Annotated in this window: 217 protein-coding genes, 2 tRNA genes, 4 pseudogenes and 1 CRISPR repeat array (2 of these 224 only partly in view); of the genes and pseudogenes, 130 read left to right on the top strand and 93 right to left on the bottom strand. The window is 69.0% G+C overall.

Features of this window, described 5'->3' with window-relative positions; all coding sequences use genetic code 11:
- The 6 genes from ACTMO_RS0115435 to ACTMO_RS22030 form a co-directional block, all read right to left on the bottom strand.
- On the bottom strand, positions 1-2,478 hold the 5' portion of the coding sequence (locus ACTMO_RS0115435) for an FtsK/SpoIIIE domain-containing protein (protein WP_019855592.1). The gene continues 435 nt to the left of window position 1, outside the view; the window shows 2,478 of its 2,913 coding nt (coding positions 1-2,478); the start codon lies at positions 2,476-2,478; its stop codon lies off the left edge, out of view.
- A 172-nt stretch (positions 2,479-2,650) separates the two neighbouring features.
- On the bottom strand, positions 2,651-2,902 hold the full coding sequence (locus ACTMO_RS0115430) for a hypothetical protein (RefSeq protein ID WP_019855591.1): 252 nt from the start codon (positions 2,900-2,902) through the stop codon (positions 2,651-2,653).
- 3 nt (positions 2,903-2,905) lie between these two features.
- Positions 2,906-3,166 carry a hypothetical protein gene (locus ACTMO_RS0115425; protein WP_026152045.1) on the bottom strand — a complete coding sequence of 87 codons (261 nt, stop codon included), beginning with the start codon at positions 3,164-3,166 and terminating at the stop codon, positions 2,906-2,908.
- A 204-nt stretch (positions 3,167-3,370) separates the two neighbouring features.
- A complete protein-coding gene (locus ACTMO_RS0115420; RefSeq protein WP_019855589.1) occupies positions 3,371-3,877 on the bottom strand; it encodes a hypothetical protein in 507 nt (168 codons plus the stop codon).
- Positions 3,874-4,362 (bottom strand): PRC-barrel domain-containing protein, encoded by a 489-nt coding sequence (locus tag ACTMO_RS22035; RefSeq protein ID WP_019855588.1) that lies wholly within the window; start codon positions 4,360-4,362, stop codon positions 3,874-3,876. Before ACTMO_RS22035 ends, ACTMO_RS0115420 begins: the two co-directional genes overlap by 4 nt.
- 144 nt (positions 4,363-4,506) lie before the next feature.
- Positions 4,507-5,247, bottom strand: coding sequence for a DUF4232 domain-containing protein (locus ACTMO_RS22030; protein ID WP_084792164.1), 741 nt, complete (start codon positions 5,245-5,247; stop codon positions 4,507-4,509).
- A 779-nt stretch (positions 5,248-6,026) separates the two neighbouring features.
- Between ACTMO_RS22030 and ACTMO_RS0115400 the strand changes: the two genes are divergently transcribed.
- Genes ACTMO_RS0115400 through ACTMO_RS0115385 form a run of 4 tightly spaced genes read left to right on the top strand, consistent with a single transcriptional unit; the run spans position 6,027 to position 10,338 of the window.
- The gene (locus tag ACTMO_RS0115400; RefSeq protein ID WP_019855586.1) at positions 6,027-6,947 is read left to right on the top strand and encodes a DMT family protein; all 921 of its coding nucleotides are present in this window, start codon (positions 6,027-6,029) and stop codon (positions 6,945-6,947) included.
- Between the two features lie 12 nt (positions 6,948-6,959).
- Positions 6,960-8,195, top strand: coding sequence for a glycosyltransferase (locus ACTMO_RS0115395; RefSeq protein ID WP_026449283.1), 1,236 nt, complete (start codon positions 6,960-6,962; stop codon positions 8,193-8,195).
- Positions 8,196-8,206: 11 nt separating this feature from the next.
- Positions 8,207-9,172, top strand: a complete 966-nt coding sequence (locus tag ACTMO_RS21210) for an alpha/beta fold hydrolase (RefSeq protein ID WP_019855584.1) — start codon at positions 8,207-8,209, stop codon at positions 9,170-9,172.
- Positions 9,169-10,338 carry a glycosyltransferase family 4 protein gene (locus ACTMO_RS0115385; RefSeq protein ID WP_019855583.1) on the top strand — a complete coding sequence of 390 codons (1,170 nt, stop codon included), beginning with the start codon at positions 9,169-9,171 and terminating at the stop codon, positions 10,336-10,338. Before ACTMO_RS21210 ends, ACTMO_RS0115385 begins: the two co-directional genes overlap by 4 nt.
- A 146-nt stretch (positions 10,339-10,484) precedes the next feature.
- Here ACTMO_RS0115385 and ACTMO_RS0115380 read toward each other — a convergent pair whose 3' ends face one another.
- Entirely contained in the window at positions 10,485-10,850 is a 366-nt protein-coding gene (locus ACTMO_RS0115380) for a peptidase inhibitor family I36 protein (RefSeq protein ID WP_211212974.1), read from the bottom strand.
- 464 nt (positions 10,851-11,314) lie between these two features.
- On the opposite strand from ACTMO_RS0115380, the gene ACTMO_RS0115375 reads away from it, so the two are divergent.
- The 3 genes from ACTMO_RS0115375 to ACTMO_RS0115365 all read left to right on the top strand — a co-directional run bounded on the left by ACTMO_RS0115375 (position 11,315) and on the right by ACTMO_RS0115365 (position 14,756).
- Positions 11,315-11,623 (top strand): YrhK family protein, encoded by a 309-nt coding sequence (locus tag ACTMO_RS0115375; protein ID WP_019855581.1) that lies wholly within the window; start codon positions 11,315-11,317, stop codon positions 11,621-11,623.
- A gap of 112 nt (positions 11,624-11,735) precedes the next feature.
- Complete coding sequence (locus ACTMO_RS0115370) at positions 11,736-12,950, top strand: PucR family transcriptional regulator (RefSeq protein ID WP_019855580.1); 1,215 nt, start codon at positions 11,736-11,738, stop codon at positions 12,948-12,950.
- Positions 12,951-13,142: 192 nt separating this feature from the next.
- Positions 13,143-14,756, top strand: a complete 1,614-nt coding sequence (locus ACTMO_RS0115365; protein ID WP_026449281.1) for a long-chain fatty acid--CoA ligase — start codon at positions 13,143-13,145, stop codon at positions 14,754-14,756.
- A gap of 155 nt (positions 14,757-14,911) precedes the next feature.
- Here ACTMO_RS0115365 and ACTMO_RS0115360 read toward each other — a convergent pair whose 3' ends face one another.
- A complete protein-coding gene (locus tag ACTMO_RS0115360) occupies positions 14,912-15,367 on the bottom strand; it encodes a DUF4442 domain-containing protein (protein WP_019855578.1) in 456 nt (151 codons plus the stop codon).
- 270 nt (positions 15,368-15,637) lie between these two features.
- Between ACTMO_RS0115360 and ACTMO_RS0115355 the strand changes: the two genes are divergently transcribed.
- From ACTMO_RS0115355 to ACTMO_RS0115345, 3 genes are all read left to right on the top strand, one after another.
- Positions 15,638-17,134: a potassium/proton antiporter gene (locus tag ACTMO_RS0115355; protein WP_019855577.1), complete on the top strand. Its 1,497-nt coding sequence runs from the start codon at positions 15,638-15,640 to the stop codon at positions 17,132-17,134.
- 791 nt (positions 17,135-17,925) lie between these two features.
- Positions 17,926-19,431: a S8 family serine peptidase gene (locus ACTMO_RS0115350; RefSeq protein ID WP_019855576.1), complete on the top strand. Its 1,506-nt coding sequence runs from the start codon at positions 17,926-17,928 to the stop codon at positions 19,429-19,431.
- 404 nt (positions 19,432-19,835) lie between these two features.
- Positions 19,836-20,816 carry an EamA family transporter gene (locus ACTMO_RS0115345; RefSeq protein ID WP_019855575.1) on the top strand — a complete coding sequence of 327 codons (981 nt, stop codon included), beginning with the start codon at positions 19,836-19,838 and terminating at the stop codon, positions 20,814-20,816.
- 79 nt (positions 20,817-20,895) lie between these two features.
- Here ACTMO_RS0115345 and ACTMO_RS0115340 read toward each other — a convergent pair whose 3' ends face one another.
- Both ACTMO_RS0115340 and ACTMO_RS0115335 read right to left on the bottom strand, forming a co-directional pair.
- Positions 20,896-23,778, bottom strand: coding sequence for an ATP-binding protein (locus tag ACTMO_RS0115340; RefSeq protein WP_019855574.1), 2,883 nt, complete (start codon positions 23,776-23,778; stop codon positions 20,896-20,898).
- Between the two features lie 220 nt (positions 23,779-23,998).
- Positions 23,999-24,580 (bottom strand): TetR/AcrR family transcriptional regulator, encoded by a 582-nt coding sequence (locus ACTMO_RS0115335; RefSeq protein ID WP_019855573.1) that lies wholly within the window; start codon positions 24,578-24,580, stop codon positions 23,999-24,001.
- A 97-nt stretch (positions 24,581-24,677) separates the two neighbouring features.
- Here ACTMO_RS0115335 and ACTMO_RS0115330 point away from each other — a divergent pair, with 97 nt between their 5' ends.
- Positions 24,678-25,352 (top strand): haloacid dehalogenase type II, encoded by a 675-nt coding sequence (locus ACTMO_RS0115330; protein WP_019855572.1) that lies wholly within the window; start codon positions 24,678-24,680, stop codon positions 25,350-25,352.
- Between the two features lie 76 nt (positions 25,353-25,428).
- Positions 25,429-26,274, top strand: coding sequence for an arginase family protein (locus ACTMO_RS0115325; RefSeq protein ID WP_019855571.1), 846 nt, complete (start codon positions 25,429-25,431; stop codon positions 26,272-26,274).
- Between the two features lie 114 nt (positions 26,275-26,388).
- Here the strand turns inward: ACTMO_RS0115325 and ACTMO_RS0115320 are convergent, their stop codons facing one another.
- The 7 genes from ACTMO_RS0115320 to ACTMO_RS0115290 all read right to left on the bottom strand — a co-directional run bounded on the left by ACTMO_RS0115320 (position 26,389) and on the right by ACTMO_RS0115290 (position 32,990).
- Positions 26,389-27,432: a zinc-dependent alcohol dehydrogenase family protein gene (locus ACTMO_RS0115320; protein ID WP_019855570.1), complete on the bottom strand. Its 1,044-nt coding sequence runs from the start codon at positions 27,430-27,432 to the stop codon at positions 26,389-26,391.
- A 43-nt stretch (positions 27,433-27,475) separates the two neighbouring features.
- Positions 27,476-28,489, bottom strand: coding sequence for an NADP-dependent oxidoreductase (locus tag ACTMO_RS0115315; RefSeq protein WP_019855569.1), 1,014 nt, complete (start codon positions 28,487-28,489; stop codon positions 27,476-27,478).
- Positions 28,490-28,649: 160 nt separating this feature from the next.
- Complete coding sequence (locus tag ACTMO_RS0115310) at positions 28,650-29,123, bottom strand: MarR family winged helix-turn-helix transcriptional regulator (RefSeq protein ID WP_019855568.1); 474 nt, start codon at positions 29,121-29,123, stop codon at positions 28,650-28,652.
- A 143-nt stretch (positions 29,124-29,266) separates the two neighbouring features.
- Positions 29,267-30,268 (bottom strand): aldo/keto reductase, encoded by a 1,002-nt coding sequence (locus ACTMO_RS0115305; RefSeq protein ID WP_019855567.1) that lies wholly within the window; start codon positions 30,266-30,268, stop codon positions 29,267-29,269.
- A gap of 98 nt (positions 30,269-30,366) precedes the next feature.
- The gene (locus tag ACTMO_RS0115300) at positions 30,367-31,194 is read right to left on the bottom strand and encodes an MOSC domain-containing protein (RefSeq protein WP_019855566.1); all 828 of its coding nucleotides are present in this window, start codon (positions 31,192-31,194) and stop codon (positions 30,367-30,369) included.
- A gap of 268 nt (positions 31,195-31,462) precedes the next feature.
- Positions 31,463-31,853: direct repeats of the CRISPR family, unit length 25 nt; unit sequence GTGTTCCCCGCGCGAGCGGGGGTGG.
- Between the two features lie 100 nt (positions 31,854-31,953).
- Positions 31,954-32,145 (bottom strand): DUF397 domain-containing protein, encoded by a 192-nt coding sequence (locus tag ACTMO_RS0115295; RefSeq protein WP_019855565.1) that lies wholly within the window; start codon positions 32,143-32,145, stop codon positions 31,954-31,956.
- Complete coding sequence (locus ACTMO_RS0115290) at positions 32,142-32,990, bottom strand: helix-turn-helix domain-containing protein (RefSeq protein WP_026449278.1); 849 nt, start codon at positions 32,988-32,990, stop codon at positions 32,142-32,144. Before ACTMO_RS0115290 ends, ACTMO_RS0115295 begins: the two co-directional genes overlap by 4 nt.
- Before the next feature lie 170 nt (positions 32,991-33,160).
- On the opposite strand from ACTMO_RS0115290, the gene ACTMO_RS23070 reads away from it, so the two are divergent.
- The 4 genes and pseudogenes from ACTMO_RS23070 to ACTMO_RS23945 all read left to right on the top strand — a co-directional run.
- Complete coding sequence (locus tag ACTMO_RS23070; protein ID WP_019855563.1) at positions 33,161-33,325, top strand: hypothetical protein; 165 nt, start codon at positions 33,161-33,163, stop codon at positions 33,323-33,325.
- Positions 33,322-33,555: a hypothetical protein gene (locus ACTMO_RS21205; RefSeq protein ID WP_019855562.1), complete on the top strand. Its 234-nt coding sequence runs from the start codon at positions 33,322-33,324 to the stop codon at positions 33,553-33,555. The genes ACTMO_RS23070 and ACTMO_RS21205 overlap by 4 nt, the downstream gene beginning before the upstream one ends.
- On the top strand, positions 33,548-33,769 hold the full coding sequence (locus ACTMO_RS22495) for a hypothetical protein (RefSeq protein ID WP_084792160.1): 222 nt from the start codon (positions 33,548-33,550) through the stop codon (positions 33,767-33,769). The genes ACTMO_RS21205 and ACTMO_RS22495 overlap by 8 nt, the downstream gene beginning before the upstream one ends.
- A gap of 136 nt (positions 33,770-33,905) precedes the next feature.
- Positions 33,906-33,992 (top strand): annotated as a pseudogene (locus ACTMO_RS23945) (AAA family ATPase); the annotation flags it as partial.
- A gap of 643 nt (positions 33,993-34,635) precedes the next feature.
- Here ACTMO_RS23945 and ACTMO_RS23060 read toward each other — a convergent pair.
- The 3 genes from ACTMO_RS23060 to ACTMO_RS0115260 form a co-directional block, all read right to left on the bottom strand.
- Complete coding sequence (locus ACTMO_RS23060) at positions 34,636-34,803, bottom strand: hypothetical protein (protein ID WP_019855560.1); 168 nt, start codon at positions 34,801-34,803, stop codon at positions 34,636-34,638.
- A 13-nt stretch (positions 34,804-34,816) separates the two neighbouring features.
- Positions 34,817-35,590 (bottom strand): exonuclease domain-containing protein, encoded by a 774-nt coding sequence (locus ACTMO_RS0115265; RefSeq protein ID WP_019855559.1) that lies wholly within the window; start codon positions 35,588-35,590, stop codon positions 34,817-34,819.
- A gap of 118 nt (positions 35,591-35,708) precedes the next feature.
- Positions 35,709-36,374: an esterase/lipase family protein gene (locus ACTMO_RS0115260; protein ID WP_019855558.1), complete on the bottom strand. Its 666-nt coding sequence runs from the start codon at positions 36,372-36,374 to the stop codon at positions 35,709-35,711.
- Positions 36,375-36,573: 199 nt separating this feature from the next.
- On the opposite strand from ACTMO_RS0115260, the gene ACTMO_RS0115255 reads away from it, so the two are divergent.
- A complete protein-coding gene (locus tag ACTMO_RS0115255) occupies positions 36,574-39,291 on the top strand; it encodes a helix-turn-helix transcriptional regulator (RefSeq protein ID WP_019855557.1) in 2,718 nt (905 codons plus the stop codon).
- A 48-nt stretch (positions 39,292-39,339) separates the two neighbouring features.
- Here the strand turns inward: ACTMO_RS0115255 and ACTMO_RS0115250 are convergent, their stop codons facing one another.
- The 3 genes from ACTMO_RS0115250 to ACTMO_RS0115240 are packed head-to-tail and all read right to left on the bottom strand — an operon-like array spanning position 39,340 to position 41,109.
- On the bottom strand, positions 39,340-40,470 hold the full coding sequence (locus ACTMO_RS0115250) for a hypothetical protein (protein WP_019855556.1): 1,131 nt from the start codon (positions 40,468-40,470) through the stop codon (positions 39,340-39,342).
- 51 nt (positions 40,471-40,521) lie between these two features.
- Complete coding sequence (locus ACTMO_RS0115245; protein WP_019855555.1) at positions 40,522-40,857, bottom strand: DUF8129 domain-containing protein; 336 nt, start codon at positions 40,855-40,857, stop codon at positions 40,522-40,524.
- Positions 40,858-40,890: 33 nt separating this feature from the next.
- The gene (locus tag ACTMO_RS0115240) at positions 40,891-41,109 is read right to left on the bottom strand and encodes a hypothetical protein (protein ID WP_019855554.1); all 219 of its coding nucleotides are present in this window, start codon (positions 41,107-41,109) and stop codon (positions 40,891-40,893) included.
- Positions 41,110-41,266: 157 nt separating this feature from the next.
- Between ACTMO_RS0115240 and ACTMO_RS0115235 the strand changes: the two genes are divergently transcribed.
- On the top strand, positions 41,267-43,237 hold the full coding sequence (locus ACTMO_RS0115235; RefSeq protein ID WP_245556203.1) for an IucA/IucC family protein: 1,971 nt from the start codon (positions 41,267-41,269) through the stop codon (positions 43,235-43,237).
- The gene (locus ACTMO_RS0115230; RefSeq protein ID WP_019855552.1) at positions 43,234-45,201 is read left to right on the top strand and encodes an IucA/IucC family protein; all 1,968 of its coding nucleotides are present in this window, start codon (positions 43,234-43,236) and stop codon (positions 45,199-45,201) included. Before ACTMO_RS0115235 ends, ACTMO_RS0115230 begins: the two co-directional genes overlap by 4 nt.
- A 28-nt stretch (positions 45,202-45,229) precedes the next feature.
- Here the strand turns inward: ACTMO_RS0115230 and ACTMO_RS0115225 are convergent, their stop codons facing one another.
- Positions 45,230-46,774, bottom strand: coding sequence for a hypothetical protein (locus tag ACTMO_RS0115225; RefSeq protein ID WP_019855551.1), 1,545 nt, complete (start codon positions 46,772-46,774; stop codon positions 45,230-45,232).
- 257 nt (positions 46,775-47,031) lie between these two features.
- Positions 47,032-47,694 (bottom strand): TetR/AcrR family transcriptional regulator, encoded by a 663-nt coding sequence (locus tag ACTMO_RS0115220; RefSeq protein ID WP_019855550.1) that lies wholly within the window; start codon positions 47,692-47,694, stop codon positions 47,032-47,034.
- 251 nt (positions 47,695-47,945) lie between these two features.
- Between ACTMO_RS0115220 and ACTMO_RS0115215 the strand changes: the two genes are divergently transcribed.
- The 4 genes from ACTMO_RS0115215 (at position 47,946) to ACTMO_RS0115200 (ending at position 51,845) form a co-directional block, all read left to right on the top strand.
- The gene (locus ACTMO_RS0115215; RefSeq protein WP_245556202.1) at positions 47,946-49,325 is read left to right on the top strand and encodes a carboxypeptidase regulatory-like domain-containing protein; all 1,380 of its coding nucleotides are present in this window, start codon (positions 47,946-47,948) and stop codon (positions 49,323-49,325) included.
- Positions 49,326-49,387: 62 nt separating this feature from the next.
- Complete coding sequence (locus ACTMO_RS0115210; protein WP_033401553.1) at positions 49,388-50,023, top strand: TetR/AcrR family transcriptional regulator; 636 nt, start codon at positions 49,388-49,390, stop codon at positions 50,021-50,023.
- 11 nt (positions 50,024-50,034) lie between these two features.
- Positions 50,035-51,006, top strand: a complete 972-nt coding sequence (locus ACTMO_RS0115205) for a daunorubicin resistance protein DrrA family ABC transporter ATP-binding protein (protein ID WP_019855547.1) — start codon at positions 50,035-50,037, stop codon at positions 51,004-51,006.
- Entirely contained in the window at positions 51,003-51,845 is an 843-nt protein-coding gene (locus tag ACTMO_RS0115200) for an ABC transporter permease (protein ID WP_019855546.1), read from the top strand. The genes ACTMO_RS0115205 and ACTMO_RS0115200 overlap by 4 nt, the downstream gene beginning before the upstream one ends.
- 126 nt (positions 51,846-51,971) lie before the next feature.
- Here the strand turns inward: ACTMO_RS0115200 and ACTMO_RS0115195 are convergent, their stop codons facing one another.
- The 6 genes from ACTMO_RS0115195 to ACTMO_RS0115170 form a co-directional block, all read right to left on the bottom strand.
- Positions 51,972-52,301, bottom strand: coding sequence for a putative quinol monooxygenase (locus tag ACTMO_RS0115195; protein ID WP_019855545.1), 330 nt, complete (start codon positions 52,299-52,301; stop codon positions 51,972-51,974).
- A 191-nt stretch (positions 52,302-52,492) separates the two neighbouring features.
- Positions 52,493-53,365 carry a cytochrome c biogenesis CcdA family protein gene (locus ACTMO_RS0115190; RefSeq protein WP_019855544.1) on the bottom strand — a complete coding sequence of 291 codons (873 nt, stop codon included), beginning with the start codon at positions 53,363-53,365 and terminating at the stop codon, positions 52,493-52,495.
- Positions 53,362-54,084, bottom strand: a complete 723-nt coding sequence (locus tag ACTMO_RS0115185) for a DsbA family protein (protein WP_019855543.1) — start codon at positions 54,082-54,084, stop codon at positions 53,362-53,364. The genes ACTMO_RS0115190 and ACTMO_RS0115185 overlap by 4 nt, the downstream gene beginning before the upstream one ends.
- Positions 54,085-54,166: 82 nt before the next feature.
- On the bottom strand, positions 54,167-55,114 hold the full coding sequence (locus tag ACTMO_RS0115180; RefSeq protein WP_019855542.1) for a M56 family metallopeptidase: 948 nt from the start codon (positions 55,112-55,114) through the stop codon (positions 54,167-54,169).
- The gene (locus tag ACTMO_RS0115175) at positions 55,114-55,485 is read right to left on the bottom strand and encodes a BlaI/MecI/CopY family transcriptional regulator (RefSeq protein ID WP_019855541.1); all 372 of its coding nucleotides are present in this window, start codon (positions 55,483-55,485) and stop codon (positions 55,114-55,116) included. Before ACTMO_RS0115175 ends, ACTMO_RS0115180 begins: the two co-directional genes overlap by 1 nt.
- Before the next feature lie 141 nt (positions 55,486-55,626).
- Positions 55,627-56,226 carry a rhodanese-like domain-containing protein gene (locus ACTMO_RS0115170; protein ID WP_019855540.1) on the bottom strand — a complete coding sequence of 200 codons (600 nt, stop codon included), beginning with the start codon at positions 56,224-56,226 and terminating at the stop codon, positions 55,627-55,629.
- 443 nt (positions 56,227-56,669) lie between these two features.
- Here ACTMO_RS0115170 and ACTMO_RS0115160 point away from each other — a divergent pair, with 443 nt between their 5' ends.
- Positions 56,670-57,281: a ScbR family autoregulator-binding transcription factor gene (locus tag ACTMO_RS0115160; protein ID WP_245556201.1), complete on the top strand. Its 612-nt coding sequence runs from the start codon at positions 56,670-56,672 to the stop codon at positions 57,279-57,281.
- A gap of 31 nt (positions 57,282-57,312) precedes the next feature.
- On the opposite strand, the gene ACTMO_RS0115155 is transcribed toward ACTMO_RS0115160, so the two are convergent.
- A complete protein-coding gene (locus ACTMO_RS0115155) occupies positions 57,313-57,774 on the bottom strand; it encodes a hypothetical protein (RefSeq protein WP_019855537.1) in 462 nt (153 codons plus the stop codon).
- 54 nt (positions 57,775-57,828) lie between these two features.
- Here ACTMO_RS0115155 and ACTMO_RS0115150 point away from each other — a divergent pair, with 54 nt between their 5' ends.
- From ACTMO_RS0115150 to ACTMO_RS0115115, 9 genes are all read left to right on the top strand, one after another.
- Positions 57,829-58,527, top strand: a complete 699-nt coding sequence (locus ACTMO_RS0115150) for a response regulator transcription factor (RefSeq protein WP_019855536.1) — start codon at positions 57,829-57,831, stop codon at positions 58,525-58,527.
- Positions 58,527-59,819 carry a sensor histidine kinase gene (locus ACTMO_RS0115145; protein ID WP_026449276.1) on the top strand — a complete coding sequence of 431 codons (1,293 nt, stop codon included), beginning with the start codon at positions 58,527-58,529 and terminating at the stop codon, positions 59,817-59,819. Before ACTMO_RS0115150 ends, ACTMO_RS0115145 begins: the two co-directional genes overlap by 1 nt.
- A gap of 148 nt (positions 59,820-59,967) precedes the next feature.
- Positions 59,968-60,411 (top strand): PepSY domain-containing protein, encoded by a 444-nt coding sequence (locus ACTMO_RS0115140; RefSeq protein WP_157062908.1) that lies wholly within the window; start codon positions 59,968-59,970, stop codon positions 60,409-60,411.
- 239 nt (positions 60,412-60,650) lie between these two features.
- Positions 60,651-60,968: a type VII secretion target gene (locus ACTMO_RS0115135; RefSeq protein ID WP_019855533.1), complete on the top strand. Its 318-nt coding sequence runs from the start codon at positions 60,651-60,653 to the stop codon at positions 60,966-60,968.
- Between the two features lie 6 nt (positions 60,969-60,974).
- On the top strand, positions 60,975-63,347 hold the full coding sequence (locus ACTMO_RS0115130) for a DUF6571 family protein (protein WP_019855532.1): 2,373 nt from the start codon (positions 60,975-60,977) through the stop codon (positions 63,345-63,347).
- An 11-nt stretch (positions 63,348-63,358) separates the two neighbouring features.
- A complete protein-coding gene (locus tag ACTMO_RS0115125) occupies positions 63,359-64,411 on the top strand; it encodes a hypothetical protein (protein WP_157062907.1) in 1,053 nt (350 codons plus the stop codon).
- Positions 64,412-64,600: 189 nt separating this feature from the next.
- A complete protein-coding gene (locus ACTMO_RS0115120) occupies positions 64,601-64,927 on the top strand; it encodes a hypothetical protein (protein ID WP_019855530.1) in 327 nt (108 codons plus the stop codon).
- 14 nt (positions 64,928-64,941) lie between these two features.
- Positions 64,942-65,538, top strand: a complete 597-nt coding sequence (locus ACTMO_RS22485; protein WP_157062906.1) for a DUF3558 domain-containing protein — start codon at positions 64,942-64,944, stop codon at positions 65,536-65,538.
- 18 nt (positions 65,539-65,556) lie between these two features.
- Entirely contained in the window at positions 65,557-66,867 is a 1,311-nt protein-coding gene (locus tag ACTMO_RS0115115; RefSeq protein ID WP_019855529.1) for a hypothetical protein, read from the top strand.
- Positions 66,868-66,917: 50 nt separating this feature from the next.
- On the opposite strand, the gene ACTMO_RS0115110 is transcribed toward ACTMO_RS0115115, so the two are convergent.
- Both ACTMO_RS0115110 and ACTMO_RS0115105 read right to left on the bottom strand, forming a co-directional pair.
- Positions 66,918-67,112, bottom strand: coding sequence for a DUF397 domain-containing protein (locus tag ACTMO_RS0115110; protein ID WP_026449275.1), 195 nt, complete (start codon positions 67,110-67,112; stop codon positions 66,918-66,920).
- Positions 67,109-67,963, bottom strand: a complete 855-nt coding sequence (locus tag ACTMO_RS0115105) for a helix-turn-helix domain-containing protein (protein ID WP_026449274.1) — start codon at positions 67,961-67,963, stop codon at positions 67,109-67,111. Before ACTMO_RS0115105 ends, ACTMO_RS0115110 begins: the two co-directional genes overlap by 4 nt.
- A 127-nt stretch (positions 67,964-68,090) precedes the next feature.
- Between ACTMO_RS0115105 and ACTMO_RS0115100 the strand changes: the two genes are divergently transcribed.
- From ACTMO_RS0115100 to ACTMO_RS0115090, 3 genes are read left to right on the top strand one after another with little or no spacing between them, the layout of a single operon-like run.
- On the top strand, positions 68,091-68,342 hold the full coding sequence (locus ACTMO_RS0115100) for an HC3 family zinc finger protein (RefSeq protein WP_019855526.1): 252 nt from the start codon (positions 68,091-68,093) through the stop codon (positions 68,340-68,342).
- The gene (locus tag ACTMO_RS0115095) at positions 68,339-68,581 is read left to right on the top strand and encodes a hypothetical protein (RefSeq protein WP_157062905.1); all 243 of its coding nucleotides are present in this window, start codon (positions 68,339-68,341) and stop codon (positions 68,579-68,581) included. Before ACTMO_RS0115100 ends, ACTMO_RS0115095 begins: the two co-directional genes overlap by 4 nt.
- On the top strand, positions 68,574-68,918 hold the full coding sequence (locus tag ACTMO_RS0115090) for a hypothetical protein (RefSeq protein ID WP_019855524.1): 345 nt from the start codon (positions 68,574-68,576) through the stop codon (positions 68,916-68,918). The genes ACTMO_RS0115095 and ACTMO_RS0115090 overlap by 8 nt, the downstream gene beginning before the upstream one ends.
- Before the next feature lie 24 nt (positions 68,919-68,942).
- Here ACTMO_RS0115090 and ACTMO_RS0115085 read toward each other — a convergent pair whose 3' ends face one another.
- On the bottom strand, positions 68,943-69,494 hold the full coding sequence (locus ACTMO_RS0115085; RefSeq protein ID WP_019855523.1) for a hypothetical protein: 552 nt from the start codon (positions 69,492-69,494) through the stop codon (positions 68,943-68,945).
- A 112-nt stretch (positions 69,495-69,606) separates the two neighbouring features.
- Positions 69,607-69,759 (bottom strand): hypothetical protein, encoded by a 153-nt coding sequence (locus tag ACTMO_RS23055; RefSeq protein ID WP_019855522.1) that lies wholly within the window; start codon positions 69,757-69,759, stop codon positions 69,607-69,609.
- Between the two features lie 656 nt (positions 69,760-70,415).
- On the opposite strand from ACTMO_RS23055, the gene ACTMO_RS0115070 reads away from it, so the two are divergent.
- The gene (locus tag ACTMO_RS0115070) at positions 70,416-70,850 is read left to right on the top strand and encodes a cytidine deaminase (protein ID WP_019855521.1); all 435 of its coding nucleotides are present in this window, start codon (positions 70,416-70,418) and stop codon (positions 70,848-70,850) included.
- Between the two features lie 42 nt (positions 70,851-70,892).
- Here ACTMO_RS0115070 and ACTMO_RS0115065 read toward each other — a convergent pair whose 3' ends face one another.
- Positions 70,893-72,098, bottom strand: a complete 1,206-nt coding sequence (locus tag ACTMO_RS0115065; RefSeq protein WP_019855520.1) for a cytochrome P450 — start codon at positions 72,096-72,098, stop codon at positions 70,893-70,895.
- Positions 72,099-72,765: 667 nt separating this feature from the next.
- On the opposite strand from ACTMO_RS0115065, the gene putP reads away from it, so the two are divergent.
- A complete protein-coding gene (putP, locus tag ACTMO_RS0115060) occupies positions 72,766-74,283 on the top strand; it encodes a sodium/proline symporter PutP (RefSeq protein WP_033401552.1) in 1,518 nt (505 codons plus the stop codon).
- Positions 74,284-74,429: 146 nt separating this feature from the next.
- A complete protein-coding gene (locus ACTMO_RS0115055) occupies positions 74,430-75,098 on the top strand; it encodes an MmpS family transport accessory protein (protein WP_019855518.1) in 669 nt (222 codons plus the stop codon).
- Positions 75,099-75,290: 192 nt separating this feature from the next.
- Here ACTMO_RS0115055 and ACTMO_RS0115050 read toward each other — a convergent pair whose 3' ends face one another.
- Positions 75,291-75,833 carry an SWIM zinc finger family protein gene (locus ACTMO_RS0115050; protein ID WP_019855517.1) on the bottom strand — a complete coding sequence of 181 codons (543 nt, stop codon included), beginning with the start codon at positions 75,831-75,833 and terminating at the stop codon, positions 75,291-75,293.
- Entirely contained in the window at positions 75,830-77,719 is a 1,890-nt protein-coding gene (locus ACTMO_RS0115045) for a DEAD/DEAH box helicase (protein ID WP_019855516.1), read from the bottom strand. Before ACTMO_RS0115045 ends, ACTMO_RS0115050 begins: the two co-directional genes overlap by 4 nt.
- Positions 77,720-78,148: 429 nt before the next feature.
- Between ACTMO_RS0115045 and ACTMO_RS0115040 the strand changes: the two genes are divergently transcribed.
- Positions 78,149-79,501, top strand: coding sequence for a nucleotide sugar dehydrogenase (locus ACTMO_RS0115040; RefSeq protein WP_019855515.1), 1,353 nt, complete (start codon positions 78,149-78,151; stop codon positions 79,499-79,501).
- 4 nt (positions 79,502-79,505) lie between these two features.
- Positions 79,506-80,573, top strand: a complete 1,068-nt coding sequence (locus tag ACTMO_RS21200; RefSeq protein ID WP_084792378.1) for an NAD-dependent epimerase/dehydratase family protein — start codon at positions 79,506-79,508, stop codon at positions 80,571-80,573.
- Between the two features lie 72 nt (positions 80,574-80,645).
- Here ACTMO_RS21200 and ACTMO_RS0115030 read toward each other — a convergent pair whose 3' ends face one another.
- The 10 genes and pseudogenes from ACTMO_RS0115030 to ACTMO_RS0115000 all read right to left on the bottom strand — a co-directional run bounded on the left by ACTMO_RS0115030 (position 80,646) and on the right by ACTMO_RS0115000 (position 89,669).
- Complete coding sequence (locus tag ACTMO_RS0115030) at positions 80,646-80,843, bottom strand: hypothetical protein (protein ID WP_157062904.1); 198 nt, start codon at positions 80,841-80,843, stop codon at positions 80,646-80,648.
- A 583-nt stretch (positions 80,844-81,426) separates the two neighbouring features.
- A complete protein-coding gene (vsr, locus tag ACTMO_RS23520; protein WP_245556199.1) occupies positions 81,427-81,858 on the bottom strand; it encodes a DNA mismatch endonuclease Vsr in 432 nt (143 codons plus the stop codon).
- A 407-nt stretch (positions 81,859-82,265) separates the two neighbouring features.
- The gene (locus ACTMO_RS0115020) at positions 82,266-83,432 is read right to left on the bottom strand and encodes a DNA cytosine methyltransferase (protein WP_019855511.1); all 1,167 of its coding nucleotides are present in this window, start codon (positions 83,430-83,432) and stop codon (positions 82,266-82,268) included.
- 162 nt (positions 83,433-83,594) lie between these two features.
- A complete protein-coding gene (locus tag ACTMO_RS0115015) occupies positions 83,595-84,467 on the bottom strand; it encodes a GIY-YIG nuclease family protein (RefSeq protein ID WP_026449270.1) in 873 nt (290 codons plus the stop codon).
- 204 nt (positions 84,468-84,671) lie between these two features.
- Positions 84,672-85,655, bottom strand: coding sequence for a phosphotransferase enzyme family protein (locus ACTMO_RS21195; protein WP_019855509.1), 984 nt, complete (start codon positions 85,653-85,655; stop codon positions 84,672-84,674).
- 168 nt (positions 85,656-85,823) lie between these two features.
- Positions 85,824-87,641, bottom strand: a complete 1,818-nt coding sequence (locus tag ACTMO_RS23050; RefSeq protein ID WP_169509069.1) for a hypothetical protein — start codon at positions 87,639-87,641, stop codon at positions 85,824-85,826.
- A 435-nt stretch (positions 87,642-88,076) separates the two neighbouring features.
- Positions 88,077-88,412, bottom strand: coding sequence for a GntR family transcriptional regulator (locus ACTMO_RS23515; RefSeq protein WP_211212972.1), 336 nt, complete (start codon positions 88,410-88,412; stop codon positions 88,077-88,079).
- Between the two features lie 39 nt (positions 88,413-88,451).
- A pseudogene (locus ACTMO_RS24130) lies at positions 88,452-88,820 on the bottom strand (hypothetical protein); the annotation flags it as partial.
- 374 nt (positions 88,821-89,194) lie between these two features.
- A pseudogene (locus tag ACTMO_RS24195) lies at positions 89,195-89,503 on the bottom strand (site-specific integrase); the annotation flags it as partial.
- Between the two features lie 93 nt (positions 89,504-89,596).
- A tRNA-Arg gene (locus tag ACTMO_RS0115000) sits at positions 89,597-89,669 on the bottom strand.
- 178 nt (positions 89,670-89,847) lie between these two features.
- On the opposite strand from ACTMO_RS0115000, the gene ACTMO_RS0114995 reads away from it, so the two are divergent.
- Complete coding sequence (locus ACTMO_RS0114995) at positions 89,848-91,953, top strand: NB-ARC domain-containing protein (protein WP_019855507.1); 2,106 nt, start codon at positions 89,848-89,850, stop codon at positions 91,951-91,953.
- 32 nt (positions 91,954-91,985) lie between these two features.
- On the opposite strand, the gene ACTMO_RS0114990 is transcribed toward ACTMO_RS0114995, so the two are convergent.
- The 3 genes from ACTMO_RS0114990 to bluB all read right to left on the bottom strand — a co-directional run bounded on the left by ACTMO_RS0114990 (position 91,986) and on the right by bluB (position 95,596).
- Complete coding sequence (locus ACTMO_RS0114990) at positions 91,986-93,113, bottom strand: hypothetical protein (RefSeq protein WP_019855506.1); 1,128 nt, start codon at positions 93,111-93,113, stop codon at positions 91,986-91,988.
- A gap of 210 nt (positions 93,114-93,323) precedes the next feature.
- Positions 93,324-94,817 carry a GGDEF domain-containing protein gene (locus tag ACTMO_RS0114985; protein WP_019855505.1) on the bottom strand — a complete coding sequence of 498 codons (1,494 nt, stop codon included), beginning with the start codon at positions 94,815-94,817 and terminating at the stop codon, positions 93,324-93,326.
- 98 nt (positions 94,818-94,915) lie between these two features.
- Entirely contained in the window at positions 94,916-95,596 is a 681-nt protein-coding gene (gene bluB / locus ACTMO_RS0114980; protein ID WP_026449268.1) for a 5,6-dimethylbenzimidazole synthase, read from the bottom strand.
- A gap of 178 nt (positions 95,597-95,774) precedes the next feature.
- On the opposite strand from bluB, the gene ACTMO_RS0114975 reads away from it, so the two are divergent.
- From ACTMO_RS0114975 to ACTMO_RS0114945, 7 genes are all read left to right on the top strand, one after another.
- Positions 95,775-96,467: a response regulator transcription factor gene (locus ACTMO_RS0114975; protein ID WP_019855503.1), complete on the top strand. Its 693-nt coding sequence runs from the start codon at positions 95,775-95,777 to the stop codon at positions 96,465-96,467.
- On the top strand, positions 96,464-97,912 hold the full coding sequence (locus ACTMO_RS0114970) for a sensor histidine kinase (RefSeq protein ID WP_019855502.1): 1,449 nt from the start codon (positions 96,464-96,466) through the stop codon (positions 97,910-97,912). Before ACTMO_RS0114975 ends, ACTMO_RS0114970 begins: the two co-directional genes overlap by 4 nt.
- 207 nt (positions 97,913-98,119) lie before the next feature.
- The gene (locus ACTMO_RS0114965) at positions 98,120-98,959 is read left to right on the top strand and encodes a DeoR/GlpR family DNA-binding transcription regulator (protein ID WP_019855501.1); all 840 of its coding nucleotides are present in this window, start codon (positions 98,120-98,122) and stop codon (positions 98,957-98,959) included.
- Positions 98,956-100,044, top strand: coding sequence for a galactose-1-phosphate uridylyltransferase (gene galT / locus ACTMO_RS0114960; RefSeq protein ID WP_019855500.1), 1,089 nt, complete (start codon positions 98,956-98,958; stop codon positions 100,042-100,044). Before ACTMO_RS0114965 ends, galT begins: the two co-directional genes overlap by 4 nt.
- A gap of 94 nt (positions 100,045-100,138) precedes the next feature.
- On the top strand, positions 100,139-101,773 hold the full coding sequence (locus ACTMO_RS0114955) for a trypsin-like peptidase domain-containing protein (protein WP_084792151.1): 1,635 nt from the start codon (positions 100,139-100,141) through the stop codon (positions 101,771-101,773).
- Between the two features lie 474 nt (positions 101,774-102,247).
- On the top strand, positions 102,248-102,751 hold the full coding sequence (locus ACTMO_RS0114950; protein WP_106113049.1) for a MogA/MoaB family molybdenum cofactor biosynthesis protein: 504 nt from the start codon (positions 102,248-102,250) through the stop codon (positions 102,749-102,751).
- An 89-nt stretch (positions 102,752-102,840) separates the two neighbouring features.
- Complete coding sequence (locus ACTMO_RS0114945; protein WP_026449266.1) at positions 102,841-103,020, top strand: hypothetical protein; 180 nt, start codon at positions 102,841-102,843, stop codon at positions 103,018-103,020.
- 35 nt (positions 103,021-103,055) lie between these two features.
- Here the strand turns inward: ACTMO_RS0114945 and ACTMO_RS0114940 are convergent, their stop codons facing one another.
- The 3 genes from ACTMO_RS0114940 to ACTMO_RS0114930 form a co-directional block, all read right to left on the bottom strand.
- Positions 103,056-103,625 carry an SAF domain-containing protein gene (locus ACTMO_RS0114940; protein ID WP_169509068.1) on the bottom strand — a complete coding sequence of 190 codons (570 nt, stop codon included), beginning with the start codon at positions 103,623-103,625 and terminating at the stop codon, positions 103,056-103,058.
- Positions 103,626-103,880: 255 nt separating this feature from the next.
- Positions 103,881-104,198 carry an FmdB family zinc ribbon protein gene (locus ACTMO_RS0114935; RefSeq protein ID WP_019855494.1) on the bottom strand — a complete coding sequence of 106 codons (318 nt, stop codon included), beginning with the start codon at positions 104,196-104,198 and terminating at the stop codon, positions 103,881-103,883.
- Positions 104,199-104,466: 268 nt separating this feature from the next.
- A complete protein-coding gene (locus ACTMO_RS0114930) occupies positions 104,467-105,063 on the bottom strand; it encodes a 5-formyltetrahydrofolate cyclo-ligase (RefSeq protein WP_019855493.1) in 597 nt (198 codons plus the stop codon).
- Between the two features lie 38 nt (positions 105,064-105,101).
- Between ACTMO_RS0114930 and ACTMO_RS0114925 the strand changes: the two genes are divergently transcribed.
- The 5 genes from ACTMO_RS0114925 to ACTMO_RS0114905 all read left to right on the top strand — a co-directional run bounded on the left by ACTMO_RS0114925 (position 105,102) and on the right by ACTMO_RS0114905 (position 109,294).
- Positions 105,102-106,013: a UTP--glucose-1-phosphate uridylyltransferase gene (locus ACTMO_RS0114925; RefSeq protein WP_019855492.1), complete on the top strand. Its 912-nt coding sequence runs from the start codon at positions 105,102-105,104 to the stop codon at positions 106,011-106,013.
- Positions 106,014-106,080: 67 nt separating this feature from the next.
- Positions 106,081-107,304 (top strand): molybdotransferase-like divisome protein Glp, encoded by a 1,224-nt coding sequence (gene glp, locus ACTMO_RS0114920; protein WP_051099086.1) that lies wholly within the window; start codon positions 106,081-106,083, stop codon positions 107,302-107,304.
- A gap of 71 nt (positions 107,305-107,375) precedes the next feature.
- Positions 107,376-108,041 (top strand): GNAT family N-acetyltransferase, encoded by a 666-nt coding sequence (locus tag ACTMO_RS0114915; protein ID WP_019855490.1) that lies wholly within the window; start codon positions 107,376-107,378, stop codon positions 108,039-108,041.
- Between the two features lie 255 nt (positions 108,042-108,296).
- Positions 108,297-109,124 carry a divisome protein SepX/GlpR gene (sepX, locus tag ACTMO_RS0114910; RefSeq protein ID WP_019855489.1) on the top strand — a complete coding sequence of 276 codons (828 nt, stop codon included), beginning with the start codon at positions 108,297-108,299 and terminating at the stop codon, positions 109,122-109,124.
- A 97-nt stretch (positions 109,125-109,221) separates the two neighbouring features.
- A tRNA-Ala gene (locus ACTMO_RS0114905) sits at positions 109,222-109,294 on the top strand.
- 136 nt (positions 109,295-109,430) lie between these two features.
- Here ACTMO_RS0114905 and ACTMO_RS24190 read toward each other — a convergent pair.
- Together ACTMO_RS24190 and ACTMO_RS24185 are read right to left on the bottom strand one after the other, a co-directional pair.
- Positions 109,431-109,913, bottom strand: a complete 483-nt coding sequence (locus ACTMO_RS24190; protein WP_425394324.1) for a DUF6194 family protein — start codon at positions 109,911-109,913, stop codon at positions 109,431-109,433.
- Between the two features lie 97 nt (positions 109,914-110,010).
- The gene (locus ACTMO_RS24185) at positions 110,011-110,340 is read right to left on the bottom strand and encodes a DUF6875 domain-containing protein (protein ID WP_425394323.1); all 330 of its coding nucleotides are present in this window, start codon (positions 110,338-110,340) and stop codon (positions 110,011-110,013) included.
- Here ACTMO_RS24185 and ACTMO_RS23045 point away from each other — a divergent pair.
- The 3 genes from ACTMO_RS23045 (at position 110,300) to ACTMO_RS0114890 (ending at position 113,437) form a co-directional block, all read left to right on the top strand.
- Positions 110,300-110,509 (top strand): Scr1 family TA system antitoxin-like transcriptional regulator, encoded by a 210-nt coding sequence (locus tag ACTMO_RS23045; protein ID WP_342670141.1) that lies wholly within the window; start codon positions 110,300-110,302, stop codon positions 110,507-110,509. The genes ACTMO_RS24185 and ACTMO_RS23045 overlap by 41 nt on opposite strands.
- Entirely contained in the window at positions 110,506-110,748 is a 243-nt protein-coding gene (locus ACTMO_RS0114895) for a DUF397 domain-containing protein (RefSeq protein ID WP_019855487.1), read from the top strand. Before ACTMO_RS23045 ends, ACTMO_RS0114895 begins: the two co-directional genes overlap by 4 nt.
- 244 nt (positions 110,749-110,992) lie before the next feature.
- Positions 110,993-113,437, top strand: a complete 2,445-nt coding sequence (locus ACTMO_RS0114890; RefSeq protein ID WP_157062902.1) for a glycoside hydrolase family 3 C-terminal domain-containing protein — start codon at positions 110,993-110,995, stop codon at positions 113,435-113,437.
- 22 nt (positions 113,438-113,459) lie between these two features.
- On the opposite strand, the gene ACTMO_RS0114885 is transcribed toward ACTMO_RS0114890, so the two are convergent.
- From ACTMO_RS0114885 to ACTMO_RS0114870, 4 genes are read right to left on the bottom strand one after another with little or no spacing between them, the layout of a single operon-like run.
- Positions 113,460-114,083 carry a bifunctional 4-hydroxy-2-oxoglutarate aldolase/2-dehydro-3-deoxy-phosphogluconate aldolase gene (locus ACTMO_RS0114885; RefSeq protein WP_019855485.1) on the bottom strand — a complete coding sequence of 208 codons (624 nt, stop codon included), beginning with the start codon at positions 114,081-114,083 and terminating at the stop codon, positions 113,460-113,462.
- A 29-nt stretch (positions 114,084-114,112) separates the two neighbouring features.
- Positions 114,113-115,063 carry a sugar kinase gene (locus ACTMO_RS21185; RefSeq protein WP_019855484.1) on the bottom strand — a complete coding sequence of 317 codons (951 nt, stop codon included), beginning with the start codon at positions 115,061-115,063 and terminating at the stop codon, positions 114,113-114,115.
- Entirely contained in the window at positions 115,048-115,953 is a 906-nt protein-coding gene (locus tag ACTMO_RS0114875; RefSeq protein WP_019855483.1) for an SMP-30/gluconolactonase/LRE family protein, read from the bottom strand. Before ACTMO_RS0114875 ends, ACTMO_RS21185 begins: the two co-directional genes overlap by 16 nt.
- Positions 115,950-116,738, bottom strand: coding sequence for a FadR/GntR family transcriptional regulator (locus tag ACTMO_RS0114870; RefSeq protein WP_245556197.1), 789 nt, complete (start codon positions 116,736-116,738; stop codon positions 115,950-115,952). The genes ACTMO_RS0114875 and ACTMO_RS0114870 overlap by 4 nt, the downstream gene beginning before the upstream one ends.
- Positions 116,739-116,937: 199 nt before the next feature.
- Here ACTMO_RS0114870 and dgoD point away from each other — a divergent pair, with 199 nt between their 5' ends.
- Entirely contained in the window at positions 116,938-118,083 is a 1,146-nt protein-coding gene (gene dgoD, locus ACTMO_RS0114865; protein ID WP_019855481.1) for a galactonate dehydratase, read from the top strand.
- Between the two features lie 7 nt (positions 118,084-118,090).
- Here the strand turns inward: dgoD and ACTMO_RS0114860 are convergent, their stop codons facing one another.
- Both ACTMO_RS0114860 and ACTMO_RS0114855 read right to left on the bottom strand, forming a co-directional pair.
- Entirely contained in the window at positions 118,091-119,806 is a 1,716-nt protein-coding gene (locus ACTMO_RS0114860) for an SDR family oxidoreductase (protein WP_019855480.1), read from the bottom strand.
- A gap of 119 nt (positions 119,807-119,925) precedes the next feature.
- Positions 119,926-121,986, bottom strand: coding sequence for a neutral/alkaline ceramidase (locus ACTMO_RS0114855; protein WP_019855479.1), 2,061 nt, complete (start codon positions 121,984-121,986; stop codon positions 119,926-119,928).
- Positions 121,987-122,195: 209 nt separating this feature from the next.
- Here ACTMO_RS0114855 and lat point away from each other — a divergent pair, with 209 nt between their 5' ends.
- A complete protein-coding gene (lat, locus tag ACTMO_RS0114850; protein ID WP_026449261.1) occupies positions 122,196-123,548 on the top strand; it encodes an L-lysine 6-transaminase in 1,353 nt (450 codons plus the stop codon).
- Positions 123,549-123,638: 90 nt separating this feature from the next.
- Here the strand turns inward: lat and ACTMO_RS0114845 are convergent, their stop codons facing one another.
- Positions 123,639-125,216: a dolichyl-phosphate-mannose--protein mannosyltransferase gene (locus ACTMO_RS0114845; protein ID WP_019855477.1), complete on the bottom strand. Its 1,578-nt coding sequence runs from the start codon at positions 125,214-125,216 to the stop codon at positions 123,639-123,641.
- Between the two features lie 11 nt (positions 125,217-125,227).
- On the opposite strand from ACTMO_RS0114845, the gene rsmI reads away from it, so the two are divergent.
- The 7 genes from rsmI (at position 125,228) to ACTMO_RS0114805 (ending at position 134,261) form a co-directional block, all read left to right on the top strand.
- On the top strand, positions 125,228-126,088 hold the full coding sequence (gene rsmI / locus ACTMO_RS0114840) for a 16S rRNA (cytidine(1402)-2'-O)-methyltransferase (RefSeq protein WP_019855476.1): 861 nt from the start codon (positions 125,228-125,230) through the stop codon (positions 126,086-126,088).
- A gap of 24 nt (positions 126,089-126,112) precedes the next feature.
- Complete coding sequence (upp, locus tag ACTMO_RS0114835) at positions 126,113-126,736, top strand: uracil phosphoribosyltransferase (RefSeq protein WP_019855475.1); 624 nt, start codon at positions 126,113-126,115, stop codon at positions 126,734-126,736.
- Positions 126,737-127,114: 378 nt separating this feature from the next.
- A complete protein-coding gene (locus ACTMO_RS0114830) occupies positions 127,115-128,503 on the top strand; it encodes a glycoside hydrolase family 18 protein (protein ID WP_019855474.1) in 1,389 nt (462 codons plus the stop codon).
- A 191-nt stretch (positions 128,504-128,694) separates the two neighbouring features.
- The gene (locus ACTMO_RS0114825) at positions 128,695-129,870 is read left to right on the top strand and encodes a glycosyltransferase family 2 protein (RefSeq protein ID WP_245556196.1); all 1,176 of its coding nucleotides are present in this window, start codon (positions 128,695-128,697) and stop codon (positions 129,868-129,870) included.
- Positions 129,871-130,528: 658 nt separating this feature from the next.
- Positions 130,529-132,364, top strand: coding sequence for a RiPP maturation radical SAM C-methyltransferase (locus tag ACTMO_RS0114815; RefSeq protein WP_019855472.1), 1,836 nt, complete (start codon positions 130,529-130,531; stop codon positions 132,362-132,364).
- A 25-nt stretch (positions 132,365-132,389) separates the two neighbouring features.
- Complete coding sequence (locus tag ACTMO_RS21180; protein WP_019855471.1) at positions 132,390-132,992, top strand: DUF5825 family protein; 603 nt, start codon at positions 132,390-132,392, stop codon at positions 132,990-132,992.
- Positions 132,993-133,031: 39 nt separating this feature from the next.
- Positions 133,032-134,261 carry an MFS transporter gene (locus ACTMO_RS0114805; RefSeq protein ID WP_084792149.1) on the top strand — a complete coding sequence of 410 codons (1,230 nt, stop codon included), beginning with the start codon at positions 133,032-133,034 and terminating at the stop codon, positions 134,259-134,261.
- Between the two features lie 36 nt (positions 134,262-134,297).
- Here the strand turns inward: ACTMO_RS0114805 and ACTMO_RS0114800 are convergent, their stop codons facing one another.
- From ACTMO_RS0114800 to ACTMO_RS0114785, 4 genes are all read right to left on the bottom strand, one after another.
- A complete protein-coding gene (locus tag ACTMO_RS0114800; RefSeq protein WP_019855469.1) occupies positions 134,298-134,753 on the bottom strand; it encodes a flavodoxin family protein in 456 nt (151 codons plus the stop codon).
- 73 nt (positions 134,754-134,826) lie between these two features.
- A complete protein-coding gene (locus ACTMO_RS0114795) occupies positions 134,827-136,500 on the bottom strand; it encodes a phospho-sugar mutase (protein ID WP_019855468.1) in 1,674 nt (557 codons plus the stop codon).
- Positions 136,501-136,540: 40 nt separating this feature from the next.
- Complete coding sequence (locus ACTMO_RS0114790; protein ID WP_019855467.1) at positions 136,541-137,317, bottom strand: purine-nucleoside phosphorylase; 777 nt, start codon at positions 137,315-137,317, stop codon at positions 136,541-136,543.
- A 100-nt stretch (positions 137,318-137,417) separates the two neighbouring features.
- Positions 137,418-139,205 carry a serine/threonine-protein kinase gene (locus ACTMO_RS0114785; protein WP_245556194.1) on the bottom strand — a complete coding sequence of 596 codons (1,788 nt, stop codon included), beginning with the start codon at positions 139,203-139,205 and terminating at the stop codon, positions 137,418-137,420.
- 449 nt (positions 139,206-139,654) lie between these two features.
- Between ACTMO_RS0114785 and mbhE the strand changes: the two genes are divergently transcribed.
- The 12 genes from mbhE (at position 139,655) to ACTMO_RS21175 (ending at position 152,098) form a co-directional block, all read left to right on the top strand.
- On the top strand, positions 139,655-142,030 hold the full coding sequence (mbhE, locus tag ACTMO_RS0114780) for a hydrogen gas-evolving membrane-bound hydrogenase subunit E (RefSeq protein WP_019855465.1): 2,376 nt from the start codon (positions 139,655-139,657) through the stop codon (positions 142,028-142,030).
- A complete protein-coding gene (locus tag ACTMO_RS0114775) occupies positions 142,027-142,590 on the top strand; it encodes an MnhB domain-containing protein (RefSeq protein WP_019855464.1) in 564 nt (187 codons plus the stop codon). The genes mbhE and ACTMO_RS0114775 overlap by 4 nt, the downstream gene beginning before the upstream one ends.
- Positions 142,587-143,012, top strand: a complete 426-nt coding sequence (locus ACTMO_RS0114770; RefSeq protein ID WP_019855463.1) for a Na(+)/H(+) antiporter subunit C — start codon at positions 142,587-142,589, stop codon at positions 143,010-143,012. The genes ACTMO_RS0114775 and ACTMO_RS0114770 overlap by 4 nt, the downstream gene beginning before the upstream one ends.
- The gene (locus ACTMO_RS0114765) at positions 143,009-144,544 is read left to right on the top strand and encodes a Na+/H+ antiporter subunit D (RefSeq protein ID WP_019855462.1); all 1,536 of its coding nucleotides are present in this window, start codon (positions 143,009-143,011) and stop codon (positions 144,542-144,544) included. Before ACTMO_RS0114770 ends, ACTMO_RS0114765 begins: the two co-directional genes overlap by 4 nt.
- Positions 144,537-145,151 carry a Na+/H+ antiporter subunit E gene (locus ACTMO_RS0114760; RefSeq protein WP_019855461.1) on the top strand — a complete coding sequence of 205 codons (615 nt, stop codon included), beginning with the start codon at positions 144,537-144,539 and terminating at the stop codon, positions 145,149-145,151. Before ACTMO_RS0114765 ends, ACTMO_RS0114760 begins: the two co-directional genes overlap by 8 nt.
- Complete coding sequence (locus ACTMO_RS0114755; RefSeq protein WP_019855460.1) at positions 145,151-145,417, top strand: MrpF/PhaF family protein; 267 nt, start codon at positions 145,151-145,153, stop codon at positions 145,415-145,417. The genes ACTMO_RS0114760 and ACTMO_RS0114755 overlap by 1 nt, the downstream gene beginning before the upstream one ends.
- Positions 145,414-145,764 carry a monovalent cation/H(+) antiporter subunit G gene (gene mnhG / locus ACTMO_RS0114750; RefSeq protein WP_019855459.1) on the top strand — a complete coding sequence of 117 codons (351 nt, stop codon included), beginning with the start codon at positions 145,414-145,416 and terminating at the stop codon, positions 145,762-145,764. The genes ACTMO_RS0114755 and mnhG overlap by 4 nt, the downstream gene beginning before the upstream one ends.
- A gap of 209 nt (positions 145,765-145,973) precedes the next feature.
- A complete protein-coding gene (locus ACTMO_RS0114745) occupies positions 145,974-147,635 on the top strand; it encodes a BCCT family transporter (RefSeq protein ID WP_019855458.1) in 1,662 nt (553 codons plus the stop codon).
- Positions 147,636-147,886: 251 nt separating this feature from the next.
- Positions 147,887-148,312 carry a hypothetical protein gene (locus ACTMO_RS0114740; RefSeq protein WP_019855457.1) on the top strand — a complete coding sequence of 142 codons (426 nt, stop codon included), beginning with the start codon at positions 147,887-147,889 and terminating at the stop codon, positions 148,310-148,312.
- Positions 148,313-148,721: 409 nt separating this feature from the next.
- On the top strand, positions 148,722-150,014 hold the full coding sequence (locus ACTMO_RS0114735; protein ID WP_019855456.1) for a M20 family metallopeptidase: 1,293 nt from the start codon (positions 148,722-148,724) through the stop codon (positions 150,012-150,014).
- A complete protein-coding gene (locus ACTMO_RS0114730; protein ID WP_019855455.1) occupies positions 150,011-151,378 on the top strand; it encodes an amidohydrolase in 1,368 nt (455 codons plus the stop codon). Before ACTMO_RS0114735 ends, ACTMO_RS0114730 begins: the two co-directional genes overlap by 4 nt.
- A 120-nt stretch (positions 151,379-151,498) precedes the next feature.
- Positions 151,499-152,098: a hypothetical protein gene (locus ACTMO_RS21175; protein WP_211212968.1), complete on the top strand. Its 600-nt coding sequence runs from the start codon at positions 151,499-151,501 to the stop codon at positions 152,096-152,098.
- Between the two features lie 25 nt (positions 152,099-152,123).
- Here ACTMO_RS21175 and ACTMO_RS0114720 read toward each other — a convergent pair whose 3' ends face one another.
- On the bottom strand, positions 152,124-152,576 hold the full coding sequence (locus ACTMO_RS0114720) for a gamma-glutamylcyclotransferase family protein (protein ID WP_026449257.1): 453 nt from the start codon (positions 152,574-152,576) through the stop codon (positions 152,124-152,126).
- A 483-nt stretch (positions 152,577-153,059) separates the two neighbouring features.
- Between ACTMO_RS0114720 and ACTMO_RS0114715 the strand changes: the two genes are divergently transcribed.
- The 5 genes from ACTMO_RS0114715 to ACTMO_RS0114695 all read left to right on the top strand — a co-directional run bounded on the left by ACTMO_RS0114715 (position 153,060) and on the right by ACTMO_RS0114695 (position 157,663).
- A complete protein-coding gene (locus tag ACTMO_RS0114715) occupies positions 153,060-154,463 on the top strand; it encodes an NAD(P)H-quinone dehydrogenase (protein WP_026449256.1) in 1,404 nt (467 codons plus the stop codon).
- Between the two features lie 36 nt (positions 154,464-154,499).
- Positions 154,500-154,904 carry a thiol-disulfide oxidoreductase DCC family protein gene (locus ACTMO_RS0114710; protein ID WP_019855451.1) on the top strand — a complete coding sequence of 135 codons (405 nt, stop codon included), beginning with the start codon at positions 154,500-154,502 and terminating at the stop codon, positions 154,902-154,904.
- Between the two features lie 129 nt (positions 154,905-155,033).
- Positions 155,034-155,948, top strand: coding sequence for a neutral zinc metallopeptidase (locus ACTMO_RS0114705; RefSeq protein ID WP_019855450.1), 915 nt, complete (start codon positions 155,034-155,036; stop codon positions 155,946-155,948).
- A gap of 105 nt (positions 155,949-156,053) precedes the next feature.
- A complete protein-coding gene (locus tag ACTMO_RS0114700) occupies positions 156,054-156,599 on the top strand; it encodes a GNAT family N-acetyltransferase (protein WP_019855449.1) in 546 nt (181 codons plus the stop codon).
- Positions 156,600-156,775: 176 nt separating this feature from the next.
- On the top strand, positions 156,776-157,663 hold the full coding sequence (locus ACTMO_RS0114695; RefSeq protein ID WP_019855448.1) for an MIP/aquaporin family protein: 888 nt from the start codon (positions 156,776-156,778) through the stop codon (positions 157,661-157,663).
- A 73-nt stretch (positions 157,664-157,736) separates the two neighbouring features.
- Here the strand turns inward: ACTMO_RS0114695 and ACTMO_RS0114690 are convergent, their stop codons facing one another.
- On the bottom strand, positions 157,737-159,041 hold the full coding sequence (locus ACTMO_RS0114690) for an aminodeoxychorismate synthase component I (RefSeq protein ID WP_019855447.1): 1,305 nt from the start codon (positions 159,039-159,041) through the stop codon (positions 157,737-157,739).
- 82 nt (positions 159,042-159,123) lie between these two features.
- Here ACTMO_RS0114690 and ACTMO_RS0114685 point away from each other — a divergent pair, with 82 nt between their 5' ends.
- The 9 genes from ACTMO_RS0114685 (at position 159,124) to ACTMO_RS0114650 (ending at position 166,844) form a co-directional block, all read left to right on the top strand.
- Complete coding sequence (locus ACTMO_RS0114685) at positions 159,124-159,807, top strand: Maf family protein (RefSeq protein WP_019855446.1); 684 nt, start codon at positions 159,124-159,126, stop codon at positions 159,805-159,807.
- Between the two features lie 64 nt (positions 159,808-159,871).
- Positions 159,872-159,967 carry a putative leader peptide gene (locus ACTMO_RS24180; protein ID WP_425394322.1) on the top strand — a complete coding sequence of 32 codons (96 nt, stop codon included), beginning with the start codon at positions 159,872-159,874 and terminating at the stop codon, positions 159,965-159,967.
- Positions 159,968-160,130: 163 nt separating this feature from the next.
- The gene (locus tag ACTMO_RS0114680; RefSeq protein WP_019855445.1) at positions 160,131-161,522 is read left to right on the top strand and encodes a dicarboxylate/amino acid:cation symporter; all 1,392 of its coding nucleotides are present in this window, start codon (positions 160,131-160,133) and stop codon (positions 161,520-161,522) included.
- A 222-nt stretch (positions 161,523-161,744) separates the two neighbouring features.
- A complete protein-coding gene (locus tag ACTMO_RS0114675) occupies positions 161,745-163,538 on the top strand; it encodes an acetyl/propionyl/methylcrotonyl-CoA carboxylase subunit alpha (RefSeq protein WP_019855444.1) in 1,794 nt (597 codons plus the stop codon).
- 4 nt (positions 163,539-163,542) lie between these two features.
- Entirely contained in the window at positions 163,543-163,926 is a 384-nt protein-coding gene (locus tag ACTMO_RS0114670) for a DUF1707 SHOCT-like domain-containing protein (RefSeq protein ID WP_019855443.1), read from the top strand.
- Positions 163,927-163,968: 42 nt separating this feature from the next.
- Complete coding sequence (locus ACTMO_RS21170; protein ID WP_084792147.1) at positions 163,969-164,598, top strand: DUF3558 domain-containing protein; 630 nt, start codon at positions 163,969-163,971, stop codon at positions 164,596-164,598.
- A gap of 204 nt (positions 164,599-164,802) precedes the next feature.
- Complete coding sequence (locus ACTMO_RS0114660) at positions 164,803-165,111, top strand: hypothetical protein (protein ID WP_245556192.1); 309 nt, start codon at positions 164,803-164,805, stop codon at positions 165,109-165,111.
- Between the two features lie 21 nt (positions 165,112-165,132).
- Positions 165,133-166,023 carry a PPE domain-containing protein gene (locus ACTMO_RS0114655; protein ID WP_019855440.1) on the top strand — a complete coding sequence of 297 codons (891 nt, stop codon included), beginning with the start codon at positions 165,133-165,135 and terminating at the stop codon, positions 166,021-166,023.
- A gap of 2 nt (positions 166,024-166,025) precedes the next feature.
- Positions 166,026-166,844: an ESX secretion-associated protein EspG gene (locus ACTMO_RS0114650; RefSeq protein ID WP_033401551.1), complete on the top strand. Its 819-nt coding sequence runs from the start codon at positions 166,026-166,028 to the stop codon at positions 166,842-166,844.
- A gap of 69 nt (positions 166,845-166,913) precedes the next feature.
- Here the strand turns inward: ACTMO_RS0114650 and glpD are convergent, their stop codons facing one another.
- Both glpD and ACTMO_RS0114640 read right to left on the bottom strand, forming a co-directional pair.
- Positions 166,914-168,653, bottom strand: coding sequence for a glycerol-3-phosphate dehydrogenase (gene glpD, locus ACTMO_RS0114645; protein WP_019855438.1), 1,740 nt, complete (start codon positions 168,651-168,653; stop codon positions 166,914-166,916).
- Positions 168,654-168,789: 136 nt separating this feature from the next.
- Positions 168,790-169,584, bottom strand: coding sequence for a DeoR/GlpR family DNA-binding transcription regulator (locus ACTMO_RS0114640; RefSeq protein ID WP_019855437.1), 795 nt, complete (start codon positions 169,582-169,584; stop codon positions 168,790-168,792).
- Between the two features lie 334 nt (positions 169,585-169,918).
- Between ACTMO_RS0114640 and ACTMO_RS0114635 the strand changes: the two genes are divergently transcribed.
- The 3 genes from ACTMO_RS0114635 (at position 169,919) to ACTMO_RS22475 (ending at position 172,707) form a co-directional block, all read left to right on the top strand.
- A complete protein-coding gene (locus tag ACTMO_RS0114635) occupies positions 169,919-170,662 on the top strand; it encodes an MIP/aquaporin family protein (RefSeq protein ID WP_019855436.1) in 744 nt (247 codons plus the stop codon).
- 171 nt (positions 170,663-170,833) lie between these two features.
- Positions 170,834-172,342, top strand: a complete 1,509-nt coding sequence (glpK, locus tag ACTMO_RS0114630; RefSeq protein ID WP_019855435.1) for a glycerol kinase GlpK — start codon at positions 170,834-170,836, stop codon at positions 172,340-172,342.
- Between the two features lie 158 nt (positions 172,343-172,500).
- The gene (locus ACTMO_RS22475) at positions 172,501-172,707 is read left to right on the top strand and encodes a hypothetical protein (RefSeq protein ID WP_084792145.1); all 207 of its coding nucleotides are present in this window, start codon (positions 172,501-172,503) and stop codon (positions 172,705-172,707) included.
- A 31-nt stretch (positions 172,708-172,738) separates the two neighbouring features.
- On the opposite strand, the gene ACTMO_RS0114625 is transcribed toward ACTMO_RS22475, so the two are convergent.
- Both ACTMO_RS0114625 and ACTMO_RS0114620 read right to left on the bottom strand, forming a co-directional pair.
- The gene (locus ACTMO_RS0114625) at positions 172,739-173,032 is read right to left on the bottom strand and encodes an acyl-CoA carboxylase subunit epsilon (protein ID WP_051099314.1); all 294 of its coding nucleotides are present in this window, start codon (positions 173,030-173,032) and stop codon (positions 172,739-172,741) included.
- A 110-nt stretch (positions 173,033-173,142) separates the two neighbouring features.
- Entirely contained in the window at positions 173,143-174,780 is a 1,638-nt protein-coding gene (locus tag ACTMO_RS0114620; RefSeq protein WP_019855433.1) for an acyl-CoA carboxylase subunit beta, read from the bottom strand.
- A 124-nt stretch (positions 174,781-174,904) separates the two neighbouring features.
- On the opposite strand from ACTMO_RS0114620, the gene ACTMO_RS0114615 reads away from it, so the two are divergent.
- From ACTMO_RS0114615 to ACTMO_RS23040, 9 genes and pseudogenes are all read left to right on the top strand, one after another.
- Positions 174,905-175,735, top strand: coding sequence for a biotin--[acetyl-CoA-carboxylase] ligase (locus ACTMO_RS0114615; protein ID WP_019855432.1), 831 nt, complete (start codon positions 174,905-174,907; stop codon positions 175,733-175,735).
- A gap of 91 nt (positions 175,736-175,826) precedes the next feature.
- Complete coding sequence (locus ACTMO_RS0114610; protein ID WP_019855431.1) at positions 175,827-176,333, top strand: PH domain-containing protein; 507 nt, start codon at positions 175,827-175,829, stop codon at positions 176,331-176,333.
- Positions 176,334-176,459: 126 nt separating this feature from the next.
- Positions 176,460-177,407, top strand: coding sequence for a hydroxymethylglutaryl-CoA lyase (locus tag ACTMO_RS0114605; protein WP_019855430.1), 948 nt, complete (start codon positions 176,460-176,462; stop codon positions 177,405-177,407).
- Positions 177,404-178,069, top strand: coding sequence for an adenosylcobinamide amidohydrolase (locus ACTMO_RS0114600; RefSeq protein ID WP_019855429.1), 666 nt, complete (start codon positions 177,404-177,406; stop codon positions 178,067-178,069). Before ACTMO_RS0114605 ends, ACTMO_RS0114600 begins: the two co-directional genes overlap by 4 nt.
- A 132-nt stretch (positions 178,070-178,201) precedes the next feature.
- The gene (locus ACTMO_RS0114595) at positions 178,202-178,645 is read left to right on the top strand and encodes a YbaB/EbfC family nucleoid-associated protein (RefSeq protein WP_033401966.1); all 444 of its coding nucleotides are present in this window, start codon (positions 178,202-178,204) and stop codon (positions 178,643-178,645) included.
- Between the two features lie 22 nt (positions 178,646-178,667).
- Positions 178,668-179,000: a hypothetical protein gene (locus tag ACTMO_RS0114590; protein WP_019855427.1), complete on the top strand. Its 333-nt coding sequence runs from the start codon at positions 178,668-178,670 to the stop codon at positions 178,998-179,000.
- Positions 178,997-181,147: a glycohydrolase toxin TNT-related protein gene (locus ACTMO_RS22015; protein WP_211212967.1), complete on the top strand. Its 2,151-nt coding sequence runs from the start codon at positions 178,997-178,999 to the stop codon at positions 181,145-181,147. Before ACTMO_RS0114590 ends, ACTMO_RS22015 begins: the two co-directional genes overlap by 4 nt.
- A pseudogene (locus ACTMO_RS24125) lies at positions 181,144-181,413 on the top strand (hypothetical protein); the annotation flags it as partial. The gene ACTMO_RS22015 and the pseudogene ACTMO_RS24125, both read left to right, overlap by 4 nt.
- A 677-nt stretch (positions 181,414-182,090) precedes the next feature.
- Complete coding sequence (locus ACTMO_RS23040) at positions 182,091-183,527, top strand: hypothetical protein (protein WP_157062899.1); 1,437 nt, start codon at positions 182,091-182,093, stop codon at positions 183,525-183,527.
- Positions 183,528-183,780: 253 nt separating this feature from the next.
- On the opposite strand, the gene hisN is transcribed toward ACTMO_RS23040, so the two are convergent.
- Entirely contained in the window at positions 183,781-184,554 is a 774-nt protein-coding gene (gene hisN / locus ACTMO_RS0114575; RefSeq protein WP_019855425.1) for a histidinol-phosphatase, read from the bottom strand.
- 185 nt (positions 184,555-184,739) lie between these two features.
- Here hisN and ACTMO_RS0114570 point away from each other — a divergent pair, with 185 nt between their 5' ends.
- From ACTMO_RS0114570 to ACTMO_RS0114535, 7 genes are all read left to right on the top strand, one after another.
- Positions 184,740-185,414, top strand: coding sequence for a response regulator transcription factor (locus ACTMO_RS0114570; protein ID WP_026449254.1), 675 nt, complete (start codon positions 184,740-184,742; stop codon positions 185,412-185,414).
- 21 nt (positions 185,415-185,435) lie between these two features.
- Positions 185,436-186,710: an ATP-binding protein gene (locus ACTMO_RS0114565; protein ID WP_019855423.1), complete on the top strand. Its 1,275-nt coding sequence runs from the start codon at positions 185,436-185,438 to the stop codon at positions 186,708-186,710.
- A 1,072-nt stretch (positions 186,711-187,782) separates the two neighbouring features.
- Positions 187,783-188,178, top strand: a complete 396-nt coding sequence (locus ACTMO_RS23035; protein WP_019855421.1) for a hypothetical protein — start codon at positions 187,783-187,785, stop codon at positions 188,176-188,178.
- Entirely contained in the window at positions 188,168-189,253 is a 1,086-nt protein-coding gene (locus ACTMO_RS0114550) for a hypothetical protein (protein ID WP_019855420.1), read from the top strand. Before ACTMO_RS23035 ends, ACTMO_RS0114550 begins: the two co-directional genes overlap by 11 nt.
- Before the next feature lie 7 nt (positions 189,254-189,260).
- The gene (locus tag ACTMO_RS0114545) at positions 189,261-189,977 is read left to right on the top strand and encodes an ABC transporter ATP-binding protein (RefSeq protein WP_019855419.1); all 717 of its coding nucleotides are present in this window, start codon (positions 189,261-189,263) and stop codon (positions 189,975-189,977) included.
- Between the two features lie 200 nt (positions 189,978-190,177).
- Positions 190,178-192,721, top strand: coding sequence for an alpha-L-arabinofuranosidase C-terminal domain-containing protein (locus ACTMO_RS0114540; RefSeq protein ID WP_033401549.1), 2,544 nt, complete (start codon positions 190,178-190,180; stop codon positions 192,719-192,721).
- A gap of 255 nt (positions 192,722-192,976) precedes the next feature.
- Positions 192,977-194,482 (top strand): family 43 glycosylhydrolase, encoded by a 1,506-nt coding sequence (locus ACTMO_RS0114535; RefSeq protein WP_026449253.1) that lies wholly within the window; start codon positions 192,977-192,979, stop codon positions 194,480-194,482.
- A 136-nt stretch (positions 194,483-194,618) separates the two neighbouring features.
- Here the strand turns inward: ACTMO_RS0114535 and ACTMO_RS21155 are convergent, their stop codons facing one another.
- Together ACTMO_RS21155 and ACTMO_RS0114525 are read right to left on the bottom strand one after the other, a co-directional pair.
- Entirely contained in the window at positions 194,619-195,239 is a 621-nt protein-coding gene (locus tag ACTMO_RS21155) for a GtrA family protein (RefSeq protein WP_084792141.1), read from the bottom strand.
- Positions 195,240-195,357: 118 nt separating this feature from the next.
- On the bottom strand, positions 195,358-197,757 hold the full coding sequence (locus ACTMO_RS0114525; RefSeq protein WP_019855415.1) for a sigma-70 family RNA polymerase sigma factor: 2,400 nt from the start codon (positions 197,755-197,757) through the stop codon (positions 195,358-195,360).
- 178 nt (positions 197,758-197,935) lie between these two features.
- On the opposite strand from ACTMO_RS0114525, the gene ACTMO_RS0114520 reads away from it, so the two are divergent.
- The 4 genes from ACTMO_RS0114520 to purE all read left to right on the top strand — a co-directional run bounded on the left by ACTMO_RS0114520 (position 197,936) and on the right by purE (position 201,276).
- Entirely contained in the window at positions 197,936-198,826 is an 891-nt protein-coding gene (locus ACTMO_RS0114520; protein WP_019855414.1) for a hypothetical protein, read from the top strand.
- A gap of 60 nt (positions 198,827-198,886) precedes the next feature.
- A complete protein-coding gene (locus tag ACTMO_RS0114515; RefSeq protein WP_026449252.1) occupies positions 198,887-200,071 on the top strand; it encodes a 5-(carboxyamino)imidazole ribonucleotide synthase in 1,185 nt (394 codons plus the stop codon).
- A gap of 195 nt (positions 200,072-200,266) precedes the next feature.
- Positions 200,267-200,446 carry a DUF397 domain-containing protein gene (locus ACTMO_RS23030; RefSeq protein WP_019855412.1) on the top strand — a complete coding sequence of 60 codons (180 nt, stop codon included), beginning with the start codon at positions 200,267-200,269 and terminating at the stop codon, positions 200,444-200,446.
- Between the two features lie 341 nt (positions 200,447-200,787).
- Positions 200,788-201,276, top strand: a complete 489-nt coding sequence (purE, locus tag ACTMO_RS0114505; RefSeq protein WP_033401962.1) for a 5-(carboxyamino)imidazole ribonucleotide mutase — start codon at positions 200,788-200,790, stop codon at positions 201,274-201,276.
- 27 nt (positions 201,277-201,303) lie between these two features.
- Here purE and ACTMO_RS0114500 read toward each other — a convergent pair whose 3' ends face one another.
- The 4 genes from ACTMO_RS0114500 to ACTMO_RS0114485 all read right to left on the bottom strand — a co-directional run bounded on the left by ACTMO_RS0114500 (position 201,304) and on the right by ACTMO_RS0114485 (position 206,126).
- Positions 201,304-202,089: a thioesterase family protein gene (locus tag ACTMO_RS0114500; RefSeq protein ID WP_019855410.1), complete on the bottom strand. Its 786-nt coding sequence runs from the start codon at positions 202,087-202,089 to the stop codon at positions 201,304-201,306.
- A gap of 136 nt (positions 202,090-202,225) precedes the next feature.
- On the bottom strand, positions 202,226-202,951 hold the full coding sequence (locus tag ACTMO_RS0114495; RefSeq protein ID WP_019855409.1) for a TIGR03089 family protein: 726 nt from the start codon (positions 202,949-202,951) through the stop codon (positions 202,226-202,228).
- A 76-nt stretch (positions 202,952-203,027) separates the two neighbouring features.
- A complete protein-coding gene (locus ACTMO_RS0114490; RefSeq protein ID WP_019855408.1) occupies positions 203,028-204,446 on the bottom strand; it encodes an LCP family protein in 1,419 nt (472 codons plus the stop codon).
- 207 nt (positions 204,447-204,653) lie between these two features.
- Positions 204,654-206,126 (bottom strand): LCP family protein, encoded by a 1,473-nt coding sequence (locus tag ACTMO_RS0114485; RefSeq protein ID WP_019855407.1) that lies wholly within the window; start codon positions 206,124-206,126, stop codon positions 204,654-204,656.
- Positions 206,127-206,743: 617 nt separating this feature from the next.
- Between ACTMO_RS0114485 and rfbB the strand changes: the two genes are divergently transcribed.
- Both rfbB and rfbD read left to right on the top strand, forming a co-directional pair.
- Positions 206,744-207,733 carry a dTDP-glucose 4,6-dehydratase gene (gene rfbB, locus ACTMO_RS0114480; RefSeq protein ID WP_019855406.1) on the top strand — a complete coding sequence of 330 codons (990 nt, stop codon included), beginning with the start codon at positions 206,744-206,746 and terminating at the stop codon, positions 207,731-207,733.
- Positions 207,730-208,644 (top strand): dTDP-4-dehydrorhamnose reductase, encoded by a 915-nt coding sequence (gene rfbD / locus ACTMO_RS0114475; protein WP_019855405.1) that lies wholly within the window; start codon positions 207,730-207,732, stop codon positions 208,642-208,644. The genes rfbB and rfbD overlap by 4 nt, the downstream gene beginning before the upstream one ends.
- 15 nt (positions 208,645-208,659) lie before the next feature.
- Here rfbD and ACTMO_RS0114470 read toward each other — a convergent pair whose 3' ends face one another.
- The 3 genes from ACTMO_RS0114470 to ACTMO_RS0114460 all read right to left on the bottom strand — a co-directional run bounded on the left by ACTMO_RS0114470 (position 208,660) and on the right by ACTMO_RS0114460 (position 212,933).
- A complete protein-coding gene (locus ACTMO_RS0114470) occupies positions 208,660-209,121 on the bottom strand; it encodes a VTT domain-containing protein (RefSeq protein ID WP_245556190.1) in 462 nt (153 codons plus the stop codon).
- 166 nt (positions 209,122-209,287) lie between these two features.
- On the bottom strand, positions 209,288-210,379 hold the full coding sequence (locus ACTMO_RS0114465; RefSeq protein ID WP_019855403.1) for a glycosyltransferase family 4 protein: 1,092 nt from the start codon (positions 210,377-210,379) through the stop codon (positions 209,288-209,290).
- A gap of 34 nt (positions 210,380-210,413) precedes the next feature.
- The gene (locus tag ACTMO_RS0114460) at positions 210,414-212,933 is read right to left on the bottom strand and encodes a glycosyltransferase (RefSeq protein WP_019855402.1); all 2,520 of its coding nucleotides are present in this window, start codon (positions 212,931-212,933) and stop codon (positions 210,414-210,416) included.
- A gap of 265 nt (positions 212,934-213,198) precedes the next feature.
- Here ACTMO_RS0114460 and ACTMO_RS0114455 point away from each other — a divergent pair, with 265 nt between their 5' ends.
- The 4 genes from ACTMO_RS0114455 to ACTMO_RS23510 all read left to right on the top strand — a co-directional run bounded on the left by ACTMO_RS0114455 (position 213,199) and on the right by ACTMO_RS23510 (position 215,590).
- The gene (locus tag ACTMO_RS0114455; RefSeq protein ID WP_019855401.1) at positions 213,199-213,657 is read left to right on the top strand and encodes a YbaB/EbfC family nucleoid-associated protein; all 459 of its coding nucleotides are present in this window, start codon (positions 213,199-213,201) and stop codon (positions 213,655-213,657) included.
- Between the two features lie 3 nt (positions 213,658-213,660).
- Positions 213,661-213,993, top strand: a complete 333-nt coding sequence (locus tag ACTMO_RS0114450) for a type VII secretion target (protein WP_019855400.1) — start codon at positions 213,661-213,663, stop codon at positions 213,991-213,993.
- A 1-nt stretch (position 213,994) separates the two neighbouring features.
- Positions 213,995-214,933, top strand: a complete 939-nt coding sequence (locus ACTMO_RS0114445; protein ID WP_026449249.1) for a WXG100 family type VII secretion target — start codon at positions 213,995-213,997, stop codon at positions 214,931-214,933.
- 135 nt (positions 214,934-215,068) lie between these two features.
- A complete protein-coding gene (locus ACTMO_RS23510; RefSeq protein WP_019855399.1) occupies positions 215,069-215,590 on the top strand; it encodes a DUF6346 domain-containing protein in 522 nt (173 codons plus the stop codon).
- 39 nt (positions 215,591-215,629) lie between these two features.
- On the opposite strand, the gene ACTMO_RS21145 is transcribed toward ACTMO_RS23510, so the two are convergent.
- Positions 215,630-216,595, bottom strand: coding sequence for a glycosyltransferase family 2 protein (locus ACTMO_RS21145; RefSeq protein WP_019855398.1), 966 nt, complete (start codon positions 216,593-216,595; stop codon positions 215,630-215,632).
- 182 nt (positions 216,596-216,777) lie between these two features.
- On the opposite strand from ACTMO_RS21145, the gene ACTMO_RS0114430 reads away from it, so the two are divergent.
- The 3 genes from ACTMO_RS0114430 to ACTMO_RS0114420 all read left to right on the top strand — a co-directional run bounded on the left by ACTMO_RS0114430 (position 216,778) and on the right by ACTMO_RS0114420 (position 220,085).
- The gene (locus ACTMO_RS0114430) at positions 216,778-217,872 is read left to right on the top strand and encodes a glycosyltransferase family 4 protein (protein WP_019855397.1); all 1,095 of its coding nucleotides are present in this window, start codon (positions 216,778-216,780) and stop codon (positions 217,870-217,872) included.
- Between the two features lie 129 nt (positions 217,873-218,001).
- Positions 218,002-219,156 carry a glycosyltransferase family 4 protein gene (locus ACTMO_RS0114425; protein ID WP_019855396.1) on the top strand — a complete coding sequence of 385 codons (1,155 nt, stop codon included), beginning with the start codon at positions 218,002-218,004 and terminating at the stop codon, positions 219,154-219,156.
- A 53-nt stretch (positions 219,157-219,209) separates the two neighbouring features.
- The gene (locus ACTMO_RS0114420) at positions 219,210-220,085 is read left to right on the top strand and encodes a glycosyltransferase family 2 protein (protein WP_026449248.1); all 876 of its coding nucleotides are present in this window, start codon (positions 219,210-219,212) and stop codon (positions 220,083-220,085) included.
- A gap of 18 nt (positions 220,086-220,103) precedes the next feature.
- Here ACTMO_RS0114420 and ACTMO_RS21140 read toward each other — a convergent pair whose 3' ends face one another.
- Complete coding sequence (locus ACTMO_RS21140) at positions 220,104-220,436, bottom strand: hypothetical protein (RefSeq protein WP_019855394.1); 333 nt, start codon at positions 220,434-220,436, stop codon at positions 220,104-220,106.
- A gap of 259 nt (positions 220,437-220,695) precedes the next feature.
- Here ACTMO_RS21140 and manB point away from each other — a divergent pair, with 259 nt between their 5' ends.
- Entirely contained in the window at positions 220,696-221,793 is a 1,098-nt protein-coding gene (manB, locus tag ACTMO_RS0114410; protein ID WP_019855393.1) for a mannose-1-phosphate guanylyltransferase, read from the top strand.
- Positions 221,794-221,902: 109 nt separating this feature from the next.
- On the opposite strand, the gene ACTMO_RS21135 is transcribed toward manB, so the two are convergent.
- From ACTMO_RS21135 to ACTMO_RS0114385, 5 genes are all read right to left on the bottom strand, one after another.
- Positions 221,903-222,532 carry a hypothetical protein gene (locus ACTMO_RS21135; protein ID WP_033401548.1) on the bottom strand — a complete coding sequence of 210 codons (630 nt, stop codon included), beginning with the start codon at positions 222,530-222,532 and terminating at the stop codon, positions 221,903-221,905.
- 11 nt (positions 222,533-222,543) lie between these two features.
- On the bottom strand, positions 222,544-223,791 hold the full coding sequence (locus ACTMO_RS0114400; RefSeq protein ID WP_019855391.1) for a WXG100 family type VII secretion target: 1,248 nt from the start codon (positions 223,789-223,791) through the stop codon (positions 222,544-222,546).
- 18 nt (positions 223,792-223,809) lie between these two features.
- On the bottom strand, positions 223,810-224,088 hold the full coding sequence (locus ACTMO_RS0114395; protein WP_019855390.1) for a WXG100 family type VII secretion target: 279 nt from the start codon (positions 224,086-224,088) through the stop codon (positions 223,810-223,812).
- Positions 224,085-224,453, bottom strand: a complete 369-nt coding sequence (locus tag ACTMO_RS0114390) for an SAV_915 family protein (RefSeq protein ID WP_019855389.1) — start codon at positions 224,451-224,453, stop codon at positions 224,085-224,087. The genes ACTMO_RS0114395 and ACTMO_RS0114390 overlap by 4 nt, the downstream gene beginning before the upstream one ends.
- Positions 224,454-224,738: 285 nt before the next feature.
- Entirely contained in the window at positions 224,739-224,930 is a 192-nt protein-coding gene (locus tag ACTMO_RS0114385) for a DUF397 domain-containing protein (RefSeq protein ID WP_019855388.1), read from the bottom strand.
- 163 nt (positions 224,931-225,093) lie between these two features.
- Here ACTMO_RS0114385 and ACTMO_RS23020 point away from each other — a divergent pair, with 163 nt between their 5' ends.
- Together ACTMO_RS23020 and ACTMO_RS0114375 are read left to right on the top strand one after the other, a co-directional pair.
- On the top strand, positions 225,094-225,360 hold the full coding sequence (locus tag ACTMO_RS23020) for a FitA-like ribbon-helix-helix domain-containing protein (protein WP_157062898.1): 267 nt from the start codon (positions 225,094-225,096) through the stop codon (positions 225,358-225,360).
- Positions 225,361-225,410: 50 nt separating this feature from the next.
- Positions 225,411-225,746, top strand: a complete 336-nt coding sequence (locus ACTMO_RS0114375; RefSeq protein WP_245556188.1) for a type II toxin-antitoxin system VapC family toxin — start codon at positions 225,411-225,413, stop codon at positions 225,744-225,746.
- Positions 225,747-225,918: 172 nt separating this feature from the next.
- On the opposite strand, the gene ACTMO_RS0114370 is transcribed toward ACTMO_RS0114375, so the two are convergent.
- Complete coding sequence (locus ACTMO_RS0114370; protein WP_019855387.1) at positions 225,919-226,110, bottom strand: DUF397 domain-containing protein; 192 nt, start codon at positions 226,108-226,110, stop codon at positions 225,919-225,921.
- 163 nt (positions 226,111-226,273) lie between these two features.
- Between ACTMO_RS0114370 and ACTMO_RS23015 the strand changes: the two genes are divergently transcribed.
- A complete protein-coding gene (locus ACTMO_RS23015) occupies positions 226,274-226,540 on the top strand; it encodes a FitA-like ribbon-helix-helix domain-containing protein (RefSeq protein WP_157062898.1) in 267 nt (88 codons plus the stop codon).
- A gap of 50 nt (positions 226,541-226,590) precedes the next feature.
- Positions 226,591-226,926, top strand: coding sequence for a type II toxin-antitoxin system VapC family toxin (locus ACTMO_RS0114360; RefSeq protein WP_245556188.1), 336 nt, complete (start codon positions 226,591-226,593; stop codon positions 226,924-226,926).
- A gap of 172 nt (positions 226,927-227,098) precedes the next feature.
- Here the strand turns inward: ACTMO_RS0114360 and ACTMO_RS0114355 are convergent, their stop codons facing one another.
- Positions 227,099-227,290, bottom strand: coding sequence for a DUF397 domain-containing protein (locus ACTMO_RS0114355; protein ID WP_019855387.1), 192 nt, complete (start codon positions 227,288-227,290; stop codon positions 227,099-227,101).
- A gap of 163 nt (positions 227,291-227,453) precedes the next feature.
- Between ACTMO_RS0114355 and ACTMO_RS23010 the strand changes: the two genes are divergently transcribed.
- Positions 227,454-227,598 carry the 5' portion of a FitA-like ribbon-helix-helix domain-containing protein gene (locus ACTMO_RS23010; protein ID WP_157062898.1) on the top strand. It continues 122 nt past the right edge of the window, so only the first 145 of its 267 coding nucleotides appear in the window; it begins with the start codon at positions 227,454-227,456; the stop codon falls past the right edge of the window.

Genomic DNA, 227,598 nt, shown 5'->3' with positions numbered 1-227,598 from the left:
AGCCGCGTCGACCCCGTAGAGCAGCAGACAGTGCCGGACCGTGGTGGAGTTGCCCTCGGGGGAGTCGACCCGCTCGGCGAGCAGGGTGGTCAACCGCCGCAGGGCGGCCTCCAGCTCCCCCGCGCCGAGCAGGGACACCGTGTGCCCGCCCGCGCGCAACCGTCCCGCCACCGCCCGGGCGTGCGCGGCGCTGTCGTCCACCAGCGCCGCCACGGTGAACTCCACCTCCCCGGCGGCGAACTGCCTGGCCAGCGAGAGCGCGCCGGAACCGAGCACGGCCACCGCGTCCTGCTGGGCCGAGCCCAGCACCGCCAGGTTCCGTCCCGGCGAACGTCCGAAGGGAAGCGTCGCCGCCGTGCCCCGCACGTCGATGACCTGGCCCAACAGCGCCGCGGGCGGGGTGCGCTCGCCCGGGCGCAGCCGCTCGTAGTCCTCCAGCTCGGAGAGCCGGGGCAGGTGCGATCCGTCGAACAGGCGCGGGGGACGCGCGTTGCGTCTGCCGGTCTCCCAGAGGTGCCGCTCCCACAGCTTGTGCTGCAACGAGTCGAAGGTCTCCGAGGCGGTGGCGTCCGGGATCCGGGCCACCTCGTTACCGTGTCTGACCCCCGACTCGTGGTTGACCACGGCGTGCCAGCGCGGCAGCTCCAGAGCGGTGGTGTTGTTGTCCACCAGCACCCGGCGGGCCTTCGGCAACGCCACCCGCAGGATGAACTGCTCGAAGATGGCCGGTTTGCCCCAGAACGCCTCGATCCCCGAGATGTCCTGGCTGGCCAGCACCAGGTGGATGCCCTGGGAACGCCCCCTCCGGGCGACGTCCTCCAGCAGGGTCGCCGCCTGGGTGGACACCGAGTCCCGCTCGGCGAACAGGTACTGGAACTCGTCGATCACCGCGACGATCCGGGGCCACCGCCCGTCCGGGTCGCGCTGACGCAGCTCCTCCAGTTTGGTGACCTCGTGCGCCTTGGCCGCGTCGGCCCTGCGGCGCATCTCCGTGGCCAGGAAACGCAGCAGGGCCAGCCCGAACTCCCGGTCGGTGTTGACGTTGACCCCCACCAGCCGCGCGTGCGGCAGCCAGCTCGGATCCCTGGTTCCCGGGGTGAACTGGGCGAAGGAGACACCCTCCTTGAAGTCCAGCAGGTACATCTCCAGCTCGTCCGGGCTGTAACGGGCGGCCAGCGATCCCAGCATCCCGTACAGGAAGTTCGTCTTGCCCGAACCGCTCGGACCACCGACCAGCGTGTGCGGACTCGTGTCCCCCAGGCAGACGCGGACCGGCTCCCCGTCGAAGAACCCCACGGGTGCGGTCAGCCCGGAGGTGGAGTCGTTCGTCCAGAAACGTTCCGGAAGCAGGTCGTCGAAGGTGCGTACCCGGGAGCGCCGGGCCTGGAAAGTCTCCGAGATGGCCGAACAGGCCCGGCTCACGCGTTCCCGGGAAGGGCTCTCGTCCGGGCTGATCACCAGGTGCGCCCCGGTCATGCTGCTGCGCGCGCTGTCCGGGGCGGTGAACGTCACCGACTCCAGGGCGTTGTTCACCGTCATCGGCAGGTCCACCACGATCAGCTGAATCCCGCAGGCGAGCCCGTTGCGGGCGACACGTTGCAGTTGCTGTTGCTGCTCCTCCTTGAGCGGCTCCCCGTCGCCGAACAGCACCGCGATCCGCCACGGCTCACTGCGGTGACCCGTCTCGGCGGCCAGGGACTTCAACGAGGTGTGCCCCCCGAGCAGGGCCGTGGTGTGGATCCGTCTGATGTGTTCGGCCAGCTCCTCCAGCAGGTCGTCCAGCCGGGTGGGGTCGTGCGCGGTGAGCAGCCCCGAACGGGTCAACGGGAACAGCCCCGGCAGCGTTCCGGTCAGGCGCGCCGTGTCCCACACGTGGACCCGGACCAGACCGGGCTCGTAGTAGGAGAGCACCCGCAGCAGCAGGTTCTGGACGAGGGACTCGGCCGCCTCCCGGGTGGCGGTTTCGGGGACGGAACCGTGGCAGGTGATGCGCAGATTGGACTCGTCGAGCAACGGCACGGCGGCGGGGAAACCGGCCGCCTCGGGCGCGTCCGGGCAGCGGCCGGTTCCGATCCGCCACAACTGGGGGACGGGGCTCCGCGCCGTGGCCGTGCCGAGACTGCCCAGCCACTCGTGCCACGGCGCCGACGCCGGACCGGGGGAAACCTCGGCCACCAGCTCCGTCAGCCGGTCGGGTCCGTGCTCGGTCCACTCGGAGAAGATCTCCCCGCGCTCGGCCAGGGCCCGGTCCAGCGCCTTCCGGAACTCGGGCTGGTCGGAGCCCTCGAACGAGTCGGGATCGGCGGCCACAACGGACACCCCGTGCTGTGCGATGCGCAGCGCGTGCTCCTGCTCGGCCCGCTCCGCCCTGGCCCGCTCCACCGCGTTCTCGGCCGCCCCGAGGGCCGTGGCGGCGGTGGTTCTCAACCGGTCGAAGGCGGCCTGGATCGCACCCCGCCGCTCGTTGCGTTTACGCACGCCTCACCTCGGTACTCGCATCACTGACCGTAAGCAAAGTACCACTGATCACGGCGAGCGTACGCCGGTGTGACCGGTTCCTCGTGGCGCGTGGCCCACAGTGTCCGGTGGAACCGGCCGCCGCGCCCGGGGACGGGCCACGACGACCGCTTCGGAGCCTTGTCGGTGGGCCTCACAGTCCGGCGGCGAACTGCCGGACCGTCTCGGCGACCCGCTCCACCGTGGACTGGGTGTGCTCGATCTGGTCGTCCGCGCGGTGGAGTCCCGCAGGCACCACCGTCTCGGGGTTGTCCGGGTCCACACCGCGCAGCGCGGACTCCGCCTGGTGCAGGGCGGTGCGGGAGACCGCGAGATGCCGCTGGGTCTGTTCGAGCTGGTCGCTGACCGTCAGCAGGGCCTGCTGGAGTTCCTGGATCGCCGACACCGGTTACAGCCGTCCCGCGTAGTTCTCGGCGGAGGTGATGCTGGCGTTGATCGTGCCCTGGACACCGTTGAGACTCTGGGCGGCCTCGGCCAGCATTCCGTAGGCGTGCTGGATCTCCTCCTGCCCGCTGCCCTGGGTGGCGTTGGCCAGCGCCTGCTGAGCCTCCTCCAGACTCAGCGTGGCCTGTTGTAAGGCGGCCACGCTCTCCGAAGCCTTCTGGTTGGCCAGTGCTATGCCCGCACGGACCTCTTCGACACCTGCCATGGACTCGTCCCCCTCCAGGGTGGTCGTCTTCGTATGCCCGTCCGACGCGACTCGTGTCCACACGGGCATCGATGTCGATCACCAAGTTAGCGCTTCGATCAGGCGGTACCGATCTCAGGTTGCCACTCGGCGTGCCTCTCCGAAACACCCGGAAGGATGCCGTGTGCGGCGAGTTCCCCTTTTTCCCTCCCGGCCCACGTGGGGTCACGGGCGGCGCCGATCTCCTCCCCCGCCGGGAGGGGTTGTTCCCTCGGGGCCGGGTGGGGACACGGTCAACGGGCCCGCGGCGCTGGGCGAGGCCCCGGACTCCCCACGGTCGGTGCCCGTCCGGGTCAGCCACGCCTCCACGAGGGCACGCTCGCCTCCCACCACCAGGGAACCCACCACCTCCGGATCGTCGACCACGGCCCAGGCGCTCGGGGGTTCGCAGCACACCCTGGCTCCGGTGAACCCCGGACCGAGCGCGCGCAGCAGGGTGCGGACCGTGCGGGACAGCACGGCGGAGTGGTTGCCCTCCCCGGGTACGGAGACGCTTCCGGCCAGGGTCACCGAACGGCATCCCGGCTCCTCGTCGGAGCAGTCCGCCGACTGCACGATCCGGCTTCCCGTCAGGTGAGGCAACCGGGCGCAGGACGACAGCGCGGTTTCCTCGTCGGCGGCGTTGACGACGAGAGTGGTCAACAGCTCCACGGTGAATTCGTCGGCCGTCACGATCCCATTGTCCAGTACGGCCGGAGGTGTCCCGAGGAGCGGCGCGTGTCGGTGGCGTGTTCCGCCGTTCGCGGGGCACGGTCGCCCCCGAAGGGACGCGGGAGGAACCGGCACCGCTTCCCGCCGGCGGTCACCGTGGACTCCGCGGCACGCGGCGGAACGAACTCCCCGGCTCGCAGGCCGTAGTGCGCGCACAGCCGTGCCCCCTCCGTGTTCGAGAGGTGACCGTGTTCGGTGCCCACTCGCGGGGCCGTGCGTACCGCGCTCCCGGAGCAGCACAGGACCAGTCGGCCCCGGCAGAACACGGCGGCGTGCAGCGGCGCGAAGTTCTTCCGTGTCCCCAACGCTCCCGTGCGCACCCGGATCCACTCGGGCCGGTGGGTGGCGTCCGCGACGTAGACCTCGGCCACGCGACCGAGATACTCCCCGTCGCGCCCGTGGACGTCACTGCCGGTCAGGTCCGCGGCGTGCGGCGGTTCGTCCATGGCGTCCTCCTCGCCCGCCGAACAAGGGGAGGCACCTAGGCCCGGGCGTGTTCCGGGGACTCACGCTGCCGGGCTCGCGGGGTGAACGCAACCTCCGTCAATCGGGTACTCGGCGGGCACGGAGCCGTCGTGGTGTTCCGGGAGTCACCGGAAAGCGGTGAGGTCGATGTGCCCCGAGCCGCACACCCGCCCGTAGTTCCAGGGCAGACGGAACGACTTTCCGGTCTCGGGGGGTGTGACCCGGACACCGGTGGGCACGGGTTCACAGTCCTCCGGGCCGGAGCCGGTCGGAACCACACCCCAGTGCAGCCGGGCCGAAGCCGTCCGCTGGGGAGCCAGCCGGACCGTCGTGGGAGGCGGGTCCTGGTTCCGGCTCACCTCGGTGGGAAGCGCCTCACCCGAGGAGTCGAGCAGTTCCAGGTCGGGGTAACCCCGCAGCGTGCACGTGGTGTCACCGGTGTTGCGCAGTGTCAGCGTCGCGTACCGCTGTCCGGCTCCCGGCCGTCCCTGTTCCATCGAGCCCCGCAGGACCGAGCCGTCGCAGCGGGCACCGGCGGGTCGCTGTTGTGCGGTGTTCGCGGAGGAGGTGCTTTCTCCCTCGCTCGGTGCGGTGTCGTGACCGCCTCCCGTGTCCGCGGAGTCCGCGGGGCCCTGTGTGCCTCTCCCGGTTCGTTCCGGGGGGTCGGTTCTTCTGCTCGTCGTGGTCGACGAGCTCGTGTGGTCCGCGCTCGTGGACGAGGTGTCCGCGAGTTCCCCCGCGGCCTCGACCGGGTCGACCGGATCGGGCTGCTGTTGACCGCATCCGGCGAGCAGTGCGCCGGCGAGCAGCGTCGTGGCCGCGGCGAACACGCGCTGGCCCGGGGTCGTCCTTCGACGGGAGGCCATCGTGAGCCACCTCCTGTTTCTCGTGTCCTGTACGGACGGGGTCGGTTCGTGTGCTGTCGGTTGTTCTTTCTCTCTAGGACGTGTCGGATGCCCGGGGGTTGTCTCCGAAGTGCCGGATCGGGCGAGATCGTCGTCCGGGGTGTTCGGTCAGCGCGGGCTCCGGACTCGGAAAACGGGGTGATTCGGGTGATACGTCGGGTTCGTGGTGCACGTGATCGCGGGAGGGCTCGGCTCCGGTGCTGTGCAGGGTGGAATGTGGGGTTACTCACCGTGTCCACACGTTGTAGTCCTTTCGGGTGTCCTCCGGGGGTGATGCGTGTCTGATTCCGGCCGGGGCGGAGGAAGTTCTCCGGTACTGTTCACGGACGGAGAACCGCACACCGGGACGGGGTTCGTGTTCTACAGTCGTGCGCACGAACACCCGAACCCGAGGGCGTCGTAACGGTGGCACACCGCCGTCCGGGACCGACAGGAGGTTGTCCACCGGTGAACGCCCACACCCGGCGGAAGGATCTCTCCGGGGAGGAGGGGATCCGAGGGGCGGCGGAGTACGGCGGGCGGTTCGGGTGAGCCCGCGGTGCGAGCGGCCCGGCCCGAGAAGCGGGGGAGTCGAGGCAGCGGGGCAGGAGCGTGGCTCGTGGCGAGAGCGTTCCAGGCTCTCGCGGAAGGGTGGGTTGTGCGTAGCCGGAGAAGGAAAAGCCGTCCGACGGTGGCGGTACGAGGGAACGGCGGTGGCGCGTGGTGCCGGATGACGCGGCGATGAGCGGGCGAGATCCGATATGACGGTGTTCGCTGTGCTACTCGCGGCCCTGGCCGCCTTCGGATACGCGTTCGGGGCCCGACTTCAGCACGGTGCCGTGCACGACACGATGTCCGGCCGGGGACTGGGGCTACGCAGCCAACTGCTCCTGGTGCGCAACACGCGTTGGTTGTTCGGCCTGATCTGCCTGGGCAGTGGTACCGCCCTGCACGCGCTCGCACTGGGGTTCGCCCCGCTCAGCGTGGTGCAGCCTCTCGGTGTCCTGGCACTGCCGATCACGGTGCTGTTGAACTCGAACGACCGCCCCGGCGGGATGAGCACGCTGCCGCGTTCCTCGATCCTGGCGGTGGTGATGAGCGGCGGCGGGGTGGCCGCGTTCGTCTTCCTCGCCGTGCGAAGCGCCACCCCGACCTCGGTGAGTTCGGAGGCGGCCGGGACCGCCGTCGAACTCGTCGGGCTGATCGTGCTGCTGCTCGCGGCGGTGGCACTGGTCAGTCGCGGCCCAGTGCGCTGCGTCTCCTACGCCACCGGCTGTGCGGTCGCCTACGGCCTGGTGTCGCTGTTGCTGCGCGCGGTGTCCCAGCAGGTGACCGCCGGACGACTCGCCGAGGTGCAGCTGTGGCTGTTGCTCGTCATGGGGGTGGCCGTGCTGGTCGGAGGATGGCTGGTGCAGCACGCCTACGCCAGCGGTCCTCCCGACCTCGTCGTCGCCTGTCTGACCGTGATCGACCCGTTGGTGGCCGTCGGGTTCGGAATCGGTCTGCTGGGGGAGGCCGATGCGGTGGGCGCGTGGACCGCCACCGGGGAGGCGGTCTGTGCCGCGGTCGCCTGTGCGGGAGTTTTCGCGCTTGCGCGTTACCACCCGGACAATCACAACGAGGTGCCCCCTACCGTGACCGAGGGCAGCAATCGCCGGGTCACGTCGATTGACAGTTCGTAACGGGAGTATCAGGTGACTTCGCAACCAAGCGGTCGGCCGCTGCGGATCGTGATCGGAGCAGTCATGTATCCGCCCGACGTCAACGGTGCCGCCACGTTCGGCCACCGGCTTGCGACGGGACTGGCCGCACGCGGCCACGAAGTGCACGTGATCTGTCACGCCACTGACCGACAGTCGCACACCACGGTCGAGGACGGAGTCACCGTGCACCGTGTCGCTTCCTACGGCACGCCGGTGCATCCCACCACCCGGGTGTGCCCCCCGTGGCGCGCCTCCGGTGCCGCGAAGAGGCTGCTGCGTGAGATCCGTCCGGACGTGGTGCACGTCCAGTCCCACTTCTTCATCGGCCGCGGAGTGATCAACGCCGCGCGGGCCCTGGGCATTCCACTGGTGGCGACCAACCACTTCATGCCCGAGAACATCTTCGGGTACCTGCGTGTCCCCCGTGGGTTGCAGTCCCTGGTCTCCAGGGTGCTCTGGAGAAACCTGATCAAGCACTACAGCAAGGCGGCGATGGTGACTGCTCCCACGCCCCGTGCCGTGCGACTGCTCCGCGAGAACGGGTTCGAGAAGCGGGCGCTTCCGGTCTCCTGCGGCATCGACGTGAACAGGTACCGCAGCGCGGCGGCCGAGTACCGCGAGCAGCACCCCTGCCCCGAACGTCGCAGCGTGCTGTTCGTGGGCAGGCTCGACGAGGAGAAGCACGTCGAGGACCTGTTGCGCGCGGTGTCCCTGCTGCACACCGAGGAACCGGTGTGCCTGGAGATCATCGGGGACGGCAGCAGACGGGAGACGCTGGAGGAACTCGCCGGTGAGCTGGGGATCACGGACCGGGTGCGTTTCGCCGGGTTCGTGGACGAGCAGGAACTGCTCGCGGCCTACGCGCGGGCCGACGTGTTCTGCATGCCGAGTATCGCCGAGCTACAGAGCCTGGCCACGATGGAGGCGATGTCGGCACGGACCGCCGTGGTGCTGGCGAACGCGATGGCGCTGCCCCACCTGGTCCGGCCCGGGCGGAACGGCTGGCTCTATCCGCCGGGTGACGTACACGCGCTGGCCAAGGCCATCGACGAGATCGTGGCCGATCGTTCGGTCATCGACAGCATGGGGGCCTTCAGCGAGCACATCATCTCCGAGGCGCACGACATCGACGCGGTGTTGGCCCGATTCGAATCGGTCTACCGACATCTGATCGACCCCGGCCGGGAGGAGGATCCGGTGCGGATCCACACCGAGATGGCGAGTTGAGGCACTCCGGCATGGGACATGGGGAGGGGACGGCACGACGGGACGACACCGTGGACGCCCCGGATTTCCGGGTCACCGTCCGGGGAAGCTCCGTCGGAGTCTGGCGCTATCCGGCCGAGACACCGGGGCCGGACCTCCGGCGGCAGGAGTCCGGTCCCGGGGGAAGCGCGCCGTCGCCGGACGAGGCGACCCGTTCGCCCAGCCTGCTCATGCTGCACGGACTGCGGGGCACCCACCACGGCCTGGAGTTGCTCGCCGGGGCCCTGCCGGAACGGGACGTGCTCGTTCCGGATCTTCCCGGCTTCGGGGACTCGGGCCCGATGACCTCGGACCAGCACGACTCCGCCGGTTACGCCCGCGCCGTGGTGGAGTTGCTCGGAGAGCTGCGCTCGTCCGTGGGAGAGGTGGACCTGCTGGGGCATTCCTTCGGATCCGTGGTGGCGGCGGCCGTGGCCGCCGAAGCTCCGGAGCTGGTGCGCAGGTTGGTGCTGGTCAATCCGATAGCGAGTTCGGAGTTCCACGGCTCGGCGCGGTTGTTGGTTCCGGTCACCTCCCTCTACTACCGACTGGCCGCGGCGATGCCCGAACGGTGGGGCAGGCGGCTGCTGGCCAACAGGGGGATCGTGCTCGCCATGAGCCGTGCCCTGCTCCGCAGCCGTGACCCCCGGGTGCGCCGCTTCGTGCACGACAGTCACCTACGGCACTTCAGCAGCTTCCACAGTCCGGCACTGGTCGCCGAGGCCCATCGCTCCTCGATCACGGACTCCGTGGGTGAGCACGTCACGCGGTTGAGCACACCGACGCTGGTGGTGGCCGGCGAGACGGACGAGATCGCCCCGGTTCGCCGACAGCGCGAGCTGGTGCGCCGTCTTCCCGCCGGACGACTGCGGGTCCTGGACGAGGTCGGACACCTGGTGCACTACGAGGCCGCAGGCGAGGCCGCCCGCGAGATCCGAACGTTTCTGGACGAATCGTGAGCACACCACCGCACGAGCCCGTCCCGGTCTCCGGGGGGAACCGCCGGGAACGGGACGGGAATCCCGGACGGGTTTTCGTCGACGCCCGTTGGACCCGCACCGACTTTCCGGACGGGATAAGTCGATACACCGCCGGACTGGTCGACCGGTTGCACCGGATCCACCCGGTCACCGTACTGATCCACGACCCCGCCCAGCTTCGTCTGTTGCCCTCCGGCGTTCCGTACGAGGTGATCAACAGTCCGTTCTCGGTCCGGGAGCTGTGGCTCTCGCGCAGGCTGCACCGCCTCGGTGCCGACGTGGTGTTCAGTCCGATGCAGGTGATAGGGGGATTCCGACGGCGCTACGCCCTGCTGCTCACCCTGCACGACCTCATCTACTACCGACATCCGGAGCCGCCGGGGTTCCTGCCGCTGCCGGTACGGATCGTGTGGTGGTTGTTCCACCAGGCCTGGTGGCCACAACGGGTGCTGCTCAACAGGGCGGATCTGGTGGTCACGGTGAGCGAGACCACCAGGCGGTTGATCGCGCGACACCGGCTGACCCGGCGTCCGGTCGTCGTGGTGCCCAACGCTCCCACGGAGACAGCCCCGGCCCCGGCGAGCACCGCGTCCGCGCGCACGGACCCTCGTTCCGAGGACGTGCGGGAACCCGCCGCTCTGGTGTACATGGGCTCGTTCATGCCGTACAAGAACGTCGGCACCCTCGTCTCGGCCATGGGCAAGCTTCCCGGATACCGTCTCCACCTGTTGAGCAGGATCGACCCCTCCCGGGAGCGTGCGCTGCGGGCGATGGTGCCCCCGGGAGGCGACGTGGTCTTCTGGAACGGGATCGCCGAGCAGGACTACCGGGACCTGCTGCGGCGGGCCGCGGCTCTGGTGACGGCCTCCAGGGACGAGGGTTTCGGTCTTCCGCTGATCGAGGCCATGAACGTGCGGACTCCGGTGGTGTGCAGTGACATCCCCATCTTCCGGGAGGTGACGGGCGGGCACGCGCAGTTCTTCGACCCGGAATCCAGCTCCGGTTTCGTTTCGGCGGTCCGTCGTCTCGAACAGCCGGAGCTGCGCGCGGAGACGGTGGAATCCGCGCACGCCCATGCCGCCCGATACACCTGGGAGACCTCGGCACGTGCACTCTACGAGTCGATGCGGCGGCTGGTTTCCTGAGGAACCGTTCCTGGCCGCTGGGATGTTCGGATGCCGGTGCGTGCGGCGGGACCTGGCGGGATCGCGAGAGACATCGGACGGTCACTGTCCGTCGTGCGTTCCGTGGCCGGGCGGGATCCGCGCCGCACCCACCGGAGCGAGTGTCCTCAGTGGCTCCACACCTTGATCGCCCGGACGAGGAACGGAGCCCGAGGGACGAAACTGCCCTCCGGGTAGGTGCTGAAATCACCGGTGGTGGAACACCGGGCGTCCTGGTAGACGGTGACCGGACGGTTCATGCGGTTGACGAAGGAACGCGCTCGCAGCTCGCCGTCCAGCGGAACGCATTCCTCCATGTTGGTCGTGCGCAGGTCGGCGGAGTGGGTTTTCCCCGCGTACTCGTACTCGGACCAGGCACAGAACACCCCTGCCTCACAGGGTGCGTGTTCGGGAGTGTCCGGGGCCGCCGTGGCCGGATGCCCGGCCCCGGCGGCGAGCAGGGCCAGCACGAGCGAGGGAAACGTCCTACGCATCCTCGGTCGTGGCCGGGATCCACGTCGGAGGAGCGTGGGGGACACGGCGGCGAGGACTCGTGCGTGCAGTGACATCGGAGGGTTCCTTTCTCCCGTTTCCGGGATCGGTGTCTGACGAAGAATCCGTCACCAAGCTGGCGAATTCGTGATCCCGGATGCCAGCGAAACGGCTGGATTCACCCCGTAAGAGTGTTTTTTCGTGCCCGCGGAAAGCTCGACGCGAACAGCGTTTTACCCGAACGGGTGTTTCGACGATGTGGTGTCCACAGAGTGAGGAATGTTCCCCACTCTTTCCGGTGAAAGTGCGCGGATCACGGTCCGCGGGCGGAACGGGCAGCAGCCACCGGGAGCACCTCGAAGACCCGGCCGGACAAGCCTGACCGTCGAGAGCCGCGGGGCGGGATTCGTCCGAGTGGGGCACGGGTAGCCGCGAGGTCGGCGGAGGACCTCCGTGCGGTGCCAGGATGACGGGGATGAACCAGTATCCCGACCCCTCCTCGTCCACCCCGCTGGTGCTGCGGATCGGGCACGAGGAACTGCTGGTCCGCAGGCGCTACGAGGCGCTGAGCATCGCCAACGACATCCTCGTCGCGCTGTGGTTCGCGGCGGGCAGCGTGCTGTTCTTCTGGGAGTCCACGAGCACCACGGGAACCTGGCTGTTCCTCGTCGGAAGCATCGAACTCGCCGTCCGGCCCGTGATCCGGCTGAGCCGACAGCTGCACCTGCGGAGAATGCACACCGGTTCGCCCGGTGAGTCGGCGCAGGACTTCTGATCCCCCGGGCGTCCGAGCGCCGGAGCCCCCTGATGGGACCTGGCCGGTTCCGTGGGCGGGACCGTGCGGTCCGCCTTGTCCTCGACGGTCGGGAGTCCTAGGCTTCCGGCGCATGAACGCCGGTGACCCCCGCGCCGGTCCGGGTGACTCGGAGGCGGCCGCCCGGCTGGCCCGTGCCACCCTCGCCGACCTGGAATCCGTCACGGACCGGCTGGTCGACGACATCATCGTGGAGAATCCGGAGTACTACGAGGCACAACGGGTCAGCGAGTCCGATCTGCGTGACTCCTGTCGGGCCAATCTCCGTCGGGTGTTGCAGTTGCTCGGTCGGCGCGTGCCGGAAGGGGAGGACCCCTACGACGCCGCCCGGAGTACCGGACAGCGGCGTGCCCGTCAGCGGGTGGCGTTGGACCTGGTGCTGCGCTCCTTCCGCCTCGGCGGACGGGTGGTCTGGTCCAGCGCGTTGGAGACAGCGGGCAAGGAGCCGGGATTCGCTCCGGAAACCCTCCTGGAGGTCGGGACGTCGGTGTGGAACGTGGTGGACGCCGTCTCGTTGGCGGTGTCCAACGCCTACCGCGACGCCGAGCTGGAGATGCTCCGGGTGGACGAGCAGCGGCGGCAGGTGCTCGTCGACGGGCTGCTGCGTGGCAGCGGCACGGACCCCGAGTCCGTGGAGTCCGCGCTGCGCACGCTGGGTCTCTCCGTTTCCGGTCCCTATCTGGTGGTCGCCGCCGAGATCCCGGCGGACGTGAGCGAGGTGCCCGCTCCGGAGCAGGTGTTGCGGCGGTGCGGTATGTCCTCGGTGTGGCAGGCCCAGGCCGGGATGCTGGTGGGGCTCGTCTCGACGGAGGACCACCGTGTCGAGGAGGTCCCCGGTGTGCTGCGGCCGGTACTGCCCGGTGGGATGGGCCTGGCGCCCACGGTCTGTCGAGGTGGTGCCATCCCCTGGGCCCGGGAGCTGGCCGTGCTGGCGCTGCGCACTCTCCCGGCCGGGGACACGGGTACGGCCTGGTTGGACGACAGACTTCCCCGGGCCATGCTGGTTCGGTCTCCCGAACTGGCCGAGCGGCTGGTGGAGCGTGCTCTCGGGCCGGTGCTGCGGCTGCCCGCGGCGGAACGTGAACCGCTGCTCGACACGCTGGAGAGCTGGTTGGACTCCGACTGCTCGGCCAAGCGGACGGCCGCCCGGCTCTACTGTCACCGCAACACCGTGCTGAACAGGTTGCACCGGCTGGAGGGGCTGCTGGGCAGGCCGGTCAGCGGAGTGGAGGAGACCGTGTGGCTCCGGCTGGCGCTGTACGCCCTGCGGATGCGGACTCGTTGGTGAGGACGGAGGAGTCCGGACTGTTCCTTGTGTTGCATGCACAACGATTCCCCCGTACGAGTGGACCTGCGGCCTAGTGCCACTACCCCCGATCGGCTGATACAAGTTGTGTGTCCGTCGTCACAGATTCCGGGTTCGGTCTGTGTCGGTTCGATTCCAGGCGGCTGGCACCGCGGAAGAACGAGAGAGCGCGATATGCAGGCATTGATGCAGGACCGTCCGCTGACCATCCCCCACATCTTTCACCGGGCGGAGCGGAACTTCCACGACAAGAGGATCGTGACGACCACCCTGCGGGGTGAGGTGAGCAACACCTTCGGCGAATGGAGTACGCGGGTACGGCGGCTCGCGACGGTGCTGGACGAGCTCGGAATCCCGCGGGAGGCCAAGGTCGCCACCTTCGCGTGGAACACGCAGAGCCACTTGGAGCTGTACTTCGGCGTCCCCTGCACGGGGCGGGTGTTGCACACGCTCAACATCAGGCTGTTCGCCGACCAGGTGGCCTACATCGTCGAACACGCCGAGGACGACGTCATCTTCGTGGATCGCTCCCTGCTGCCGATGCTCTGGCCGCTGGCGGACAGGCTCAGCACGGTCCGTTACTTCGTGGTGATCGACGACGGTGCCGACGCCGAGATCCCGGACGACCCCAGGATCAGGGACTACGAGGAGTTGCTGGCCGCGGCCGAGCCGTTCCGGGGCCGTTTCGAGGTCCACGACGAGAACGCGGCGGCGGCCATGTGCTACACCTCCGGCACCACCGGCAACCCGAAGGGCGTGGTCTACTCGCACCGTTCCACCGTGCTGCACTCCCTGGTGAGTCTGACCGTGGACGCTGTCGGCCTGAGCGAACGGGACACGATCCTGCCGGTGGTGCCCATGTTCCACGTCAACGCCTGGGGCCTGCCCTACGCCGCCGTGTTCGCCGGATCCTCGATCGTCTTCCCCGGTCCGGCGATGAAACCGGACGCGTTGTTGGGGATGCTGGAGCGGCACCGGGTGACCTCCACGGCGGGAGTCCCCACGATCTGGATGGGAATGCTGCCGATGCTCGGCGACCACGACCTGTCCAGTCTGCGCGTGGTGGTGGGCGGCGGCTCCGCGATCCCTCCCGCACTCTCGGAGGGCTGGCGCGAGGCCATCGGTATTCCCATCACCCAGGCCTGGGGAATGACCGAGACCAGCCCGCTGGCCTCGGCGGCCACCCCCCGCAGCCACCACGAGGGGCTGGACGCGGAGTCGTTGGTGCGGGTGCGGGCCACCCAGGGACAGGCGGTCCCGTTGGTGGAGCTGCGCATCGTGGACCTGGACACCGGGCGGGAGCAGCCCTGGGACGGGGCCACCCCGGGCGAGCTGCAGGCCGCTGGGCCCTGGATCGCCTCGGCCTACTACGGCGAGGAGGGCGCGGACGCGTTCACCGAGGACGGATGGCTGCGCACGGGTGACGTGGCCACGATGGACGAGCACGGCTTCGTCAGCCTGGTGGACCGGACGAAGGACCTGGTCAAGTCCGGAGGCGAGTGGATCTCCTCGGTCGAGCTGGAGAACGCCATCATGGCGGACTCCCGCGTGGCCGAGGCGGCGGTGATCGCCAAGCCCGACCCCACCTGGACGGAACGCCCCGTGGCGTGTGTGGTCGTGGAGCAGGGAGCCCAGCTTACCGAGCAGGAGGTCTACGACCACCTCCGGGAACGGGTCGCCAAGTGGTGGCTGCCGGACGAGGTGTGGTTCGTGGACGAACTGCCCAAGACGAGCACGGGGAAGTTCTCCAAGAAGACCCTGCGGGAACAGCTGCTCGGCGGGGCCTGAACCCACACCGGAGGCAGGGGCGCCCCCGGTCCGGCTCCACCCGGTCCCGGGGGCGTACCCGCCCCTCTTCGTGAGCTCCGCCGAGTGACGATCGTTCCGGAGCTCCCGCTGCTGACGAAGTCCTCACGACTGTTGGAACGCCCGGCTCACACTGCTCACGCGTGATGGGGGCGCAGGGTCCAGTTCACGGTCACTTCCCCGGTGACCTCCTCGGCCGAGTCACGAATCGTGCAGTGCACCGGGAACTCCGGGCGGCTTCCGGACTCCAGTTCGGCGGTGACGGCCGCGGTGTCCCTGCCCAGGATCGCTTCCGCCGTCAGCCTTCCCCGGGCGAGTTTCCTGTAACGGATCTCGGAACTGGCCACCAGCGGGACGGCTCGTTCCAGCAGGGGAGTGAAGGCGGCCATGGTGACGGCTCCCGAGGCGGTCTCGGCGAGTCCGAACATCACGGCGGCGTGCGGCCCGCCCACGTGGTTGCGTTGCTCCGGCACGTCGGGCAGGGCACACAGCATTCTCTCCGGCCCGGTCTCCAGGAACTCGATACCCGCCTTGGAGATCCACGGCACGGTCCGGGCCATCGCGTCCGCCACCCAGGCGTAGTCAGCGGTCATGCCGCATTATGTTACTAATCAGTAGCAGTGTTTGCCAGGGGGAGTCGGGGCAGTGCCCGGTGTCCCCGCCCGCTCATGATTTCCTCCCACGGGACTCGGTGCGAGACCCACCCAGCGGGTCCGGCGGGAAGTGAGTCGCCGACGTCCGAACGGCCCCCTCCGTCCCCTGGTCCGCGTGCGGCCGACGCTCTTGGTGTACTTGGCCCACCGGTCCCGGAGCGACGGCACGCTGTGCCCCTGTGACAGGGGACGCGCAAGAGCGGGGGTGAGATGAGCCTGGACGAGCTCTACCTGGCGCTGTTCGCGGGCGGCCTCGTTCTGTTGGCGAGCATCGTCGCGACCAGGTTCGCGGCCCGACTGGGGCTACCCAGTCTGTTGATCTTCCTCGCCGTGGGGGTGATCCTCGGCGAGGACGTGCTGGGGGTGGAACTCGACGACCCGCAGATCGCGCAGAACCTGGGAACCGCCGCGCTGGCCGTCATCCTGGTGGAAGGTGGACTGACCACCAAGTGGTCCGACGTGCGGCGGTTGCTCGCGCCCGCCGGGGTGCTGGCCACGCTCGGGGTCGGTGTCAGCGTCGGGGTGACCGCGCTGGGAGCGCACGTGCTCCTGGGACTCGACTGGCAGCTGGCACTGCTGCTGGGGGCCATCCTGTCCTCCACCGACGCCGCCGCCGTTTTCTCGGTGCTGCGTGTGCTGCCGATCCCGCGACGGATCCGGGGGCTGTTGGAGGCCGAGTCCGGGTTCAACGACGCCCCCACGGTCATTCTGGTGGTGCTGTTCAGCTCCACTCCCATGGAGGCGCAGCCCTGGTATCTGATCGGTTCCCTGCTCTACCAGCTCGCGGCGGGGGCGGCGATCGGCCTGCTGTTGGGGGCGATCGGTTCGCTCACGCTGCCCCGGATGGCCCTGCCCGCCTCGGGGCTGTATCCACTCGCCATCTTCGGTCTGGGGGTGTTGTCCTTCGCGGCGGCCGGGGCCGCCGGGGCCAGCGGGTTCATCGCCGCTTATCTGGCCGGGATGGTGCTGGCCAACACCGGTCTGCCCCACCGCTCGGCGACGCGCTCCTTCGCGGAGGGACTGGGGTGGTTGGCCCAGATAGGGCTGTTCGTGTTGCTCGGTCTGTTGGTCACCCCGAGCGAGCTGCACCGTGAGGTGTTGTCCGCGCTCGTGATCGGCGTGGTGCTGCTGCTGGTGGCCCGTCCGCTGGCGGTGCTCGCCTCGTTGACCGGATTCCGTTCTCCCTGGCGGGAACAGCTCTTTCTGTCGTGGGCGGGGCTGCGTGGGGCGGTGCCGATCGTGTTGGCGACCTTTCCGGTGGTGGCCGGGGTGCGGGGCAGTGACCGTCTCGTGGACATCGTCTTCGTGCTCGTTCTGTTCCTCACCCTGGTTCAGGGGCCGAGTCTGCGGATGCTGGCCAGGAAACTCGGGCTCACTCGTCCGGAGGCGACCAGGGAGGTCCAGGTGGAGTCGGCTCCGTTGGACGTGCTCGACGCCGAGTTGCTGACGGTTTCCGTTCCGGCCGGATCGCGACTGCACTACGTCACCGTGCTGGAGTTGCAGTTGCCCGAACCCAGTGTGCTCGCACTGGTGATCCGCGGGGGGAAGGTGTTCGTTCCCCGTCCCGAGAGCAGAGTGGAGGAAGGGGACCAGTTGCTGGTCGTGACCACCTCGGCCCAGCGGGAGGCGACCGAGCGGAGGCTGCGTGCCGTGGGCAGGAGAGGGAAACTGGCCTACTGGTTCGGTGAGTACGGGGATCTGCTCTGAGACACGTATCAGGATGGTGGTGCGTTTTCGGAGTGCTTTCACTCTTTCAGGAAATTAGTTGACACCATCGGATGAACTCTGTGGAGAAAAGTTGATCGTGGTGCTAGTTTGAAACCGTTCGTTTCTTGTGTCCGGTGATTCGTGCTGTTCGGTGAACCCGTTCATGGAGGTATTGATGGAATATTACACGAAAGAAGATTCGAAATGTTTTCGCGTGGCAGGTGATGTCGCTTTACTCGTGGTGACCGGGGCGACTGACTGATCCCCGACGGAGTCTCTCCGTGGTGAACCGGTCATGCCCCGGAACGTGGATTCCTCCCCAGCTTGGACGCCGCGTTCCACGCGGAGGCCGTGCGGTGGGCGAGGTGCCCACCGCACGGTATTCCGTCGGAGAACGTCGTTCGTGTGCCGTATTTCCCAGTTGCTCCGTGGAGCGGGAAAACTGACAACGGAGCCGGACGAAGTTCTCATGGTTTCCTTCCGACGTTCGTGAGGAAGGTTTTCGCAGCTCACTGTCCTCGGTGTCGGTGCGGCGTCCTCCCGTTCGGAACGGTGTTCGAGGCTGTCGGCGTGACCCCGGGCGCCTTGTCCGGGAATTCTGTGAACGGACGGCCCATTTCGTACGTGTGCCCCCTTATCCGTGTACGGATTGTTCTCCGTATCCCGCGGTCGGATCGTTTGGGTCACTGTTCATTCGCGTTTTCCGAGGTCACAGAACCCGTGGTGACCGACGCGGGTGGACCGAACCGTTCCCGTCACCAGCCCCGGTGACGCAACCGTCAGGAGGAACGATGCAACACCCGAACAGGGGGCACAGCAGACTCGCCAGTCTGTGTCTCGGTGCCGCCGTGGCGACCTCTTTCGGTGTGGCCACCGCGCTACCCGCGCAGGCAGCGGAGGGTGAGATCCGGAAGGCCGACGCCCAGGCGGCCATCGCCGACAACTACATCGTCGTGTTCGAGGACGCCGCGGCCAACGGTCCCGGTGGAGTGAGCGCGGCGGCGACCGACCTGGCCCAGCGCTACGGGGGCAGCGTCGAGCGGACCTACGAGACCGCGCTGCGTGGTTTCTCCGTGTCCATGGACGAGAACGCCGCCGAGCGACTGGCGGCCGACTCGCGGGTGAAGTACGTCGAGCAGAACCAGCGGGTTCATGCCTTCGGCACCCAGCAGGATCCGCCGTCGTACGGTCTGGACCGTATCGACCAGCGGGATCTGCCGTTGGACGGTTCCTACACCTATCCGAACGAAGGCAGCGGTGTGACCGCCTATGTGATCGACACCGGTGTCCGGGTCAGTCACAACACCTTCGAGGGCAGGGCGAGCCACGGTTACGACTTCGTCGACAACGACTCCGTGGCCAACGACTGCAACGGCCACGGCACGCACGTGGCGGGCACCGTCGGCGGAGCCGAGTACGGCGTGGCCAAGGACGTCGACCTCGTCGGCGTCCGGGTGTTGGACTGCCAGGGAAGCGGTTCCTACGCCGGAGTGATCGACGGTATCGACTGGGTGACCCAGAACGCCGACGGTCCTTCGGTCGCGAACATGAGTCTCGGTGGTTCGGCCAGCAGCGCGGTGGACGACGCGGTGCGGAACTCGATCTCCTCCGGGGTGACCTACGGGATCGCCGCCGGGAATTCGAGCGCCGACGCCTGCAACTACTCCCCCGCCAGGGTCGAGGAAGCGGTGACCGTGGGCGCCACCAACCGTCGGGACGGCGAGGCGAGCTACTCCAACTACGGCAGCTGTCTGGACATCTACGCCCCCGGCAGCAACATCACCTCGGCCTGGATCGGCAGTGACAGCGACACCAACACGATCAGCGGAACCTCCATGGCCGCCCCGCACGTGACCGGAGCGGCCGCGCTGGTGCTGGCCGACACCCCCTCGGCCTCCCCGGCACAGGTGCGTGACACGTTGGTGAACAACGCCAGTTCCGGCAAGATCTCGGGCATCGGTGCCGGCTCGCCGAACAAGCTGCTCTACGTCGGTGAGGGTGGCGGTGACGATCCGGAGAACCCCGGCAACAACGCTCCGCAGGCCTCCTTCACCGTGAACTGCGGCTACGGTTGTGAGTTCGACGCCAGCGGGTCGAGCGACTCCGACGGCTCCATCGCGAGCTACGCCTGGGACTTCGGTGACGGTGCCACCGCCACCGGAAGCACGGTCACCCACGACTACGCCGGTGGTCAGTACACCGCCACTCTGACGGTGACCGACGACGAGGGAGCCACCGACTCCACCACCCACCAGATCCAGTGCTACGACTTCGGCAGCGTGTACTGCTTCGCCTGAAGCCTGACGGGCACTGAGTGACCGGACGAACGGAGGGCCCTCCCCGGGCCCTCCGTTCACACGTGTGTGCGGCCGGTGTTCGGCGTGGTCGTGTCGGTGCCCGAAGCGTCGTGTGGGATGTAGCCAGGTGACGCTGATCCAGCACATAAGAAACTGTTCGGTTTTTTGTTTCGACACTCTCACCGGAGTCTGTGTGCGCATAGGATCTCCGGGGCCGCTTGTCCCTTCCTGATGTGAGGTCTCCCGAGAGCGGGACGGTCGGGGGTGGACTCGGGGAGGACGAAGTCGGGGGACGTCATCAAGCCCTTGAAAAACCACTTGGTTGGTTTTTTAATGAGTATACTGTTCCCACGGTGAGGGGCAGCCGAGACGGGGAGTGTGGGGACCGGGAAGGAAGATCGGGCGTGCGGGCTGACTCACGCGAACACGCGGCGGGCGGTGGCGTCCCGGCGAGGACCTACAGTCCCAGGACCGTCGGGGTGATCATGGCGGTGGCCTCGGCCTTCTGCTTCGGTGGCTCGGGGCCGGTCGCCAAGGCACTGATCAACGCGGGTCTGGGGCCGTTGCAGGTCACCTGGCTGCGTTTGGCGGGAGGAGCACTGTTGATGCTGCCTTTCGCGATCCGACACGTCGACATCCCGCGCCGGGCTCCGAAGCTTCTGCTCGGGTACGGTCTGATCGCCATCGCGGGGGTGCAGGGGTTCTACTTCGTCGCGGTCGCCAAGATTCCGGTCGGAGTCGCCCTGCTCATCGAGTTCCTGGCGCCGGTGCTGGTTCTGGGATGGACCAGGTTCGTGCGACGCAGGCCCGTCGCCAGAAGCTCGGCTGTCGGGGTGGTGATCGCCGTGGTCGGTTTGGCCGCGGTGGTCGAGGTCTGGGCTGGTTTGACCCTGGACCCCGTCGGGATACTGCTCGCGTTCGGGGCCGCCTGTTGCCAGGCCGCGTTCTTCCTGCTGGCCGACACCGGCGGAGAGGTGGATCCGCGCGCGTTGGCCTCCTACGGTCTCCTGATCGCGACAGGGGTGATCACTGCCGTCGTCGCTCCGTGGACGATCGACTGGTCGGTTCTCGGGGGACGGATCGAACTGGCCGGTCAGACGGTGCCCGCCCTGTTCGGCGTGGGATGGATCGTGCTGTTCAGCTGTGTGTTCGCCTACCTGACCGGGATCCTGGCCGTCCGTAAGCTGTCCGCCCCCGTCGCCGGAGCGATCGCCTACCTGGAACCCGTGGTGGCCACCGTGCTGGCATGGTGGTTGCTGAGTGAACACCTCGGTGCCGTGCAGATCGTGGGTGGAGTACTCGTCCTACTGGGAGCCTACGCCGCACAACGCCGGACGTCGGAGAACAACGAGCGCGTCAGCGAGCCGTTGGCCGAACCGATGTGAGGGCCCCGCTCGCGGAGGGGCGGAGGGAGGGTCCGGATCACCCCGTCCGGCTCCGTGACGGACTCGTCCCCGACGTCGCCTACGTCTCGGTGTTGTCCTCGCGCAGCAGCTCGGTACGGTTCCGCAGCCCGAGCTTGCGGATCGCCCTGGCCACGTGCTGTTCCACGGTGCGGGGGGACAGGAACAGGTTCGCGGCTATCTCCCGGTTGGTGTGGCCCCGGGCCGCGAGTTCGACGATCTCCCGCTCCCTCGGGGAGAGTCGGTCTCCGTAGCCCCTCCGCCCCCGTCGTGTCGGGGTGCCGTTACCGCGAGCCCGCCACAGGTGCCTGCACCGGGCGGCGTCTCCGGTGGCTCCGAGCCGTTCGAAGACCCGAACCGTCTCCACCACGCCCGTGGTGGGGGTTCCCAGCCCCTCCGGGGAGTGCCGCACGAGCCTTTCCGCGACGAGCGCGGCGCTGTACGGCCGGGGCAGCGAGCCGTAACGACGATGGGCGGTTCTCCAGCGTTCGACCGCCGAGTCGATCTCGTCGCGTGCCTCGTGGATCACCGCCTCGGCAGCGGCAGCGGCGGCGGAGAAGAGCGGGGAGGACCGGGTGGAGGTCGCGGCGCGGAAGCGTTCGACCACTGCTCGGGCCCGCTGGAGGTCGCCGACCCTGGTGTGGGTCTCAACTGCCACGGGAAGGAGGTCGCAGGCCCAGACCCATGCCTCCTTGTCCTCCACCAGGGCCAGTGCCTGGTCGGTCTCCCGTGTCGCCTCCGGAAGGTCCTGCCGGGACAGCCACGTTCGCGCCCGGGCGGCGCAGGCGGTGAGCATGACGGGGGTGACGGCCCCGTCCGAGGGTTGCACCCGAGCGGGTCCGAGGAAGTGTTCGGCCCGTTTCCAGTCCGCGCGGGCGGTGGCCAGCAGCCCGAGAACCAGCGAGGCCTGGGCGGCCGGGGGTTGTCCCCGTGGGCTGTCCCGCAACAGTTCGTTCGCCTGTTCCGCCAGCCCCTCCCACCGTCCGGTGAACCAGCGCAGTCCGATCTCGACCGCGTCCAGCACACTGTCCAGAAAGGTCCTTCTCGGGTGGTTCCGGGTGTGCGCGCGCGACTTCCACAGCTGTTCCGCGCAGCGGTGGTACTGCCCGAGGAAGAGCAGCACCTCCGCGTTCCGTGCGTGTGCCAGCGCCGCCGCGTGGTGTTCGGCGGTGCTGCGTGTGGTCCTGTCGAGCAGGTCGATCCACTCGTCCGCCGGCTCGCCGTGGTACAGCAGGGCAGCCGGCATCTCGGTCGGTACACCGGCGACCCCGGGAGTTTCGTGGAGCTCGGCGAGGCTCCGTCCGGCCAGCTCCAACCAACGACGTCCCTCCCCGGAGCATGTGGTGGCCGGGTGGACGTGGGAGAGGGCGAACATGCCCTCGACGGCGTGCTCGGGGTGTTCGTGCAGCTCACGCACTGCCAGTTCGAGTTCGCAGCGTGCCGCGTGCAGGGAGCCGGTGCGCAGCAGGATCTTCCCGTGCCCGAGGCGTACCCGCCCCCGGGCGGATCGGGACAGTACGGGGGAGGCGAGCAGTTTCTCCAGTACCACCGTCGTGCCGGGGCGGTGTGGTTCCTCGGGGGCGAGGTGGCCGTACTTGACCGCGAGACGTTCCAGCGTGCGCGGGGAGGGGGTGACGGCGGACAGCATCTCGGTGAGCAGTTCCACGGCGGTTCCCGTGTCCCCTTCGGAACAGGCCCGGTCGGCGGCGGCCTCGCCGTAGCGCAGCCAGTCCCGGACCCGTCCGCTGGCCCTGCTGTGCAGGGCCAGCCGGGCCAGTGGTTGCGGATCGCGGTCGGCCAGCTGACGCAGGGCCCTCTCGTGCAGCTCGGTCCGTTCCGGGCCGGTGAGGCCGCCGTAGACGGTGCGGTGGGCCAGATGGTGGCGGAACGTGTAGGTCCCCTCGGGGGTCTCGTAGAGTACGTTGGCCCGCAACGCGTGGACGAGTTCGCGTTCGGCCGTGAGGACTTCGGCCATCCGTCCGAGCGTGCGCGCGTCGGCCGGTTCGTCCAGCACGGCGGCGGCTTTGACGAGACGCAGGGCCTCTTCGGGAAGCAGGGCCATGCGCTCCAGCAGGGAGTCGTGCAGCAGTGCCGGGACCTCGACGTGCCCCTCGGAGGGGTGGTGGTCTCGGGGGAGAGCGCCGGGAGGTGCCGTCCCCTCGACCTCCCGCAGGGTTTCCTCCAGCACGAAGGGAATGCCCGCTGTCTGGGTGTGCAGCTTCCGGGCGAGTTCGGGGGAGACGCTGTCGGTTCCCAGCACGTGGGCGGCCAGTGCGCCGACCTGGTCGGTGGTGAGTGGTCGCAGGCTCAGCACGGTGCCGCGTGTGTTCCACGGAGGGCGGTAGGCGACCCCGAGCGGGGGACCGTGCAGTTCTTCGCGGCGGTAGGTCAGCACGAGGACGAGGTTCGTCGGCGGGGTGTGGGCGAGGAAGCGCAGCAGTTCAGCGGTGTGCTCGTCGGACCAGTGCAGGTCCTCGACCACCAGCACGACCGGGCCGAGCGCCTGGAGCAGGGCGTGTATTCCCCGGAACACGCGGTGCCGTTCCGCGGCCGGGTCGCCGAGTCGTTCGGGAGTGGCGGGCAGCCAGGCGTCGAGTTCGGGAAGCAGCGGGCGCAGGGCGCCGGTCACCGGGTTCAACGGGGTCGGAGGGTTCAGGGGGCCCAGGCTGCGGAGGGCGTCCAGGACCGGGCCGTAGGGGAAGGGTTCGCGGGGCGGTCGGCACGCGCCGACGGTCCTGTTGTGGTGGTGGATCTCCGGGGCCCGCAGCGTTTCGTGCACGAGGCGGGTCTTGCCGACTCCCGCTTCTCCCTCCAGCAGCACCACCGCTGGTGGGGAGGTGACGAACTCGACGAGGGTGTGGAGTTCCTCGGCGCGTCCGACCAGTGGGGGTGGTGGGGTCGAGGGAGTGGGGCAGTGGGACGAACGGGTGTCACGGACCGACATGCGAGCCCCTTCCGTGTCCGCGCGACGTCGGGTCTGGCCCCGCGAAGTGCTGGGAAGCGTATGACTCGGAGGAGTGAGCTGCGTCGAACTTAAGAGTGAATTCTTTTCCCGTTCTTCCCGTTTCCCTCGCCCCGGAGCTCCGGTTCTCGGGCAGTACCGGCCCGGACACGACTGTCTTGAGCCACGTCCGTGGCGACGGCGAGCGGCGAAAGACCTCCGCTCAGCCGGTTTCCCCGGTGGGCAGCAGTCTCCGGGCCGCCTCGTGGGCCTGTCGCAGTGGCAGCACGTCGTGGCGCAGGGTGCAACGCACCACCGCCCCCTCCAGCAGCAGGAACCACTCCTCGGCCACCTCGTCGGTGTTCGCGCATCCGGCGGCCTCGGCGATCTCCCGCAGTTCCGTGCGGATGCCCTCCTTGTGCTCCTCGATGACCTCCCTGCCCGGGTGTAGTGGTTCGGTCAGCTCCACGGCGGCGTTGACGAAACCGCATCCGCGGAACCGGTCGACCACGGTCCACTGCTCGTAGGCCTCGAACATCCCGGCCAGCCGTTGTTCGGGGGTGGTTCGGTGTCTCAGGTACCGGGCCAGGGTGGCGCACCAGGCGCGGTCGCGGGCCCGCAGGTGCTCGGTGACCAGCGCGTCCTTGGAGCCGAAGTGCGCGTACAGGGTCACCTTGGTGACCCCGGCCTGTTTCGCGACGGCGTTCACCCCGGTCGCGCGGATCCCGTGTTCGTAGAACAGCCGGGAGGCGGCGTGCAGGATCCGGTCCGCGGTGGGACCGCGTTCGCCCGTGGTTTCGTTCATGGCAGGAGGTCCGCTACCCTTCGCATAAGCTATACAAACCGGTAAGTATTACCAGTGTAGCGCCGTACCGACTCCGACACGAGAGGGAGACACCCCGATGAGTACCCGACCGCGCGCCGTGGCCTTCGACGTCCTGGAGACACTGCTCACCATCGAACCGCTACGCGCCCGGCTCTCCGAGATCGGCCAACCCCCGGAGCTGTTGCAGGCGTGGTTCATGCGTTTCCAGCGCGACTCGATGGCGCTGGCACTCAGTGGGGACTTCGGCGCGTTCCGCGACGTGGCGCGCCAGGCACTGCGTACCGACACCGGACACACCGCCGGCGAGCAGGAGATCGAGTACGTGCTCGACGGCTTCGCCGAGATGCCCGCCCACCCCGACGCCGAACCGGCCCTGCGCAGGCTCTCCGAGGAGGGCGTCGGTGTCGGCTGCCTCACCGTGGGGAATCCGGAGGCCACCGCGAACTTCCTGGAGAGGGCGGGGTTGGCGCGGCATGTCGACCAGGTGGTCACGGCCGAGCAGGCCGGGCTCTGGAAACCCGCTCCGGCGATCTACCGGGCGACGGCGTACCGGCTGGGAGTGGCGCCGCGGGACATGGCGCTGGTCGCGGTGCACGCCTGGGACTGCCACGGGGCCAAGCGGGCCGGATGTTCCGCCGGCTGGTGCAGTAGGTTGGAAGGCGAGTACGGCGACGTGTTCACCCCGGCCGACGCCACCGCCGACGATCTCGTGACCCTGACCGAGCGGCTGCTCGGGTTGCCCGCGCGGTGACCGGGTGACGTGAGGCGGAGGAAGCGACAGGCCGCGCGTTGTCGGGGAGTCGAACGTTTTTTCGTCGGGAGGACCGATGGCGCGCGGGGCGACGTCCGCACTGACCGTGTTCCGGGGACGAGCGGGGGACCGCAACGAGCGCGGAATGCTCGGAGCCCGGGTGCTCGGCTCCGAACTCGCCCGGCACACCGGGCAGAACTCGGTCCTTATCGGACAGTCCAGACCGGTGCTGAACACCTCCTGGGAGACCGAGCTGGCCGCGGCCTCCCCCGAGCTGCGGCGGCTGGCCTGCCGCTACGAGGAACTGCTGGACGCGGGGCTGTCACCGGTCACGGCGATGAACAGGTGCGCCGCCGCCCTGGCCACCCTGCCCGTACTCGTCCGCCACCGCCCCGACGTGCGGGTGGTGTGGTTGGACGCCCACCCCGACCTCAACACCCCGGCCACGTCCGCGACCGGCTATCTCGGAGGCATGGCGCTGGCCGGGGCCACGGGGATGTGGGACTCGGGGTTGGGGGCGGGACTGCCCGCCGACAACGTGGTGCTGGGCGGGGTCCGTGATCCAGACCCGCCGGAACAACGGCTGCTCGACGACGGGGTGGTGGCCACGGTGCCGGTGGGGCCGGACATGTCGAGTCGGCTGGAGGAGCTGCTCGCGGACCACCCGGTCTACCTCCACCTGGACTGCGACGTGTTGGAGCCGGGCATCCTGTCCACCGAGCAGCGGGTTCCGGGCGGGATGACCCTCGACCAGCTGGAGGCGGTCGCGGAACTGCTCGCCGACCGCGAACCGGTGGGGCTGGAGGTGGCCGAGTTCCAGGTCGCCGAACCGGGCCCCTCGTCCACTGTGGAGGCGAGTTCGGGGGCGGCCGAACTGGTGGAGGCGCTGTCCCCACTGCTGCGCGAACTCGGCGCCCGGTGACCCCCGAGGCCCTCCCGCCCGCCCCGAACGGACGGGAGGGCCTGGTCGGTGAAACACGGTTTTCCGCACCGGGCAGACCCGGCGGGGTCGCCGTGCGGGAGGTTCAGGAGCCGGTCATGGGCGGACCAACACCTTGAGTGCCTCGCGGTCGTGCATCGCGCGGTAGCCCTCGGCGATCTCGTCCAGGCCGAGGGTGTGGTCGAACACCTGTCCCGGGCGGATCCGGCCCTCCAGCACGTCCGGCAGCAGCTTCGGGATGTAGTGGCGGGCCGGGGCGACACCACCGCTGATGGTCACGTTCTTGAGGAAGGTCCGGCCCGGCTGGGGGATGTTCTCGTAGACCGGGGCTCCGACCCGTCCGATCGCTCCGCCCGCGCGGACCGCGTCCACGGCGGTGGCCAGTGACTCCGCCGTGCCGACGCACTCCAGCACGCTGGAGGCGCCCTGGCCGCCGGTCAGCTCACGCACCCGTTCGACCCCCTCGGGACCGCGTTCGGCGACCACATCGGTGGCTCCGAAACGCCGGGCCAGTTCGGTGCGGCGGGGGTGTCGACCCATGATGATCACCTGTTCCGCGCCGAGCCGGTCGGCGGCGAGCACGCCGGAGAGACCGACCGCCCCGTCACCGATCACCAGCACCGTGGATCCCAGCCCCACCGAGGCGGACACCGCGGCGTGGTGACCGGTGCTGAACACGTCCGAGAGGGTCAGCAGCGAGGCGTTCAGCTCGTCGTCGCCGTCGGCGGGCAGCGTGACCAGGGTGCCCTCGGCCCACGGCACCCGGACGGCCTCGCCCTGGGCGCCGTCGACCCCGTCGGCCCCCCAGCCTCCCCCGTTCACGCAGGAGGTGGGCAGACCCTCCCGGCAGAAGGCGCAGTCCCCGTCCGAGAAGGTGAACGGGGCCACCACCACGTCACCGGGACGCGGGGAGTTCACCTCCGAACCGGTTTCCTCGACCACGCCGAGGAACTCGTGTCCGATGCGTTTCGGTCCCTCCTCCGTCGAGGAGAGGTCGATCCCGCGGTAGGGCCACAGGTCACTGCCGCAGATGCAGCTGTGGGTCACGCGGACGATCGCGTCGGTGCTCGTATGCAGTTCGGGGTCGGGAACCCGTTCCACGCGGATGTCGCCCGGCCCGTGTATCAGGGTCGCCTTCACTCGTTCCTCCGTCCTTCGTGGCCGTGGCGGGCAGTGCGTGTGCTCAGCGGAGGTCGACCAGCATCTTGCCGGTGTTCTCGCCGCGCATCATGCCGAGGAACGCCTCGGGGGCCTGGTCGATCCCGTGGACCACGGTCTCCTCGTAGCGGATCCGTCCGTCCCGCACCCACGGACCGACCTGTTCGAGGAACCGCGGGTACAGGTCGAAGTGGTCCAGGACGATGAACCCCCGCGCGGTCAGCCGCTTGGAGACCATCTGGAACATGCCGCGCGGTCCCGGCTGGGCGTCGACCTCGTTGTACTGGGAGATCGCCCCGCACATGGCGATGCGGCCGAAGTCGTTCATGACGTGGATGGCGGCTTCGAGGTGGTCGCCGCCGACGTTGTCGAAGTACACGTCGATGCCCTCGGGGGCGGCCTCGGCGAGCTGTTGGCCCACGGGGGCCTTCTTGTAGTTGAACGCCGCGTCGAATCCGAGGTCCTCGGTGATGTGACGGACCTTCTCGTCGGATCCGGCGCTGCCGATCACCTTGCGGGCGCCGTGGAGTTTGGCCAGCTGTCCGGCGAGGGAGCCGACGGCTCCGGCGGCTCCGGAGACGAACACCACGTCATTCTCGCGCAGGTCGGCGATCTCGAACAGGCCGGCGTAGGCGGTCAGTCCGGGGGCGCCGAGCACGCCGAGGAAGGCGTTCGGGTCGGCCATCTCGGGGTCGGCCCGGCGGGTGGCGGTGGCGTCCAGCAGCGCGTACTCGCGCCAGCCCAGCATGTGCACGACCAGGTCACCCGGGGAGAAGTCCTCCGCGTTGGAGGAGACGACCTCGCCGACGGCCGCGCCGGTGAGGGGCTGGCCGACCTGGAAGGGGGCCACGTAGGTGTGCTTGTCGTTCATCTGGCCGCGCATGGCCGGGTCGACGCTCATCACCAGGTTGCGCACCAGCAGTTGGTTCGGCCCCGGTTGTTCGGGGGTGACCGTGGCGATCTCGAAGTTGTCCCGGGTGGGCCAACCCTCGGGGCGGGCGGCGAGTCGTACTTCCCGTGCCGTGGTGGGCAGTGACATCCGTTCTCCTGCGTCGCGTGTCCGGCGGTGTTTCCGGCCCGTCCGGAAGGACGAACCCAATTACATTGTACGCAACTAAAATGACTGCTTTTGTGTTGCGTAAAATACATATCGGCGGGTCAGTCCCCGGTTCTTCCCGCCCGCCGGGCGGTCGTCGGACTCACTGCCCCTGTTCGAGGCGCGCGGCAGCCGTGTCCAGGGCCTCGGTCACCCTGATCAGGTCGGCGTGCAGCTGACTCAGCTGCCGCTCGTCCAGGCCGGTGGCCGAGAGCACCCGGCGCGGGATGTCCCGCGCCTGCTCACGCAGCCGGGTTCCCTGCTCGGTCGCCTGGACCACCACGGAACGCTCGTCCTCCCGGCTGCGTTCCCGACGCACGAACCCGGCCTTCTCCAGGCGCTTCAACAGCGGGGACAGTGTCCCGGAGTCCAGCCGCAACACCCGCCCGAGCTCCTTGACCGTGAGCTCACCGCGCTCCCACACCGTCAGCATGACCAGGTACTGGGGGTAGGTGAGCCCGAGCTCGCCGAGCACCGGTCGGTAGAGCGCGTCGAAGGCACGGGAGGTGGCGTGCAGCACGAAGCAGAGCTGCCGCTCCAGACGCAACAGCTCCTCGGAGTCCACGCGCTCGGTCACGTCCCCTCGGGACTGCCGGCCGGTTTCCTGCGTATCCCGCACACTCGCAGGGTAGCAGTGAATTGTGTGCAACCGGTTGTCGCGACGAGGGGAACCCGTCGGAACCCCGCCTCGGGAAGCCGTTTCCGGAGTCGGCTCCCCGCTCACCCGTGCCCGGTGCCGCGCTCGCTGTCCAGCAGCGCCATCCCCTCGGGGTCGTAGCGCTGCCCGGCCACGGACTCGGCGGGAACCGCACGTTCGAGGGCGGCGAGGTCCGCCTCGTCGAGTTCCAGATCCAGCGCGCCGAGTGCCTCGGTGAGCCGTTCCCTGCGCCGCGCTCCGACCAGCGGGACGATGTCGCTGCCCTTGGCCAGGGCCCAGGCGATCGCGAGCTGGGCGACGGTGACTCCCCTGTCCGTGGCCACCTCGCGGAGCCGGTCGACGAGCCCGAGGTTGTGTTCCAGGTTCTCGCCCTGGAACCGGGGGAAGTGGCTACGCGGGTCGTCCCGCCGGTTCCGGTCCCAGTGCCCGGACAGCAGTCCCCGGGAGAGCACGCCGTAGGCGGTGATCCCGATGCCGAGTTCACGGCAGGTGGGCAGGATCTCGGCCTCGATGGTGCGCGACAGCAGCGAGTACTCGATCTGCAGGTCCACGATCGGGTGCACCGCCGCCGCGCGGCGGATGGTGTCCGCGCCCATCTCCGAGAGGCCGATGTGACGGACGTGTCCGGCCTCGACCATCTCGGCGATGGCGCCGACGGTGTCCTCGACGGGCACCCGCGGGTCCAGACGCGCGGGGCGGTAGACGTCGACGTGGTCGGTGCCGAGACGTTGCAGGGTCTGGGCCAGGGAGTTCTTCACCCCGGCCGGGCTGGCGTCGAAACCGACGAACCCTCCGCGCGGGTCGCGCATGGCGCCGAACTTGACGCTGAGGCACAGCCGGTCCCGGTCGTGTCGACGCAGCGCCTCCCGCAGCAGCAGCTCGTTGTGCCCGCTGCCGTAGAAGTCCCCGGTGTCCAGCAGGTCCATGCCCGCCTCGATCGCGGCGTCGAGGGTGGCGTGACTTTCGGCGGTCTCGGCGGGGCCGTAGAAGTCGGACATCCCCATCAGGCCGAGACCGAGCGGGAAGACCCGGGGGCCGGTGGTTCCGAGCGCACGTCGTTGCATGTTCTCCAGCCTCGAAGGACAGCGGACAGTCGTCAATGTCGGTCACCGCCGGGGTCGGACCTCGTTTCCGGCGGTCGCGGGGCGGGCAGCCGGTGTTCTCAGAGTTCGGACTCGCCCCACTCGGTGACCCGGAACGGGTCTCCCACCGAGATCCGGCCCGGTCGGGTCACCGCGAACTTGCTGCCGAAGGCGACCCCGTTGTGGCCCGTGCGGCGGTACTCGGCGAGGGTGCGCAGCGGTTCGGGGCCGTTCTTGTGCCCACTGGACTGCTCGACCGTGGTGACCGCGCAGCGTTTGGCGATCTTGGCGTAGCCCAGGGCGGCCTCGCCGGCGGTGACGCTGCGTGCCAGGTCCTCGGTGTGGGGGTGTTCCCAGCCGTCCACCACGACGTTCGGCCGGAACCGGTCCATCGGCAGCGGCGGATGCCCTCGGGCGGTGAGGCGTTCGTTCAGCTCGTCCAGGGAGGCTCGGGAGGTCACCAGCACCGGGCAGCTGTCCGCGTAGGCCGAGGTTCCCGGGGTGAGCCCGTCGGTCACCCGGTCGTGTTCGGTGGGGACCCGTACGAGGCGGCACGGGCCGCCGAGCACCTCGGACAGCCATTCGGCGGCCCGGTCTCCCTGATCCACACCCAGGTAGTTCGCCCTGTGCAGTTCCACCGTCTCGCGCCGCCCGCTGTCGGTGGTGGTGACCACCAGCGGTTCGGTTCCGGGGGCGTGCAGCGTGAGGCGGGTACCCTCCTCGTCGATCTCCGGAGTGAGCACGGCCATCCGGGGGGTGTTGCGTTGGCTGCGGAACCCGCCGTGCGCGTCGGTGATCATGAGGCTGCGGTCGTGACGCAGTCCGGCGTGGGTGAGAAAACCGCCGCGTAAGGTGATTCCGGCGCATCCCTTGACCGGATAGCAGACGAGTTGGGTGATCTCGGCCATGCGCCGAGCCTAGTAGGAGACCGGGTTCCGGCGGGGCCTCGTGTGAGGTGTTCGTCCCGGCGTCGCGGAGCGAGATCGCGGGATTCCGTCCACAGGGGACTTCCACGGAAGAGTTGCCACGCACGGGAGCCTCCACTGTGTCCAACGAGGAGTGGGCTCGGGTTCCCGGCCGGTGTTGTGGTTCTTCGGCGGGTGCGCCTAGGATGCGGGCGTCATCACGAGAGATCACAACTGGATAACGGGGCTGCGAAACCGCAGGTCAATACGTGTGTTCCCCGCGCGAGCGGGGGTGGACCTAAACGACCTAGCGGATGAGACACCGTTTGAGTGTGTTCCCCGCGCGAGCGGGGGTGGACCCCCAGACAGGCTAGGGACTACGGACACCCATGCGTGTTCCCCGCGCGAGCGGGGGTGGACCGGCCACCGGCTCGTACATTGAGGTGGTTTCTTCGTGTTCCCCGCGCGAGCGGGGGTGGGCCTACGAACCGATCTGTTCCACGGCGGTGCACCCGGTGTTCCCCGCGCGAGCGGGGGTGGACCCGTCTACTCGTAGAGACTCCCATCGTTGGATGCGTGTTCCCCGCGCGAGCGGGGGTGGACCCCGGGACGAGATGCCGATCTCGGAAGCGTGGGAGTGTTCCCCGCGCGAGCGGGGGTGGGCCAGTTTTAGGCAAAATTGGACAACGTACTCCCCGTACACGCGGGGTATGACACGAGAAAGCGCCCCCGGCGTGCCGGGGGCGCTGCTGTGTCAGCGGCTCACTCGAAGCGGTTGTTCTTGACCGCCTCGAGGAACGTGGTCCACTGCTGGCGGGTGGTGGTGAAGTACCCGAGGTCGCGGTTCTTGGTGTCGCGCACCGCCGCACCGTCGCCGACGCGGCCAACCTCGACGCAGCTGGTCTGTTGTTGGGAGCGCGTCGACTTGCGCCAGCCTTCGGGGTGTACTGTCATGCTCGTCCTTCCAGGTCGTCCCGTATTGTGGCGATGAGTTCGGTCGATTCCTCTGGGCTCATCGCCAACTGTCGCAGGGTAGTCGCCGCCTTTTCGTAGGCGATCACGTCCTTGCGTTTGTGCAGGAAAGCATTGGACTGGAAGTGTTCGATGTGCACGATCGGTGCTGACTTCGGGAAGTTGAACAGGATGAACGACCCAGCGTGAGCGGGGTGCCAACGGGTGCTTCCCGCTGGAAGGACCTGAACGGTGATGTTGGGGCGTTCGGCCATCGCCATGATGTGGTGGAGTTGGTCGGCCATCGTCCTGTACCCACCGAGTGGTTCGCGAAGTGCGACTTCCCAGATCAGAGCCACGAACTCGGGGGCGTTACGGCGCATCAGTGCATCGCGGCGTCCAACGCGCATGGCTACGCGAGCATCCACGTCGCTGCTGGTTTCGCCGAGGATGGCTCGTGCGTAGTCCGAGGTTTGCAGTAGACCCGGAATCACGATGGTGGCTACGTCCGTGATGCGTTGTGCGGTGCGCTCGAACTCGATCAGCGTGGTGAGTTCGCGACGGATACCGGTATGGCTGGTATCCAACCAGTTCGGCTGGTCAGCGTCGCGGGCCATATCGACCAGCTCTTCGTACTTTGTGCCGGTGACGCCGAGCGTGGCGAGGATCTGTGCGACATCTTCAGGTTTTGGGGTGCGCGCTCCGGTTTCGTAGCGAGAGATCGACACGTAGCTCACGTCGAGCTGATTTGCTAGTTCGCGCTGTTTTACTCCTGCTGAAATTCGGCATTCACGCAGTTCAGCGCCGAGCGCTCGCGCTTTCGGGGGATGCTCGTTGTTACCAGCCATGAAATGAGCGTAAACAACGCTAGCTTACCAGCAAACACACGAAAGAAGTATTGCGACGGATTTACCGGTAAGTGATGGTAATTAGGTAAGTACAGGCGGTTGGCAATCAACTACCGGGAGCGTACTCGATGTCGACGAGACACAGATCACTGGAAGGTTCGGGCGTCCGGGTGTCGTGCGAGTCCGAGGGCGGGGCGGTGTCGCTCCGGGTCTCGGTCTGCGAGGGAGCAATCCGTATCAAGACGCCGACGATATTCAACAGGACACGGTGGACGGTCGAGCAGGCCCGGCGGCTGCGGGACGTGCTGGATGCGGCGATCCGGGAGCAGGCGTGAGCGGGCCGAGTGCGGCGGCCGGGTTGGCCGGGTTGTTGACGCAGGGCCAGTGGTTGCTGGAACAGACCGCCTACGAGGTGGGCGGGCGCCGCGCCACCGCCGGGCAGTGCCGGGAGGTCGCCGAGGCGTTGGACGAGCTGGCCGCCGCGTTGCGCGAGCACGCCGAGACACGGGAAACGGCTCCCGCCACTGGGGAGAACTCGGCCAGCCACGGCGGCACCGATGTCTAGGCCGTCCTCACGGCCGGCCGGGCTGGGTCTGGCCGGGCTGTGCTGGCCCCGCCGGGTGTCCTGGTCGGGGACTCTGCCGCTGGCGGCGGTGGCCAGGCGCCGACCCGGCGGCTCCACCCTGCCGGGTCGGCGGCCCGAGCCTAGCCCGGAGCTGTCGCTGTCTCCGGATCGGGAGCTGTTGGCCCGCGTGCTGGCCGGGCTGCGCCGCCTGTAACCCCCTGGTCCACGGCCCGGTGCCTGCCTCCACCCGGCACCGGGGCCGTTCGCCCCGCCCGGCCGGGATTCCTCCCCACTCTCGCCCCGGCCGGGTGGGGTCTCCACCCGTTCTCGACGAAACCGGACGCATGTTCCGGTGGCGCGACCTGGAGCTGGTCGACCACTGGCGACGTTACCTCGACAACCCCGAGGCCTACCTGCGCCACATACTGGACACATGAGCCCGTCCGACTTCGAGGTAGCCGAGGCCGACCGGCGGTTCGCCGCCTGGATGCGGGAGAACCTCGACCACGCCGCCGAGCACTTCGGCCTTGTGCTCACCGGCGAGCCGGTGTACGGCTGGCGACTGTTGTCCGTCGGCGCCCCGGCACAGAGCACGGAAGGACGGCGCTGGTTGCGGGTGGTCACCGAACAGCCCCAGTGGGCCCGAGGTGAGTGGTGGGTCGGCAACGCCGAGGCCAACGTCATCACCGGGCTCCGCAAACCCCACGTGCTCGACACCCACGAGTGGGAGATCCCCGGTGTCCGCCACCAGCGCGCCGAACTCATGACCCACCTGTCCGGCAGGCCCTGCGCGAACGAGGACGCACTCCACGAGGAACTCGACCTGCCGAACTCGTGGTGGCACCGGCTCCGCGACAGCATCGACACGCTGGCGGACTTCCCCACAGAGCGCAGGCACAGGACCGAGCCGGAGATCACCGAACGGCTCAATCGGGTCGGTGCCTCCGGCTCGGTTCCCCGTTGGGAAACCGTCCACGGTGACCTGCACTGGGCCAACCTGCTGTACCCCGAGTTCGGGCTGCTGGACTGGAGCCTGTGGGGACGCGGCCCCGCCGGTACCGACGCGGCCACGTTGTACTGCTACAGCCTGCTGGCCCCACGAACCGCCGCGACCGTGTGGCACACCTTCGCCGACGTGCTCGAGTCCCCCAGCGGCACCACCGCGCTGCTGCACGTGGCCGCGCGCCTGCTGCGCCGCGTCGAGACCGGCGACCACCCCGAGCCCGGCCCCTGCGCGAACTCGTCCACGCTCGGACCGGGATCAGACCCCGCTGACGAGCTCCTGCTGGCGCAGCGGCCACCCCTCGGCGTCGCTGCGCACGCGGGCGGCGCGCTGACGCAGCCGTTGGGCCTCGGCCTCGTCGTCGGCCTTGTCGGCCTGCTTCTCCAGGTAGACCGCGAACCCACGGGTCTGGGAGCGGTACCACTCGACCTGCTGCTCGTGCAGCGTCCGCAGCGGCACGGTGCCGACCCGCTCGGGATAGGTCTTGGCCAGTCGCCAGGCCAGGCGAGCGGCGGCGATGGCGTCCCCACTCGACGTGTGGGCGTCCTCGGCCTTCACCCGGTGGTGCTCGCACAGCGCGGCCAGGGTGCGTTTGCCCTTGCGGTAGCGGTCCATGTGCCGGTCGATGCACAACGGATCCACCACCGGCCCGCCCAGGGACAGCGGAACCCCCAGGTGCCTGCGGGCTTCGGAGTCCAACAGGGACAGGTCGAAACTGGCGTTGAACGCGATCAGCGGCGTCGTCTCCGACCATCTCGCCGCCAGGAACTCGACGACGCCGGCCACCACGGTGGCGGCGGGGCTGCCGTGCGCGCGGGCGTACTCGGTGCTGATCCCGTGGACCTCGGCGGACTCCGCCGGGATCTCCACACCCGGATCCGCCAGCCAGTCGGTGGACTCGGCCGGGCTGCCCGGAACCACGGACACCACCGTGGCGGTGACGATGCGGTCCGTGTCCGTGTCGGTGCCGGTCGTTTCCAGGTCGAGAGCCAGCAACGGCCCGTCGGCCCACGACTGAGCGGAATCGTTCATGCCACGAAGGTATCCGACGACCACGACACGGGGACACGCCCGGCGAGCTCGGGGCCACGGCACGGAAACGTGCCGCGTGCGGGGCGGACCACACACGCGGCACACGCGCGTTCCCTGCTCAGCTCTCCAGGAAATCGATCACGTCGCCGAGTACGCTGGTGTCACTGAGGAAACCGAGGTGCGTGGTGCAGGTGGTGCGGTTGTTGTCCGCGCCCAGCACCCGCGTGTTGGTGTAGGGGATGATGACCCCGTCACAGGCCGAGTACCAGGTGGCGTACTCGGAGGCGCCCGGTGTCCAGTCGCCGGAGTTGAGCCGCTCCTCGAAGTCCGAACCGGGTGTCATCTCCCGGCAGGAGGCGTACTGCAGGCAGGAACTGGCCGCGGTGGTTCCCTGGTTGGCCCCGGCCAACGAGGCCCAGTGCCCCACCTGCTCGTGTCCGCCCAGCTCCTTCATGTACCAGCGACTGACCAGACCGCCCATGGAGTGGTTGACGATGTCCACCTTGTCCGCTCCGGTCTCGGCGCGGACATGGTCCACGAACCCGGCCAGTTCGGCCGCGCTCTGCTTGTTCGACTGGCTCCAGTCGTACTCGAAGGCGTACAGCTGGGAGTCCGCGTAGCCGTTCAACCGGAACTGCGTCATGGCAGACGACCAGTTGGAGGCGCTGCCCATGTAACCGTGCACGAACACCACCGGGTTCGGCCCGGCCGCCTGGGCGACCGCCGGAGTACCGAACACCGCCAGCGCGATGCCGGCGAGCAACGACACGAATATCCTGCGCATGAAGTCCTCCTCGACGTTTCGACAGGACGCGCCGAGTCTGCGGGCACGGCTCGTGCCGACACATCGGTGAAATCACCGGTGTTCGTCCGAGAGGGAGTTCCACGTCGTGGACACCTCTCGGTCGGGTCCTGAGCCGCAGGCGGGACCACTACTCCGGCTGTGGCTTTGCTGAGTGTGTTCTCGCACGCACACTGTTGACATGACGCAGGCGCGGACCTTCTCCCGGAACGAACCCCGGCTGTACGGCCGGGAGGACACAGTGGAGGCACTGCGTGAGGCGGCCCGGCTCGCCCGAGAGGGTGCGGGCACGGCCGTGGTCGTGACCGGAGACCGGGGCGGCGGGAAGACCGCGTTGCTCGACAGGCTCGAGGCCGGGACGGGGCTGCGCACCGTGGAGCTCACCGGGGTGCGTGCCGAACGCGACCTGCCGCTGGCCGGATTGGCACGGTTGGCCGCCTCCGCGGGCTTCGCCGCCGTGGGCGAGGCCGCCGACGAGGCTTCCGCGTGCCACGCCCTGCACCGCCAGACTGCGCGACACTGCGCGGAGGAGCCGCTGCTGTTCCGGGTGGACGACGCCGACCTGCTGGACCGCGCCTCGGCGCGTGCGCTGGTCTCCCTCGGACACCGCAGTGGCGCCCTGCCGCTGCTGCTGGTGCTGACCGTGTCCACCGACGCCCTGGGCCGGGAACTCACCCCGGTGATCCCCCGGGAGTTCACCCGGTACCCGCTCGCCCCGCTGGACGAGCTCGACAGCAGGCGGCTGCTGCGCGACCGGGCACGGGTGCCTCCGGCACCGGAGGTGGTCGAGGACCTCCTCGTCCGCTGCGGCGGCAACCCGCTCGCCCTCGGCGAACTCGCCGAGGCACTCACCGTCGAACGGGCGGCCGGGCTCGAACCGCCCGCGCTTCCGCCGGACGGCAGGCTGTTGGGGCAGGCCAGGCAGCTGCTGTACGAGCTCTCGGAGCGGGCGCGGCGGCTGGCGACACTGGTGATCGCCGGAGGACGGCTGGACACACGCGTGCTGCACCGGGCGGCGGGCACGGACGCCACGGGCACGGCCTGGAGCGAGCTCCTCGCGACCGGATTGGTGGCTGTTTCCGGGAAAAGCACGTGGTTCTCCGGGGAACTTCCGCGTTCCGCGCTGGAGGGGGAGTGGGACCCGGCCGAGATGTGCGCGGCACACGACCGACTGGCCGCCGCTTTCGAGGAGGAGGGACAGGAGGCCAGGGCGCTGGAACACCGCTGCGCCGCCGGAGGACCGCTTCCCGTCCCGGTGGGGGCCGGACTGGCCCGAGCCGCGGCGAAGGCGGCGCGCGACGGCGAGCACGGGCTCTCCTCCCGACTCCACGAGTGGGCCGCCCTGCTCGAACCGGACCGCGAAGCCAGCGCCTCGGGACTGCTGGCGGCCGGAGTCCACGCGTGGACGAGTGGGAACCCGCAACGAGCGCTCTCCCTGGCCCGACGTGCCCGCCCGCTGACCCGCACCACCGGCTCCCTGGTGGCGAACGAGCTGTTGCGCGGCGGGGTCGAACTCTGCGCGGGCAGCCCGGACGCGGCCCGGCGCAGCTTCACCACGGCGGGCAGGGCGCTGGTGACCACCGACCGGAACGCCGCCGTACGGGCCCTGATGTTCGCGGGAGAGGCGAGCTGCCTGGGCGGGGACTACCGTTCCTACCACGAGCTGGCCGACCGGGTGGCCCTGCTGCGGAGCCCGGACGAGCCACCGGAGACCGCGCTGATGTTCGAGCACTTCGCGGGCATATCGGCGACCTTCCGAGGGGAGCACGTGCGGGCCGTGCCCGCCCTGCGGAAGGTTGTTCACCTGGCCGAGTCCACCACCGACTCCGACTCGGCCCTGTGGGGCAGCCAGGCGGCGTTCACGCTCGGGCTGCCTCACCAGGCCCGGGACCTCGCGCTGCGGGCCAGGCACGAGGAGCGCCGCCGCGGCGAGGGATCCCAGGAGCCCTGGGCGTGTGTCTACGTCTCGCTCGCCGCGCTGCTGCTGGACCGCCACGCCGAGGCGGAGACCTCCTCACTGGAGGGGCTGCGTTCGGCCCGGGCCCACGGGCAGTGGAACAGGGCGGTCGACCATCTTGTGCTGTTGGCGCTGGTGGCGGCTCTGCGTGGGGACCTCGAAACGGTGGGGATCCGGCTGGACCAGGCCTTCGCCCGGGATCTCTCCGGGGAGGGGCTGGGCAGGCCGGACGCGTTCGGGAACTGGGGAGCGGCCTGCGCCGAGCTGGCCCACGACAAACCCGCCGAGGCGGCGCGCAGGCTACGACTGATCGGTTCGGACAGCGGTGGATGCAACCCGGTGGTGCGGGTGATGGCGGCCCCCTACTTCGTGGAGGCCGCCGTCTCCTGCGGGGAGCACGACAGCGCCCGGCGGCTGTTGCGGGCCTTCGACCGGTGGGTGGCTCCCACCGGCAGCCCGGCGCGGCTGGCGCTGTCCCACCGGTGTCACGCGCTGCTGGCCGAACGCCCCTCCGAGGCGGAGGAGCGGTTCCGGGCGGCCATCGAACTGCACCGCGACAGCGGGAGCACCCTGGAACTGGCCCGCACGGAGCTGTTGTACGCGAGCCGGCTGCGCCGGGCACGTCGTCCCCGCGAGGCGGGCAGGCTGCTCGACGAGGCGCTGGGCGTGTTCCGGTACCACCGGGCGGGCGGGTGGACGGAGAAGGCCCGGGCCGAACTCCGGGCCACGGGCAGGTCCGTGCCCTCGGACGGTGCTCGGGAACACCCCGGCTTGACCGGTCAGCAGGCCCGCGTTTCCGAGCTGGTCGTCGAGGGGGCCACCAACCGGGAGATAGCCCAGCGGCTGTGCCTCAGCGAACGCACGGTCGAACACCACCTGCGCAACGTCTTCGTCCGGCTCGGGGTGCGTTCGCGGGTGGAGCTGGCCCGGATGCTGGGCTAGGGCGTGGTTCCGGGCTGGGGACGGCTCGGGCGGGCCGCTCCCGCCGGGTCAGCCGTGTTCGCCGTAGCGTTCCCGCTGTTCGACCCGCTGCTGGTGCTCCCGGCGGCGTGCCTCACGGTAGCCGTAGGCCGCCCTGCGTACCGTGGCGTCGTCCTCCAGCCCGGAGCCGAGGGCTCCGGCCGCCACGCCCATGGAGGTGGCCCCCCACGCCAGGGCCAGGTAACTGGCGAGCGTGATCGGCTGGCCCATACTGCTGACCAGCAGTCGCGGGTCGATCAGCAGCCTCGCCAGGGCCAGGTTCACCAGGAACAGCACCCCGTACAGCAGGCCGACGCCGATGGTGACGGTCGCGGCGGTGGAGAGGTTGTAGAACATGCGCTGCTCCCGGTCGTGCGAGTGCCGTGGTCGTTCCCACAGGTGGTGGGTGCCGATCAGCCAGGTGACCATCAACGCGATCACGCCGACGAGCACCACCGTGCGCCGCACCGGCCCCACCATGGCGGTGATCTGCCAGACGGTGCTGGAGATCAGGCCGAAGACCGAGGTGGCCAGCGAGGCCGCCAACGCCCCGGACATGCCCAGCACCAGTCGCCACGGGGTGTTGCTGCGCACCATCCCCGACAGCAGCCGGACGCGCCCACGCCACTTCGTGGCCCGGTACCGCACCGCGACGGCACCGCCCGGTTCCTCCCGCCGGATCGGGGCGAACAGCTCGGTCAGCCCGCTGTGCAGCCCCCGTCGTCGCCCGCTCTCCTCGAGTTCGGCCGCGCTGTCCCCCCGGCCGGAGGTGGCCTCGACCAGCTCCTCCACGGTTTGCAGCACCATCTGGCGTGCCCGGCGTCGGGGCTGGAGACCGCCGAGGGCGGGCAGGGACACCAACCCGACGCGTTCGTGCTCCCCGCCGGTGTCGGCCAGCACCGGCCTGCCCTCGGAACGCAGCGGAAGATCGGTCACCCCGACCGCGTAGTCCCACTCGTGGGCGGCACGCTGGTGTTCGACGGCGTCGAGGATGTCCTTGCCGCTGCTGCGTCCGGCCGCCACCGGATCACACACCACCTCGACGTCCCACCCGGAACCGTCGTCGACGTGTCGTTCGAGCCGGTCGGGCAGCTGGTGCACCAACGACCTGGCCACGTGGTCGGGAAAGTCCGGATCGCTGATCAGCCCCAGACGCGGCATCGCCCTCGCTCTCTTCCGGGAAGCCTCGACCTCGCTCGGCGACCGGGGTCGTCACCGGTGTTCGATGCCGTATCCGGACCTGCTCGACGTGCCGTGCATGGTGGGCCGTCCCTTGCCGCGCGGCGGTTCCGGGGTGACCTCGGATCCGGAGCGGCTGTGCGAAGGCGTGTCCACCGGCTCCTCCTCACCACCCGAGGTGGGGCTCGCCCCCTGCCGGAGTTCCTCCAGCCTGCCGGTGAGCTGTTCGAGCACCGGTGTGCGGTTCGCGTGTGCGCGCTCGTGCTCGATCACCGTGTTCAGTTCGTCCTCGTCCAACGAGCGGATCCGGTGCTGCAGCGCGGACAGCGGAAGCTCGTCGTAGTCGGGAATGGGAAGTTGTTCGGTCACCGTGGCTCCTTACGGTCCGGGGTTTTCCGGGTGTCACGTGGACACCACCGGGGCCACCCAGCCGTCGTCGGTGGTCGTCCAGTCGGCGCTGCGGTTCCATCCCGCCGCGCGCAGCTCCTCGTCCGCCTCCACCGGTTCGCCGATCGTGGCGGGCAGCTCCAGCTCGACCACCTCGGCTCCGCGGTCGTCCCGCACGATCACCGAGGGGTTGGCCGCCGTGTCACCCAGCCTGAAATGAGCGGTGTTGACCATCGCGAAACCTCCAGCCGACCCTCGTGCCGCCCCGGGCCCGTGCCGCGGCGATCCCGGGTGTCCGGGGCGTACCCGGATTCCGCCGCGGTCAATCATCGGTTCCGGCCCACTACGCAAAGCGGGTGACTGCCGGGACGGGGCGTTGTCGGCGGAGCCCGTGAGAGATCAACATGAGGTGGTGGGCAACGGGGACGTGGAGAGTTCCGCACGGGTTCCGTCCGTGCCGCGGCCGCCGCTCGGACCCGTCCGGGCCGCTCGGGGGCGTGGAACGGATCCCCGCCCGTGGGCCCGGTGGGTGGTGCTGTCGACGCTGCTCGCCGCGCTGGTGCGGGAGGGCATGCTCGATCCCTCCGAGGCCCGCCGGCGGGGGGTGCGGTTCGGCACCCGCCCGGTCACGGCCACGGGCCGGGAGGAGCTCACCGCTCCGGTGCTGCTCGCCCCTTCCCGGGGCGGGACCGAGGAGTACGTCCGGGACCCGGTGCGGATGCTCGACGTGCTGTGGTCGACCGGCCTGGTGCCGCTCGATCCCACCAGGTGGCGGGAACTGCGCTGCGACCTCGCGGACAGTGCTTCCGGGCTGGCCCGGTCCGTGCGGGCGGGACTGCGCCGTGCGGACCGGGTGTCCCGTGCGGCCCGGCCGGAGCGCTTCCCGCCCTTCTCCGCGCTGCTCGACGCGTTGCGGCGGACCGAGTGCGCGGAGTTCCCGCTGTCGACGGTGCTCGAACAGTGGGCGCTCGACGGCCATCCCTGGCAACCGGTGGCCAGGACCAGGACCGGCATGTCCCCGGAACAGGCGCGGCACTACGCCCCCGAGTTCGGAGTGGGGATCGGGCTGCGCCTGGTCGCGGTGGCCGCCCACACCGTCTCCGGCGTGGACTCCGTGGGTGGGGAGAGCCCCCGGGCGGCGGGGTGGCGGGAGTTGCGGCGTGTCTTCCCCCGGGCGGTGCGGGAGGCCGCCGAGGAACTGGAGGGGGCCGGAGCCGTTCCCGCCGACTACGCGCTGATCCCCGTGCACCCGTACCAGCTCCGTCACGTCCTGCCCCGGCTGCACGGGGACGCGATCCGGGACGGCACCCTGCGGGTGCTCGGAACCACCGTCGCTGCCCGACCGCTGATGTCGCTGCGCACCCTCGACGCGCGTGAACCGGGCGGGAGTGCGGGGATGCACGTCAAAACCGCCGTGGAGGTGCGGCTGACCGGGGCGGTGCGCGGGGTCTCCGAGGAGGCGGTGCACAACGGGCCGAGACTGTCGGCGCTGCTGGGGGAGCTGGTTTCCGAGGACCCCGAGCTCGCCGTCCCGGACGAGCGGGGCAGGCCGGGTTTCGAGGTGTGCCGCGAGCTCCTCGGCATCCGCCACGTCCCCCGGAGCGAGCCAGGATCCGGACAGTCCGCCGGATCCGGGCGGGCACGACAACGGTCCCTCGGCGCGATCCTGCGTGCGGAACCGGAGCAGGAAGCCGACGAGGTGGCGCTTCCGGTGGCCACGTTGCTCTCCCGCTCCCCGCTGACCGGCAACCGGCTGGTCCACGACGTGCTGACCGAGGTCCGCGCCGGACGGACACGGCAGCGGGCGGCGTGCCGGTGGCTGGACCGGTACCTGCGGGTGGGTATGGTTCCGCCGCTGGTGCTGCTGGTGCGCTACGGGATCGCCGTGGAACCGCACCCGCAGAACACCGTGCTGGTGCTGCGCGACGGGATGCCGCACCGGTGCCTGGTGCGCGATCTGGGCGGGGCGCGGGTGCTGCACGAGCGGCTGGCCCGGGCCGGACGGGAACCGCGGCTGCTGGAGGGGTCGGCGCTGCACTGCCCAGACCCGGTGACACTGCGTCGGAAGCTGTTCTTCCCGTTGTTCGTCAACCAACTCGGGGAGCTGGTGGCCGCGCTGGCCCGGGCGGCCGACTGCCCCCAGCGGGTGTTGTGGCGGGTGGTCTCCGAACGAGCAGCGAGGGGATTCGCCCGCCTGGCCGCCACCGCCCGCTGCCCGGACGAGGCCGCCGAGGTGGCCGTCGAGAGGAACGCCCTGTTCCACGAGCCCTGGCCGCTGAAGACCATGCTGGCCATGCGGCTGTCCGGGCTGGTGACCGAGCAGCGCTACGTGCCCGGCCCCAACCCGTTGGTCGACCCGTGACCGGGGCCTCCGGGGACGGCGACCACGCCGCGCCGAACGAGCACGAGGCCGCCGTGGGGCGACGGCTGGAGGAGCACGATCCGGAGCTGGCCCGCCGGTGGTGGTCGGCCCTGCCCCACGCGCGGGCGGACACCTGCCGCGCGTTCCTGGAGGCGCTGCTCGGGGAGCGGACTCCCGTGGTTCGCGGGCGCCGCCGCTGTCTCCGGTGGCCTCCCCACCGGTTCGACGCGGAGGCACCCGAGGAGCTGGCGGCGTACTTCGGGGACCACGTGGGGACGGTGGAGCTCGTGCGCCTGAGCGGCGGTTCCCTCGGCGCACTGTGGCAGGGGGGAACCGGCACGGGGCGGATGTCCGGGCCGGTGCTGGTCACCGAGGACGGGGTTCTTCCGGTGCGGCGGCCCGAAGAGCTGGTCCGACTGCTGCGGGACAGCGACACCACCGCCCGGTGGGACGCGGTGAGCGTGGAACTGGTCGACTCGGCCTGCAACCTCGCGCTGTCCAGAGTGCTCGTCGAACGGGGGCGGCAACGGTTTCCGCCGCGGGCCTGGGACGGGCTCGATCCGTTGTCCGTGTTCGGGCCGACGGAGAACACGGCGGTGGAACTCGACGCGCTCACCGCCGAGGGGCACGGTCTGCACCCGTGCGGCAAGGTACGGCTGGGTTTCGAGCCGGGGGACTGCCTGAACTACGCCCCGGAGGGCGGCCGACGGGTCGACCTCGGATTCGTGGCCGTGCGCAGGGAGCTGCTGGCCTCCACCGCCGATCACCGGGGGCGTTCGGTGGGGGAACTGGTGGGAGAGCACTTCCCCCGGGTGCACGGGCGGGCCGTGCGGGAACTGCGGGAACGGGACGGGGACCCGCGTGCCTACGCGCTCGTGCCGGTGCACCCGTGGCAGCTGCGGGTGGCGGTGTCCCGGCAGTACCGCGAGGAGGTGGAAAGCGGCGGACTCGTCCCGCTGGAGCGCCCCCGGCTGTCCTGTCGGCCCACGCTGTCCCTGCGCACCCTGGTGACGGTCTTCCCGGGACGACACGGGCGGCGGTTGACGGTCAAGACCTCGCTGGACGTGCTGCTCACCTCCACCCGCCGCACCATGTCGGCGGGCACCACACGCGACGGACCCGCCACGAGCGTGCTGCTGCGGAAGCTGTTGGCCCGGGAGCCGGTGGCGGCGGGTCGGGTGGACACGGTGGCCGACCTGGCCGGGGTGGCCTTCGCCGCGAGCGGTGCGGAGGAGGGTTCGCCCCGAGGGCGAGGGCTCTCCGCGCTGGTGCGGGAGGACCCGGCCGACCGGCTCGGGGAGGGGGAGCGGCTCGTTCCGGTCTCCGCGCTGCGGGCGTGCTCACCGGTCTCCGACCGGGTGCTGGCGGCGGATCTCGTGGACCACCTGGCCAGGTGTGACCGTGTGAGCGGCGCGGAAGCCGCGCGACGTTTCCTGCGCGACTACGGCGAGCTGCTGTTCGCGGCCACCCTGCCCCTGCTCTCCCGACACGGGGTGGCGTTGGAGGCGCACATGCAGAACACGCTGCTGGTGCTGCGCGACGCTCGTCCCGCCCGGCTGTTGCTGCGGGACTTCGCCGGGATGCGGGTGTACCGGGGACGGATGTCCCTGGCGATGCGGGAAGGGTTCGCCCGGCGTGCGCGGGTGACGGTGGCCGAGGGCGTGCGCCAGCTGCACGAGAAGCTCTTTCACTCCGTGGTGTGGGCCAACCTGGCCGAGGTGGTCCGGCTGCTGGGGGAGTCCCACGCCCTGGCTGGCGGGCGGGCGTGGCGGATCGTGCGCGCCGCCGCCGTGGACACGGTCGAGCGTTTCTCCGCCGGCTGCGAGGAGTCCGCCCGCTCCGATCTCGCGGCGTTGCTCGGGCCGAGCCTGCCACAGAAGGCCCTGGTCACCATGCGGCTGTACGCCACCGGTGGGGACGTCTACCGTCCACGTCCCAATCCGCTGCACCACCTCGGCGCGTGAGTGGACTCGGGACGCCCCGCCGCTTCGGTCATCGCGCGCGTTCCAGCACCAGGTGGGAGGGCTCGCTCCAGGGGGAGTCGATGGTCCACACCGGGTCCGGTGCGGGGCCCGGCACCCGGCGCAGCACGTAGTCCACCTCCCTGGGCTCGGTGGGGGTGAAGTGCCGGTAGTTGAACCGCAGCAGCGCGGCGGTCACCGGTCCGGCCTCCTCGATGCGCTCCCGCTTCCGCGGGGCGAGATAGCCGCGGTCGGACAGCCCGTCCACGACGGCGCACTCGCAGAAGTAGGCCAGGGTTCCGATCTCGCCGGGGCTGCGTACCGTGCCCTCACCGACGGTCTCACCGACCAGCTGGCCGATCCGCGCGTAGTCGGAGGGCGTCGCCCAGTTCGTGGTGATCGTGGCATGGCGCCACGGCACCCCGGTCTCCAGCACCACCCGGACCTGGTTGACGACGACCCCCGCTCCGAGGGCCACGGCGGCCGTGGTGGCCAGCAGCGGCACGGTCCCGCCCTGTCCCCGCCACATCGAACTCACTGCCGCCAGCGCGGCGGCGGCGAACACGGACAGTCCGATCATGGCCGGTACGTAGTACCAGTGGTAAGGGGGCACGCCGAGCGTGGTGTACACGCCGAAGTACGCGGCTCCCGCCAGTCCGAACAACGCCCAGCAGTGGAGCAACCGTGCGGTGCGGCGGCGCAGCAGGCGGGAGACCAGCCACACCGGCAGGGCGAGGAGGGCGATGACGGCGGCGGTGAGCGCGGCGGCCGTGGCGGCGGGGTAGGCGTCGTGGTAGAGCCGCAACCCGTTGCCGAAGGTCCACTGTCCCCAGTGCTCCTGCTGCTGTTTGATCACCAGCGTGTCGGCAACGGCCGAGCCGAAGGACCACCAGCTGAGGGTGAACCACGGCAGCGCGACCGCGCAGGCGGGCACCAGCCAGCGCCACCACGCCCGCCACAGTGTCGGTCTGCCCAGCAGCAGCACGAGCACGAACACCCCCAGGTCGAGCCTGGTGAGGGCGAGCAGCCCGGCGGCCACGCCGAAGAGCACCCGGTGCGGGCGCACGGCCCCCAGCAGGAGCAGTCCCAGCAGGGCCGAGGCCAGCGACATCTCCAGACCGGCCGAGGAGAGCAGGAACGGGTTGAGCAGGACGAACAGGCTCGCCGCCGCTCCCGTGGGCGCGGGTAGCCCACTGTGTTCGGCGCTGCGGTGCAGGGAGTGGGCCAGGACGGCGTTGGCGAGCACGAACACCACGCCGAGGGCCACTACCGGCTGGCGTAGCACGGCCGTGACGGCGGCCAGCACCAGCACGTTCAGCGGGGAGGTGGCGGTGTTGGCGAACTCCTGCTCGATCACTCCCCAGTGCCCGTGGAAGGCCACGTTGCGCGCGTAGTCGAGGGTGATGTAGGCGTCGTCGGTCAACCCGCCACGGATCAGGACGAACAGCACCGCCGCCAACAGCCCGACACCGCCGGCGGTGAACAGCGCCGCTCGGCCTCGGGGCGGGTGCGCGGCTGGTGACGGTCTGTCCGTGGGCGGTTCGGTCTCGTCCTGGGTCGCTTCGGCGATCGCCACCGCTGCTCCTCTCTCCCGGGGAAACGGAGTCAGCCGCTCGGGTCCGAGGACGGTGGGGGAGGTGTTCCGGCGTCGTGGGTGCTGGACAGTGTCGCCCTGATGTGTCAAGGACCATAGCCGGTGTGGCGTGATTTCGCTCGATCGTCGGAATCTTCGGGGGAAGGCCCGGTGGCTCCGGAGTGGAGGGTGCTGTTCGTCCGCGTGGGGAACGTGTCCGTTCGGGGAGGGGCGTCGCGGGGTGGAGGAGACAGCGGTGCTCAGCGCCGGTGGGGCGGGCGCAGCCCGTGGCGCAGTCGTTCGAAGGCCTCGTCCAGGCAGTCGCGCAGGCGTTCGTCCGGTTCGGATTCCTGCCAGGTCCGCACCGCCACGCGGAGCGCGGTGATCGCGCTCGCCCCGACCAGTCGCACGTAGGGGTCCTCGGTGGAGGTGTCCGTTTTCCGGGCCAGTCCCTCCACCAGGGAGGACTCCAGTGCCCGGAACGAGGTGACCACGCGTTCGAACAGTTCCGGGTGGTCCCGCAGCACCAGGGCCTGGTCACGCCACACCTCCCCGCTCATGGCGGTGTCCAGGGCCTCGCCGAGCACGGCCTGGGCACTGCTGAGGGGGTCCTCCTCGGTCGGGCGGGACACCACCCGCCCCGAGGTGTTCGTGATCGTCTCCGGTGCCCAGGGGACGAGGACCTCCTCCTTGGAGGTGAAGTAGTTGAAGAAGGTCCTGGGGGAGACCTCGGCGTGGGCGCAGATGTCCTCGACGGTGACCGCGTTCGGCCCGTGTTCCCGGAACAGGGTGACGGCGGAGCGTTGCAGCGCCTGCCGGGTGGCGCGTTTCTTGCGTTCGCGGAGCCCGCCGGAGCTCACTCCCACGCCGGTGTCCGCGGGGCGTTCGGTCGCCGTCGACGCTGGGTGCGCGGATCCGGCCATCGGGGCTTCTCCTGGAGGCCTGCTGGGCACTGGGTTGATCCGGGACTCATCGTAGTCGTGGCCGTTCACGCAGGGCAAAGCGGGCACCAGCCGCACTGACACCACTGTCTTTTTGCAGTGACTGCACAAAACTGTTAGCCTTGCAAAGTATTGTGCGGCGCGCCGTGGCGCCGCCGGCCGCCCTCGGGGAGGCGACCGGTTGTCCGTTTCCGATCGTGATCCCGTGTCCGGATTCGTGGTGAGGAGTGTCGGTGCTCCAGCAACAGCAGAAGCAGCTGGCACGCACGCTGGTGTCGTCGCTGTGGTTTCCCGTGTTCTTCGTCGTCGGGTTCATGGTGTGCTACCTGCTGCCGTTCCACGCCCCGCAGCCGCGTGACATGTCGCTGGCCGTGGTGGGGCAGCAGGCGGCCGAACGCCTGGACACCTCGCTGGAGAGGTCCCTTCCGGGAGGCTTCGAGGTGACCGCCGTGCCGGACGAGGAGGCGGCCGAGCGGGCGATCGCCGACCGGCAGGCCACCGCCGCCTACGACCCCGCCCACGGGGAGCTGTTCTACGCCTCGGCCAACGGCAAGGCCTCGCTGCAGATGCTGCGGCAGGTCTTCGCCCCGATCGCCCAGCAGGCCGGGCAACGGTTGAGCACCACGGACCTGGGGCCCACGGCCCCGGGCGACGTCATGGGCACGGGGCTGTTCTACTGCCTGATGGCGCTCAACATCCCGCCGTACATCTCGGTGATGATGCTGCTGCGTGCCGAACTGACCACGCGTCAGAAGCTCGGGGCGCTGGTCGGCGTGGGGGCACTGGGAACGGTGATCGTCTACGGGACGGCCCTGTCCCTGGACGTGATCTACAACGATCCCACCCTGCTGCTGGTCGGTTTCCTGCTCACCCAGGCGATCGCCTGGACCAGCTTCGGACTGGTTCCCTTCGTCAAGCAGTTCATCCCCGGTGTGGCGATGGGGCTGTTCGTGCTGCTGAGCCTGCCCTCCAGCGGTGGTGCCATCCCGAAGGAGCTGGTGCCGGGCTTCTTCCAGGCCCTGCACCCGATCATGCCGCTGGGCCAGGCGGTGCACGCGATGCGCGGCATCCTCTACTTCGACGGTACGGGGGCGCCCAGCATGGTGCTCGGTCTGTGCGCGTGGGTGGCCGTGGGGGTCGCGCTCGTGCTGCTCAACCAGTTCCTGGTGCGCAGGAGGGCACGGGCCGCCTCCTCCGGGGAACCGGTCGCCGTCACCGACCACGGCGGCGGCTACGAACACGAGGACGACGGCGACGTCACCGTGGACCCCGCCTTCGAGGCTCCGGAGCCGGTCCACCACCGAACCCTGGCCGGTTCCGTCACGGACGGATCCGGCGCCGCCGTGCCGGGGGCGAGCGTGACCGTGACGGACACCAGAGGGGTGCAGGTGGCGCGGATACTGACCTCTCCCGACGGTGGCTACAAGGTGCGGGAGTTGCCGGAGGAGCCGGTCACCGTGGTGGCTTCGGCCTCCGGGATGCAACCGGCCGTGGACAGGCTGGCGGCCCGCTCCGGACGGGTGGAGCGCTGCGACTTCCTGCTCGACACGGAGGAGGGCAGCCGTAGCGTGCGCCCGAGCCGGGCGGGTGGGGTGCTCGCCGTCGGGGAGTGACCTCCCGGCTTCGTGGTGTCCCTCACGTTGATGAGTGAGTACTCACTCAGTACGGTGAGGACGTGAACGCGGAACATCCTCGGCGCAGGGCGCCGGCGATGAGCGTGGAACAGCGGCGCGACGAGATCGTGCGGGCCGCTCTTCCGCTGCTGGTCGAACACGGGGCCAACCTCACCACCCGGGCCGTGGCACAGGCCTCCGGAGTGGCCGAGGGCACCGTCTTCCGCGTCTTCACCGACAAGGAGGAACTGCTGCGCGCCTGCGTGTCCGAGGCGTTTCGCACCGACGAGGCGTGTGCTCGCATCAGAGGGATCCCGGCCGAGTACGACGTGGAGGAACGGCTCGAACGGGCCGCATCCGTCCTCCTGGACTACTTCCGTCGCCTGGGCAGACTCGTGCACAGCCTTTCCGCCTCGGGCTACGACGTGCACCGGCACGACGGGGTCGGCCACGACCACGCCGACTGCGAACCGGAATTCGTTCGCCAGCTGCTGGCGGCCTGTGTGACGTTGACGGAACCGGACCGACAGCGCTTCCGGGTTCCCCCGGAGACGCTGGTCCGGATGCTGTTCGGGCTGCTGATGAGCATGCGGTTCGACCCGACGGCCCAGGAGGACGAGCACACGGCGCTCGCGCTGCGCGTCGACGTGCTGCTCCGTGGGGCACTGGCCGAACGAGGTCCAGAACGACACCGCTGAAGAAGGACGCCATGACAAGACCACCGATCGAGGTCGACCACGTCAGCAAGGAGTTCGGCAGGTTCAGGGCACTGGACGACGTGAGTCTCGCGGTGCCACGGGGATCGGTGCTGGGGTTGCTGGGGCACAACGGCGCGGGCAAGACCACACTGGTCAACATTCTGAGCACCCTGTCACCGCCCACCAGCGGGACCGCGCGGGTGGCCGGCTACGACGTGGTGCGCGAGAGCAGGAGCGTCTGCTCCCGCATAGGACTGACCGGCCAGTTCGCCGCCGTGGACGAACAGCTGAGCGGGCTGGACAACCTGGTGCTCATAGCCAGGCTGCTCGGAGCGGGCAAACGCGCGGCCACCCGGCGCGCCGAGGAGCTGTTGCAGCTGTTCGAACTCACCGAGGCGGCGAAACGGCCCGCGCGGTCCTACTCGGGAGGGATGCGGCGCCGACTGGACCTGGCCGCGAGCCTCGTCGGCCGCCCCGACGTGATCTTCCTCGACGAGCCCACCACCGGCCTGGACCCCTCCAGCCGCATGGGGTTGTGGCAGATCGTGGAGACCCTGGTCGACGACGGCACCACCGTGTTGCTGACCACCCAGTACCTCGACGAGGCCGACCGGCTGGCCGACTCCATCACCGTGCTGTCCAGCGGAAAAGTCATCGCCTCCGGCACGGCCGAGGAACTCAAGGCCGAGGTGGGCCAGCGCACGGCCAGCGCCACCCTCGCCGACCCCGCCGACGCGGAACGGGCCCTGAGCGCCCTGACCGCCCACGGGCTCAACCCCGTGCACGACCAGGAGCGGCACGTGGTCAGCGCCCCCGTGGACTCCTCGCGCGAGCTCGCCGTGGTCGTGCGGGCCCTGGACGAGGCCGGTGTCGAGGTCGACGGGCTCGGTCTCGGCGAACCCACCCTGGACGACGTCTACCTCACCCTGACCGGACACTCGACCGGATCCGCGGTCCGAAGCGAGGAGCGGAAGAACACATGACCACCACAGTGCACGCGCCGCCGACCACCCCGGAGAGCACGGAACCGGAGCGCGGCAACTGGCACGGTGCCAACTTCCCCACCCAGATAGTCGTGCTCACCGGCAGATCCCTGCGGGCCATGCTCAAGGACCCGCAGATCGTCGTGTTCAGCCTGTTACATCCGCTGATCATGCTGACGCTGTTCAGCCAGGTCTTCGGCAAGGCCCTGATGGGCAGTATCGCCGCCCAGACGGACAGCTACATCAACTACCTGATGCCCGCGATCCTGGTGACCACGGGAATCGGGGCGGCGCTGCAGTCCGGGGTGGGGCTGGTCACGGACATGAAGAACGGAGTGATCGGACGCTTCCGCGCGTTGCCGATCCGGATGGGCTCGGTGCTGATCGCGCGCAGCCTGGCCGATCTGTTCCGCACCGCCCTGCAGCTCGTGATCCTGCTGCTGGCGGCGACGGCGCTGTTCGGGTTCTCCCCCGAGGGCGGCCTGGCGGGGACGGTGAGCGCGTGGCTGCTTGCGTTGCTGGTCAGCTGGTCGTTGGCCTGGGTGTTTCTGGCGATCGCCTCCTGGGTGCGCAAGGAGGAGGTCATGCAGAGCATCGGCTTCGTGGCGATGTTCCCGCTGATGTTCGCCTCCAGCGCGTTCGTCCCCCTGGACGCGCTGCCCGGCTGGTTGCGGGTGGTGGCCCGCGTCAACCCGCTCACCTACGCCGTGGACGCCTCCCGGGATCTCTGCCTGGCTCTTCCCGTGGGGGCCGGAGTCTGGTCCGCCGTGGGCACCAGCGTGATGCTGCTCGCGATCGGCGCCGCCTTCGCGGTGCGGGGCTTCCGGCGTCCCCTGTGAGCCGTGCCCGGAACCCGCGCGGTCTCCGGGGCGTGACCTCGCCCGCCACGAGGGGCGCGGAGACGAGCGAGCGCCGGGTCCGACCGGACCCGGCGCCGTGCTCCGCGTGGGAACACCCCGTGCGGATCAGCCCCGCTCCACGGCCATCTCGCCGAGCAGCGACCAGTCGTCCTGCGGGACCTGGGTGTTGATGACCCGGGGGGTCTCGGCCAGGTACGGAGGCAGGGTGCGCTGGGCCTGCTTGAAGTGCTCGGACTGCACGTGCGCGGCCCCGGCGTCCTCGTCGCGGAAGGCCTCGACCAGCACGTACTCCTCGGGGTTCTCGACACTGCGCGACCAGTCGAACCACAGGCAGCCCTCTTCCGCGCGGGTCGCCTCGGTGAACTCGCGCGCGATCTCGGGCCACCGGTCCGCGTGCTCGGAGAGCACGCGGAACTTGGCGGTGATGAAAATCATCGCTGCTCCCCTGTAGCGTTTCGAGTGGGATTCCCGGTGCGAGCCCGCCGTGTCGTGGCCAGCGGTCGTCGACGGGCCGTCGAACGGGAAGAACGGATTCCGGACGCGCAGCTTAACAGGGGTTTCCCGCTCGACACGGTCGCGGCCACCGGAGGAGTCACTTCGTCCGGAAGGTCCTTTTCGGCGGGTCGTCACCGGTGGTTCCGCTGGCGGCCGCCGTGGGAACAGGAGCGTCCCTTGCGGAGTTCCTCCTCCCGCAGCAGCCGGCGACGTCGCCACAGCATCGCGAGCAGCGCGCCCACCGCCACCGCGATCAGCACGTGGGAGTTCGGCAGCCGCGTCGACAACTCACGTATCCCGGAGCCGAGCTCGTACTGGGTCTCGGTGTCCACGAGCCCGCCGAGGCCGGCCGTGGCCTCCGTGGTCAGGAAGAGCACTCCCATGCCCACGAACAGCAGGCCGGAGACGAGGTTGGTGGTGTGCACCCGGAAACCGGCCACGCTCACCTCCCTACCGCGCAGCCATCGTCGTCGCCCGAGTCGCTCCCACAGCGCTGCCAGCACGAACAGCGGGCAGGCCATTCCCAGGGCGAACACGGCCAGCAACACGGCTCCGTAGCCGGGGCTGGCGCCGGTGGCGGCCACGGTCAGCACGCCCCCGAGCAGCGGACCCGCGCAGAACCCGGCGAGACCGTAGACGCTGCCCAGCGCGAGCACCGAGGCCGCCGAGGAGATCCGGACTCCTCCGGCGATACGTTGGGCCGCCCCGATCCCGGTGCCCCCGCCGGTGAGCTGGACGAGGCCGAGACCGATCAGCAGCAGTCCCCCGGCCAGGGTCAGTTCCCGGCGGTAGCCGGTGAACAGGGCTCCGAGCAGCCCGGAGGTGACCCCCAGCGGGACCAGGGTGGTGCACAGTCCCACGTAGAAGACGGCGGTGTGGGCGAGCAGCCTCGTCGGGGAACCGAAGGCGTAGGCGAAGAAGGAGGGCAGCAGCAACGCCGAACAGGGACTGACCAGAGTGAGCAGTCCCCCCAGGAACGCGCCGAGCAGACCGACCTGGCTCACCGTGGCCCCGCCTGTTCGGCGGCCTGCTCGACGGCCGAGGCGAACACCTCGAACGGCTGGGCCCCCATGATCGGCCTGCCGTTGACCAGGAAGGTCGGGGTGCTCGACACCCCCACCCGGACTCCCTCGGAACGGTCCGCCCGCAGGGCCGTGGCCACCTCGGGGGAGCGCATGTCCGCGCGGAACCGCTCGATGTCGGCCACGCCGGCCTGTTCGGCGTAGCGGACCAGCTTCTCCGGCGGCAGGTCGGGGTGCCCGTGCTCCGGGGCGTGGGAGTAGACGGTTCGCTCGAACTCCCAGAAACGGTGCTGCCGCGCCGCGGCACGACCGGCCTTGGCCGCGCGGATCGACTGTTCACCGAATATGGGGTAGTCCCGCCACTCGACCCGCAGCACTCCCGGTTCCACGTAGCGGTCCACCAGTTTCGGCAGGGCGTCGGTGGCGAACTCCGCGCAGAACGGGCAGCGGAAGTCCTCGTAGGCCACCAGGACCACGGGGGCCTCCGGTGAGCCGAGGGCCAGCGGGTCACCGGGGTTCCTGCGGGCCGGTGAGTCCACCGAGCCGGATCGTTGCCGTGCCGCGCTGTCCGGGGCGCCGGTGGATCCGGAACCGTGGTGTCTGGCGAGCACGGAAACCACCAGCACGGCCACGACCACCACGAGTATCGCGATCGCGGCGTTCGTGCGTCGGATACGGGTGCGTGTGTCCACAGTGCCCATGCGTGACTTCCGTTCCCGTCGCCACCTTCCTACTAGGAAGGATAGTAGTTCTTGGCGGGCACGGTGGACCGACCCGGTGCGTTCAGCCGAACGTCCGCAGGGCCAGGCAGCCGACCAGCGCACACCCGGAGAAGAGCACCACACCCGTGAGACCGGGCAGCAGCGAGGCGAACGAGGCCACCAGGTACTCGGCACGCCGTCGCAGGGTGTTTCCGGGCGGCTGACGGGCCGGATCCAGCCAGCGCAGCCGTAGTTCCACGGCCTCCCTGGACATCGCCAGCGACTCCCGCGGCGTGGTGTGGGACTCCACCGCGCACAGCGCCCTGCGCAGCCCTTCCTTTCCGCAGACGCGTACCGCGGCCGTGTCGGCGGCCAACTCGACCGAGACCCGGACGGCGGTGGGAGCGGCCCGGAACAGCGGCACGAACGGCAACGCCCACGCCAACACCTCGGCCAGCGCCACGAGTTCGTGGTGGCGTCCGCGCAGGTGGGCACGCTCGTGGGCCAGGATGGCCTCCCGCGCCGGCGGGTCAAGCCCGGTGACGCCGGTCGTGGCCACCACGGTTCCGCGCCGTCCCCCCATGCTGTAGGCGACCGGGGTGTTTTCCGGCAGCCAGAACACGCGGGGGTCGGTTGCCTCCCTGATCCCGAGGAAACGCAGCAGCGACAGGTGTTCGTCCCGGCGTGCCGTGTGCTGTCGGCTCCGGCGCACCGCCACCACCAGCACGCGCAGGCCCGCACAGGCCACCACGCCGATCCCCGTCACGCGGACGATGGTCTGCTCCAGGTAGCGGCCGGTGTTGATGCAGGTGTTGGCCATCCCCACCAGGCCGTCCACCGACTCGTTGTGCGGAATCCCGAGCAGCACCGCCCCGCCGCAGGCGGCCGCGACGACGAACAGTGTGGACACCGTCCACGCCGTGAGCGCCAGTCCCGGCGGGATGCGCGGGGACAGGGTCTTGTCCAGGTAGTGCGGCCCCGTGACCGCCACGAGCAGCGCGGCGGCCAGCAAACCCAGTGCCAGGGTCATCACGAACCGTTCTCGGGAGGTTCCCACCGGTCCAGGGCGCGGCGCAGCAGCCGCGACTCGTGTCCGGAGGCGGAGCGGGCGAAGTGCAGCAGCACCGAGTCCGCGTCGCCGGAGGACTCCAGCACCTCGCGGATCAGTCCGGCACCGGCCTCCTCCCTGGTGCGGGCCGGGGTGTACCGGTAGGCTCGACCGTCCTTGGCCCGGTTCGCCCAGCCCTTGGTGTGCAGGTGGTCGAGCACGGTCATCACCGTGGTGTAGGCCAGTTTGCGCTGGCCGGGGAGACGTTCCAGCACGTCGCGCACCCGCAACGGTTTCTCGGCCGCCCAGAGTACGTTCATGACCTTCAGTTCCAGCTCACCCAAACCGAGCACGCCGGTGATTCTACGGAGCGTCGCCTCGGCTGTTCGCGCGGTGTCCCCCGTTCGTCGGAGAACCCCTTCGGCGGAGCGGTGGGAGGGTCCGAGCCGTGACCGGAGTCGGTGGGTTCCGATGGCGTCTGCTGGGAGGGGAACTCACCCGCGGAGCTCGGCCGGGGGACGTGGTGCGGTCAGCGCGTCGAGTCCGACCCCCGGACTCCGCTCGCCGGTGCGGTTGTGCGGCAGCAGCGCGAGCAGACGCGCCATCGGACAGGTGTCGCTGAGGGCCGCGAAGGTCAGTCCGGCCCCGACGAAACCGGCCACCCACTTCATCGGACGGTGGACGAGGCTGCCGAGCACCCCCACCAGCACCAGTGACCCGGCCACCAACCGGACCTGCCGCTCCATCTCCCAACCGCCGGAGCTCCGCCGCAGCGGCGCCCCGTGTTCTCTCCAGGAGTTCACCCCGCCCCGCAGCACGGCCAGCCGTTCGAGACCGGTGCCCTCCAGGAGCCCGCGCGCCTGTTCGGCCCGTTCTCCCGAGGAGCACACGAGCAGCACCGGGTCGCGGTGTTCGACACGCAGGTCCTCGGCGTGTTCACGCAGCAGCCGCAGCGGCACGTTGTACGACCCGGGAACGCGCACGGCTGTGAACTCGCCCGGTGTGCGCACGTCCACGACCCGCACGGTGGGATTGTCGTCGAGCAGTGCGCGCGCCTCGGGTGTGTCCAGTACGGATCCGTCCTCGAAGGACATCGTGGTCTCCCTGGTCGGGGTTCGCGGTCTCGGTCTCCGGCTCGGCTTCCAACGACTGCCGGACTCCACGGTGGACCGCACCCGCGGTCGGTAGTGGAACAGGTGGTCCGTCGGCGTCGTCGCTCGACGCCGCAATGTTCCGGAGCGGCCACCGACACAGTGTACTCGGGCCGGGTGCGGTGAGAGCTCTCACACTCCCGTGGTCGTTCCCGGTCGGCGGCGGAAGGAGTCGGCTTCCGCGTTGAATGATTTTCGGGTGTTTGTCCGGTTTTTCGGATGGAGATCGCCCCGCAGATCTGTCGGATTCCCGTCAGGGGAGGTGGTTCGTTTCCCGGCTGGTCGCTTAGCAGGGCTGGTCACCGTTCTCCGTTCGTGGGGCGACTGGCACTTTGGGAAAGACGTGGAAATAGATAAAACCGCTCGGTTGGTTTAATCTGAGTGGGATGTTGAACAAGTCGGGGGACGAAGTGATGTCGACACGGCAGAAACGGGCCGAACGCACGCGGGAGCTCATCCTGCGCGCCGCGGCCGAGGTCTTCGAACGGGACGGGATCAGCACGGCCAGCCTGGCCTGGATCACCGAGGTGGCCGAGGTCTCCAAGGGAGCGCTGTACTTCCACTTCCGGTCGAAGGAGGAACTGGCCGGAGCGGTGTGTCTGGAGGGCATGGACCGCATGAACTCCCTCGTGCGGGAGTGCTACCGCGGACGGAGCCCCGCCCTCGAACGGCTGGCGACCCTCTGCCGGCAGCTGGTGCGCCTCGTTCGGGACGACGTGGTGGCCCGTGCGGCCGTTCGGTTGGCCAACGACGGAAGCGTCGGCGGGATGCTGCCGAGCGACCCGAACCGGGAGTGGTCGCGGGTGGTGCACCGGCTGTTGTCGCTGGCCCACTGGCAGGGAGGACTCAACAGGAGCGTCGACGTCGAGGCCCTGGCCCGCCTGCTCGTCTCCGCCACCGTCGGCGTGGAGGTGTTGTCCAGGAGGGACTCCTCGTGGCTGGACGAGGCCGTGGTCACACGCCTCTGGGACACCCTTCTCACCGCCTCGTCGGACTGAGTGCTTCCCGAGCCCGCGCGGGTCCTGTCACTCACCGGTCGATCTCGGTGGAGACCAGCGGGGTGTCCCCGTCACACACCACGGTGATCTCCACTTCCGTGTCCGCGGACTCGAAGGTGAGCTCGGCCTCCTCGGCGGGGCCGTCCTCCACGTCCTGGGCCTGGAAGCCCTGCGACGGGCTCCAGGAACGCAGCGAGGCCCGCTGTTCGGCGGAACAGCCCACGGTCACCGTGCCACCGGGAGTGCGTTCGACCTCGCTGGAGCCTTCCCCGGTGGGATCGGTCCGTTCGGGGCCGTCGCCGGGGACGGTGGGACCCGCCCGCGCCAGTTCGCGACGCACCTGTTCGGGCGAACTCATCGGTGCTCCCCCGTCGAGGATGCCCCGGCCGAGGACGGACACGGCCGTCAACCCCACCGCCACGGCGACAGCCGCGGCACAGCACCACCCCAACACCGCCAGTGCCGTACGGGTCTTTCCGGTGGGAACCCTCATGGGCACCACTATGCCAAGCCGGAACGAACGAGCGGTTCCGGTTACCGTGCAACGGTGGCACAGGTGCTGCTTGTCGAGGACGACTCGGCTCTTCGCACGTCGTTGAGCAGAGGACTGAGCGAGCGCGGGCACGCGGTCACCTCGGCCGTCACCGCGATGGACGGACTGAACCGGATCGTGGCGCACAAGCCCGACATCGTGGTGCTGGACATCGGCCTGCCGGACCTGGACGGGCGGGAGATGCTGCGGATGCTGCGCGCGGCCAGCCGGGTCCCGGTGATCGTGGGCACCGCGCGCGGCGGCGAGGACGAGATCGTCTCCGTGCTGGACTCGGGGGCCGACGACTACGTGGTCAAACCGTTCAGCGCGGGACACCTGGACGCCCGGATCCGCGCCGTGCTGCGCCGAGGGGGAGAGCAGCAGACCGCCCCCGAGGCGATCGTGGTGGGCGGACTCCGGGTGGATCCGGCGACGCGGTCGGCGAGTCTGGACGGCGAGCCACTGGAGCTCAACCCGAGGGAGTTCGACATGCTGCACTACCTCGCCGCGCGGGCCGGGCAGGTGGTGAGCAAACGCGAACTGCTCACCGAGGTGTGGCAGCTGCCCTACGGCGGTGCCGACAAGACCGTGGACGTGCACGTCTCCTGGCTGCGCCGCAAGCTCGGGGAGACGGCGCGGCAGGCGCGTTACCTGCACACGGTGCGCGGGGTGGGAATCCGCCTGGCCGCGCCGGAGGAGTCCGGGGACCGGTGATGCGGCGGCGTATCGCGGTGCTGGTGGTGGCCACCACCACCCTGGTGTTGGTGGCCTTCCTCATCCCGTTGGCCGTGCTGGTGCGCACGGTGGCCTTCGACCGTGCGGTGAACACCGCCACCACCGAGGCCCAGGCGTTGACCTCGGTGGTGGGGACGGTCGACCGGTCGACGCTGGAACTGAGCGTGCAGCGTGCCAACGCCCAGGGCCGGTTTCCCCTGACCGTCTTCCTCCGGGACGGCACGGTGTTGGGGGCGGAGGCCGAACGCACCCCGGCGGTGCGGCTGGCGGCCCGGGGGCGCAGTCTGACCGTGGACACCGACAGCGGGGTGGCCGTGCTGGTGTCGGTGGGGGACGCCTCGGGTGGTCAGGCGGTGATCCGCAGTGAGGTCGGTGAGCGGGAGCTCATGCGCGGGGTGCACCGGGCCTGGCTGCTGCTCGCGGGGCTCGGGGTGGTGCTGCTGGGGCTCAGTGTGCTGGTCGCCGACCGTCTGGCCCGTTCCCTGGTCCGTCCCACCCGGGAACTGTCCGAGGTCTCCCACCGGCTGGCCAACGGCGAGTTGGACGCCAGGGCACGGGTCGACTCGCCCCGGGAGATGCGGGACGTGGCCACCGCCCTGAACCACCTGGCCGGGCGGATCCGCGAGCTGCTGGCCGCCGAGCGCGAGTACGTCGCCGATCTCTCCCACCGGCTGCGCACCCCGTTGATGTCGCTGCGGCTGGACGCGGAGGCGCTGCGGGACCGGCAGGAGTCCGAACGCATCACCGAGCACGTGGACACGCTGCACCGTGAGGTCACCCGCATCATCGAACAGGCGGGCAGACGCAGCTCCGCGAAGTCGGCCCCGAGCGGCTGCGACGCGGTGGCGGTGGTCTCCGAGCGGGTGGAGTTCTGGGCGGTGCTGGCCGAGGACACCGAACGCGAGATGCGGGTGGACCTCGCGCCCGGCCCGCTGCGGGTGACGCTGGAGGCCTCGGAGCTGTCCGACTGCGTCGACGCGCTGCTGGGCAACGTCTTCGCCCACACCGAGGACGGGGTCGGCTTCGACGTGCGGCTGTTCCCCCACGAGGGGTTCGTGCGGCTGGTGGTGGCCGACGACGGGACCGGTTTCGGGGAGTCGGTCACCTCCGGGGAGCCGTTGAGTCGCGGTGCCAGCGGCAGCGGATCCACCGGGATCGGGCTGGACATCGTGCGACGGGCCGCCGACGAGTCCGGTGGGGCGGTGACCCTGGGAACCGGCGAACGTGGGGGAGCCCGGGTGACCGTGGACTTCGGGGTGCCCGAGCGGTAGCCCTGCCGGGACCCGCGCCCGTCGCTCGACCCGGTGGGGATCCTTAACCTCGTTTTAGTGTTCGGGTAGGGACCGTTTAGTGCCCGCGCTGTGACCGTGGTTGTCGGCAGTGACGGAGAACAGGGTTCTACCGGGAAAGGAGATCGACGTGCCGGCTACGAGGAAGTTGGTCGCGGCGCTGGCGGTCACGGGTGGGGTGCTCGCCCTGGGCGGCACCGCCGTGGCCTTCGGCGGTGGGGACGGACAGCAGCAGGCTCCGGCGGGGGACGGTTCCCCCGTGGTGCGCGAGGCTTCGGGACAGCCCTACACCGGCCCGGATCGGGACGAGATCCATACCGGCCCGGAGGAGTTCTATCACGGTCCCCGACCGGGGGACTGCACGAAGGATGCCCCGGAGGTCAGTGCCGAGCAGGCGCGGAAGACCGCGTTGGAGCGGGTGCCCGGCACGGCGCGGGTGACCGAGGTGGAGCTGGACCGCTGCTACGAGTTCGAGTGGGACGTGGAACTGCGCGAGGCCGACACCGAGTACGAGGTCACTGTGGACGCCCGCAGCGGTGACGTCCTCGGCTACGAGACCGACCGGGACGACTGACCGGGGCGAGTGCCCGATCCGGAGGGCGGGGTGTCCGCGTGCGCGGATGCCCCGTCCGAGTCGTGTCGCGGGGTGCTCCACTCCGGCTCGTCCGTGGCCCGTCGCTTTTCTGGGGAGGGCGTTCGGGTGGCTGTGACCTGCTTCTTCTGAATACTTCAAGTATCTAGAAGGTTACTCGAAGAGGTGATAATCTTCGCCCTTCGGAAGATCGTGTCACCAGCCTAGGGGGAGGGACGAACGTGTCTTCCGAAGGAGGGGGCGGCTATACCGTCCGTACTGGGGAACTGACCAGGATCGGCGCACGGTCGGGAGAGCTGGGCAGCGAGCTGCTGGGGCTGGTGCGGGCCGTCACGGAGGAGTCCACGGCGGCGGCACGGGCGCACCGGGGATGGGAACTCGCGGATCCCCTGGAGAGCGTGCGGCACAGCTGCGAACACAACATCGAGGGCTTCGGCCGGTGGCTCGACGACCTGGAGGACCGGTTGACGGCGGTCGCCCGCAACTACGAGGAGACCGACGAGTGGGCCCTGGACAAACTGCGGGGAAGCGGAGTCTGACCGGCCGTGGACTACCGGACGTTGAAGGAGGCCTCCCCCGCGAGCCTCTCCGAGGCGGGCAAGGCGTGGACCTCGTTGGTGGAGGAGTTCGACAGGATCATCGCCGAGTTCCGTTCCGAGGTGTGCGATCCCCTGGAGGAGGGGGAGTTCTGGCGCGGTGAGGCCAAGGAGCTCGCCGCCGCGCACGGGCTGCGGATCCACCGGAGTATGCGCGAGTACCGCGACCGCATCGTACCGGTGGGCAAGGCGTTGAACACCGCGGCGGAGGAACTGCTGGACTGCCAGAAGCAGATCGAGGACGTGGCCGGCGAGATCAACGACAGGAGGGACGAGGGGTGGCGTTTCGACTCGGACGGCACCATCACCTATCCCGACAACCAGCGGAGCGCCTACGAGGCCTACGTCGCCGAGGTCGAGGGAATCCTGTCGCGGGCCGCCGAGGCGGACCGGCAGGCCGCCCGGGCGCTGGCCGAGGCCGATGACACGCTCGAATACCTGGACAGGGTACTGGCCGAGGAGCGCCGGGAGGAGGAGCGGAAGGCCAAGGAGGCCGCCAAGCTGGCTTCCCAATCCCCGGACGAGCTCGGTTTCGAGGAGGCCGGAAAACTCCTGCGGTTGTTGCGGGAGAACGGCGGGGACCCCGCCTTCGCCGGGGAGTTCCTGGAACGGGTACGTCCGAAGCAGCTGCTCGAACTGACCGACGACCTGCAGTCCACGATCAAGGGGGACTGGGCGCGGCAGAGTCAGGGGTCCGGGACGAACAGCTCCGAACTGGTCAGTGGTCTGCAGCGGTGGTTGGGGGAGACGTTGGCCACCGGCACCGGCCCGGAGGGACGCGAGTACCTGGGTGAGGACCTGCACGGGCCGGAGGAGGAAGAGAGCACGGAGCAGCGGGCGCAGAACTACGGCCGACGACTGCTGAAGGCGGCGGAGAACTGGGGAGGCGGTTTCCTCGGGCTCGGTGACGAGGACGCGGGATACCGCTCACTCGGGATGCTGCTGCACAGCGGCGAGTACTCCAGCGAGTTCCTGAACACCGTGGGAGACGGGCTCGTCGAGGCCGACAGGAAGGACCCGTTCGAGCCGTTGCGGGGGACCAACCTCAATCACGTCGACGACCGAGGGCGCGGCGGGGACCCGCTGGTGGGGTTGATGACGGCTCTGGAGCACAGCCCGGAGGCGGCGAGTTCCTTCTTCGATCCCGCCCGCAACGACGAGAACCTGGCCCATCTCGTCGAGCGGGACTGGCCGGTGGACACCTACGACCACGCCGAGGGACCGAGGCACGACTCCTCCCCGACCGAGCGGGAGAAGACGCTCGGGCTCGATCTGCTCGGTAACGCCCTGGAGTCGGCCACCCTCGGCGAGCAGCACGGCAGCGCGGAGGGCGCCCGGAGCCTGGCGGGGCTGGTGCACACGCTGGCCAACAGGGAGGCCGGTATGGAGGACCCGGGACAGGGGACGGTGCCCGAGCCGCTGCGCGACAACCTCGGCAACATGCTGTCCAACTACATGAACGCGGTGCACGACTCCGGTGCACCGGTCGTGCACAGCAGCGAATCGCTCGGTCTGGACGGTGACGACCCGGACTGGGCGACGGGCGAGGCGGGACGCATGAGCCCGTTGTTCAGTCAGTACGAGGTGTACAAGGTGATGGGGTCGGCCGCCTACGACCCCGAGGTCTACGCCCAGTTGCGTGACGCCAACATGGCCTACACCGGTCTGACTCTGGACGACATCGCCCAGGACGACAGCAAGTCGCCGGAGGATCGCAGGCTCTCCATGAAGAAGGAGGCGAACCAGGCCGCGGCCGTGTTCGGTGCGCTGGATGAGGCCCGTGCCTACGCCGTGGACGAGCTCTACGACGGCAAGGACGCCGCCTACAACTCCAAGATCGAATTCGGAGGGAGTCTGGCCTCGTGGTCCCTGATCGGGGCCGGTGCGGCCTCGGGGGTCGTGGAGACCGTGGGGGCTCCCCTGGCGGCGGGAGGCAGCGTGGCGCTGGCCGACGGGGCCACGGCGCTGGCCGACCAGCTCAAACAGGACAGTTCGAACATCGTGACCCGGGACACCGCCGACCTCAGGGAAGAAGGGCACAAGGACGCCCACAAGCTGCTGCAGCAGTCGTTGTGGGAGAACCGGATGTGGCGGGAGGGGATGGGACCGCCCGCGGATCTGATGCCCGACGAGGGTGGGGATGGTCCGTCGCGACTTGTCGATTCGAACGGAGACCTGCCAAGAGACTACGACAGGTGGCTCGGCGAATCCAATCCGTATGGATTCGAGGGGCAGACGGTGCAGAACACCTATGACACCGGGGCGAGTATTTACGCGAACGCCACGGGGCGCCGCCCGGTGCGGGTGAGCGAGACGGAGTGAGGTCGGAAGCGATGCCGCGGATACGGTTGCTGGCCGCTTTCGTGGTCGGTGTGCTGGTGCTGGCGGGGTGTTCGGGGAACGACGCGGACGAGGGGCCGCCGGAGTGGGTGCGTTCGCCGCCGGAGTATCTGTCGTGTGCGGGGATGGTGGACCCGCGGTTGGTGGTCGAGCTGATCCGGGCGGGTGATCTGATCGATCCCGATCCCGAGGACGCTACGGCCGAGGTGGATCCCGAGGAACCTTCGACCGAGTGCCATCCACTCCTGCAGAACCAGCTCGTTCTTGGCACTGATCCTGCTGATCCTCAGTACATGGCTCGTACCCTCAGTCCACCACCCGACCCGTTGTTGGTTCCGATTCCGGAGTTGCCCGGTTTTGTGATGCACGATCATGCGGTTCTGTATGTTTCGTGTACCCGTGGCTCCGAGACGCTTACTCTCGACAGCTCGATCAGCATTGACACGGATGAGTTGTTGAATCCGCGGACGCGGTTGGCGATGGCGCGGGTGCTGGTGGACACGACCAATCGGGCGCGGGACCGGTTCGGGTGTTCCGAGCGGGCGTTGTCCCTGCCGGGCGAGTTGCCGGAGATCCCGGGGTTGGACCAGGCGCGGCGTGTGGAGCCGCGGGACGGTTTCGATCGTCGGGTGTGCAGCGTCGACCTGGTGAAGGCCCTGCCCGGTTACGAGCCGCGGTCTTCGGGGGCGGTGGGTGAGGAGCTGCCGTGGGTGATGGAGACGCCACAGCCCAGCAGCCTGCTCAGCACGTGTGAGATCCGGGTCGGCCGCGGCGGTACGCGGGGGACCGTGCCCGGGAATCCGAAGGTGGCGTTTGTGACCTACAAGGGGGTGTTGGCACGGGCGCGGCAGGAGTCGGCGGAGTACTCGTGGCCGGAGTACGACCTCGTGTGTCAGGGCCAGCCGGTGTCGTACCGGATGTATCTGTCCGAGCCCGGAAGCCGACATGCCTGGTTGCGGGAGTTGCCGGACGATCCGGTCTACGAGAATGTGTTGTCCCGCTTCGTCCACGAGGACACCCGACGAGCCGGTTGTCCGAGTTCCTGAGTGCGGGGTCCCGGCGAGTGGGTGTGTCGAATCTGACCCCGTGTGTGTCCGAACGAGCACTGTGCGCTCGTGCCACACGATAGGGTGTCATCCGTTGTGGTGGCTGTGGCCGGAGTGTGCCGACGGGTGGGCGTCTCGGCCCGGTGCCACCGCCGCGTGGAACGTGGTTGATACAGGGGGAGGTGTCCGTTGGGGCGGGACGGTTTCGTCGTTGATGGGGATCTGGTCCAGCAGGGGCTGGAGGAGCTGAGACAGGCCCGGGACGAGGCCTGGGATCTCTGGGTAGAGACAGTGGCCATTGAACCGGGTGAGTTGACCGCTGAGGATCGGAATACGCAGGGGGCTCGGGAGGTGTTCCAGCAGCGGATGACCACTGGTGAGGGCTCGGTGCGTAGTGCGGCAGGCGAGATTCGTCTGCTGTTGGACGAGCGGATTCAGGCCTATGAGGAGGCGTTGGGCGAGTACGGCCGGGCCGAGGACACCGCGGAGGCCGAGCAGTCCCGGAGGGAGAGCTGAGTACGGTGCACGCTATGGACATCACACTGCGTCGTCTTGCCCGTTTGGGGGCCGGTGTGTTGGTGGTGGTGTTGGCGGGGTGTTCGGCCGGGGCCGGGCAGCAGGATCCGCCGGAGGGGCAGCCGAGCAGTTCCAGCCCGGAGACGGGGTCCGGGATGGAGATCGCGCACCCGAAGGACGCTGCCGCTGTGGACGTGTGCGACCTGCTTCCCGAGGAAGCAGCGACGTCACTCGGAGTGCAACAGCAGGGTGAGAAGAGCACGAACAACCTTGCCGGGAGTGGAACTCCCGCCTGCACATGGGAGAGCCGAGAGGGAAAGACCAAGGTGTCTTTGTCTCCTGCTCCGGGGCGTTCGATTCGGACTTATCGACAACACAAATCGGAGTACGTGGACTACAAAGAATTCGAAATCAGCGGATACTCTGTTGTTCAGGCTAACAGAGTTAAACCGTCGGAGGCCGGATCATGCGGTATGTTTCTTGTCGCGCAGGAAAAACAGCTCGTGCAATCTTTTGTTACTCTTCCTGTCGAGCAGGTCGGAAAGACTGATCCCTGTTCTCTGGCGAGGAAGGCGTTGAGGTTGTCGGTGTCGTCGTGGCCGGACGCGTAGTGGTGTGAGGAGTTCGTGATGACCGTACTGGGGATGTGCTACGCCAGCACCGCCAAGGAGTTGCGCAAGGCCATGGCGGGTTCGGAGGAGGCGACGAGTCTGCCCGCTCCGAGCTCGAAGGGGGCCGAGGCGTTGGGCAACGCGGCCAAGAAGTTCGACTCGATTCTGGAGAAGATCGACTCGGGGCTGGGCAAACTGGAGCGAGGCCATTCCGGTCGGGCGGCCGAGGCCGCCCGGGCGTCGATCGCCGAGGTGCGGCCGGTGGTGGAGCAGGCCGCCGAGCATTCCCGGAAGCTGGGGGAGGCACTGGACGAGCAGACGCGGGCACAGCACGAGACCTTCCGCGCGCTTCCCGTGGAGGGCGGGCGTCTTCCGGACGGCCGTCCGACACAGCTGCAGCCGCCGGACAAGAACTTCGCCGACCACACGCGTCTGTCCAGTGTTCCGGGTTTCGACTGGACGAGTGACTACGAGGAGAAGCAGGCCCGGTTCCAGGCCACCAACGACGAGGCCAACCGGGTGATGACCGAGTACAGCACCCGGACCGCCGAGTCCACCCGCAACACCGAGAAGTTCGACCCCGACAAGGCCGGAGAGGTCGATCCGGGACGGCGGGCCAGCTACGGCCCGGACGCGGGAAGTTTCGTTTCCGGCGCTTCCTTCGGCGCGGCAGGGGCCGGTGGTTCCGCCCCCGCCGGATCCTCCTCGGCATGGGCGGGTGGTTCTCCCGGTGTGGCCGGAACACCCGGTGCGGCCGGAACAGCCGGGGCGCCCACTGGAGGGGGCGGTGCCGTTCCCTCCGGATCCGGGACGTCCGCTCCGCCCGCCGGTTCGGGTTCGGCCTGGACGACCCCACCGGGAACGGTGCGCGGACCGGACGGGACGGTGTACCGGCAGGGCCCGGACGGCACCTGGCAGCGCCAGAACCCGTACAACGGGCGCTGGGCCCCGGCCCCGCACGGACCACCCGGCGCGGCGGGTGGTGCACGCGGTGTGGGTGGTGCGCCGCCACGCGGCGGTGGTGTGAGTCGGGTGCCGGGTGGCGCCGGGCGTGGCGAACTGGCTCCGGGGGGACGTTCCGGGGTCGGTGGTTTCGGGCCGAAAGGAAGCGGCGGCGCGGCTCCGGGAGGTGCCGCTGTCGGCCAGCCCGCCGGGCGTGGCGGTATGCGCGGGATGCCTATGGCCGGTGCCGGTAAACAGGGCGAAGGTCAGGACGAGGAGCACGAGCGTCCCGGCTGGCTGGTGGAGACCGAGGACGTGTTCACCAACGACATGCAGCGAGTGGCCCCACCGGTCATCGGTGAGACCCCACACGAAGGTGGACGGTGAGCGCCGTGGCGGGCACCCCGGCCGTCCGGGGTGCCCGGTGTCGCGGGCGCTCAGGCGAAACGGTCGGTCTTGACGGCCTCCACGAACGCCCGCCACTGCTCGCGGGTGGTGGTGACATAGCCGGCCGCGCGGTTCTTGGTGTCCCGGACGGCCGCGCCGTCACCTAACCGCCCCACCTCGACACAGGCGGTTTGGTGCTGTGAGTGGCTGGACTTATGCCATACAGCGCGCCTTCGTGCTGTCATCGCGAGTTCTCCATCTCCTTGGCGACACGGGTGATGAGGTCTGTCGATTCCGCAGTGCTCATCGCCAGTTGCCGGAGCTTACCGGCCGCTTCTTGATAGGCACGACCATCTTCGGGTTCGTGCAGGAACACGGCCGAGCTGTATTGCTCGATGTGCACGATGGGCCTCGAACTCGCGAATTCGAACAGGATGAAAGCCCCAGCATGGGCGGGGTGCCAGATTTCGAGGTCCATCGGAATGACCTGGACCGTCACGTTCGGCCACCCGGCCATGTCGGTGATCTGTCTGAGCTGTTCGGCGAGTACGGCGCGACCACCGATGGGGTTCCGCAGGGCTGTTTCGAGTATCAGCGCGGTGAAGTGAGGACCGTCTTCGCGTGTCAACACTTCGCGTCTTCCCTGACGTAACGCCACTCGCGCTTCGACATCGCTGTTCGAGGCGCCTGTCATCACCGCTCGCGTGTAGGCCGAAGTCTGAAACAACCCTGGCAGGACCATCGTCGAGACCTCCAGGACCTGTGCGGCATCCCGTTCGAACTCGATCAGTGTGGTCAACTCGTGTTGCGCACCAGGAACACCGGTTGACACCCAGTTCGGTTCATTGGCTCCACGAGCCATGCTCGTGAGCCGTTCCCGCTCACTTTCGGGAACTCCCAGCGCAGTAAGAACACTGGCTACGTATTCCGAGGTGGGAGCCGTCGATTGTCCGCTCTCGTAACGAGAGATCTTTGAGTGATCAGTTCCGAGACGGCGCGCCAGCTCTCGTACTCCTACCCCGCGTTCCTCACGCGCTTGCCGCAGCTCAGCTCCCAGAGCACGCGCACGAGGAGTTCCTTTGTTGGTGCGAGCCATACACCAATCCTAGAGGTGGAAGAGTTGGCGCTTCCTTCCTTCGATCGTGTTATTGCGGCCATTGGTGCAAGAGGTCATGCTGGTGCACACCAGAAACACCAGTGAACCACTAGAGAGGAAGGACGTCATGCCTCATCCGTTCACCTGGGTGCCCGCCGCGTGGCAGCGGCATGTGAGCAGGGATCCGGTCCCACCTCCGGGTATGGAGTTTCCGGAGGGTGTCGTGGTTTCGACGTTGTGCGGACAGGAGGTGACCTCGGCGACCGGGGAGCTGGCCTGGTTGTGGACCACCTGCCCGAGTTGTGACGACGCGGCCCGGGAGATCGTGGGAGCACCTCCGCGTCCGGAGATCTCCCCGGAGCGGGGTGAGTGCTCGTGAGTACCCGGCACGGGGAGTTGGCCACACTGCTGGCGCACGAGCAGTGGCGGCTGGAACAGTTGTCCTACGACGTGGCGAGGCGGCGGTGTACGGCGCGGCAGTGCTGCGAGGCGGCGACGGTGCTGGAGCGATTGTCCGCCGTGTTGCGGGAGTACGCGGCCCGGCTGCCCTTCGAGCGGAGCTGTGGAAACGGAACGGGCCCGTTCCTCATCACGCCGGAGGACGATTGCGATGTCTGAGCTGGCGGCCGTGGTGGCCACGGCATCGACGCTGTTCGCCGTGGCGGTGGTCCTGGCGGTGTCCGGTCAACGCGCCGGTCGGTCCCCGAGGCACGCACGGCAGGAGGGCGGTTCCGGCCCGGCGGCACGGCGGTTGGCGCTGGCCCACCTCGGGCAGCTCGCCATGGAGGGAGCGCCCACCGGGGAGCTGATCAGCTGGCCCACGGTGGACCCGGACCGGCACGGGCCTTCCCACTCCACCGGGATCCGGGAGCAGGACACCGTCCTTCCGGCGGCCGGGGAGGATCCCACGCTGGCGCTGCTGTGTCGTGTCCGCGACGGGCTTCGGCGGCTGTGAGCCGGTGAAGGGGGCGGCCGAGCCTCATTCGGGCGGGTGGGATCTCGCGGAGAGCGCGGCCGAGACGACACGTTCGTAGGCGTCCTTGTAGGCGCCCACGGCGGCTTTGCGGGTTCTCTCCGCCCGGATCGGCAACGGCAGTGCCGCGAGGCAGAGCAGCCCCGTCCCCAGGGACACGAAGGCGAGGACGTTGCCCGCCCGCACGTCGCCCTCTCTCCACAGCACGAGGCAGAACAACAACCCCGTCAGGGAGAACACTCCGGACAGCACACTCAACCAGGTCAACCGCAGGACCCTGCGACGCAGGACGAGGTGGCGTCGCCGGTTCTCGTCGAGAACCTCCTCGGAGAGCACGTCCACACCGGTTTCGTGCAGAACCCGCGCCGCCTCCTCCCGCGCGGTCGCGTTGCCACGCAGTTCGGCGAGCCCCGGACCGTCGAGGAAGTCGAACCCCATGTCGTGGTGCACGGGGGAGGAGCCGTGACGTCGCAGCAGCAGGCAGACCGCGTCGCCGGAGCGCTCGATTCGGTCCACCTTCCAGCCGCGGTTGGTGGCGAGTTCGCGGTATTCCGGCATCGTGAGCCTGCTCGGGGGGCGTCCAGGTTCACTCGGACGATTCCCGAGGCGTCCGGGCGGGCGTGGTCGAGTCGTTCCAGGAACTCGTGTCTGGTCGCGTCGTTCGAGGGGGTCATGGGGTGCTCTCGGGGGTGTGGCGGCGGAAGAGCAGGTTCCACGCGTTGTCCGTGATGTTCTCGTCGTGGTAGGTCCAGCCGTGTTCCTCGGCGGTGCGCAGGATCTCGGCCTTCGGCAGCTCCCCCAACTCGTCCCGACGCAACGTCATGGTGTCCGCAGCGGTGTTCTCCTCGAGGAGTGAGGCAAGTTTCCGTCGGTGTCGCCTTCCACTAATGCCGTCCCTGGGATGTATGGGTCTGTTTTCCGTGCCGGACAACAAATTATTCTCGTCGTCCTGAGTGATTCTCTTTCGGAAGCTGATCGTGCGAGAGATCATGCTGACGAAATCGAAACCCTCCTTTTCGGCCATATCTCGAAGCATCTCGTCAGATATCTTCGAGTAAGCGCCGGAGTACAGTTTTGAACTTCCTGTAGTGGATTCGTTTTTACGTAGGTCCTGGCGGACCTTGTCCAGATGCTGTTGCAAAGATTGGCGCCGTTGTTCGACCAAAAAATATGATCCCGATCAGGAGCATGAGGGAAAATATTCCGAACACGGCCAAGAATACGTAGTAGAAGATCATTGTTTGTCTTTCGTTGTTTCGGTTTCGTTCACGTGTTTCCTTCCAGTCTGGAGAGGATGGAACTTCGCTGTTCCTGGTTCCAGGTGATGCTTCCGCAGATCTCTCCCATCATGGCGACATAGTCCTTCCAGTCCCACAGGCACTCGGTGGTCAGCGCGAAGACGGCGAGTTGCTCGCGTGTGACCGGCGGATCCTGTCAATCCCCTTCCTCCGACGCCGCCTGTGGGGCAGGCTGGATCACATGCGACCGGACCAGCGGCTCGTGGACGCTGCCGTGGAACAGATGCGGCGTCGTGCCCGCACCGAGGCTGCTGCGGTGTACCTGCACGACGGCAGCATCCTGACCAGTGTGGCACTCGACAATCTCAACGCCGCAGCCAACCTGTGCGCGGAAACCGGCGCGATCTGCCGAGCTCACACGCTCGGCGCCACGATCACCGCCTCCGTGTTCGTCAGCGCGTGGGAGGACGACTCCGGGATCTCGGTGCTCGCCCCCTGCGGCATCTGTCAGGAACGTCTCGCTCCATGGGGGCCGGACGTCCTGGTGGGGGTGGCCGCCCCGGAGACGGACTCAGGTTGGGCAGTGCGCAGCCTCCGGGAACTCAACCCGTTCTACTGGGGACGGTACTTCGCCGACGGCGACGCCTGGCCCGCACCCGGGATTCACTCCCCCTGAACCCGGGTGTCGGACCGGGCGAAGACGGGTCGAAAACGCCGATCACCAGGTGACCGGCAGCCGTCGGGGCGCGCGGATGAAACTGCCCGTCTTCCAGGTCACCTCGTCCTCGGCCACGGCCAGTTCCAGACCGGGCAGCGCACCGACGAGCCCGCGCAGCCCCACGTCGAGTTCCAGTTTGGCCAGCTGCGCTCCCAGGCACCGGTGGATCCCACTGCCGAAGGCGAGGTGCCGGTTGTCCCGCCGTTCCACGTCGAGCTCGTTCGGGCGGTCGAACTCCCGCTCGTCACGGTTGGCCGCCGACAACGCGACGAGCACCACCTCTCCCTCCTCGATAGTCACCCCGCCCACCTCGACCCGCTCGACGGCGACGCGGGGCAGAGTGACGTCGAAGTTGAACAGCGAGATGTAGCGCAGCAGCTCGTCCACGGCCGCGGGCACACGCTCCGGGTCGTGGGTGAGCGCCCGCCACTGCTCGGGATGCCTGCCGAGCAGCACCAGCACCGAGTTGGCGAGCTGGTTCTTGGTGGTCTCGTGCCCGGCCGCCAGCAGCATGAGACCGAACAGCACCAGCTCGTTCTCGTCCAGCCGGTCGTCGACGTCGCGGGCTTCGACCAGGGCGCTGAGCAGGTCCTCCGCCGGTTGGCGACGTTTCTCGGCGACCAGCCCCGCGATGTAGTCCCGCAGACTCTCCCAACCGTGTTGCACCTGTTCCGAGGGTGCTCCCTCGACACTGGTGATCAGTTCGGTCCACCGCTCGAAGTCCTTCTGGTCGGAAAGAGGGACGCCGAGGATCTCGCAGATCATCCTGATCGGCAGCGGCGCGGTGAACCGTTCGATCAGGTCCACCGGCGGGGTCGTGGTGACGAGGTCCGCGAGCAACTCGTCGACCACCTCCCGCACCCGTGGGCGCAGGGCCTCGATGCGTCTGGGAGTGAACGCCTTCGTGGCCAGTTTCCGGACCCGGGTGTGCTCGGGCGGGTCCAGCGCCAGAATCGCGCCCGGTGGCACGGAGAGCGTGCCGAGACGGGGAATGTGCGGCTTGGACGCTTCGGCGAGGCTGAACCGCTGGTCGGCGAGCACGCTGCGGGCCTGCTCGTGGCCGAGGACCAGCCACGCCTCGTGCCCGTGGAAGTCGACGCGTGTGACCGGCTGTTCGGCGCGCAACCGCGCGTACAACGGGTCCGGGTGGTGCACGGTCGAGTTGTCGAACGGGAAAACGGGTGGTGCCTGCGACGATGCGCTCATGACGACTCCCGTCGGGAACGATGTCGATCGGATCCTTCCGATTCGGGGTTCCGACGTGTCGAACCGAAACGTGTCCGTGCCCGTCGGAAACATCGGAACACGCGATGATATGTCGGACACGGAAGCGATATCGCCCGCTGAACGAGTGAGAAGGCGTGTGCCCACCGACGACGGTGAATATTCCACGACGCGGGGGCGGTGAGCGGCGGAACGGCCCGTCCCGGCCAGGGGGTCGGGGAGAACGTTTCCCGTCGGGAGCGTTCGCGCGGAGATTCTTTTTCGTCGTTTCCGGATTCCGGGGGTTTTCCGTCTTGCCGGGCGAGGGGACTCCGGTGATTCCCCGGCGCGTCTCACCAGGGGAAGGAAACGGATTCACGGTCTCCGGAGACCGGCACGTTTCGTGTGGGAACGATGACACAGCGCGAGAAATCCCGGGAATCACGTGCGAACCCCGCGCCGACCCCCTCGGCGCCGACCCGCCCGTTGTTCGTCCGGACAAGAAAACACGGGAACTCATGTCGGACCACATGAATACGCCGTGGGCGAGGTCACCTACTATCCACCGCACACTTACCGCGAACACACATGCCGGCCTCAAGTCGCGAACACCGCCCCAGCAGTCCGCCTCGTCGGGAAAGCATGTGTCCCCTCGGCCGAAGGAGTAGCAGTGTTTGACATCAGCCCATCGGTGCTGACGACCTTCGCCGCGTATCTGGTCGTCATGATCGTGATCGGGGTGTGGGTGTACCGGCGGACCAACACCCTCGCGGACTTCGCGCTCGGCGGTCGCCGCCTGAACGCGCCGACGGCGGCGCTGTCGGCGCAGGCCAGTGACATGTCCGGCTGGCTGTTGCTCGGTCTTCCCGGGGCGGTCTACGCCCAGGGAGTGGGAGCCACCTGGATCGCGATAGGGCTGGCCGCGGGCACCTACCTCAACTGGCTGCTCGTCGCTCCGCGGCTGCGTACCTACACCGAACGGGCGAGTAACGCGGTGAGCCTGTCGGCCTACCTGGAGTCGCGGTTCGAGGACGGGACCCGTTCGCTCCGCCTGGTGTCGGCGCTGGTGATCGTGGTGTTCTTCACCGTCTACGTCTCCAGCGGTCTCGTCGCGGGCGGTGTGCTGTTCGAGGACGTCTTCGGCGTGGACTCGAGGCTGGCGATCACCGTGTCCGTGGCGGTGATCGTGATGTACGCCTTCCTCGGCGGGTTCCTCGCGGTGAGCTTCACCGACGTGGTGCAGGGAACGATGATGTTCCTGGCGCTGCTGGTGCTCCCGCTGATGGGCATCGCCCTGTTGGGCGGTTTCGGTGGCCTGGGTGGTGCGCTCGCCGAACGCACCCCGGCGTTGCTGGACATGGGCCGGCAGGCCAGTTTCACCGACGGCACCTGGTCGGCGGGCGGCGGACTGGGCTTCGTCTCGATCGTGTCCCTGCTCGCCTGGGGACCGGGCTACTTCGGTCAGCCGCACATCCTGGCGCGGTTCATGGGCATCCGCAGCGTGCACCACATCCCCGTGGCCCGCCGCATCAGCACCAGCTGGGTGCTGGTGACCCTGCTCGGTGCCTCCCTGGTCGGGCTGGTCGGCATCGGCCTGCTGGACCAGCCGTTGGACAACCCGGAGCGGGTGTTCATCGCCCTGGCCCGTGAACTGCTGAACCCCTGGGTCGCGGGCGTGCTGCTGGCCGCGGTGCTGGCCGCGATCATGTCCACCGCCGACAGTCAGCTGCTCGTCGCCTCCACCGCGCTGACCGAGGACTTCTACCGCGCCTTCGTCCACAGGGCCGCCTCGGAACGCGCCCTCGTGTGGGTCGGGCGTGCCACGGTGATCCTGGTGGCGATCGTCGCCTACGTGATCGCGCTCGGCGGGGGAGCGGTGCTGGACATCGTCTCCTACGCGTGGGCGGGCTTCGGCTCCGCCTTCGGACCGGTGATTCTGCTGTCGCTGTTCTGGCCCCGGATGACCTGGACCGGCGCTCTCGGCGGCATCGTCGGTGGGGCCGTCACCGTCGTGGTGTGGCAGAACGTGGAGGCGCTCAGCGGCACCGGCGTCTACGAGATGATCCCCGGCTGGATCGTCGCCCTGCTGGCCATCGTGGTGTGCAACGGGATCGGCCACCGTCCCCAGCGGGACTGGTCCGGGCCCATGACCGAACCGGACTCGGAGAGCCGGGCCGTGCGGGCCTGACGGGTTCCGCACGACCTGTTTCGAGCAGGTGGCCACGGTGGTTTTGTTTGATCGTGTCCGTTTCGTGACCACACGTTCCGAAACGGCTGTGTCTCCTCCGACGATATCCCTGAAGGATGCCGCTGGCGTTGTGACAAGGAGAGAGTGTGACGGACACGCATCAGCAGTCGGGGGGCTCGGCTGCGGCGCCCAAGAACGGCATGGGGATCACCGCCCTCGTGCTGGGAATCGTCGGGATCCTGCTCGCCTGGATCCCGGTCATCGGTTTTCTCGGGTTCATTCTGGGGATTCTGGCGATCATCTTCGGCGTCATCGCCGTGGTGCGCGCGCACAAGGGCACGGCGACCAACATGGTCATGAGCTATATCGGGCTCGCCGCCGGTGTGGTCGCCCTCGTCGTGTCCATCGTGGTGTTCACCGTGCTCGTCAACGAGGTGGACAAGCAGCTTGACAACATGAACACCGGCCCTGGAGGAGGACAGGGCGCTCCGTCCCGGGACGAGCAGGGTGGTTCGGGGACCGAGCAGGGCGACGGTGCCGGACAGGTGGTCTACGAGATCACCGGCTCGGGCAGCGTCGCTTCGGTCACCTATGGCAAGGGCACTCAGACCAGCCAGGACACCAACGCGGAACTGCCGTGGTCCCAGAAGACCGAGGCCGCCGAAGGGGTGGAGTTCTACTCGTTGACCGCCCAGAACGGTCAGGAAGGCGGTGAGATCGCCTGCAAGATCACCGTCGACGGTGAGGTGCTCGCCGAGAACACCAGCAACGGGCCCCACGCCGTGGTGAACTGCAACGGCAACACCGGATTCTGAGGCTGCCCCTCCTGATCCGGTTCGGGGTGAACGCGCACCACGCCCCGGAAACCTCCGCGTGAGGTCCGGGGCGTGGCGTGCACATGGGAGGTCGTGTGTTCCTCCCCGGGGGCGGAACAGGCCGCGACGAGGACGGCGGTTCTGGTCCGGCGTCCGCGCCGCCCCCGGGAGCGGCACCGTGACCGGAACCGTTCACCGGCCGGTCTCGCCGTAGAAGTCCGTCGGGTCGAGGAGACCGATCGGAACGCGTGCCGTGCTCGGTGGCGAGTGTGAGTCCTCCACGCCGCGCAGCGCCAGAGCCAGCCGCGGTCGGTGGTCGAGCTGGCGCGCGATCTCGAAGAAAGCGGCCAGGATGTGCACGCACGGGCGCTTGCGCCCGGTGCAGTCACAGTTCGTGGTCACCACGTCCGGTTGGGGGGCGGGTGGTTGGCCGGCCCGAACGAGGGCGCTGTGGACGGTGTCAGGGAGGTCGTCGCCGTGGCCGGTCACCAGCTCCCGGGCCCGCTCGACGTGTTCCCGGTCCCAGACCGGCATGTCCACGCGCACGCGGTGCGAACCGCTGTGGTGCACGACGGCCGTGATCTCGCCGGGACGGAGTTCCACGTCGGTGACGTGGTCGCGACGCGCCAGCGAACGCGCCTTGGGCAGGGCCGGATCAGGTCGGGTCAGTGAGGTGGGTTCGGCGAGACGTCGCCAGTCCCGTCCCCAGGCCGTGGTACCGAATTCGCTGTTCAAGGTCGGCCCTCGTGTCTCGGCAGGAGCAGTTCGTGGAGTTGCTCGTCCGACAGTCGTGTCAGATCGGTGTCGATGCCGGTGCTCTCGCCCGTGGCCGTTCCCGCGAGGGACCGTTTGCCCTCGTGCATCTCGGCGATGGCTTCTTCCAGGGTGCGTTCGGTCAGTAGCGTGTGGACGGTGACCGTGCGGTCCTGGCCGATCCGGTGAGCCCGGTCGCTGGCCTGGTCCTCCACAGCCGGATTCCACCACCGGTCGTAGTGCAGCACGTGTGTGGCGCGGGTCAGGTTGAGACCGAAACCCGCCGCGCGCAGGCTCAGGATGAGCACGGCGGGCCCCTGGGGATCGTCCTGGAAACGGGTGACGATCTCCTGTCGTGCCCCGGTGCCCAGACCGCCGTGCAGGAACGGAACCTCGTCCGTGGCCAGCTCGTCGCGGAAGTGCTCGGCGAGCAGCTCCCCGGTCCCGCGGTACTGCGTGAACACCAGGGCCCGGGCCCCGTTCGACGTGAGCTCGGCGAGCATCTCGGTAGCCCGGTCGAGTTTGCCGGACCGGCCGGCCAGCGGTTTGCCCTCCGCGCTCACGAGTTCGGGATGGTTGCAGATCTGCTTGAGACGGGTGAGCAGGGCCAGGATCCGGCCGCGGCGACTCGTTCCGGACCCGAACCCCTCCTCGAAAGCCTCGTTCAGGCTGGCTCGGTAGAGTCGTTCCTGCTCGTCGGTCATCGCGCACACGACGCTGGTCTCCAGCTTGCTCGGCAGCTCCGGGGCGACGTCCTCCTTGCGACGGCGAAGAATGTGGGGACCGACGATTTCGTGCAGCCGTTGGGCGGCGGCCCGCGAGTTGTTCCGCTGGACGGGCCCCACGAAACGCCTTCTGAAGCGCGCGTGGGTGCCGAGCAGACCGGGATTGGTGAACGCCATCAGCGACCACAGTTCGTCGAGCCGGTTCTCGACCGGTGTACCGGTCATGGCGATGCGCAGTTCGGCCCGCAACTCGCGTGCTGCCCGGGAGCCCAGTGAGTCGGGGTTCTTGATCTGCTGGGCCTCGTCGAGGACCACAGCCTGCCAGGACCTGTCGGACAGGGCCGCGTCGCCGCGCAGCACCCCGTAGGTGGTGAGCACGACGGTTCCGGGCCGTGCCGTCTCCAGTGTCCGCGACCGGTCCGGGCCGGTGTGGGTCAGCACGTCGACGTCCGGGGCGAACCGGGCCAGCTCGCGGGACCAGTTACCGAGCAGCGAGGTGGGACACACGACCAGGTTGGGCTGCTCTCGGCACTCCCACAACAGCGCGATCGCCTGCACGGTCTTGCCGAGTCCCATGTCGTCGGCGAGCACGCCGCCGCCGTGTTCGGAGGCGGCGCGCAGCCAGGCCACCCCGGCGCGTTGGTAGGGGCGCAGCACCGCCTGCGGCGAGGAGGAGTCGCGGGTCCGGGCCCTGGTGACAGCGCGGCGCGCGGCGTCGACGGCGGCCGAGGCCGACCAGATCGTGGTGCGGTCCAGACCGAGAACGGCGTGACCGGCGGTGGGAAGGAGTCCGACGAGCCCGTCGGTGGGCTCGCCGTGGTGGATCGCGGCGGCGATGCGGGCCCAGACCCGCAGGGAGCATCCGACTTTCTCCGGCGGTGACCAGGAAGACAGGGTTACCACCGCCGGTTCCGCGGCGACGAGCGTCGCCGGCACCGTGCGGGGTGTGATCCTTCTTCCGGTGCTGTCCGGCAGCGCCAGGGTCAACGAGGTTTCGTCCCCCGGCGGCAGGCCGAGTTCCTCGGCGGTCCCGGCCGGATCGTCGACCCCCCACCAGGCGAAACCGTCCGACTCGACCACGAAACTCGCCTGCAGGTTGCCCGGCAGCGGGGCGTGCGGCCGGGACGGAGAAGTGATCGACAAGTCGCGCCCCGTTCTGCGAAAAGACGTTTCCCTTTTCCGGCGACCATGCTACGCGCCGCCGGGAAATCGGCGTGGATGCTCGTGCGGGATTCACAGAATTGTCGGAAAAGGCTTGACACGACCGCCGATTCTCCTTACCTGGGTCGTCCGGCCGGGAGGAACCGTCGCCGGGGGCGCTCGGTCGCCCACGAGTTCGTGCCGGTGCCGGCAACGACGAGATCGCAGTGCCGTCGTGGGAACGCGGGCTCCTTCCACGAGGGTCGGCATCACGTACGCGAGTAGGAATTCCCTCCGGAAAAACGGAACCGCGTCCCGCACACCCGGGAACGACTAGGGTCCGGAGAAACTCCGTCGGAGCTGTCCGCATCCGCCGGGGATTCACTGATTCGCCGTCGATCTCACCCGAACGAGGGTTGAGGGGAGCGGGATGTGCGCTTTTTCGCGGATACCGAACAGCCGACCGTCGCCGTCGTCGGGCTCGGGTACGTGGGCTCGTGCGTGGCCGCCGCCCTGGCCGAGCGGGGGGCGCGTGTCATCGGTGTCGACAGCGACGCCGGGCGCGTCGCGGAGCTCAACGCTGGGTACGTGCGGCTCAACGAGCCCGGGTTGAGCGAACTCATGGGGCGGTGGCTCGGTGGCCCGCGTTTGTCGGTCACCGACGACTGCCGTGTCACCTCCGAGGCCGACGTGGTGCTGGTCACGGTCGGCACCCCGGTGCGGGACGACGGAACCCTGGACGACGAGCAACTCAGGCACGCCTGTCACGAGCTCGGACGGCGTCTGCGGCGGGGACAGCTCGTGATCGCCAAGAGCACGGTGCCGCCGGGAACGACCAGGAACCTCCTCGTGCCGCTGCTGGAGAGCGGAGGGCTGCGTTGCGGCGAGGACTTCGGTCTCGCGTTCAGCCCCGAACGGCTTTCCGAAGGCAGTGCACTCCACGAGCTGAGCACCTTCCCGATCGTGGTCGGGGGATGGTGTCCGGACAGTTCCCGCGCGGCGCAGGCGTTCTGGCGGCGCGGTCTCGGCGTCGAGGTGCACCCGGTGGAACCGGTCGAGGCCGCCGAGATCGTCAAACTGGTCAACAACTGGTGGATCGACCACAACATCGCCCTGGCCAACGAGGTGGGAAGGTTCTGCACGGCTTTCGGGGTCGATTCGCTCCGGGTCATCGCCGCGGCGAACACCATCCGTCGCGGCAACGGCCCGGTCAACGTGCTGCTTCCCAGTGTCGGTGTCGGCGGCTCGTGCCTGACCAAGGACCCGTGGATGGTGCACCGGGCGGCGCGGGAACGGGGCGTGCGGCTGCGAACCGTCCCCACGGCCCGCGAGGTCAACGACTCGATGCCGCACCACACCTGCGAGATGATCCTGGAGGACCTGCGGGTGCGGGGCCGCGCCCCTCGGGAGTCCACTGTGGCCGTGCTCGGGCTGGCCTACAAGAACAACACCGGTGACCTGCGCGAGACCCCGACGCTGCCGGTGGTCGAACGGTTGCGCCGCCGCGGGGTGGCGGTGTCGGTGTACGACCCCCTCGCCGACCCCCGCGAGGTCGAGACGATGTTCGGTGTGACCCCGTGCGTCTCGGCCTACGAGGCAGCCTCCGGCGCCGACTGCGTCGCGGTTCTGGCGTGGCACAGGGTGATGGAGGACCTCGATTTCGGCGAGCTCGCCCGCTCGACCGCCGAGGGATGCCTGGTGTTCGACGGCCGCGCCTACTTCACCGGGGACGTGATCGGCAGCATCGAGAGGTGCGGACTCCGCTATGGCGGAGTCGGGAGGTGAGTCCATGTCCCGCTTCGTGGTGACCGGCGGGTGCGGTTTCATCGGCAGCCACCTCGTGGAACGCCTGCTCGCACGGGGGGATGACGTGGTCGTCGTGGACGCCGCCCCGTGGCCACACGAGCACGATCCCGCGCGACACCCCGGAACGGTGCGCCACGTCCGTGTCGACGTCCGTGTTCCGGAGCAGCTCACCCGCGTCGTGCCGGAGCGGGTCGAGGCGATCTTCCACCTCGCCGCCACCGTCGGTGTCGACCGCTATCTCGACCGGCCGCTGGAGGTCGTCGACACCGCGTTGGAGGGCACGAGGAACGTGCCGCACGCGGCCGAGCGGACCGGCGCCAAGGTGGTGCTGGCGAGCACGAGCGAGGTCTACGGCAGGAACCCGGACGTGCCGTGGCACGAGGACGACGACCGGGTTCTGGGCAGCACGACGGCACACCGCTGGTGCTACTCCACGAGCAAGGCACTGGCCGAGCACGTGACGTTCGCGTTCGCGCGCCTGCACGGTCTCCGGGCGACGGTGCTGCGCTACTTCAACGTGTACGGTCCCGGCCAACGGCCCGCCTTCGTCATCAGCCGCGGCGTGCACCGCGCGCTGCGCGGTGTCCCCCCGGTGGTCTACGACGACGGTGGGCAGACCCGGTGCTTCACCTTCGTCGACGACGCGGTGGAGGCGACGCTGCGCGCTGCCTCCACCCCCGCTGCCGACGGGCTGTGCCTCAACATCGGCGGTTCCGACGAGACGTCCGTCCGTGAGGTGGTGGAGACACGGGGGAAGATGCGCTGCTACGACGCCGGTCTCGCGATCAACGCTCCGTCCGCCGACGACGCACAGGTCTACTACGGCAACTTCGAGGAGGAGTTCCGCAACTTCTGGAACAACAGCAACTACTACTCGGTGCTGGCCGGGCTGGGCTACCTTCCCGACAAGCCGCTTCCGAAGCTTCGGCACATGCCCGAAGCCGTGGAAACCGTGCACCGGGTCTTCGACAGGATTCGTGACGAGCAGAAGTACCTGCTGAACACGCTTCCCTCGTGTCACGAGTACCTCAAGGCCCAACACACTCGATAACCCGGGTCGTGGGTTCGCGACCCCGACAGGGGCCTGAGTGAGGTGGGTGCCTTCACACCCCAGAGGAACTCGTCATTCGGAGAACTTCCGGGAGAACAGGTACGCGCAGTGGAGCCCTCCGAACAGTGTCATGAGGACTCCCGCGGAAAGGGCGATGAGAACTTCCCACGTGGTCTCTCCGAGGACCAGTTCTCCTCCGCGGGTCGCCACGAGCACCATCCCCGGGATCACGGAAAACGCCTTGACGTAACTTACTTTCCTCTCGTCCAAGGTCATTCCTCCTGCCAGGTGGGGAGAGGAGGTCACGTGTCATCGCGACCACCGCGAGGGCGGTGCTGTCCGCAGGTGGGATCCGGCTTTCGGGACGAACACGCTAACAACGAAGCGTCACCGGCACCAACGCCTCTCCGGGGCTTATCACCTGACCGGAGCAGCACTGCTTCGCGCGTGCGACGGGTCCGCGGAGGCTGGGCTCCCGCTGTCATCGGGGCTGACGGACATCGAGGAGGTCGGGCAGCCGTACGGCTTTCGACATCCAGCTCTCACACGGTCTCGGCAGACAAGGCACGAAATCCGCCCCACATGTGCCCCACGAAGCGAGTGGTGATGATCAGGCGACGGTGATCGATTTGGCGTCCCGTCGCAGGTCAACCGGCTAATCTATTGTGCGCCCTCGGCAGGATTCGAACCTGCGACACCCGCTTTAGGAGGACTGCCGACACCGCATGCAGGCGTTTGACCTGCGTCGATGGTTGTTCCATGTGTCGCTGTCGTTCCAACTGTCTCGCCCGATTCACCTACTTCATGCTCACGAAGGCTGATTCCTACCAGGAAATCGAACAGAGAATTCAGACTAATTATCACCTTTTGAATCGTGAGGGGAATCTGATGTGTGATCATGAGCAGATGATCTTAGTTGGTTGACTCTATGGGCTACGCGCTCAGCCGCGTGTATCGGGTCGTCGTGTTCCCATACACGGATGACTTCCCATCCCGCTTGTTGGAGACGTCGGTCGGTGTCGAGGTCACGACGACGATTATCCGCGATTTTATTGTTCCAGAAGGTGGCCGTAGTACCCTTGGCCGGACGGTAGTGTTCATCACAACCGTGCCAGAAGCAGCCATCGAGGAAAACAGCGATCTTCTGTTTGGGAAAGACGAGGTCGGCGGTGCGGCGAACATCCTTGATCGGTCGAGTGTCCACACGGTATCGGAGGCCGAGAGCGTGTACGGCTGAACGTAGTGCCTTCTCCGGGCGAGTATCACGTCTCTTGTTCGCTCGCATGATCGTCCGTGAGGCAGGAGTGGTCGCCCAAGACTCAGAATTTACCGCCCGATTGACGGTGTCGTCTGAGGTATTCATGTCGAGTAAATTTTCTCGTCGCACCGTATACCACGCTTCGGCGAGATTAGCCTCTCGCGTATCCCGAGTGACCTCCCCGACATAGCGTTCGTGTGTTTTTCCGTTGACGGACCAGCGCAGGTACGCGTAGATCCGTCGACTTTGACGAAGGACTCTTAGGGCTATGGAAGCGTGTACCTTGCGTCCTTCTGGGAGGAGGATTTCGCGCGCTTCCCGACCTCCGGCCGCGTTGTCCTGCTCCGCGGCGCGTTCAGACCTGCTTAGTCCACGGGGTGTCTTCCATGCCGTGTCGGGTGGCTTGGATTCTTTCCATAGTGGGTGTGAGTTCGTCATGACGCGGCGTGTGAATGAAGGCGCTGTTTCAGTGATTTCGCGACAGCGTTGGCCGTGACGCGACCAAGTTCGACGGGGACCGCGTTGCCGAGCTGACGCATCTTCTCGCTCCGGGGGCCCGCGATTTCCCAATCATCAGGGAAGGTCATGACACGCGCGGCTTCGCGTACGGTCATGTAGCGAATAGAACCATCCGGCTTACGCAGTACGGTCTCACCACCTGGCACGCCGTGTACTCCCGCTTTGATGGTCTTGGCGGGCCGGTCCAACAAGTTGGGGGTATGACCAGGATACTCACGAGCGCCCGGCCAGGCGAAGTGGTGCAGAAACCCGTTATCCGGGTGTTCGATCTTCTCGTGCACTGGCTCACCTAGCTTGGGCTCTTCCGTGATCGCGTCACGCAGTGTTCGCCATCTCTGAGTTTTCTCCGCTTCCTCAAGGATTCGCGACGATAGTTCCGGACTATAGCGGTTCTTCTTGAAGACTTTGTGCTCGTCCCAGTACTCACCGTTGGCCTGCGCGCACAGCAACGCTGACTCCGAGTGCGTCGGTTTGGGAAATTCCCATCCCGCCAAGCCAAGGTCACGACGAAAGGCGATAACGAACACTCGCCAGCGAATCTGGGGAACGCCGTAGTCGGCGGCGTTGACCAGAAAGTGGGCGACGTCGTAGCGCTCTGTCGGGTCCGCGCCCTCCTTAGTGAGGGCCTGGCGGAGGCGCCTGTCGTGATCGCGCCATTCTTCGTCTTCGACACGTTTCTCGAAGGGGGCACGGAGTTCGTTGAGAATGTAGTCGTAGTACGGCTTGAACGAGGGTCGCAGCAGCCCCTTGACGTTCTCGGCGATGACCGCGCGTGGACGTGTCTCACGTACGACTCGAAACAGCTCGGGCCAGAGATTGCGGTCGTCCTCGTAGCCCTTGTGAACACCACCGAGTGACCACGGTTGGCACGGGACACCGCCGGCGACCACATCGACCTCACCAGTCCACCGCGTGAAGTCCACCTCACGAATATCACCCTCGATGAGTGGCCACTGGGAGTTCAGGGTCTCCGCCTGACGAGTCTCGGGGGCGAACGGCTCCGCGACATTGGCCCGTAACGTCTCACACGCGCGGCGATCCGACTCCACGGCGATCAGATGGCGAAAGCCCACGTCGTGCATCGCCAAGGCCAGTCCTCCACCGCCGGTGAATAGCTCGACGCTGGTGCCGAGTTCCGGAGGACTTGACAAGGGCAAGGTCATCTGAGCAGCGGATTCGGTGAACACGACAGGACTATACCGCGGTTTTGGTTCGAACGCACGTGCGATACGGTGAAAGATTAGTCACTCGTTTGGAGGAGGCTCTTCGCCCGCCTCGCCCTGGGGATCACGGAGATTCAATCCAGTTATCTCGACCACCTCGTCGTCGTGTTTGCGCCAGTACAAGCGGGCACTCTTGTAGGAGGTTTCCTCCTGGTACAGGATTACGTACCCAGGCAGCACCGTGGCTTGCCACCCTCGGGGCAAAGCCTCTACCGCTTCGCGTAGCAAGTCTCGCGCGGACGTCTCATGAGCGGGGATCTTCGCGAGGTAAGTCGTGTCAGCCTTCCGCGGAGACAACGCTTTGCTGTCGTATCGCAGATTGAAAGGTAAAGCGGTCTTGACCGCCTCCAAATACTTCGTGACGGGGTAGTAACCTGGCTCGAGACCCGTGGAGACGAGGACGTCGAGATCCACTGGATACCACGCGTCGAAGTGATTGGATTTGACCACCGAGTGGTCGCGATTGCGCCCAGGGTCATTGTTGCCGAACCCATTGAAGTTCCAAGGTAGCGTCTGTCGCCGCCTATCTTTGTACTTGTTGATCAACATAGTTTCCGGAGCGGCCGCTTCCAGGTCCTCGTCGACATACAAGCACTGGAAACTTATCTCACTAAGTGAGATCCCCGCTCGTCCCGAGAGTTTCCGGATGTGATCACCAAGACGCCCGGGAAGATCCTTGCTTGACTTGCTCTTGCTCGCTTTACCCACGTAGACGCGTTCACCGCGCAGAAACAGCTCATACACTCCAGGACGTTCTTCCAGAGCTTCTACGTTCTCCTTCGTGAGAGGAGCGGGTTCGAGTCGGGCCAAGGCTTCCGCCAACTGGTCCGCCATAGCGCGTGTGATGCTGAGCTTGAACTCAGCGAAAGCTTGCGATGTAGTGGATTCAGCCACATATGACAACATATCGCATCGTCCGGGCATGATCAACGGGTGGTGGTTCTCATGGCGTGTAACCTGGTTGCGACAGCGAACTTGACGGATACGCGCACGTGTTCTTAGATATTCGCGATCCTTGGATTGGAAGCTGTATAAATTGGGATCGTATGTTTATAAAATGATTAAAATTTCAGTCAGCAGATTGTGAATTAAGATTATTTATTGGTGGGGGTGCTCATGAAACAGGTCCTTGTGACGGTGGGTACTTGTCGGTAATTTTTCAATCAAATGAAACTGAAGGGCCATGTGGAGTGGTCTCATGGATGCTCGACATAGATAGGTTGAAGTCAGGGTGTCGCGTTCGTCGTCGCCGGCTTTCTGGCTGAGCCAGATGGTCATGAGCACTTCCCGGATGGCGGCCAGGTCGGAGTAGCCGGACCATTCGAGTAGGTCGTAGCCGTAGATGCCGACGAAGGTCTCGTACTTTTCGCGGGTGTGCCAGCCGAAGCGGTCGTAGTACATGGCCGTTTGGATCAGGTCCCATTCGCGAGGGCCGGTGGCGAAGCCGTCCAGGTCGATGAGTACGGCGTGGCCGTCGGACGCCCGGATGACGTTGCCTATACTCGCGTCACCGTGCACGGGGCCGTGTGGCAGCACGAACTCCAGTTCGTTCCACTTGCGGCGGGCGTCGGCGAGCCCTTCGTGGAGGAACGCGAGGTCGTCGTCGGAGACGCCGCGGACCTTGGCCAAGCGGGTGTCGGCGCGAACGAACGGGTCGAGTTCGGGAAGTTCCAGCGTCTCTGGAGGATCGAGTCGGTGCAGGTCGCGGATCAGCGTGGCGACCTGGCCGATGTCGCCGTACTCCTCGTGCTCCGACACCGACTCCCACACGGTCGCCACACGACCGTCGACCACGATGGGCTGCTCCACGTCGAGAGCACGCGTAGCCGGATAGTCGGCCGATTCGAGCCACCGCGCGACCGCCACCTCCTTGGCGGCCGCGTCGGCATACCGCGAGGTCCGGGCGATCCGCACGATCACCGGCTCCCGCAACCGGAACACGGCGTTCTCACCGATCCTGACCAGCTCGGCTCCGGCCGATTCCAGGCCCGTGCGCTGGCACACCTGCTTCAGGGTCTGAGCGGCGGTCTCGCGGGTGAGCGGTTCGACGGTCTCGGCTGCCTCGTCCTGGCTACGCGTCATACCTCGACCATATCGCTTTGGAGACCCGGAACAGGTGTGCAGAGTTCCTCCTCGCTATTAAGCGATACAAATCTGAACTGCCTGGTGAGCTGGTACATCCGGCGAGCGCCACCGCCTCACTATCTGCTAAGTAAGGCAAGCTAGCGCCAGGCGAGATGGATGGGCAGGTTACTTGTTTTCAGTGAAACTGCGTTCGTTCGGTGGTGGTCTTTTGAAAGTGGGATCTCCAAAGTCATGATTGCGGCTATTCCATGCTCGATTGATCCAATTCTGTAGTTCATTTTCCTGTAGTTGGTCATAAACCCCAACCTTTGCGAAGAGTCTCGATAAAACTTCGCTGACATGCGGAGATGATTCTTTGATGATTTCAAGTGTCGTTTTGGCAGCCATGCTCACAACCGCGTCAAGTGTGTATCCCCTTCCACGAAAAGGTGCGATTTCAGGGTCTTCATCGGGCGGCTGCAATGCTATGAGGAGGTCTCGAGATCCATCCCACTGCGAACTGATACGCGTATGTGCAAGGTCTCCTAGTGCGTAATTTAGTACCGTGAGTTTGCGAAGCCCGGATGCGGCTAACCAATCTCGAGGAGAAGTGCGAACTCCGCGTTCTTCTAGGCGCATTGCTTTCTCAGGTTTCTTACGGTGCGCCTCCAAGCGACAAATTGCTTCAACAACTGGACGCAGGACTCCCATAGCTCGATCGTCATCTTCAAGCCACAACCATAAGCTCGACCGAAGACCACTGCAAATAAGTGCGCATGAATTGCGCTTATATTTATTTGAAGACCAAATAGATGCGAGCCCCAGGGCTTCGGATACTACAATAATTCTAATCAGTTTATTATTTAGCGGGGCGAAGTCTAACTCTTCACCGAGTATAGATTCCTCGATCGAGAAGGAATGTTCGGCCTCTCGGAGTGCGCGATATCTGAAATCAGAGAACTGGATGTCTGAAATTTCCGCATTTGTAAAATGCCGCTCGAGTGGTCTTTGGCCCCGGAAAACTGATTCAGCGTATTCATGACCTGTCTTGAGCTCGTTTTTTATATTGCTTTCATAGATCAGATTTGGTGTGAGTGGCCACAACCAGTGCGACGGATACGGATACGATCCTGACTGTGTGTCCTGCCATTTTTGCATTTCTTGATACCGGACACCATCTAGGTTTCCTGACTCTTCGTATAGAGTTATAATGCACACGTAGAGCCTCTCGACGCAGGCTTCAAGAGCATCAAGGATACGGTTTCCGGCAAACAATAGATCGAGTTCGAATTCTCGATTGACTTGAAGAAGGTTAGCAGTGTCATGAAAAATGAGATCAACGCCACGACCGCGAGCGTGAAGAATCTCCGAAAGGTCGTTGTATACTTGTCCTATTGAGACGTAGCGATTTCCAGATGGGAGCCAGACATGATTCCCTTGATTTTTCGATCGTTCTTGATTGTTGCGAATTAGTGGATTTGGTGGACGTTTAGATGTCCAAATGCGATCGAAATAATTTGCGGTCGTTTCGCCTTCTTGGCGTTGAAAATTCCCGTTGTGTTCAAGATTGATAGACCAACGCTCGAGTTGCGATCGCGAAATCTGCGCTGCCCCCACTATCTGTCCGCTTGTCAAAAATCTAATCGACCCAAGGATGCTATCTGCCCCCCAGTTCAAATGCTGGATCCAGTTGATTCCATGAGGAGAAAGTGATTTGTGGAAGTGGGTGCCGGTTCTGCGTAGTCCGTGGAATACTGGAAACAAGCGCGATGATATGGATCTTGCACGAGAAAGAATCTCTGGGTGCGCGGTCCCTACTAGCTTCATACGTTGATTGTGGCGCGATACCAACGCTCCGTAAAGTGAATCAATTCCTCTAGTAGCGGCACGTTCATATTCCGAAACTGTTGATCCGACAGTTTTTCCGTATTCTTCGAGTCTTTTCCCTTTGAAGTATCCTCGGTTTGCATGTTTCTGTCGGCGCTGATTTCTTTTTCGTCCCAACTGTATCCTTGTTTGTGGAGAAATGCTGTCAGGTTTTAGTGTGTGCTCGGTCTATGTATCGCTTTTGCGGTGTTGAACTGTTACATCCCTGGTTCGACGACTGTTTATGGTCAAATTTTTGAGTGGTTGGAGCTCCCAGAAAAAATGCTCTATATGATTCTGCGATCATGACAGTCAATAGCTGTGGCACGCGTCGAAAGTCAGCGCCAACCGGCTATAGGGGCTCCTACCTAGGTCGGCCAGGTCAGGTTGAATCGGAGGGTCCTGCAGGGCGCATCAAATGCGCAAGCCGACTGTAACCAGCACAACCGCTCTGCGCCACACCTAGCGAAGGGCTGAGACCTCCGTAGGCAAGCGACGTGTCCGCAACTCCGCTTTGGTTGGTGCCATAGAATCGAAGCGAGTTTCTTAACTGAGACATGAGGATCTGCGTGTCTAGTGAGCTGCTTGGGGACCTCTATGAGCAACTGTCGCGCGTCGTCCGCGGGCGACGTTGATGAGTCCTTCCTCTCGGAGCATCGTGATCGCCCGCTGCACAGTGCCGGCGGAGAGGCCGTGGGTGGCGGCGAGGTCGGTGACGGTGGGGAGTTCGTCGCCGGGGGAGTAGGTCCCGTTGGTGATGGCGTCGCGGAGTTCGGCGGCGAGATGTTCGTAGGGGCTGCGGGATCGGCGGTTGGCGGGCTGGGGTCTGGGGACGGTGTCGGCGATGGTGTTGGCCGCTTTGCGGTCGGCTTCGGTGACCCAGCCGGCGTAGGTGTTCAGCGTGGTCACGCCGCCGTCGACGTGGCCGAGGCGACCTGCCACGGTGCGCAGGTCGGTGCCGTTGGCCAGCAATTCGGTCGCGGAGTAGTGCCGTAGTGCGTGCAGCCGGGTGCTGCGCAGTTCGAGGCGTTGGGCCAGGCGCCGGTAGCGCTGGCTGACGCTGCGGGGCAGCAGCGGGGCCGACCCGTCGGGTTCGGTGCTGAAGACGAACGCGTTGTCGTCGAAACCCGTGCCGAGGGCGGCGCAGTTCGACCGCGCCTGCTCTCGATGCTCCTGCAGGAGCTCGACGGTGTGGTGTCCAGCGCGATGCGGCGGCGCTGCCTTGTTTTGGTGCTCTTCTCCCGGGCACGCTCGCGCGTCTTGGAGTAGCTGCGCTCGATGGACAGCATCCCTGCCGCGAGGTCCACATCGCCCCACCGCAGCGCGCACAACTCACCCCGGCGGCAGCCGGTGACCATGGTCAGCCACAGCAGCAGACACCACTGTGGATCCTCCGACGCTTCCCGCAGCAGGCTCGCGGCCTCGGCGGCTGAAGGCGGGTCGGGTTCGCTGCGTTCGAACGACGGCGGCTGGGCGATTTCGGCCTGGTTGACCGACAAATACCGCCACCGCACCGCCCGGTCGAAGGCGGAGCGGAAGATGAAGTGAATCTTGCGCACGGTGTTCGCGGCCAGCGGGGTGCACTCGTGGTCCTTCGCGCGTTTCCCGCCGCACAGGTCCTTGCAGTCCCGCAGCCGGGCGTAGAAGCGCTCCAGCAGTTCGGCGTCGATTTTCGCCGCGGCCGTGGTGCCGAAGGTCGGTTCGATGTAGAGCCGGATCAGGTCCTGGTAGCGCTCGCGGGTGCTGTCCTCGTGCCGTGCGACCTCCAGCCACTGCTCCAGCACCTGCGAGACCGTGACGTTGCTGCGCGGGTGCCGCTTCTCGTCGACCTGGTTCTGCAGCCGGGTCAGCGCCTTCTCGGCCTCGCGGTAGCTGCCGTGGGTTTCCTTGAGGTAGTGCTGCTTGCCCGTCAGCGGATCGACACCGGCGTAGACCCGAACACGGAAGCCGTCGCCACGTTCCTCGATGTTGCCGCGCGAGCGGCGCTTACGAGTCGCCATGGACATCAAGTCTAGGGCAACTTATGCCCACAACCATGCCCACGAGCTTCGAACTCTCGACCTCGAAAAGTCGTTTTCGCTGGTCAAGCTGTGCGCCCTCGGCAGGATTCGAACCTGCGACACCCGCTTTAGGAGAGCGGTGCTCTATCCCCTGAGCTACGAGGGCATTCGCTTGTCGTCGGGCCGGTGTGACCAGCCTACCCACACGATACCCCCTCGGTGCGCGCGCTCGGACACCGGCCCGGCCCCACGGCGGAACACGTCCATCGTCCCAGTGGAAAGCCGGGTTTCGCGTATGGTCAGCTGATCGCTACCGTGTGCACGAGAACGGACCTGGGGCGGCGATGAGCAACGAACACCACGGCGAGGCGCACAACGTGCTGCAGGCGGCGCACGTCGAGCAGCTGATACTGGACTGCGGCCATGCCCGGCAGGAGCCTCCCACCCGCCGAGGGAACAACCTCCCCGCCGGCCCGGCGTTGTTGGTCGACCGCGACGCCGACAACGACAGGCTGCACAGCGCGCTCGACCATTCCGCGGACGAACGCGGAACCACCACGATCGCCGTCGCGATCTGCGGTGTCAGCGGGGTGGGCAAGAGCACACTCGCCCGAAGTTTCTCCTGGGAGGTCCAGGACCGCTTCGAGGACGGCTTCTACTACGTCGACTGTCACGGCCGCGCCCTCACCACATCCGCCGAGCTGGCACGGCTGTGTCTGCGGGAGATGGGCGCGGTCGAACGTGAACTGCCCGCCTCCGACGAGGAGGCGCTCGCGCTGCTGCGCGAACTCACCCGCGACCGCAGGATGGGCTTCGTCTTCGACGGCCTGGTGCACCCGCGCCACCTGATGGAACTCAGGCTCGCCGCCCCGGAGAGCCTGATCCTGTTCACCAGCCAGCACAGTGCCGACGAATTCTCCTCCGACGGGGTGACCTCGATCGAGCTGGAGCCGCTTCCCCGGGAACACGCCGTCGAGATGCTCACCCGGATCACCGGCACGCGCCTCGACGCGGAGGACCCGGACGTGAACCGGCTCGTCGACCTGTGCGGCCGTATGCCCCTGGCGCTGGAGTTCGTCGGCAGGAAGATCAGGCGACTCAAACACTGGACCCCGCGCCGTGCCGCGGACTGGCTCGCCGACCCGGTCCACAAGCTGCGGATCCTGCACGACAACCCCGCGGTACGTGACACCCTCGAACTCGCGGTCACCGACCTGCCCGCCGAGCAGGCCGCGCTCTACCGGCTGGTCGGGGCGATCCCCTGCCGTACGTTCGAGGTCGCGACGGTTGCCGCCCTGCTGGACACCTCGCCCACCGAGGCAGAGGACCTGCTGTACGAGCTGCACGCGGCCAACCTGGTCCAGGAGTCCGAACCCGGACGTTTCCACCTCCACGAACTGGTGCGTGTTCACGCCGGTGAGCACTCCCGTGCGCTCGACCGGCGGACCGTCGAGTCGGCCCACCGGCGTCTGGTCACCCGGTACCGCCGGATGGGCGCCCACGCCGACCGGGCGGCGATGGAACCCAACAGGCTCCGCGTGGCCGGCGACGAGGAGCTGGTGGCCGCCGAGCGGAACCCCTTCACCAAACACACCGCGTTGTGCTGGTTGGAAACCGAGTTCCCCAACATCATCGCGCTGATCCACGACGCCGAACGGCGCGGCGACGACGGGACGGTGCTCGCGCTCTGCGATGGACCGCTGTGGACACTGCACAACCACCACAAGCACTATGAGGAGACACTGCGGGCCTTCGGAGCCGCCGTCGAGGCCGCTGACCGCCTGGGTGACCCCCTCTCCCGGGCGAGGATGCGTATCCTGCGTACCCGGGTGCTGACCGAGTGCCATCGCTTCACCGAGGCGCACCACCAGGCGGTCGAAGCCGTCGAAACCGCCGTGCGCTCCGGGCACCGTCAGGTGCTCGCCTCCGCCCACGAGTTCCACGGACGGGTGTATCTGGAGCAGGAGGAGTACGCCTCGGCGCTGGAGCCGCTCGCCCGCTCCTGGGAGATCAACCACGAACTGGGCAAGCAACGCGGAATGGCCCTGGTGGAACACTTCGCCGCCCAGGCCCACAGTGGCCTCGGGGACCAGGACACGGCCCTGGAGCGGCTGGAAACCGCCTCCGCGCGGCTGAAGGACTTCCCCCGTGATCGGCGCACCCCGGCCCGCATCCGGGTCACCCGGGGCAGGATCCACCAGGAGGCGGGACGCCACGAGGAGGCCGTCGGCGAACTGGGCGCGGCGATCCGCGAGCTGAGCGCCCACCAGTCCGCCCAGGACGACGCGAAGCAGCTGTTCGACCTGGCCCAGCCGTTCGAACTGCTCGCCTTCTCCCTGCGCCAACTGGGCGAAACCGCTCGGGCCGAGCAGTGCCTGCGCGAGGCCGTGGCGATCTACGAACACGCGGGCAGCCCCAGGGCCCGGCTGATCCGCGCCGAGCTCGACTGAACGGCCCGGCACCGAACCCTCTGGGATCGGGTCTACTCGGGAACGAAGGGGTCAACCGGTCGCGCCACCGCCCGCCACGGTGGCTCGTCGAGGTCGAGCAGCTCGTAGAGGACCCGGCGTAGCGCCGCCACGGCCTCACCCGGATGCGTGAACGCCGACTTCGCGAGTCCGGTGTGGTCGTCCACCGGAGCGGCCCGTCGGACCTGCTCGTCCAGCGCCACGCCGCGACACAGGTACGCCGCCCTTCTGCCCAGCTCCTCCCGAGGAGTGCCCGGCACCACCTCCTCGTGGCCGAATCCGGCCAACAGCAGCCGTGTGCCCAGTGCCGCGGCGTAGAAGCCGAGTGAACCGTGGTCGGAGATCGCGACGTCGGCGGCCACCAGCGTGGCCTTCCAGCCGTGTTCCGGCGGAACCAGCACCAGCCCTTTCCGTCTGGCCCGCTCGGTCCACTCCCGGATCTGCCAGGGGCTGTGTCGGTCCCAGACGTTGGGATGCAGCACCAGCGCCACCTGGTAGTCCCGTGCGGGAAGGGCCTCGACCATTTCCTCGGCCAGGGTGGGTCTGCGGGCGAACAACGCGTTCGGGCCCCAGGTGGAAGCCAACAGCACCAACTCCCGCTGCCCGGTGCCCAGCAGCCGCCGATAAGCGTCCCGAGCGGGCACACTGGCCCGCAGCCGGTCGAAACACGGATCGCCCACGACCCGGGCCCGGTCAGCGGCCGGTGGGCACTCACGGGCCAGCAGCCCGAACTGGTCGGGATGTGACAGACACACCGCACTCGGAACGACCCTGCCCTCGTGCACCAGCTGGCTCGTCGCCAACCCGGCCACCTCGGGGGTGAACCCCTCCCCGGAGGGCAGGTGCTTGTGGTGCCCCGCGCCGTGGGACAGCGTCAGCACCGGTGCGCGCAACTCGTGCAACGCCCCGTTGCCGCTGGGGGAGATCGCCACGTCGAAACCGGGGCCGGTCGCCTCCGACCACGGCACCACGCGCATCCCGGCGCGGCGGAAGTGGCCGGACAGGTCGGTGGCGAACTCCGAGCCACCCGCCCGGGTGAAGCGGGTTTCCACCCGGACGTCGTCGGCGAGCACGGTGAGCACATCGGTCAGCCGGTCCAGGGCGGTCAGCGTGCGCACCACCCCGAGTGCGCGCCGCCGCACCGGAGCGGTGTCCCAGAGGCTTCCGGCTTCCGGCTTCCGGCTTCCGGCTTCCGGCTTCCGGCTTCCGGCTTCCGGCTTCCGGCTTCCGGCTTCCGGCTTCCGGAGGATTGTACGTGGTCGTCCGGATGTGAGCGCGAGTTCTCCGGAAAATCGGGGTGAGCGGTCACCGCCATGAACACGTCCCCCATCGTCCCAGCGAGTGAGCGGAGATCACTCGATGGTCTGAGGAGTGCTGTGGTCGGAGTCGTTGACCTCGACCCTGTTGCGTCCGGCGTGTTTGGCTCGGTACAGCGCCACGTCGGCCGCGGTGAACAGTTCCTCCAGCTTCGCGGGCCCCGCCGCCGCGCCGATGCTGACGGTCGGCGGTCGCTCGATCTCCCCCAACACCTGTCTCCAGTGGTGCCGGTCGACGGCCCGCCTGATGCGTTCGGCCACGACGGGCCCGGCCGCCCGCCCGTCCCCCGAGGACTCGACGAGCAGGATCACGAACTCGTCCCCCGCCCACCGGCAGATCAGGTCCTCGCCGCGGCACTCGTTGCGCAGCAGGCTCGCCACCTCCCGCAACACCGTGTCCCCCATCGAGTGCCCCGCCCGGTCGTTGACGTCCTTGAACCAGTCCACGTCCAGCAACAACAGCCACGGGATGCGTCCCTGGGAGGCGCTCTGCTCGATGAGTCGGGGGGCGTACCGTTCCAGTCCCAACCGGTTCGCCAGGCCGGTCAGCGGGTCCCGCAGGGCGGTCGCCTCGGCCGCGCTCGCCTTGCGCTGGGCGTGGATGGCGATACGGCGCTGCTCCAACGCCTGGGCCAGGCCCTCCCGCAGCACGTTCACCGTGTCCCCGGAGGCGCGCAGCGCCCGACGCAGCGCCGTTGCCTCCCCCACGTGGTCACCGAGCTGCTGGCAGATGGCGCCCAGGTCAGTGGAGATCCGCGTTATCAGCAGGGTGTCCTTGCTCAGCTCGGCTCCGTGCAGCGCCCGGCTGGCCGTGGTCCTGGCCGGTTCGAGTTCCCCCCGGCGGCGGTACACCTCGGCGAGGGTCCAGTTGGCGATGGCTTCCCCGAACAGGTCGTCGCAGCGCCGGGAGTCGGTCAGCGCCTCGGTCACGCGTTCGTGAGCCGTCTCGATCTCGTCCAGCTCCACGAGCGCCCGCGCGCTGCTGGCCAGGGTTCTTCTGCGCAACGCTCCGTGGGTGGTCAGGCTGATCGCCTCGTCGAACCGCGCCAGGCTCTCGTGCAGGTAGCGCGCGTCGGGGAAGCCGTGCATCAGCACTCGTCCCAACAGCGTGGTCCCCTCGCGGAGCAGACAGTGCGCGATGGTGTCGGGTTCGCCGGAGTCGCGGGCTATCCGCACGGCCCGACTGAGCAGTTCCAGCGCCGGTGTGCTGTGCCCCTCCAGCAGGTAGCCGAGCATACTCAGGGCGTGGGCGGTGGAGGAGTCGTGCCGCCACTCCGCGTCCAGCTCGGTCCACGCGTCGGCCGCCAGCTCCAGCGCGAGTGAGACGCGACCCAGCCGCCAGGCGAGCATCGCGCGGTGCACGAGCACCACCGGCCGGCTCCACTCCTCGCCGACCAGGTTCGGCGAGCTGGCTATGGAGTCGTCGAAGGCGGCCTCGCACTGCTCGATCAGGCCCGAGTCGAGTAACAGCCGCACGTGACGGTCCTGCTCGGGTATCCGGCCCAACAGCATCGGATCGTCTTGTTCCACGGCGTTCCTCGCACTCCCAGTTCGCGGAGGTCACCGGTCCCAACCGGCGCGGCTCGGCCCCGGGGAGTCCGCGTTCACTACCTGACGTCGGAATCAGGCTACCGGCTGAAATCGTGCCGGTACTTGCCGTCGTGTACAACATCGTCGAGACTCAGACGCTTGCGCCAGCCGTGCCGTTCCAGGTCGGGGGTCGTCGCCAACTCCCGGACCGGTCCCACGCACAGCCACGCCACCGGACGTATCCGGGAGGGAATGTCCAGCAGTCTGCGCAGGAAGTCCTCCCGGTAGAAGCTGACCCAGCCCACTCCGAGTCCCTCGGCGGTGGCGGACAGCCACAGGTTCTGGATGGCCAGACACACCGAGTACAGTCCCGCGTCGGCGATGGCGTGGCGCCCGAGCACGTCCGGTGATCCCCGGTCGGGATCGTAGGTGACCGCGATTCCCAGCGAGGACTCCACGATCCCCTCGACCTTGATCTTGGAGAACGTCGTGGCGCGCTCACCGCTGAGCTGTGCGGCGAAAACGCTGCGCTCGGCCAGTACGTGCTCCCGGAAGGCCCGCCTGGTGGCCTCGTCGCGCACGAGGACGAAGTCCCAGGGCTGGGACAGTCCCACGCTGGGGGCGCTGTGGGCGGCGCCCAGTATCCGTCGGAGCACCTCGGAGGGGATCTCCTCGCCGGTGAACTCGGAGCGCACGTCGCGACGCCGGTTGATCACGTCGTAGAGGTCGGAGATCGGTCGTTGCTGGTGAGCCCGTGGTGATTGGTCGGCCGTTGTCATCCTCGCCATCCTGCCGTGTTCCCGGCCGTGCTTCCCAGTGACCCGTGGTTCGGATGACCCCGCACACGTTTCCCTCCGCCGTCGGCGGGTGGGTGAGACTGATCATAGACCTCCCGCCCGCTCGGCTGCCGTGTCCGCTTCTCAGCCTGTTCTCAGGGCTTCGGGTAAGACTGGGGGCATGCGCATCCTCGTCGTCGACGACGACCGTGCCGTCCGGGAGTCACTGCGAAGGTCTCTCGAGTTCAACGGCTATCAGGTCGAACTGGCCTCGGACGGTCAGCAGGCCCTCGACTCGCTGGCCACGGCACGCCCGGACGCCATGGTTCTCGACGTCATGATGCCCAAAGTGGATGGCCTGGAGGTCGCGCGCAAGCTGCGCGGCACCGGCGACGACCTGCCGATCCTGGTGCTCACCGCCCGTGAGGCGGTCTCCGACCGGGTGGCGGGGCTGGACGCCGGGGCCGACGACTACCTGCCCAAGCCCTTCGCCCTCGAGGAGCTGCTCGCCCGGTTGCGGGCCCTGCTGCGCAGGGCCTCCCCACCGGAGGCGGATGAGGAGAGCCGCGCCGCGCTGCGGTTCGCCGACCTGGAACTGGACCCCGGAACCCGGGAGGTGCGCCGTGGGGACCGCAGCATCAGCCTGACGCGCACGGAGTTCGCGCTGCTGGAGCTGCTGATGGGGCATCCGAAGCAGGTACTGACCCGCAGCAGGCTGCTCGAGGACGTGTGGGGCTACGATTTCCCGACCACCGGTAACGCGCTCGAGGTCTACATCGGCTATCTGCGCCGCAAGACCGAGGCCGCGGGCGAACCCCGGTTGATCCACACCGTCCGTGGAGTCGGCTACGTGCTTCGGGAGACCCCGCCGTGACCACACCGGCACCCCCACCCCCCGACCTGATCGAGGTCCAGCCCTCCGAGGGCAACGGCGGCACGTGGCAGCGCATGTCCCTGCGCAGCAGGGTGGTTCTGCTGGCGGCCGTCTGCGTGGCGGCGACGGTGGCACTGGTGTCGGTGGGGGCCTTCCTCACCGTGCGGGAGAGCCTCTACGAGCAGGTCGACCGCAACCTCCACGAACGCGCGAGCCAGGCGGTCTCCGGCCCCCAGGTGCTGGAACCCAATCTCCGTTCGGTGCCCGCCGCCTTCTACGCCGCCGCCAACCTGCGGATCTGTCTGGTCTCGGCGGACGGCAAGTCGGTGACCGGCCCGGGCAAGGCCCCACCCTGGGGCAGCGCGGAACTCGCCGTGGCCCGGGGGGCGAGCTCCTCCTCGCTGCGTACCGACGAGTCCAGCAACAGCAGGGTGATCGCTCTGCCGGCCGGGGACGATCTGGCACTGGTCATGTCCCAGTCCCTGGATCCGACCAAGAACACCCTGGCGCAGCTGAGCGTGGTGCTGGTCGTCATCGGCGGGGCGGGAATCCTGCTGGCGGCGGCGGCCGGAACGGCCGTGGCGCGCCCGGCGCTGCGTCCTGTGCAACGCCTGACGGCGGCGACGGAACGTGTCGCCCGTACCGGGGACCTGCGTCCCATCCCGGTCGCGGGCGACGACGAACTCGCCCGGCTGACCACGAGCTTCAACAAGATGCTGGGGGCGTTGGCCGAGTCCCAGGAGCAACAGCGCAGGCTGGTGGCCGACGCGGGACACGAGCTGCGCACCCCGTTGACCTCGTTGCGCACGAACCTGGAACTGTTGATCGCCTCGGACAAGCCGGGCACCCCCAGGTTGTCCGACGAGGACCGCGCCGAGATGCTCGACGACGTCCAGGCCCAGCTCACCGAGCTTTCCGCGCTGGTCGGTGATCTCGTGGAGCTGGCGCGGGAGGACGCTCCGAACGCGGTGCACGAGGAAGTGGAGTTCGTGGACATCGTCGAACGGGCCTGTAGCCGGGCGCGTCGACGTGCTTCCGAGGTGGACTTCGACGTGCGGCTGCGGCCGTGGACGTTGCTGGGGGACGCCACGGCCCTGGAGCGGGCCGTGCTCAACCTGCTGGACAACGCGGCGAAGTGGAGTCCGGCCGGGGCGACGGTGCGTGTGGAGTTCCGCCAGCACGACGCCGGGTTCGGGGTGCTGGAGGTGGCCGACGCCGGCCCGGGTATCCCCGAGCAGGACCGTCCGCACGTGTTCGAACGTTTCTACCGTTCCACCGAGGCCCGACCGCTGCGTGGTTCCGGGCTGGGGCTGGCGATCGTGAAGCAGGTCGCCGAACGACACGGCGGCAGCGTCCGCGTGGGGGAGGCCCCCGAGGGTGGAGCGTTGCTGTCGATGTACCTGCCGGGCCGGCCCGGGGAGGGGGAGTCGACCGAGCCCGGGTGAGGAGTTGTCTCCGCACCCTCCCTTCCCGCACGCCCAACCCCAAAGTGCTGTAGAGTATTGTTGCTTCGCGTTTGATTCGTGGGTGTATTTGTGTGTGATCGAGCTGGGGGAGCATGCTCGGGGAGCGGGACACCCGTGCTCGCGGCGAAACCCGGCCGAGGCGGTCACGAATCGTGAACCCGGTTGTCCGGGCAGGTTGGAGAAGTGATGCTGGCACGTCAGCGCCAGGAGATGATACTGGACGAGGTGCGCCGCACCGGTGCCGTGCAGGTGAGCGATCTGGTTCAGCGGCTGGGCGTCTCGGACATGACCATCCGCCGTGACCTGGACGCTCTGGCGGCGCGTGGTGCGGTCGAGAAGGTCTACGGAGGGGCGACCTCGGTGCTCGACCGCAGCACCGACGAACCGGGCTTCGAGACCAAGTCGATGTACCTGCCGGAGGAGAAGAAGGCGATAGCGCTGCGGGCTTCCGAGATGGTCCGCCCCGGGACCGCCCTCGGTCTCTCCGCCGGGACGACCACGTGGACCCTGGCCCGTCATCTCGACGACGTCGCGGACCTGACTGTGGTCACGAACTCGGTGCGGATCGCCGACGTGCTGCAACAGCGCGGACGCACCGACCGCACGGTGATCCTCACCGGCGGAGTGCGCACTCCCTCGGACGCCCTCGTGGGGCCGGTGGCCGTGCGGACCCTACAGTCACTGCACCTGGATCTCGTTTTCCTCGGGGTGCACGGCATGAGCACCAGAGCGGGGTTCACCACGCCCAATCTGGACGAGAGCGAAACGAACCGGGCCCTGGCGCGGGCCGCCAACCGGCTGGTGGTGCTCGCCGATCACTCCAAGTGGTCCACGGTGGGGATCTCCACCATCGTCGGACTCGACGAGGTCGACGTGCTGGTCACCGACGACGGTCTCCCCGAGCAGGCGCGCACCGCGCTGGAGGAACGGGTCCGCGAGCTGAGGATCGCGCCGTGTTCGGGAAACGAGGACAGTGTTTCCTCCTGTCCTTCCCGGCCAGGCCCCTCGGAGGAGGGGAACCGGTGAGGAGGACGACGCGTCGACTGGCGGACGGACGGGAGATCATCTACTTCGACGCCGACCCGGCGAGTCCTCCCAGGCGGGCCGAGGACCTGCGGGAGCTCTCCCCCCAACCGGGGCCGCCGGAGATGCGGCGGGACCCGTTGACCGGCGAGTGGGTCGCGATGGCCGCCCACCGCCAGGACCGTACCCACCGACCTCCGGCCGACCTGTGTCCGCTGTGTCCCAGCGCTCCCGGACGGCTCAGCGAGATCCCGGAAAGCGACTACGAGGTTGTCGTCTTCGAGAACCGTTTTCCCTCGTTCACCCGCTTTCCCGGCTCCGGCATCCCGGAGTCGTCCACGGGCGGCCCCGGTCCGGTGGAGCGTGCCCCAGCGCGGGGTCGCTGCGAGGTGGTCTGTTTCACCTCCGAACACAGCGGTTCCTTCGCTGAGTTGAGCGGCGAGCAGGCCCGCACCGTGATGGACGCCTGGGCCGATCGCACCGCCGAGCTCGCCGAGTCGCCGGGGGTGGAACAGGTTTTCTGCTTCGAGAACCGTGGCGAGGAGATCGGGGTGACCCTGCATCACCCGCACGGGCAGATCTACGGCTATCCCTTCGTCACGCCGAAGACGGACCAGTACCTGCGGACCGCCCGAGAGTACGAGCGGCGGCACGGCGGAAACGTCTTCGGGGACATGCTCGCCGCGGAACGCGCCAGCGGGGAACGCGTGATCCGTGAGTCCACGCACTGGACCGTGTTCGTTCCCCCGGCGGCGCGGTGGCCGGTACAGGTGATGCTGGCCCCACGACGGCACGTCCCCGATCTGGTCGGACTCACCGACGAGGAACGCGACGACTTCGCCGTGGTCTACCTGGACGTGCTGAGCGTGCTGGACCGGCTCTACGACGCCCCCCTGCCCTACATCGCCTCGTGGCAGCAGGCTCCGGTCCGCACCGGCCGGGAGCTGTGCTGGCTGCACCTGGACCTGTTCTCGGTTCGGCGGTCGGCGGACAAACTCAAGTACCTGGCCGGATCGGAGTCGGGAATGGGGGTCTGGATCAACGACGTCACCCCGGAACGGATGGCCGAGTGGTTGCGCGGACCGTGAGCGGTTCCGCCTCCGTCGAACCGGCGGCACGACTCGTGTGCTACTCCCAGTCTGATCTCAGGCGGTTCTCAGTCGGATAACGCAGAGTGGAGACATGACCGAACAGAATTCCGGTTCTTCCGAGGACAGGCAGGAGGAGCCGAGGACGCCGGAGGACGAGGGCTCCTCGTGGGCGAACACGGGTGAGCACGAAACCCCCGGAAACGGGGCCCAGGGGCAGCCCTCCGGGAGCACCCCGGAGGGCGACCCTCGGCAAGGTTCCCCCGATCCCTCCGGAGCGGTTCCCGGAGAGACGTCGACCGCCGGGCAGGACCCCCCGCGGTACCCACACGGCTCACCGCAACCGGAGCACGGGGGTGCGCAATCGCCGTACCCGCAGCCCGGCGAGGCTTTCCAACAGCCCTACGGCCCGGGGCAGTCACCCCGTCAGCCCGGTGGGTTCCCCGGCGGGCAGCAGAGTGGTTCCACCCAGCAGTTCCCTCCCCCGTACGGGCAGGCCCAGGAGCCCCAGTACGGGGGACAGCAGTACCCGGGGCAGCAGGGTATGCCGTATTCGGATCCGTACCAGCAGGGACAGTACGCCGCCTATCACCACGCCCCGCTGCCGCCCACCGGAGCGGAAAAGGGGCGAGGGAACGGAGGACGTGGCAGGTTCGTGGCCGGAGTGACCGCACTGGCCGCCGTGGTGGGGCTGGTGGGGGGCGGGATCGGAAGCTACGCCGTCAACCAGTGGTCCGACGACACCTCCTCGGTCACCTCCTTCGACCAGCCCAGGCCCGCCTCCAACACCGGTACGGCCGAGCCGGGGTCGGTCCAGGCCGTGGCGGACAAGGTGCTGCCGAGCGTCGTCCAGATCCAGGCCCGGGGTTTCGGGGGCGCTTCCTCCGGCACGGGCTCGGGAATCATCATCAGTGAGGACGGCTACATCCTCACCAACAACCACGTGGTCAGCGGCGCTGAGGGAAGCGGATCCCTGGTGGCCCGCTTCAACGACGGCAAGACGGCCCGGCTGGAGGTGGTGGGCACGGCCCCGTGGTCGGACCTGGCCGTGGTCAAGGCCGACGCCCAGGGACTCACCCCGGCCACGTTGGGCAACTCCGAGGACGTTCCGGTCGGTTCCGGCGTGGTGGCGATCGGATCGCCCTACGGCCTGTCCGGCACGGTGACCAGCGGTATCATCAGCGCCACCGATCGACCGGTCCGGGCGGGCGGTGAGAGTGGAAGCCAGTCCACCGTGCTCAACGCGCTGCAGACCGACGCCGCCATCAACCCGGGCAACTCCGGTGGTCCGCTGGTCAACATGGACGGTCAGGTGATCGGGATCAACTCGGCGATCTACAGTCCCGGCAGCGGCAGCCCCGGTGGGCAGGCCGGCTCGGTGGGACTCGGTTTCGCCATACCGATCGACCACGCCCAGCGGATCGGCAAGCAGCTCATCGAGGACGGCTCGGCGGAACGGACCACCCTCGGGGTCACGGTGGACATCACCGGACGAACCTCCGGTGCGTTGGTGGTCGAGGTTCCCTCGGGAGGTCCGGCGGCGAAGGCGGGCATCGAACGGGGCGACGTCATCACCAAGGTGGACGACCGACTGATCAACAGTGGTGACGAGCTGGTGGCCGCTGTCCGGTCCCATGCTCCGGGGGAGACCGTCACGCTCACGGTCACCGACCGGCAGGGCGGCAACGAACGAACCGTCCAGGCGACCCTGGCAGGTACCGAGATGTGAGTCCGTGGGTTCGTTCTCGCGTGACTTCGTGACTCGGGGTGCTCGGGTGTCGGAACACACCAGGTGTGCCGCCTCCCGTGACGGGCTCGTGGGTTCCGTGCCGGAGTCCGCCGGGCCCCGTCGACTGTCGAGAGCGGCTCCTTCCGCGGGACTGAGCACCCCGCGACCGTCACGAGTCCTTCCGAACGAGCCGTTCCGACAGAACTTCCGTCCGAGGGGCGGGCCGTGCGAGTGCGGGCCGGTGATCGTGCGTCACTCTTCCGCCAGGAGCCGGGGAGTCGTTCCCGGTTCCCTCGGAAGGGTGATGCCGGGACGCACGTGGTCGGGGGGCACGGAAAGCCCGTGGAACGCACGATGATCAGGAGAATTCCCATGAACGACCGAGGAAGCCGCCTCGCGGACCGTCCGCTTCGTTCGGTCCCCTCCGCACCGCTGGATCCCGGGTTCGAGTCGGTGAACGCTACGGTGACCGACATGGAACGCAACGCGCAGCGGTTGGGGCGGGCCTTGGTGGTCGTGGTCGACGACCGGGTCGCACAGGGCGAGCACGAGGACACCACGGGACCACTGGTGACCGAACTGTTGGAGGAGGCCGGTTTCATCGTCGACGGCAGTGTCGCCGTCGCCGGAGAGACGGTGGAGATTCGGAACGCGCTGAACACGGCCGTGATCGGCGGTGTCGACATGGTGATCACCGTGGGGGGTACGGGGGTCTCCCCGCGGGACGTCACCCCCGACGCCACCTCGGGTGTGTTGGATCGTCCCGTGCCGGGGATAGCGGAGGCGCTGCGTGCCTCCGGTCTGGCGGCGGGTTCCGTGGACGCCGGGGTGTCCCGGGGGGTGGCCGGAGTGTCCGGCAGTACTCTGGTGGTGAACCTGGCGGGGTCCCGGGCCGCCATCAGGGACGGGATGGCCACACTGACACCGCTGGTGACCCACGTGACCGAACAACTCTCGGGGATGGACGAGGCGATCTGAGCCGGGACCGGCTCCGTGGTCCGGACCGCTCGGTGCGTGGGGAGCGGTTCCGCACCCGGGAACGCGCACGGAAACCGTGGGAGGACGTCGTGAACGAGAGCGAGCCCCGGAGCAGTCGGGCACGGGCGCGTTCGGCTCGTCGGGACATCGACGAGATCTTCGGGGAGATACTGCCGGACACCACCGGCGACGAGCGGGAACCGGCCGAGGGGGCGGACCGGGATCGGGACGTCTGGTACCGGGAGAACCGCCCTCCGCATCACGGCTGAGGGAGACCTCCCTTCCGGCGCGGGAGAACGCGGGGTCACCGCAGCGTCAGCGTGAGCGAGTCGCGGAGCCGGGCCGAGGCGACCCGCGCCGCTCGGGCCCGGTCCAGACCGAGGACCACCAGCGGCTCGCTCTCCTGCCCGCCGTTGTCCGTGGACACGGACACGACCGTGGCCCGTTCGGCCAGCACCTCGGTGCGGCCCCGCCGGTTGGTGACCACGTCCACGTGGCCACCGGGGTGCAGCAGCTCGGTCACCGCCGTTTCCGCGGGTCGCACGGCCACGGCGGCACGGTCCTCGCCGCGTGCGGTGAAGCGGGTCAGTTCCGTTCCGAGCAGGCTCAGATCGGTCAGGACGGTGCCTTCGCGGGCGGCGTGGGCCAGGAGTCTTCCCTCGGCCCGTCCGGAGGCGGTCACCGCCCCGGAGGGAACGAGTCGACGCGGCATCCGTCGCAGGGCGAGGTCCCGTGCGGTGAGTTCCGTCCCCGGCCTCAGGTCGTGGGCCGCCGTGACCACGGCGCGGGATTCCGACGGACTCGCCCGCTGTCCGGTGGGCAGGGCCGCCACGGCGGCCGCCACCAGCAGGATCCCGGCCGTGACGCGGCGCACCAGCACACCCCCGCGTCCGATGAGCGGTCCACGGAGCCGTAGGCGGTCCCTCAGACGTGTGTCGAGCCGCGTTCCGGCGTTCGTTCGTCCGTTCCACAAGCCGTCCCCCGATTCCACCTCGTGTGCACCTTCTGTCCGTGAAGGCTAGAGCGAGACGGAGCCCTCCGGGCAGCTCCGATCACGCGGGTTGTGGAGAGATCGACCTGCTGTGGACGCACCGGGACCGCTCCCCGTTCCGTGAGGGGAGCTCCGCGCTCAGGTGGAGGCCGCCGAGGTCTGCGGCTGCGTGCCGGAGGACGTGCCGGACGAGCCGGACTCGGAGGAGCTCCCTCCGGAGGACTCGGAGCCACCGGAGGAGCCGTTGGACGAGGAACCGGACTCGCTGGAGGAGTTCGATCCCCTGCTGTCCGTCCGGTAGAACCCGCTGCCCTTGAAAACGACTCCCACCGCGTTGAACAGCTTGCGCAGCCTGCCGGAGCACTCCGGGCACTCGGTCAGCGAGCTCTCACTGAACGACTGGAAGGTCTCGAAGTCGTGCCCGCACTCGGTGCAGGCGTACTGATAGGTGGGCACGTGCCTCTACCTCCGGACTGGGACGGCGACGCTGCTCGCGTCGCACACGGCGGCACTCTGGTGCCGGTCTCCGGACAACGACATTGGCACTCGGAAACGTCGAGTGCCAACACGATGATGCGGCACACCGGGGTCGCGGCGCAAACGGGTCTGCGTCACAGCCTCCCCGTCGGCCGCCTCCGCCCGGTGAACCGGACCGGCTGCGGCCCCGTGGGTGGGGAGGCGGAGCCGCGCGGAGTCAGCACCCCACCTCGTCGGGTGATCTGTGTCACAGTGGAAGTCGGGTCAGTCCCCGGCGCGGAGTGACCACACCGTTCACCCGTACGTCGTGCTCCTCGGAGGGCAGCTGTTCGACGAACTCCTCGTCACGGACCACCCCCAGCAACGCCGCCGAGGGGGAGGCCAGCGGCAGGGACCTGTCGTAGTAGCCGGCGCCCTTGCCCAGGCGCACCCCGTTGCGGTCCACGGCCAGCGCCGGAACCAGTACCAGCTCGGCGGTGGAAACGGCGTCGGTTCCCAGGTGGGAGGTGTTCGGTTCCAACAGGCCGAAACCCGCACGGCTCAGTCCCTCCGGTCCCGTGTACTCGGCCCATTCGAGCGGGCCGGTGCCCACGACCACGGGAAGCAGGACACGACAGCCGTGCTCACGGAGAGCGTCGACCAGTTCGAGCGATCCCGGTTCGGAGCCGACGGGGACGTAGGCGCACACCGTGGAGACCGCCACGCCGCGCAGGAAGTCGAACACGGCCCTGTGCAGGGCACGGTTCTCCTCCGCCCGGGTCGTGTCCTCCACGGCGGCGCGTGCCGCGCCGAGTTCGCGTCGCCGTTGCTCTTTTCGGGCCAGTTCGTCAGCGGAGAGCGTCACAGCGACGAAGGGTAGCCAATATCGCTAGGCTCCGTGTTATGAGTAGCCAGACATCAGTACCCTTCCACACCGCGATCGTTCCCGCCGCGGGACTGGGGACCCGCTTTCTGCCCGTCACCAAGTCGGTTCCCAAGGAGTTGCTGCCGGTCCTGGACACCCCGGGGATCGAACTGGTGGCCGCCGAGGCCGCGGAGGCGGGCGCGGACCGCATGGTGGTGGTGACCTCCCCGGACAAGGGCTCGGTGGTCGAGCACTTCCGCTCCAACCCCGAGCTGGAGACGACGCTGGAGGAGCGGGGCAAGGACGAGTTGCTGCGCAAGGTGCGCAGAGCCCCGGGGCTGATCAGGGCCGAGACGGCGATCCAGGAGAAGGCGCTCGGTCTGGGACACGCGGTCGGGTGCGCCGAGGAGCACCTGGACGAGTCCGACGGCGCCGTGGCCGTGCTGCTTCCCGACGACCTGGTCCATCCGGACGGGGAGGACGAGCCCACGGTGCTCACCAGGATGGCCGAGGTGCGCGCCCGGTACGGCGGCAGCGTGCTGTGCGCCTTCGACGTCCCCCCGGAACGCACCGCCTCCTACGGGGTGTTCGAGGTCTCCGACACCGACGACCCCGGGGTCAAACGGGTGCACGGGATGGTGGAGAAACCCCAACCCTCCGAGGCTCCCTCCAACCTCGCCGCGGCCGGGCGGTACCTTCTCGATCACCGGATCTTCGAGGCGTTGCGACGCATCGAGCCGGGTGCCGGAGGTGAGCTGCAGCTGACCGATGCCGTAGCGTTGCTGATCGCCGAAGGGCATCCGGTACACGTGGTGGTTCACCGGGGTGCGCGGCACGATTTGGGCAATCCCGGCGGGTTCCTGAAGGCGGCGGTGGACTTCGCCCTGAGTGACTCCGAGTACGGATCGGAGTTGCGGGAGTGGCTCCGACGGCGCCTGGAGCGGAACTGATCCCGCCGTGTCGTACCGGTCGGCTCGTGCGCGGCCAACAGTGTCTTCGCGGAAGAGGTCGACAGCCATGAGATCAGTGGACGAGCAGCTTGCACGGGTACTCGCGGCCGCCGTACGGCCTTCACCTGTTCGGGTGGAAACAGCGGAGGCGCAGGGACTGTTGTGCGCCGAAGAGGTGGTGGCCGAACGAGCTCTTCCCGGGGCTGCTCAGGCCGCTGTGGACGGTTACGCCGTTCGTGGCGTCGACGTCAGACACGCCGACACCGAGCCGGTGGTGCTTCCCGTCGCGGGGGAGGCCGTGGCCGGAAGGCGACAGAACCAGCGGCTCCAGCCGGGCCAGGCCGTCCGGGTGGACAGGGGGGCACCGCTGCCGACGCTGGCCGATTCCGTGGTTCCCGCCGCGGACACCGCCGAACACTCCGAGGGGGTCACCGTGTCCCGCTCGGTCCCCTCGGCTGCTTTCGTGCGTCGCGAGGGCGACGACGTGCGGGAGGGGGACGTGGTGGTGCGCCGGGGAACCACGATCGGACCTGCCCAGATGGCACTGTTGGCCGCGGTGGGACGGGACCGGGTGCTCGTGCAGCCCCGCCCCCGCGTGTCCGTGATCTCCCTCGGCGACGAGCTGGTGGACGTGGACGCCAGGCCGGGTCCCGAGCAGGTCTACGACGTGAACTCCTACGCCCTGGCCGCCGCCGCCAAGGAGGCCGGGGCCGAGGTCACCCGGGTGGGTATTCTGCCTTTCGAGCCGAGGCGCCTGCGGGAAGTGGTCGAGGGCAGACTGCTGTTGTCCGAGATCGTGGTGATAGCGGGCGCGGCGGGGGGAGCCGTGGGCGAGCGGGTGCGTTCCTGCCTGTCCGAACTCGGTGAGTTGGACACCACCAGGGTGGCGATGCATCCCGGCTCGGCGCAGGGCTTCGGGACACTCGGTCCCGACCGGGTTCCGACCTTCCTGCTGCCCGCCCATCCGGTGAGCGCGTTCGTGGGCTTCGAGGTGCTGGTGCGCCCGTTGGTGCGTTCGGCCCTGGGCAAGTCCAATCCCCACCGGCGCGGCATCACGGCCGAACTCGTCTCCCCCGTGGTCTCGACGAAGGGACGGCGCGGTTTCGTGCGCGGCAGGTTGTTGCGGGACTCGGAGGGGGGACACTACCTGGTGCAGCCGGTGGGCAGTTCGGACGAACACCTGCTGGCCTCGTTCTCCGAGGCGAACTGCCTCATGGTGCTGGACGAGGACGTCGTCGAGGCGGGACCGGGGGAGCGGTTGCGGGTCAGTTTCCTGTCGCAGCGTTCCTGAGACCGCTTCCGTGCCCGTGGGCGACGGCGAGGTGCCCCGCACAGTGCGTTACCGATGGGAGCAGGCACACCATGACCGGACCTGTCCCCGGAGCCGAACTCGTCGAAGGCAGGCATCCGGGTTGGCCCGCCCGTCTCGGCCCGCTGGTCGTCGAGCGTGGGGAGGTCGCGTTGCGTCCTCCCCGGCTGCGGGACGCCTCGGCGTGGAGTGGGATCCGGCGACGGGACAGGGAGTACCTACGCCGTTGGGAACCCTCCGTGGGCAACTGGGACCAGCGCAACGCGAGCACCGCCTGGTTCGCGCAGTGGAGTTCGTTGCGTCGGCTCGGTCGTCGTGGGCAGCTGCTGCCCTTCGTGATCACCCTGGACGGTGAGCTGGCCGGACAGCTGACGGTGGGCAACATCATCCGTGGCGCCCTGCGCTCCGGATGGGTCGGTTACTGGGTTTCCAGTTCGGTCGCCGGGGGAGGGGTGGCCACCGCGGCGTTGGCGCTGGCCGTCGACCACTGTTTCGGTCCGGTGGGGCTGCATCGTCTGGAGGCCACGGTGCGTCCGGAGAACACGGCGAGCGTGCGGGTGCTGGAGAAGACGGGGTTCCGGCACGAGGGCAGGTTCGAGCGGTATCTCGACGTGGCCGGGGCCTGGCGTGATCATCTGGTCTACGCGTTGACCTGTGAGGAGGTCGTCGAGGGGGTGACCGCGGCGCTGCTTCGTTCCGGGAGGGCGCGTCGTCGCTGACCCCGGTGGGGAGCTCGTGTGGGGCTGCCGGAGCAGGGGGCTCGGGACACGACGTCGGTGGATCCACTGCTCTTTTCGGGGGTGATTGTGGGTCTTTCCGGCGTGTCCGGAAGCACGTTTTCCTCCTTTGGGGTGAACTTGGAGGTGTGTGGAAACCCGTCCGGGACGGCGTGCCTCCAAGACACGAACGGGCGTTCTGGATAACGTGGACAGTGCAGGTGTGTGCCGCCGTGTGCCAGGGGGAGGTGGCGAGGTGTGCTCAGCTCGCTGATTTTCGTGGCATTGGCGGTGGCATGGCTTATCGTTCTGGTGCCCATGTTCGCGCGCCGCAGGCAGGAGGTCTCCCGACCGACGGACACCGCCCTGGCGGCCAGGGTGGTCCGACGTGGGGGAGGGGCACCTCCGAGAACGGCCGGTGGCTCCGGCGGGAACAGGGGCAGGGAGGCGCTCGCGATGCCCGACAGGGAGAACAGGGTCGATCCGGACACCGAACAGGATGCGGTCGACGATCCGGAGGCCGACGAGGAGTTCGACACGCCGGGAGCGGAACAGCGGCAGGACGTGCGTGGTGAGGACGTGCGCTCCGGACGTCGCTACCGCCCCGGGCGCGGTGGGTTCGACCCGGACGCCGCGGCGCTGGCGGCCCGGGCCAAGTACGCCCGCCGCCAGCGGACCGTGCTCGTCATGCTCGTCGTGGCCTTGGTCACCGCCGTGTTGGCGGGCTTCTTCTGGCCGGTGCTGTGGTGGGTGCACGGGATCACCGACCTCTCCCTGGTGGGGTATCTGGGCTACCTGCGTCGCCAGGTGCGCATCGAGGAGGACGTGCGCAACCGCAGGCTGGCTCGGATGAACGGTGGTTCCGACCGGGCCGCCGAGCAGGACGCCGGCGGCGGGTCCGTGCGGCGGCGGGAGCGTGCGGAGGAGGACGAGTTCGACACCGACGGCGAGTCCGGACCGGTCGGCGGCCCACGGGGCGTGGGCGGTTCCGGCGTGGAGGTGCTCGACATCGACGACGAGGATCCGGAGTTCGACGAACTGGACGACCGTCTCTGGCAGCCGTACCGCCGTGCGGTGGGAGAATGAGCATGCTCGCCGCGAGGGGTGGGGGTGTGTCAGCCCCCGCCTCGCCGGGTGCTAGGCTGTGGAGGAACTCGGTGAGGACACCGGGGGACAACAGCAAGGGGCTGTAGCGCAGTTGGTAGCGCGTCTCGTTCGCATCGAGAAGGTCCGGGGTTCGATTCCCCGCAGCTCCACCGACTTTGGCATGATGTGCCCATTCCTTTCGAGGCCGTTTCCGCTGGTGAGGCGGAGCGGCCTCGTTATTGTCATGGGCGGGGAAGCGGAAGGTCGGGATCGAGACGCTTTGGTTCACGGTGACGTCGGTAATGATCACGTTGACGTGATTCGTCCGCTTCGGGACCGGTGAGCAGCCGTGAGCCCGAGATGCTGCCCGTGGATCCAACTCGGAGGCTCACGGCTTCGTGGATCGCGCCCGTGTTGTCCCGCCCTCGACTCTCGAGCGTGGCATCGACGAGTAGCGAGCGCGCCTGCTCCGTGGCTAAACGATGCGGATCCATCCGCCGCGGATGCTGTGCACCGGATGCAGGGGATCCTGTCGAGGGCGGTGTAGTCGAAGCGGTCGGTATGGTGTTCGTGTTCGGCGGGCGGATACCCGATGAGTTCTTCGAGAACAGTCCGGCCCATCGCGAGGTTGAGCCGGAACACCCCGGCCCTGTTCAACTCCGAGACGGTGTACCACCCGTCGTAGTCCTTGGTGACGATCGTGGTGAACGGTACGCGACGTCTCCTGTGGGGTCGTTGTTCGGGGCGTGGAGAAGAACGTGTCGCCCCAGAAGATCTCCGGTTGGACACCTTCTTCGCTTCCGATGATCACAGCGATACCGGAAAATTCTCTAACGAGCGCACGGAGGTCTTCCTGGGGCGTACCGACGCTGCCGGTGGTGTGGGGTTAGCTGTCGCTGTTCGAGGGAATCCACGTCTTTACGGTGTCTCTCGAGTTCCGAGCAGTGGGGACCTGTCCGGTCGTGTGAGATCTCTCGGCGGGTGACAGGGACGCCGCACCGCGAATCCGGAGGTTTCGTGCTGCTCGTGTTTCGCAGTCCTGGTGGAACTGCCCGATCCTGATCCTGTTCGTCACGAAGTCGTCCTTGACATTGAATTGGGTGTCGTCGAGCAGTGTCAGTCTGATGACGTCCCGTATCCCCGTCAGTACTGATTCCTTCGTGTGAGCGGTATCAATCTGCTTTGGGAGCTCGCTGCATCGTCTTCCGTGGCCCACCGATCCCGGGGTGGTCTACATCGAGCATCGTTCCGGCGCCGTCTACCTGGAAACCCCCACCGAGATCAAAACCCATACAATGGCCTTCGAGCATCTGTGTGCCCATGCCCTGCGGCCGGACGAGTCGGTCGCGATGATTCGCGACATCGCTGAGGAGTACGGACAATGACCAGCCCCCTGCGTCCGAGAAGTATCGCGGAAGAACTGGACACCGTCACCTGGCGCAAGTCCAGCTTCAGCAATGACCAAGGCCAGTGTGTGGAGACAGCGGCGCTCTCCGACGGCACGGTCGCCGTTCGCAACAGCAACCATCCGGACGCGGGAGTGGTGGTCTTCACCCGTGCGGAGATGGCGGCGTGGATCAACGGCTGCAAGGCGGGAGAGTTCGACGACCTCGCCCGAGGCTGACGTCGCTCCATCCCACGCGGGTCCGGTCTCCGCGCCCTCCGAGCGAGAGGACGCCGGTCCCTCGGCCGGTTAGCGTGGGAGGAAGGCACCGCGCACCGGACCTCGGTTCGTCTGCCGGTCGCTCCGAGCTGTCCGAGCGAGTCCCGTAACCCTGTGCGTTCCCCGAGGTGGGAAACCGTTCGTGGCCACCTCCAACGGTGATCCGCCGGTGCCGGAAACCACCCGCGCAACCAGGAGCGAGCCCATGACGGAGCTTCCCGACGTCGACGAACTGACCCTCGAACAGCGGGTCCGCCTGCTCTCGGGCGGCGACTTCTGGCACACCCGCCCGGTTCCCGAACACGGGGTGCCCGCCGTGACGCTCACCGACGGACCCCACGGGATACGGGCCCAGTCGGCCACCTCCGAGCGGTTCGACCTGTCCCACAACGAACCGGCGACCTGCTTTCCCACGGCCGTCACCCTGGCCAGCAGTTGGGACGAGGAACTCGTCGAGGAGGTCGGCCGCGCGTTGGGCACCGAGGCCCGTGCCCTGGGGGTCGCGGTGGCCCTCGGGCCGGGCATGAACATCAAACGCCACCCGTTGGGCGGGCGCAACTTCGAGTACCTCTCCGAGGATCCCCTGGTCAGCGGGCGTATGGCCGCGGCGATGGTGCGCGGCATCCAGAGCCGTGGCGTCGGCGCCTGCCTCAAGCACTTCGCCGTCAACAACCAGGAGTCGCACCGTTTCGTCGTCGACGCGGTGGTCGACGAGCGCACGCTCCGCGAGCTCTACCTGGCCGGGTTCGAGCACGCGCTCACCGCACGGCCGTGGGCGGTGATGGCCGCCTACAACAGACTCAACGGCCTCCACTGCACCGACAACCCGCGGCTGCTGTCGATGGTCCTGCGCGGCCAGTGGGGCTTCGACGGGCTGGTCGTCAGTGACTGGGGTGCCGTCGAGGACCGGGCCGCCGCCGTCCGGGCGGGCACCGACCTGGAGATGCCCGGAACAGCCGGTGACTCCGACCGGGAGGTGCTCGCAGCGGTGCGTTCCGGGCGGCTGGAGCGCGAGCACGTCACCGACAGCGCGCGACGTGTCCTGGAGCTGGTGGGGCGTGCGCCCCGGGACGGGTCGGGCGGATTTCCCGTCGAACGGCACCACGCGCTGGCCCGGCGGGCCGCCGCCGAGGGCACCGTGCTGCTGACCAACGACGGAACGCTGCCGCTGTCCCGGCAGCGCACGGTGGCACTGATCGGTGCCTTCGCCGAGTCGCCCCGCTACCAGGGCAACGGCAGCTCTCTGGTCACCCCCACCCAGCTGGACACGGCCCTGGAGGAACTCCGCGGCCGGGGAGTGAACCCCCACTACGCCAGGGGCTACGAGCCGGGCGACTCCGAGCGGAACCCCACCTTGGTCGCGGAGGCGGTCGAGGCGGCCCGGCGGGCCGACGTGGCCGTGGTGCTGGCCGGTCTGCCCGGAGCCTACGAGACCGAGGGCGTCGACCGACAGGACCTCGGCCTGCCCGCCCAGCACGACGACCTGATCAACGCGGTGTGCGCGGCCAACCCCAGGACGGTGGTGGCGCTGTCGAACGGGGCCCCCGTGGCGATGCCGTGGGTGGACCGGCCCGCCGCGATCCTGGAGTGCTACCTGGGCGGGCAGGCCGGTGGGGCGGCGCTGGTGGACGTGCTCCACGGTGACGTCGAACCGGCGGGTCGGCTGGCCGAGAGCCTGCCCGTCGCGGTCTCCGACGTGGCCGCCAATCCCTTCTTCCCCGGCCGGCCGCACCAGGTGGAGCACCGCGAGGGACTGTTCGTCGGCTACCGCCACCACACCACCTCCGGGGTGAGGCCGCTGTTCCCCTTCGGGCACGGGCTCGGATACACCACCTTCGAGTGGGGGGCGGCCACGGTGGACCGGCAACGCCTCGGTGCGGAGGAGTCGGTGACGGTCTCCCTGGAAGTGACCAACACCGGAGACCGCGGCGGTTCCGAGGTGGTGCAGGTCTACGTGCACGACCGCACCGGGGTGGTGCTGCGTCCCCGCCGGGAGTTGCGGGGGTTCGCCAAGGTCCGACTCGACCCCGGCCGGAGCACCACGGTCGAGGTCGAACTCGGCCCCCGGGCGTTCGCCTACTACGACGTGGAGCGGGCGGAGTGGACCGTCCCCCGTGGAACCTTCGACATCGAGGTGGCACGTTCCAGCGCCGACGTCGTCCACACCCTCCCCGTCGAGCTCACCGAGGGAGTGAGCACCTCACCCGAGCCTCCCACGACCCCGCCGGTGGCCACCGACGACGCGGCCTTCCGCCAGCGGCTGGGCGGGCCGGTGCCCACTCCCCGGGCGGTGCTTCCCTTCACTCGTGAGTCCACCGTCGCCGAGATCTCCTCCACCGCACTCGGCGGGCTGTTCGCGCGGGTGCTGCGGCGTGCCACGCCCGTGGGGGAGGACGCGCTCGGGGAGGGAGCCGTCACGGGAACGCTCGACCGAGTCCTGTCCGAGATGCCGCTACGCGGGCTCGCGCGGCTGTCCGGCGGCAGGCTGCGGGGCGAGGTCGTCGACCTGCTCGTGGACGCGCTCAACGGCAGGCGTGTCTCCACGGGAGTCCGGGTCCTGCGTACGGCGGCCGAGGCGGTGGGAGGCCGGATCGTGGGCGGTATCCCCTTCCGGCGGGAGACGCGGGGGATCTCGAGGGACACACACTGAGAGCCGCCCCGTCGGCCGTGGGTCAGTCCCGTGCCGCCCGGATCCGTTCCCGCAGGGTGGTGACCCGTTCGGAGATCTCCTCCACGGTTCCGGAGGACAGCGCCGATCCCATGCCGACGGCCACCGCTCCGGCCGCCACCCACTCCGGTGCGTCGTCGACGGTGATCCCCCCGGTGGGGATCACCGGGGCCTGCGGCAGCGGTTCGAGTACGTCCCGCACCAGCCGTGGGCTCCAGGCCCGTGCCGGGAACAGTTTGACCGCGTCCGCCCCGGCGCTCAGCGCCCGCACGATCTCGGTGGGAGTGTCCGCGCCGGGGATGACGGCCGCTCCGTACCGGTGGCCGGTACGCAGCACCTCCTCGTCCAGCGAGGGTGCGACCAGGAACCTGGCCCCGGCGGAGACCGCGGCGTGGGCGGATCCGGAGTCGAGCACGGTGCCCGCTCCGACCAGCGCGTCGGGGTGCTCCCGGCGCAGGGTCCGCACCACCTCGGTGGCCTCCGGGGTGGTCAGGGATACCTCCAGCACGGACAGCCCCGCCTCCAGGCAGCGCCGGGCGCGGTCGGTGGCCCGCTCCGCCGTGTCCGCACGGACGATCCCCACCACCCCGTGCTCGGCGACGGCACTCATGATCTGCCAGCGGTACACGGCTCACTCTCCCGGTTCGGTCTCGGTGTTCAGCGGGCGGTGACCTGCTCGGAGTGCCGGGTCAGTTCCCGCAGCTCCGGGGTCGGCAACCCGTCCATGTCCCCGGCGACCTGGACCACGTTTCCGGCGACCACGGTCGCCTCGTTCAGCGCCTCACCCAGCTCCAGTCCGCGCAGTCGGGCGGACAGGAACCCGGCGTTGAAGGCGTCTCCGGCCCCCACCGGGTCCACGGTGGGCACCTTCGCCGCGGGTCGGAACCACTCCTGGTGGCCGTCGGTGGCCCATGTCCCCCGGGCGCCCAGCTTGAACACCACCAGCGACGCCCCCCGATGGAGGAACCACTCGGCGGCCGCCCGGTCCTCGGAACACCCGCTGATCTCCCGTCCCTCGTCCGCTCCGCTGAGAACCAGGTCGGCACTCTCGGCCAGCGGGCGCAGCAACGCGCACCAGCGCTGCGGATCGGCGAGTTTGCGGCGGATGTTCGGGTCCAGGCTCACCTCCACCCCGGCGGCGCGGGCGGTACGCACCGCGTGCTCGGTGGCCCGCCGGGCGCTGTCGGAGAGCGCCGCGGTGATCCCGGTCAGGTGTAGCAGGCGGGCTGAGGAGAGCCACTCCTCGTCCACGTCCTCCGGGGCGAGGGCGCTGCCCGCCGAGCCGGAGCGGTAGTAACAGACCTCGATGGGGCGGTGGGGGTGTGCGTCCCGCACCAGCAGGCCGGTGGGACGGGATCCGTCGACGACGGCTCTGGACACGTCGACCCCCTCGCCGCGCAGCAGGCGCAGCGCGGCGTGCCCGAACGGGTCGTCCCCGACCCTGCCGAACCATCCCACGGAGTGACCCAGGCGGGTCAGCCCGACGGCCGTGTTCGACTCGGCCCCCGCGACGGAACGGCGGAAGCTCTCGGCCTGCTCCAACGGTCGACCGGGTTGGGCCAGCAGCAGCCCCATCGTCTCGCCGAAGGTGATCAGTTCCGGGGCCACGGGGCCTCCTCGGGCCGGAAGGGGTGGGTGGGCACGCCGCGCACACCCGGGGTGACGCGGAACAGCGCTCCGGCCACCTCGTCGTCCGGGTCCTCGTTGCCCTGGCGGGAGGTGGTGACGTAGAGGGTCGCCAGGTCCGGGCCGCCGAACGCGCAGGCGGTCACCAGCGGGGTGGGGATCCGCACCCGGCAGAGCAGCCGCCCGTCCGGGGCGTAGCGGTGCACGGCGCCGCCCTGCCACAGGGCCACCCACAGACATCCCTCGGCGTCCAGTGTCATCCCGTCGGGATAGCCCACCTCGGGGGGAACGTGCACGGCGGGGCGCCGGTTGCGCGGTTCCCCGTCGCGTTCGTCCACGTCGAACCGGTCCACGCGTCCGGTGGGAGTGTCCACGTAGTACGCCGTGGTGCCGTCCGGGGTCCAGACGAGCCCGTTGGAGATGGTCACTCCGTCGAGGACCGCGACGGCGCGCAGCGCACCGTCCAACCGCCACAGCGTCCCCCGACCGGGGGTCTCGTCGTAGGCCATCGAGCCGGCGTAGAACCGGCCGAGCGCGTCGCACCCGCCGTCGTTCATCCGGACGGAGGGATCGTTCCACAGCGGGGGAAGGGACTCGGGAGTCTGCCTGCCCGGCCGCAGCAGCGCGAATCCACGTTCCAGGGCCAGCACGAGGCCACCGCCGACCATCGGACGGGCGACCGCGGCGACCGTGCCGAGCTTGGTGCGGGCGATGACGCCGCCGGGGGCCATGGTGAGCAGTTCCCCGGCGAGCATGTCCACCCAGTGCAGCTGGCCGGTCTCGGCGTTCCAGACCGGCCCTTCCCCGTGGTCGGTGCAGACTTCGGTCGCCTGCTCCGCCTCCAGCTGTGGCACTGCGGACTCGGCGGTCATTCGTCCTCCTCCGTCACGGACCGGGCCGCGAACATGGCGCGCAGGTCGCGTTCGGTGCTGCGCAGGTGTCCGCGCATGGCGGCGGCCGCCCCCTCCGGGTCGCCGTCCCGCACCCGGTCGAGTATCTCGCGGTGTTGCTCGGCGGCCCGCTGGTGGGAGCCGCCCCGACGGTGGTGTCCGAGGTAGCTCACGGCCATGCTGTCGCGCAGACTGCCCGCCAACGCGTCGATGAGCACGGCCAGCATCCGGTTTCCGGACGCGCGGGCGAGCAGCTGGTGGAAGCGCAGGTCTGCCTCGTGGTACTCGGCGTGGCCCTCGGCCCGGCGCATCGCCTCCGTGGCCTGCTCCAACGCGGCGATGTCCGCGGCACCCGCGTTGCTGGCGGCCAGCGTGCTGGTCTGCGTTTCGAGGCCACGGCGGACCTCCAGCAGCTCGAAGACAGCACCCGGGCGGAAACGCAGCAGGGCGTTGAACACGTCGCCGATCTGCTCCCCGTCCGGCGTGGTCACCCGGGGGCGGCGTCCCTTGCGGATCTCCACCAGCCCCCGTGCCCGCAGCGCCCGGATCGCCTCGCGGACCGTGAGCCTGCTGACCTCCAGGCGTGCCGCGAGTTCGGACTCGGAGGGAAGCAGCGCGCCGACCTCGAACCGCTCGAAGATCAGTTCCTCGAGTTCGGAAGCGGCGTCCCGGTTCCCGCCGGCCGTCTCGGGGTGGGTCATTCGCGTCCTCGCCCGTTCCTCGTGCTCCGGCGTCTCCGCCGAACAGGCGACAAACCTATCAGACATGTTCGGCCCGTCCAAGATGGGAAACGCCGTTCCGGGGAGAGGAAGGATGCCGGAAAAGGCGTCGTTTTCCCTCCTGAAAGCCGTTCTGGTTGCTCCGTCCGGCGCGTTGACGACGATGAACGTGTCAGACAGAATCCCACCCTCGTGGCAGGGGGCACGCGGCGACCGGGCGGGCCCCGGAAGGACGGAGGGAACGAACATGCGAGTCACGGCCCTGGAGACCTTCCCGGTCCCACCACGGTGGCTGTTCGTGCGGGTCGCCACCGACGAGGGAGTCGTCGGCTGGGGAGAACCCGTGGTCGAGGGGCGGGCGCACACCGTGGCCGCCGCCGTGGAGGAACTGTCCGAACTGCTCCTCGGCAGGGACCCGCTCGCCGTCGAGGACCACTGGCAGGTGATGACCAAGGCGGGTTTCTACCGGGGTGGGCCGGTGCTGTCCAGTGCGGTGGCCGGGATCGACCAGGCCCTGTGGGACATCGCGGGCAAGACCTACGGCGTTCCCGTGTACCGCCTGCTGGGAGGGCCGGTTCGGGAGCGGGTGCGGGTCTACCAGTGGATCGGTGGCGACGAGCCCTCCGAGGTGGCCGAGGCCGCGGCCGAGCAGGTCGAGGCCGGGTTCACCGCCGTGAAGATGAACGGCAGCGGCAGGCTGCGCCAGATCGACACCCCCGCCGAGGTGGAGGCCGTGGTGAACCGGGTCGCGGCCGTGCGGGAGGTGATCGGCTGGCAGCGCGACGTGGCGGTGGACTTCCACGGACGGTTCTCCACCGCGATGGCCCGCAGGGTGCTTCCCCGGCTGGAACCACTGCTGCCCCTGTTCGCCGAGGAACCGGTGCTGCCGGAGCACACCGTCAGGGCGGGTGAGGTCGCGGCCTCCACCTCCGTACCCATAGCGCTGGGGGAACGACTGTTCTCCCGGTGGGACTTCCGGGAGGTGCTGGGCTCCGGGATCGCGGTGGCCCAGCCCGACCTCTCCCACGCGGGCGGGATCTCCGAGGTGCGGCGGATCGCGGCGCTGGCGGAGGCCCACGACGTGACCGTGGCCCCGCACTGCCCGCTCGGCCCGATCGCGCTGGCCGCCAGTCTGCAGATCGCCTTCTGCACCCCGAACTTCCTCATCCAGGAGCAGAGCGGTGGGATCCACTACAACGTGGGTTCCGATCTGCTGGACTACCTCGTCGACCCCACGCCGTTCCGTTTCGAGCGGGGACGGGCGTGTGCCCCGCAGGGGCCGGGGCTGGGAATCGAGGTCGACGAGGCCGCCGTCCGGCGGGCGGCCGAGCGGGGACACCGCTGGCGCCCGCCGGTCTGGCGCGACGAGGACGGGGCGTTCGTGGAGTGGTGAATCGTCCTCACCGGACGCGGGGTCCCGTGGCGGCCAGCCTCCGCAGCGGCCCGGGGAGCAGCCGTGACAGCAACAGTCCGGCTTTCGCCTCGAAGCCCACGGTGGTCACCGGGGTGGGGTGTTCGACGACCCGCAGCACGGCGGCGGCCACCCTGTCCGGTTGAAGACCGCGCAGCCGGTACAGTCCGGCGGCCCTGCGTCTGCGCCTGCGTCGCTCGGCGGGGGTTCCGCCGACGAAGCGGGTGGAGGCGGGGATCGCGGTGTTCACGATTCCGGGCAGCACCGCGCTCACCGTGATGTCGTGTTCGGCCAGTTCCCCGTCGAGTCGTTCGGACAGGGCGGACACGGCGGCCTTGGCGGCCGAGTAGGCGGTCAGTCCCGGGAGCGGGATGTGGGCGGCGGCCGAGGAGATGTTGACGATCCGTCCCACCTCGCCGCGTTCGATCATCCGGGGGGCGAAGGCGCGGCAGCCGTGCACGACTCCCCACAGGTTCGTGTCGAACACGCCGCGCAGGTCGGCCTCGTCGGTATCCAGCAACGGGCCCGTCAGTCCGATGCCGGCGTTGTTCACCACCACGTCGGGGGTTCCGTGGTCGCGCTGGACGTCCTCGGCGAAACGGTGCATCGCCTCCCCGTCGGAGACGTCCACCGTGTACGCGGTGACCCGCCCCGCTGTGGGGGCTCGGCGGGCCGTTTCGGAGGCCGCCGCGCCGTCCACATCGGCGGCGACCACCCGCGCCCCCTGGGCGGCGAAGGCCAGTGCCGTGGCCCGGCCGATTCCGCTGCCCGCGCCGGTGACCACCACCAGCACGTCGGCGAACCGGCCCTTCTCGCGCGTGTCCGGCACGTGCCGGGGCTCGCCTTCCAGGCCGTCGACGAACTCGGCGGTGCGCCGGGCGACGAGCTCGGGACACCGGGCGGGCAGCCAGTGTCCGCCCGTCACGCGGCGTACCCGCGGCCCGGGGACGCCGGGGGGAAGCTCGCCCTGCAACGCCGGGGTGACGAAGGCGTCGCGGGTCGGGGCCAGGACCTGGACCGGGACGGTGGTGTGGATACCGTGGGTTCCGCCTCCTCCGGCGGACATGTTCGCGCGGTAGAGCCCGAGCCCGGACACCGCGTCGGAGACGCGGGGACGGCGGTCGCGGGCGCTGGCGTCCAGCCGTCCCATCAGTACCGGCAGCAGACCGCTGCGCCAGGCGAGTTCCGGCAGGTGGGGAAGGCGGAAGAACCCGATGTAGCCGGAGCGGCTCAGTTGTCGGAGCAGCTCGGACAGTCGGCGTGGGGTGGGAAGGCGCAGCCGCTGGCGTGTCCAGTGTGCCACGTGGTGCAGATGCGGCCCCGAGATGCTGGTCAGCGAGTGGATCCTGCCCTCGACGGCCCGGTCGGTGACCGTGTGCCAGGCCTGGATCGAGCCCCAGTCGTGGGCGAGCAGGTGCGCTCCCTTCCCGGGGCTGACCGCGTCGACCACCCGCACCAGGTCGTCGGTGAGGTGGTGGAGGCGGTATCCCGCGCGGTCGGTGGGGGTGTCGGAGCTGCCCGCGCCGCGCACGTCGTAGGTGACCACGTGGTACCGGTCGGACAGCCGGGCGACGACCCCGTTCCAGAGGGAGCGGTCGTCCGGGTAGCCGTGTACGCAGACGACGCAGGGACGGGCGGGGTCGCCGTGTTCCTCGACCGTGAGCCGGAGACCGTCCTCGGTGGTCACCAGTCTGGTGGTGCTCATCTTCGCCGTCCTCGGGGCGTGTGGGACCGGGGTGTTTCCGGCGGCGTTCGGGACGACGCGCGGGTACCCGGCTACCTTTACTGTTACCGGCGGTAACGGATACTGGCAGTCGAGCCCTGTCAGCGCAAGGGCCCGGACGACTGCTCGGAGGGCGGGTCGACCCGGAACCGCTGGGAGGTTCCCGAGAAGGACACCGTGCCGCCGAGCGCCTGTTTGGCGTCCCCCCGGTGCACGATCCGGTAGAGGCCGGCCGGTGTTCCCTCGGGGATCCGCCAGGTGACCGTGGCGGTGGAGGCGGCGATCCCGCTGCGTTCCCAGCGGTAGGTGGTCGACCAGTCCCCGTCGTCGGCCACGGTCCGCCATCCCGAGGCGGAGCGTCGTTGGACCAGCAGGAAACTGTCTCCCCGACGGGGGCCGTTGTTCGGGTGCGCCGAGACGAACGTGACCCGGACCGACTCGCCCGGTCGGTACTGCCGGCGAGGTTCCCGCAGCACGTCACCGAAGCTCCGGCCCGCCGGAGGAGCGTCGAGCACCACCCCGGGCTGCAACCGGACCCGACCCCCTCGGGGGTTGTCCTCCGGAGAGGGGCCGGGCGCGCTCGGCTCGCCCGCGGCCATGTCGGAGGCCAGCCGGGCGAACTCCTGCTGGTAGGCGGGAAGCGACCAGCGGCCGAACATGGTGTGCCCACCCTCGTAGTCCTGCTGGTCGTACTCCTCCGGGGTGGTCAGGTACCCGGCGTAGTCGTTGGCGTAGCCCGCGACGAGCACGTTGTCCGGATCGGTGCCCAGCCGCCGTGCCACGGTCCGGCGCAGCCGCAGTCCTCCCACGATGCTGACCTCCTGGGGCAGCGCGGCCAGGTAGAGCTCGCCGATGCGCACCAGCTGGATCGGCAGTACGTGCGGCACCCAGCCCATCGGACCGACCGGCAACAGGATTTCTTTCGGTGCCTGCCGGGAACGCAGCTCGGGGGAGGCCCGGTACAGCGCTCGGCTGATCGTTCCGAAGAAGGGATTGTTGCCCGCGCCCTCCTCGAAGAACGAGGGACCGGGTCCGTCCTCGGCGCCGGCGGCGAAGGAGGCTCCCAGGGTGGCCGCGCAGGTGGTGTGCTCATGGCCGTCGCCGGTGAACGAGCCGTCCACGCGTGTGGCGGACATGTCCACCGTGCTCGCCCGGTGGTCGATCCGGCCGCGCACCGGGCGCGCGGCGTGCACCAGCTCCGCCGCCGCGGCGTACTGGCGCTGTCCGATGATCCGGGTGTTCGCGAACTCGTCGTCGGTGGGGCCGGTGCCGGGGCGCAGCTCCGTGTTGGGCGACATGTCGGCGGAGTTGGACTGCGCGAAGGCGGCCACGAAACCGGGAGAGGGCGCCCGGTAGTCCACTCCGGACACCTCGCGTTCCCAGTGGTAGGCGGCGTAGCCCTTGTTGTCGCCGCTGATGAGCGTGTTGTCGGGACTGAGACTGGTGGCGTGGGTGGCGAACCAGTTGACCACGCCCACGGTGCGGCCGGAGCGTTCGAGACACAGCAGCGTCGTGGTCGGGTCGATCGCGTCGGGGAAGTGACGTTTGTCCGCGACGGGGTTGCGTTCGAAGGCTCGCCGGGAGCGGTTCACGCTGGCGTCGGTGAGTGCGGCGCGGGCCAGGCTCAGCCGTCCCGGAGCGAGGTCGTCCTCGGCGTGGGCGACGGAGTCGGTGATGCCCGCGACCAGGGACTCGAACGTGCCCGGCTGGAAGCCCAGCGTGGTGACGTTGTAGAGGGTGTGGCAGGAGAAACCGCCCGGCCCCGCGTGGGTGTGGGTGGCGGTCAGCAGCAGGTTGCCCGGGGTGTAGCGGTCTCCGAGACGTTCGGACAGTCGCGCCAGCACCGCCTCGCGGACACAGCCGAAGATCATCCCCGCGTCCACGACCACGAGTGCGACCCGGCGGTCGGGGGCGTCGCGTTCGGCGATGACGAAGGCCCGCGCCCGTTGGCGCTGGTGGATCCCGCTGGTGCGTTGCCCCAGCCGGGCGTAGCCCATCATCCCGTTCTCCGCGGCCTGGCCGGTCACGTCGGCGATGCCGCGTCCCACCAGGTAGGGGGCCCGGTCCTCGGCCGAGGCGGAGGGGGCCGAGGCCGTGCCCAGCAGTGTGGCCAGTCCCGCCTTCAGCAGGGGGCGGCGTCCCAGAGCGTCCGTGCTGTCCATGCTGCACCTCTGCGTGGTCGTTCGGACGCACCACGTTACCGATCTCTCCCAGAAAAGTGAATTTTGTTCGCACTACGGAGCGCCCCCCGGCGGTGTATAAGAATATTTTTCTCTTATTGCCTTATACGCAGGAAAATATTGCTTGATATCCGGATTTGAGGGTATGAATTCCTGAAGACGAGGAAGTCGTGGCCCACGGGAGGCTGACCATGACCGCACAGCCACAGGTGTCCGCCGAACTCTTCGACCCCTCCGGAACGAACGTGGTCGAACAACTGCGTTCCCGAGTGACCGGTGACCTGCTCGACGTGGTGGTGGACCTCGACTCCGGAACGGGGTGCCGGATGCGGGACCTGCGCGACGGCACGGAGTACCTCGACATGACGATGTACTTCAGCTCCGCGCCCCTCGGACACGGTCATCCCGGGCTGCACACTCCCGAGTTCGAGGCCGAACTGGTGCGCGCGGCACGGACCAAACCGGCCAACCCGGACTTCGCCACGGTCCAGCAGGCCCGTTTCGTCGAGACGCTGCGCCGCGTGTTCGGAGATCCCGCGCTGCCGTGGCTGTTCCTCATCGAGGGCGGCGGCCCCGCCGTGGAGAACGCGCTCAAGGTGGCCTTCGACTGGAAGACCAAGTACAACGCGCGACGCGGCGTCGCCGTGCGCGGCTGCCGGGCCATGCACCTGGAGTGGGCCTTCCACGGACGCACCGGCTACACCATGTCGCTGACCAACACCGACCCGCGCAAGGTCCGCGACTATCCGAAGTTCGACTGGCCCCGCGTGCCCAGTCCCGCCGTCGATCCCGGCTCCGGGGACTGGGAACGCACCGAGCTGCTGCCGTCCGAGCGGCACGCCCTGGACGCGGCGGAAGCCGCCTTCGCCCGGTACGGCGACGAGGTGGCCTGCTTCGTCTACGAACCCGTCCAGGGGGAGGGCGGAGACCGGCACCTGCGCCCGGCCTTCCTGCGTGAGATGCAGCGCATGTGCCGGGAACACGGGGCGCTGACCATCGCCGACGAGGTCCAGAGCGGTGGTGGGCTGACCGGTCACCCGTGGGCGCACCAGGCACTCGGGCTGGAACCGGACCTGGTCGCCTTCGGCAAGCGGCTCCAGGTCTGCGGAGTGCTGGGCGGCAGGAGGGTCGACGAGATCCCGGACAACGCCTTCCGGGAACCCAGCAGGATCAGCTCCACCTGGGGCGGTTCGCTGGTGGACATGGTGCGGGCCACCAGGATCCTGGAGGTGGTCGAGGAGGAGCGTCTGCTGGAGCACGCCTCCCGGATGGGCGAGCTGCTGCTCTCCGAACTGCGGGGGCTGGCCGCCGAGTTTCCCGGCCTGGTGAGCGCTGCCCGGGGGCGCGGTCTGATGGCCGCCGTGGACTTGCCGGACGCGAACACCCGGGACCGGGTCGTGGACCTGGTCCGCCGCAGGCACCGGACGATCTTCCTGCCCTGCGGCCCGCGTTCGCTGCGCTGGCGCCCGGCACTCTCGGTGCGGCCCGAGGAACTCACCGACGCCGTGGTGGCGCTGCGCAAGACGCTCTCCGAGTTGGACTGACACCCGGGTGCCGTGCCGGTGCTCGCCCGGCACGGTCCCGGGGGCCGTGCCGGGAGGGACGGTGGTGACGCCCGCCGCGTGTTCGCCGACTCAGCGCCACGAGGGCAGCCAGAGTTCGGCCTGCCAGCGTGCCTCGGTGATGGGGAACCCGTTCAGGATCGGCCACAACCACACGAAGTTGGCCACCACCAGTCCGACGTAGAGCGCCACGGCCAGCATCCCCGTCCTCCGTCGTTCCACGGACGCGCTGGCCGGACCGAGCACCTCCCCCAACACCAGCACGATCCCCAGCACGAGGAACGGGGCGAGCGGGGTGGCGTAGAAGTAGTACATCTGCCGGTCCAGGTTGGTGAACCACGGCAGGTACCCCGCGCAGTACCCGACCAGCACCGTGGCGTAGCGCCAGTCCGTACCGGCGACGGCCCGCCACACGGCCCACCCGGCCACCGGCAGGGCCAGCCACCACAGCGCGGGGGTACCGAGCAGCATGGCGGCCTGCACGCAGTCACCCTGTCCACACCCCGGCAGGCCGGACTCGTAGTAGTACAGCATCGGACGCATGCCCATCGGCCAGGCCCAGGGCTTGGACTCCCACGGGTGGGGGTCGTCGCCGGTGACCAGGTGGACGTGGAAGTCCAGCACGTTGAGGTGGTAGTACAGCAACGAGCGGAACATGTCCGGCAGGAAACCGAATCCCACGTCCTCGGCGACGGAGGCCGCGTGGCGGTCGGTGGCGGTCTCGCTGGCGTACCACCCGGCCCAGGTGGAGAAGTAGACTCCCAGCGCCAACACCACCAGGGAACCGAAGGCGGGCACGGCGTCCCGCAGCAGCGCGCCGAGCCACGGCCTGCGCACTCCGGCGGTGCGGCGTGCCAGGGCGTCCCACACCAGGCTCAGCAGGACGAACGCCGCCACGTAGTAGATACCGCTCCACTTCACCCCGCAGGCCAGCCCCAACAGCACCCCGGCGCCGAAACGCCACCAGCGGAAGCCGAGACGGGGGCCGAACACCGAGTCGTCCACCCGGTGTTCGGTGACCACCAGGGTCATCCTGGCGCGGATCCGGTCGCGGTCGACCAGCAGGCAGCCGAACGCGGCCAGTACGAACAGGGCGTGGAAAACGTCGAGCATCCCCACCCGGGACTGCACGTGGCTGAGCCCGTCACAGATCAGCAGGATCCCGGCCAGGGCGCCCAACAGGGTCGAGCGGGTCATCCGGCGGGTGATCCTGATGATCAGCAGCACCATCAGGGTTCCCGCCAGCGCGGCGCTCACCCGCCATCCCCACGGGGTGTATCCGAACAGCCACTCGCCGACGGCGATGAGCTGTTTGCCCACCGGGGGATGGGCCACCAGCTCGTAGCCGGGGTTGTCCTCGAAACCCCCGTTGCGCAGCATCTGCCACGCCTGGGGGACGTAGTGCTTCTCGTCGAAGATCGGGGTGCCCTCGTCGGTGGCGTGGTCGAGGCGCCAGAAGCGCACCACTCCCGCCAACAGGGTGAGCACCAGGGTGACGAGCCATCCCCGCAGGCGGTCCGTCGGCTCGCGCGGCCACAGTGCCCGGATCCGGTTGTGCTCTCCCGGATACCGCACCGGCGGAACCTGTCCGTCGCGGACCACTTCGGCGCGGACGGAGTTGCCACCGGAGCTCGGCACGAGGACGTTCACACCCAAATCGTATGGTGGTCGCTGTGACTGACGAATCCGGATCGGGGACGCTGCTGCTGGCGGCCACTCCCCTGGGGGACGCCCGGGACGCCTCGCCACGACTGGCCGAGGCCCTGGCCACGGCGGAGGTGGTGGCCGCCGAGGACACCAGGCGGATCCGCGCGCTGGCCACGGCCCTGGAGGTCGTCCCACGGGGCAGGGTGCTCAGTTACTACGACGCGGTGGAGGCGGCGCGCGAACCCGCCCTGCTGGAGGCCCTGCGTGGTGGGAACACGGTGCTGCTGGTCACCGACGCGGGAATGCCCGGCGTCTCCGACCCCGGGTACCGGCTGGTCGCGGCCTGCGCGGCCGAGGGGCTGCACGTGACCTGCCTGCCGGGACCGAGCGCGGTCACCACGGCACTGGCCCTGTCCGGACTGCCCTCGGACCGGTTCTGCTTCGAGGGGTTCCCGCCCCGCAAGCAGGGGCCGCGCCGACGGTGGCTGGCCGAGCTGGTCACCGAGCGGCGGACGTGCGTGTTCTTCGAGGCCCCGCACCGGCTGGTGGCCACCCTGAACGACGCGGTCGAGGTGCTCGGCGCGGAGCGGGACGCCGCGATCTGCCGCGAGTTGACCAAGACCTACGAGCAGGTTCGTCGCGGGAGCCTGGCCGAGCTCGCCGAGTGGGCCTCCTCCGGAGTGCGGGGGGAGATCACCGTGGTGCTGGCCGGCGCGGAGCGGGCGGGACCGACCGATCCGACCGAGCTGGTCGATCAGGTGGAACGGCGCGCCGCCTCGGGGGTGCGGCTCAAGGACGCGGTCGCCGAGGTCGCCGAGCTGACCGGGGTGCGCAAGAAGGAGCTCTACGAGGCGGTGCTGACCGCGCGCGGCTGAGACCAGGCGATATCGTGGGCGACCATGGACGTCCGGGTCATCGATCACCCCCTGGCCAAAGCCCGCCTGTCGACGATGCGGGACGCGCGGACCGACAACGCGACCTTCCGCGCGGCCTTGCAGGAGCTCACGTTGATGCTGCTCTACGAGGCCGTCCGGGACGCCGAGGTGGCCGAGGAGGTCATCCACACTCCTGTCGCGCGTACCACGGGGTACCGCCTGGCCAGCCCGCCGCTGCTGGTTCCGGTGCTGCGGGCCGGGCTGGGGATGGCCGACCAGGCGCACCGGCTGATCCCGGAGGCCCGGATGGGGTTCATCGGTCTCTCCCGGGACGAGCGGACCCTGCGGCCGACCCCCTACCTGGAGTCCCTGCCCGACGACCTGTCCGGCTGCCCGGTGATGGTGCTCGATCCGATGCTGGCCACCGGGGGGTCGATGGTGTACACGATCAACCTGCTGCACCAACGGGGAGCCACCGACGTCACCGCGATATGCACTCTGGCCGCGCCGGAGGGCATCGACCGGTTGTCCGCCTCCGGGCTGCCGGTGCGGCTGGTGACGGCCAGTGTGGACGACAGGCTCAACGAGTCCGGGTTCATCGTCCCCGGTCTCGGTGACGCGGGGGACCGGGAGTACGGACCGCGTTAGCCCTCGGCGCCGTCCCCGGCCTCGGGGTGTGTTCCCGCCCGGTGGTGTTCCGGGGCCGGACCGGACGCCGGTACTGGCGTTTCCCGGAGGGGCCGGCGAAGGACACGGTGTCCGGCCGGGACGGGAAGGATGGCACGGCGTCCCTCGTCCTCTCGTGATCGGTGACGCTCGTCTCGGTAGGCCGGTTGCTCGGCTGTCGTACAGGGTAGGTGCCGTCCCGCTGGTGTGGGGGCGGTTTCGGTTCTTCTCCGCGGAACCGGGACGACATGGTTCCGTCGGATGCCGCCGAACGGGTGAGAAAGCGGTTCGTGCCTTGACCGAATATGGTCTAGACCACACGCTGTGGGGCGTCCCGCAACGACCGAACGGGAGTGCCCGATGGCTGTGAAACCACGCTCCACATGGCGATTACCGGCCCTGGCCGCCGGAACGGCGCTGTTCACCGGTCTGCTGGCCGCCCCGGCCACCGCCACGGACGGCGCCGCACCCGCGCGAGGCGTTCCTGCGGCGGAGGGCTCCGTGGCGGAGAGCGTCGCGGAGGACGGCGGACGCAAGGTCGGCTACTTCACCCAGTGGTCGATCTACGACCGCCAGTTCTACGTCAAGGACCTGGTCACCTCCGGAACGGCGGAGAAACTGACCCACATCAACTACGCGTTCGGCAACCTGGACTCCTCCGGGCAGTGCTTCACCGGAAACCAGGCGGGTGAGGCCGACGCGTGGGCCGACTACCAGAAGCGGTTCTCCGCGGCGAACTCCGTCGACGGGGTCGGTGACACCTGGGACCAGCCCCTGGCGGGCAACCTCAACCAGCTCAGAGAGCTCAAGGAGATGTACCCGCACCTCAAGGTCTACATCTCCCTCGGCGGCTGGTCGTGGTCCGACGACTTCCACACCGCCGCGGCCACCCCGCAGTCCCGTGCCCAGCACGTGGAGTCCTGCATCGACATGTGGCTGCGCGGCAACCTGCCCAAGATCGGAGGAGCTCCCCAGGGCGGGGAGGGCGTCGCCGAGGGCATCTTCGACGGGGTGGACATCGACTGGGAGTGGCCCGCCTCCGAGGGCGGTCCCGGAAACGTCGTGGACCCCGCCGACAAGGAGAACTACACCGCGCTGCTGCGCGAGTGGCGCGCCCAGCTCGACGACCTGGAGGCCGAGACCGGACGCGAGTACGACCTGACGGCCTTCCTGCCCGCCTCCCCCGCCAAGATCGACGCGGGCTTCGAGGTGAACAAGGTCTTCGACTCGCTGACCTTCGCCACCGTGCAGGGCTACGACCTGCACGGCGCCTACGAGGAGACCACCAACCACCAGTCCGCGCTGTACAGCCCGCAGGGTGACCCCTCACCGGAGAAATTCAGTATCGACCAGACCATGGACACCTACCTGGCGCGAGGTGCCCCGGCCGACGAACTGGTGCTCGGAGTGCCCTTCTACGGGCGCGGCTGGACCGGTGTCCCGGACCGCGACAACGGCCTCTTCCAGCCCTCGACCGGCCCGGCCCCGGCCACCTACGAGGACGGCTACGAGGACTACAAGGCCCTCAAGCAGCAGCGGGACCGCTACACCCTGCACCGGGACGAACAGGCCGGATTCGCCTGGCTGTTCGACGGCAACACCTTCTGGACCTTCGACGACCCGGTCGAGATCGCGCGCAAGATGGACTACGTCAACGACCATAGTCTCGGCGGAGCCATGATCTGGTCACTGGACGGGGACACCCCGGACGGTGAGCTCATGACCGCCATAGACCGCAACCTGAACTGACCCCGCACGCGCGGACTCCCACCGTGGCGGGATCCGCGTCGAGCCCCCGGCACATCGTCCCTCCGTGCCGGGGGCTTTCCCCTGTCGACAGGACGTCTCGCACGGAACTCACTCGGTGTAGGGACGCTGTTGACCCGCGCTTCGCGTTGCCGGTGGCGTCCGTTTCGCCTGCCTCATGTCAAGCTGTGCGTGTGCTATCACGACACAACATCCTCCGCGCGACCGCCCTCGCCGCGATAGTCGGAGGGACCGTCTACCGCAGTGTGCGCACCCTGCGGAAGGCGCGTTCCATCCTGCCGTTGGGGCAGGAGCCGTCGGAGACCGTGCTCCCCCCGACCGTCACCGTGGTGGTACCCGCCCGCAACGAGGAAGCGGTACTGGACGACTGCCTGCGGGGCATCCGGGGGCAGACCTACGGCTCCGTGCGGGGCAACGGTTCCCCCGCCCTGCGGGTGGTGGTCGTCGACGACGGATCCACCGACCGCACCGGCGAGATAGCCGAGCGGCACGCCGCCGAGGACCCGCGGGTGCGGGTGGTGCGCAGTGACGGCCCGCCGGCCGGGTGGAGCGGCAAGGTCCACGCGATGCACATCGGGGTGGAGGCGGCCGGAGAGCCCGAGGCGGGCGAGTGGCTGCTGTTCGTCGACGCCGACACCGTACTCGCTCCGGAGCTGCTGGGAAGGCTGCTCGGCACCGCCGAGGAGGCCGAGGCCGACCTGGTGTCCACACCCGGAGGGCCGCCCGAGAACAGCTCGGCGAGCTGGCCGGTGCTGATGCCGGCGGGACTGCAGATGATCGGGGAGAACGCCGACCCCATGGGGCGGGGCGGCAAGGCCTTCGCCATCGGACACTGCATCCTGATGCGCCGCTCGCACTACGAGAAGATCGGCGGATGGGAGGCGTTGTCCGGAAGGCGCAACGAGGACATCGCCATCGCCACGGCCGTGCGTGACCACGGCGGGATCACCAGGGTCGTCGAGGGGCTCTCGTACGTGACCACCAGCGGGATGGACCCCTTCCGACAGGGATGGGACTCCTTCCGCAAGAGCTTCGTCGCGGGCACCCACGGTTCGTTGCCCCTGCTGCTCGGGGCCGGTCTCGGACAGATCGCCCTCTGTCTGGCCTCCCCCGCGGTGCTGGTGTCGGGACTGCGGGGCGGAGACCCCACCCGGATCGCGCTGGGGGCGATCGGCTGGGGCGCCCAGAGTCTCGCCCACCTGCGTACGGCGCGGGTGATGCACGCCAACCCGGTGCTGGCTCCGCTCGCCCCGTTCACCAACGCCGTGTTCGGCGGTGTGTTGCTGCACGGTGCCGTGGAAGTGGCCCGGGGCGCGACGAGCTGGAAGGGCCGAGCGGCCCGGTTCTGAGAGCCGCGGGAACTCGGCAGTCGGTTTTCCGTGGCGCACGCCCCGGTCCGGGTCGCCGGGGAGGGGACGAGGTCACGAACCACGTCGAGATCGCGTTCTCGGAACGCGGGGCTCCGGGGGAAACGCGTTCCATAGTGGACACGGAACGCTTTTTCTTCGTCACTTTTCGTGTTTTGCGGTGTTCGTTTCCTCCGCGTTTGTCCGGTGCGCGCATCCGGGGCCACAGCACCCCGCGCGGTCCTCGCCCGACGGCTCGGGGAAGCTACGGGCCGCGACGCTCGCGCCGCATCCGTCGACGTCCGGTAGCGGAGATGGCACGAACGGGGCAACGGTGTGCCCGGAAATTTCCTGCTAACGGATCAGAACGAATCCCGGTTTCCTTGGTTAGTGTCCGGTGCTGAACCTCGTTCCGGCAGGGAACGAGCAGGATCGTTTCGGTCGAATCGTTTCGACTCGGGGGTTTTTCGGTTCTCACCGTTTCCCCGTACGCGTGTCCCGGAGGGAGGTGGATTTCCGTGGAGACGAAGACCGTGCACAACAATCCGGACGGTTCCGGAGGGAACGGACCCGTCGGCGTGCGGATCTCGCTGGCATGAGTCCGCGCGGATGGGGCGGGAGCCCGCCCCATCCGCCCACCTCTTCGAACCGGGAGACGACGGTGGAAATCACGCTGGTCAACATGCCGTGGGCCTCCCTGGAGTATCCTTCGCTGGCCTGCGGGATCCTCAAGTCCGCTGTGGAGTCCACCCCGGACGGTCCGTACTCCGTGCGGGTGCTGAACGCGAACCTGGACTTCTTCGACTGGCTGCACGAGCGCATGGGGCTGGGGGTACACGACTACGACTTCTTCTCCCTGGAGTCCTACTTCCAGGGCTGTGGGGACTGGGTCTTCTCCGCCGCGCTGTACGGGCACACGAGCTGGCGCGTGGCCGAGTTCCGGCGACGTCGCTCCCCGGAACTGCCCGCGGAACGGCTGGATCTGTGCGAACGTCTCCAACCCGGCGCGGCCGAGTGGATCGGGGAGTACGCCGCCGAGCTGGCCCGCACGTGTGGTCGGATCGTCGGGTTCACCACCACGTTCCAGCAGAACACCGCCTCGCTGGCCCTGGCGGCGGAACTGCGCAGACTGCGCCCCGACGTGCGGGTCGTGCTGGGCGGGGCGAACTGCGACGGAGCGCAGGGCGCCGCCTGGCACCGCAACTTCCGGTGTGTCGACTACGTGGTTCGTGGGGAGGGGGAGGTCGCCTTCCCCGGCCTGCTCGAACGGATGGACCAGGCGGAGGAACTGTCCGGAGTGCCGGGACTGTGCTGGCGTGACGACTCGGGACAGCCGGTCGTCAACCCCATGACCGCCACCCCGCTGGACCCCTCCCGGATCGTGGCCCCCGACTTCGACGGATATCCGGAACGCTTCGAGCGCAGCGCGGCCTCGGCGTGGGTGGAACCGAAACTCGTCCTGGAGGGGGCCCGGGGGTGCTGGTGGGGCGAGAAACACCACTGCACGTTCTGCGGGCTGAACGGTTCGTTCATGACCTTCCGCAGCAAGAGCCCGGAACGTTTCCACGAGGAACTGGTCACGCTGGCCGGACGACACCGGATGCTGGACGTGTACCTGGTGGACAACATCCTGGACATGGAGTACCTGCGCACACTGCTGCCCTGGATCGCCGACTCGGGACACGACTTCAGGATCCAGTGCGAGATCAAGTCCAACATGCGTTACGAGCAGCTGCGGGAACTCGTACGCGCCGGGGTGGTACAGGTACAGCCGGGCATCGAGAACCTGAGCTCGCGCGTGCTGGACATCATGAAGAAGGGCGTGGGCGGCTGTCAGAACGTGCGGATGCTGCGCGACGCCCGCTCGTTGGGGCTGACGGTGATGTGGAACTTCCTGTACGGGTTCCCCGGCGAGAAGGAGGAGGACTACCTTCCGCTGTTGAGCCAGTTCCCCGCCCTGGCCCACCTGCCCCCCATGGACGGCGCGAGCCGCATAGCCCTGGAGAGGTTCAGCCCGTACTTCAACGTTCCCGAGCTGGGGTTCCCGGAACGCTCCCCAGACGAGCAGTACGCCATCACCTACGACCTGCCCCCGGAGGAGCTGGCCGAACTCGCCTACCTGTTCGAGACACCTCCGGCGGGCATCGGCGGACAGGTGGAGCGGGAGCTGCTGCACGCGGTGCGGGAGTGGTCGCGGGCCCACTCGCGCAGCTGGCTGAAGTACGTGGACTCGGGCGAGGAGATCGTGGTCCTCGGTGACCGGCCCGGTTTCCCCGAGACGGAGCTGGTGCTCACGGGCTCCTTCGAGACGGAGCTCTTCCGCACCCTCGCCCGTCCGCGTTCGACGGACTACCTGAGACGCCGTTTCGGGCAGGACGCGAAGTTGACCACCAAGCTCGACGAATGGGCGGCCTCCGGGCTCGTGTTCACCGAGTCCGGCGAGTACGTGCACGTGGTCGCCGAGGACAACAACCAGGAACTGCTTCAGCTTCGCTGATCCGCCGACTTCCCGGAGGGTGTACGTGAGGGTTCTGCTGCGCGAGTCCGCGAGTTCCTCGGTGGCCGTCAGGTCGCTCGGTACCGAGGTGGTGGGCAGCGATCCGGTCACCCAGGCCGCCGAGTTGTTCGGGGCGGGGGTGCGCGGTGTGGTCGTCCGGGATCCCGTCCGTCTCGGCGGGGGAGCCGATCCCGCTCCGCTGACGCTGCTCCGTGAACTCGGCGCCTGGGGGGTCTCCTGCCGGTGGGAACTGCGCGTCGAGGAGACGGGTTTCGACTGGACGGTGCTGTCCCATCTTCCTCCGCCGCAGCGGGCCTCGGGGGCGGTCCGGGTGGACGTCACCACCTGGGCCGAGTCCTGGTTCCCGTGTCGATGCGTCCAGCGGGAGGGACCGGGTTTCCTCCAGATCCGGGACAGGAGGGGCGCGGCCATGGAATGCTACACGGTGAGTGATCCGGAGCTCGTCCGTGCGGCGCGCCTGCTGGCGGACGGAGCCGCCCCGAGCGGGGTCGCTTCCGAGGCGCGGGAGCGGTTCGCGGCCGGTGGGCTCCTCGTGCGGCTGGGCTCCCTGGAGTGGTGGGCCCCCGCGCGGGTCCGTCGCTGGCCGGTACCGGCGATGGCGGTGTGACCCACCGTCCGTCGTGAGTAGTGCGGAAGGCGTGAAACGGTGAGCGGTGCCCCGGAGGATCTCGCGGAGCGACCTGTTCACGGAGTGCGTGGGGAACCGTTCCGACGGTTGCTGACCACCTGGACAGCCACGTCGGTGGCCGACGGAGTGCGTGCCGCCGCCCTGCCGTTGTACGCGGCGGTCAGTACCCGTGACCCGGTGTCCGTCTCGGCCGTGGCCGCGGCCGAGGTGGTGCCGTGGCTGCTGATCGCGCTGCCCGCCGGGGCGTTGGTCGACCGGATGCGGTGTCGCGGCACGCTGGTGGCGGCGCACTCCTTCCGCGCCGTGGTGACCCTGCTGCTGGTGTGGTTCGTCCACAGTGGCCAAGCGGGAACGTTCGTACTGCTCGGCTGCGCGTTCCTGCTCAGCAGCGCGGAGACGTTCGCCGACTCGGCGACGCAGTCCCTGCTGGTCTCGGCAGCCGGTGAGCGGGAACTGGAACGGGCCAACGGACGTTTCGTGGGGGCGGAGACGATCGGGGTGGAGATAGCCGGCCCGTTGGCGGCGGCGGGGCTGTTCGCCTGGCGGCCCGAGCTGTGTTTCGCGGTGACCGCGCTGGCCTTCGGTTTCGCCGCGGTGTGGATACTGCGGGTCTCACCCGAGGTCGAACCGGTACGCACGGCGGAAAGGCGTTCGATGGCCGGGGAGATCCGCCAGGGGGCGGTTTTCGTGCTGAGCAGTTCCGGGCTGCGCGCCGTGGTGGGCACGGTGGGATTGGTGGCGCTGCTGACCAGCGCCGTCAACGCCATCGCGGTGTTGTTCGTGTTGGAGTCCCTCGGGCTCGCCCCCTCGACGGTGCCCACGCTGCTGGTGTGCACCGCGGCCGGCACGCTGGTGGCCTCGCGGACGACGGCGGGGCTGTCCGCCCGTTTCGGCGGGGCGACGGTGATGACCGGGGCGCTGCTCGTGCTGGCCGGGGGAGTCGCCGCGCTGGAACTGGTGCGGTTGCCCGGCGCCGCGTGGGGCGCCTACTTCGTCATGGGACTCGGGGCCGGAACGTGGAACGTGCTGTCCTCGGCCAACCGCCAGCGGCTGACTCCGGGGCCGATGATGGGGCGGGTCACCAGCGCCTACCGGGTCTTCGCCTGGGGGTTGATGCCCTTGGGGGCGGCGGCGGCCGGTCCGCTGGCCGAGGTCACCTCCCCGGCCACGGTGATCGTGGTGGCGGCGTTGTTGATCGCCGTGGTCGCCGCGCTCTGCGCTCCCGTGCTACGCAGGTCCCTGCCCTGATCGTGTCCGAACGGTCCGCCGGGGCGGGGCCCGCAACTACTCCTCCATGAGGGTGGCCGCCACGGTGGCTCCCAGTTCCCAGCACGCCTCCAGCGTCTCCCGCTCGGGTTGGCCCGTGGCGTCCACCGGTTCGGCGGCCTGCTTCCATCCCAGACCGGTGGTGATGGAACGGATCGCCCTGAACGCGCCCTCGGTGCCCTCGTTGCCGTGCACGTAGCAGCCGAACGGCCTGCCGCCGGTGGCGTCCAGACACGGGTAGTAGACCCGGTCGAAGAAGTCCTTGAGCGCACCGGAGATGTACCCGAGGTTGGCCGGGGTCCCGAGCAGGTAGCCGTCGGCGGTGAGCACGTCGTTGGCCGTGGCGGCCAGCGCAGGTTTGCGCACCACCTCGACACCCTCGATCTCGTCGGTGGTGGCACCTTCCACCACCTTCTCGAACATGGCCTGCATCCCCGGCGAGGGAGTGTGGTGGACGATCAGCAGAGTTGACACGGTCCCGAGGATGCCCGGCGGCGACCTCGGGGTGCAACGGGACCCGTGCCACGCGGCACCGGCGCGGGCCCGCTCACCCCGCGACCAGCGCGCGCACCTCCGGGTCGAGCGCGGACATCCGTGCTCTGGCCCGTCGCCGGGAGGAGGTCAGCTCCGTCTCGGAAGCCGGGGAGGCGACCGGCTCCGTCGTCTGCAGGTAGCACTTGAGTTTCGGCTCGGTGCCCGAGGGGCGCAGCACCACCCGCAGTCCCGCCGAGCCCTCGGTACTTCGCAGCACCAGCACGTCGGCCTCGGGAAGCAGGTCGCGCGTGTGCACCGGGGTCCCGGCCAGTTCCCGGGGCGGGTCGTCCCGGAGTCGTCGCATCACCTCGGCGGTTTCGGAGATCCGCCCCACCCGCACGGACAACTGCGCGGTCTCGTGCACCCCGTGCCGCCTCTCCAGCTCGTCCAGCCGGTCCAGCAGGGACAGTCCACGTGACCCGAGGGTGGCAGCCAGGTCGCACGCCAGCACCGCCGTGGACAGGCCGTCCTTGTCCCGCACCCACTCCGGGTCCACACAGTGCCCCAGGGCCTCCTCGTAGGCGTAGACCAGTCCGGTGGCCGCTCCGTCACCCGCGCGCATCAGCCACTTGAACCCGGTCAGCGTCTCGTCGTACCGGACACCGTGCTCGGCGGCGATCGCCGCGAGCATCGTCGAGGAGACGATGGTGGTGGCCACCAGCGGGTCGCGCTTTTCCGGCCCCAGCCCGGCGAGCACGTGCTCACCCAGCAGCACGCCGGTCTCGTCCCCGCTCAGCATCCGCCACCGCCCGTTCGGCTCCCGCACCCCGAGGGCACACCGGTCGGCGTCCGGGTCGAGCGCTACCGCCAGGTCGGCCTCGATCCGGCTGGCCAGCTCCAGCACGGCGTCGGTGGTTCCCGGTTCCTCCGGGTTCGGGAACCGCACGGTCGGAAACTCGGGGTCGGGCTCGCGCTGTTCGGCGACGAGGTGCACGTCGGTGAAACCCGCCAGGTGCAGCGCGTACCGCAGTGGTTCCGCCCCCACACCGTGCAGGGCGGTCGCGGCCACCCGCAGCTCGCGGACGTCTCCCCGCGGCAGCGTCTCCACCCGGGCCAGGTAGTCGTTGAGCGCCCGGTCGTAGTAGCTCCAGCCGGAGGAGCGCTCGACCTCACGTGCCGGACCGACCGTGGCGATCCGCTGCTCGATCTCCTCGTCGAACGGGGAGACCAGGGGAACCCCACCGGCGAGGTAGACCTTGTAGCCGTTGTCCGTGGGAGGGTTGTGTGAGGCGGTGATCTGCACCCCGGCCACCGCCCCCTGGGAACGGGTGGCGAAGGCCAGCACGGGGGTGGGAAGCGCCTCGGGCAGCATCAGCACCCGGAAACCCGCCGCGGCGAACACCTCGGCCGTGTCCTCGGCGAACCTCGGGGACCCGTGGCGGGCGTCGTGGCCGACCACCACGGTGCCCGGGCCCGCGCGCTCGGCCAGCCAGGCGGCCAGTCCGGCCGTGGCGCGTACCACCACGGCACGATTCATCCCGTTCGGACCGGCACGCACCGGTGCCCGTATTCCGGCCGTGCCGAAGCCCGCAGGTCCGGCCATACGGGCACGGAGTTCGGTGAGGGCCCGTTCGTCCTCGGACTCGGCCGTCTCCAGCAGTTCCCGCAGCTCCGCACGGTCCTGTTCGTCGACGTCCTCGTCGGCCCAGCGCAGCGTGTTCTCGCGCAGCTCGGCTTCCATCGTCATGGGGAGATCGCCCTTCGTCCGACAGGCGGCACGGCCGGAATCAGGCCCGTTCCGCGAGGGAACGCAGCAGTCCTCCCATCCGGGAGGCGGAGGCCCGTCCGGCCTCCAGGACCTCCTGGTGGTTCAACGGCTCCCCGGTCATACCGGCGGCGAGGTTGGTGACCAGGGAGAGACCGAACACCTCGGCTCCGGCCGCGCGTGCGGCTATCGCCTCCTGCACGGTGGACATGCCGACCAGGTCGGCCCCGAGGGTGCGCAGCATCCCGATCTCGGCCGGGGTCTCGAAGTGCGGGCCGGGCATACAGGCGTAGACCCCCTCGGCGAGGGAAGGGTCGATCTCGCGGGCGATCGCACGCAGCCGTTGTGCGTACAGGTCGGTGAGATCGACGAAACGCGCCCCCACCAGCGGAGACCGGCCGGTCATGTTCAGGTGGTCGCGGACCAGCACCGGCTGGCCCACGCTCATGTCCGGGCGCAGCCCTCCCGCGGCGTTCGTGAGCACCACGGTCCGGCAGCCCGCGGCCGCGGCCGTGCGTACACCGTGGACCACCTTGTCCACCCCGCGCCCCTCGTAGAGGTGGGTTCTGCCGAGCAACACCAGCACACGCTTGTCGGCGATCGGCACGGAGCGCACCCTGCCGGTGTGTCCGACGGCCCCGGGGGCTTCGAAACCGGGCAGTTCGGACATGTCCAGTTCGGTCTCGGCTGCGCCGAGCTCCTCGGCGGCGGGCTGCCACCCGGATCCGAGCACCACCGCCAGGTCGTGTCGAGCGACGCCGGTGAGCTCCGCGAGCACGCCCGCCGCGCTGCCGGCCACCGCCGTCGGGTCGGGGGTCTCCGATGCTGTGGAAGAAGTCACGGTGGGCAGCCTAACGAACGATCCGGCGTGGGGCCCGCGGCTCACCCGACCGTCGGGTTCACAGCGCCCGGAAACCCGATACGATCCGTTCCTGGAGCGTTCGAGCCTGGTCCCGCCGTGGTGCCGTCACTCGGACGATCCACAGGTCGCCCTCATGGATGATCAGGTTCGCCACGGTGAAGCGCCGGAGCGGATCCGACTCCGGATCGCGCACCCCGTACGAGGTGGTGCGGTACACCAGTCTCCATCGGAGTCCCCTCTGTGGTGAGTGGTTCGACTCGTGGGAGAGCACACGCAGTTCCCCGTAGGGCGTGTCGTACTTCTTCCGCAGGGCGTCCAGGTACTCTTTCTGGGTGTAGCCCCGTGGGTAGTAGTCGCCGAAGCGTTGGACGGCGACCTCCTGCCTGCCGTCCGGGGAGACGTGGCGTTCGGTCATGCTTCTGGTGGGCGGTCCCTGGCTGTAGTCCCGGAAGGACGGCCATTCGACGGGCACGGGCACCCGGTAGCTTCCCCCACCCCCGTCTCCCCGGTGCGTGAGTCGCCCCTTGAGTAGCCGCAACGACACCGACTCCGGGCTCGTGGAATTTCGCTCCGGGGTGTTCTCCGGCAGCGGCGGACGGTCGGTGAGGATCCTGGTTGTCAGGAAGGCCCCACCCGCCGAGCCGAGGAACACCACCAGCGCCCCGACGGCGAGCAGCGCGATCCCCAGCCGGGAACGTCTCCGTCGAGGGGCGGGGGAGGGGGTGAACGGCAGCGGCCCCGGGTCCGCCGCCAGTGGTGCGGGCTCCTGCTCCCCCTCCGAGGCTCCGGAACCTTCGGCCCCTCCGGAGGCGTGTTCGGCGGCGGAGTCCCGACTGCCCGCCGGTTCCGCCTCCGTGGAGCCGGAATCCGCCGAGCTCTCGTCAGCGGTCGGGGCCCCGGGCTCCGAGAGTTCGACCACCGGGGTGCGTTCGGTGGCCGGTTCGTCCGGGAGCAGGTGCGCGAACGGTTCCGCCCCCGGCTCGGGCAGCAGGGGCTGCACGTGTCTGCGCACCTCCCGCAGCGACATCCTGCGCTGGGGGTCCTTGACCATCAGTCCGGAGACGACCTCGGCCACCGGTCCGCCTCTCGTGGGGGCGGGCACGGGACCGTGCACCACCGCGGTGATGGTCTCCACCGGGTTGTCGTCACTGTCGTAGGGAGGTCTTCCCTCAGCGGCCGCGAACAGGGTCGCTCCCAGTCCCCACAGGTCGGCGGCCGAGGTGACCTGCTCCCCCGCGGCCACCTCGGGGGCGATGAACGCCGGGGTGCCCAGCATGATCCCGGTTCTGGTGAGGGTCGGTTCGGCGATGTTGCGGGAGATGCCGAAGTCGCTGAGCTTGACGAGTCCGTGGGAGGACAACAACACGTTGCCCGGTTTCACGTCCCGATGGACCACCCCGGAGCGGTGCGCGGTGTCCAGAGCCGCGGCCACCGCGTCGGCCACCACGGCCAGCTGCCGGTCGTCGAGAGGCCCTTCTTCGCGGACGATGTCGGCCAGACTCCGCGAGGGGACCAGCTCCATGACGACGAAGGGTTCCTCGCCTTCGCGGGCGACGTCGTAGAGCGTGACCACGTTCGGATGGGTGACCACGGCTATCGCCCGGGCCTCCCGCAGGGTGCGTTCCCGTATCTCGTCGGCCTCCTCGTCGGGAATCCCCTTGGGGAGGCGCACCGCCTTGACGGCGACAGGCCTACGCAGCAGCTCGTCCGTACCGGACCATACGGAGCCCATGGCACCGCCACCGATCCTGGTGTGCAACCGGTAGCGGCCGCCGATCAGACGGCCTGCCACGGGCTCGTCGGGTTCGGGCTCAACGTCTGGCACACCCGTATTGTCCATCAACCGGCAGACGTCCCGTCGCACATGGGCAGTGGCCTCACCGGCGACGCCGTCGTCCGGCTCCGGCGGGATAGGGGTGTTAACAGGGGTGAACTTTCTTACCCGCCCCGTTCGTCCCTTTCCGGCGAACCCCGCTGCGCGACGACCGTGTGCTGGCACAACGGCTCCCGCGCCGGGACAGCCCCGGTGTTCCGACACGCGGGATCGGCGGGTGGGGGCCTCCCGTGGCGGATAGGTTGGACACCGATCGGGATATTCCGGTGCGTTCCGGACGGTCGAACTCCTTCCCACCGGCGGGTCCGCCCGCCCGGAAACCGGAAGGTGGGCAGCGGGAGCGCGACACGCCGGAACGGGGCTCGTCGTGGTGAGTCCGTCCCGGGTGACGAACAATCCCGGATGTCCGTACCGCAAGGAGCCGCACGGGGGAGGTGTTCGTGCTCGTACTGGTGGCCGCACACCTGTTCGCGGCGCTGGTGCTGCCCGCGGCGAGCCGTCGGCACACCCGTGTCGCGTTCGCGGTGGCCGCGCTTCTCCCCACGGCGGCGCTGTGCTGGGCGCTCGCCCACACCGCCCCGGCGTTGGCGGGCCGTCCTCCGGAGGAGTCGGTCGTCTGGTCGGCCCCGTTGTCCCTGGAGTTCGCCTTCCGCCTGGACGCGCTGGCCCTGACGATGACGCTGCTCGTCTCGGGAGTCGGGGCTCTGGTGCTGCTGTACTCGGGCCGCTACTTCGAACCGGGTGGTGGCGACGCCGCACGGTCGGCTCCGCTGCTGTTGGCCTTCGCGGGCGTGATGCTCGGGCTGGTGTGGTCGGACGACCTGCTCGCGATCTACGTGTTCTGGGAACTGACCACAATCTGCTCGTTCCTGCTGGTCGGACAGTCCGGTGTGAGCAGAAGCTCCCGCAGGGCCTCCCTGCAGGCCCTGCTGGTCACCGCCCTGGGCGGGTTGGTGATGCTGCTCGGTTTCATCGTGCTGGGCGAGGCCGGAGGCACCTACCGGGTGTCCGAACTGGCCCAGCAACCACCCACCGGCGCACCGGCGGCGGTGGCCACCGGCCTGATCCTGGTGGGAGTGTTCACCAAGTCCGCGCAGCTGCCCTTCCACAACTGGCTGCCCGCGGCGATGGTGGCGCCCACGCCGATCAGCACCTACCTGCACGCCGCCTCCATGGTCAAGGCGGGGGTCTTCCTGCTGGCGAGGCTGGCACCGGTGCTGGGCGAGGTGGGGTTCCTGCCCGCCACCACGGCCGTGTTCGGGATCGCCACGATGCTCGTGGGTGGTTGGCGGGCCCTGCGCGAGTACGACCTGAAGCTGCTGCTGGCCTACGGAACGGTCAGCCAGCTCGGCTTCCTGACCGTGCTGGCCGGTGCGGCGACCCCGCTGGGCGCGCTGTCCGTCGCCGCGATGCTGCTGGCCCACGGCCTGTTCAAGGCCACGCTGTTCCTCGTGGTGGGCACTGTGGACCACCAGACGGGTTCCCGGGACCTGCGGGAACTGTCCGGGGTGGCCGGCAGACTCCCCCTGGTGACGACCGTGGCCGTGCTCGCGGCCCTGTCCATGGCCGGCCTGCCCCCGACCGTGGGCTTCGTGGCCAAGGAGGCCGCCTTCGAGACCTTCCTCGGTGGGGAGGGAGGATTCCTCGTCGGGATCGGACTGGTCCTCGGCTCGGTGCTGACCGTGGCCTACAGCGCCCGGCTGCTCTGGGGAGGCTTCGCCGGCAAACCGGGAGTTCCCACCAGCACGGCTTCCGCGGCGCCGGTCGGGCTGTGGCTGCCCGCCGCGGTGACCGCCTGCGGGGGGCTCGTCCTGGGAATCGCCTACCCGGTGATCGACGTGCTGGCCGCCGGCTACGCGGAGCAGACCTTCGGCCACCCCGCCGAGTACCACCTCGCCCTCTGGCACGGGTTCACCCCGCCGCTGTGGTTCTCCGTGCTCACCCTGCTCGGAGGACTGACGCTGTTCCTGCTCAACGACAGGGTGCTCGGACTCCGCGAGCTGCTGCCCGCGCGCCTGCCGGACGCCCAGCGCGGTTACGAGCGGGTCATGGGGGGACTGGAACGGCTGGCGGTCGGGGTGACCGGACGGGTGCAGGTGGGGTCCCTGCCCACCTACCTCGCGATCATCCTGCTCACGGTGCTGCTGGTTCCCGGGATGGTGATGGCGTTCCGGGACACCCCGGTCGAACAGCTCCGGGGCTGGGACAAGGTGCTCCAGGTTCCGCTGGCCCTGGTGATCCTGATCGCGGCGGCCGGGGTGGTACGCGCCACGCGCAGGATGACCGCGGTGCTGCTCGTGGGGGTGATCGGTTACGGCATCGGCGGCATGTTCGTGGTCGGGGGAGGCCCCGACCTGGCGCTGGCCCAGTTCCTCGTCGAGACGCTGACCCTGGTGGCCTTCGTGCTGGTGCTGCGCCGACTGCCCGCCAGGTTCACCGAGACCGCGTCCTCCCCGGGGGTGCAGCTGCCGAAGGTGCTGCTCTCCGTGGCCGGGGGTGTTTTCGTGGCCTTCTCCGCGCTGGTGTTCAGCTCGGCCAGGGACACCCCGTCGGTGGTCAGTCAGGAGTACCTGCGACGCGCGGAGGAGGAGGCCTCGGCGACCAACGTGGTCAACGCGATCATCGTGGACTTCCGGGCCTTCGACACGGTCGGGGAGATCTCCGTGCTCGCCGTGGCGGCCACCGGAGTGGCCAGTCTGGTGCTCACCGCGCGGAGCGCACGTCGTCGCCGGAGACGCCCGGCGGACCGGACGAGCACCCCGGCCGCCTCAGCCGGAAGCGTGACCGGCGGAAGTGACCCGGAGGTGGCCGAATGACCGAACACCGACCCGGTTCGTGGGATCCGGCGTCCACGGAACCGTGGTTCCGCTCGGACGCCCCGGCCGAGCGATGGCTGTTGCCCGGCTACAGCCGCGACACCAGGGAACGGACCATCCTGCTCGAACTGCTGGTGCGGGTGGCGTTTCCCACCGTGTTCGTCTTCTCGATCTACCTGCTCTTCGCGGGGCACTACCGGGCGGGCGGAGGGTTCAGCGGTGGCCTGGTGGCCGGGCAGGCCTTCGTGCTCCGCTATCTCGCGGGCGGGCGTGTGGACGACAGCTCCCCCTTTTCCATACGGCCTCCCGTGCTGATCGGGGTGGGGCTGACCATCGCGGTGCTCACCGGTTTCGTGCCCGTGCTGTTCGGGGCGGCGGTGCTGGGCAGCGGTGCGGTCACGCTCACGGTCCCGGTGCTGGGCAAGGTCAAGCTGGTCAGCAGTCTGCTGTTGGACGTGGGGGTGTATCTGCTGCTCGTCGGCGTGGTGCTGGAGCTGCTGCGGACGTTGGGCTCCGGAATCGAGGCGGACATGGCCGCCGGAGAAGGGAGACGCCGATGACCACCGTGAACCTGACGATGGCCGTCGTGCTCGGAGGGTTGTACGCGGCCGGTTTCTACCTGCTGTTGCAGCGCTCCCTGATGCGTGTGCTGCTGGGGATCGTGGTGCTCGGCCACGGTGCCAACCTGCTGTTGCAGCTCGCCGGGGGAGCGCGGGCGGGTCGCCCGCCGATGCTGGGGGAGAGCCCGCTGTCGGAGATGTCCGATCCCTTCCCCCAGGCGATGGCGTTGACGGCCATCGTCATCACCTTCGCGTTGACCACCTTCCTGCTCGCGCTGGCCTACCGGGGGTGGGTGTTGCTCGGGCATGACGAGGTGCAGGACGACGTGGAGGACCGCCGGATCAGGAGACTGGAGAGCAGGTTGGCCGAGGAGGGCGTCGAGGAGGCCGAACGGGAGTTGGAGTCGGAGGCCACCCGGTGAGTGTCCTGGTCGCGGTTCCGGTGTTGCTCCCGCTGGGCGCGGCGGGGCTGTCGATGGCGTTCGGACGTTTCGCCGACATCCAGCGTTGGCTGGGCCTGCTGGTGCTCGGTGTGATCGTGGTGGACGCGGCGGTGCTGCTCCACGTCGCCGACGTGCACGGTCCGGTGGTGCTGCACCTGGGCGGCTGGCGCGCGCCGGTGGGCATCGCCCTGGTGGCCGACCGACTGGCCGCCCTGCTGTTGCTGGTCAGTGTGATCGTGATGTTCTCCGTGCTGCTCTACTCGATCGGGCAGCGCATCACCGACTACGGGCGCGGAACGGCGAGCACCACCTTCCACCCGATCTACCTGGTGCTGTGCGCGGGAGTGTCCCTGGCCTATCTCACGGGGGACCTGTTCAACCTCTTCGTGGCCTTCGAGATCATGCTGGCCTCCTCCTATGTGCTGATCACCAGGAGAACCACGGCCAACCGGGTCCGGGCCGGGATGACCTACACGATAGTCAGCCTGTCCTCCTCGGTGCTCTTCCTGACGCTGATCGGGCTGGTCTACGCCGCCACGGGCACGGTGAACCTCGCCGATCTCGCGGAGCGGACGGACCAGCTCCCTCCGGGACCGGCGACCGCGCTCGCGCTGTTGATGGTCATCGTGTTCGGGGTCAAGTCGGCCATGGTGCCGCTGCACTTCTGGCTTCCGGACAGCTATCCCAACGCCCCGGCCCCGATCACCGCGATCTTCGCCGCGCTGCTGACCAAGGTCGGTATCTACGCGATGATCCGTACCCAGATCCTGGTTTTCGAACGGGAACCGAGCTGGCCGCTGATGCTGATGTTCGCGCTGGCCACGATGCTCGTCGGCGCGTTGGGGGCGCTGGCGCAGAACGACCTCAACCGGCTGCTGTCCTTCCTGCTGGTCAGCCACATCGGGTTCATGCTGTTCGGCCTCGGGGTCTACGACGTGGCCGGCCTGACCGGGGTGATCCTCTACATCGTGCACCACATCACGGTGCAGGCGACGCTGTTTTTGGTCAGCGGTCTGGTCACGCGCTATACCGGCACGGTGGCGCTGAGCAGGATGGGAGGTCTGGCCGGGATCTCCCCGTTGGTGGCGGTGCTGTTCGCCGTGCCCGCGCTCAGCCTCGCCGGTGTTCCCCCCTTCTCGGGATTCGTCGCGAAACTGGCGCTGCTGCGTTCCGGGATCGAGCTCGGCACCTCCTGGGGCTATGCGGTCACCGCGGGGGCGGTGCTGACCAGTCTGCTCACGCTCTATGCGGTGGCGCGGGTGTGGACCAGGGTGTTCTGGGGGAAGCGACGGGAACCGGAGGGCGATCCCGACCACTCCGACGAGCTCGTCGTCGGAACGGGCGACACTTCCCAGGGGATGGTCTATGCCACCGGGGTGCTGGTGGGGGCCACCGTGCTGGTCGCCGTGCTGGCGGGTCCTCTCTCCGCCGTGAGCGAGCGCGCCGCGATCGACCTGCTCAGCGGGCAGGCCTACCGCAGCGCGGTGCTGGGAGGTGGCTCCGGTGGCTGAACACGCGATCCCGCCCCGGAACTCCCGCCCGGGCGGGGAACACGTCGTCAGCGCAGGACACCCCCTGCGGCGGTTGGTGCGCAGAATTCCGCTGCTGGCGTGGTTGGTGCTGGTGTGGCTGCTGCTGTGGGGTACCTACGATCTCGGGACGACGCTCTTCGGGGTGCTGGTGGGAGTGCTCGTGACGGGATTCTTCCCCGCTCCGCCGATAGTCACCGACATCAGGTTGCGTCCCTGGGGGATCGTGCGTCTGGTGATGCGGCTGGCGTGGGACCTGGTCGTTTCCACCGCCCGGGTGTCCTGGCACGCGGTGGCTCAGGGGCCCCGGGCGCGCGCGGCCATCGTGGAGGTGAGACTGGTCACCGACTCCGACCACCTGATGGCGATGGTGGCGAACGCGGTGTCGTTGGCCCCGGGGAACTTCGTGTTGCAGTTGGACCGGGCGAACAGGATCTGTTACGTCTACGCGCTCGGCTGTGGTCGGGACGCTTCCGAACGGGTGCGTCGTGAGGTGCTCGCCTGGGAACGCAGCGTGGTTCGCGCGGTCGGTACCGCCGAGCAGCTGCGTCTGGTGGAGCGCACCCACCGTGGTGTGGAGGTGGACTGATGGGTGTGGTGTTCGCGGTGGTCTTCGGGCTGCTGTGCCTCGCGGCGCTGTTGACTCTGGTCCGACTGCTGTGGGGAGCCACCAGTCTGGACCGCATCGTGGCCCTGGACGTGTTCGTCACCCTGATCGTCGCCGCCACCTGCGTCGGGATGGGGATGAACCGGGACGGTTCGAATATCGCGCTGGCGGCGGCTTTCGCGCTGCTGGCGTTCATCGGCTCGGTCAGCGCGGCCCGTCTGGTGGAGAAGAAGGAGTCGCACCGATGAGTTGGGTGGACCTGTTCTCGGGGATATGTTTGATAACGGGTGCGGCGTCCTGCCTGTTCGGTGCTATAGGATTGCTCACTTTTCCCGACGTGGCCGCGCGACTACAGGCGGCTACGAAACCGCAAACTCTCGGATTGATCCTGATACTGATCGGCAGTGCGGTGCGGTTGGAAGCGCGTGACGCTTCCGGGCTCATTCTTGTGGGATTGTTTCAGGCGCTGACGGCGCCGGTTTTGGCGCAACTGGTGGGACGTGCCGCCTATCGGGCGGGTAGTGTTCGGGAGGAAACACTGGACGTTGATCACCTCGCGCACCGGATCGAGCGGGAACGTCGGCGCGGTTTGTGAGCGACGACATTTCCGTGTTTCAACTGCGTATCATTTGGCTGCGGTGTTTCACATTCGAAGGAAGAGTGTTTACCGTGGTTCGCTGTGACATGCGGTTCGCACTGGGGTAGCCACGTTCGTGGCCGAACGCGTCCGTTGCGATCTTTGGTTGCTTGCGGCGCAGTCGGCAATTGCGTCGACACTGTGCGCTGGAAAGGTGACGTACGGTAATGAAACAGTACCTGAAAGAGCACACGAATCCGCCGGTCTTCCTGACCTCGGCGGTCGTGGTGGTGGCTTTCGTGCTCTGGGGCGTGCTCGCTCCGGACAATCTCGACGAGGTCGCCGGCAACGTCAACAGCTTCATCACGACGAACTTCGGGTGGCTCTACATCCTCTCGGCCACCTTCTTCGTGGTCTTCGTGCTGGCGATCATGTTCAGCCGCTTCGGAACGATCCGCCTCGGCCCGCCTGAGTCACGGCCGGAATACAGCAACCTCGCCTGGTTCGCGATGCTGTTCACCGCCGGTATGGGTATCGGGCTGGTGTTCTACGCGGTGAGCGAACCGATCACGCACTTCACCGGTCCGCCGGTCGGGGAACCCGGTACGCCGGAGTCCGCCCAGCGCGCGATGAACTTCACGTTCTACCACTGGGGGCTGCACCCGTGGGCCATCTACATCGTCCTCGGGCTGGCGCTGGGCTACTTCGCCTTCCGCAAGGGACTGCCGCTGCGTCCCTCCGCGGCCTTCTACCCGTTGATCGGTGAGTGGGTTCACCGCTGGCCGGGTTACATCGTGGACGTGCTGGCGGTGTTCGGCACGCTGTTCGGTCTGGCCACCTCGCTGGGGCTGGGTGGAAGCCAGGTCGGTGCCGGGCTGAACGCGGTGTTCGGTGTGGAGAACACCACCATGTTGCAGGTCATCCTGATCCTGGCGATCACGGCGATCGCCGTGGTCTCGGTGATGCTGGGCATCGACAAGGGCATCCGGAACCTGTCACTGATCAACCTGTGGCTGGCGTTCATCCTGATGCTGTTCGTGTTCTTCTTCGGGAACTCCCTGAACCTGTTGAACATGATCGCCAGCAACGTGGGCTACTACCTCCAGCACCTGCCGGAGATGAGCTTCCAGACCTTCCCGAACAACGGCAACGGCACCGCCCAGGAGTGGCAGGCCGGCTGGACGTTGTTCTACTGGGGCTGGTGGATCGCCTGGTCGCCCTTCGTGGGCATGTTCATCGCCCGCATCTCCTACGGGCGCACCATCCGCAACTTCATCGCCGGTGCGCTGTTCGCGCCGGTGGGTGCCTCCTTCGTGTGGCTGAGCGTCTTCGGCAACACCGCGCTGAGCCACCTGCTGGGCAGCGCTGATCCCACCAGCGGGGAGCTCGCCGAGGCGAGTTCGAACACGGCGATGTTCCGGCTGCTGGAACAGCTTCCGGTGGCCTCGATCGTGGCCACACTGGCCTCGGTGTTGGCCATCATCGTGGTGGTGCTGTTCTTCGCCACCTCCTCGGACTCCGGTTCGTTGGTGGTCGACATCCTCACCAACGGCGGTGACCCCAACCCGAAGTGGCAGCAGCGGTTGTTCTGGGCGATCTCCGAGGGTGTGATCGCCTGCGTGCTGCTCGCCGTCGGTGCCCTGTCCGGCACGAACGCGCTGAGCGCGTTGCAGACCGCCTCCATCGTCACCGGATTGCCGTTCTGCATCGTGCTGCTGCTGCTGTGTGTGAGCCTCGTCAAGGCGCTCAACCAGGAAAGACCCAACCTGGTGACCCAGCGTGAGCCCAGTCCGCTTCCGGGGCTGCGCACGAGTTCCGCGCGGGCCGTGGCCGGAACCGGAGCACGCGGCGGTGACTCCGAGGGGGCCGAGGAGACCGTGCGGGAGTGACCGCCTCCGAGCGGAGGAGTCCTTCGTGACTCCCCGGTGGACGGTTGCCGTGACCGTCCACACCCGTCGACACGGTGGGGTCCGGTGCAGCACCGGACCCCACCTTTTTGTGTTTCCTCCGAAAGGAGGGGCTGTCATGGTGTTCGGTCTCCGTTTCGGGTCTTTTCGCGATTGATCCGTTACTCTTGGTGCTTATTGTGCGTCGACGGTCACTCCTAGGCGTGACTTCTTGTGGAGGCGTGGTGTCAGCCATGCGAGATACCCCGACACCGGACGAGACGGTCCGGCGCCGTGCCCGGCCGCGGGCGAGTTCTCCCGTCGGCCCCCTGCTCCGCCCGCTCCTGTCCGGACTGGTGCTCACCTGGTGCGCGTTGTTCCCGGCCGCGGCAGCGGCCGAGCCTCATCCCGCGGAGCCGCCGCGGGTCCCGACCGTGCCCGTGGAGCGCTCCGCCGCGAGCGCCGAACAGAAGCGTGTGATCGGTGTCTCCGAGAGCACGGACGGTCGCGAGTCTCCGGAGACCGTCCCGTACGCGGAGGAGGCCCCGGAGAACTCCTCCGAGGGGGACCGGCGCTACGTCATCGGCGCGGTCGGCGTGGGACTGGTGGTGCTGGTGTTGTTCGTGCGCAGACAGCGGGGCAAGGAGTCCATGGTGACGCGGTGGCGCAAACGCAGCTGAGTGCCTCGTCGCCTGGTTCGCCGTGGTGGATACCACCGGCGGTGGCGTGGGTAACAGAACTCGCGGTCTGTTTTGTGTGAATTTTCCGTCACGTGGACTAGACCTGAAGAAAAACGTGTGGGAGCTTCACAGTCGACGGAACGTGTGGTGACCCACGGACGCCTGAGTTCCGTCGGTCACCATTCGACTTCGGGCCCAGGCCCGGAGATGTGGGTCGGCACCGGGAAGCCCCCCGACCGGTGCCGATCCACCCGATCCCGCGCGGAGCCGGTGGGTGCCGCTCGGCGCCCACCGGAGTTCGGTCGCCGCGAATTCCTCCTCCCGTTCGGCGCTCGGATCGTACCGGTGAGCTATCCGGTGTTTTCCCGAACCGGCCACGCCCGCCCTGGTGGTGCACTATGGGCGACAAATGAGAACCGATTCCCCGCACTCTCCCGAATTCCACGGTGGGCGGTCCCACGACGGGCGCCCCGAACCGCCGACCTCCGCCGAACACTGGCGTCGGGCGGTGTCGCGTCATCGTGACCGGCTGCTCGGCATCTCGCACGAGCTGCACGCGCATCCGGAAACGAGCTTCGTCGAGCACCGTGGCGCGGAGCTGCTCGTCACGGCACTGGCCGAGTACGGCTTCCGCACGACCGCCCCGGTGGCCGAGCTGGAAACCGCCTTCACCGCCGAGTACGGATCCGGTGAGTTCGTCGTCGGGCTGTGCGCCGAGTACGACGCCCTCCCCGAGGTCGGGCACGCCTGTGGACACAACATCATCGCCGCGGCCTCGGTGGGAGCGGCGCTGGCGCTGGCCGAGTACGCCGAGGAACTGGGGATCACCGTCCGGGTGCTCGGCACCCCCGCCGAGGAGACCGGCGGCGGCAAGATCCACATGCTGGAGCGGGGCTTGTTCGACCCGCTGGCCGTGGCGCTGATGGTGCATCCGGGACCGGTCGAGGTGTGCTCCCCCCGTTCGTTGGCGATCACCGACCTGCGCGTGTACTACACCGGACGTTCCGCGCACGCGGCGGCGGCTCCGGAACTCGGGGTGAACGCGGCGGACGCGGCGACGGTCGCGCAGGTGGCCGTGGGGCTGCGGCGCCAGCATCTGGAGAGCGAGCAGATGGTGCACGGGATCGTGACCGACGGGGGAGCGGCACCGAACATCGTTCCCGAGCGGAGTTGTCTGGAGTACAACCTCCGGGCGGCCGACCGGGAGTCCCTCGATCGCCTGGAACACCGGATTCGGGCCTGCTTCGAGGCGGGAGCCACCGCCACCGGCTGTTCCGTGGAGGTCGTGCGGCTCTCCCCGGTCTACACCCAGCTCGACACCGACGAGTGGCTCACCGAGACCTACCGTGCCGTGGCCCGGGAACTGGGACGGGACGTGGCCGAGCGGGAGGGGGAACGGGAGGGCGTCATCGGCAGCACCGACATGGGCAACGTGAGTGCCCGGGTCCCCTCGGTACACCCGATGATCGCGCTGGAGTGCGGGGAAGCGGTCAATCACCAGGCTGAATTCGCGGCGGCCTGCGTGTCGGACTCGGCGGATCGGGCCGTGCTCGACGGCGCGGCGGCGTTGGCGTGCACGGCGGCGCGGACGGTCGCCCATCCCGAGCAGCGCGAGCGTCTGCTGTCGGCCGCCGCGGATCGAACCACTTCCCCGGTCCGGCGGTCGCCGGACCGGCTCTCCGATGCTGGAGGCGTCTCGTGACCGCGTTGGATTCTCGTGGACCGGACACCCACGGTAGCCGTTCCGTGCTCGACACGGCCGATTCGGTCGCCGGTGCGCTCGACGACACCGGATCGGTGCGGCGGGAGTCCGTGTCCACCGCGCCGGAACCCGGTCGAGAGGAGAGCATGGGGGGCGTGCGCTCCGGCGTGACGGACCTCGGTGCCGGCCGTGGGCCCGGATGGTTGGACGAGTGGCTCGCGGCCAATGCCGAACGTGTCGTGGAGTGGCGCAGGAAGCTGCACTCCGAGCCGGAACTGTCCCGTTCCGAGCACCGCACGACCGCGTGGCTCGCCGAGCGGCTCACCGCACTGGGGCTGCGCCCTCGCGTGCTGCCGGTCGGCACCGGCCTGGTCTGTGACCTGGACAACGGGGCGGACAGCGACCGTACGGTGGCGTTGCGAGCCGACATCGACGCGCTTCCGTTGACGGAGACGAGCGGGGTGCCCTTCGCCTCGAACGAGGCTGGGGTGGCCCACTGCTGCGGTCACGACGCGCACACCGCGATCCTGCTGGGCGTGGCCTCGGCCCTGACCACGGCCCCCCGGCTTCCGGGCCGGGTACGGCTGATCTTCCAACCGGCCGAGGAGGTCATGCCCGGTGGAGCGTTGGACGTGCTGGCCGCAGGCGGGCTCGACGGTGTGGAACGCGTCTTCGGGCTGCACTGCGACCCGCGGCTGCCGGTCGGCACGGTGGGCACGCGGATCGGTGCGTTGACCTCGGCCAGTGACCTGCTCGAAATCCGGCTGGACTCTCCGGGTGGACACACCTCCCGGCCGCACCTGACCGGGGATCTGGTGCACGCGTTGGGAACGCTGATCACCGGTCTGCCGACCCTGCTCTCCCGCCGAGTGGATCCGCGTACCGGCACGGTGCTCGCCTGGGGAGCGGTGCACGCGGGCCAGGCCGCCAACGCCATTCCCAGGGAGGGGACGCTGCGTGGCACGCTGCGCACCGGGGACCGGGACACGTGGGCCGAGCTGGGGCCACTGGTGCGTGAGCTGGTCCAGGGGTTGTTGTCCCCGTTGGGGGTGGAGTTCGACCTACAGCACCGGCGCGGGGTTCCGCCGGTGGTCAACGACACCGAGAGCACCCGGCTGATGCGGGCCGCCGTGGGGGAGGCGCTCGGTGAGCAGGCGCAGAGTGGGACTCCCCAGTCCTCGGGTGGTGAGGACTTCGGATGGTACCTGGAGCACGTCTCCGGATCCTTCGCACGCCTGGGGGTGGCCGGGGAACACACCCGCAGTACGGATCTGCACCAGCCCGACTTCGAGCTGGACGAGCGCGCGCTGCCCGTGGGGGTACGCACCATGGTGCACACCGCCCTGGCCGCCCTCGGCCGGTAGCGCGAGCACCCCGGAGAAGAACTCACCCGTTCGGGATGTATCCGTGGCGGGGGCCTCGCCCTCCCTACGGGTATGGGACGAACGGAACGGAACCGAGCCGAGTCCACGCTCCGCCGGCGGATGGGTGGCGCCTCGACCCACGCCGAGGCGTGCCGCCGCCTGGGAGGACGGGAGGAACTACGCCGTGCGCTGTCCACGGGAACGCTGGTGAACCTCTGGCCGGGAGTGGTCGTCCCGGCCGAGGAGGTGGACGATCCGACCACGAGGGCGCGGGCCGCTCTGCTGCGGGCCGGTCCCGAGGCCGTGTTGTCCGGCCTGACCGCCCTGGCGGTGCACGGGTGCCGGGCCGCGCTCTCCCGCGTCACGTACGTGACGGTCCCGTACCACCGGCAGGTGCGTCGTGCCCCCGGGCTGGTGGTGCGTCAGAACGGCGTTCGGGAGGGCGAGGTGGTGGAGCTCGACGGGTTGCCCACACAGGTGCTCGACCTGGCGCTGACCGAGGTGCTGTGCACGGTCGAGGAGCAGCGTGCGGTGAGCTGTCTGCGTCAGGTCGCGTCCCTGCCGTCGGGCACGGAGGGGCTGTGGGCCCTGGTGGAGCAGCGACTCCGCGTGCGGCGGGACCGTCGGGGGACACGGCGGGCGCGTGCCCTGTTGCGGACCGTTCCCGGGGGGCTCCGCCGCCCCGCCCGGTCGGCGGAGCACCCCGGCTCCTCCCGCTGAGGACGTTCCCGCCGTGGCGGTTCGGTCAGGGCCCCACGTTGGTGCAGGGCTTGGCACGCAGCTTCTCCACGTAGTCCGCCGGGGCTCCCGCCGCCTCGGCGGCGTCGGCGATCAGGCCGAGATAGCGTGCCGAGGGCAGACCCCCCTCGTAGGCGTCCAGGACGTAGAGCCAGGCGAGCGTGGGGCCGTCGAGGGTGTGGATGCGTACCCGCAGCTTCTTGTGGAGACCGAGTTCCGCCCCCTCCCAACTGTCGAGTCGTTGCTCGTCCTCGGGGCTGACGTCGTAGAGCACGGTGAACACGTGTGAGCCGGGCTCTTCGACGATGGTGGCCAGCGCACCTTCCCAGCCCAGGTCCTCACCTCCGAAGGTGAGGCGCCAGTCCATCAGCCACCCTGTCCCCGCCACGGGGGAATGGGGGGCGCGTTCGACCATCCGAGCCGGATCCATGTTGGATCCGTAGGCTGCGTATAGCGGCACGGCTCACAGGGTAACCATGCTGGTGGCCGTTGTCCCTCACCGTGTGGTGTTGGGATTGCGTCACGTTTCGTGCCGTGCCCGGCCGGAGTTCCGTCCGGCGGCGAAACCGCCGGGCACACGACTGGGGGTGGGTCGTGTTCGTTCCGCCCTCGGCACCCCTCGGACAGTGAGTCGTCGTTCCGGCGCGAGGCGTGGTCGGCACCGGTGGCGTGTTCGTCGGACACGGCGGCGTACCGTTGACCCGGTGGGCGTGAGCCCGGAGACGAAGGGGTGTGCGAGTGGTCTATACCTTTTTGTGGTGGGATGCACCCCGCTCCGCCCGTGAGGGAGTCGCGGAGGACCCGGCTCACGCGGTACCGCCGAGAAACGAATCGGGCGCGCACAACGCGGAACCGGTTTCGTGAATCGTGTGCCGTGCCGCCGCCGGCGGCCGCTCGGCCACCATCTGACCAACTCCCGGACGGATCCTAGGAGGAGAGCGAAGTGACCCGCATCGTAATCATGGGAGGCGGGCCCGCGGGATACGAGGCAGCCCTCGTGGCCGCGCAGAACGGAGCGGACGTCACGCTGGTCGAGGCGGAAGGACTGGGCGGTTCCTGCGTGCTCTACGACTGCGTCCCGTCGAAGACCTTCATCGCTTCCGGCGGCGCGCGCTCCTCCATCCGCGACGTCCAGGAACTCGGGATCCGTGTCAAGGAGGGAGCCACCGATGTGGACACCTCCGTGGTCCACGGCCGGGTGAAGGGGCTGGCCCTGGCCCAGTCCGCCGACATACGTTCCCGGGTGCACCGCGAGGGAGTACGCATTCTGGGGGGACGCGCCCGCTTCGTCGACGAGTCCCCGGGGCTGGCCCGCCACCGCATCCGCGTGGACCTCGGCGACGGCGGGTACGAGGAACTGGTCGCCGACATCGTGCTGATATCCACGGGCGCCACCCCGCGTATCCTGCCCGGCGCCCAGCCCGACGGGGAGCGGATCCTGACCTGGCGTCAGCTCTACGACCTGCCCGAGCTTCCCGAACACCTCGCCGTGGTCGGCTCCGGAGTCACCGGCGTCGAGTTCGCCTCCGCCTACGCGGAGATGGGGGTGAAGGTCACCCTGGTCTCCAGCAGGGACCGCGTGCTGCCGCACGAGGACGCCGACGCGGCCGCCGTGCTGGAGGAGGTCTTCTCCGAGCGGGGAGCCAGCGTGGTCAAGCACGCCAGGGCGGAGCGGATCGACCGCACCGACTCCGGGGTGCTCATCCACCTGGCCGACGGGAGGCAGCTGGAAGCCAGCCACGCCCTGATGACCGTCGGTTCCGTGCCCAACACCTCGGACATCGGCCTGGAACGGGTCGGTATCGAGGTCGACCGCTCCGGCTACATCCCGGTGGACCGGGTCTCGCGGACCAGCGCGACCGGGATCTACGCCGCCGGGGACTGCACCGGAGTGCTGCTGCTGGCCTCGGTGGCGGCGATGCAGGGTCGGATCGCCATGTGGCACGCCCTGGGGGAGGGAGTGTCCCCGATCAAGCTGAAGACGGTGGCGGCCAACGTGTTCACCCACCCGGAGATCGCCACCGTGGGAATCAGCCAGCAGGCCATCGAGTCCGGGGAGGTGCCCGCCCGCAGCGTGGTGCTGCCCCTGTCGGGGAACCCGAGGGCGAAGATGGAAGGCGTGCGCCGTGGTTTCCTCAAGGTTTTCTGCCGTCCCGCCACCGGTGTGGTGGTCGGTGGTGTGGTGGTGGCCCCCAACGCCAGCGAGCTGATCCTCCCGTTGGCGCTGTCGGTGCAGAACCAGGTGACGGTGGAGGACCTGGCGAACACCTTCTCGGTGTATCCCGCGCTGTCCGGGTCGTTGACCGAGGCGGGGCGCCAGCTGATGAGACACGACGATCTCGACTGACTCCACCGCCCACCCGAGAGCCGGAGGGGACCATCCGTGCGTGACAGGCCGGTACTCGTCTACGACGGTGACTGCGGATTCTGCACCCGCAGCGTCCGTGTGGTGGATCGCCTTCCCGTTCGGGTGAACGCGGTCCCCTGGCAGGAGGCCGACCTGGCCCGACTCGGGGTCACCGAACGACGTGTTCGGCACGAGGTGGTGCTCGTGGAACCGTTCTCGGGGCGGGTCCACGGCGGGGCGGCGGCGGTGGCCGCGCTGTTGCGGCACTGCCGGGGTCCACTGCGACTGTTGGGAGGGCTGCTGGCCCTGCCGGGCGTGGCCACGGTGGTCGAGTGGGTGTACCGGGTGGTGGCCGACAACAGGCACCGACTGCCGGGGGAGACCCCGGCCTGTCGGCTGCCCCCGGAACGCAGACCCGGGCAGGGCGGAAACCACCGGTAGGGCCGAGTCCACCCGGACGGTGCCGAGGACCCGCTGTGGGTCGGCGAGCGCCGTGCGAGCGAGCGTGGACAATGCTCGGGGAGCCCACTGACGGCTCGCACGGAACGGTCGGGGCAGGAGATTCGGGAAGTGTTTCGGAGCAGACGCCGGAGGAAAACGCCGTCCTTTTCGGAGGACGATCCCGGCGAACAGCGGAACTCACCGTGGGCGATTCTCGGGGTTCTCGGACTGGTTTTCGGTGTCGTACTGGTCACCGCCCTGGCCAAACCGGAGGGGCTGTTCCCGGACGAGCCGCCGGAACGGTCGAGCACGGCTACCCCGCGGGAGCGGGAGGGAGCCCCGCAGCGGATCGAACCCGCGGGCAAGCTGGAGCACAACCCGGTGACCGACCGCTCCCTCCGGCTGGCCGAGGTGGAGTGCGAGCTTCCGGAACTCACCGAGACGCGGGAGCGGATGCTGGACTACTACCGCCGGGCGGTGGAGTGCCTGGACCGGGCCTGGAGCGAGGTGCTCACCGGTGCGGGAGTGCAGCGGCGCACTCCTCGGGTGAGTCTGGACGCGCGGGCCCCCGACTGTCGGGAGAGGTCGGAGGAGCGCAGCCGTCCCACGGCCTTCTACTGCTCCGGAACGATCCACCTGCCCAGGCAGTGGGTACTGGCCGACATCGGCACCAGGGAGGAGTCCCACCTGATGCTGTTGGCCCACGAGTACGGACACCACGTCCAGCACCTCTCCGAGATCATGCGGGCCTCGGCCGTGCGCCGGGGTGGGGCCGCCGGCGACGACCCGAAGACCCTCCGACTCATCCGGAGGCTGGAGCTGCAGGCCGAGTGCTTCGCCGGGATGTTCATGGCACGCCTCGCCGAGACCCCGGCGGGTGATGCCGCGGTCGTCGAACGCCTCGTGACCGCTCCGGGCAGTACGAAGATGACGAACACCCACGGCTCGCCGGACAACCAGCGGCGCTGGAGGGAGGCCGGTTACCGGCAGGCGAACACCGGAGCCTGTGACACGTGGTCGGCCCCGGAGGCCGCCGTCCGGTGAGGACGTGGGCGCGCACGCGAGCGCCTTCGGCGGGGCACGTTGTCGTTGGTGGTACGGCGGGAAAAAGGAGTGACCGCGACAGTCGTGTTGTCGCATCATCGTGGGATGGACACACCGGCCGAGTGTTTCTCCTCCTCCGGGGTGGGGTTGCGTCGCTGGAGGCCCGAGGACGTCGACGAACTGGTCCGGACGGTGCGCCAGTCCCTCGGCCACCTCGCTCCGTGGATGCCCTGGGCCCGCCACTACGACCGGGACAGCGCCCTGGGGTTCCTGCGTGACAGCGTCTCCGGGTGGCGGTCCGGGAAACAGTTCGACTTCGCGGTGCTCCACGAGCACGGACTCGCCGGGAGCGTGAGCCTGATGCCCCGGGCGTGCGCCGGAGTGGAGGTCGGGTACTGGCTGCACCCCGCCCGCACCGGCCGGGGAGTGATGACCACGGCGGTGGCGGTACTGACCGACGAGGCCCTCCGTCGTGGGGCGCTGCGTGTGGAGATCACGCACGATCTGGCCAACGTGCGCAGCCGTGGTGTTCCCGAGCGCCTCGGTTACCGGCAGGTGGGAACTCTGCCTCCCGCCCAGCAGGTGGCGCCCGGGGGATGCGGAATCGAGATGGTCTGGCGCAGGGAGCGGCCGTTGGGGCACTCCCGCTGAGGTTCGCCCCGGCGGGACCTCCTCGGTGCCCCGGTCCTCGCCGTCCGGCGTTGCCGTCGTCGCTCGACTACGCTGATTCCGTCAGAGCCGCTCGCGTCCGGGGAGGCGGAACGGGGGCCGTCCGTCTCCGGGTTTTTCCGTGTGAGTAGTGCCCGCTGCGGTCGAGGAGGGGGCGGATGACCGGGGGGACGGATTCCGCGCACACCCGTTGGCGTTATCGGCGGGGACTCGGCGGTGAGATGCTCGCCGAGATCCTCGGAACCTTCGTACTGATCCTGCTGGGATGTGGTTCGGTGGCCGTCGCCGTGGCCGCCCTGCCCGAGTCCGGTCGGCAGGTGACCGAGTTCGGTCCCGCCAACTGGCTGATCATCATCTGGGGATGGGGTTTCGGGGTCGTCTTCGGGGTCTACGTGGCCGGCGGGGTCAGCGGGGCCCACATCAACCCGGCGGTGACACTGGCGTTCGCCGTGCGCAGGGGTTTCCCTCTGTACAAGGTGGTGCCCTACTGGTTCGCCCAGGTGGTGGGGGCCTTCCTGGCGGCTGCCGTGGTCCACGCCGTCTACGCACCGGCGCTGCGGGCTTTCGAGGTCTCCTCGGGGACGCCGCGCGCGGAGTCACTGGACACCTTCTCGGTCTTCGCGACGTTTCCCGCCGAGTACTTCGGCGGGGGATGGTGGGGACCGTTGCTGGACCAGATCGTGGGGACGGCGGTGCTGGTCGGGCTGATCTGCGCGCTGATCGACCGACGCAACATGGCCCCCGCCTCCAACCTCGGGCCGTTCCTGATCGGGATGGTCGTCACCGTGGTCGGGCTGACCTTCGGTCCGGGAGCGGGGTACGCGATCAACCCCGCCCGGGACTTCGGCCCCCGGTTGTGGACCTATCTGGCCGGGTGGCAGGAGCTGGCTTTTCCCGGCAGCTACGAGTGGTTCTCCTGGTACTTCTGGATCCCGATAGTCGGGCCGCTGGTCGGAGGGGTGCTCGGTGCCGTGGTCTACGACCTGTTCGTGGGGCACGTGCTGGCGGACCGGGCGGAACCGGAGGTGGGGCGGGTTCCCGAGTAGACCTCGCTCCGGCGAGGTCGGGAAGGTGCGGGGCCCCGTTCGTACCGTGGTGCGGTAGGGCCGGGTGACGGGATCAGCCGTCCCGCCCCAGCAGGGACAGCAGCGGTGCCGCCTTGGTCAGGCACTCCCGCCACTCGGCCTCGGGGTCGGAGTCGGCCGTGATCCCGCCTCCCACCCCGAAGGCCACCTCGCCGGCGGCGTACTCCAGGGTGCGGATGGCCACGTTGAGTTCGGTACCGGCGACCGGTGAGGACATGCCGACCGAACCGCAGTAGACCTCGCGGGGCTGGTCCTCCAACTCGGCGATGATCTCCAGTGCCCGTTCCTTCGGCGCCCCCGTGACCGAGGCGGGAGGGAACGCCGCCCGCAGCAGTTCCCCGTCGGGCAGGCCCCGGGGCAGCTCGGCCCGCACCTCGGAGACGAGGTGCCAGACCCCCGGGTGCGGCTGCACACGGAGCAGCTCGGGGGTGGTGACGGTGCCGGTGGTGGCCACTCTGCCGAGGTCGTTGCGGGCCATGTCCACGATCATCACGTTCTCGGCGATGTCCTTGGTCGAGCCCCGCAGCACGTCGGCGTTGTGCTCGTCCTCGGGCCCGCGCCGGGGCGTGGTTCCCTTGATGGGGCTGCTGCGCACCACCCGGTCGTGACGGGCGAGGAACAGTTCCGGGGACAGCGAGGCCACCGCGCCCCAGTCGCCCGCGACGTAGGCGGCCCTGGCGGGATGGAACCGGGCACTGCCCGCGGTGAACAGCTCCAGCGGATCCCCGGTGAAAGGCAGGGTGAACCTGCTGCACACGTTCGCCTGGAAGATCTCGCCCGCGGCGATCTCCTCCACGCAGCGGCGTACCGCCTTGCGGTGCAGGGCCGGGTCCGGGCGGTGGACCTCTTCGCAGGCGGGAATGTGCCCGGCGGGGGTGGCGCCCGCGTGTTTGACCAGTTCGCCGAGCTCGGCGACCAACTCCCTCGGCTCCCGGTGCGCGAGCGCCTCGAACCACCACCGGCCGGTGGTGTCCCGGCGGAGCACGTGGTCGGCCCATCCCCAGGCCGCCGGCGGAAGCCGCTGTCGTGGCAGTCGTTCCCGGGCGGCCGGGTCGGCCAGCCCGTACCCCAGGTAGCCGATCCAGCCGCCGCCGACCGCCTCCGGCGGAGCATCCGGGTCGGGCAGAACGGTGGGCTGGTCGTCGACGCGCCGCAGGGCCGTGTCCGCCTGGTGGGCCTCGACGTGGACCGAGGGGACCAGCACCGCCTCACCGCCGAACCACTCTCCGGTCAGGGCCGCCGGACAGGCGAGCCCGCGACGGCTCGCTCGTTCGCGCAGCGTACGCAGTACCTCGGCGGCGGTGGCGTCTCCTTCGAGAGACCGGGTGAACAGTCGCACACCGCCAGTATGCAGCGGCGGATCCGCTCACCCATCCAGTCACCCGAATCGAGTAATCCCGCTCACCGCTACAGTCGGGGGCGTGCGTTTCGTACTCGCTTCCGCCTCCCCCGCCCGGCTGTCCGTGTTGCGCGCCGCCGGGATCGAACCGGTCGTCCGGGTCTCCGGCGTGGACGAGCGAGCCGTGTGGGAGTCGTTGTCCGATCCCACCCCGGCCGAGCTGGTGACGGCTCTGGCCACGGCGAAGGCCGAGGCCGTCGTCGAGGGGGTGGCCGCCGACTTCGACGAGGCGGTGATCGTCGGTTGTGACTCGATGCTGTGGGTCCCCGGAGAAGAGGGGGACGAGCTGGTCGGCAAACCGGCGACCGCCGAGCTGGCGGCGCGGCGCTGGGAGCGGATGGCCGGCGGTTCCGGTGAACTGCTCACCGGCCACGCGGTCCTGCGGCTGAGCGGGGGCACCGTCGTCGACCGCGTCAGCGACCACCTCTCCACCGGGGTGCGTTTCGGGGAGCCTTCCGCGCACGAGCTGGACCACTACATCGCCACCGGGGAGCCGCTTCGGGTGGCCGGGGGGTTCACCCTGGACGGACTCGGCGGTTGGTTCGTCAACGGGGTGGACGGGGATCCCTCCAGCGTGATCGGTATCAGCCTTCCGCTCACCCGTGCCCTGCTGGCCCGGGTGGGCGTCGAGGTGGTCTCGTTGTGGAACCGCGCGGACAGCGCCGAGCAGACTCCCTGCCGAACGGACTCCGGCTCCGTCGTGTGATCGTGACCACCCCGGCGGGCAGGTGGGAACAAAGCCGACCGTGGGGTTGTTGACCACGGACGCGATGACACCCCGAACGAACCGGAGCCTCGCCCGGTATCTCACGCAGCGCCTGCACGTCGATCTGCGACGGCAGGCCAGTTGTATTTGTCGCCGGTGAACCTCCGGGACAGGTAGAGTCCGCCCACCGTGGGTGGTCGCCCTGCGACTCGGGCAGTAGCGGACTCCCGTCACCCGGACGAAATTCCCAGTACTCGTATTCCGAGCCCATCGGGGCGCGTGGCAGCGTGCCCCGGTAAAACCTGCTTTCCGGGAGACAACAAGTGTCCGAGACACAGGTCGCATCCTCGCGTCGACGCGGTTCCTTCTTACGTTTCAACCCGAAGGTGTTCGCCCTGGCGGTGATCGCCTCCCTCCTGTTCGGAGCCCTGCTCGGCTGGGTGGCCGACTCCACCGGTGCGGAATGGCTCGTGACGACCCTGGACACCGTCGGGTCCACGTTCACCAAACTGCTCACCTTCACGGTGCTGCCGTTGATCTTCACGGCCATCGTGGTCGGCATCACCAGCCTGCGCACCATCGGCGGGGGGCGTACGGCGGCCAGGCTCGGAGGCAAGACGGCCCTGTGGTTCGCGCTGACCTCGCTGGTGTCCGTGCTGATCGGTATCGGAGTGGCCTCCCTGCTGCGCCCGGGACAGGGGGTCGACATCACCCCCGACCAACAGCGGGTGGACGAGGTCAGTGAGATGAGCGGGGGCTCCTGGCTCGACCTCGTGCGGGGGCTCGTGCCGGAACACCTGGTCGGGGCCTTCGCCGAGGGCGAAACCCTCCAGGTCGTCTTCGTGTCGCTGCTGGTGGGCGCGGCGGCCTACAGTCTGGGGGACAAGGCCAAGCCCTTCGTCGAGTTCAACAAGGCCGCCTTCGAGATCATCCAGCGCGTGCTGGGCTGGATCATCCGGCTCGCCCCGCTCGGCACGTTGGGGCTGATCGGCAACGCCGTGGCCACCTACGGCAACGAGTTCTTCACCCCGTTGCTGAAACTCACCGGAGCCACCTACCTCGGCTGCGCGCTGGTGCTGTTCGGTCTCTATCCCCTGCTGCTGTGGTTCGTGGCCCGCGTCAGCCCGGCCCGGTTCTTCGGCAAGGCCTGGACCGTGTTGCAGTTCGCCTTCGTGTCCCGGTCCTCCGGGGCCAGTCTGCCGCTGAGCAGGCAGGCGGCCGTCAACCTCGGGGTGGACCGCTCCTACGCGAATTTCGCCGTCCCGCTGGCCACGACGACGAAGATGGACGGCTGCGCGGCCGTGTACCCCGCCGTGGGGTCGCTGTTCATCGCGAACCTGTTCGGGATCGAGATGGGGCTCGTGCAGTACCTGACGATCGTGGCCGTGGCGGTGTTCGGTGCGATCGCCACCGCTGGGGTCACCGGCTGGTTCACCATGCTGACCCTGACGGTGGGGGCCCTGGACTTCCCACCCGCCATCATCGCCACGGGAATCGCGATCGCCTACGCGGTGGATCCGATCATGGACATGATGCGCACGATGACCAACGTCGCGGGTCAGATCACGGTTCCGACCGTCGTGGCCCGGACCGAGGGGATACTGGACGACGAGGTGCTCAACGCCCCCTCCTCCCCACTGCTGGTGGACGGGAGTCCGGAGGACCCGGAGACCGGGCAGAGCTCCCGGGAGGAGCCCGTTCTCGCCAAGGCGTGACGAGGGCTTTCCCGGCGGGGCGCAACCCGCCGGGGGAGGAGAGCGTTGTGGTGCGGGGTGCCGATCCGGCGCCCCGCACCGCGTGTTCCGTCCGCTGTCGGAGTGCTTCCCCCGGCGGCGGGACCGGACGGGAGGGAAACGTACTCGCCACCACCTGTCCGGATGAGGTGGGAAGCTCCTAGACTCTCTGAAGGTCCACGCTGTCGTGACAGGAGGTACGGGGTGCCCGAGCAGGACTCGACCACACAGAACCGGTTGCGCAAGGTACTGATAGCGAACCGCGGGGAGATCGCTGTTCGTGTCGCGCGGGCGTGTGCCGATGTGGGGATCGCGAGTGTGGCGGTCTACGCCGAGCCGGACGCCGAGGCCCCGTTCGTCCGTCTCGCCGACGAGGCCTTCGCGCTGGGCGGATCCACGGCGGCCGACAGCTATCTCGACATCGGCAAGGTGATCGAGGCCGCCCGACGCAGCGGCGCCGACGCGGTGCACCCCGGATACGGCTTCCTGTCGGAGAACGCCGACTTCGCCCAGGCGGTGCTCGACGCCGGCCTGGTGTGGATCGGCCCCTCCCCGCGCGCCATCCGTGACCTCGGGGACAAGGTCACCGCCAGGCACATCGCCACCAGGGCGGGTGCCCCGCTGGTGCCCGGCACCCAGGATCCGGTGTCCGGCTCGGACGAGGTGGTGGCCTTCGCCGAGAAGCACGGGCTGCCGGTGGCGATCAAGGCCGCCTTCGGCGGTGGGGGTCGTGGGCTCAAGGTGGCCCGCACCCTGGAGGAGATCCCCGAGCTGTACGACTCGGCCGTGCGGGAGGCCGAGGGGGCCTTCGGCCGTGGCGAGTGCTTCGTGGAGCGCTACCTGGACAAGCCGCGCCACGTGGAGGCCCAGGTGCTGGCCGACCAGCACGGAAACGTGATCGTGGTCGGCACGCGGGATTGCTCGTTGCAGCGGCGACACCAGAAGCTGGTCGAGGAGGCCCCCGCCCCGTTCCTGTCCGAGGAACAGCGGGCCCGGATCCACGAGGCCGCCAAGGGGATCTGTTCGGAGGCCGGCTACCACGGTGCCGGAACGGTGGAGTTCCTGGTGGGCGCCGACGGGACCATCTCCTTCCTGGAGGTCAACACGCGTCTGCAGGTCGAGCACCCGGTCTCCGAGGAGACCACGGGGATCGACCTGGTGCGCCAGCAGTTCCTGATCGCCGAGGGCAGGCCGCTGGAGATCACCTCGGATCCCGAACCGCGGGGACACTCCATCGAGTTCCGGATCAACGGGGAGGACGCCGGGCGCAACTTCCTGCCCACCCCGGGCACGGTGAGCGAGTTCGTACCGCCGGCCGGACCCGGGGTCCGTGTCGACGGGGGCGTCGACAGCGGCAGTGTCATCGGGGGACAGTTCGACTCGCTGTTGGCGAAGGTGATCGTCACCGGTGCCGACCGGGCCGAGGCGGTACAGCGTTCCCGCCGGGCCCTGGACGAGATGCGGGTGGAGGGCATCGCCACGGTGCTGCCCTTCCACCGGGTGGTGCTGCGTGATCCGGCCTTCACCGGCACCGACGGTTTCACGGTGCACACCCGCTGGATCGAGACCGAGTTCGAGAACACGATCGAGCCCCACACCGGCGGTACCGAGCCCGCCGAGGGGGAACAGCGCAGCCGGTTCACCGTGGAGGTCGGGGGACGCAGACTGGAGGTCTCGCTGCCCGCCTCCCTCGCCGCGGCCCCCGCCGCCGGTGGCGGTGAGAAACAGGGTGCGGGCAAGCCGCGCAAACGCCGCGCCTCGGGTGGGGGAGCGGCTCCCTCCGGGGACGCCGTCACCGCCCCGATGCAGGGCACGGTGGTCACCGTGGCCGTGGAGGACGGCCAGTGGGTGGATGCCGGGGACAAGCTCCTGGTGTTGGAGGCGATGAAGATGGAGAATCCGGTTACCGCCCACAAGAGCGGAACCGTCACCGGGCTGAAGGCGCAGCCGGGTGACTCCATCAGCCAGGAGAGCACTCTCTGCGAGATCAAGGACTAGGTTCGTGGCCGGGCAGGGCAACGAGTTTCGTGTCGGCGACCGGGATCGGGACCGCGCGGTCGCCCTGCTCGGCGAGCACTTCTCCGCGGGGCGCCTGGAGGTCGACGAGTTCGACGAGCGGTGCGGGCGTGCCGCACGGGCGCGGTACCGCTCGGAGATAGCCGCCCTGTTCGCCGATCTGCCCGAGCCCTACCCGGAGGTGCTCGCCTCTCCCGCCCCGGCGGGTTCGCCGGAGTCCGGCAGGCCCGCCCGCCGTCGAGTGGGGGCGGGGGTGGTGGCAGGTTCCGTGTTGCTGGTCATGCTGGCTCTGCTGTGGTTCACCAAGCAGGTCTGGATCGTGCTCCCGCTGGTGGGGTTCTGGTTCTTCTGGTTCGCCACGCGGGACTGACCGGGGCGCGTCCGCCGCGCGTTCTCCACTACGGTGAACCACATGCGTGCCCGGACAAGGGTCACCCGGTGTTGTCTACCGGGACTGCTCGGAGTTCTGCTGCTCGGCGGCTGTGCTGTGCTCTCCCCCCAGCGGAGCGCCGAGGAGGGGCCCGTGCCTCCCGAGCCGGTTCCGATGCCCGCCGAGAGCAGCGTCTCGTTGCCCACCCGTCCGGTGGAGCTGTCCCTGCGGGGACTGGAACCGTGCGGTGTGCTGAGCAAGCGGCAGCGTGCCGCGCTGGGGTTCGACCGGGACCCGTTGCCCGGCGTGGAGCGGGGGTTCGCGGACGCGGAAACCTGTAGTTACCGCAACAGCAGGGCCAAGGTGGGAGCGCGGTTGGCTCTGGTCACCGGTGAGGGGGTTCACGTCTGGACCAGCGACACCGCCCAGGTGCGGGCGAGCCCGGTGACCGTGGAGGGAATGCCCGCCCTGGTCATCAGGACACCGGGGCTGGATCTCGCCTGCAACGTCGCCGTCGACGTGGCCGAGGGGCAGCACCTGGACGTGCTCTACCGGGACGACGGGGCCACTCCGCCACCGCCGTTGGACCGGTTGTGCGCCGGGGCCCGTCGTGTCGCCGAGGCCGCCGTGCGGAGTCTGTACACCGTCTCCACCGGGACGCCCCCGGACTGACGCCGGAGAACCGTTCCACGAACGGGTTTTCACCGCCTGTGACCGATAATGCCCGCGATCGGAGTACTCCCTGCGGCCCTTCCGAGCCATTAAGGTGGGACGGTAGGTACCCGACAGTGGAGGGTGTTCGTGCCGGACAGTTCCCATCGGGACGGTGTGACCGGTGCACTTCCGCCCGCGGAAGCTGCCGGACACGCCGGTTCCATGAGTGTCGAGCCGTCAGCCGTTCCGAACCTGATCGAAGCTCTGCAGTCCTCGCTGGACTCGGTGGGAGTCCAGATCGGACACGCCGTCACCGAGCTCCGCATACGTCCCTGGGCCGGTGACCCCGTCAGCACCGGCACCGCCGAGAAGTTCAACGAGCGCTCGGTCGGCGGGGAACAGGCGGCGCTCACGGCGTTGTGCGGCTATCGCGACCGGTTGCAGGAGGCGGTGGACGCACTGCGTTCGGTGGAGCGGAGATACCGGGGCACCGAGGAGTCCAATGTGACCCGGTTGCACACCGGATGCTGAGTCACGGCGGGGAAGGCGAAAATGACGGACCACCGCTGGCAGGGATACACCCACGCCGAGCTGTTCGAACTGCTGCACCAGGGACCGGGCCCGTCCGCTTCCGGGACCTGCGCCCGGCGATGGAGCGAACTCGGCCGGGCACTGGAGGAGATCGACGACGATCTGCTCGCGGCCCTGCGGAGCTCCGGCGCGGAGTGGCAGGGCGAGGCGGCCGAGAGCGCCCGCCGGGCGCTGACCCCGCTGGAGAACTGGGCGCAGCGCGCGCGACAGGCGGCCGAGTGGATGCGGTTCTGCTCGGAACAGCAGGCCGATTTCGTCGCCCGGGCACGCGCGGAGATGCCGGCCCCGGTGGAGATCACCACCGAGAGGCCGAATCCGGTCACCTCCACCCTGGTTCACCTGTTCGGCGGGCAGACCGACTACGAACAGCAGGAGCGCGAGCAGGAGGCGGCCGAGCAGCGCGCCTTCGACGTGATGCGGAAGTACGAGGACTCCTCCGAGGCCAACACGACCGCGCTGGCCTCCTTCGAACAACCACCCGGGGTGGTGGTGGACGTTCCGCGCACCACCTCCGGGAGTGCTCCCACAGGGGAGATCACCCTCTCCTGGGGACACTCCGGCAGAGGTGGGGCTTCCGTGGCGCCGGGGGCCTCGACCGGCGGCACGGGGACGCGTTCCCCCGGCGGAGCGCGTACCGCGGGGTCGGGCCGTCCGGCGGGTGCCGTCGGCGGCCCGCACGGACACGGGACCGGCAACGCGGGGCGAAACACCGGCGGGACGACCTCCTCCCGGGACGCGGAGGACGAGCGGGAGGAGTCGTTCGTGGAGGTGACGGACTCGCCCGGCGGGACCGGTCCCTTCGACGAGCCACGTGCCCCGGTGCGTCCCGTGATCGGCGGTGATCTCGGTTGAGCGTGCCGCTCGGCGCTGCCACCACGGGCGAACCCGTCGAACTGTCCCTGCTGGAGTTCGACGTGCTCGTCGAGCACCTGGGACTGGGCGCGGTTCCCCTCGTGCTCAGGACGCCCTCGCCGGGCAGGACCCACACCGAGCGCCGTGAGCTCGTCGAAGGCGTCTGGCGGAGTGTCGAGGAACGCAGTCTGGGGGCGAACGGCGAACTGGACGAGGAACTGGGTCGTGTGCTGCGGCTGCTCGACTCCCCCTGCCGCGAGGTGGACGGACGCTGCTGGTTGGGGCGGAGCGTCCGGGTGCTCGTGGCGGGAACGGGGTGTTCCGAGTCGGACGAGGCCGTGCTGGTGGTCAAGGAGGAGGACCGGGTGCGGGTGCGCCCCGCGGCGACCACCGGTCTGCCCCGGGAGGCGCTGACGGTGCTTCCCGACCTCCCAGCCGGGGAGGGGCGTTCGGTCACCCTGCCCAGCGAGGCGCTGGACGCGGCGGCGGAGGAGGCCGCCGACGATCCGATGGCGCTGCGGGACGCGCTGTGCCGGCGGGGGGTGCGTGCCGAGGACGCGGAGATGCTGACCGGGATGCTCGACGGGGTGAGCCACCGGGGCCAGTTCGGGGTCGCCGTCCGGGGGCGTTCCGGAAGGTGGCGGGGGGACCACGTGGTGGGCTTCTTCGACTCCGCCTGGGGACGCTACGCCCAGTTGCGCACCCCGGCCCCCTCCGGGGAACCCTGGAGCACGATCACACCCGTCGGGCACCGGGGACTGCTCGCTCGGGTGGAGGAGCTACTGCTGGCCACGGCCGAGCGGGTTCTTGCCGGGCACTGAGGGAACTCCGGAGAGGCCGGTGCCCGGCGCGAAGAGGAGTCCGCGCCGGGCGGGTGCCCGTCGGACGGATCAGCTCACCGGCTCGACGAGTTCCTCCCGTGCCTCGGGTGCGGCGACCCGGGTGGCGTCGGCGGCCTGGTCGTCGGGCTGGTTCTGCGACTCGCGCTCGGCCCGCACCCGAGCGCAGTAGCGCTGCACCTCGTCGGAGACGCGTTGCTCGTCCCAGTTCAGCTCCTCCCCGATCAGTCGCGCCACCTGCTCGGCGCACTCCGTCCCCCGGTGCGGGTACTCGAACGAGATCCGGGTCCGGCGGGTCAGCACGTCCTCCAGGTGCAGCGCCGCCTCGTTGCGCACCGCGTAGACCACCTCGGCCCTGAGGTAGTTGGGAGCTTCGTCGATCGGTTTCAGCAGCTCGGGGCGTTGCTCGCCCAGCGCGAGCACCTCGTGGACCATCGAGCCGTACCGGTCGAGCAGATGGCGTACCCGGTGGGGGTGCAGACCGTGGGCGGCCGCGATCTGGTCGATCTGGTTGACCAGCGCGTGGTAGCCGTCGGCCCCCAGCAGCGGCACCTTGTCGGTGATGGACTCGGCCATCCGGCCCGAGACGTCGTTGGCGACGGCGTCCACCGCGTCCTTGGCCATGACCCGGTAGGTGGTGTACTTGCCGCCCGCGATCGCGACCAGTCCGGGGGCCACCCTGGCCACGGCGTGCTCCCTGGAGAGCTTCGAGGTGTCGTCGCTCTCACCGGCGAGCAGGGGGCGCAGGCCCGCGTAGACCCCCTCGATGTCCGAGTGGGTCAGCGGCGTGGCCAGCACGGTGTTGACGTGTTCGAGTATGTAGTCGATGTCCTTCTTGGTGGCGGCCGGGTGCGCCAGGTCGAGGTTCCAGTCGGTGTCGGTGGTTCCGATGATCCAGTGGTTGCCCCACGGGATGACGAACAGCACGGACTTCTCGGTGCGCAGGATGAGGCCGCTGTCGGAGACGATCCGGTCGCGGGAGACGACCACGTGCACACCCTTGCTGGCCCGCACCCGGAAACGTCCCCGGCCTCCGGAGAGCCGTTGCAGCTCGTCGGTCCACACCCCGGTCGCGTTGATCACCGCCTGGGCGCGGACCTCGGTCTCCCTGCCGTCGTCGACGTCACGCAGCCGCGCCCCGGCCACCCGGTCGGCCTCGTGCAGGAAGTCGACCACCTGGGTCGAGGTGCGGACCACGGCCCCGTAGCGTGCGGCGGTGCGGGCCACGGTCATGGTGTGCCTGGCGTCGTCGGCCTGGGCGTCGTAGTAGCGGATTCCGCCGATCATGGCGTCCCGCTTGAGCGCGGGCACCATCCGCTGTGCCCCGGCGCGTGTGAGGTGCTTCTGCCCGGGCACGGAGCGTGCCCCGCCCATGCGGTCGTAGAGCAGCAACCCGGCGGCGGTGTAGGGACGTTCCCAGATCCGGTGGGTCAGCGGGTAGAGGAAGCTCACCGGTTTGACCAGGTGCGGCGCCAGCCGGTTGAGCATCAGTTCCCGTTCGTGCAGGGCCTCGCGCACCAGGGAGAACTCGAGTTGTTCCAGGTAGCGCAGCCCGCCGTGGAAGAGTTTGCTGGACCGGCTGGACGTTCCCGAGGCCAGGTCGCGCGCTTCGACCAGCGCCACGCGCAGCCCCCGCGTGGCGGCGTCCAGCGCGACGCCGGCTCCGGTGACTCCGCCACCGATGACGACGACGTCGAACTCCTCGTCGCCGAGCCGTCGCCAGTTCTCCTCGTGCTCCTCGGGGCCGATCTTGCCCTGCTGTCCGGCGGTTTCCGGTTTGTCACTGGACACCTGTGTCCTCCTCGCTCGTTTCGCAGCCCACCGCCGAGGAAGGCGGAACGGCTCACCGCGAGTGCACCCGACAGCGGTCATGATGCCGGATGAACACGCCGCGCGCGTGGTGTGCGCCGTCCGGCGGCGGGAGGGGTCAGCCGGCTCTGCGCACCGTGGCCCCTCTGTTGCGCAGCACCTCGACCTCGGCATCCGGGGTCTTCGAGTCGACGATCACCGTGTCGAAGCGCTCCGCCGGCGCCACCGCGTGCAGGGCGCGTCTGCGGAACTTGGTGTGGTCGACGTAGAGCACGCACCGGCTTGCCGAGGCGAGCATGGCCTTTTTGAGCTGCACCATTTCCTGTTGCGGATAGAAACAGACACCGTCTGTCACGGCGGAGACGGACATGATCGCCAGATCCACCCGCATTCCGCGGAGCGCGTCCAGCGCCATGCCCCCGACGAAGGCGTCCGCCCACGGCAGGAAGTCGCCTCCGACGCAGATCAGGTGAATTCCCTGCTGTCCGGCGAGCTCTCCGAACACTCCGCGGTGGTTGGTCACCACGGTCAGCGGTGCGCGGTCCGGAAGCAGCCTGGCCAGGTACACGCCCGTGGTGGAGTCGTCGAGCATCAGTGCCTGGCCGGGTTCGACGAGGTCGATCGCGGCTTTGGCGAGTTCGGTCTTCTCGGCTTCGTTCTGCTGCATCCGGTACTCGGAGGCGGCCTCGTACAGCAACGAGGACGCGGCCGAGACGTATCCCCGGTTGCGGTGGACGAGTCCCTGGGACTCCAGTTCCGCCAGGTCCCGGTACACGGTCATCGCGCTGGCGTCCACGGTCGTGATCAGGTCGTCGATGCGCAGGGTTCCCTCGGCCATGACCAGTTCGGTGATCCTGCGTCTGCGGTCCTGCTGGCGTCCGGACGGTCGCCTGCCCTGCGTGGCCATCGTCATCCCTCTCGTGCCACTCCTGCTACACGGACAGCTGCCATCCTCTACCGCCTCCGAAGTGCCCCTCCGCCGTGTGGCTCGACCCGCCCGACGCCGGGGAGTTCCGCCGGACACCCCGATTGAATCACCTGAACCGATAAAAACATCAATGTGAGGTTATTGCAATGTTTATTTTCACAGGTCTAGTGTGACCCAATCTTCCGTCAAGCTGCACCCGCAGTTATCACCCGAAGGAGGTAGTAGCGGTGCGGTGGCACGAAACACACGGAACTCCCGCCCGGCGGGAGCGGAGACCGGCACCCGGCGGGGTGTCGGGTGACAGCGTTGGAGGTTCGAGATGAACGCGGGCACGATCTTCATCTACGAGCTGCTCGGCACCGCCACGTTGACCCTGCTCGGCTGCGGGGTCGTCGCGAACGTGACCCTGCGCGACACCCTCGGCAACAGTGGGGGATGGCTGCTGGTCAACTTCGGCTGGGGCTTCGCCGTGTTCGCGGGCGCGAGCATCGCCGCCCCCACCGGGGCGCACATCAACCCGGCCGTGACCTTCGGACTGGCCGTGAACGGGCAGCTCGACTGGGCCGACGTGCCGGTCTACCTGGTGGCGCAGGTGATCGGTGGTGCTCTCGGCGCCGTGGTCTGCTGGCTGGCCTACAAACTGCAGTTCGACACGCACGACGACCCGGCGAACACGCTGGGCATCTTCTCCACCGGCCCCACGGTCCGCAGCGGCCCGTGGAACCTGGTCACCGAGATCATCGGCACCTTCGTGCTGGTGTTCTGGATCCTGCTCAGCCCCGGGGCCTCCGCCGGGCCGAACGGCATTCCCGAGTTCGGCAACGCCGCGCTGGGCTACGCCGCCGTGGCGTTCATCGTGATCGGTATCGGAAGCTCACTCGGTGGACCCACCGGGTACGCGATCAACCCCGCGCGGGATCTCGGACCGCGCGTGGCCTACTCGCTGTTGCCCATCCGGGGCAAGGGTTCCGCGGACTGGGGCTACGCCTGGGTGCCGATCGTCGGCCCCCTCGTGGGTGGGGCACTGGCCGGAGGGCTGGCGCTGGCGCTGCCCACCGTCTGACCGCGCGAGCGCGGGAGCCGGCGGTGCCGGAGACCGCGCCGCTCCGGGTGGTCGGGGATCCGGCCGGGAATCCCGGAAGCACGTTCTGCCCGCCCGTCGTGGAACGGGCATTCTCGGATCCGACACCGTCGTATCCGTCCGACACGCGTCGTTTGGAAGGTAGTGAAGAGCATGGCCTCCTACATCGCAGCCATCGACCAGGGGACCACCTCGACCCGGTGCATCGTCTTCGACCACGCCGGACAGGTGGTCGCGGTCGACCAGGTGGAACACCGGCAGATCCTGCCCCGGGCCGGATGGGTCGAACACGATCCGATGGAGATCTGGACCAACACCAGGCAGGTGTGCGCGGGAGCCCTGGCCAAGGCCGATCTGGTGCTGTCCGACATAGCCGCCGTCGGGATCACCAACCAGCGGGAGACCACCGTGGTGTGGGACCGCCACACCGGGGAACCGGTCTACAACGCGATCGTGTGGCAGGACACCCGCACCGACGGCATCGTCAGCGAGCTGGGTCGGGGCGAGGGCGGGCAGAACCGCTACCAGTCCCGGACCGGCCTGCCGCTGGCCACCTACTTCTCCGGGCCCAAGATCCGCTGGATCCTGGACAACGTGGACGGTGCCCGGGACAGGGCCGAGCGGGGCGAGCTGATGTTCGGCACCATGGACACCTGGGTGCTGTGGAACTGCACCGGAGGCACCGACGGCGGGCTGCACGTCACCGACCCGACCAACGCCTCCCGCACCATGCTCATGGACCTGCGGACCCTGAGCTGGGATCCGGACATCTGCGCCGAGTTCGGCGTGCCCATGTCGATGCTGCCGGAGATACGCTCCTCCTCCGAGGTCTACGGCCACTTCAGGAGCAGGGGTGTGCTCGGCGGGCTGCCGATCTCGGGAATCCTGGGCGACCAGCAGGCCGCCACCTTCGGCCAGGCCTGCCTGACCCCCGGTGAGGCCAAGAACACCTACGGAACCGGCAACTTCCTGCTGCTCAACACCGGGACCGAGCCGGTGCTCAGCGAGAACGGGCTGGTCACCACGGTCGGGTACAAGATCGACGACAAGCCCACCGTGTACTGCCTGGAGGGCTCGATCGCCGTGACCGGCTCGCTGGTGCAGTGGCTGCGGGACAACATCGGACTGATCGGCAGCGCCCCCGAGATCGAACAACTGGCCTCCGAGGTCGAGGACAACGGAGGCGCCTACTTCGTGCCCGCCTTCTCCGGCCTGTTCGCTCCGCACTGGCGCTCGGACGCCCGCGGTGTGATCGCCGGACTGACCCGCTTCGTCAACCGCGGCCACCTGGCGCGGGCCGTGCTGGAGGCCACCGCCTTCCAGACCCGCGAGGTGGCCGAGGCGATGAACGTCGACTCCGGCGTGGACCTGAAGGCACTGAAGGTCGACGGCGGCATGGTCAACAACGAGCTGCTGATGCAGTTCCAGGCCGACATCCTCGGCGTCTCGGTCATCCGCCCGAAGGTCAACGAGACCACGGCGCTGGGAGCGGCCTACGCGGCGGGACTGGCCGTGGGCTTCTGGTCCGGGGAGAAGGACATCCGGGCCAACTGGGCCGAGGACAAGGTCTGGGAGCCGAAGATGTCCGAGCAGGTGCGTGAGCAGCAGTACCACGAGTGGCAGAAGGCCGTCACCAAGACCTTCGGCTGGGTCGAGGAGTGAGTCCACGCGGAGGGGACGGTCCGCGTGTGTGACGGCGGACGGTGTCGCACGGAAACCGGTGGGGCCCCGCGAGTGGGCGGGGCCCCACCGGGGCGTGTACCGTTCCGCCCGGAACCGGCCGGTTCCCGTGGGAACGGCGTCACGGACGCGAGGTGGGTATGCGACGGTATCCGTCCGGCGGACCGGCCTCCGGGCCGAACACGCTGTGCTTTCGGTGCGGGGGCTTCCGGAAGGTCAACGCACCTCGCCTGTACATGATCCAGGCGACCGAGGACACCCGCGCGGGGATGACCCTCGGGGAGTGGAGAACCTGCCCCGCCTGCCGTGGTTCGGGGCGGTTGAACGGGCTGACCCCTCCCGCGTGAGCAACGGTGTCGCCGGCTGGGAGTCCCTTCCTCAGCCGGGCAGCGCCGAGGCCCGCCACGCGTGCGGCCCCGGACGCAGCGGGCGACGTCCACCCGGGTAGCGCAGCGCGCTCGCCCGGTCGGCCCACACCGACATCCGGGCCGGGCCCCGAGCGGGCCGCTGTTGTCCGGCAGCGGCCAGCCCCGCCAGCGTCACCGTCAGCGCCGCGAGTTCGGCCTCGTCCGGGTTGCCCCGTTCGATCCGCAGCCACGGCCGTGCCGCACCGAGCTCCGGGGACTCGGCGACGCCCTCGACCTCCGGGGCGGCGGAACCATCCTCTGTCATCGCGTACCTCCGTGTGCGGGTTCTCCCGTCGGACGCGCCCGCCGGGAACGGGGAGCGGCGACGCCCGTGGGCCAGGCTGGCGGTCACGGGCGTCCCGGATTCTCCGTGGGTCACAGCGGGATGTTGCCGTGTTTCTTCGCGGGCAGCGACTCCCGCTTGTCACGCAGCATCCGCAGCGAACGTGCCAGATATCCCCTGGTGTGCGAAGGGGGGATGACCGAGTCCACATAGCCGCGTTCGGCGGCCACGTAGGGGTTGCACAGGGTGTCCTCGTACTCCTGCTGCAACCGCGCCCGCACCGCCTCGACGTCCTCCCCGCGCTCGGCGGCCTCGGAGAGCTGACGCCGGTAGAGGATGTTGGTGGCTCCCTGCGCGCCCATCACGGCGATCTCGGCGGTGGGCCAGGCGAGGTTGATGTCGGCTCCCAGGTGCTTGGAGCCCATCACGTCGTAGGCCCCGCCGTAGGCCTTGCGGGTGATCACGGTGGCCAACGGGACGGTGGCCTCGGCGTAGGCGTACAGCAGTTTGGCGCCGCGGCGGATGATCCCGTTCCACTCCTGGTCGGTTCCGGGAAGGAAGCCCGGGACGTCGACGAAGGTCACCACGGGGATGTTGAAGGAGTCGCAGGTGCGGACGAACCTGGCCGCCTTCTCGCTGGCCTCGATGTCCAGGGTTCCCGCCAGCTGGGTGGGCTGGTTGGCGACGATCCCCACGCTGTGGCCCTCGATGCGGCCGTAGCCGACCACGATGTTCGGGGCGAACAGCTTGTGCACCTCGCAGAACTCCCCGTCGTCCAGCACCCGGGTGAGGACCTCGTGGATGTCGTAGGGCTGGTTCGGGGAGTCGGGAACCAGGGTGTCCAGCTCGTGGTCGGAGTCGGTGAGCCCGTCGGCGACCGACCCCTGCTCGGCCGGTGTGTCCAGCACCGGCGGCTCCGTGAGGTTGTTCGAGGGCAGGAAGGACAGCAGCTCCTGCACGTAGGAGATGGCGTCCTCCTCGTCGGAGGCCATGTAGTGCGCGTTGCCGGACTTGGAGTTGTGCGAGTGCGCGCCCCCGAGCTCCTCGAAGCTGACGTCCTCGCCGGTGACGGTTTTGATCACGTCGGGTCCGGTGATGAACATGTGCGAGGTCTCGTTGACCATGACGGTGAAGTCGGTGATCGCCGGTGAGTACACCGCCCCGCCCGCGCAGGGGCCCATGATCAGCGAAATCTGCGGGATGACCCCGGAGGCGTGGGTGTTGCGTTTGAAGATCTCGGCGTAGAGGCCCAGCGCGACGACCCCCTCCTGGATGCGGGCTCCTCCGGAGTCGTTGATCCCGATCAAGGGGCACCCCGTCTTGAGGGCCAGGTCCATGACCTTGACGATCTTCTCGCCGAAGACCTCGCCGAGCGAACCGCCGAACACGGTGAAGTCCTGCGAGAACACGCACACCCGACGTCCGTCCACGGTGCCGTATCCGGTCACGACCCCGTCGCCGTAGGGGCGGGAGGCGTCCATCCCGAAGTTCGTCGACCTGTGCCTGGCGTGCTCGTCCAGCTCGACGAAGGAACCCTCGTCGAGCAGCATGTCGATCCGTTCGCGCGCGGTCTTCTTGCCTTTGGCGTGTTGCTTCTCCACCGCGCGTTCGGAGCCGGCGTGTACGGCCTCGAAATTGCGTCGATACAGGTCGGCCAGTTTCCCGGCCGTGGTGTGGATGTCCGGCTCGCCGGTGGGCGGTTCACCGATCGGTTCGGTCGCACTGCTCATGCCCGGCAGCCTAGCCAGGGGCGGTGGCATCCCACGAAGAGGTCGCCGGTGACACGTGTCACCCGTGCTGAGCGGCGGGCGGTCTCCCGTTCGGGGATGCCGCGCGAGCACCTAATCTGGTCGCATGACGAGCCCGCCCCCGCTGGACGCCGACGCGCTGCGCGCGCGTCTGGTCGAGAACGGACCGTACACCGCGCTCGACGTGGTGACCGTGACCGGTTCGACCAACACCGACCTGGTCGCCGCGGCCAACTCCGGCGCGGCCGACCGGACGGTGCTGGTCGCCGAGGAGCAGCAGGCCGGGCGGGGCAGGATGCGGCGTTCCTGGGTCTCGCCGCGGCACTACGGTTTGCACGTGAGTGTGCTGCTGCGGCCGGTGGTGGCCGCCCACTCGGCGTTGTCCTGGGTGCCGCTGCTGGCGGGCACGGCGCTGGCCGAGACGGTACGCGAGACCACCGGCCTGGACGCGGTGCTCAAGTGGCCCAACGACCTGCTGCTCGGCCACCAGCGCAAGGCCGCCGGCATCCTGGCCGACGCCGTGTCCACCATGGACGGGATGGCCGTGGTGCTCGGCATGGGGGTCAATGTGCACCACGAGCCCTCCGACCTGCCCGAGAGCGCGGGAGGGCTTCCCGCGACCTCGCTGGCGGCCGAGGGCGTGAAGGTCGACCGGACGGAACTGCTGGCCACCCTGCTGGAACGGCTCTCCCGGGCCGAGTACCAGTGGCGGACCGGGGCCACCGACGGGGTGGAGCGCGGACTGCTCGAACGCTACAGGGCACTGTGCTCCACGCTCGGGATGCGGGTGCGGGTGGAACTGGGAGGAAGCCGGGTGCTCGAAGGCACGGCACGGGACGTGGACGAACACGGAAGGCTCGTGGTGCGCGGCAGGGACGGGGTGCGCACCCCCCTCTCGGCCGGTGACGTGGTGCACCTGCGCCCGGCGGAGAGCTGATCGGTGACGAAGACCCGTACGACTCGGGAACCCCGGGGGAGGACCGGTACGGTGATCGGTGCTCGCTGCGGACCCGACAGGGAGGGGACCCATGGCCTACCCCGACGATCTCCTCGGCGAGGGGGAGCACGTGCTGCTGCACCGGCACCCGCACTGGAAGACACTGTGCGGCCCGTTCGCCGCGCTCGTGCTCCTCGTCGGTGCGGGCGGGTGGCTCGCCGTGGCGGCCGCGCCCGGCTCGTGGTGGTTCCCGCTGCCGTGGGTCCTCCTCGGGCTCGGCGGGGTGCTGCTGCTCTGGCTGGTGCTGGCTCCGCTGGCGCGCTGGGGGACGACCCACTTCGTCGTCACCAGCCACCGGCTGATGATCCGTGAGGGAGTGCTCACCCGCTCCGGGGTGCACATCCCGGTGGCGCGGATCAACAGCGTGCAGTCCCGCCGGAGTCTGCTGGACCGGATCCTGGGCAGCGGGACGCTGATCGTCGAGTCGGCTTCGGACGAACCGCTGGAGTTCGAGGACGTGCCCGGGATCGACCGGTTCCAGTCCCTGCTCCACGGCGCGGTCGACGACGAGTCCCACGGCGAGCGGTTCGGTGGCTGAACGCCCCGGTCCGGTCAAGCCGGCCCTCGCCGCGGGCGCAGCGGCCGAAGAACACCAGCCGGGTGCCCGTTCGCCCGAGTACCCCACGGCCCGACAGGGCACTGCCGGCGGCGGAAGGAGAGTTGTATGGGTGTGCGCGAAATCGGTCTTCCCGAGGTCACACGCTCCCCGGAACCCGGTGTTCCGGAGCGGGTGACCATCTGGGAGGTCGGTCCCAGGGACGGGTTGCAGAACGAGAGCGACGTGGTGCCCTCGGAGACCAAGCTCGAATTCCTCAACCGGCTCAACGCGGCGGGTCTTCCGGTCATCGAGACCACGAGTTTCGTCCACCCGGAGTGGGTGCCGCAGCTGGCGGACGCCGCCGAGGTGCTCGACGGACTGTCCCGCAAACCGGGGGTGCGTTACCCGGTTCTGGTTCCCAACGAACGCGGTCTGCACCGGGCCCTGCAGGCGGGTGTGGAGGACGTGGCGATCTTCGCCTCGGCCACCGACAGTTTCGCCCGTCGCAACCTCAACAGGCCGGTCGAGGAGCAGTTCGAGATGTTCCACCCCGTCGTCCGCAGGGCGGTCTCGGCCGGGCTGCGCGTGCGCGGCTACCTCTCGATGGTCTTCGGGGACCCGTGGGAGGGGCCCGTGGCCGTCGACCAGGTGGTCAACACGGGCAAACGGCTGCTGGAGATGGGGTGTGACCAGCTCTCGCTCGGCGACACCATCGGGGTGGCCACCCCGGGCCGGGTGGAGACCGTGCTGCGGGCCTTCGTCGCCGAGGGCGTGTCCGTCGACCGGCTCGCGGTGCACTTCCACGACACCTACGGCCAGGCCCTGGCGAACACCTACGCCGCGCTGCGCCAGGGTGTGTCCACCGTCGACGCCTCGGCGGGTGGTCTCGGCGGATGTCCCTACGCCGCCTCGGCCACCGGGAACCTGGCCACGGAGGACCTGGTGTGGATGCTGGACGGACTGGGTGTCGAGCACGGTGTCGACCTGAAGATGCTGGTGGACACCAGCACGTGGATGGCGGAACGGCTCGGCAAACCCAGCCCCTCCGCCGTGGTCAGGGCACTGGCGCTGTGAGTCCGGCGGAACGGAGGCGCCCGCCCGCCGCGACGCTACACACGGTCGAGGGGGCCCCGCTGCTGCTGTGGTGGTTTCCCACTCCGTTGCTGACGGTCTCCTCGGCGGTGTACGGCGGTGGGCTGGGAACGCGTCACTGGGTGCTCAACGCGACCGTGCCCAGCGGTTACGACCGGCCCGACCCGGAGGGGCACGTGGCCGAGATCGCCGGGGAACTGGGACTGGACGGCGCGGGCAGCGGTCTGCTGACCGCTGTGGACGTGCGCCACGAGGTGACGGCCACGGACTCCGGGGTCCGGGCCGGCGTGACCACCGGTGTGGGCCAGCCGGTCTGGGCGGCCCACGAGGGGGCAGAGCTCACACCCTCCGGGGTCCACGTCCCGGGCACCATCAACGCGGTGTGTTTCTGCCCCGTGCGTCTGAAGGAGTCGGCACTGGTCAACCTGGTGGCCACCGTGGCCGAGGCCAAGACCCAGGCGCTGGTGGAGGCCGGGGTTCCCGGCACGGGAACCTGCACCGACGCCACCGTGGTGGTGTGCCCGGCCGACGGTGACCCGGAATCGTACGGAGGTCCGCGTTCGGCGGTGGGCGCCCCGCTGGCGCGGGCCGTGCACCGTGCGGTGAGCGAGGGCCTGCGTGTGGACGGTCCCGGCAGAAGCTGAACGAACCCCTTTTTCGGACGGGCCCGGGGCTGCCGTGGAACCGCGTCGGCCTCGGGCACGTCCGAGAAGCGACACGTCGCACCCGTCGTGCCCCCACCGGGTGGCAGGGTCGTGGGAGGAAGGTGAGTGCCCGTGAGCACCGAGCACCGGGCGCGGGTCGAGGAACTGGTCGCCGACTACCGCAGGAGTCGTGAACGCGTCGCCGAGCTGAAGGCGGAGCTGGCCACGTTGGAGGAGACGGTGAGCAGTGAGCGGGCCACCGTGTCGGTCACCGTCGGTTCCGGCGGAGCGCTGCGTGACCTGTGGCTGTCCGACCGGGCCTACCAGCAGCACCGCCCCGCCGAGCTGGCCGAGCTGATCCTGCGCCTGGCGGGCACGGCAGCGGAGCGGGCGGCCCGCCGTGCCGACGAGGTCGTCGCCGAGGCACTGCCTCCCGGATCCGATCCGGCGGCCCTGCGCGGACGCCCCCCGGAGATCCCCGTCGCGACCGCGGGGCGGCGAAGCACACGGCCGGCCGGGGACGAGGACGCCGAGGAACCGGAGGAGCACCACCAGCGCAGCTGGTTGCGGGACTGAGCGAGAACGGAACGGAGCGGTGATGAACGGATTCCGTGGCGATCTCCGGCGGCTCACGGAGCAGTCCGGGGCCTTCGAGGAACACGCGGCGACCGCGCGCGGGATCGCGGCCGAACTGCGCGAGGCGCTCGAACGGACCGGGGACTGTTGGGGAACCGACGAGGCGGGCACCCGGTTCGCCGAGCTCCACCTCCCCGGGACGCGACGTGCTCTGGACACTGTGGACGAACTGTCCGAACGGCTCGGTGCGCTGGGCGGGAAGTTCGCCCACACCGCCGGGGAGTACGACCGGGCCGACGAGGACGCCTCGGCCGGGTTGCGGGCCGTGGACGGGGCTCAGCGGGGACGGGAGTGAGTCGGTTGGGGATCGAACTGCCCCCCGAACTGCGCGAGGTCGCCGAGCGCACCGGAACGCACTGGCCGGAGGCCGACGAGGACGCCATGCGGGAGGCCGCCCGTGCCTGGCGCACGGCGGCCGAGTCACTGGCGGCGCTGGCGCGGGCCTCGGACGCCTCCGCCCAGCGGGCCCTGGCCGCCTTCGAGGGGGAGGCGAGTCGGGCGGCCCGCCGGGAGTGGGACGGTTTCGTGGACCCGGACTCCGGCCGTCTGCCGGTGTGCGTGCGTGAGTGCACCGCCGCGGCGGACCGCCTGGAACACGCGGCGGGACAGGTGGGTGCGGCCAAGCTCCGGATCGTGCGGGAGCTGGTCGCGTTGGCCAAGCAACTCGACGTCGCCGAGAACACGGCGGCGGGACCGGGAGTCGATGCGGAGGTGCGGGCGCTCACCGACGCCACGGCCACCAACGTCGCCGAACTCAACCACACCCTGGTCCGTGCGGTGGACCGTGACGGCGGGGTGACGGTGGAGGCGGTGGACTCGCCGGTGTCCGGACGGGCGGGGGCCGACGCCGGTGCTCCGGATCCGGGGATTGTCGAGACGGTTCGGGACGAGGCCGAAGACCCCCTGTCGGCAGGGGGAGATCGGCCCGCCGGGGAGGGAGTCGTACGGACGGTGGGGGAAGCCGCCGGAGTCTCGTCCGAGGTGCCCTCCCAGTCCGTGACAGAGGAGGCCGGACTCCGGCCGCTTCCCGTGGGGGACGACCAGCCCCCTGCCACTCCGGCCGAGGCGGCCGATCCCGGGTCCACGTCCGGGGAGCAGCCGGAGGCTCCCGCTCGGGAGGCGACGGGGCCGGTGGCGCCGGAGACCGTGCGGGCGGCCGAACAGGGGAGGGACGAAGCAGATCCCGACACGGGACCGATTCCCACCCCCGGCGGCCGAGAGGATGTCCCCTCCGGAGGGGATCCGCGGACCACGCCCGGCGCGATGCACCAGGCGTGGGCCGCGCCCCAGGGCTCCGAGGCCGCCCCCGCGCCTCGCGCCGGTGGCCCCGTGGTGGGCGGCGGAGCACCCGCCCAACCCGGGCAGCAGGCACCGCCCCCTCCTCCGCCGAACCAGCCGTACGCGGGTGGTCCCGCACGCCCGCAACCCGGCGTGACCGGGGCGGCACCGGGGGGAGGACGTGTTCCCTTCCCACCGGGAGTGGTGGCAGGCCCTCCGCAGCCCCCACGCGGTTTCCCACCGGGTACCGCGCATCCCGCACACGGCGGGGGCGCCGGGCCGTACGCCGGACCCCCGGTGGCGGGCGGTCCCCAGCCGCCGCCCGCGTCGCAGCAGGGGGGCGGGCAGCGTCCGCTGCGGGACAACGAGCGGGAGTCCGCCGTGGTCGCCTTCGTGCTGCACCAGTTCCCCATCGGACACATGCCGGTGGCCCACCAGCGTCCGAACAGACAGTGGTCCGCTGTCCCCGAACAGCGCGAGCAGCGACCGCCGTGCTTCCCTGTCGGGGACCATCCGAGGGAGGACCTGGTCCGGCGGGCGATGTTCTCCGCACGTGGCGGCCGGACGCGGCCGGGGCGCGGAACCGCCTCCGAGGCCGGGGTTCCGGAGGAACTGCTGGAGGGCTACGAACCGTTCGGTGTGGACCCGGGACTGAGCGAGTACGAGTGGGAGCTGCGGTACCTGCCGCCCGTTCCCGAGGGGACACCGGTATCGTACGACTGGCCCGCCCGGCACGGTTTCCCGGAGAACGGTTCGGACGAGGCGGTTCCGCTCGTGCTGGAACCGGGAACCACGCTCGACCGCATCGGGGACGAGTACGGCAGGGTGTTGGCTCCGGAGGGCACGCTCTTCGCCCGGCGTTCGCTTCCCCCCGAGTTCACGCGTCGCGACTACCGGCGCTACCGGGTGGTGGCTCCGTTGCCGGTGTGGCGGGTGCTTTCCGTGGGCTGGTTCGAACAGCCCGGCGCGGGGGTGCGTTACCGTGCCACGCACCCTGTCGTCGAACTGCTCGCCTGCGGCCTGCTGGCCGAACTCGACGGGGAGGAGCCGGATCCCGCAGTGGGGCACGCGGAGGGCGACACCCTCCGGATCCGCGTCGAGGACCGGGCACACGTGCCGGAGGAGGAGCACGCCGTGGACGAGTCGGATCGGGGGGCTGGATGAACACCGAGTCCGTTGCCGGATGGCTGGAGGCGATGGGCGTTCCCGCGCGGGTGGTCTCGCTGGGCGCGGAGGCGGACGACGCGTGGTGTCTGCTGCGTGGGGAGTCCGAGGGGCAGCCGGTCTGGGACGTGTTCTGGAGGGAGCAGGGCAACCGCTACGACTGGGCCCGGTTCACCTCCGAGCAGGTCGCCTGTTTCTATCTGTTCGGGCGGCTGACCTGGACCCAGGCACTGCGCGGTGTGGTGGGCCCGCTCGACACCGGAAGCACCCCGCCCCGGGGGATTCCGGTGTCCGAGGGTGCGGCCGAGGCCACCGGGGACGTTCCCGCTGTGGGCAACACCGCCGGAAGTCCACCCACCGGAACTCCCGCACCGGGTGGTGAGGCCGGGGGGCCACCGGCCTCCGGCGCCGAGCGGGAAAAGGCGGGCGGCTGAGCGGGCTCTCCCGAGCCCCGGTCGTGTCCGTACCGGTCGCCGGTTCCTGCTCCAGGCGAGGCGTTCCCTCATGCGCAACTCGTGCGCAGATTTCTTGGATATGGCCGTTTGTGGATCTCTGCATCACATACGTCTCCGAGCTCCTTCGCCGATAGGAGTGAGTGGATCCGTCGGGTGGTTTCTTTGGATCGTTCTTAGTCACCTTGTTGTCTCTGAGGGTGTTTTAGCGTGCATGTGTTCTTTGTGCAGTGCGGTAGTGTCACGAGAATGTGAATCATGTTTTTCGTCTGTGGAGCCGAGCGCCTCGATCCACACGGATGGCCCATGTTTGAATGCTTGCGACAGTATGACGGATAACCTGGACTGTTTCATAACGAGAAATTATGAGATGATCTCGGTGCTCAGTCTTCGCGTTTCCTGCGCGAGTGAATGTGAAGCTATGGAAAACATGTTTTTCTAGGTGGGAAATATTGAGGAACTCAAAAGTGTTTCGATTTCGGTACTGGATGGTGGATTTTGAATCCTTCGCCTTCTGGTTTTCTGTTGCTTTCGTGGCCGGAGCTGGTCCCAACCTCGCAGATAATTTTGGAATCTGGGGACTTGTGTCGATATGGATTCTTATGGGGATAGTCGCGGTCGTGCTCTGGTACAAGAACAAACGGAAGTACGGAGTTGGTATCTATATTAGTCTGCCATCAAAAAATGATGGTAAGAAAGAGTCATCGCTTCCTTCGTCGGTGCGGAAGGCGATGAATCGTTCCCATCGGGACTGGTTTATCTACGGACCTGACAAGTTGATGGGTTCAGAATATAAGCGAGCGCGTTGGGTGATTAACACTATTGAACACCGTATCAATGAAGCGCAAATTAAAAATCAAGAGGACGAACCTCTGTTCCTCTATATACACAGTCGTCTTCCGGAAGCATTCGCTGTTGGACAGAGAGCAGCGGTTCTCTGGAAGGAGAATTCTATCCGCGAAGAAGGATATGAGCACCCTCCTTATCCTTTGAGCATCGACTTTCGTGTTCGTTCTTTCACGGTCTATGGAGGTAGGGAGCGCATATACGAGCTAAATTTGAGGAAAATTTTTTCCGAAAAATACCGCGAATTGGGTCAAGACTGTTGTCGTCATCGTTTCGAAAGTATTGACCTGAAAAAGAAGAGGGAAGATAATGGACTCCCTTCGCTTGAAAAGTCTCAATTGGCTGTTATCCTTCATGTCGAATCTGTAGAAGGAAGTGCGAATGCTTTTCGTGACGGGGCGGTTCTGGCTTCTGCGGGAGTGGCCAACAATGGTTATATGGTGATGGAAGAGGACAAGTGCGACCAGGCGGTATTTTTCAGCATTAATGCGAATTGTTTCTTCGAAAAACTAGTAAACGGAGAAGCGGAGTCGACTATCTGTGAGGTGTTGCATAAATGTCAGGAGTACAACGCGCGTCTTCACGGTCGTAGGGATGTTCCAGTGCGACTTTTTACTAATATACCTTCTGTATTCGCTTTCGCTGCTGGAGCGTATTTTCCTGATGGTAGCAGGATTGTTCGCTACTCTCAAAGTTACGTCGAATATTCTCGTTGGACGGGGAATGAAATAGTTGCCATTGTCGACGGTGACGACGTGGGGGAACAAACGGAGAGAAGTCTTCTTTCCCGGGATTTGGATAATGCTGTCATGTGGAGCAAAAAAGCTGATCAATCGCTGCGTGATATTGTTGAGAAAATGCAGAATTTGTCTGGCGTTTCTCTTGTTTCAAAGGGTGGGGACAGTGCCATATTCTCATTGAGAAGCAGTTCTCTTTCTGAGTTTTTGGAGTTTCTCGATATTCTCAGAATGGATACGGGTTTTCGGGTTTCGTGTGGATATGGAACTGATTCCAGGGAGGCTTTTAATTCTTTGCGAGTCGCCAAGACGTCCGGGAAAAATATCAGCGTTGGAATTTATTGATGTGGAAAATATGAAATATATTATTGTTTGACGAGGATTTAGCAAGCAGGAGTGAATATATCTTTCAGGTTCATCATCTGTTCGAGGCGGAAGATGTTGCCCCGTATGTCCGCCGGATTGTGGGTCAATCAGGATGCCAGCTTTTATCGAAAACTGGCCCAGCACCATGGAGGCTGGAAGGGGCCAGTGCTCAGGGCAAGGTGTGGGAAGCACTCGTTCTCTAGTGGAGGCGAGCACCTCCCCCTCGCGTATCTCAGCCGTCCAACGCGCGCAGCGCCGCCCGGTGCAGCGCGCCGTTGGAGCTCAGCGCGTTGCCGCCGTCGAAGCGCCGCTCGCCCGCCAGGTCGGTGAACCCGCCCCCGGCCTCCTCCACGAGGATCTGCGCGGCGGCGAGGTCCCACGGGTTGGCGACCGGCTCCACGGCCAGGTCGATCACCCCTTCGGCCACCAGACAGTGGTGCCAGAAGTCACCGAAAGCGCGGCTCTCCCAGCAGGAGTCCACCAGCCGCAGGTAGTCCGCGCGCCGCCCCTGCTCAGCCCAGCTGCCCAGGTGGGTGGTGGAGACGTAAGCGTCGCTGAGTTCGGTCACTCCGGACACCGAGATCCGTTCCACGGTCCCGTCGGCACCGACCCGCCGAAAAGCACCCTCGCCCGTAGCGGCCCACCAGCGACGCTCCAGAGCGGGAGCGCTGATCACGCCGACCACCGGTGTCCCGTCCTCCACCAGGGCCAGCAGGGTGGCCCAGGCGGGCACCCCGCGCAGGAAGTTCTTGGTCCCGTCGATCGGGTCGATGATCCAACTGCGCCCGGTGGTGGCGCTGCCACCGCGTTCCTCGCCCACCACGACGTCGCCCGGCCGGTGCTCGGCGAGTTCGGCGCGCACCGCGTCCTCCACGGCCGTGTCGGCGTCGGTCACCGGGGTGCGGTCGGGTTTGCGGTCCACCCGCAGGTCCGTGGAACGGAAACGCGCGCTGGTGATCCCGTCAGCCCGGTCGGCGAGCAGACAGGCGAGTTGCAGGTCGGTCAATGTGCTCACAACCGCAGCCTAAGGAGTCCTTCCGCGAGGACAGGCCGGGGTGGGGTCGGTTACCCAGTCGGGCTGGTGTCTTGCACGCGGCCCGCTCCACCGGCGTGCGGGTTCGTGACGTGATGTGCTGCCGAGCACGCGAAGCGCCACCCGCTTCGCCCGGTAATGCAACTAGGCTGGGACGAGTGAGCGTAGTGCTGCTGGCCGAAGACGATCCAGCCATCGCGATGCCGTTGTCCAGGGCGCTGCAGCGCGAGGGGTACTCGGTGCGGGTGCTCGAGGACGGCAACGCGACCCTGCGCGAGACGTGCGCGGGAGGGGTGGATCTGTTGGTGCTCGACCTCGGGCTGCCCGGGATGGACGGGCTGGAGGTCTGCCGCAGGCTCCGCGCGCAGGGAAGGGGAACCCCCGTGCTGATGCTCACGGCCAGGACCGACGAGGTCGACTTCGTGGTGGGACTGGACGCGGGGGCCGACGACTACGTGGCCAAGCCGTTCCGGCTGGCCGAGCTCATGGCCCGGATCCGGGCGCTGTTACGGCGCGGGGCGCCCGAGACGCTGGAGGCGGGCGGGGTCCGACTGGAGCTGACCGCGCGCAGGGTGCTGGTGGACGACCACGAGGTACAGCTGGCCAACAAGGAGTTCGAGCTGCTGCGGGTGCTGATGTGGCACGCGGGTGAGGTGGTGACCAGGGAGGAGATCCTGCGTCAGGTGTGGCCGGAGCCCAGCCGCAAGGGAAGTAAGACCCTGGACATGCACATCTCGTGGCTGCGCCGCAAGCTCGGGGACGGGCACTACCGCACGGCCGAGCAACGCATCGCCACGGTGCGCGGTGTGGGTTTCCGCTTCAACGTCGACTGATCCGGTTTCGGGGGCGGGCACATGCGCAGGCGACTGTTGCAGGCGACGCTGCTCGCGGTCGCCGTCACGGCACTGGTGTTGGGGATTCCGCTCGCCGTCAGCGCGTTGAAGCTCGTGGAGGATCTGACCCGGGGTGATCTCTCCGGCAGGGCACAGCAGATCGCCACCAGGCTGGACGAGCAGGTCGCCGCCGGGGAACCGATCGAGCTGGCCAACGTCCGACTGGTGATCCCCCACGACGCCAGACTGACCGTGCGGGTGCGTGACCAGCGGTACTCCTACGGTGACGATCCGGGTGAGGACCCCATCGTCGAAACGGTGTCCATGGTGGGGGGCGGCACCGTGAAACTGGCCGTGCCGAGCGGGCCGGTGCGCACGAAGCAGCTCCAGGTGGCCGGGGGCGTGTTGTTGCTGGCGGCGTTCTCGGCGACCGCCGGTGGCTTCGTGGCCATTCTGACCGCGCGCAGGCTGGCCGAGCCGCTGCGGCACGTGGCCGGGCGGGCGAGCCGGTTGGGTGCGGGGGACTTCCGCCCGGATCCCAGGAGACACGGGCTGCCGGAACTGGACCGGGTGGCCGACGCGCTGGACGCCTCGGGGGCGGCGTTGTCCCAGCTGATGCAGCGGGAACGCGAGCTCGTCGGGGATGTCTCCCACCAGTTGCGCAGCAGGTTGACGGCGCTGCAACTGCGGCTGGAGGCGTTGTCGGAGACCGATGACCCCGAGACGGCCGAGGAGGCCGGGGCGGCCCTGGAACAGGCCGAACGGCTTTCCGGGGTGCTGGACGATCTGCTGGCCGCCGCCACCGCCGCGAGGGCCCGGGACGCCGAACCTCTCGACGTCTCCGCCGAGCTGTCCACCGTCGCCGAGGAGTGGCGTGACCACTTCCGTTCCGAGGGGCGCACCCTGCGAACCCGGATCGAGGAGGGGTTGTTGGCGCGCGCCACTCCGGCGCGGCTGCGGGAGGCCATCGGTGTGCTGCTGGACAACGCGCTGCGGCACGGCGAGGGCACGGTGTCGCTGTCCGGGCGTTACGCCAGCGGGACGGTGCTGGTGCAGGTCGCCGACAGCGGACCCGGGGTGCCCGACGAGCTGGTGCCGCACGTGTTCACCCGGGGGTTCTCCGGCGGCGGCTCCACCGGGGTGGGGCTCGCCCTGGCCCGCGCGCTGGTCGAGGCCGACGGGGGTCGGCTCGAACTCAGCTCGTCCCGACCGGCCACCTTCGAGATCTACCTGCCGGTCGCCCGGGCCGACGACGTGCTCGGAGTCCCCTGGAGGACCGACTCCACCCCACGGTGACGGTGTCGGTGTGTGCGCTTTCCGCACGCGTTGACACGTGTGGCCGAGCGAATGTCGACGGAATCCCTCCGAAAAGACCTGAGACAGTGCGCTCCGCATACGAAGGAACCGATCTTTCTGGTTCTTTCGGGGGAGTTTCCCGTTTTCGTTCGTGCTCGCGTCAATCCGGCACGAGAAAGTGTGATGATCTTCATTGCTTGTTGAGGATAAGTGCGTCTCCTTCCTAGCGTGGTTGTCGTTGGTCTTTCTGGGGATCTGGGGGTGGGAGGAAGATTTTTTATTATGGTTTCAACCGCTTGTGATCCTTGCGGGTGGTATGTTTTTTCGTTTAATTCTGAGCGAACAGGGTGATGATATCTAATTGTTTCACCCTGATTTGTTTAGATCTTCGGGTGAAGCAGAGAACATCAGGGCGGGTTGTCGATCAGGTGAGTAAGCCCAGAATATCAAGACAGGGCTGCGCATGCGAGTGAATTTACTTGTCAGCGGCGTGCTGCTGGGGGTGTTGAGCGCCTTCTCCGGATGGGCGGTGTACTGGGCGTTCAGTGCTTATCAAGAGGTCACTTACAGGATGCCGGGAACAGCGACGACGCTGGCGGTCGGTCATGGGTCGGAACCTGGGCAGAAGACAGTCGAACCGTCCGTGGTCGCTGATGAACTGTGGAACTTTCTCAATGAACATGCTCTGGTGCTGGTGATCACTTCTGACGGGGAGGGCGCTCCGCAGCTCATAGTGGCTGATCCCGGCGGATCGCTGTCCTGGTACAACTCGGCCCGATCGGCAGGTAGTGACAGTACGGACAAGGCTCAGGGAGTCTATGTTTTTGAGGGAACCTACTCGCAACGACAGTGGAAAGGGGGGAAGGTGCCTGCTCTGATACCAGAGGGATTCGAGATCCTCGGCACTGTCTCACCGCCGGAAGGGGTCGGTGACCTGCAGTTCGTGCGTCCCTTGGGGAGTTATCAGCTTCCCCCCGGTGACTACACCATCAACACCACTGATCCAGCAGAACTTGCTGAACTCCGAAGTATTATCCATGGGGCTGGACTTGCTGATCATTCAGCGAAAAGTATGCCTTTAGGAAAGTACATCAGGACCGATCCACTGGTGGGAACCACCGGTGTGCTGCTGGGAGCCGGAAGCCTGGCCGCTGTGCTGTTCTGGACGTTGGGGCTGCGGGATCGGGCGGACGAGTTCGTGATCCGGATGCGTCACGGCGCCACCCCCGCTCGGCTGGTGTGGCAGGTGTGGCCGCGCGGTCTTCCGTTCCAGCTCCTGGGCGTGGTGAGTGGTGGCGCGCTGTCGGGCGTGCTGGTGGTGGGGGTGGGACTCCAGCCCCTGGACCGGGTGGAGTACCTGGTGCTGGGCGCGGGCGCTGCGGGCGGTCTGCTGCTCGCGGCGGGAACGTGGCTGTTGGCCACCGTGCTCGGGGTCCGGGTGCGCGGCGAGGTGCGTCATGCTGGGTGATCTCTGGGGCGGGGCGCGGATGGCGCTGCGGCGCTGGCCCACGATGCTCTCGCTGGCCGCCATGATCGCACTGAGTTGTCTGGTGCTGGCCCTCGTGCTGGCCGACGTGCTCGTCCAGTTCAAGGCGTTGCGTGGTGCCCACGAGATGCGCGAGCGCGGCGCGGTGGTTTTCAAGCCCTACTACGGCAGTATCACGGGTCCCACGGCTGTGCCCGACCGGGCGGTGTCCGATCTCGTCGAGCTGATCCGTGAGGAGCGCGCCTACACCGCCGTCATCAACAACGTGCGAGTCGACGATCCGGGCTTCGCGGGTGGCGCGCCCACCGTGCTGTTTTTCGGCTCGGAGTTGGAGGAGACCATACCCGATCTGGAGTTGTGCGAGCCGGTTCCCTGTGCCATGCGCGGCGCCGAACTCGCCCCGCCCCCGGAACCGGTCGAGTTGGCCGGACACACTTTCACCACGTTCCAGCGGTTGCCCCACTCCTCCGCCCACTTCGACGCCTATCTCGGCGCGGTGCCGTTGGACGAGCGGCTGGTGCTCAATCTGCCGCCGGAGGCACTGTCCCGGATTGACGCGAGGGAGCGCGAGGAGTCGATGTCGCGGGCCGTGCTGCTGGAGGTGAGCGAGTCCGAACTGGACGCCTACGTCGCCGGCAACGCCGACGGAGAACTCTACCTGATCCCGCATCGTATCGCTGTTGACCAGCCGCGGCGGCTGGCCGAGATCATGGTCATGTCGGCGATGTACGTCGTCGGGCTGGCGGCTTTCCTGACCCTGGTGCTGGTCGCCTTCGCCGCCGTCACGCGGCAGACGCTGCACCGCCAGCGGGCGGTCTTCGCGATCCGCCGCACCCACGGCGCCGGCCGCGGACACACCGCCGCCCGGCTGGCCGGGTTCGTCGGCCTCGTGGTGCTTCTTCCTCCGTTGCCGCCGCTGGTCGGTCTGTGGCTGCTCGGTGGCCCGCTCTCCTCCGGGGTGGTGGTGTGGGTCATGGCGTTCGTCGTGGCGGTCTTCGCGGTGCTGTGGGCCTGGGCGATGAGACGGCAGAGCGGGCACGAACTGAAAGGCCGGTGAGCACACCATGTCCCTACTGAAGGCCGCCGGGCTGTCCAAGACCTATGGGCAGGGGCGGTTGCGTGTCGAGGCACTGGACGAGGTGTCCCTGGCCGTCGAACCCGGGGAGGCGGTGGCGCTGATGGGGCCCTCCGGTTGCGGCAAGTCCACGTTGCTGAGCCTGCTCGGGCTCACCCTGCCGGCCACCAGCGGGGAACTGTTCGTCCACGGTGAGCCGGTTCCCACCCGCGAGCGTCAGCGGGCATGGCTGCGCAACGAGTTCTTCGGCTACCTGCACCAGGAGTTCGCCATCGTCGAATCCGACACGGTCGCCGCCAACGTCACCATCCCCCTGGAGTACGCCCGCCCACGTCTCCGGCGGCGACAACGGCTCGAACGGGCCCGTCAGGCGGTGGACAGCGTCGGCCTCGGCTGGGCGCTGCACCGCAGGGCCTCCGAACTCTCCGGTGGCGAGCGACAACGGGTGGCCATCGCGCGGGCGCTGGTCAACGAGCCCGGTCTGGTGCTCGCCGACGAACCCACCGCGGCCCTGGACGTCGCCACGGCTTACGAGATCGTGACGCTGCTGTTGTCGATGCGCCAGCGGGGCACCTCCGTCCTGATGGCCACCCATGATCCCCGCGTGGCCGAGCGATGCGACCGGATCCTGCCCATGGAGGACGGACGTCTGGCCGTCGAGGACACCGACACCTTCCCCTCCACCGGGCGCCACGACGGCGCGTAGTGCACCCGCCGTCCGAGGAGCCCGAGGCCGGAGGCGTCACCTCCGGCCTCGGGTTTTTCGGCGGTGGTCGTGGTGTTGCCACCCGGTTTCCTCCTGTTGACCATCGGTGTGCGGGCGATTACTTTTTCGGGATATCGGACTTAGTCCGGTATACCAAACAAAAAGGACTTCGGTCATCCGGAAAAGGACTTGGAGCCCGCATGTCCCGATTACACTCGGTGGTCGGCCTGGCAGCGGCCGCACTGCTGGGCGGAACGCTGCTGCCCTCGGCGTTCGCGGACCCCGCCGACAGCTCACCGATCGACTACTCCCTGCGGGTCAACGCCGCCGGGGAGACCACCTCGATCCCCGAGACCATGCACGGAGTCTTCTTCGAGGACATCAACGACGCCGCCGACGGCGGCATCTACGCGGAGCTGGTGCGCAACCGCTCCTTCGAGTACGACACGGTGGACAACCCCTCCTACACACCCATGACCGGCTGGAGCACCACCTCGGTCGGTGGTGCCGAGGGGGCCGCCGAGGTGGTCGACGACGCCGAACGGCTCAACGAGAACAACCGCCACTACCTGCGGCTGCGTCCGAACGCCCACGGTCGTGCCGCCTACGGGGTGACCAACGCCGGATACCACTCCGGGATGGCGCTGGAGCGCGGCGAGAAGTACGACTTCTCGGTCTGGGCCCGCAGCGACCAACCCGGCGGCACCCCGCTGACCGTGACCGCCACCGACGGCTCCGGCTCCCCGGTCGGCCGCACCATGCGGGTCCGGGTCCGGGGTGACGAGTGGACCGAGTACACCACCACCTTCGTGGCGCACAGTGACACCACCACCGGTCGGCTGCGCGTGCTCGCCCACGGTTCGGGAACGGTGCGGCTGGACATGGTCTCACTCTTCCCGCGCGAGACCTACAAGAACGAGCCCAACGGGCTGCGCCCGGACCTGGCCCGCAGGATCGAGGCGCTCAACCCCGGATTCCTGCGGTTCCCGGGCGGATGCCTGGTCAACACCGGCAGCCACGAGTCCTACCAGGCCCCGGACTGGGAGCGCCGCCGCTCCTACCAGTGGAAGGACACCATCGGTCCGGTCGAACAACGCCCCACCAACGCCAACTTCTGGGGCTACAACCAGTCCTACGGCCTCGGCTACTACGAGTACTTCCGGTTCGCCGAGAACATCGGCGCCATGCCGTTGCCGGTGGTGCCCGCGCTGGTCACCGGCTGCGGTGAGAACGAGGCCACCCACGACCCGCGGCTGCTGCGACGCCACATCCAGGACACCCTCGACCTGATCCAGTTCGCCAACGGCCCGGTCGACACCGAGTGGGGTGCCAAGCGCGCCGCCATGGGCCACCCCGAGCCCTTCGGGCTCACGCACCTGGCCGTGGGCAACGAGGAGAACCTGCCCGAGGACTTCTACGCGCACTTCGAGAAGTTCCGCGAGGCCATCGAGCAGCGCTATCCCGGGATCACCGTGGTCGCCAACTCGGGCCCCGACGACAGCGGCCCCGTCTTCGACCGTGCCTGGGAACTGGCGCGCGAGCAGAACGCGGAGATGGTCGACGAGCACTACTACAACAATCCCCAGTGGTTCCTGGAGAACAACCGGCGCTACGACTCCTATGACCGTTCGGGACCGAAGGTCTCGTTGACCGAGTACGCCTCCGAGGGCAACAGGTTCTACAACGCGCTGGTCGAGGCGGCCTTCATGACCGGCCTGGAACGCAACGCCGACATGGTGCGGATGAGTTCCTACGCCCCGCTGCTGGCCCACGAGGAAGATCCACAGTGGAGGCCGGACATGATCTGGTTCGACAACCACCGCTCGTGGGGCTCGGCCTCCTACGAGGCCCAGAAGCTGTTCGGCAACAACGTCGGTGACGAGGTCGTTGCCAGCGAAGCCTCCTCGACCCCGGTCGAGGAGAAACCGATCAGCGGTGCGGTGGGGCTGTCCACCTGGAACACCAGCGCGGCCTACGACGACGTGCGGGTGACCTCCGCCGACGGCCGGACGCTGCTGACCGACGACTTCTCCGGCGACGCCTCGCAGTGGAGCGAGCTCACCGGTACGGGTGACTGGTCCATCCAGGACGGGGCCTACGTGCAGTCGGACGCCACCGTCCAGAACACCATGGTCACGGCGGGCGACAGGAGCTGGAGCGACTACGACCTGCGACTGAGTGCCACCAAACGCGCCGGCAGCGAAGGGTTCCTCGTGGCCTTCGGAGTCAAGGGCACCGACAACCACTACTGGTGGAACCTGGGCGGCTGGAACAACACCCGCTCGGCGGTGCAGAAGACCACCGCCGGCAGCTCGCAGACCGTGCTGTCCAAGGACACCACCATCGAGACCGGCCGGGAGTACGACATCCGGATCGAGGTCCGCGGGCGGCGGGTGACCCTTTTCCTCGACGGCGAGAAGTGGGGCAGCTTCACCGACGAGCAGCGGGCCGAACCGTTCCGTCAGGTGGTCACCAGGGACGAGGAGACCGGTGAGCTGATCGTCAAGGTCGTCAACGCCCAGAACAACCCGGCCCGCACGGAGCTGGACATCGAGGGTGCCTCGCGACTGGCGAGCACGGCCCACCTGACCACGCTCCAGGGCGATCCCGACGCGGTGAACACCGCCGAGTCCCGGCCGATCAAACCCGAGAAGTCCGTGGTGCGGGGTGTGGACGAGAACTTCACCCACACCTTCCCGGCCCACTCGATCACCGTGATGCGGATCAGGACGCAAGGCAACTGACGGCGAAGCTTTCCGGCCGGCTCGCCCGGGAGTTCGGGTGGCGGAACCTCCCGCACGACTCTCGCTCCGGGGAGGCCCGACATCGGGTAGGCACCTACACCACGTCGGGCCTTCCTCGCGAGAGCCGCACCGGAGAACCCGCGGTTGGTCGAGCCGCGTACTGCTCGTTTCGGCGCCGGAAGCGCCGAAAACACCGCACCCGCCAAGCGAGCCCCGCGAAAACAGCGCCCGGAAAACCTCGACGAGGAGTACGACATGACGAACAACCTGAATCGCCGCTCGTTACTGCGCGGCGGAGGAGCCGCCGCGGCGGGAGCGGCGGCCGTACCGCTGCTCGGCACCCCGGCGGGTGCGACGGAGCAACGGCCCGGTGGGGGAGTCGGACACGGCCCCCCGGTCGGCGGTGCGGACTCCGTGGTACCAACGCGCGACCCGCTGATCGAGCAGCGCGCCGATCCGCTCATCACATACCCACACCGCGGCATGTACTACATGACCGGTTCGGTGCCCGCCTACGACCGCATCGTCGTACGGGGGGCTCCCACGCTTGAGGGGCTGGCGCACACCAGGGAGAGCACGGTCTGGAAACGTCCCTCCTCGGGAAGGATGGGCGGCCACATCTGGGCGCCGGAACTGCACCGCATCGACGGCCGCTGGTACATCTACTTCGCCGCCGGTGACTCCGACGACGTGTTCCGCATCCGGATGTACGTGCTCGAATCCCGTGCCGAGGACCCCCGCGAGGACGCCTGGGAACTGCGTGGGCAGATCACCACCGCCTGGGACACCTTCGCGCTGGACGCCACCACGTTCGAACACCGGGGCAGCCTGTACTACGTCTGGGCCCAGGCCGAACCCGGCATCGACACCAACAGCAACCTCTACATCGCCGAGATGGACTCCCCGGTGGCGATCAAGGGGGACCCGGTCCGGATCGCGGTGCCCACGAAGGAGTGGGAGACCCGAGGTTTCAGGGTCAACGAGGGGGCCTACGTGCTGATCCGCAACGGGCGGGTCTTCATGACCTTCTCGGCCAGCGCCACCGACGCCAACTACTGCGTGGGACTGCTGACCGCCGACGCGGAGGCGAACCTGCTCGATCCGGCCTCCTGGACCAAGTCTCCCCAGCCGTTGCTGGAGACCAACGAGGCCAACAGCAGGTACGGCCCCGGGCACAACTCCTTCACGGTGGCCGAGGACGGAGAGACCGACGTGCTGGTCTACCACGCGCGGTCCTACCGCGAGATCGACGGTGATCCGTTGTACGACCCGAACCGCCACACCAGGGTGCAGAAGTTGAACTGGTACCCGGACGGGACGCCCGCGCTCGGGATCCCGATCGCCGAGGGCGAGTCGGTGGTCCGGTTCTCACCGTTGGACAGCCCGGAGTCCTTCGTGCGGCACGGCCAGGGCGGCCGGCTGGTGGTCGACCGGGTCGCCGACCGTGTCGAGCGGAGCCAGTTCCGGATCGTGCCCGGCTTCCTGGACCCCGGCAGGGTGGCGCTGCGGTGCGTCGATCTCCCCGACCACCACGTCCGGGTGAGTGACGGATCCCCCGTGATCGCGCCCTACACCGACAGCGACGAGTACGGCCGGGCCAGCGGATTCATCCGGGACGAGGGGCTGGCCGGTCGCGAGGGCGTGTCCTTCCGGTTGTCGGAGGACCCGCACAGTTATCTCGCACATCGCGAGGGCAGGCTCGTGGTCGAGCGCCCCCGGAGTTGGGCGGACCGACAGCGGGCGACCTTCCGGGTGCGGTGAGCCGCCCGCCACGGCACCGAGAGCCCCGTCCGGTGCCGTGGTCGGGCTCCACGCGGTCCGCGCACGAGAAACGCCCCCCGCGTGCGCGGACTTCCGGGTGGGGTCCGCCGGACCCCACCCGGTTCCGGGGCCGCACTCAGCCCGCGGCGGGACGGGAGACGCCCCGCTCCTCGTCCGGCTCGTGGGGAGCGCCGTTCTGGTCACCGTCGCGTTCTCCGGCGGCTCGCTCGACGGGAAAGGGTTCGACGTTGGAACGTTCCTCGGTGCTCTCCTGCTCCCGAGTGGGGAAGACCCAGCGGCGGAACGCCCACCAGCGGAAGGCCATGCCGAGCAGCACACCGAGCACCTGTCCCGCCGTGAAGTCGGCCAGCTCCTCGACGAGCGGTGTGGTGTGGGGCGTCTGCAGATGCAGCACATAGCGGGAGATCCACAGCGGTGCCGCGTAGAGCGCCACGGCTGTCCCACTGACCAGGAAGTACAGCCCCGCCTCGTGGTGGCGTCGACGCCCGCCCCGGGTACGGAAGGCCCACTCCCGGTTGAGGACGTAGGACACGACAGTGGCCACCAACACCGCCACGACCTTGGCCGTGACCGGCTTGGGTTCCAGCACGGTCCACTTGAGCAGGTAGAACAGTGCCGTGTCGATGGCGAAGGTGCTCGCACCGACGAAGGCGAACTTCACCAGCTCGCGATGTCTGACGACCAGACCCCGCAGCGGAGTGGGCACGCGCGTGAGCACCGTATCGACTACAGACACCCGCCGAGTCTACGGAGCTCCTCCCGGGTGTCCCCCGGGGTCGGCAGACATCGGACCCGGAAAGTGGACGATCTCACAGTAACGTTTCGCCCGTCCGAGGCGATATTTCTGTTCATACTCATCGGTGTCCTTTCCCGGGAGGGCTCCCGGGCGGACCGCCTCGTCCGTGGCCGGGAGGCGACCCCTGCCCGTCCGGCGGCCCGTGGCCGTGGTGCCCGTGTCCACGTTCGGCGGGGGAGTGCTCGGTGGTTTCCGGGGGTGCCGGGTTCGGCTCCGGTCCTCTGTCGGTTTCCGGTGGGGCGGAGGTGGTCGGTGGCGAGTTCCCCGGGGTCGGAGGCGGAGACGTCGAATCCGTTCCGGGCTCCTCCGTCGGGGGAGTCGTTCCGGGCGGGGAGGTGCCCGGTGTTTCCGTCCCTTCGGGGGAGGTGGTGGGCGGGCTCGGCCGCTCCGGAGACGGCGGTTCCTCCGGCGGACCGGGGCCGTCGGGATGCGGCCAGTCGTGCGGCAGCGGCGGCCACCACGGTCCGAGTTCGACGCGCTGCCGGTCGGTGGCCTCACCCAGCTCGGCGGTGACGGTCACCTCGGCCGGTTCCTCCCGCTGCCACGGGAAGCCGTGTCCGGGTTCCGCCCCGTTCTCCCGATCGGGGAAGCGACTGTCGACCAGCCACACGGTCACGTCGGTGCGTTCCTCGGGATCGAGGGGCGCCGTGCACCGCAGCGCCGCCTCGGAGTGCGTGCAGGAGTCCGGGATCCGCACGGGCCGCATCCGCTCGGGAAGCGTGATCGTGGTCACCGCCGTTCCCGGCACGTCGCCGGTGTTGGTCACCCGGGCGCTGATCCGGGCCAGCCACGGGATACCGGTCCAGCCGCGCGCGGTGACCGCCACTCCGGGCTCACGTTCCGGAGTCACGTGCACGGTCACGTCGGCCAGCGGCAGCGAGAGCCCGTTGGCTGTGGTGACGTCCAGGACGATCCTGCCATCGTTGGCCCGCTGCCCGGCACGCAGCCGGAACTCCGGTCGTAGCGTCTCCCCGGGGCGTAACCCCCGCCGGGTGGTGCAGCTCAACGCCTCGTCGGCGACGGTGCACGTGAAACCCGGCCCGGGGGAGGTCTCGGCCGCCCGACGCGCGGTCGTGGACGGGGCCGGGAACCAGGCCGGTGCGGTGTTGGCGGGTGCCGTTCCGGAGCCTCCGGCCGTGTCGGCTTCGGGCAGGCGGGCCGTGATGCCCTCCGGGAGGCTGACGCGCATGGTCACCGGTGCCGAGGTTCCGTCGCCCTTGTTGCGCACCGTCACCGGCAGCTTCTTCGGATCTCCGCCCGCCACCAGCCGGATCGGTTCGGCGGGACCACTGGCCACCAGCTCCGGCTGTGGTTCCGGCGGGGCGGGGGGTGGTTCCTCGGGGGTACTCGGTTCGACAGGTTCCGGTGACGGTCCGGGTCGCGGTGGTGGGTCGGGTGGGGACGGGTCCGGTTCCGGCGGGCGCGGGGTGGGGGTGCTCCGTTCCGGCGGGGGTGGTTCGGAGGCCGCCGGGACGGACTGTTGCCCGTCGGCGGCCAGGCCGAGCGCGACGGCGACCACCAGGGCGACTGTGGAGGCGGCACCGCCGAGGATCTGGCGGGGCAGGGAGGTGGCGGCCTCGGCGGCTCCCGCCGCCGTTCCCGCACCGGCGGCCCCGGTGACGCCCGCGGCCGCCGCCGTGCTCGCGGATTTTCCGGCCAGGTATCCGGCCGCCGCCGTTCCCAGCAGGAACGGGGCCACCACGCTGCGCAGACCGCCGTTGATGTCGCCCAGTTCGGCGGCCAGGGCGCTGCACCGGGAGCAGGAGTCCAGGTGGGCGTCCACCTGGGCCGTTTCCCTGCGGGAGAGGCCGCCTCTGGTCCAGGCCCCCAGCCGCCGCACGGTCGCCCCGCACCGTTGGAGGCCCTCCGCGGACTCTTCGAGTTCGCCGAGGTGGACCTGGAGGTAGGCCTGGCGCAGTCCCTCCCGGGCCCGGTAGGCCAGGGCGGAGACCCCGTTTGGGGTGAGACCGAGCAGGGGGGCGACCTCGGCGGGGGACTGCTCCTCGATCTCCAGGTGCCACAGCACCGTCTGCCAGCGTTCGGGCAGGCGTTGGAAGGCCCGCGCGGCCAGGGAGCGTTCCAACCCGGCCACAGCGGTGTCGGTGAACGGCACGTGCAGGTCGGTGTTCTGTTCGGCGGAGATCTCCTCCGAGTACCGCAGCTTGCTGTCCTTGCGGCTGCGGTCGTAGGCGGTGCGGCGGATCGTGGTGAGCAGGTAGGCGCGGAAGGCGGTGTCGGGGCCCTGCCCGGAGCGCAGCCCGGTGAGTACCTTCGCGAAGGCCTCGGAGACCAGGTCGTCGGCTTCGCCGGAGCCGTTGGTCAGTTGCCGGGCCATGTTGTAGGCGGCGGCGACGTGCCGCCGGTAGAGAACGCCGTAGGCCTCACCGGAGCCCTCGCGGACGGCTTCGATGAGCTCGCTGTCGCCGGCGTCTTCGAAATCGCCTGGGACCGTTCCCACGCTGTGTTCTCCCCTCGTCGGATCACCGGCAACCGGACGCGTTCCATGAACGACTCGGACCGGGACTGTACCCAGCGGGGATTGTGATCGAACTCTCCGGGTGAACGCTATTCACATCACCGTCACGGGGTAGCCGCCCACACGTCCCGACTGTGGGAGTCACGAGTAGGGAGGTCGGATGCGTCGGTCTGGCGAACACGAGCGGGGTTCCCGTGCGGGGGAGCGCGGGCTTCCGCTGTCGACGGGGCTGCCCGAGGACGGCGACCTCCGGGAACGTCGTCGCGCACTGCGCGCGTGGTGGTTGAGCGCGACGCTGGCCGCAGGGTGGCCGTTCCCGGGGGACTGGTCCTGCTCGGGGGTGGACCAGGTCTGCGACGCTCTGTTGGGGCGGGGAGAGTTGTTCGACGCCCTCACCGAACTCGGCCAGCAGCGGGCCCGCGCCGGGATCGGTCTGGACGAGACGCTCAACGATCTGGCCGCGTTGTACGAGGTGCTCGGAAGCGAGGGCGAGGGAGTGGTGCCCGCCCGGGGGGACTGTTCCGAGCTGCCGGCCGAGCCGCTGCGCACCGTGGCCGTGTCCTGGGCCGACGTGACGGCGGGCCGTTCCGCCTCCCGGGAGGTGGTGGACGCGTTGACCGGGCTCACCACCGGGGCGTACCTGCGGATGCGGCTGTACGAGGTGTACCGCGAGACCGCCGGGGCCGGACAGGGAGACCGGCAGGGATGGGATCACTACGCCCTGCTGGTGGTGACCCTGTGCCCGACGGAGGGAACGGACCGTTGGACGCACCTGATGGGGGTGGTGCTGGCCTCCGACGTGCTGCGCACCGAGTTCGACGCGGGCGAGACGGTGTCCCTGCTGCGGGAGTCCACCCCGGTGGTGTTGGTCAGACAGCGGAAGGGGCTCGCCGAGCGGCGCCTTCGGGCCGAACGGACGATCGCCGAGCGGCTGCGGTCCGACCCGGAGCTGGCGCGGGTCTGCGCTCCGGGGGAGGGGCCTCGCTTGCGGTGGTTGCGGCTGCCCGCGGAGTACGCGCAGGCCTGCGCGCTGATCGACTCGTTGTGCTGAGTGCGCACCGTGCCCCTCGGTCGCGGCGGGTTCACCCGGAGCGGGTAAGCTGTCCGGGCTGTGGACCACCGGACTGCAACTCCCGTCGTCGGCATGGTCGGTGGTGGCCAGCTGGCGCGCATGACGCATCAGGCGGCCATCGGACTCGGCCAGTCGCTGAAAATATTGGCTTCCTCTCCGGACGAGTCGGCGGCCCTCGTGGCCCCGAACGTGGAGATCGGCTCGCACACCGACCTGGCCGCCCTGCGCGCGTTCGCCGAGGGGTGTGACGCCGTCACCTTCGACCACGAGCACGTGCCCAACGAGCACCTGCGCGCCCTGGCGGCCGAGGGGGTCGCCGTCCACCCGGGCCCGCGGGCCCTGCTGCACGCCCAGGACAAGCTCGTCATGCGACGCGGGCTCGGTGAGCTGGGGCTGCCGGTTCCGCCGTTCGCCGAGATCACCCGCGTGGAGGACGTGCTGTCCTTCGGGGCCGAACACGGCTGGCCGTGCGTGCTGAAAACGGCCCGGGGCGGCTACGACGGCAAGGGAGTGTGGGTGCTGAACACCCCCGACGGGGCTCGGCGCACCACCGGAGAACTGCTGGAGGCGGGGGCTCCGTTGCTGGCGGAGCAGCGGGTGCCGCTGCGCCGTGAGCTGGCCGTGCTGGTGGCACGGTCCCCGTTCGGCCAGGGCGGGGCCTGGCCGGTGGTGGAGACCGTGCAGTCGGAGGGCGTCTGTGTGCAGGTGCTGGCCCCCGCGCCGAATCTTTCCGAGCAGCTGCGGGAACAGGCCCAGAACATCGGCCTGCGGATCGCCGAGGAACTCGGGGTGGTGGGGGTACTCGCCGTGGAGCTGTTCGAGACCCCTGACGGCCTGGTGATCAACGAGTTGGCCATGCGTCCGCACAACTCCGGGCACTTCAGCATCGACGGGGCGCGGACCTCGCAGTTCGAACAGCACGTTCGCGCCGTGCTGGACTACCCGCTCGGCAGCACCGAGCTGACCGCGCCCGCCGTGGTGATGGGCAACGTGCTCGCCGCCGCCACCGAGCCGAGGATGAGCGTGGACGAGCGGCTACATCACCTGTTCGCCCGCTACCCGCACGCGAAGGTGCACCTGTACGGCAAGACCTCCCGGCCCGGCCGCAAGATCGGCCACGTGAACATGCTCGGCGACCGGATGGACGAGGTCCGCGAGCAGGCTCGGCTGGCCGCGCACTGGTTGGCCCACGCCGAGTGGCCGGACGGCTATTCGGTGCACTGACCGGCGCGCTGTTTCGGCTCGTGCGGGCGGTGTCGCCGGACAGCCGGTGTCGGTGGCGGGGTCGAGCACTGTCGTTTCGCGTGGCCGGAGTCCGGTGAGGTGAGAACCGGTGGCGACGGGTTCCGTGCTCCTCCTCTTCGTGGTTCGATCGTGGGCTTCGGAAGCTGTCCGGCGAGCTGCGAAGGAGGTCACCGAGTGAAGGCGGTTGAGGGGCTGTGGAGTGGGGTCGCATGGCGCAAGTCCAGTCACAGTGACCCGGAGCGGGACTGCGTCGAGGTGGCCGGGGCCTTTGGTGTGGTCGGTGTGCGGGACAGCAAGCGGGGTGAGCAGTCGCCGGTGCTGGTTTCGACCGGGCGCGTTGGCGGGCCTTCGTGAGCGCTCTGGCGCGGTGACCGGGCTCGTGTCCGTGAGCCGTCGGGCCGCTGCAGCACACGTGCAACTGGGGCAACAGCGACGGCGGCTCCTCCTGACGAGAACGTCGCTTCATCCCGCGCGAGCGTGACGACGAGGCCCGCGAACCGCCCGGCGAAACCCAGGGGTTCCGGGCCTCGTTCCGTGCGCCCGCGACTCGGGACCGTCCTCAAGACTCCGGCGCGAACTCCGCCGCCGGGGGAGGTCTAGGCTCTGCGGGGAGTTCGCAAGCCACGTATCGGGAGGAAACCTTGGCGGAGTCGGGGGAACAGCAACGTTCCGGGGAGCCACTGGTCGGTCTGGTGATGGGAAGTGACTCGGACTGGCCGGTGATGGGGGAGGCCGGGGAGGTTCTGGCCGAGTTCGGGGTTCCCCACGAGGTGGGGGTGTACTCGGCGCACCGCACTCCGCGGCGGATGCTGGACTACGCGCGTGGCGCCGCCGACCGGGGAATCCGGGTGATCATCGCCGGTGCCGGGGGAGCGGCGCACCTGCCCGGCATGGTCGCCTCGGCCACGGTGCTTCCCGTGATCGGCGTGCCCGTGCCGCTGAAGCACCTGGACGGGATGGACTCGCTGCTGTCGATCGTGCAGATGCCCGCCGGTATCCCCGTGGCCACCGTCTCGGTCGGCGGTGCCCGCAACGCCGGGCTGCTGGCGGTGCGCACCCTCTCGGCCGACTCGGGTGAGCTGGGCGGCAGGCTGCGCTCCCGCATGGCCGAGTACCAGGACGAGCTGGAAGGCAAGGTGCTGGACAAGCACGCCGCGCTGCGGCAGCGGGCCGAGGAGCGGTGACTGCCGAGGCCGTAGCCTGGCCCTTCCTCAGCCGAGGTCGTTGACCAGCACGGCCTCCTGGGCGGTGCCGACGGCACCCTGCCGGTCGAACAGGCGGGCCCGGGCGAGGCCGATCCCGTTGGTCTCCACCGAACGCCGGATCTCCATGCCGAGCCAGTCCCCCGCGGGCCTGCGGTGCAGATAGCAGGTGATGTCGGTGTTGATCCACGGCCCGAACAGCTCGCCGACCGGACTGGCCGCGCTGACGCAGTCCACCAGGGTCGCGGTGTGCACCAGCGGGCTGAGCTCCTCGCCCGGCAGCAGCGGCACGGGCATGCGCATCCACAGCCGACTGGCGTCCGGGCTGCTCTGGTCGGCGACCCAGCGGACGTCGACCACGTCGTGCACCCCCCAGCGCAGCCCCAACTCGGGCGGGATCAACGAGCCGTCGGGGATCCCGTCCGGTCCGGGGAACGGGACTTCCGTCCGTTCGCCCCGGCCGTCCAGCTCGGTGGGGCGCAGGGCCTGGAAGGTGGCGCGGGTCAGGGGGCGGCCCTCGCAGGTGAGTTCGGCCTCCACCACGTGGAGCCGTTTCCCGGAGCGCAGTGTTCGCGTGTCCACCGCCACCTCACGACGCGGCACCGGCCGCATCAGGTCGAAGGTCATCCGGGCGAGGGACAGTTCCTCGTCGGGCAGGGACCGCTCGACGGCGCGGGTGAGCAGCCCGGCGACCGGTCCGCCCCCGGTCAGCTCTCCCCACGGGTTGCCAGCCGCCTCGGTGGGCAGGAACCCGTCCCTGGTGAACTGGAACAGCGTCTGCGTGTTGTCGGACACACCCGGATGCTACTCGTCGGTAAAGAAAATTGCGAGACGGTTCGGGGTCGTTTCTCGGTGTGGGCTTCCTCGGGACACGCCGGTCGGCGCGACCTCGCCGGGCGGAACCGGCGTGCCCTCCGGAATCCGTGGGTACTCAGTCCAGGCCCAGCTCCACCGTGGTGCGCTCGTCGGCGCGCCGCTTGTCCGGCACTCCGGGATCCGCCTCGTCCAGACCGGAGAGCTGCACCAGGGAGGCCCCCGCCGCCAGCACGGCCAACAGACCGTCCAGCACCCCGTGCGGCAACGTCCAGTCCAATGCGGACAGTACGCGGTCGTTCCCACCGATGCCCAGCGTCTCGGCGCGCTCGCGGGCGGCGCTGACCACCTCGTCCACGGTGCGGTCCAGCAGCGCGGGTGTGTCCCCGGACACGGGGATCAACGGGGTGAACTCGTCGCCCCGGATGCGTACCTCGGAGGCGAAGTCCACCACGTCCTCGTCCAGACAGGACACCGATCCTCCCAGCGCGTCCAGCGCGACCGCCACCGTGGCGCCCGAACCCTCGCCCTCGGCGATCCGGTCTCCCGGCACGAAAGCGGCTTCCGCGGCGGAGGGGGAGTGCACCACCCTGGCCCCGCACCACCAGGCCCCGAGCAGGATTCCGGCGGTCTGCCAGTGCGCGGGCAGACGCACGGCCACCGGGGTTCCCGGTTCGACGTCGAGTTCCTCGGTCAGCCAGTTGGCCGTCTTGGCCGCCCAGTTGGCCACGGTGGCTCGGGACAGTTCCACCCGGCCTCCCACGGCCTCGTCGTAGTGCGTGATCAACGGGCGCGGTGCCCCCCGGGCCAACAGCGGACTCAGCAGCGCTTCGGTGACGCTCATGCGTGCAGACTAACGGACGTGATCACCATCCGGTCGCTCTGTCGCACACCGGAGTCGACCGGCCCCGGCCGGGGCGTCAGTAGACGCAGGGAATCCCGTCGGTGGTGATCCGCCCACCGGTCCGGGCGCTCGCCGCCGTCGAGCCTTCCCCGGTGGAGCGGGCTCCGTCCAGCACCAGCCCGGAACCGCCCGTGAAGCGCGGTGTCGATCCGGTCGAACCGTCCGGCTCGGACGAGGGGTTCCCCGGGGCTCCGCCGGAGTCGGTGGAGTCCACGTCGCCCCCGAGATCAGCGACGAAGCGGCGCACCCTCTTCTCGTCCACGGTGACGACGCTGCGGCCCCGCTCGTCGGTGGCCGTGGTGTTCTCCACCGGGATGGTGGTGAAGCCGATCTCCCCCGAGGCCAGGGACCGCATCCGGTCCACGAAGTCGATCACCTGCCAGTCGCTGTCCAGCACGACCGACTTGCGCGCCGCCGTGACGAGCTGGTTCATCGCGGACATGTCGGTCAGGATCTCGGTCGACAGCAGCTTGTCGGCCACCGCCGCGAGGAAGGCCTGCTGGCGCACGATCCGATCCAGGTCCCCGTTGGGCAGCCCGTGGCGCTGCCGTACGAAGGCCAACGCGTCGGCTCCCGAGATGACCTGGGGACCCGCCCGGAAGTCCGCCCCCGAGTCCTCGTCGCTGGTGGCACGCCGCAGGCAGACCCGCACCCCGCCCAACGCCTTGGTGACCTCGTAGAAACCCAGCAGGTTCACCTTGGCGTAGTGGTCCACCCGGACACCGGTCAACGACTGCACGGCCTCGACCAGCGCACGCTGACCGGCCACCCGGGACTTCCGCCGGATCTCCCGTTCGTCGTGGCCGCCTTCGGCGCGCAACCGCTCGGCCCGGTCCGCCTTGGTGAGCCCGTAGATCCCGTTGATCTTCTCGGTTCCGCCCTCGTACTCCACCGCCGTGTCCCTGGGGATGGAGATCGCCGTGGCCTCGCTGCCGTCCTCGGGAACGCGGACCAGGATGATCGTGTCGGTGTTCAACCCCGAGGCGGACTCGGTGCGCAGCAGGTCGAGCACCTCGGGGGGAAGCGGATTGCCCTGCGTGTCGGTTCGGCTGTCGCTGCCGACGAGCAGGATGTCCTCGGCGGTGTCCCTCTCGTCGACCTGCCGCATGGAGTTCCCACCGAGGATGTCGACGCTTGCGGTCCCGTTCTGGAACCGTTGGACCACGGTCCAGCCGGTCGCCGTGACACCCAGCGCCAGCACCGACAGCACCACGAGCAGCCCCCGGCCCACGAGCCGGGCGAGGCGGCGTGCGGAACCCCGACGGGTTCCCGGGCCCGGATCCTCCGGCTCACCGCCGGACTCCTCTTCCGTGGAACGCGGTCGAGGCCCCTCTCCGGGGGCGACCTCCTCCGCCGAGCTCTCCGGGGTGCGGTGCCGTCCGGAGTCGTCGGGCGCCGCGCCGGACGACGGGGACCGCTCCTCGGGCTCGTCCACCTGTGGTCCTCCCTCTCGGGCGTGGTGTCCGGACAGGATCGCCGTGAGGCCCGATCCGGGCCGGGCCCGTGGCTCCTCGGCCCGGATCGGGGCTGTTCACAGGCTAACGTTCGGGGTGCCGGCTCGTGTGGAGATCACCCGGTTCGGGGGTGTCCGTCGTGTTCGCCGCCGTGGTGGCCCGCCGGTGCTCCCCGGACCGGTGGAGCCTCAGTTCACGCAGGGGATGCCGTCGGCGGTGATGGACTTCCCGTCGCCGAGCTGGTCGCTTCCGTCGCTGTGGGTACCCAGAGCCCGGTTCGTCGTCCTCCCGTCCAGCCGCAACCCGTCGGTACCGGTGAACTTCCTGGCTCCGGGGCCCTGATAGTCGTCTCCGAGGTAGACGGAGACCGTGCCCGGCTCCGGCTGTGAGCTCTGCTCGACGGTGATCCCGCCCAGCTCCTCCGAGACGAGTTCGGCGGCCTCCCGGTCGCCGGAGGAGTAGCGGATCACCGACTCCTCCCGCATCCGTTCCGCGTTGGCCGCCGCCCCCCGCTCGAATCCGTCCTCGTCGAGGTCGTCCCGGACGCGGCCCGCCAGCCCGGACACGCCCGAGGCGTTGTAGACGTTCACCTCGGTCTCGGCGCGCAGCTTCTCGGCACGTTCGGCCTCGCGTCGCGCGGCCTCGCGTTCCTCCGGCGGCAGGAGGAGGTTGTCCACGAAGCGCCGCACTTCGACAGGATCGGCCTTCAGGCCGGAGCTGGGGCCGGTCATCTCCACGGGGATAGTCTCGAAGGTGATGTCGCCCGCCGCGATGCCCTGCATCCGCGTGGCGAAGTCCAACACGTCCCAGCCGTCGTCCAGCAGGACCGAGTCACCGAGCGCGTTCATCAACTCCTGGAGCTTGCCGTGGTTGCCCAGCGTGTTCGCCGAGAGCATCTTCCGGGCCAGCCCGGACATGAAGACCTGCTGGCGCACGATCCGGTCCAGGTCTCCCCGGGGCAGCCCATGGCGTTGTCGGACGAAGGCCAGCGCGTCGGCGCCGGAGATGGTCTGTGTTCCCGCCGGGAAGTCGGCCCCGGAGTTGGGGTCGTCCACCGGGTTCTTCAGGCAGACCTTCACCCCTCCGACCACCTGGGTGAGTTTGTAGAAGCCGAGCAGGTTCACCTCGGCGTAGTGGTCGATGCTGACCCCGGCGAAGTCCTCGATGGTGTCCATCAGGAACTGCTGCCCGGCGATCCGGGACTCGCGGGCCAGCTCGCGCTCGTCGGTGACCCCTTCGGCCTTGAGTTTCCGCAGCGTGGCGACCCGCTTGCGGTTCAGGGCGGAGTTCAGTTTGTTCGTGCCGAACTTCCCCATGTCGACCATGGTGTCCCGGGGGAAGGACACGGCCCGGGCGTGTTCGCCGTCGTCGGGGATGCGGAGGAGGATCATGGTGTCGGTGAGGTGACCACCGGCGTCGCTGGCCCGGAGCTTGCGCAGCACCTCGTCCGGCAGCGGGTTGCCCTGCGCGTCGGTTCGGCTGTCCTTGCCGACCAACAGGATGTCGGTCGCTCCGTCGGGGGAGTCCCGTTCGTTGTTGATCCTGAGGTCCCCACTGATACTGCTGGTGAACCCCCGCAGGGTTCCCCAGGCGTAGCCGGTGGTGGCCAGCACGATCACCGAGAGCGTGGCCACACACATCTGCACGGAACGCAGCGTCACGCGGCCGCCCCGGGAGGACCGCGTGGAGCCGCCTCGCCGGTCGGCCCAGACGTCCTTCGCGGGTGGAGCGCTGCGGGGTTCCGCGCGTGTTCCGTCGCGCCGGTCCCGCCGGACCCCGCCGCCGGAGTCGGCTTCGGCCCGCGAGGGACGCCGTGACGGCCGTGAGCCGCCCGGATCGCCGCGCCCATCGGAGTCGAGCGGTCGCGGCCCGCCCTCCCCGCCGTTCCGACGGGGTTGACGGGGACCGGGCCTGTGGGGGTGTCCGTCAGGGTCGCCTGGCCGTCGTGGGCGGTTGTCCACGGCGAGTCCTCCTTGGGTGCCTGGCGGGCCGGAATCACCTCGGAAAGAGGCTGTACTGGCCTTGCGGGTGCAGGTTAACGCCGATCACAGCGGCACGGTGCGTTCGGTCGACGCGACGCGCGGCATACTCTTTCAGGTGACGCGTCGTGTGCGCGTCGGGTTGCGTGGTTGGTGGAGCGCGGCCGGAGCCCGCATGTCAGACTCCACGGAGGCCGTGGTGCGGGCCGGCGTCAGGGGCGTGGCGTGGCCGCGGGCGGCTCCGTCGTGCGCCCCGCTTCCCGGCGACCACGGCCACAGGGTTCTACAGGAAAGGCGCGATGAAGGTTCTCGTTACCGGAGGGGCCGGTTTCATCGGCTCCTACTACGTGCGGCAGCTGCTCGGTGGGCACTACCCCGCCTTCGCCGGTGCCGAGGTGGTGGTGCTGGACAAGCTCACCTACGCGGGCAACACCGCCAATCTGGCCGAGTTCTCCACCGACCCGCGGCTGCGCGTGGTCCGGGGTGACGTGCGGGACCCCGAACTGCTCGCCGAGTGGATGCCCGGCACCGACGTGGTGGTGCACTTCGCCGCCGAGTCCCATGTGGACCGTTCCATCTCGGGGGCCTCCGACTTCGTGCTCACCAACGTGGTGGGGACCGACACGTTGTTGCAGGCGGCACTGGCCGCCGGGGTGAGCCGTTTCGTCCACGTCTCCACCGACGAGGTGTACGGCTCCATCGACGAGGGCTCCTGGTCGGAGGGGCACCCGCTCGAACCGAACTCGCCCTACTCCGCCTCCAAGGCCGGCTCGGACCTGCTGGCGCGGGCCTATCACCGCACCCACGGACTTCCGGTGTGCGTGACCAGGTGCTCCAACAACTACGGGCCGTACCAGCACCCCGAGAAGATGATCCCGCTGTTCGTGACGAACCTGCTCGACGGGAGGAAGGTCCCGCTCTACGGCGACGGGAGGAACGTGCGGGACTGGCTGCACGTGGCCGACCACTGCCGTGGCATCCAACTGGTCGCCGAGTCCGGCGAGCCCGGGGAGGTCTACAACATCGGAGGCGGAACCGAGCTCACCAACGCGGAACTGACCGCCATGCTGCTGGAGGCCACCGGTTCCGACTGGTCGATGGTGCTGCCGGTCACCGACCGCAAGGGACACGACCGGCGTTACTCGCTGCGCTACGACAAGATCAGCAGGGAACTCGGCTACGCCCCCCGGGTCGGTCTGGAGGAGGGGCTGGCCGAGACGGTCCGCTGGTACCGGGAGAACCGTTCCTGGTGGCAACCGCTGAAATCCCACGAGGGGGCCTTCGCATGACTCCGCCCGCCCTGCTGATCCCCGGAGGACGTGGGCAGGTCGGCGTCGAGCTGGCCGGGTTGGCCCGGGGCGCCCGCAACGGGCTGGTCCACGCCCCCGGTTCGGGGGAACTCGACGTCACCGACTCCGCCGCGCTCACCGACGCGGTGGACTCCTTCACCGACGCGGCCGCCGACTCGGGGCTGCGCCCGGTCGTGGTCAATCTCGCCGCCTACACCGCCGTGGACGCCGCCGAGTCCGACAGCGCGACGGCGGCCGGCGTGAACAGCACGGCCCCGGCGACGCTGGCCCGGATCTGCCGCAAGCGCGGTGTCCCCCTGGTGCACGTCTCCACCGACTACGTGTTCTCCGGGGACGCACGGCAGCCCTACGAGCCCGAGGACGAGACCGGGCCGCGCAGCGTCTACGGGCGCACGAAACTCGACGGGGAACGGGCCGTGCTCGACACCCACCCCCGCTCGTGGGTGGTGCGCACGGCCTGGGTGTACGGAGCCGCCGGGACGAACTTCGTGAGTTCCATGGTCCGGCTGGAAGGCGAGCGGGAGACGCTCTCCGTCGCCGACGACCAGTTCGGCTCCCCCACCTGGGCGGCCGACCTGGCCGGCGGGCTGCTGGAACTGGCCGAGTCCGTGGTGCGACGGGACGCTGTCCACCGGGTGCTGCACTGCACCAACAGCGGTGTGGCCAGCCGCTACGAGTTCGCCAGGGCGGTGTTCGAGGAGTTGGGAGCCGACCCCGAGCGGGTACGCCCGGTTCCCTCCTCGGAGGTGCCCCGCCCCGCGCCACGCCCCGCCTTCTCGGTGCTGTCCGACCGGAGGTGGACCGACAGTGGACTCACCGGACTGCGTCCGTGGCGGCAGGCGCTGAACGCGGCCTTCCGCCACCACGGGACCCGTTGGCCGGGGCGGTGAGCGGGGCGAACCCACTCACCAGGGTGGCCAGTCGAGGGGCAGTATGCCCAGGTGCAACAGCCCGGGAAGCGCGGCCAGCAGACAGAACCGGATGAGCCGTCCGACCGTCGCGGCGGGAACCCACACCGCGAGCGGGGCCTTCAGCAGTCCCGCGGCCGGGGCCACGAGCGTGAAGGGAGGCAGCCCCACCAGGCCACTGGCGAACACGGTCGTGGCTCCGGACAGGCGGTGCCGCGTGCACGCCGCGCGCAGCCTCCGCAGTGTCGCCCCGTCGGGCCGGTGCTGACCCCGACGTAGCAGCCGGGGAATCCGCAGCGCCCCCCGCGCCGCCAGGTAGTGGACCGTTTTCCCCACCAGCTGTCCCACGGCGGCGGCCGGACCCAACACCCACCAGGACAGTTCGGGCTGGGTCAGGGCCACACTCACCAGGTACACCTCGGAACTGAACACCGGCACCACGGCGGTGGACACGCTCACGGTGAAAACACTGAGAACCCAGAGCACCGGACCTCCGCACGGGGGAACACGGGGAACCCGTCGACGAGTGCTTCCCGGGCACTGTCGGTGCGTCAGTGCCCACCCGGGGTGATCGTAACCGGACGGGGCGGGGTGGTGAGACGGTTTTCGTGACAGTGGAGGGTGCTCAGCGGCTGGTCAGTGCCAGCCGGTAGGCCCGCAGTGTCTCGGTGGCGCAGCGCCGCCAGGTGAACCCGGCCGCGTGTCGGCGCGCGGCCGCGATCCCGTGGTCGCTCTCCGAACTCACGGCCCTGTGCAGGGCGGACCGCAGCGCGGAGGAGTCGCCGTGCGGGGCCAGCAGCGCGTGCCCACCGGTGACCTCTCGCAGTGCGGGGATGTCGCTGCACACCACCGGGGTTCCCGCCGCCATGGCCTCCAGGGCGGGCAGTCCGAACCCCTCGTCCCGGGAGGGCAGCACCAGCGCCCGCGCACCGGCCACCACCCGGCGCAGCGTCTCCTCGGGCAGGTATCCGGTGCTTCTCAGTCCACTGTCGACGAGGGGGGGCTCGGTGGCGGGTGGCCCGGCCAGCACCAGCGGCGGGAGCTCCGGGTCGAGCGCCTCCACCAGCGTGGACAGCCCCTTGCGGGGACCGGGCTGGCCGACGAAGAGCAGGTATTCGGCAGGCAGCCCGTAGCGCTCCCGCAGCGCCGCGTCCGGCGGTTCGGCGTGAAACCAGGCACCGTCCACCCCGAGGGGGGTGACCACGACGCGGTCCGGATCCACGCCGAACCGGGCGGTGAGCCGGTCGGCCACCGCCCGGGTGGGAGTGCACACCACGGCCGCGCGGTGCAACGACCGCACGAAACCACGTGGGTCGGGGCCCGCCCCCGCCGCGTCGACGAAGTCCAGGTCGTGCACGGTCAGCACCCCGGCGGCACGGGTGGCCGGGGGTTGCACGAGGTTCGTTCCGTGCACCACCTCCGCACCCGGACACAGCAGTTCCACCGGAGGGAACTCCGCGCGCGACCAGCAGGAACGCAGCAGCCGGGCCGGAACCGGAGGGCCGCAGGCCGTGGTGCCCGGCGGGGCGTTCTCGCGCAACGCGCGCCATCCCCGGGTGGTCAGTCCGAGCAGCCGCACCCGGGTGCTCGGGAACTCGGCCAGGGTCCGCGCCAGTCGCGCGGTGTAGCGCCCGATGCCGGTTCGCCTCCCCAACACCGGGGTGCCGTCCAGGGTCACGCGCACGTCCCGGGTCCTCTCCACGTGTCGTTGCCGCACGCCCGTGCCGTCTCCACCGTGAGGAGCCCCCGGCTCACTCCGAATCCCCGCCGCGCAGGCGTCGCGTGGCCACGCGGCGGATCCTGCCCGCGGCGCGTCTGGCCACCTCCCGGGGACCGCCCCGATCCAGGTACTCACGCAGCAGCGCCACGTCCTTGCGCAGCGCGGCGACCCCGCTCTCCCGTGGGCTGCGGCTCAGCGGGGCCGAACCGCGCAACCGGTCCGGGGCCGGGCGCGGGTCGCGACAGAACTCGGTCAACGGGGCGAGGACGGACTCCCAGGTGAAGCGTTCACGGACCTCGGCGAGGCGTTCCCGGCACCGTGCGGCGAAGTCCTCGTCGTAGAGCACGCGGTCCAGGGCCTCGGCGAGTTCCTCGGGGGACTCGGCGGGTACCACCAGCCCGATCCCCTCTTCCCGCACCAGGTCGGCGAACGAGTCGCCTTCCGTGGTGACCACGGGAAGACCCGCCCAGAGATAGTCCAACATCCTGGTGCGGAAGGAGAAGGTGGTCTCCACGTGCTCGAAGTGGGTGGTGACTCCGCAGTCGGCGTCCAGCAGGTGGTTCTGACGGTGCCGGTAGGGCACCCACCCCTCGTTGAAGAACACGTGGCGGTCCACCAGGTCGAGTTCCTCGGCGAGTTCGCGGGTGCGGTCGGCCATCCCCATCTCGGGGACCTCCGGGTTGGGGTGGTTCATGCCGAGGAAGAACAACCGCGGGTTCTTTCTCCGCTCGGACAGCCGGTGCACGGCGCGAAGCAGGGTGAGCGGGTCGAACCAGCTGTAGACCCCGCCCGCCCACAGCACGATTCTGTCCTCGGCGCCGATGCCGGTGTGTTCGCCCCTGATCCCGGGGCCGGTGCGCCGGGGCGGCGCCGCGGGCAGGCCGAACGGGGCCACCGAGATCAGCGAACGCATGGTCGGGTCGGTGTCGTAGATCCGTGGTGTGATCCGGCCCAGCGCTGCCAGGTGCCCCAGCCAGAAGTGGCGCTGGCGCTGCGAGGCGCACAGGAAGAAGTCGCCGCGACGCAGCTGCGCGTTGAGCACCTCGGTCGCCCCGCGCAGGTCGGCGTGACGGCGCTGCTCGTCGGTGTCCCTGCCCTGTTCGAGCAGCTCCAGGTGCATCGGGTCGTAGATGTCGCAGACCACGATCTTGTCGGAGTCGGCGCGTTTCAACGCCGGGACCATCTCCAGGGCGTGCCCCTGGAGCACGACCACGTCGGCCCACTCCACGTGACCGGCGAGTTCCCTGACGTCGGCGCGCAGCACGCAGAAGCGCCCCTGGTGGGTGTGCACGCGCTCGTTGGTGCTGACCAGCCGCACCTCGTGTTCCTCGGCGAGGAGTTCGGCGGTGTGCCAGGCACGGATCGCCGGACCGGCCATCCGCTCGGTCACCGCGTCCCCGGTGATCACCACGATCCGACGCGGCGCGCCGAACGCCCGGTCCAGTCCGAAGGCCTCCACGAGGACGTCGTGCGCGGCCAGGTAGCGCGGCAGCGGGTAGGCGGGTTCCAGGGCCCTGCGCATCAGCGGGCGCAGGTCCACGTCCGTCCGGACCCGCTCGCGCTGCTCGACCTCGCGGGAGCGTCGCAGCTCGGGTAACAGCTCGACGAACTGGTCGATGGCCAGCACCCCGGCGAGGGCCTGGGTGCTGACCGGGGTGGTCCCGTCCTCCGCCGGATCCTCGGGGCGGCGGTCCAACTCCAGCTGTTTCGGGTCCACCTCGCCGCGTGCCGTGGACCTGCGCACGGCCAGCGCCAGCGCAGCGGGCAGCGCCCGGGCGAGGGTGTCCTCCGAGGCGTTCTTGTAGAGCACGGCCAGCGCGTTGCGCTCCAACAGGTAGTGCTCGCGGGCCGAGTCCACACCGGACATGGAGCCGTGGTGGGAGTGGTAGGACAGGCACTCCGGCACGTAGCGCACCCGCCACCCGCGCAGGTTGAGCCGCCAGCCCAGGTCCACGTCCTCGTAGAACATGAACAAGCGCTCGTCGAAACCGCCCAGCAGGGCGAACGGCTCGGCCCGCACGAACAGCGAGGAGCCGGTTCCGAACAGCACGTCCCTGGGGGCGTCGTGACTGCCGTCGTCGATCTCGCCCGCGTGCCGCTTGTAGCCCATGCCGAACCAGGTCAGCCCGCCGTCGACGAAGTCGACACGCTCTCCCGACCGGTCGAGCACCTTGCCCGCCACCGCCCCGACGGTGGGCTCGTCGCGCAGCACACGTACCGCGCTGCGGGCCCACTGTGGATGGGCGACGGCGTCGTTGTTCAGGAAGGCCAGCACGTCGCCGTTCGCCGCGCGGGCACCGAGGTTGCATCCGCCCGCGAAGCCGAGGTTGTCCGCCGAGGTGATCAGGCGCACGTCCCGGAGAGAGCCCAGGCGGGCGGCACTGTCGGCGTCCGAGGCGTTGTCCACGCAGATCAGTTCGAGTTTGTCCGCGGGGTAGTCGAGTTCCGCGCGCAGCCTGCTCAGGCAGGTGACGGTGTCCTCGGTGGTGCGGTAGTTGACGGTGATCACCGACACGGTCGGCAGGTCGGCACTGTCCCGGGAGTCAGCCACGTTCCCAAGCTTGCCCTACGGCCGTGCGACGGATACCCGGCGGTGGGAGGTCCGGCCTTCGGGCGGTCCGGGGCCGGGCCGGTTGTGCCGAAAATCGGCGTCGCCGAGACGAGCGAGGGCGAGTCCATGACCGCTGTCCACGCGCGTTCGGAAACAATCCTCCGACAGAGTGACTGTCTGTCTGGTTTCATCATGAGGCGCCACGTGGCCCGGCGTGGGGGCCGGGCACGGAGGTCCGTTCCGCCGAGTTCACGAGGAGAAGGACATGACGACACCGTCGGACCCGGACGAGACGCTCGCCGGTTTCCGCGAGCGGATCGAGGACAAGATGCGCCAGGCCGACCGCATCAGGGAGGCCGCCTCCTCGGTACGCGCCGAGGAGTCCAACCGGGACGGGTCGGTGCGGGTGACCGTCGACCAGAACGGGAACCTGGCCGAACTGGACCTCACCGAGGGGGCACTGCGCAAGCGGCCCGAGGAACTCTCCTCGGAGATCCTGTCCACGGTGCGTGCCGCGCAGACCCGATTGACCGAGCGGATGCGGGAGGCCATGGAGCCGGTGCTGGGGGCGGACACCGAAACGCTCGGTTCGGTGCTGTCCGGGATGCGGGAGCGTTTCCCCGCCGAGGACGCGGAACCACGGGAGGGGGCTGCCGCGTCGACGCGGGGCGAGGACGACGAGGAGTTCGACGAGTTCGACTGGATGAACTCACGCAGGAGGTGACCCTTGGCACAGAGCGGATTCGAAGTCGACACCGGGGCCGTACGACAGCACGCCCGGAACCTGGGGAAGGTGACCGACCGGCTCGGGACCGCGCGGGAGGCGGCCGGGCAGGTCTCGCTGAACGGCACGGACGCCTACGGCGTGCTGTGCAGCCCCGTGTTGACACCGTTGATCGGGATGTTCGAGACGGCGGCACTCACCACCATCGGCACGGCCACGGCGGCCGTGGAGGCCACCGCCGCCGGAGTGCGCGGTGCCGCCGAGACCTACGACGAGGTGGACCGCCAGGCCGGTGAGCTGCTGGAGTCTGTCCGCGACGAACTGGGAGAGATCTGAGATGGCCGAACAGAACCCGCTCGTCGAGGCCGAACCTGACTCCCAGAAGTGGGAGGACGGTCTGATGGTGGTCGACTTCGCCGTCGATTCGGCCAGGGCCGTCGACAACGAGGACTGGTGCGAGGCCGGGATCACGGCCACCGCCGCGGGGCTGGACGCGGTCGCGGTGGCGGCCGACCCGTTCGACGCCTTGTTGACCTCCGCCTTCGCCTGGATGATGGAACACGTCTGGCCGCTGCCGGACATGCTGGACTCACTGGCCGGAAACCACGACCAGGTGCAGGCCAACGCGCACACCTGGGCCAACATCTCGGACCACTTGCGAGGGGCCGCCACGGACATGCAACAGGCCGTGGACGCCGACACGGCCGGCTGGCGGGGACCCGCCGCGGACGGTTACCGGATGTTCGCCTCCGGGGAGGCCAAGCTCGTCGAGGGAGCCGCCGAGATCGCGAAATTGCTCGGTTCCGCCGTTTCCGCCGCGGGCACGGCGCTGCTGGTCGTGCGCACCACCGTGCGGGACATGATCGCCTCGGCCATGTCCGAGCTGGTCACCTACCTCGTCCGTTCCTCGGCCGCGGCGGGACTGTCACTGGGGGCGGCGACGCCGCTGATCGTCGCCGACGGAATCCGGATCGTGGCCAAGTGGGCCAGCAAGGTCTCCAAGTGGCTGGACAGGATCGTCGGTTCCTTCCGCAAGCTCGCCGAGATCGTCGGGAAGGCCAAGCCGGCACTGGCCAAGGTGGACGACACGCTTCAGCCCGGTTCGAAACTGGGCCAGTCCGTCCAGGAGTTCGCCAGCAAAAGCCGAGCGGCGAACCTGACCCTGTCCGAGGAGGTGGTCCGCAACACGGCGGCGATCGGGGCCACCCATGACGACCAGGACTACGCCAAGCACCTGCGCGGCGAGCACGACCACGACTTCACCGACGGAACATGAGTGCGGGACGACGTTCCTCGTCGACCGGTTCCCGACCCGCCCCAGCGGGTGGGGAGCTCGGTGTTTCGTTCCGTGAGGTGCTCCGGGACGGGGACAGGCTGCGTTCCGATCGATTGGGGAAAGGACTCCCGGGCTGTGAAGGACTTCTTGTGTGTGGTCCGTGACGTGATGCTGATACCGCTGGGGCTGCTGTTGTTCGCTGCCGCGATCCTGGTCGTCATCCCGTTCTTCGGGATGACGGTGGTGGGTTCGGAGGTGACGAACCACGGGACGGCGGTGGCCCAGCGGTGTCGGTTCGCCGGGCCGATCGCGGACTCACAGACCCCGGACGGCGGCAATGTGGTCGGTTTCGGCCACATCTGTTGGGCGCGGGTGACCTGGCAGGACGGCACCACCGAGATGCGGGAGGTGACCGGTTCGCAGCTGACCCCGGACGACATCGGCAAGAAGGTCGCCGTGGTCGACCGGGCTGTGGCCACCGGCAACGGAGGAAGCACGAGCACCGAACAGAGGGTCTTCCGGGAGGGCTACCGTCCGAAACCCGTGCTGGGCAGCATCGGCGTAGTGGGAACGGGGATCCTCGGGGTGGGGTGCCTTCTCTTCGGTTGGGCGGATCTGCGCGCGCGTTTCGGCTCCAAAACCGCCGTTGAGGCGTGAGGGAACCGCGGGCTTCGCCGACGGGAGCCGTTTTCGGCGCTACGGAGGTTCGGCCTCCGGCAGTCGGTTTTGGTGCCGCCCGGCCTCGGACCAGCGGTTCCACACCCGCCGCCGGTCCACCACGGACCGGGCGGTCACGCGGCGGCGTTGCCGCAGTGTGCGCGGAAGCCGCGCGAGCAGCTGTCCCAACACCCGCAGTCGCAGCGGGACGCGGAAGTTCGCCGCCTCCGGAACCGCGGTGCCCCGCAGTCGGCGCAGCGGCAGCGCGGCCGTGATCGCGCCGAACCGCAGCACCTCCCGCGCGGCGATCCGGGCGGGAGCGCAGCGCAGCAGCGTCACCAGTCGGTTGCGTTCGTTCCACAGGTGGAAACGGGCCGAGCCCGGAGCCGAGGAGGTGCCGGGTGTGTGCGCACAGCCCGCCGTGGTGGGCAGGATCCCGTGACCGGCCAGCCGCAACCGCCAGGAGGTGTCGGTGTCCTCGTAGTAACAGAAGAACGACGCCGGAACACCGCCGACCTCCCGCAGGGCGGCGGTGCGCAGCAGCACCGCCCCGCCGCAGAACCCGAACACCCGCTGCGGTTCGGCGGTGTCGGTGCCGTGACCGGTCACGGTGAGCCGCACTCCTCTCGACACCGTCCCGTCCGCGCCGTACAACCGGGAGGCGACCGCCGCCGCTTCCGGGCAGGAGTCCAGCGCGGCCTCCAGGGTCTCCAGCCAGTCGGCGTCCGGCCGGGCGTCGTCGTTGAGCCAGGCCACGTACTCGGTCTCCACCCGCCGTAGGGCCCGCTGCACGCCCCCGGCGTAGCCGAGGTTGCGGGGCAGGCGCAGCACCTCCGGCTCGCTCGGGTGTTCGGCGAGTACCCGAGCGGTGCCGTCGTCGGAGGCGTTGTCCACCACCAGCAGCCGGTGGGGGCGTTGTTTCCGCAACGCGTCCAGACACTGCCCCACATGGGCGCGTCCGCGCCAGGTGACCACGACGACGGTGCTCTTCGAGCCTGTGTTCACCCGATCGAGAGTATCCGCCCCCGCCGCCGTCGCTTCCGAGCTCCCCGGCACCCTTTCCCGGGGAGCTCATCCACGGAAAGCTCTCCCGGGGCCTCGGAGACGGTGTGCCGAGGGCCGCCGTGCCAACCGCATCCGTTCCGGGGAAACGCCCCGGACCCCCGTGAGTTCTTCCGGAGAAGCCGGTGCCCGAGCTGGTCGTGACGGCCGAACAACTGTTGTCCCCGGTCCCCGGTGGGACGGGCCGCTACACCCGCGAACTGCTGCGCGCGCTGGCCGCCACCGCCCCACCGGGGTGGACGGTGGCCAGCGTGGTCAGCTCCGGAGGGGATCCCTCGCGTGCGGTGGTGGAGGGAGTGGAGGGGCCGCGTGTCCTGCCGCTGCCGCGTAGGGCGCTGACGCTGGCCTGGCGTCACGGATTGCCCCCCGGGGTGGGCGGGGATTCCGTACACGCTCCCACCCCGCTGTTCCCGCCGGTGCGGGGGAGGAGAGGTCTGGTGGTCAGCGTGCACGACACGGTCCCGTGGACCCATCCGGAGACGCTGACCCCACGCGGTGCCTCCTGGCACCGGAAGGTCGTGGCGCGGGCCGCGCGCACGGCCGACGCGTTGGTCGTGCCGACCGAGGCGGTGGCCCGGGACCTCAGGCGCAGGGTACGGGTCTCCGCCCACCTCGAAGTGGTGGGTGAGGGCGCGGATCCGGTCGAGGTGGCCCCGGACGAGGCGGAGCGGACGGCGCGGAAACTGGACCTTCCCGAGCGGTACCTGCTCGTGGTGGGCACCGTGGAACCCCGCAAAGGACACGCGACACTGATCGAGGCGCTGAGCCGTCCGGAACTGGAGGGAACGCCGCTGCTCGTCGTGGGAAAGCCCGGCTGGGGCGGGGTGGACCCGCTGCGGCTGGCCGAACGGAACGGGGTGCGTTCCCGGGTGCGTTGGCTCGACTCCGTCGACGACACCGAGTTGGCGGTGCTGCTGCGCCGGGCGAGTGTGCTGGTGGCGCCCAGCCTGGCCGAGGGGTTCGGACTTCCGCTGCTGGAGGCCATGGCCCACGGGGTGCCGGTGGTGCATTCGGACGCCCCGGCCCTGGTGGAAGTGGCCGGTGGGGCGGGGGTGACGGTTCCCCGGTCCGAGCCGGGACGGCTGGCCGAGGCGCTGGCCGCCGTGCTCGGGGACCCGCACCGCCGCGCGGAGCTGGGCCGCCTCGGCAGGGCCAGGGCCGGGCTGTTCGACTGGCGGGACAGCGCGCGCCGGATCTGGCGCCTGCACACCGGAAAGTGAGCTTCCCGGGCGAACGTGTCGGGAGACGAATCCGGGCTCTGGTTCCGACGGGTGAACTCGCCGTCTCCGTCGGGACCGATTTCCCCATCCCGCCACGATGATCCACTCGTGTTTTCTAGGCTGCCTGATGTGCACAGAGGTGATCCACACGTCCTCATCGACGCGACAGCCGTTCCCGCCGATCGCGGCGGGGTGGGGCGTTACGTCGACTCCCTGCTGGCCGCGCTGGACGTCGCGGGGGCACCGATGAGCGTGGTCTGCCAGCCCAGGGACGCGGCGCTGTACCACAGGATCGCCCCGAACAGCCGGGTCGTTCCCGCCGCCGACGCCGTCGCCACGCGCACGGCCCGCCTGTCCTGGGAACAGACCACCCTGCCCCGGCTGGCGCGCAGACTGGGGGCGCGTGTGGTGCACTCCCCGCACTACACCGTGCCCTTGGCGAACCCGACGGCCTCGGTGGTCACCCTGCACGACGCGACCTTCTTCACCGAGGCGCCCCTGCACTCTCCGGTCAAGGCCCGTTTCTTCCGCGCCTGGACCCGGGCGGCACTGCGCAGGGCCACGGTGTGCGTGGTGCCGAGCCGGGCCACCTCGGAGGAACTGGTCCGCACCGCCGGGGCCGACAGATCCCGGCTGCGGGTGACCTACCACGGCGTGGATCCCGAGCGTTTCCACCCGCCGGGACCCGAGGAAGTGGCCGCCGTGCGCCGGGACCTCTCCCTGGGGGAGCAGCCCTACGTCGCCTTCCTGGGCACGCTGGAACCACGTAAGAACGTGCCCGCCCTGATCCGTGGCTTCGCCCGCGCGGCCGTGGGGCGTGCCGACTCGCCTGCCCTGGTGCTGGCGGGCCAGTCCGGTTGGGACTCCGAGGTGGAACGCGCCCTGGAGTCGGTGCCGCACCGGATCAGGGTGATCCGGGCGGGCTATCTGCCCGTGGAACGTCTGGCCGGATTCCTGGGCGGGGCCGCCGTGGTGGCCTACCCGAGCATCGGGGAGGGCTTCGGCCTACCCGCCCTGGAGGCGATGGCCTGCGGTGCCGCGGTGCTCACCACGCGAAGACTCAGCCTGCCCGAGGTCGGTGGGGACGCCGTGGCCTACTGCGGGGTGCGGGAGTCCCAGATAGCCAGGGGGATCGCCTCCCTGCTGGACGACCCGGCACGCCGCGCCGAGCTGTCGACCGCGGCCCAGCAGCGCGCCAAGGAGTTCACCTGGCAGGCGTGTGCGGCGAGTCACCTGCGGGCCTACGCGCACGCCGACCACCTGCACCGCAGGGCACGGAGGTGACCGTCCCGGGAGACCGGGCGGTGGCGTGCGCCGACGTGGTGGACAATGTCGACGTGCGTGACAGCCAGAGTTACGGCGACGGACTCGCCGTCGTCACGGTTACCTACTCGCCGGGGGAACTGCTCGAACGGTTCCTGGAGACGCTGCCCAAGGCCACCGACCGTCAGGTCCGGGTGGTGCTCGCCGACAACGGCTCCACGGACGGGGTTCCGGAGCGCGCCGCCCAACGCCCCGGGGTGGAACTGGCCAGGATGGCGGGCAACCTCGGCTACGGGTCGGCGGCCAATCGCGGCATCGCCGAGTTGGGGGAGGAGTTCGGCTGGGTGGTCGTGGCCAACCCGGACGTCGAGTGGACGGCGGGCAGCCTGGACGAGCTGCTGGCCGCCACCGAGCGCTGGCCCCGTGGCGGCGCGTTCGGACCGCTGATCCGGCAGCCGGACGGCAGCGTCTACCCCTCGGCCCGTGCCCTGCCCTCCCTGGGACGTGGAGCCGGGCACGCGCTGCTGGGAGGGGTGTGGCCGGAGAACCCGTTCACCCGCGCCTACCGCCGTTCCACGGAGAGCACCTCCGAGCGGACGGCCGGTTGGCTGTCCGGTTCCTGTCTGCTGCTGCGCCGTGCCGCGCTGGACTCGGTCACGGGCTTCGACCCGAGGTACTTCATGTACTTCGAGGACGTGGACCTGGGGGACCGGCTGGCCCGCGCGGGCTGGCTCAACGTGTACGTGCCGGAGGCCGAGGTGGTGCACATCGGTGGTCACGCGGCCTGTCGGGCCTCGGCGCGGATGCTGGCCGAACACCATCGCAGCGCCTACCGCTACCTGGCGGACCGCTATTCCGGTCCCGCCCTGGCACCGCTGCGGCTGGCCCTGCGCGCCGCGCTGGGCGCGCGGGCCCGGTTGACGGTGCGGGCGGCCGAGCGGCAGCGGTGACCGCGCTCCGACAGGCGCTCAGTCGAACCGCTGGGGGGCGTTCCGCGCGTCGTGGGGGGTGATGCCGTGCGGGGCGGTGGGCGTCTCGTCCTCGTACTCGGCTCGGACGGGCCGAGCGCCCTCCGAGGCCCGCCGGGCGGGTTCGTCGGCCTGCCGTGACCGGTCGTGGGAGTCCTGGATGACCGTGGTCGAGTTCGGGTCCGCCCCGTCGAGTTCGCGGACCGTCTCACGCGGGATCCGGACCGTCTGGGCGGCGTCCATCGGCGAGGTCGCGCTGTCGGGGGTGACGACGAACGCACCACGTGCCCGCGAACGAGCTAGCGCTTCGTCGGCTCGGTTGCGGGGATCCATGGTTTCCTCTCAATGCTGGCCGGTGGGTTGTCAGCCGCGGCGCGGGCACCAGCGGGCCGAGCGGTGCCGCCGGGACCGGGAGGGCGTCCGGCCGGGGCGGCCCCCTCCAGCGTGGCAGAGTTTCCGCTCTCCGTGGCCGGACGTGGACGGAACGTGCCGGACGGGGTGCCGCGCCGGGGCAGCGCTGCTACTGCCAGAGTATTCCCCATACGTTCCTACGTCAGGGTGAGTTGCCTAGCTCGGGGAGGGAGCACGGTTGATGACGGGTCCGGACGAGCACGTACCCCCGCGAGGTGCCGAGGCAGTGGTGCTCGTGGGAGGGCGCGGGACGCGCCTGCGTCCGTTGACGCTGTCCGCCCCGAAACCGATGCTTCCCACGGCGGGCGTGCCCTTCCTGACCCACCTGTTGTCGCGGATCCGCGCCGCAGGGATCAGGCGGGTGCTGCTGAGCACCTCCTACCAGGCGGAGACGTTCGCCGAGTACTTCGGTGACGGCTCCCGCCTGGGGCTGGAGCTGGAGTGCGTGGTCGAGCCCGAGCCGCTGGACACCGCCGGGGCCATCCGCAACGTGGCGGACAGGCTGCGCGAGCCGGACGTGTTCGTCTTCAACGGTGACATCCTCTCCGGGGTGGATCTGCCCGGGATGCTGCGTGCCCACCGGCGGCACGCGGCCGAGGTGACCCTGCACCTGGTGCGGGTGAGCGACCCCTCCCGGTTCGGCTGTGTTCCCACCGACGAGGGGGGTGCGGTGACGGCGTTCCTGGAGAAGACGGCCGATCCGCCGGTGGACCAGGTCAACGCGGGGTGCTACGTCTTCCGCCGGGAGGTCGTGGAGGACATTCCCGCCGGGCGGCCGGTCTCGGTGGAACGGGAGACCTTCCCCGGGCTGCTGGAGTCCGGGGCCCGATTACACGGTTACGTGGACTCGGCGTACTGGCTCGACGTGGGCACACCGGAGGCGTTCACGCGTGGCTCCGCCGACCTGGTGCGCGGACGGGCTCCCAGCGGGGCGCTGCCCGGTCCCGTGGGGGAGTCGTTGGTACTGGACGGGGCCGTGGTCGAACCGACGGCCGTGGTGCGTGGGGGAAGCACGGTCGGCTCCGGGGCCGTGGTCGGGGCGCACAGCAGTGTCGAGGCTTCCGTGCTGTTCGACGACGCCCGTGTCGGCTCCGGGGCGGTCGTCTCCGACAGCGTCGTGGGAGCCGGGGCCGTGGTCGCCGACGACGTGGTGCTGGACCGGGCCGTGGTCGCCGACGGGGCCGTGGTCGGCGCGGGCTGTGAACTCAGGCACGGGGTCAGGATCTGGCCCGGGGTGGAGTTGCCGCCCGGTGGGCTGCGTTTCTCGCACGACTGCTGACCAGGTGGTCGGGCCGGGGTACTGACCATCACCTGTGGTGGGGCGTCGTTCGCCTCTGGCTCGGTGATTCGGCGTTCGGTGGCAGCGGAACCGGTGGAAGCCGCGTCGCTCACTGTCCCCGGAAGCGGAGTGGGTTGTCGAGGTCGAGGAGGGTTCGGGCGAGTTTGTTGGTTTCGGCTCCGTTGCCGCGTACCGAGTGCAGGATGCCGTTGTAGACGAGGTCCCACAGCTCACGGTTCCGCTGGAGATCGCTGAGTTGCGCGGAAAGTTTTCGTTCTGCGGCGTCGGTCAGTTGTAGCACGCGGGAAGCGCCTTCCGTGGTGACCTTCACCGACGTGAGTTCGTACGTGCTGACGAATCCGTTCTTACCGTAACGAAGCCAGTCGGCCCCAGCCGCCATGCGCGTGTTGCGCCCTGCCAACAACGTGACGAACGGCCACGGAACTATGAACAACCAGAGCCACCACGTTGTCATCCATCCGATCCCGGCGTCTCTGATGATGCCGAACGTGAGGACGACGAGAGATATCGTCAGTCCGACACCGAACGACTGGCCGCGGGAAGGACAGAACCATTCGAGTACGGGCGATTCACCTTCCGGAGCTTGAGGGGCTTTGTTCTCTCCTCTCGGGTGTTTTTTCTGGGCGTTTTTCCACTCGGGTTCGAGCGGGGCGTGTGGTGGGCGTGGTTCTCCGGTTCGGGGGTCGGGTTTGGGGGGGAGTCCGGCTGTGTGGCTCATGAGTGCTCGTTTCAGAAGAGGTCGTCGACGAAGTCGCCGACGGTGTTCGCCGCGTCGCCGAGCTTGTCGCTGGTCCAGCTTGCGGCCTCACTCGCCGCGTCCACGACGTCGTCGCCCCACTCGTCGATGGCGAAGCCGACACCGACGCTGACCGCGACGCCACCGGCCACGGCCCAGCCGACCGGGGTGCTCATGGCCAGCAGCCCGGCGGTGGCAGCGGAACCGGCGGCGTAGCCGCCGAGGTTGACGGCGGCGCTCTCACCCACGGACTTGTCCGAGGTCTGGACGTCGTAGGCGATGCTGCCACCAGTTATGAGCAATCCGGCGGCGGGAAGTTTGCTCGCAACCCTGATGCTGCCACGTAACAGCGGACTGGCTGCCCTGTTCGGATTCGCTCCGAAACTGAGGTTCGCTCCGAGCAGCGCTTTGGTTCTCGGACTCAGTTTGTCCACCATCCGTGCCGTTCGGCTCGCGGTGGCCTTGTTCTCCATCGCCGTCTTGTTCACGTGATTGCGGACGTGGATGGCGGCGGCGCGGGTCTGATCGCGCAGGCTCAGGTTCGGGCTGTGCATCAGCTTCTCGGCCCGCGCGATCTTGCCGCTGTCGGCGATCTCGATCGCGGCCGCCCGCATCGCGCTGGTGTTCCCGGCCACCGCACCTGCCAGCCCGGTGGTGAAGTCGGTGATGGTGAAGGGGCTCTTCTCGACGAGTCCGGAGACGAATCTGTTCAGCGTGCCGAGTGCGCTGTTGTGCTGCTCGCGGGCTTCGGTGACGATCTGACTGCACTCCTGGTAGGCGCGGACCCTGCGTGCGTAGGCGGCCTGTGCCTGGGTGGCCGAGGCATGGGCCTGCTGTTCCTCCGGAGTCGCCGGACGATCGCTCGGTAGTGGTTCCGGGGCGGGCGGTTCCGGCCCCGGCTCCATGATGCGTTGTTCGGTCACCGTCAGACCGGCCTCTTCCGCGATCTCGCGGGCGCGTCGCATGCGTTTCTGGGCGGTGTCCAGTTCGTCGGCGAACTTGTTCAGTTCCCGGCACATCGCCGCGTGGTCCTCGGCGACCTCGTCGATCTCGGGACTCACCCCGCTCATCACCTCGCGGAACGAGTCTCCCGCCTCGCCGCTCCAGGCTCCCTCCGAGTCGTTGCGGGCCCGAATGACCTGCGTGCCGGTCTCGTGAACGGCATCCGAGACGGTGCTCATCCAGCGGGCGCTGTCCCGGATGCCCGACGGATCTCCCCGGATCTCCAGATCGAGTGGCATGGATGTGGCTCCCGGTGGTCAGCCCGGTTGGTCGTCGAACCGTTCGGCGTTGGAACGATCCGTCTGCTCGTAGAGGTCGCGTCCCTCGGCGACCGCGTCACCGGCAGCGCCGAGTCCTTCCACGATTCCGGCGGTGGAACTGGTCAGCAGCGCCATCGCGCCCGCGACCGCCTCGGTCGCTTCCCCCACGTCGGGCGCGGGTGGGGGAGAAGGGGTGTCGTCCAGACTCGTCGCGGCGTTGCGCAGCTTGGTGGCCAGACCGGTGAGCTCGTCCGGATCCGCGTGTGTTCCGCTCACCGCCGAGCCTCCTCTCCGTCGTTGCGCTGTTCCTCGGGAAGCTGAGCGTCCCAGATCACCAGGTCCGCGCCGCTGCGCCGCCGTACCTCCTCGACCCTGTCCTTCGGCAGCGAGGCCCAGGGCTGCAACTCCCCGCAACAGGCGACAAGCGAGTCCAGGGAGGAGTAGGCCAGCACCGCCAGCCTGCCGTCGGCCAGCCCGCGCAGATCGAAGGTGACCTCGGTGTCCTCTTTCAGCACCCGTTTCGACGGGAGATAGGCCTGGGGCGGTTCCACGCCTTCGCGTTCGGCGATGTAGTCCGCGCCGATGACCGCGGGAGCCTCCGGCCCGTGCTGTCGGAACACGTGCTCGTCGCCGATCGTCAATGGCCCTCCCCAACCGAGCGACAGTGGATCAGACGGAAGAGTGCCACCCCGCAGTGCTTGATCAACAGGGTGACACTACTCAGGACGAGCGGTTTCGTGGGGAGTCTCATGGAGATGACGGAACGACGCGGTCCGTATGACCATGCTCGGAGTCATCCGCTCGACACGCGGAGTGTGGCAAAGAGGAGCAGGCGCCCAACGTCGGACCGCAGCCAGGATCAGGAGGTTTCCCGGATTCGGGCGTGTGGGCGTGCCGCGCGAACCACGCCCGAGACGCGGAGTCGGTCAGTAGCGCAGACTGCGCAGGAAGGTCCGCCACTGGTGGCGGTCGAAGGTCAGCACCGCGCCCTGGCGGTCCTTGGAGTCGCGGGCGGCGACCGCGCCGGGCAGCACGGCGACTTCGACGCACGCGCCGTTGTTGCCGCTGTAGCTGGAGACTCGCCAGCCGAGGTCGTGGTAGTACTCGCCGGTCATCATGCACCTCTCGGTCGGGCTGTGCCGATCATTCCACAGCGGCGACCGTCGTCGAGGCAACCACGTCGTTCGCCGACCTCGTCGACGGCGGGTGCTGATCACGGAGGCGTGGGCTCGCCCCGGGTTTGCTGTTGTTTGAACTGCAGAATGCAGCTATAATGCATGCATGACTACGGTGACGGTTCGTAACGTTCCTGAAGAGGTTCGTGACTTACTCGCCGATGCCGCGCAACGCAGCGGTCAATCGTTGCAGAGCTACCTGTTGCGCGTGTTCGAGCGGGAAGCGCGGTTCGCGCGCAACGTCGAACTGACCGAACTGCAGCCGATCGGCGGTGGTCTGCTGAGCATGGAGGAGATCGTCGCGGCCGTACACGAAGCTCGCGGGGAGAGACCCGAACCGGATGACCAAGAGGGGACGGCTTGCTCGTCGTAGACACCTCCACCCTTGTCGCGTTTTTCCTGGGAGCCGGTCACAGCAGTCCGATGGTGCGGAGAACGCTGGGCGCGGACCCGCACTGGGCGGCTCCACCACATCAGCCAGTCGAGATGCTCAATGTGCTTCGTGGTCTGGTACGCGGACGCAGGATCTCGGAGCGGGATGCGCACACGGCCCTGGAACGCTGGTCCAGCGCCGCGGTGGAGACGCTCGATTTCACGATTCCGGTGAACGGGCGGATCTGGGAACTGCGTGACAACCTCTCCCCGTACGACGCCGCTTATGTCGCGGTCGCGGAGGTGCACGATTCAGTACTGGTCACGGGGGATACTCGGTTGGCGAGGGCGCCAGGGTTGCATTGTGAGATCCGGCTCGTGCGGTAGCCGGGCTCGCCTCGGAGGCCGGATGTCGGCAACCGGCTCGGCCGTGCCGAAGTGGTGGTCGGTAGCGGTGTCCGGCCGGGATCCGATCCCTCGCGAGATCTCTGCCCGGCCGGGATGTCGCCGAAACCCGTGACCACGGTTCGTCGCTGTGCTGCGGTACCGCCGAGGGTGGTCAGTAGCGCAGACTGCGCAGGAAGGCCCGCCACTGGTGGTGGTCGAAGGTCAGCACCGCGCCCTGGCGGTCCTTGGAGTCGCGGGCGGCGACCGCGCCGGGCAGCACGGCGACTTCGACGCACGCGCCGTTGTTGCCGCTGTAGCTGGAGACTCGCCAGCCGAGGTCGTGGTAGTACTCGCCGGTCATCATGCACCTCTCGGTCGGGCTGTGCCGATCATTCCACAGCGGCGACCGTCGTCGAGGCAACCACGTCGTTCGCCGACCTCGTCGACGGCGGGTGCTGATCACGGAGGCGTGGGCTCGCCCCGGGTTTGCTGTTGTTTGAACTGCAGAATGCAGCTATAATGCATGCATGACTACGGTGACGGTTCGTAACGTTCCTGAAGAGGTTCGTGACTTACTCGCCGATGCCGCGCAACGCAGCGGTCAATCGTTGCAGAGCTACCTGTTGCGCGTGTTCGAGCGGGAAGCGCGGTTCGCGCGCAACGTCGAACTGACCGAACTGCAGCCGATCGGCGGTGGTCTGCTGAGCATGGAGGAGATCGTCGCGGCCGTACACGAAGCTCGCGGGGAGAGACCCGAACCGGATGACCAAGAGGGGACGGCTTGCTCGTCGTAGACACCTCCACCCTTGTCGCGTTTTTCCTGGGAGCCGGTCACAGCAGTCCGATGGTGCGGAGAACGCTGGGCGCGGACCCGCACTGGGCGGCTCCACCACATCAGCCAGTCGAGATGCTCAATGTGCTTCGTGGTCTGGTACGCGGACGCAGGATCTCGGAGCGGGATGCGCACACGGCCCTGGAACGCTGGTCCAGCGCCGCGGTGGAGACGCTCGATTTCACGATTCCGGTGAACGGGCGGATCTGGGAACTGCGTGACAACCTCTCCCCGTACGACGCCGCTTATGTCGCGGTCGCGGAGGTGCACGATTCAGTACTGGTCACGGGGGATACTCGGTTGGCGAGGGCGCCAGGGTTGCATTGTGAGATCCGGCTCGTGCGGTAGCCGGGCTCGCCTCGGAGGCCGGATGTCGGCAACCGGCTCGGCCGTGCCGAAGTGGTGGTCGGTAGCGGTGTCCGGCCGGGATCCGATCCCTCGCGAGATCTCTGCCCGGCCGGGATGTCGCCGAAACCCGTGACCACGGTTCGTCGCTGTGCTGCGGTACCGCCGAGGGTGGTCAGTAGCGCAGACTGCGCAGGAAGGCCCGCCACTGGTGGTGGTCGAAGGTCAGCACCGCGCCCTGGCGGTCCTTGGAGTCGCGGGCGGCGACCGCGCCGGGCAGCACGGCGACTTCGACGCACGCGCCGTTGTTGCCGCTGTAGCTGGAGACTCGCCAGCCGAGGTCGTGGTAGTACTCGCCGGTCATCATGCACCTCTCGGTCGGGCTGTGCCGATCATTCCACAGCGGCGACCGTCGTCGAGGCAACCACGTCGTTCGCCGACCTCGTCGACGGCGGGTGCTGATCACGGAGGCGTGGGCTCGCCCCGGGTTTGCTGTTGTTTGAACTGCAGAATGCAGCTATAATGCATGCATGACTACGGTGACGGTTCGTAACGTTCCTGAAGAGGTTCGTGACTTACTCGCCGATGCCGCGCAACGCAGCGGTCAATCGTTGCAGAGCTACCTGTTGCGCGTGTTCGAGCGGGAAGCGCGGTTCGCGCGCAACGTCGAACTGA

This window comes from Actinopolyspora mortivallis DSM 44261 (assembly GCF_000384035.1).
Taxonomy (GTDB): Bacteria; Actinomycetota; Actinomycetes; order Mycobacteriales; family Pseudonocardiaceae; genus Actinopolyspora; species Actinopolyspora mortivallis.
Note: the sequence above shows the minus strand (reverse complement) of the source record. Positions and strands in the feature narration are given on the sequence as shown.

Coding starts and splice junctions, on each gene's coding strand:
- ACTMO_RS0115425 (WP_026152045.1), bottom strand. CDS start 3,166: ATGGCAGGTGTCGAAGAGGTCCGTGCGGGCATAGCACTGGCCAACCAG.
- ACTMO_RS22035 (WP_019855588.1), bottom strand. CDS start 4,362: ATGGACGAACCGCCGCACGCCGCGGACCTGACCGGCAGTGACGTCCAC.
- ACTMO_RS22030 (WP_084792164.1), bottom strand. CDS start 5,247: ATGGCCTCCCGTCGAAGGACGACCCCGGGCCAGCGCGTGTTCGCCGCG.
- ACTMO_RS0115400 (WP_019855586.1), top strand. CDS start 6,027: ATGACGGTGTTCGCTGTGCTACTCGCGGCCCTGGCCGCCTTCGGATAC.
- ACTMO_RS21210 (WP_019855584.1), top strand. CDS start 8,207: ATGGGACATGGGGAGGGGACGGCACGACGGGACGACACCGTGGACGCC.
- ACTMO_RS0115380 (WP_211212974.1), bottom strand. CDS start 10,850: ATGCGTAGGACGTTTCCCTCGCTCGTGCTGGCCCTGCTCGCCGCCGGG.
- ACTMO_RS0115375 (WP_019855581.1), top strand. CDS start 11,315: ATGACGGGGATGAACCAGTATCCCGACCCCTCCTCGTCCACCCCGCTG.
- ACTMO_RS0115370 (WP_019855580.1), top strand. CDS start 11,736: ATGAACGCCGGTGACCCCCGCGCCGGTCCGGGTGACTCGGAGGCGGCC.
- ACTMO_RS0115365 (WP_026449281.1), top strand. CDS start 13,143: ATGCAGGCATTGATGCAGGACCGTCCGCTGACCATCCCCCACATCTTT.
- ACTMO_RS0115360 (WP_019855578.1), bottom strand. CDS start 15,367: ATGACCGCTGACTACGCCTGGGTGGCGGACGCGATGGCCCGGACCGTG.
- ACTMO_RS0115355 (WP_019855577.1), top strand. CDS start 15,638: ATGAGCCTGGACGAGCTCTACCTGGCGCTGTTCGCGGGCGGCCTCGTT.
- ACTMO_RS0115350 (WP_019855576.1), top strand. CDS start 17,926: ATGCAACACCCGAACAGGGGGCACAGCAGACTCGCCAGTCTGTGTCTC.
- ACTMO_RS0115340 (WP_019855574.1), bottom strand. CDS start 23,778: ATGTCGGTCCGTGACACCCGTTCGTCCCACTGCCCCACTCCCTCGACC.
- ACTMO_RS0115335 (WP_019855573.1), bottom strand. CDS start 24,580: ATGAACGAAACCACGGGCGAACGCGGTCCCACCGCGGACCGGATCCTG.
- ACTMO_RS0115330 (WP_019855572.1), top strand. CDS start 24,678: ATGAGTACCCGACCGCGCGCCGTGGCCTTCGACGTCCTGGAGACACTG.
- ACTMO_RS0115325 (WP_019855571.1), top strand. CDS start 25,429: ATGGCGCGCGGGGCGACGTCCGCACTGACCGTGTTCCGGGGACGAGCG.
- ACTMO_RS0115315 (WP_019855569.1), bottom strand. CDS start 28,489: ATGTCACTGCCCACCACGGCACGGGAAGTACGACTCGCCGCCCGCCCC.
- ACTMO_RS0115305 (WP_019855567.1), bottom strand. CDS start 30,268: ATGCAACGACGTGCGCTCGGAACCACCGGCCCCCGGGTCTTCCCGCTC.
- ACTMO_RS0115300 (WP_019855566.1), bottom strand. CDS start 31,194: ATGGCCGAGATCACCCAACTCGTCTGCTATCCGGTCAAGGGATGCGCC.
- ACTMO_RS0115295 (WP_019855565.1), bottom strand. CDS start 32,145: ATGACAGTACACCCCGAAGGCTGGCGCAAGTCGACGCGCTCCCAACAA.
- ACTMO_RS0115290 (WP_026449278.1), bottom strand. CDS start 32,990: ATGGCTGGTAACAACGAGCATCCCCCGAAAGCGCGAGCGCTCGGCGCT.
- ACTMO_RS22495 (WP_084792160.1), top strand. CDS start 33,548: ATGTCTAGGCCGTCCTCACGGCCGGCCGGGCTGGGTCTGGCCGGGCTG.
- ACTMO_RS0115265 (WP_019855559.1), bottom strand. CDS start 35,590: ATGAACGATTCCGCTCAGTCGTGGGCCGACGGGCCGTTGCTGGCTCTC.
- ACTMO_RS0115260 (WP_019855558.1), bottom strand. CDS start 36,374: ATGCGCAGGATATTCGTGTCGTTGCTCGCCGGCATCGCGCTGGCGGTG.
- ACTMO_RS0115255 (WP_019855557.1), top strand. CDS start 36,574: ATGACGCAGGCGCGGACCTTCTCCCGGAACGAACCCCGGCTGTACGGC.
- ACTMO_RS0115250 (WP_019855556.1), bottom strand. CDS start 40,470: ATGCCGCGTCTGGGGCTGATCAGCGATCCGGACTTTCCCGACCACGTG.
- ACTMO_RS0115240 (WP_019855554.1), bottom strand. CDS start 41,109: ATGGTCAACACCGCTCATTTCAGGCTGGGTGACACGGCGGCCAACCCC.
- ACTMO_RS0115220 (WP_019855550.1), bottom strand. CDS start 47,694: ATGGCCGGATCCGCGCACCCAGCGTCGACGGCGACCGAACGCCCCGCG.
- ACTMO_RS0115205 (WP_019855547.1), top strand. CDS start 50,035: ATGACAAGACCACCGATCGAGGTCGACCACGTCAGCAAGGAGTTCGGC.
- ACTMO_RS0115200 (WP_019855546.1), top strand. CDS start 51,003: ATGACCACCACAGTGCACGCGCCGCCGACCACCCCGGAGAGCACGGAA.
- ACTMO_RS0115195 (WP_019855545.1), bottom strand. CDS start 52,301: ATGATTTTCATCACCGCCAAGTTCCGCGTGCTCTCCGAGCACGCGGAC.
- ACTMO_RS0115185 (WP_019855543.1), bottom strand. CDS start 54,084: ATGGGCACTGTGGACACACGCACCCGTATCCGACGCACGAACGCCGCG.
- ACTMO_RS0115180 (WP_019855542.1), bottom strand. CDS start 55,114: ATGACCCTGGCACTGGGTTTGCTGGCCGCCGCGCTGCTCGTGGCGGTC.
- ACTMO_RS0115170 (WP_019855540.1), bottom strand. CDS start 56,226: ATGTCCTTCGAGGACGGATCCGTACTGGACACACCCGAGGCGCGCGCA.
- ACTMO_RS0115160 (WP_245556201.1), top strand. CDS start 56,670: ATGTTGAACAAGTCGGGGGACGAAGTGATGTCGACACGGCAGAAACGG.
- ACTMO_RS0115155 (WP_019855537.1), bottom strand. CDS start 57,774: ATGAGGGTTCCCACCGGAAAGACCCGTACGGCACTGGCGGTGTTGGGG.
- ACTMO_RS0115145 (WP_026449276.1), top strand. CDS start 58,527: ATGCGGCGGCGTATCGCGGTGCTGGTGGTGGCCACCACCACCCTGGTG.
- ACTMO_RS0115125 (WP_157062907.1), top strand. CDS start 63,359: ATGCCGCGGATACGGTTGCTGGCCGCTTTCGTGGTCGGTGTGCTGGTG.
- ACTMO_RS22485 (WP_157062906.1), top strand. CDS start 64,942: ATGGACATCACACTGCGTCGTCTTGCCCGTTTGGGGGCCGGTGTGTTG.
- ACTMO_RS0115115 (WP_019855529.1), top strand. CDS start 65,557: ATGACCGTACTGGGGATGTGCTACGCCAGCACCGCCAAGGAGTTGCGC.
- ACTMO_RS0115110 (WP_026449275.1), bottom strand. CDS start 67,112: ATGACAGCACGAAGGCGCGCTGTATGGCATAAGTCCAGCCACTCACAG.
- ACTMO_RS0115105 (WP_026449274.1), bottom strand. CDS start 67,963: ATGGCTCGCACCAACAAAGGAACTCCTCGTGCGCGTGCTCTGGGAGCT.
- ACTMO_RS0115100 (WP_019855526.1), top strand. CDS start 68,091: ATGCCTCATCCGTTCACCTGGGTGCCCGCCGCGTGGCAGCGGCATGTG.
- ACTMO_RS0115090 (WP_019855524.1), top strand. CDS start 68,574: ATGTCTGAGCTGGCGGCCGTGGTGGCCACGGCATCGACGCTGTTCGCC.
- ACTMO_RS0115085 (WP_019855523.1), bottom strand. CDS start 69,494: ATGCCGGAATACCGCGAACTCGCCACCAACCGCGGCTGGAAGGTGGAC.
- ACTMO_RS23055 (WP_019855522.1), bottom strand. CDS start 69,759: ATGACGTTGCGTCGGGACGAGTTGGGGGAGCTGCCGAAGGCCGAGATC.
- ACTMO_RS0115070 (WP_019855521.1), top strand. CDS start 70,416: ATGCGACCGGACCAGCGGCTCGTGGACGCTGCCGTGGAACAGATGCGG.
- ACTMO_RS0115065 (WP_019855520.1), bottom strand. CDS start 72,098: ATGAGCGCATCGTCGCAGGCACCACCCGTTTTCCCGTTCGACAACTCG.
- ACTMO_RS21200 (WP_084792378.1), top strand. CDS start 79,506: ATGTCCCGCTTCGTGGTGACCGGCGGGTGCGGTTTCATCGGCAGCCAC.
- vsr (WP_245556199.1), bottom strand. CDS start 81,858: ATGCGAGCGAACAAGAGACGTGATACTCGCCCGGAGAAGGCACTACGT.
- ACTMO_RS0115020 (WP_019855511.1), bottom strand. CDS start 83,432: ATGCACGACGTGGGCTTTCGCCATCTGATCGCCGTGGAGTCGGATCGC.
- ACTMO_RS21195 (WP_019855509.1), bottom strand. CDS start 85,655: ATGACGCGTAGCCAGGACGAGGCAGCCGAGACCGTCGAACCGCTCACC.
- ACTMO_RS0114995 (WP_019855507.1), top strand. CDS start 89,848: ATGAGCAACGAACACCACGGCGAGGCGCACAACGTGCTGCAGGCGGCG.
- bluB (WP_026449268.1), bottom strand. CDS start 95,596: ATGACAACGGCCGACCAATCACCACGGGCTCACCAGCAACGACCGATC.
- ACTMO_RS0114975 (WP_019855503.1), top strand. CDS start 95,775: ATGCGCATCCTCGTCGTCGACGACGACCGTGCCGTCCGGGAGTCACTG.
- ACTMO_RS0114965 (WP_019855501.1), top strand. CDS start 98,120: ATGCTGGCACGTCAGCGCCAGGAGATGATACTGGACGAGGTGCGCCGC.
- ACTMO_RS0114955 (WP_084792151.1), top strand. CDS start 100,139: ATGACCGAACAGAATTCCGGTTCTTCCGAGGACAGGCAGGAGGAGCCG.
- ACTMO_RS0114950 (WP_106113049.1), top strand. CDS start 102,248: ATGGAACGCAACGCGCAGCGGTTGGGGCGGGCCTTGGTGGTCGTGGTC.
- ACTMO_RS0114925 (WP_019855492.1), top strand. CDS start 105,102: ATGAGTAGCCAGACATCAGTACCCTTCCACACCGCGATCGTTCCCGCC.
- glp (WP_051099086.1), top strand. CDS start 106,081: ATGAGATCAGTGGACGAGCAGCTTGCACGGGTACTCGCGGCCGCCGTA.
- ACTMO_RS0114915 (WP_019855490.1), top strand. CDS start 107,376: ATGACCGGACCTGTCCCCGGAGCCGAACTCGTCGAAGGCAGGCATCCG.
- ACTMO_RS0114895 (WP_019855487.1), top strand. CDS start 110,506: ATGACCAGCCCCCTGCGTCCGAGAAGTATCGCGGAAGAACTGGACACC.
- ACTMO_RS0114890 (WP_157062902.1), top strand. CDS start 110,993: ATGACGGAGCTTCCCGACGTCGACGAACTGACCCTCGAACAGCGGGTC.
- ACTMO_RS0114875 (WP_019855483.1), bottom strand. CDS start 115,953: ATGACCGCCGAGTCCGCAGTGCCACAGCTGGAGGCGGAGCAGGCGACC.
- ACTMO_RS0114870 (WP_245556197.1), bottom strand. CDS start 116,738: ATGTCTGATAGGTTTGTCGCCTGTTCGGCGGAGACGCCGGAGCACGAG.
- dgoD (WP_019855481.1), top strand. CDS start 116,938: ATGCGAGTCACGGCCCTGGAGACCTTCCCGGTCCCACCACGGTGGCTG.
- ACTMO_RS0114860 (WP_019855480.1), bottom strand. CDS start 119,806: ATGAGCACCACCAGACTGGTGACCACCGAGGACGGTCTCCGGCTCACG.
- ACTMO_RS0114855 (WP_019855479.1), bottom strand. CDS start 121,986: ATGGACAGCACGGACGCTCTGGGACGCCGCCCCCTGCTGAAGGCGGGA.
- lat (WP_026449261.1), top strand. CDS start 122,196: ATGACCGCACAGCCACAGGTGTCCGCCGAACTCTTCGACCCCTCCGGA.
- rsmI (WP_019855476.1), top strand. CDS start 125,228: ATGGTGGTCGCTGTGACTGACGAATCCGGATCGGGGACGCTGCTGCTG.
- upp (WP_019855475.1), top strand. CDS start 126,113: ATGGACGTCCGGGTCATCGATCACCCCCTGGCCAAAGCCCGCCTGTCG.
- ACTMO_RS0114830 (WP_019855474.1), top strand. CDS start 127,115: ATGGCTGTGAAACCACGCTCCACATGGCGATTACCGGCCCTGGCCGCC.
- ACTMO_RS0114795 (WP_019855468.1), bottom strand. CDS start 136,500: ATGACGATGGAAGCCGAGCTGCGCGAGAACACGCTGCGCTGGGCCGAC.
- ACTMO_RS0114775 (WP_019855464.1), top strand. CDS start 142,027: ATGACCGAACACCGACCCGGTTCGTGGGATCCGGCGTCCACGGAACCG.
- ACTMO_RS0114770 (WP_019855463.1), top strand. CDS start 142,587: ATGACCACCGTGAACCTGACGATGGCCGTCGTGCTCGGAGGGTTGTAC.
- ACTMO_RS0114755 (WP_019855460.1), top strand. CDS start 145,151: ATGGGTGTGGTGTTCGCGGTGGTCTTCGGGCTGCTGTGCCTCGCGGCG.
- mnhG (WP_019855459.1), top strand. CDS start 145,414: ATGAGTTGGGTGGACCTGTTCTCGGGGATATGTTTGATAACGGGTGCG.
- ACTMO_RS0114745 (WP_019855458.1), top strand. CDS start 145,974: ATGAAACAGTACCTGAAAGAGCACACGAATCCGCCGGTCTTCCTGACC.
- ACTMO_RS0114740 (WP_019855457.1), top strand. CDS start 147,887: ATGCGAGATACCCCGACACCGGACGAGACGGTCCGGCGCCGTGCCCGG.
- ACTMO_RS0114735 (WP_019855456.1), top strand. CDS start 148,722: ATGAGAACCGATTCCCCGCACTCTCCCGAATTCCACGGTGGGCGGTCC.
- ACTMO_RS21175 (WP_211212968.1), top strand. CDS start 151,499: ATGGGTGGCGCCTCGACCCACGCCGAGGCGTGCCGCCGCCTGGGAGGA.
- ACTMO_RS0114700 (WP_019855449.1), top strand. CDS start 156,054: ATGGACACACCGGCCGAGTGTTTCTCCTCCTCCGGGGTGGGGTTGCGT.
- ACTMO_RS0114695 (WP_019855448.1), top strand. CDS start 156,776: ATGACCGGGGGGACGGATTCCGCGCACACCCGTTGGCGTTATCGGCGG.
- ACTMO_RS24180 (WP_425394322.1), top strand. CDS start 159,872: ATGACACCCCGAACGAACCGGAGCCTCGCCCGGTATCTCACGCAGCGC.
- ACTMO_RS21170 (WP_084792147.1), top strand. CDS start 163,969: ATGCGTGCCCGGACAAGGGTCACCCGGTGTTGTCTACCGGGACTGCTC.
- ACTMO_RS0114660 (WP_245556192.1), top strand. CDS start 164,803: ATGAGTGTCGAGCCGTCAGCCGTTCCGAACCTGATCGAAGCTCTGCAG.
- ACTMO_RS0114655 (WP_019855440.1), top strand. CDS start 165,133: ATGACGGACCACCGCTGGCAGGGATACACCCACGCCGAGCTGTTCGAA.
- ACTMO_RS0114640 (WP_019855437.1), bottom strand. CDS start 169,584: ATGACGATGGCCACGCAGGGCAGGCGACCGTCCGGACGCCAGCAGGAC.
- ACTMO_RS0114635 (WP_019855436.1), top strand. CDS start 169,919: ATGAACGCGGGCACGATCTTCATCTACGAGCTGCTCGGCACCGCCACG.
- glpK (WP_019855435.1), top strand. CDS start 170,834: ATGGCCTCCTACATCGCAGCCATCGACCAGGGGACCACCTCGACCCGG.
- ACTMO_RS22475 (WP_084792145.1), top strand. CDS start 172,501: ATGCGACGGTATCCGTCCGGCGGACCGGCCTCCGGGCCGAACACGCTG.
- ACTMO_RS0114625 (WP_051099314.1), bottom strand. CDS start 173,032: ATGACAGAGGATGGTTCCGCCGCCCCGGAGGTCGAGGGCGTCGCCGAG.
- ACTMO_RS0114620 (WP_019855433.1), bottom strand. CDS start 174,780: ATGAGCAGTGCGACCGAACCGATCGGTGAACCGCCCACCGGCGAGCCG.
- ACTMO_RS0114615 (WP_019855432.1), top strand. CDS start 174,905: ATGACGAGCCCGCCCCCGCTGGACGCCGACGCGCTGCGCGCGCGTCTG.
- ACTMO_RS0114610 (WP_019855431.1), top strand. CDS start 175,827: ATGGCCTACCCCGACGATCTCCTCGGCGAGGGGGAGCACGTGCTGCTG.
- ACTMO_RS0114605 (WP_019855430.1), top strand. CDS start 176,460: ATGGGTGTGCGCGAAATCGGTCTTCCCGAGGTCACACGCTCCCCGGAA.
- ACTMO_RS0114590 (WP_019855427.1), top strand. CDS start 178,668: ATGAACGGATTCCGTGGCGATCTCCGGCGGCTCACGGAGCAGTCCGGG.
- ACTMO_RS0114565 (WP_019855423.1), top strand. CDS start 185,436: ATGCGCAGGCGACTGTTGCAGGCGACGCTGCTCGCGGTCGCCGTCACG.
- ACTMO_RS23035 (WP_019855421.1), top strand. CDS start 187,783: ATGCCTTTAGGAAAGTACATCAGGACCGATCCACTGGTGGGAACCACC.
- ACTMO_RS0114550 (WP_019855420.1), top strand. CDS start 188,168: ATGCTGGGTGATCTCTGGGGCGGGGCGCGGATGGCGCTGCGGCGCTGG.
- ACTMO_RS0114545 (WP_019855419.1), top strand. CDS start 189,261: ATGTCCCTACTGAAGGCCGCCGGGCTGTCCAAGACCTATGGGCAGGGG.
- ACTMO_RS0114540 (WP_033401549.1), top strand. CDS start 190,178: ATGTCCCGATTACACTCGGTGGTCGGCCTGGCAGCGGCCGCACTGCTG.
- ACTMO_RS0114535 (WP_026449253.1), top strand. CDS start 192,977: ATGACGAACAACCTGAATCGCCGCTCGTTACTGCGCGGCGGAGGAGCC.
- ACTMO_RS0114520 (WP_019855414.1), top strand. CDS start 197,936: ATGCGTCGGTCTGGCGAACACGAGCGGGGTTCCCGTGCGGGGGAGCGC.
- purE (WP_033401962.1), top strand. CDS start 200,788: ATGGGAAGTGACTCGGACTGGCCGGTGATGGGGGAGGCCGGGGAGGTT.
- ACTMO_RS0114495 (WP_019855409.1), bottom strand. CDS start 202,951: ATGAGCGTCACCGAAGCGCTGCTGAGTCCGCTGTTGGCCCGGGGGGCA.
- rfbB (WP_019855406.1), top strand. CDS start 206,744: ATGAAGGTTCTCGTTACCGGAGGGGCCGGTTTCATCGGCTCCTACTAC.
- rfbD (WP_019855405.1), top strand. CDS start 207,730: ATGACTCCGCCCGCCCTGCTGATCCCCGGAGGACGTGGGCAGGTCGGC.
- ACTMO_RS0114455 (WP_019855401.1), top strand. CDS start 213,199: ATGACGACACCGTCGGACCCGGACGAGACGCTCGCCGGTTTCCGCGAG.
- ACTMO_RS0114445 (WP_026449249.1), top strand. CDS start 213,995: ATGGCCGAACAGAACCCGCTCGTCGAGGCCGAACCTGACTCCCAGAAG.
- ACTMO_RS21140 (WP_019855394.1), bottom strand. CDS start 220,436: ATGGATCCCCGCAACCGAGCCGACGAAGCGCTAGCTCGTTCGCGGGCA.
- manB (WP_019855393.1), top strand. CDS start 220,696: ATGACGGGTCCGGACGAGCACGTACCCCCGCGAGGTGCCGAGGCAGTG.
- ACTMO_RS21135 (WP_033401548.1), bottom strand. CDS start 222,532: ATGAGCCACACAGCCGGACTCCCCCCCAAACCCGACCCCCGAACCGGA.
- ACTMO_RS0114400 (WP_019855391.1), bottom strand. CDS start 223,791: ATGCCACTCGATCTGGAGATCCGGGGAGATCCGTCGGGCATCCGGGAC.
- ACTMO_RS0114385 (WP_019855388.1), bottom strand. CDS start 224,930: ATGATGACCGGCGAGTACTACCACGACCTCGGCTGGCGAGTCTCCAGC.
- ACTMO_RS23020 (WP_157062898.1), top strand. CDS start 225,094: ATGACTACGGTGACGGTTCGTAACGTTCCTGAAGAGGTTCGTGACTTA.
- ACTMO_RS0114375 (WP_245556188.1), top strand. CDS start 225,411: ATGGTGCGGAGAACGCTGGGCGCGGACCCGCACTGGGCGGCTCCACCA.
- ACTMO_RS0114370 (WP_019855387.1), bottom strand. CDS start 226,110: ATGATGACCGGCGAGTACTACCACGACCTCGGCTGGCGAGTCTCCAGC.
- ACTMO_RS23015 (WP_157062898.1), top strand. CDS start 226,274: ATGACTACGGTGACGGTTCGTAACGTTCCTGAAGAGGTTCGTGACTTA.
- ACTMO_RS0114360 (WP_245556188.1), top strand. CDS start 226,591: ATGGTGCGGAGAACGCTGGGCGCGGACCCGCACTGGGCGGCTCCACCA.
- ACTMO_RS0114355 (WP_019855387.1), bottom strand. CDS start 227,290: ATGATGACCGGCGAGTACTACCACGACCTCGGCTGGCGAGTCTCCAGC.